This is a genomic window from Klebsiella sp. ZJOU C1, assembly GCF_035620215.1.
GTDB lineage: Bacteria > Pseudomonadota > Gammaproteobacteria > Enterobacterales > Enterobacteriaceae > Klebsiella > Klebsiella variicola.
In genome coordinates, this window is sequence record NZ_CP141644.1 from 1,830,777 (window position 1) to 2,057,875 (window position 227,099).

Consider the following 227,099-nt stretch of genomic DNA (forward strand, 5'->3'; position numbering starts at 1 on the left):
CTGAAATATATTGCTTTATTTAAATTCTGCGACTAAGTGTGGAAGGGGGAATAACTCCGTACGTTAAAGGCAAAGGGAAATGACATTACACAAAAACAATCACATCACGCGAACGTTCCTGGCAATGAGTCTGATGGTCATTACCGGTGGGGCGCTGGCGGCACAGGTGCCGCCTGGCACCCAGCTGGCGGAAAAGCAGGAGCTGGTCAGAAATAACGGCAGTGAACCTGCCTCACTCGATCCGCATAAAGTCGAGAGCGACATCGAATTCAACATCATTAGCGATCTCTTTGAAGGGCTGGTCAGCGTGACGCCTGCGGGGGCGATCCAGCCCCGGCTGGCGGAGCGCTGGGAAAACAAGGACAACCTGTTATGGACCTTCCATTTACGCCCCGGTCTGACCTGGTCCGACGGCACGGCCATCACGGCGCAGGATATCGTCTGGAGCTGGCAACGGCTGGTCTCGCCGGCCACCGCCTCGCCCTATGCGAGCTATCCCGGCAATATGCATATCGCCAACGCTCGCGAAATTGCCCTGGGGCAAAAGGGACCCGAGACGCTGGGGGTGAAAGCGCTGAATGACTCCACGCTGCAGGTCACTCTGAGCCAGCCGAATGCCGCTTTCCTGGCGATGCTGGCGCACCCTTCGCTGGTACCGATCGACAAAGTGCTGGTGGAGCGTTTTGCCGATAAATGGACCCGACCAGAGCATATCGTCACCAGCGGCCCGTATAAGCTGACCCAATGGGTGGTGAATGAGCGGCTGGTGGCTGAACGTAATGCGAAGTACTGGGATAATGCGCACACCGTTATTAATAAAGTGACTTACCTGCCCATCTCTTCGGAGGCTGCCGATGTCAACCGCTACAAAGCGGGGGAGATCGATATTGTTTATACGGTGCCGATCAATCAGTTTGCGCAGTTGCAGAAAACCATGGGCGATCAGCTGGACGTTTCGCCGCAGCTGGCGACCTATTACTACGAATTCAATACTACCCGCCCGCCGTTTAACGACGCCCGCGTGCGGCGCGCGCTGAATATGGCGCTTGATAAAGATATCATTGCCGGAAAAGTGCTTGGCCAGGGGCAGCGACCGGCCTGGGTGATCAGCCAGCCGGATATCGGCGGCGTGACGCTGCACAACCCGGACTACGCCAGCTGGCCGCGCGAGAAGCGGATTGCTGAGGCGAAAAAACTGCTGGCGCAGGCGGGGTATGATGACAGTCACCCATTGGTCTTTACCCTGCTGTATAACACCTATGAGTCGCACCAGCGTATCGCCATCGCCGCCAGCTCTATGTGGAAGAAAAACCTCGGCGTCGAGGTGAAGCTGCAGAACCAGGAGTGGAAGACGATGCTGGATACCATGCATACGCATAACTTTGACGCCGTCCGCTATGCCTGGATCGCCGATTACGACGATGCCGCCACTTTCCTCAATACGTTCCGTACCGGTGATAGCGAGAACACCAGTCAGTACAGCAACCCTGCTTACGATGAGGCCCTGCGCAATGCGGCGAAAGCCTCCGACGTAGCGACACGGGGCAAATACTATCAGCAGGCGGAAGATCTGCTGGCGCAGGATGTTCCCGCCATTCCGGTCTATCACTATGTGCGTACCCATTTAGTGAAACCCAGGGTGGGCGGTTTCACGCCGGATAAGCTGGGGTATTACTACACCAAAGACATGTACATTAAAAAATAGCCCTCTGGATAGCGGTGAGGGCGCTGATTTTCTGTGCGAACTGCCTGAAATTCAGACGAATAACACAAGATTGTTTGTTTTTAAGGCAGTTGAACAAAATGGTGCTTTACAGCATCCGCCGAGGTGTTTATAGTGCGCCTCACACCGGAAGTGTGGCCGAGCGGTTGAAGGCACCGGTCTTGAAAACCGGCGACCCGAAAGGGTTCCAGAGTTCGAATCTCTGCGCTTCCGCCATATAAAAGAAGGGGTTACCGAAAGGTAACCCCTTTTTGCTTTTACCTGTAGCCGTCCTGACTGCACTTCACCTTCACCTCCCGACTCCGCAAACCCGCCATGTCTGTAGCGTTATCGCTGGCGAAAAGGTGACGATCAATCCATTGCAAATGGTTGTTATTTTAATTATTCAGCCTCTTGTTATAAACGGCAATGGTGCTGAGGAATAAAAACCATACGGCAAAATATCTTCGTCTATACTTGGAAAAATGATGATTTACCTGCCATGGTTTTTACGCAGATACAGAGACCAGAGAGGTCAGCATGCCTGACATTAACCCGCAAAATATCAAAGAATTACGGGCGTTGGTTGAACAGCAATTACAGTACACATTGTGTGTTAGCTTAAATAAAGCTACGCATGGCGATATTTTTAACGCGGTGGCGCTGGCCATTCGTCATTTTCAACAGGACCATTTTTTGTTGAGCCAGACGCGGCAACGTGAAGAACGTAAAAAGCGCGTTTACTATCTGTCGATGGAGTTTTTACTGGGACAGTCGCTGCGTAATAACCTTTTGAATATGAATTTACTGGCGGAGATGCACCAGGTGGTGAATGACCTGGGGTTTGATCTTGACCACCTTCTTGACGAAGAGCCCGACGCCGCGCTGGGTAACGGAGGGTTAGGGCGCTTAGCCGCCTGTTTTATCGATTCGATGGCCACCCTTGATATTGCCGCATCCGGGCATGGCATCAAATACGAATATGGTCTTTTTCGCCAATCCTTTCAAAATGACCAGCAGATCGAGCATCCGGATGACTGGCATTCCATGCACTCCCCGTGGTTGGTCGAACATCATGCTCAGCAAATCCTGATCCCGCTGGGAGGTTATATTGAACACAGCGAAGATGTTGATGGCAATTACAATCCAATGTGGCTGGGCTGGAAAACGATTATCGGTATACCCCATGACTATTTCGTTTCCGGTTACCGGGATACGACGACCAACAAGCTGCGGCTTTATAGCGCGGTGGCCTCTGACTCCTTTAATATCCATATTTTCAATCGCGGTGATTATATCAAGGCGGTGAGTGATAAAATCGCGTCGGAGAATATTTCAAAAATACTCTATCCATCCGATGAGGTGCTGACCGGAAAAGAGCTGCGGCTGACGCAAGAGTATTTTCTGGTGGCCTGTACGCTGCGGGATATATTTCGCGACTATGCCGAGGTTAATGACGATATTACTTTCCTGCCGCAGCATGTGGCGATTCAGCTGAATGACACCCATCCGGCATTAGCGGTGGTGGAGCTGATGCGTATCCTCGTCGATGAACACCGGCTGCCCTGGGAGCAGGCGTGGGAGATAACGCAAAACACCTGTGCCTACACGAATCATACGTTGATGCCGGAAGCGCTGGAGACCTGGCCGGTGACGCTGTTTGAAAAACTGCTGCCGCGTCATTTGCAAATTATATTTGAGATCAACCATCGCTTCCTTGAAGAGGTAGCCCGGCGCTGGCCGGATAAAAATCATCTGTTATCCTCGCTGTCTTTAATCGACGAACATCACGATAAGCAAATCCGTATGGCCAATCTGGCGATTGTCGGTAGCCATCGCGTGAACGGGGTAGCATGGCTGCATTCGGAACTGGTCAAGAAACAACTGGTGCCCGACTTCTATTTTATGACCCCGGAGAAATTCATTAATCAGACCAATGGCGTCACGCCGCGACGCTGGGTGCAGCAGGCTAACCCCGGCCTGGCCGCTTTTTTGCACCAACAGCTGGGGGAAGGGTGGCCAACCGATTTACCCTTGCTGTCCAGTCTGGAAAGCCAGGCCGATGATACTGCTGTTATTGATAATATCCGGGCCATTAAATTTGCCAACAAAACCGCGCTCAGCCAGCTGGTCGCTCAACGCTATGGCATCGTCCTCGATCCGCTGGCGATGTTTGATTGTCAGGTCAAACGTATTCATGAATATAAGCGTCAGTTGCTCAATATTCTTCACGTGATCGCGCTTTATCTGGATATCAAAGAGACAGGGAAAACTATCGCGCCTAAGGTGCATTTGTTTGCGGGTAAAGCGGCGCCGGGCTATCGGATGGCGAAGCTGATTATTCAGTTGATTAATACCGTCGCCCGAAAAATTAACCGCGACCCGCAGGTTGCCGGGCAGCTTAAAGTAGTTTTCCTCGAAGATTATAAAGTTTCGCTGGCGGAAAAAATCATTCCGGCCACAGATCTCTCCGAGCAAATTTCCACCGCCGGGACCGAGGCGTCCGGCACCAGCAATATGAAGTTTGCCATGAACGGCGCGTTAACCATCGGCACCTATGATGGGGCGAATATCGAAATCCGCGAGGCCGTGGGGATCGATAATTTTTATCTGTTTGGCGCCGTGGCGGAAGAGATTGAAGAGAGCCGGCGCCTTGGGCATCACCATGATTTCTATCATCAGAACCCGGCTATGGCGCGTGTTGTCGATACCCTCGTGTCTGGGTTGTTCACCAGCGATCGTGAGCTGTTTGCACCACTTCACCACATGTTGACTGAGGGCGATCATTACTGTCATTTACTGGATTTCGACAGTTATTGTCAGGTCCAGCGGCAGGCGATGGCCGATTTTGAACTGCCGGAACAATGGCACCGTCGGGCCTTACTCAATATTTGTCGGATGGGAGAATTTTCCAGCGACAGAACTATACGTGGCTACGCCCGGGATATTTGGGGTATCACCTGCTAAAGAGAGAACACGCCGAGCGGAAAAGGGACTCGTCGACGGATATCAGTCACTATTGAGGATGAGCATGAACGTTGAATTACATATCGAGCAGGGCGTAAAAATTATTGTACCTCTTGTGCGCCGACTGGATGCTTCCGTCGTGCAGGCGTTTAAGCAGCAGGTTCTGGAGGCTATCGACCCGGATACCAAAAACGTGCTGCTGGATCTGAGCCACGTCGATTTCATCGACAGTAGCTGTCTTGGCGCGCTGGTATCCATCCTGAAAAGCGTCAACGGTCAGGGCGAGCTGGTGCTGTGTTCGCTCAATGACACGATTAAAAACCTGTTTAAGCTCACCCGTATGGATCGCATCTTTTCTATTAAGGAGACTCGACAGGATGCGCTGAACACGTTCACTCAGTGATGACGTTGGTGCAGACCCGCGGGTGATGGGTCGCTCGCTTATTCTTCGACAATCCGCGCCTTCGGTTTGCTCAGCAGGAGCATCACCAGCGCGACGTAGGGCATCGGCTTCCAGAAATAGTAGCCCTGCAGCAGATGAATATTCTGGCGATTGAGATACTCCAGCTGGACCTGGGTTTCGACACCCTCGGCAATGATGCGCAGTGACAGCGTCCGGGCCATCTCTATCACGCAGTCCAGCAGCTTGCTTGACGGCGCCTCCCCGGTTACCCGGCCGACAAAACTCTGATCGATTTTGATATAGTCGAAAATCAGCTCGTGGAGACAGGAAAGCCCGGAATAGCCGGTGCCAAAGTCGTCCAGCGCGATGGAAAACCCGCGGGAGTGTAACGTATTGAGCTTGTCCACGACCGCGTCGTTGAGCAACAGCGGCTCCTGCTCCGTGATCTCCAGCATCAGCTTCACCGCTTTCCCCTCAAAGCCGCGCTGATAGTGCAGGCAGTCATCGATAAACGACGGGGCGTTAATGTGTGACACGCTGATATTCAGGCCAATATGAAACCCATCCGGCAGCTTACTGAAGATGGGATTCATCTGGGCGGCGACCTGCGCCATCAGGCTGCGGGTCAGCGGGATAATTAAGCCGGTACGTTCGGCCAGTGGAATAAATTCCGCGGGCGAACGCCGCTGCGTGGTAGCATTTTTCCAGCGGGCGAGAATTTCCACACCGTATATCTCCCCCGTTTTCCCATTCACGACGGGCTGGTAGAAGGGAACGATATACCCCTGGGCGATGGCGTAGCGCAGGTTTTCTTCTTCAGAGGTATAGACATTCAGGTATTTGCGCAGCAGGAAATAAAATAATAGCGAGACAGAGAAAATGAAAATCAGCAGACCGAAGCCATTTTGAAATAAGCGACTGGGGCTAAAAAAAGGCGACTCGGGATAGATAATGCGAAACGGGTAGTCCGGTGAGCTAAATATATCCTGATGCGGGCTGGCTTTCAGCGGCCCCACATCGCCATATCTGGCGATCATCTGATGGTTGACCGAGAGCGCCAGTCCGGCGTTATCCTCATCGCTATACAAGGCATCGCGCAAATGGATGTCGCTGATACTGACAATGACTCTCACCTGCGCTGAACGCGTATGATAGATCAGCACCGGCCGCTTGTTAACCATCATCCTGGCGGGCAGCAGCTGCAGCTTCTCATCAGGCAAGGATTCCGGATGGAGCGTCAGGACTCGGTTGCCGGGGAGTGATGAGCACCACACCTGGCCATCTTTTATCAGCAGAATAGTGCGCAGATGAGGCTGCAGGGCGGCCTCCGTTCCGAGCTGAAATTGACCCTGACCAGAGCAACCGCTGCGGCTAACGTTCAGCGCCGTGGCCGTCGCCGCATGGGCCTCATCCAGAATGGCTGCGATCTTTTTCGCCGCCTGACGGGCGGCCGCGACATGAGTCGCCTGGTCCGAATGCCACAGTTGCCAGTTAATGACGAACACGCCAGCAAGAAACACCACCAGCGCCAGGGAAAAGGCAATCCATGCGTTTCGCCGCTTTATCTCTTTCATTTATCGTGCGTGCCAGGGTGAGTGTGCATAAAGTTAATCATCCCTCTGACGGTAAAGGCTTTTTAATGATCGTAGAAGGGGGATATCTTTCGTGATGACGGCGCATATTAAAAACATGATCAGTATCACAATACCCGCCAGCAAAGACCTCAGATAACGTGCAGAGGCGGCTGTTCTGTCACGAAGGTAATAAAAAAATCGCAGCTTAATGTTTTCTTAATCTAAATTTCGGGAGTGGATGGTTTTAAGCATTTTCTAATCCCTAATAACCGACCGGCGCTATTTTTTGCTTTTTTAAGTTTATGATAATTGTTTTCATTATCATTCTTTTTTTGCTGTGATTTAATCCTCTCCGCTCAGGCTATTTACCGTTTTTTGCCCTATTTCATTAAGGATGCGTTCATGAAATTTCGCTTATCGCCCCTCCGTACGGCAGCGCTGGTTGCCGCTTCTCTGTTTCTGGCGCCGCAGGGGATGGCGGCTGACGCTCAGAACGGGATTGTGGTTTACAACGCCCAGCACGAAAATCTGGTGAAGTCGTGGGTGGATGGATTCACCAAAGAGACCGGTATTAAGGTCACGCTGCGCAATGGCGATGACAGTGAGCTGGGTAATCAGCTGGTTCAGGAAGGCTCCGCGTCGCCGGCCGATGTGTTTCTGACCGAGAACTCGCCGTCGATGGTGCTGGTCGATAATGCCAAACTTTTCGCCCCGCTGGATGCCGCCACCCTGCAGCAGGTTCCGGCGCAGTACCGTCCGCAGCATGGGCGCTGGATCGGCATCGCCGCGCGCAGCACCGTTTTCGTCTACAACCCGGCGAAAATCAGCGAGGCGCAGCTGCCGCATTCCCTGATGGATCTGGCAAAACCGGAGTGGAAAGGGCGCTGGGCGGCTTCGCCATCGGGGGCTGATTTCCAGGCTATCGTCAGCGCGATGCTGGCGCTGAAGGGTGAGCAGGCGACTCTCGACTGGCTGAAGGCGATGAAAACCAACTTTGTCGCCTATAAAGGCAACAGCACGGTGATGAAAGCGGTCAACGCCGGACAGATCGACGGCGGGGTGATCTACCACTACTATCGCTTCGTCGATCAGTCCAAAACCGGCGAGAACAGCAAAAACACCCAACTGTATTACTTCAAACACCAGGATCCGGGCGCCTTCGTCAGCATTTCCGGAGGCGGTGTGCTGGCTTCCAGCAAACATAAGGCGCAGGCGCAGGCCTTTATTAAATGGATCACCGGCAAGCAGGGGCAGGATGCACTGCGCACCAATAACGCCTTCGAGTATGCCGTGGGGGTAGATGCGGCCTCTAACCCGAAACTGACCCCGCTGAAAGATCTGGATGCACCGAAGGTAGAACCTTCCTCGCTGAACAGTAAAAAGGTCATTGAGCTGATGACGCAGGCTGGCCTGCTCTGATCCTGAGGAAGTGATGTTGCTATGTCTGTTCTGAGTTTGTCGCTCGGAAAGAAAACAGGACGCCTGCCCGAGCGCAGGCGTCCTGCATTTCCGATGGTGGCGTTAGCGCTGCTGTTTTCATTGCTGGCGCTGTTGCCGTTAGGGTTTGTGGTGGCGGTTGGGTTCGACACCGGCTGGCCGACCATTAAAGCGCTGGTCTTTCGTCCGCGGGTAGGGGAGCTGCTCAGCAATACCCTGTGGCTGACGGTGCTGGCGGTCCCCATCAGCATTGTGCTCGGCGTGACGCTGGCCTGGCTGACGGAACGTACTGCCCTTGCCGGTCGGCAGCTGTGGTCGGCGCTGGCGGTAGCCCCGCTGGCGATCCCGGCCTTTGTCCAGAGCTACGCCTGGGTCAGTGCCGTGCCTTCGCTGCATGGCCTCTCCGCCGGGGTGTTTCTCTCGGTGCTCGCCTACTATCCGTTTATTTATATGCCGGTGGCGGCCGTGCTGCGCCGCCTCGATCCCACCCTTGAAGATGTCGCCGCGTCGCTGGGCACGCCGCCGTGGAAAGTGTTCTTCCGGGTGGTGCTCCCGCAGCTGCGTCTGGCAATCTGCGGCGGTGCGCTGCTGGTGGCCCTGCATCTGCTGGCGGAATATGGCCTGTATGTGATGATCCGCTTCGATACCTTCACGACCGCTATTTACGATCAGTTCCAGTCGACCTTCAGCGGTCCGGCCGCCAATATGCTGGCAGGCGTGCTGGCCTTGTGCTGCCTGGCGATCCTGCTGCTTGAGAGCGCCTCACGCGGTAAAGCGCGTTACGCGCGTATCGGCGCCGGGGCGGCCCGCGAGCAGAAGCGGCTTGTGCTGGGTAAAGGGGCCGCTTTTGGCGCGCAGCTACTGCTTCTGCTGCTGGTGATGCTGGCGATGGGGGTTCCCTTACTGGTCCTGTGCCGCTGGCTATGGCTGGGCGGCATCGACAACTGGCTGCATGCCGATCTCTGGCATTCTCTGCGCCAGACCCTGCTCCTGGGGGCGGGCGGGGCGCTGCTGACAACGGTTTGCGCGATCCCCATTGCGTGGCTCGGCGTGCGCTATCCGCGCCCGCTGTTCCGCCTGCTGGAGGGGTGTAATTACATCACCAGCTCGCTGCCCGGCATCGTCACCGCGCTGGCGCTGGTGACGGTCACCATCCACTACGCCCGTCCGGTGTACCAGACCGAAGTGACGCTGTTTCTGGCCTATCTGTTGATGTTTATGCCGCGTGCGCTGATTAACCTGCGCGCCGGTATCGCGCAGGCGCCGGTGGAGCTGGAAAACGTTGCCCGTAGTCTCGGACGCAGTCCGGCCCGCGCCCTGTGGAGTATCACTATGCGGCTTGCCGCGCCGGGCGCGGCCGCAGGTGCCGCGCTGGTGTTCCTTGGCGTCAGCAATGAGCTCACCGCCACGCTACTGCTTTCGCCGTTAGGCACCCGCACCTTGTCGACCGGTTTCTGGGCGTTAACCAGTGAGATCGACTACGTAGCGGCGGCACCGTACGCGCTGTTGATGATCGTCATTTCGCTGCCGCTGACCGCGGTTCTTTATATGCAGTCGAAAAAAATGGCAGGGTTGTAACATGCTGGAATTGTCTTCTATTTCGAAATCCTTCGCTGATGCGCTGGTCCTCGATAATCTCAATCTGACCGTAGCGCCGGGGAGCCGGACGGCCATTGTTGGTCCGTCCGGCTCGGGGAAGACCACGTTGCTGCGCATTCTCGCCGGTTTTGAAACGCCCGATCGCGGGCGGATCGTCATGCACGGTAAGTCTCTGTTTGCCGACGGTGTGTTTGTCCCCGCCCACCAGCGACGGATCGGCTATGTTCCGCAGGAAGGGGCGCTGTTTCCTCATCTTAATGTTGCGGACAATATCGCCTGGGGGCTCGACGCCAGCCGTGAGGAGAAGCGTCGCCGCGTGGGGGCGCTAATGGAGATGGTCGCCCTCGACCCTGGTCTGGCGAGTCACTGGCCACACGAAATTTCCGGTGGCCAGCAGCAGCGTGTTGCCCTGGCCCGCGCGCTGGCTCAGCAGCCGGCGCTGATGCTGCTGGATGAGCCGTTTTCTGCACTGGATACCGGGCTGCGCGCCAGCACACGCAAAGCGACGGCGGACCTGCTGGCCGAGACGGGGATCGCCTCGATTCTGGTGACTCATGACCAGAACGAGGCGCTGTCGTTCGCTACGCAGGTGGCGGTAATGCGTCAGGGGCGCTTCGCCCAGGTTGGAACCCCGCTGACGGTTTACTCGCAGCCGGTGGATGAAGAGACGGCGTTATTTCTTGGCGATGCCCTGATCCTCCCCGCACGCCTTAGCCCCGGCCGGGCAAGCTGCGCGCTGGGGGACCTGGCGACGGACGCACTGCATCCTGCTGGCGAAGGTAGGGTGATGCTGCGTCCGGAACAGCTGAGCGTCAGTGTGAGCGGGCCGCAGGAAAGTACCGCCATTATCCGCGATGTCGATTTCTCAGGCCAGCTTTCCACGTTGACGCTGTCGATGGCTGGGCACGAGCGGCCGATTGTCCTGCGAACCGTGAGCCAGCCGGCGTGGCAGCCCGGCGCGATGGTGAGACTGACGGTCAGCGGCAAGGCGCGAGTGTTTAGCGGCTAATCCCTGAGCAGGCGGCGCCGGCTATCGACGGCGCCGCACGGAAAGCTAATTAGATGGCGGATGAAGCCGCTAGTATCCGCGCCACTGACCTCGTCGCCATGGAGTGGTAGTACGTTGGAACAATTCCGCGGGGTCAGTCCAGTTCCCGCCATTTTACCGAACCGTCGCTTTTTCATTCGTCCCGCTACGCTTAACTGTTATCCTGTCTCGCGATCGGCCCTGTTGTTACCATGAGACACCGCTATGCCTGAACTCCATACTCCTGCGAATCGCCCCGGCCCGGCCGCTGTGGCCCGGGTGACGCTCCTGCCTGCGCTGCTGGTTATCGTCGCTGTTGCTGTCGGCTGCGCCCTGGTGTCGCCTCCGGTCGGTACACGACACGAGATCCTGACTAACCCCGGCCTCTATATCGATCTGCTGGCGTTGTTGTTTCTGGTGTTTATGCTGTGGAGCTCGGCGAAGGTGCGGATGAGCCACATTGCCGTCAACTGGGTACGCTATGGGCTGCTGTTGTGGATTGCCGGCGGCACCTTTGATGTGATGGATGAGATCGTGGTTCAGCCGCGCTGGATGGGCTACTACTGCGAAGATCTGCTGCGCCTCTCCGGGATGCTGCTGACCGTGGTGGGGGTCTACAAAATTATTGAGCGAATCAATTTGCTGTACGTCGATGCGCGCTCGCAATCCCTGAAGGATGAACTGACCCAGTTACCCAACCGGCGTTTTTTCATTGATACCATTCGCGAGAAGTCCGGGCATGCGCTGGGACTCATGATTCTGGATATCGATTTTTTTAAGAAAATCAACGATAGCTGGGGCCACCTGGTGGGGGATGAAGTGTTATTTTCGCTGGGGAAACAGCTGGCGAAACTAACCAGCGAGCAGGTCCAGCCGGCGCGGATCGGTGGGGAAGAGTTCGCCATTATCGTCGATGGCCTGTCGGAGCCCGAGCTGCACGCTCTGGCGCAGTCGATCCTTGCTAACGCTCGCACCATCCTGATCAATCATCAGACGCCGCTGTCGATCAGCATTGGCGTCGGAACCTGGCGGCCAGGCGAAGCGCAGGAGACGTTTATCCGTAAAGTCGACGAGGCGCTGTACAAGGCCAAGCATAACGGCCGCGGCCGCGTGGAGTGGGCGCCATCTGCCGGTGCGGCAGGTTAGGCCTGCTGCGCGCTACGGCAGTGTCGCCGATACTCCGATGGCGAGCGTTCTGTGTAGCGTTTAAAAACCCGGCAAAAATAGTTGCTGTCGACAAAGCCGCAATTGTGCGCAATCTCTTTCACCTTCAGGTCATAGCCGCGCAATAGCTGCTTCGCCTTTTCCAGACGGACACGGGTCAGATATTCATTAAATCCCACCGAGCCTGATTTCTGAAAAATATGCGAAAGATAGTTGGGCGTGATGTGAAAACGTTTGGCTACCGATTCCCGCGTCAGCGGTAGACTGAGATTTTCCTCGAGGTAGTCCTGGACGGCGAGAAACAGATCCCGGCTGCGGCTGACGCGCATCTCCAGCCCGACCAGCTGTTCACGACAATGACTCAGCAGCGCGGCGATCACCAGTCGCGCGGTCAGCGGATCGGGCTGCAGGCTGACTTCATTCAGGCTCAGCAACAGGTAGGAACCCACGCGCGGCCCAAGCCGGGAAACGCTCTGTTTTTCCGTGTACAGGCTTTTTCCGTCCCAGCGCTGAATACTGAATCCCAGTTTCTGCCGACCAAACAGAATGCTCAGGGTAGTGGCCGGACCGGTCCACTGCGGCAGCGTCCACTTCCCCGCCTGCACGTACAGTACCTGCAGCGTGGTTAACGTCGAGGCGGCCAGCGGCAGTCCCTGTTCATTCAGTTGGCCCTCCAGCACAATTTCCAGACGCGGAAACGGCACGTTGAAGGCGAGGGCAGGCACGGAGATATCCGGCTCAGGAAATCTCACCTGTAGGTGATCTTTTTGACCGATTAACCGATGCAGTATATCCGGCAGCTCTTCAATCATTCTTTGCCCTCAGCATGCGCATTATCCTGTTGATGGTAATCTATTTTTTCCTTCCCGGCAGCGTTAGTTTAGCCATTTTGCGCAGCGGATTGCCGGCCAGCTGTAGCGCATGCATCGCCGGAAAAGAGATTATTGATGTCCATCACACTTTGTGGGCTCGCGTACGTATGTCCAGTTTTTTGTAGCGCTCGCCTCGTGTCATGCCGCGGAGGGACCAGTAGAGTTTGTTTGTGTTATCGGAACGTTAAAAAGGAACGTAAAATGAACTCATCATCGGCTAACTTTCTCGATGCGTTAGGCGCCAGCCAGACGCTCAGCGCGCAAATGAAACACGAGCTCGACACCCTCGGCTACACCGTCGTGCATAACGTCGTTGACGCCCAGTGGCTGAGCGAAATGCGCCTGCTCATTGACACCCAGGTTGAACGCGAAGGCGATAATCTGGCGATGGAGCACCATCAGGAGGCGACGGCGACGCGGATCGCTAACCTGATTAATAAGGGGGTTATCTGGGAGAAAGTCTGGTCACACCCGCTGATCCTCTCCGCTTGTCGCTATATCTTCAACGGGGATTTTAAAGTCTCCAGCCTGAACGCCCGCGAGGCGCTGTATAACGGCGGCCACCAGCCGCTGCACGCCGACTGGAAAAAGCCGCGCCCGGATTTTCCCAAAGTCCACCTGGTGAATACCATCTGGGCGATAGACGATTTGAGCGCCGCCAACGGCGCGCCGCGGATCATTCCTGGTACCCACCTCCGCCCCGAGTTACCGGAGGAGGTGCTGGCCGACCCGGAAGAGGCCCATCCCGATGAGATTGTGTTTGCCGCGCCGGCTGGCAGCGTGATGATCTACAACGCCCACGCCTGGCACGGCGGCACCCGTAATCGTGAAGGCAGCAGAAGACGCGTACTGCATGGGTTATATATCGATCGTGCGGATACGCCGCAGCAGGACCAGCGGCGTTGGCTCACGCCGGAGACGGCAAGCCGCCTGACGCCGGCGCAAAAGTGGCTGCTGGATGTAGAATAAGGTCTGTCGCCGGTCAGGGAAGTTCTACATAGACGACCGGCTTTTTCATGATGCTTTTCACGGCCTCGACGATCTGCTGCGGCTGCAGCAGGAAGCTCTTGATGCTGGTTTTAATCGTCCGCAGGCCGCGAAAGCGATGAGGGTCGTCGATTTCGATATCCGTCACCAGCAGCACCACTTCGGCGCGGGCGATATCTTCCGCGGTGATCCGATTTTCTACGCCGAGCGCCCCCTGGGTTTCCACCTTCAGGTGCCATTTTTCATGATGACCGACCTTTTCCAGTCGTTCGGCGGCCATGTAGGTATGCGCCACGCCGCTGACGCAGGCGGTGACGGCGACAATATTGAAGTCCATAACATCCTCCTGGCGTTAACCGCCGATAGTGACGTGGAAACCGGCCGCTTCGGCCATCACCCGATATGGTTGAATTTCCGCTTCGTCAGGCGCTTTCACGCTGGCCAGCGTCCAGGGTTTGCCCAGCAGACGGTATTTGGGCTCGCCATATTGATGAAACGGCAACAGGTGCATTTCTTTTAGCGCGAAAGGGGCGAGGAACGCCAGAATCTGGCGAAAATTATCGGTATTCAGTGTGTAGCCCGGGATCAGCGGCACCCGCGGGATCAGGTTGATTTTTCTCGCCGCCAGCTGGCGAAAATTGTCCAGCACCCGTGGCTGATTCATTCGCAGCAGCGACCGCGCCCGCTCAGGTTCCATGATTTTAAAATCAAACAGCACTTCATTGCAGGCTTCGGCCACCGGCAGGAAGCGGTCAAAAGCGCCGTCGCCCGCGGTTTCGATGGCGGTGCGGATCCCCCACTGGCGCAGGCGCTGGAGAAAGCGGGCGGCAAACCCGGCCTGCATGAGCACTTCGCCCCCGGAGAGGGTGACGCCGCCGCCGGAGGCGCGAAAGAAGACCTCATCCTTTAGCACCTCCTGCAACAGGTTATCCAGCGTCACATCGCGGCCAATCTGTTCCCACGCTCCGGACGGACATTCGGCGACGTCCTGCTGGCAGCGGGTGCAGCGCAGGCATTTACTCTCCCGGCGCAGGGTCTGAATCCTGGGTGAAATTGATTCGGGATTGGCGCACCACGGGCAGGTATGAGGGCAGCCTTTAAAAAAGACCACCGTGCGGATCCCCTGGCCATCGTTGAGCGAGTAGCGCTGGAGGTTAAAAATACGCGCCCGATCGGCGCGCGTGTCGATGACCTCACAGCTGATGCGCGGTGCGGCGGATAATGTCATCCTGAATCTCCTTCGACAGCTCAACAAAGAAGGCGCTGTAGCCCGCGACCCGTACCACCAGACCGGCAAAGTCCTGCGGCCGCTGCTGCGCTTCACGCAGGGTGTCGGCATTGACCACGTTGAACTGAATATGCTGCAGCTTGAGCTTGCAGAAGGCCTGTAAAAAATCGGCCAGTTTGTTCAGGCCGCCGTCGCCGGCCAGCGTTGCCGGAGTGAATTTGACGTTCAGCAGCGTACCGTTCGACAGCAGATAGTTATCCAGCTTGCTGACCGATTTCAGCACTGCCGTCGGCCCCTGGGAATCCTGACCGACCATCGGCGACAGGCCGCCGTCCGCCAGCTGTTCGCCGGCCAGTCGCCCGTCCGGGGTGGCGCCCACCACCGAACCCAGCGGCACGTGCGCGGAGACGGTGTAGGAGCCGGGGGTAAAATGGCCGCCGCGCGGGTTCAGATACTGCTCGACTTCTTTGCAGTAAAAACGCAGCAGATCGGCGCTAATATTGTCGACATCGTCGATATCGTTGCCGTATTTGTCAAAACGGTTAATCAGCCGGGCGCGGATTTTTTCCCCTTCCGGCGTCTGGAAATTGGCTTTCAGCACGGCCATCAGTTGGTCAAAGCTGAGACGCTGCTGGTCGAAGACCATACCCTTCAGGGCGTACAGCGAATCGCTCAGGTTAGCGATCCCGATACCCTGGACGCCGGAGAAGTTATAGCGCGCGCCGCCGGCGGTGATATCTTTGCCGTGCTGCACGCAATCTTCAATGAACGAGGAGAGCAGCGGGACCGGCGCCCAGTCGCGGTGGCCGATATCGCAAATGTTGCTGCCCTCGACCATCAGCTTGATGTAATGGCGAATTTTGTCGCGGATCTGGCAGATAAGGCCGTCCCAGCTGACGTCAGGCTGATGTTCATTTTCCTGCAGCACAATTTCCATCACCTTCAGCAGATTAAACATGGCGATATCATGCAGGCCGTAGGTGCGCCCTGGAATAGAGAGCTCCACGCAGCCGACCACCGCGTAATCGCGGGCATCTTCCAGCGACACGCCGCGGTTAAGGAAGGCCGGCACGACCACCTCATCGTTGAAAATCTGCGGGATCCCGGTACCCAGGCGAATGGTCTCAGCGGTTTTACGCAGGAACGGGCGATCAATCAGCTCGTTGACCCGCACGCCCAGATTCGGCTGCGGCAGCTGAACGTTTTGATAGGCGTCGAGGCATAAAAATGACAGCACGTTGACCGCGCTGCGCCCGGTGTCCGTCAGCCCGCCGAGCAGGGCGGTATAGCCGGTGGGAAAACCCGCGAAATAGCGCGCGCTGCTGGAGGAGCGTAGCAGGACGATATCGTTGCATTTCACCCACAGCGACTCCAGCAACTCCTTGAGATACGCGGGATCCTGACCCTGATTCAGCGATGCCTGATAAAACGGCAGCATATACTGGTCAAAACGCCCCAGCGAAATCGAGCTGGCATTGGATTCGTACTGCAGAATGATATTCATATACCAGAACAGCTGGCAGGCCTGGGGGAAATCCGTTGGCCGGTGCTGCGCGTTGTGGCGCGAAATAGCGGCGATGGTTAACAGCTCCTGCTGACGCTGCGGGTCCTGACAGTGCCCAGCCATCTCCTCTGCCAGCGCGGCGTAGCGCAGAATATGGCGCTGGGAAGCTTCCAGCAGGATCAGTACCGCCTGATAAAAGGGGTTCTCCGGTTGCCGGGCGCAGTGCGTTTTGAGTTCGGCGACCAGGGCGCCAAGGCCATGATTCAGCAGCCGTGGATAGTCGATGATGATATGGCCCTGGCCTTTATCGGTCTGGTTCACGCTGAATATCTGGGTGTTGACGGCGGCCTTGACCTCTTCAGTCATCTGGCCGTTGATGAAATCTTTCATTGAACGCTTTTCCCAGTAGGGGTACAGCGCTTCGCGGTAGATTTGCTTATCTTCTTCGCTTATCGCGAAGCGGTCCTGTGGTCGGGTCGGAAAGGCGTCGAGCTCGTTGAGCAGCCAGTAGGGGTCCATCTCGGGCGACATAATCCCTGCCCGCGGTTTGACGGTGCGGTTGCCGGCGATCAGTTCATCCTCACGAATCGAAATCATCACCTTATCGAGGATCCACGCGGTGGCTTTCGCCCGGCGGATAATCACCGGCTCGCCCTCCGTCTGCCGATGGCTGGCAGTGTAGAGTAATGCGCGCTCAAGGGAGATTTCGCGCGGCTGGGCGAACAGGCTGGCTTTCAGGCGTTGGGTACGATTCGTCATGATAAACTCCATGTTGTGGCGAAGGGCGCGAAGGCGCCCTTTTAAGGCTTCAGGCGCTCTGGGAAAGGTGGCTGTCTATCTTGTTCATGATGGCGTCGGCGCGCTTGACCGCATCGCTGATATTGACGCGCACGATAGTTTTCCCGGCAAAACGCTCTTCGAATTTGATGCCGATATCTTTGGTTAGAATGACCATATCGGCGGCGGCAATCTCCTCCGCCGTCAGTTCGTTTTCAATGCCAATGGAACCCTGCGTTTCAACCTTGACCTGCCAGCCTTTGGCTTTGGCGGCGCTTTCCAGCGATTCAGCGGCCATGTAGGTGTGAGCCACGCCCGACGGGCAGGCGGTGACAGCGATAATGTGGGTCATAATCTGTTCCTTCCAGTCTGTTAGTTAATTTCGAAATCAAGGTCTAGTTCATCGTCAGCGGCGACGTCAGTGGGTTTCTTTTTGGCGAAGGCTTTCAGCAGGATGACGCAGGCAGCGCTGACGCAGGCGCCGACCAGCAGCGCGGCAACAAACCCGAGCTTGCCCTGGACCACCGGCAGCACGATGAGCCCGCCCCAGCCGGCGTAACACTGGGCGCCCATCAGCGCGGCGGTGACGCAGCCGCTGGCGGCGCCAATCATATTGGCCGGAATGACGCGCAGCGGATCCGCGGCGGCAAAGGGAATCGCCCCTTCGGTCACGCCGACACAGCCCATCACCAGCGCGGCTTTGCCGGTTTCCCGCTCTTCGGCGGTGAAATATTTGCGGCCAATCAGCGTCGCCAGCCCCATGCCCAGCGGCGGTACGGCGATACCGACGGCAGCGATAGCCACCACGCTGTAGACGCCCTGCGAAACGCAAATCAGCATGAAGGCGTAGGCTACTTTGTTCACCGGGCCGCCCATATCAAAGGCCAGCATCAGACCCATAATGATGGCCAGCACCACGATGCTGCCCTCGCGCATCCCCTGCAGCCAGCCGGTCAGGTTAGCGGTCAGCGCGCCAACCGGCTCGCCAAGCCCCCACATCATGATCCCGGCGGTGATGAAGGTGCCGACGATGGGAATGATGAAAATCGGCATCACCGAGCGCAGAACTTTATGTACGGGGATTTTTTTCAGGTAATAGACCACCAGGCCGCCAATCATGCCGGCGATCAGCGCGCCGAAGAAACCGGCGCCAAAGCTGTTGCCCACCCAGGCGCCGATGGCGCAGGGGGCCAGCGCGGCGCGGTCAGAAATGGAGTAGCCGATGTAGGCGGCGAGAAAGGGCACCATCAGCGTCAGCCCGGCGACGCCGATATCAAAAAGTTTCTTCAGATTAGGGTCGGTGGCGGCATCGGGTACCGCGCCTTTGCCATACAACATGACGGAGACCGCCAGCAGGATCCCGCCGGAGACCACGAAGGGGATCATATGTGACACGCCGGTCATCAGATGCTGGCGGGTATTTTTTAGTATTTGCACCAGTTCGTTCATTGCTTGCTCCTGAGCGCTGTAGGGCCCGTGACAGTATTGATGCCTCAACATTAGAAAAAGGGCGGGGTATTAAACAGTAGAGAAAAAGTGCATTTACTGGATATTTGTAAGGTGAGAAAAGAATTGCGATCCACCTCAAATCTTAGTGATGACAGGAGAGATGAGCGCTAACAGGGTGGAATTGTGATGGCGGGCATAAAAAAATATTGTGTGTACAATAGTCCAGTAATTGCCAGTTTTATCACCTAGTCCCTGGGGCCGTCTTTTATTACTTTTTGAGGAAATAATGGATTGCTCTGGAGGAAGGCGATGGCTCTGGTCATTGAATTTACATGTGATTTGCCCAACGGCGTGCATGCGCGTCCGGCCAGTCTGGTCGAAACGCTGTGTAACCGTTTTTCATCGGCGATTGAGTGGCGGAACTTGCGCCGCGAGACCGGCGGAAATGCCAAGAGCGCGCTGGCGATTATCGGCAGCAATACCCTGAAGGGCGACGCCTGCCAGCTGCTTATCAGCGGCGAAGATGAAGCTAAGGCATTCGCCGCGTTAACGGCTTTTATGCGCGATGAATTTCCCCACTGTGACGCGCCGCTGCCCGCTGCGCCAACGCTGGATGTCCAGCCGGTGCCAGAGTCGCTTTCGCGGCTGAACCCGACGCTGTTTCATGCCCACCCGGTGTGCGCCGGCAGCGCGGGAGGGACGCTGGTTCATCTCAAATCACGCGATCTGCACGAGCTGGGCGAACTGCCCGTCGCCGCCAGTCCCGAACAGGAGCAGGCGGCGCTGGATAATGGCCTGCGCCTGCTGGTGAAAGATATCGAGCTGCGGCTGCTGGACAATGACGGCACCGCCAGCGCGATCCTGGAAGCTCACCGTTCGCTGGCGACGGATGCCTCGCTGCGCCAGCACCTGCTTGGCGGTATTCTCACCGGGTTGAGCTGCGCCCAGGCGATTGTCGCCACCGGCGACCACTTCTGCGCCCAGTTCCGCGACTCCGGCAACAGCTATCTGCAGGAGCGGGTACTGGATGTACGCGACGTTTGCTTCCAGCTGTTACAGCATATCTACGGCGAAGCCCGTTTCCCGGCGCCGGGCCAGTTGCGGGAAGCGGCCATTTGTCTTGCCGACGAGCTGACCCCCAGCCAGTTTCTGGAACTGGATAAAACGCATCTCAAAGGGCTGCTGCTGCGCAGCGGCGGCACCACCTCGCATACCGTGATTCTGGCACGCTCATTCAATATCCCTACTCTGGTAGGCGTGGATTTAGCCGCGCTGCTGCCGTGGGTGGATACGCAGGTGCAGATTGACGGCAACGCCGGGCTGCTGGTGGTGGATCCGAGTCCGGCGGTAGCGCGCTACTATCAGCAGGAGGCCTGGCTACAGGCGCAAATCCGGCAACAGCAGCAGGTATGGCTGGATAAAGCCGGGCAGACGCAAGACGGTATCCGCGTGGAGATCGCCGCCAATATCGCCCATTCGGTGGAAGCGGTGGCGGCATTCAACCAGGGCGCGCAGTCGGTAGGGTTGTTCCGCACTGAAATGCTGTATATGGATCGCCCGAGCGCGCCGTCGGAAGATGAGCTCTACAACATCTTCTGCCAGGCGCTGGAACCCGCTGCCGGGCGCAGCATTATCGTGCGGACTATGGATATCGGCGGTGATAAGCCGGTGGCCTATCTCAACATCCCTGCGGAAAACAATCCGTTCCTCGGCTACCGCGCGGTGCGCATCTATGAAGAGTATCAGGCGCTGTTTCACACTCAGCTACGGGCGATTTTACGCGCCTCGGCGCACGGCTCGCTGAAGATTATGATCCCCATGATTTCATCAATGGAAGAGATCCTGTGGGTGAAAGAGCGACTGGCGGAGGCCAAACAGTCGCTGCGCGCCGAGCAGATCCCGTTTGATGAAAAGATCCCGCTCGGCATCATGCTGGAAGTGCCGTCGGTGATGTTTATCATCGATCAGTGTTGTGAAGAGGTGGATTTCTTTAGCATCGGCAGCAACGACTTAACGCAGTATCTGCTGGCGGTCGATCGTGATAATGCGAAAGTGACACGCCATTATAACAGCCTGAATCCCGCCTTCCTGCGCGCGCTGGACTATGCGGTACAGGCGGTGCATCGGCAGGGGAAATGGATCGGTCTGTGCGGCGAACTGGGGGCCAAAGGATCGGTGCTTCCGCTGCTGGTAGGCCTCGGTTTAGATGAATTGAGCATGAGCGCGCCGGCGATCCCGGCGACCAAATCGCGCCTGGCCCAGCTGGACAGCCGCGCCTGCCGCCAGCTGCTGAATCAGGCCATGCAGTGCCGTACCTCACTGGAAGTGGAGCATCTGCTGGCCCAGTTCCGCATGCGTCAGCAGGATGTGCCGCTGGTGAGCGCCGAGTGCATTACGCTGAATAGCGACTGGCGCAGCAAGGAGGAGGTGCTGAAAGGGATGACGGATAACCTGCTGCTGGCCGGACGCTGCCGCTATCCGCGAAAGCTGGAGGCTGACCTGTGGGCCCGCGAGGCGGTGTTCTCCACTGGTCTGGGCTTTAGCTTCGCCATTCCGCACAGCAAATCCGAGCATATTGAGCAGTCGACCATCAGCGTCGCCCGCCTGGCGCAGCCGGTGGTGTGGGGCGATGAAGAGGCGCAGTTTGTGATTATGCTGACGCTGAATAAGCACTCGGCGGGCGATCAGCATATGCGTATCTTCTCGCGGCTGGCGCGGCGCATTATGCACGCGGAGTTCCGTCAATCTCTGGTATCCGCGGAGAGCAGCGAGGATATTGCCGACCTGCTGCGCCGCGAGCTGGAACTGTGATCTGCACACCGGCCAGCGGCGCTGGCCGGAGAGCGAGCTATAAATCCAGCACTAACCGGCCGCCTTTGGCGCGCGAGCAGCAGATCAGCATACTCTGCTGGCTGGCTTTCTCTTCCTCGCTGTAATACTGATCGCGGTGGTCCGCTTCCCCTTCCAGAATCATCGTTTCGCAGGTGCCGCACACCCCTTCGCGGCACAGGCATTCCACCTTCGCCGCTTTGTTATTCTCAATAACCTGCAAAATGGTCATGTCCTGCGGTACGGTAAATTCGCGTCCGGAACGCGCCAGCACCAGGGTAAACGCCTCTCCGCCTTTATCCTCAACGATAAACTGCTCAAAGTGCAGCTGACTGGCGGGCACCTGATGGCGTTCGGCGGCGGCTTTCACCGCCTCGTTAAGCGCCGCCGGGCCGCAGGTATACACGTGGGTTCCGGGCTCGAGGTCGGCGAACAGGCGCGGCAGGTCGAGACGGCTGCCGAGCGCTGATACATGAACATTGACCCGATCTCGCCACGGCGCGGCGCTGAGCGCATCGACGAAAGCATTATTGTCGGCGTCGTGGAAACAGTAGTGCAGCTGCCAGTCGGCCTGCCGTTGTTCCAGTTCCGGAATATGGGACAAGAATGGCGTGATGCCGATACCGCCGGCGATCAGCAGATGTTTTCGCGCCTGTGGTTCGATGGCGAACAGGTTGTTGGGCGTGGACACCGTCAGGGTATCGCCCGGGCGCACCTGCTGGTGCATAAAACGCGAGCCGCCTTTGGAAGGCGACTCAAGACGCACCGCAATCTGCCAGCTGGTGGTATCCAGCGGCGAGCTCATCAGCGAATAGGCGTTACTGTAGCGCTGCTCGCCATCCTGCATCTGGACGATAATATGGCTGCCGCCGCTGAATCCCGGCAGCGGGGCGCCGGTCGGCGACACCAGCGTAAAACGCTTCACCTGGGCGGTGATCTGTTCAACATCGCGAACGATCGCCTCAAACATTTGATAATCAGACATCGCTGAACTCCATCAAAAATCCCGGCGTGGCCAGCGCCGCCGCCGGGAGAGGACATTTACAACCCCTGGCAGAGATACTTCATCTCCAGGTAATCTTCGATTCCGTGTTCCGACCCTTCGCGGCCAAGGCCGGACTGCTTCACTCCGCCAAATGGCGCGACTTCGTTGGAAATCAGCCCGGTATTGATGCCGACCATCCCGTATTCCAGCTGCTCGGAGACGCGCCAGATACGGGCGGCATCGTTGCTGTAAAAATAGGAGGCGAGGCCGTAGATGGTGTTATTCGCCTGCTCGATGACCTGCTGCTCATCGTCAAATTTCACCAGCGCGGCCACCGGGCCGAAGATCTCTTCCTGCAGCAGCAGTGACCCCGGCTGTACGTCGCCGATCACCGTAGGGGTGAAGAAATTACCGCCCAGCGGATGCGTTTTTCCGCCGGTTAACAGCGTGGCGCCGCGGCTTATGGCGTCGTCGAGCAGGGACTGCACTTTGCGCCCAGCGTCGGCGTTGATAAGCGGGCCAATCTGCACACCGGACTCGCTGCCATCGCCCACTTTCAGGGCGGCGACGCGGGCGACGAATTTATCGCAGAATTGGTCGTAGACGGCGCGATGAATATAGAAGCGATTGACGCAGACGCAGGTTTGCCCGGCGTTGCGGAACTTGGCGATCAGCGCTCCCTCGACCGCTTTATCGATATCGGCGTCGTCAAAGACGATGAACGGCGCGTTACCGCCGAGCTCTAAAGAGAGCTTTTTGATGGATTCCGCGCACTGGCGCATCAGCACGCGGCCAACTTCGGTCGAGCCGGTAAAGGAGAGTTTACGCACCCGCTCATCGCCGGTGAACACCGCGCCAATTTCGCGCGACTGGCCGGTAACGACGTTAATAACGCCCTGCGGGATCCCGGCCTGAATCGCCAGTTCCGCCATCGCCAGCGCGGTAAACGGCGTTTCGTTAGCCGGCTTAATCACCATCGTGCAGCCAGCGGCCAGCGCCGGGCCAGCCTTGCGGGTGATCATCGCCGCCGGGAAGTTCCACGGGGTGATCGCCGCGCAGACGCCCACGCCCTGGCGGATCACCATCAGGCGTTTATCCGCGCCAGGGGAGGGGATTATTTCGCCGTTGGTGCGTTTGCCCTGTTCGGCAAACCACTCGATAAACGAGGCGGCATAGGCGATTTCGCCTTCGGCCTCCGCCAGCGGCTTGCCCTGCTCGGCGGTCATGATCTGCGCCAGCGCGGTTTTGTTTTCGAGGATCAGGCGGTGCCAGTTTTTCAATTGCGTGGCGCGCTGAGCGGCGGTTAATGCGCGCCAGGCCGGCAGCGCGGCCGCAGCGGCATCCACGGCCTGCTGCGCTTCCGACCGACCCATATTAGGGATCTGGCCGAGCGTCGCGCCGGTGGAAGGGTTGCTGACGGCAAGCGTCGTGCCGTCGGCGGCGTCGCGCCAGCTTCCGGCAATCAGCGCCTGCTGGCGAAACAGATCTGAGTGAAACACGGACATGGCTAACTCCTTCAATGATTACGGCTGGAACACCTGGGCCACCAGATTGTGGAAATGGGCGATCCCGTGCTCGGAGATCCCGCTGCCGCTGTTATCCGCCATAATGCGCCCCTGGCCGCGATAGCCGCGGGACTTCAGCCCCTTCTGCACGCTTTCCACCAGGCGTAAATCTTCCGGGCGGAACACGTCGCGATACCACTCAATCAGCGCTTTCTGATCGTCAGTCAGCTCTTCGTTGGTGAAATAGATGTCGTAATTCTGCAGAGTGGTCTCTTCATCCACCGGGAATTCATAGATCACGGTCATCATGCCCTTGATCGGCGTCACGTTGAACATGGTGCACGGCCACAGCCAGAAACCGTGGAACGCGGCGTCGGTACCTTCTTCGAATTTAAACGACTGCTCGGACGGCTTGGCGAAGCCATACTGCAGCGTCCATTTGCCGTGCATGGTGTGCCAGTAACGGTCAACCTGTACGGAATCCGAGAAGCCCGGGTGCGCCGGGCCGCAGTGGTAACATTCCAGATAGTTATCGACGATATTTTTCCAGTTCGCCGGGGTGAGAGTGGTAAAGCGCGCCGCCAGTTTCAGATCATGTACGTCCGGGCAGGCTTCCAGCACTTTGTCCTGCAGGCCCGGCAGCTGCGTTTCCACGCTCTCCGCTTGCGGGTTCATATTGATAAACACAAAGCCGGCATACTCTTCCAGGCGAACCGGCACCAGCGTTGCCTTTTCGCTATCGAAATTCGCCACGTTTTCGCAGTTGCGGGCGTGGGCGAGATTGCCGTCAAGCTTGAAGGCCCAGGCGTGATAGGGGCAGGTAATCACGTTTTTGGCTTTACCTTCACCGCTCAGCAGCTGGTGGCCGCGGTGCGGGCAGACGTTATAGAAAGCGCGCAGAATGTTGTCGCGGCCGCGGACGATAACGATATTTTCGCCAATGATCTCCCGGGTGATGTAGTCGTTCGGCCGGGCGACCTCGCTGCCGTGGGCGACGCAAATCCAGCTATTGGCGAAGATGCGCTCTTTCTCGTGCTCAAACGCCTGGCTGTCGGTATAAAAACGGGCCGGAATGGTCCAGGCATCCTGCGGATTGGCGCAAAAGTTAATCGGCAGAGTAAAGTCAGGGCTCAAATTGCTCATGTAAGGTCACCTTGTGATTATTGTCAGTAAGAGGTTTTACAGCGACTGGCCGTCGCCTTTGAGTACCGTGCCAACCGGTAGCGTCTCGGCTTTAATCATTGGCTCGGGCGTATGGGTTTCTATCTGATTGACCGGCACGTGGGCGTAGTCCTGTTTTAGCCAGCGCACGAAGCCGCCGGTTTTAATCAGTAAAATGGCCAGGAACGGTAGGGCGGTCAGCACCACGGTGGTTTTCATGGTCTCAAGCGAAGCGCCGGTAAACAGAATCGATAGCGGGATGAGGGTGATCACCACGCACCAGAACAGGCGCATGCCGCGATCCGGATCGTCGCCTTCGCGCAGGTTGCGGGTGCTGGTCGCCGCCATGGTGTAGGCCACCGCATCCATGTGCGAGGCGAGGAAAACAATCATCACGAACAGATAGGCGGCGAGGAACAGCTTACCTGCCGGCAGCGACATCAGGACCTGCTGGACGGCGGTTTCGCCGCCGAGAGTCTGCATCACCTGCGGTACGTTAATCACGCCGTTAACGAACTGGTGCATGGCGTAGCTTTCCATCACCCCAAAGAAGAACCAGCAGCCGGCGGTGCTACCAAGGAGCAGTCCCCATATCACCTCTTTGATTTTGCGCCCGCGGGAGACGCGGGTGACGAACATCGCCACGCCCGGAGTATAGGAGATCCACCACAGCCAGTAGAAGACGGTCCAGTTGCGGGTAAAGGCGCCGTCGCCGAGGGGATCGGTAAACAGACTCATCTGCAGGAAGTTCTGAGTCGTCAGGCCGACGGCGTTAATGATGTTATTGGTGATGAATTCGGTCGGACCAACCAGTAATACCACCAACGGCAGCAGAAACGCCCCCCAGCCGACCATTTTGCTCAGGCGCTGCAGGCCGTTGTTGATGCCAATCCACGAACTCATGCAGAAAATACCGCCGGAGAGCAGGATCACAAACGCCTGCACGGTGAAGTTATCCGGCAGCCCGGTCAGCGCTGACAGGCCGCGGGTGAAGGTGGCGGCAGTGACCACCAGCGAAATGGTTAACGCGCCGACGGTAGCGATCAGGAACATCAGATCGACCAGACGGCCCCAGAAGCCCTGCGGACTCACTCCGGTGATCGCTGAAATGATCCCGGAGAGGCTGAGGCCTTTATTTTTCCGCACGTGGAAGTGATAGGCCATGATCAGCGAAGCGAGAGTGTAGGTCGCCCAGGCGCTAACCCCCCAGTGGAAGAAAGAATAAGGGATGCTGTATTCCAGCGCTTTCGGCGATTGCGGAGCAATGTTCAGGCCCGGGGTCTGGTAGTAATAAGCCCATTCGGCAACGCCCCAGTACAGCGTGGAGGAGCCGAGCCCGGCGCAGATAAACATAAACAGCCATGAGAGGGTACTGTATTCGACTTTACCTTCGCCGAGACGGATATTGCCGTATTTGCTGGTCGCCAGATAGAGCACCAGTCCCAGCGCCAGCAGCACCAGTACCTGTACCGTGGAACCCAGCAGGCGGGTCACGCCGTTAAAAATCGAATCAGCCGCCTGCGCGGTTTGCTGCGGGAAGAGACTTAATGTAGCGGCGATGAAAACAATGGCCGCCAGGCTGATGGCAATCAGCGGCACATCTTTTTTCTTTACGTTGCTCAACATGGGTGATCTCCTGGGCATGATTGCCCGTCGGTGGCTTTAGCCTGTCGTTGTTATCACGCTGTAGGGTCAAGGTTCGTAGCAAAAAGCTATTAACAATTGGATTATTTCTTCGTTACATGAATTAAACAATTGGCCGATTCGTGAAGCAATAAAACACGGAACGGAAATAATAAAAGGTGAATTGGCGCAGGTTCTGTCCTTTCAGGAATAATAAAGTTCACCGCTGTGATGCGGTCCACTTGTCAATCGTGGGGGATTCTGCATAGCGAAAAGAGAGGGGAGTTGGAGGACCAGGCGCGCGGGTTTTCCCGGGTAGCGGCTGCGCCTTACCCGTGCTTGCTACTCGCGGTGTCGTTTTTTTGTCGGGTGGCGGCTAACGCCTTACCCGACCTACGGTCCGTGCCATTGCGAGCTTAAGATCTCTACCTTGTCCCCATGGCTACTGCAACTGCCGGTGTTGGCGGCCTCAACATCGCTGAGACGTTCCCTGCAGGCCGGGGCAGCCCGCAGGGATGCGGGCTGAGGGCCGTGTTTTGCACGGACGCTGCCTCGGCCCGACCCGAAGCCTGTAGGGATAAGTCGAAGGCACCACGAAGTGGCGATGTTGCTGGCCGGAGCCCGGGGGTACAGGGGGCGGCGGCGATTGGCCGCCCCCTGTGCGCTCCCTGCGCCAGAAGAGACATAACACGGAAGACATATCGGGAGCGCAATGTGCCCGGAAATAACACAGAACAAACGTTTTTCCCGGGGCGAAACTGTTGCAAACCGATAACAGTATCTACATTATCGTGCCTTTTGTAGCCCCGGTAAGCGCCGCGCCACCGGGGAGCGGCCGGGGTAATTACGCCAAAATGGCCTTGCAGATGGCGTCGCTGACCTGTTGCGTTGACGCGCTGCCTTTCATATCCGGGGTTTTCGGCCCGCTGGCAATCACCTGCTCAATCGCCGCCAGGATGCCGTTGTGCGCGGCGTGATAGCGCGCATCGCCGTTGCCGAGGAAATCGAGCATCATCGCCCCGGCCCACACGGTGGCGATCGGGTTGGCGATATTTTTACCGTAGATATCCGGCGCGGAGCCGTGAACCGGCTCGAACAGCGACGGGAAGGTGCGCTCCGGATTGAGATTGGCCGACGGCGCAATACCGATTGTGCCGGTACAGGCCGGGCCGAGATCGGAGAGAATATCGCCGAACAGGTTGGAGCCGACCACCACATCAAAACGCTCCGGCTGCAGCACGAAGCGGGCGCACAGGATATCGATATGCTGCTTGTCCCAGCGAATATCCGGATAGTTTTTGGCCATCTCTTCCACCCGCTCATCCCAGTAGGGCATGCTGATCGCCAGACCGTTGGATTTGGTCGCCGAAGTCAGCGTTTTGCGTGGGCGGCTTTGCGCCAGTTCGAAGGCGTAGCGCAGGATCCGGTCCACGCCGCGGCGGGTAAAGACCGACTCCTGAATCACCACTTCATGCTCGGTGCCTTCATTGGCGCGCCCGCCGAGGGCGGAATATTCGCCTTCGGTATTTTCGCGCACCACGTAAAAATCGATATCGCCGGCCTTTTTACCCGCCAGCGGGCAGGGGACGCCGGGGAACAGACGCACCGGACGCAGGTTGACGTATTGGTCAAACTCACGGCGGAACTTCAGCAGCGACCCCCACAGCGAAATGTGGTCGGGAACGGTATCCGGCCAGCCGACGGCGCCGAAGTAGATGGCATCGAAGCCCTGCAGCTGCTCGCGCCAGTCGTCCGGCATCATCTTGCCGTGATGGGCATAATATTCGCAGCTTGCCCACTCCATCTGCTCGAAGCTCAATGACAGATCCCAACGCTGTGCGGCGGCTTGCAGCACGCGAATCCCTTCAGGCAGAACTTCTTTGCCAATTCCGTCACCCGGGATGGCGGCAATACGATAGGTTTTTTTCATTCCGGTTCTCACTTTTTAGCGATGATGTTTGACCACCTGCCTATCCTATAATTGACTGGTTCATAATTAATCACGCTAACTGGTGAAACATAAAACACAGATCATGAATAATCTGCCGCTGCTAAATGATTTACGCGTCTTTATGCTGGTCGCTCGCCGGGCCGGGTTCGCCGCCGCCGCCGAAGAGCTTGGCGTATCACCGGCGTTCGTCAGCAAGCGGGTTTCGCTGCTGGAGCAAACCCTGAATGTGGTGTTGTTGCACCGGACCACCCGCCGCGTCACCATTACCGAGGAGGGGGAGCGGATCTACGAATGGGCGCAGCGCATTTTGCAGGATGTCGATGAGATGATGGACGAGCTTTCCGACGTACGTCAGGTGCCGCAGGGAACGCTGCGTATTATCAGTAGCTTCGGCTTTGGTCGCCGGGTGGTGGCCCCGGCGCTGTCGGCGCTGGCCCTTCAGTACCCGCAGCTGGAACTGCGTTTCGATGTCCAGGACCGGCTGGTGGATTTAGTCAATGAAGGGGTGGATCTCGATATTCGCGTGGGCGATGATATCGCGCCGAATCTGATTGCCCGCCAGCTGGCGGCCAACCACCGCGTGCTCTGCGCCTCGCCGCAATTCCTTGCCCGCCATCCACCGCCGAAACAGCTGAGCGATCTGGCCGCCTTACCCTGCCTGGTGATTAAAGAACGCGATCATCCGTTTGGCATCTGGCAGTTGCACAGCAAAGAGGGGCAGCATGCGATCAAGGTGACCGGGCCGCTGTCGTCCAACCATGGTGAAATTGTGCATCAGTGGTGTCTTGACGGGCAGGGGATTGCGTTACGTTCATGGTGGGACGTCCGGGAGAATATCGCCAGCGGCCATCTGGTGCATGTGCTGCCGGAATTCTTTCAGCCTGCAAACGTCTGGGCAGTCTATGTCTCCCGGTTGGCGACGTCGGCTAAAATTCGCACCACCGTGGAGTTTCTGCGCCACTACTTTCAGCAGCACTATCCGCAGCATGAGCCGACGGCCAGCGCCGTCGGCAGAGGCGATTAAACCCCAAGGCGGTCGCGCAGGCTGTAGTAGGCGGCGCCCATGGCGGTAAAAGGAATGCGCAGGCTGCGGCCGCCCGGGAACGGGTAGTGCGGCAGTTTGGCGAAGGCGTCGAACCGCTCGGCGTCGCCGCGCAGCAGCTCTGAAATCAAGCGTCCGGCAAGGTGGGTACAGGTCACGCCGTGGCCGCTGTAGCCCTGCATGTAGTAAATATTGTTATCGAGACGGCCGAACTGCGGCATCCGCGACAGGGTCAGCAGGAAGTTGCCGGTCCAGCGGTAGTCAATTTTCACCCCCTGCAGCTGCGGGAAGGTTTTCAGCAGCTTCGGCATAATCAGCCGCTCCACGTCGTCCGGATCGCGCGCGCCGTAGACCACGCCGCCGCCGTACAGCAGACGGTTGTCGCCGGTCAGACGGTAGTAGTCCAGCAGGTAGTTACAATCTTCCACACAGTAGTTTTTCGGGATCAGCGAGCGGGCGACCTCTTCCGACAGCGGAGCGGTAGTGACCACCTGGGTGCCACACGGCATGCTGCGTTTCGCCAGCTCCGGCTCCAGTTTATCGCCAAGATAGGCGTTGCCGGCGACGATCACGTAGCGCGCGGTGACCTGGCCGCGCGCGGTGCTGACCACCGCCGGGCTGCTGTGCTGGATGCGGGTGACCGGCGACTGCTCATACACCCGGCCGCCGTTCAGACGAATGGCGTCCGCTTCGCCGATGGCGAGGTTCAGCGGGTGAATATGGCCGCCGCTGTGGTCAAGCAGGGCGCCGACGTAGCGGTCGCTGTCCACTTCACGACGAATGGCCTCTCTGTCCAGCAGCTCCAGTTGGGTGTTACCGTAGCGTTCCCAGTTGGCTTTCTGCTCTTCCAGGGTTTCCAGCTGCTTATGGTTCATCGCCACGAACAGGCCGCCCGGGCGGTAATCGCACTGGATCTGGTAGCGCTGGATGCGCTCGCGAATAATATCGCCGCCTTCGAACATCATGCTGCCGAGCATTTTGGCCGCATCCGGGCCGTAGTTCTTCTCAATGACGTCGATATCGCGGCTATAGGAGTTGACCAGCTGACCGCCGTTGCGGCCGCTGGCGCCGAAGCCGATGCGCGCCCCTTCCAGCACCACCACGTCGTAGCCCATTTCGGCCAGATGCAGAGCTGAGGAGAGGCCGGTGTAGCCGCCGCCGACGACGCAGACGTCACAGTTGATGGATCCCTCCAGCGTCGGGAACGGTTCATACTTATTGGCGCTGGCGGCGTAGTAGCTAGTGGTATGTTCAGTCATGATCAAGACTCCAGGGCAATCCAGATGGTTTTCAGTTCGGTGAATTTTTCCAGCGCGTGCAGCGATTTATCGCGCCCATTGCCGCTCTGCTTGTAGCCGCCGAACGGAACGGTCATATCACCATCGTTATAGTTGTTGACGAAGACCGAGCCAGCCTTCAGGCGACGGCTCATGCGGTGGGCGCGTGACAGATCGCGGGTCCACACGGCGGCGCCGAGACCGTAGTCGCTGTCATTGGCAAGCAGCAGCGCCTCTTCTTCGCTTTTGAAGCGCGTGACCACCAGTACCGGGCCGAAGATCTCTTCCCGGCTGAGGGTCGATGCCGGGTCGACGTCAACGAAAATGGTCGGGCCGACGGCGGCAGGCCACGGATTTTTCCGTCCGTCGAGGAACAGCGTGCTTTTGGCTTCGCCACCGCGGATAAAACTGTGCACGTTGTCGGCATGGGCGTTATCAATCAACATGCCCATGGTGGTGTCCGGATCGAGCGGGTTACCCGGCTGCCAGTGTTGTGCTTCGGTTTTCAGCCGCGCCAGAAACTCGTCAGCGATGCTCTCCTCGAGCAGCAGACGGGTCCCGGCGATGCACACCTGGCCCTGGTTATAGAAGATGCCGCCGGCGGTGGCGCTGACCGCTTGTTGCAGATCCGGGCAGTCGGCGAAAACGATGTTGGCGCTCTTGCCGCCCGCTTCCAGCCACACGCGCTTCATATTGCTGTCGCCGGCGTCTTTCAGCAGCTGCTTGCCGGTGCGGGTGGAACCGGTAAAGGTAATGACTTCAACATCAGGATGCAGGGCCAGCGCCTGCCCGGCCTCGTGACCAAAGCCGCTGACCACGTTCAACACGCCGTCCGGCAGGCCGGCCTCTTTCGCCAGCCCGGCCAGACGCAGGGCGGTGAGCGGCGATTTTTCTGAGGGTTTGAGGATTACGCTGTTGCCCGCCGCCAGCGCCGGACCGAGTTTCCAGCAGGCCAGCAGCAGCGGGAAGTTCCACGGCACCACCGCGGCGATCACGCCAATTGGTTCGCGAACGATCATCGCCAGCTCGTTGCTGCCGGTGGGCGCGACTTCGCCATAGACTTTATCCAGCGCCTCGGCGTACCAGCGAATGGCGCGGGCGGCGCCGGGAATATCATCGCGCAGGCTGTGGCGGATCGGTTTGCCGGTATCCAGCGTTTCGAGCAGCGCCAGCTCTTCACAATGGGTTTCCATCAGGTCAGCAAAGCGAGTGAGAACCGCTTTACGCCGGGCCGGAGAGGCCTGCGACCAGTCGCCGTTATCAAAAGCCTGGCGCGCGGCCTTCACCGCCCGTTCGACATCGGCTTTTTTACCGCGGGCGACCTGCGCTAATGTCTGCTGCGCGGCAGGGTCGATCGTTTCAAAGGTGGTATTATCGGCCGCGGCGCAATATTCGCCGTTAATAAATAAGCGCGTTTCAATGACCAGGTTTTTCGCTTTTTCCTGCCAGTAAGCCAGGTGCTGAAAATTCATCATGACTCCTTAAAAACATTATCGGCACATTAATCAGTTCGGCGTTTTCAGGCTGCACGGGGGCACTGCGCCGGGCGCAGGGCATAACGTATCCCCGGAGTTGAATACCGTTTTATTCCCCTGAATGGCGACAGGTTGTTTGCAACCCGAATTATTCAGGAGCGAGTCGCCATTCACTGGCGTTAATTATTTCGGGGCCAACAGGAAATAATATTCCGTACGGCGCAGGCGTAATTACTACGATTTCTTCGCCGCGACGAAAATAGATTTTCCGCCGCGACAGGCCTGAAGAAAGCCTGAACCTCGTTCAGGCTAAATAATCAGAATGTGGTGGGGGTGTGGGCACTGATGATGCGGCAGATGCCTGCCGAGGTGTTGCTGAAGCTGTGCGGGATGCCGGTATTAATGGCATAGCTCTGTCCAGCCACCAGGTGATACGACTGACCGTTAATGGTCAGCACGATCTCACCTTCCAGTATGGTGCCTATCTCCTCACCCTGATGCTTAATTCTCTCCCCGGTCGTGGTTCCAGGCTGGTAAGTTTCAAAAATCATCGCCAGCGTACGGTTCGGATTTCCGTTATGAACCAGCTTCATGGAAACGCCCTGACTTCCCATCTCAATCAGGTCATCCTGATTAATGACCACCTGGGGTTCGTCCGGCTTTTCGGGTTCAGAAAAGAATTCCGAGAGCGACAGCCCATAGACTTTCAGCAGCTTTTGCAGCGTACTGATGGCAGGACTGACTTTGTCCTGCTCTATGGTGCTGATGGCACTATGTGTCAACCCAGACAGTTCGGCGGCACGACGCTGTGAGAGACCCAGCTGTTGGCGGATCTCTGACAGACGTTTCCCTGGCGCCAGTCCGTCATCGCTCATATTTGCATTTCCTTAACGGTAGTGGTCAGCGCCGCCGCTTTTCAGCATGATGGCCCTGACAGGCGGTGATAAAACCATCAAACAACATACGCGACAGGGCGTATTCGCTACTGTTCCATTCAGGATGCCACTGTACGCCCAACGCGAAAGGATGATCGTTCACGCTGACCGCTTCCACCAGTCCATCCGGCGCTCGCGCCTCCACGCGCAGCTGCGGACTCAGGGTTTTTGCCCCTTGCCCATGTAGCGAGTTTACCCAAAACGTGTTGCAGCCCGGTATCAATTGCGACAGCAATCCTCCTTCCTGAACCTCAACCTGATGGGACGGCGCATACTGCTGCTCGACGGGCAGTTCAGGATCTTCACGATGTTCAAGGAGCTCAGGCTGCTCGAACAGACGACGATACAGAGTCCCGCCGGTGGCGACAACCAGTTCCTGCAGTCCACGACAGATGGCGAAAATGGGGATGCGCCTTTCGAGCGCGGCGTTAATCAGCGCCATGCTCAGAAGATCACGCCCGGGGTCGGCGTCAGGCTCATCGCCGTTTTCACCATAAAGGTGCGGCTGCACATTACTGGGGCTGCCTGGCAGGTAAATCCCGTCCAGTTTATCGACTAACGCGTTCAGCAGCTCCGGCTCCGCCAGCGCATGCGGCAGGGCGATCGGCAGTCCGCCGTGGTTAACAATGGCATTCAGGTACTTTTCTTGCAGAGTCTGGGTCTGGTGACCCTTAAGCCTGTTTCTACACATCACGACGCCAACAACTGGCTTGTACATTATATTTTCCATGATCGCCCTCACAAAGTGGACTAAATTATGACCGCCATAGCGGGTTTAACGGCCATATCGTTCAATATTTTCTCAATCTAGCAGTGGAAATAGCCCTTTGCAAACTTAATTTAACATTTGACAAACAATTTATTTGCATACACAGTCGATGGGGTGGACATTATATTTAACGGTCTGAGCACAGGACCGAAACCCAACCAACGGCGGTGAATCATGGAAACCAATATCGTAGAAGTTGAGAACTTTGTTCAGCAGACGGAAGAGAGACGGGTCAGCGCGTTCGCGAAAGAAGTGAAGCGCTACCTCGAAACCTACCCCGATACCCAGTATGTCGATGTCCTCCTTACCGACCTGAACGGCTGCTTCCGCGGCAAGCGCATTCCGGTTGCCGGCCTGAGCAAACTGGAGAAAGGCTGTTATTTCCCGGCCTCGGTGTTTGCAATGGATATTCTTGGCAATGTGGTGGAAGAGGCCGGCCTGGGTCAGGATATGGGCGAACCGGATCGCAGCTGCATTCCGGTACCCGGCACCTTAACGCCTTCGGCGGCTGACCCACAATCGATAGCCCAGGTACAGCTGACCATGGTTGATGAAGATGGCGCTCCCTTTGACGTTGAGCCGCGGAACGTACTCAACCGCCTCTGGCAGCAGTTGCGCCAGCGCGGGCTGTTCCCCGTGGTAGCGGTAGAGCTGGAGTTCTATTTACTGGACCGCAAACGCGACGCCGAAGGCTACCTCCAGCCGCCGTGCGCGCCGGGCACCGACGATCGCAACACCCAAAGCCAGGTCTACTCCGTCGATAACCTGAACCACTTTGCCGACGTGCTTTATGACATCGACGAGCTGGCCAAACTACAGCTGATCCCCGCCGACGGCGCGGTGGCGGAAGCCTCGCCGGGCCAGTTTGAAATCAACCTTCACCATACCGATAACGTGCTGGATGCCTGCGATGATGCGCTGGCGTTAAAACGTCTCGTGCGTTTAATGGCGGAGAAGCATAAGATGCACGCCACTTTTATGGCGAAGCCTTATGAAGAGCATGCGGGCAGCGGGATGCACATCCACATCAGCATGCTGAACAATAAAGGGGAAAACGTGCTGGTGGACGGCGACGGGGAAGACTCTGTGCTGCTCAAACGCGCGCTGGCCGGGATGATCGATCTGATGCCGGCCTCGATGGCGCTGCTGGCGCCGAACGTGAACTCGTATCGCCGCTTCCAGCCGGGGATGTACGTCCCGACGCAGGCTTCGTGGGGGCATAACAACCGCACCGTGGCCTTGCGTATTCCGTGCGGCGAGCGGCAGAACCACCGCGTCGAGTATCGCGTGGCGGGGGCGGACGCCAACCCGTATCTGGTGATGGCGGCGATTTTTGCCGGCATTCTGCACGGGCTGGATAACCCCCAGCTGCCTTTGCAGGAAGAGGTGGAAGGTAACGGTCTGGAACAAGAGGGCCTGCCGTTCCCGATCCGCCAGAGCGATGCGCTGTGGGAGTTTATGCAGAACGATCATCTGCGCGAGCGCCTCGGTGAGCGTTTCTGCCACGTTTTCCATGCCTGTAAGCATGATGAATTACTGCAGTTTGAGCGTCTTATCACAGAAACCGAAATTGAGTGGATGTTGAAAAACGCCTGATGGTCGCCCCGCGAGGGGCCCATGAGTTTGGTAATCAGTAGCATCATACGGCCTGAGCGGAGCCTGGTCGTCCTTTTTGCTGGGAGCCCAGCCATTTCCCGGATGTCGCGTTAAGGAGCGCAGGCGGCAACGGGGCTTCAGTTAACGACACAGTGTGTGACGAGGAAATGAGATGATGCAGATGTTCAAATATCCGCAGGGAGAGGGAGGCCGCTCAGGCCGCATGGAATGCCAGCCAGCTACCGCTCACCGGTCCGTCTTACCCTTTTATCTATGCCTTACCCCTTTGCTAAGCAGGTTTGTCACGCGGACGTTGGGTCCGCAAACTGTTAACAGCAAGGGGGGAATGGGCGATGGCTATTAATCTTCCTGCGCATAACGCCGCTCAGGCGGGCAGACCACGCCTGCGTAAATCCCTCAAACTCTGGCAAGTGGTGATGATGGGGCTGGCCTATCTGACGCCGATGACGGTGTTTGATACCTTCGGCATCGTCTCCGGCATCAGCAATGGCCACGTACCGGCGTCTTATCTGTTGGCGCTGGCCGGGGTGCTGTTCACCGCCATCAGCTACGGCAAACTGGTGCGTCAGTTCCCGGAAGCCGGTTCCGCCTATACCTACGCGCAAAAATCCATCAGTCCGCACGTCGGTTTTATGGTCGGCTGGTCGTCGCTGCTCGATTATCTGTTTCTGCCGATGATCAACGTCCTGCTGGCGAAGATCTATCTCTCGGCGCTGTTCCCGGAGGTGCCGCCATGGGTGTGGGTGGTCACCTTTGTCGCCATTCTGACCGCCGCGAACCTGAAAAGCGTTAACCTGGTGGCCAACTTCAACACCCTGTTCGTGCTCGTGCAGATTTCGATCATGGTGGTGTTTGTCATTCTGGTGGTGCAGGGGCTGCACAAAGGCGAGGGGGTGGGGACCGTCTGGTCGCTGCAGCCGTTTATCAGCCAGAATGCGCATCTGATCCCGATTATTACCGGCGCGACGATTGTCTGCTTCTCGTTTCTCGGCTTCGACGCGGTGACCACGCTGTCGGAAGAGACCCCTGACGCCGCACGGGTGATCCCGAAAGCGATTTTTCTTACTGCGATGTACGGCGGCATTATTTTCATCGTCGCGTCGTTCTTTATGCAGCTGTTCTTCCCGGATATTCATCGCTTTAAAGACCCCGATGCCGCGCTGCCGGAGATTGCGCTGTACGTGGGCGGCAAGCTGTTCCAGTCGATTTTCCTGTGCACCACCTTTGTTAACACCCTGGCATCGGGCCTGGCCTCGCATGCCAGCGTCTCCCGTCTGCTGTACGTGATGGGCCGCGACAACGTCTTCCCGGAGCGCATTTTTGGCTATGTGCATCCGAAATGGCGTACCCCGGCGCTGAACGTGATTATGGTGGGCATCGTTGCGTTGTCGGCGCTGTTCTTCGACCTGGTGACCGCCACGGCGTTGATCAACTTCGGCGCGCTGGTGGCGTTCACTTTCGTAAATCTGTCGGTGTTCAACCACTTCTGGCGGCGCAAGGGGTATAACAAAACCTGGAAGGATCGGCTGCACTATCTGCTGTTGCCGATGGTCGGCGCGTTGACGGTGGGCGTGCTGTGGATCAACCTCGAGGCCACCTCGCTAACGCTTGGTCTGGTGTGGGCGGCGCTTGGCCTGCTGTACCTGGCTTACCTGACCCGACGCTTCCGTAAACCGCCGCCGCAGTTCGATGCCACCAAAGCGGAGCAGGCCTGGGAGTCATAAACGTTTGATACTGCGCTTGAGCGAAGGCAGGCCCACAGGCCTGCCTTCGTTTTTGGTTCGGTAAGGGACAGTACAGGACGGTAAAGAAATCAGCAGAAAACGGCGGGGAACGGAAGGTATTATTTCTTCTTTTTATGGACAGGTAACTGACTGGCGCGCCGCTCTTTGAGGTACGACACCAGGCTGTAGATGGCGACGCCCAGCAGCGCCACCGCGACGATAAAGAGAATAAGACCCGACATAGACCAACCTAATATTCTGTTTAGAAAGGGAAAAAGATACAGGGCTCTGTTTGAAGATAACATCGGGATATGTCTGAAAGATGACGCCTCATCGCGAGAATATCCGGCGGCGGGGTTGTGATAAAATATTTCCCGCAGGAATGTGACCGCCCGGGTTTCACCTGAAAGGATGTAACACTCCGTTAAGTGATTTTACAGAAGTGCGGCGTACAGCGGGTTACGCTGACCGCGAATAAGAACGATCTGAGAGTCAGTCATGTATAAGAAATCCCTCAGCCTGCTGGGCGTGGTGCTGGCGCTGTCTGCCTTTGCCAGCCAGGCTGAAAGTGAACGTCAGGCGAGCCGCGAGCAGATCGTGGAGCAGGTCCTCAAGCCGTGTGAAGGCAAAAAAGCGGGCGATAAGGTGGTGATCACCGATCGCCGCGGCGGCGAGCACGAGGCCATTTGTACCCTGACGGCGGTTCCGCTACCGGAGTAATGCCCGCCGCAAGGTGCCGCTTAGCGATACCGCGGCGCAGGCTGTCCGGTTCGTGCGCTGGTAAACAGCGCCAGTCTGGACTGCTCAAAAGCCTCCCATAGTCCCAGGTCATGAACCGGTGGTAAGGTGACCTGTTCCCCCATCTCCAGCCCCCTGAGAGCGGCGTCCACCAGATCCTCTGTGGTCATCACCGTGCCGGTGGGCAGGGCGTTCAACGCCACGCCGGAGGTCGGCCAGAGATCGGTGGCGGTCGCCGCCGGCAATACCGCCTGAATACGCACGCCGCTGTCGGCAAACTCATCCTGCAGACCGCGGGTGAAGCTCAACACCCAGGCTTTACTGGCGCTGTAGACCGCGCTACCTGGCAGCGTATGTAGCGCGAGGATGGAGGCAATATTAATGAGCGTTCCCCGGCGTCGTGGGATGAAAGCGGCCAGCGCGGCATAGCTCAGGCGCAGCAGCGCCGTGGTATTGAGCGTATGAATCGCCTGGTGCTCCCGCGGCGTACTGGCGAGAAAACCCGCCATTTTCGCGGTGCCGGCGTTGTTAATGAACAGGTCGATGGCGGGATCCTGCTGCAGACGCTGCTCTACGGCGGCAATCCCGTGCTCTTCGCTAAGATCGGCTTTGAGGATGCTGGCCTGGATGGCGTAGCGTGCCTGCAGCTGGTCGGCGAGCGCCAGCAGCCGGTCTTCACGACGGGCGGCGAGGATCAGGTTGTAGCCGCGGGCGGCGAGTCGTTCGGCATAGATCGCGCCGATACCTGAGGACGCGCCAGTGATAAAAGCAGTGTGCGATGGTTGGGTCATGAGAATTGCCTCGTAAAAGGTTGCATTATTAAACCAAATTCAGCATGAGATATTAGGTTTAATAATGCAACCATTTTGTCCGGACTTTTTCATTTTTGCCTGCCGCGGGCAGCGTTTAGTCGTTCAGCGGAATAGCGATGGTGATGTCTGCCGGGGCCAGCTCACGGCCATCCGCCGCCTGCAGGACCAGCTTACGCAGGGGCTGGCGCTGCTGACGGTCAATGAGCCGGGTCGCCGGTTCGTCGGGCTCGAACAGATAGTCGTCTGCCCACTGGGAGAGGGCGACCAGCACCGTCTGCAGGGCACGGCCCTTGTCGGTCAGGACATACTCCTGCCAGGCGCTGCCATCGGAGGCCGGCTGCAGGCGCAGGATGCCTTCATCCACCAGCATTTTCAGCCGCCCGGCGAGCATGTTTTTGGCAATACCGAGGTTTTTCTGGAATTCGCTAAACCGGCGCACCCCGCGCAGAGCATCGCGGACGATCAGCAGCGACCACCAGTCGCCGATAACATCGAGGGAGCGGGCGATAGGGCAACAGCTGTTTTCCAGACGGGTACGTTTCACGAAAGCCTCCAGGTTAATTGTTTCATTATAAAACTCTTTGCCCGGCAGGGGAAATTTTCGGCTACGGTCTAAGTTTGCGAGCGATTACCAGGAAAAATGTCATAAATCCGTCACAATTAACGCGATGATAATAAACGACTAAGGATGAAGGGATGAAAAAACGTCTACTTGCCGCCGCCGTTGCCGGCGCGGTGATGTTATCCGCTGGCGCTCAGGCGCAGGACTCGGCCGCCCCGGAGGGGTATCAGCTGCAGCAGGTGCTGATCATGAGCCGTCACAACCTGCGTGCGCCGCTGGCCAATAACGGCAGCGTGCTGGAGCAGTCCACCGCCAAGGCCTGGCCGCAGTGGGATGTGCCGGGCGGCCAGCTGACCACCAAAGGCGGCGTGCTGGAGGTGTATATGGGCCACTATATGCGCGAATGGCTGGCGCAGCAGAAGCTGGTGACCAGCGGCGAGTGCCCACCGGAAAACGCGGTTTACGCCTATGCCAACAGCCTGCAGCGTACCGTCGCCACCGCGCAGTTCTTTATCACCGGCGCGTTCCCTGGCTGCGGCATTGCAGTGCATCACCAGCCGCAGATGGGCACCATGGACCCGACCTTCAACCCGGTTATTACCGACGACTCCCCGGTGTTTCGCGAGAAAGCGCTGCAGGCGATGGAAAAAGAGCGTCAAGGGATGCAACTGACCGAGAGCTATAAGCTGCTGGAGACGATGATCGATTACCGCAACTCGCCCTCCTGCAAAGAGAAGCAGGTCTGCTCGCTGAGCGAGGGTAAGGATACCTTTAGCGCCGGTTATCAACAGGAGCCGGGGGTTTCCGGCCCGCTGAAGGTGGGCAACTCGCTGGTGGACGCCTTCACCCTGCAATATTATGAAGGCTTCCCGAAAGACCAGGTGGCGTGGGGGGAAATCACCAGCGATAAGCAATGGCAGGTGCTGTCGAAGCTGAAAAACGGCTACCAGGATAGTCTGTTTACCTCGGTAGCGGTGGCACAAAACGTCGCCAAACCGTTGGTTAAATATATCGATAACGCGCTGGTGGGCGAGGAGGCCAACAAGGCGAAAGTCACGCTGCTGGTGGGGCACGACTCGAACATCGCCTCGCTGCTGACGGCCCTGGACTTTAAGCCTTATCAACTACCTGGCCAGTACGAGCGCACGCCCATTGGCGGCAAACTGCTGTTTCAGCGCTGGCATGACAGCGCCGGTAATCGCGATCTGATGAAGATTGAGTATGTCTATCAAAGTACTGAACAGCTGCGTAACGCCGACGCGTTAACCCTGCAGGCCCCGCTGCAGCGGGTCACCCTGGCGCTTAACGGCTGCCCGGTTGACGATCAGGGATTCTGTCCGCTGGAGACCTTTAAAAAGGTGATCAACGAGGCGGCGAAATAATGTAAAAAACCCGGAGCAATCCGGGTTTTTTAGCAGGTTAGGGCGAGACCTGGCGGAAATAAACGTCCTAGACGTTTTTACGCTCAATCGTCTGTTCACCCCAGAACAGCGCATCTTTATCGGTTTTGGCAAAGGCCAGCGCCAGCACTTCGTCGCTGCCTTCCTCCCAGATTTGCTCCGCCAGTTTTTCATCGTAGTGGGCGACTTCGAAAATCGCCTCGGCGATCTCCGGCGAGGTGTTACGTAAACTTGCCCATTCGCCGACGCGATGTGCTTTTGCTTCTTGAGTTGGCATGTTACTCCTCCTGCAGAAGATTAGCCGTGGACTTTAACGGCCAGTTTGGCGACATGTTCGCCCTGATAGCGGGCGATGGCTAACTCTTCCTCGCTCGGCTGACGCGAGCCGTCTCCGCCGGCGATGGTGGTCGCGCCATAAGGGGTACCGCCGCGGACCTGGGAAATATCAAACAGCTCCTGGGCGCCGTAGCCGATCGGGACGATGATCATGCCGTGGTGGGCCAGCGTCGTCCAGGTCGAGGTAATGGTTTGTTCCTGTCCGCCGCCGGTGCCGGTTGAGCTGAATACGCTGGCGATCTTGCCGTACAGGGCGCCGGACGCCCACAGACCGCCGGTTTGATCGAGGAAGGTGCGCATCTGACCGGACATGTTGCCGAAACGAGTTGGGGTACCAAAGATGATGGCGTCATACTCTGCCAGCTCCTGCGGCGTGGCGACGGGCGCGTTTTGCGTTTTCCCGCCTGCTTTGGCAAATGCTTCAGCCTGCATGGTTTCCGGCACGCGCTTCACAACCACCTCAACGCCATCCACTCGGTTTGCGCCATCGGCGACGGCGTGAGCCATGGTTTCAATGTGTCCATACATGGAATAATAAAGCACCAGAATTTTAGCCATTTCCATCACTCCTCGGTTGCGTTATAAGCCAGCCAAATGGCTGGTTACCTTTAAAGATAAAGCCTCCGCCGGAGAGTGCAAATCCAACGGGCATTTATTTGATTTATAACAAAATGACAAAGCGTTATTTACTTTTCCTTGCACCGCGCGGCCTGAAAGGGAGAGAAGGAGGAAGCGTTGCGCCTGCCATTTTGGCTGGTGTGGCAAGGGTGTAGCATCAGGATACATTTTTGCCGACTATTTTTTCTCCGCCAGCAGAGCAGGTTAGAACCCGTACGCGCCGCGAGGGGGCTTTTTTCGCCCGGGTTTGTTTCTGGATATTTCATTTGCCGCCGTCAGCGGCAGTCATTCACTAACCTTATAGATACGCGGTAAGACAGCGGCGTCGCCGCTCCCGCGTAATGCACTATGATGTCTAACCTAATGGAGGTCAGTAATGGCAAACCATCGTGGCGGTTCTGGCAACTTTGCTGAAGACCGTGAAAGAGCATCAGAAGCAGGACGTAAAGGTGGCCAGCATAGCGGGGGGAATTTTAAAAATGACCCTCAGCGCGCCTCAGAGGCTGGCAAAAAAGGGGGTAAAAACAGTCATGGTAGTCGTGAAAGTTAACGCGCGACTCGCACTGTTCTCTTTGATGCGGTGTTAATCTCCCCGACCCAACCGCATCGCCCTCGCCGCCGGCATCTGCCGGCGGTTTTTTTATCTGTCGGTGGTTGCGCTCCTGCCGGGCGGATTGCACACTGGTCGCCCGTTAATCGTCATGGCTGTCTTATGTCTTCGTTAAAATTCTCCATTACCCGCCAGGAAGCGCTCCTCATCATGATCACCATGTTCTGGGGAGGGACGTTCCTTGCCGTGCAGTATGCGGTGAGCCTCAGCGGGCCGCTGTTTTTTGTCGGTCTGCGTTTCGCGACCGCCGCGCTGGCGGTGGGCCTGCTCTCGCTGCGCACCCTGCGAGGGCTGACGTGGCTGGAGGTGAAGGCGGGGGTGGCGATTGGCGTGGCGATTGCGCTGGGGTATGGCCTGCAGACCTGGGGACTGCAGTCGATCTCCAGTAGTAAATCTGCCTTTATCACGGCGATGTATGTGCCGCTGGTACCGCTGCTGCAGTGGCTGTGCCTGGGCCGTATGCCGGGGGTGATGTCCTGCGTGGGGATTGTGCTGGCGTTTATCGGTTTGATCCTGCTGGCCGGGCCGGAAAATAATCTGCTGGCGCTTGGCGTGGGGGAGATGATTACTCTGGCGAGCGCGCTGGCGATCGCGGCGGAGATTATCCTTATCAGCGCCTGGGCCGGGAAAGTCGATGTCCGCCGGGTGACGGTCGTGCAGCTGGCGACCGCGTCGCTGGTGGCTTTCGCCGCCATGAAGCCGGCGGGTGAGGCGGTTCCGCCGTTGACGCCGGCCCTGCTCGGCGTCGCGCTGGGGCTGGGGATTTTCAGCGCGATCATTCAGGTTACCATGAACTGGGCGCAGCGCAGCGTCTCGCCGACGCGGGCCACCCTTATCTATACTGGTGAACCGGTATGGGCCGGTATTTTTGGCCGGCTGGCCGGTGAGCGTCTGCCGCTGCTGGCTCTGCTCGGCTGCGTCTTGATCCTCGCAGGGGTGCTGGTGAGCGAGCTGAAGTGGAAGCGCAAGTCGCCGCCGCAGGTTTCCACAAACGACGATGCGCAGCCGCTCACGGACCTGGCCGATCGCCGCGAGCCATAATTTTACGCTTCTGATCCTACAGCGGCGCTTATCCTGGCTGGCCTACTCGTCCGGCTCTGATTGTCTCCAGGCCCGCGCCAGCGCAGCGCCGCCGGGCGATGGCATCAGGCACGGCGTCGCTTTTATGCCGGGTGGCGGCTGCGCCTTACCCGGCCTACAACCCCAACTCACCGCTGGCGTAGGGGCTGCTGAAACTGCCGTTGTTGGCGGCCTCAAAATCGCTGAGACGTTCCCGGAAGGCCGGGGCAGCCCGCATGGATGCGGGCTGAGGGCCGTGTTTTGCAGGGACGCTGCCTCGGCCCGACCCGAAGCCTGCAGGGATAAGTCGAAGGCACCACGCAGTGGCGATGTTGCTGGCCGGAGCCCGGGGGTACAGGGGGCGGTGGCGACTGGCCGCCCCCTGTGCGCTCCCTGCGCCATAAGAGACATAACGCAGAAGACCTATCGGGAGCGCCATCTGCCCGGAAATAACACAGAACAACCGTTTTTCCGGGGCGAAACCGTTGCAAACCGATAACCGTATCAAATTATCCAGCCCTGACGGTCAGTCGGCCCACGCCAGCGCAGCGCCGCCGGGCGGTCAGGCTCCGTACCTGCGGCGGTGCCGGATGGCGGCATAAATGCCTTATCCGGCCTACAGGCTCACACCACCCAGGCCCACGCGCCAACGCCGCGCTAATGTGGCTTACACCGGCGTTACCCTGGCCTCCTTCGCCTCGCGCGTCCCGCGATGAAGCAGCGCGTGCAGCAGGATCGCCCCGAAGGTGGCCGTACCAATTCCGCCCAGCGTAAAGCCGCCCAGCGACAGCGCGAAATCGCCAGCGCCCAGCACCAGGGTCACCGACACCATGATCAAATTGCTGTTCTGGCTGAGGTCGACGCGGTTTTGCACCCAGATCCGCGCCCCGGCGACTGCGATCAGGCCAAAGACCACGATCGAGGCGCCGCCGATCACCGGCCCGGGAATGGTGTGGATTAATGCGCCAAACTTCGGCGAGAAGCCGAGCAGCATCGCGATCAGCGCGGCGGCGACAAAGACCAGCGTCGAATAGACCTTGGTTACCGCCATGACGCCAATGTTCTCCGCATAGGTCGTGACCCCGCTGCCGCCCACCGAGCCGGAGAGCATGGTCGCCAGCCCGTCGCCGACGAAGGCGCGCCCCATGTACGGGTCCATATTGCGCCCGGTCATCCCGGCGACGGCCTTCAGGTGCCCGAGGTTCTCGGCTACCAGGATCACCGCGACCGGCGCAATCAACATCATCGCCTGACCGTTAAAGGATGGGGTGGTAAAGTGCGGCAGCCCGAACCACGCCGCCTGGGCGAGGGGGGAGAAGTCCAGCGGCTTGCCAAGGCCAAAGCCGTTAGCCAGCAGGGCGTACAGTGCGCAGGCGACGATCAGGCCGACCAGGATCAGCAGACGCTGCAGCATCCCGCGGGTAAATACCGCGACTATGCCGATGCAGAGCACGGTCAACACCGCCATCCAGCTGTCGAAGGCGCTGGCGGACACGCTGCGCACGGCAATCGGCGCCAGGTTCAGGCCGATTGCCATCACCACCGCGCCGGTCACCACCGGCGGCATCAGGCGCTCGATCCAGCGGGTGCCGATCTTCATCACCACCAGACCAATCAGGGTGTAAACCAGCCCGCAGGCGATGATCCCGCCAAGGGCGACGCTCAGATGAGGGTTCAGCCCCTGGCCGTTAAAGCCGGTAATGGCGATCACCACCCCGACAAAAGCGGCGCTGGAGCCGAGATAGCTCGGCACCCGTCCGCCGGTGACGACAAAGAACAGCAGAGTGCCGACGCCCGACATCAGAATCGACAGGTTGGGGTCGAGCCCCATCAACAACGGCATCAGCACCGTCGCACCGAACATCGCAACGGCGTGCTGCACGCCCATCACCAGCGTTTGTCCGGCCGACAAGCGTTCATCGGGGGCGACAACGCCGGACTCAGCGGCGGGGGAGGTCAACTTCCAGCGAGGAAAATCGAAGAGTGCCATGATGATATCCCGGGTTAAAGGTTAACAAGCGGGTCGCATAAGCGTGTGATAACCGCGGTCAAACCACATCAGTCCCCGGGGCTCCGGGTGACGGGTAATGGCCACGACGTGACAAAACAGGATGTCGTGCGTCCCGACGCTGACGCGCTGGTCGATGCGGCAGTCGAAGCTGACCAGCGCCGCCTCCAGCCGCGGACAGCCGGTGGCGCCGGTCTGCCAGTCGGCGGCGGCAAAGCGCTCGTCCATTGCCGTTTTACCGCCAAACAGCGTCGACAGGGCCTCCTGTCCGGCCGCCAGGGTATTGACGCACAGCGTGTGGTGTTCGCTGAACACTGGCCACACCGAGGCCGAGCGGTTCAGGCAGACCAGCAGGGTCGGCGGCGTGTCGGTAACGCTGCAGACCGCGCTGGCGGTGAACCCCGCCCGGCCCGCCGGGCCATCGGTGGTAATAATGTTAACCGCGGCGCCGACGTGGGCCATGGCGTCACGAAAACTCGCTTTGTCCGCTAACTCCATCGCCAACTCCTTATGCCAGCAGGCAGGCTTCATCAAAGGACAGACGCGGCAGGCGACCATACAGCTTGCCGGGGTCGCCATAGCCGATGTTCACCAGCAGGTTGCTTTTCCAGCCGTTGTCGGCAAAAAACGCCGCGTCGACTTTTTCCCGGTCAAAACCGGACATCGGCCCGGTGTCGAGGCCCAGCGCGCGGCAGGCGAAAATCAGGTACGCCGCCTGCAGCGAGCTGTTGCGAAACGCGGTCTCTTCCGCCAGCTGCGGGCTGGAGGTAAACCAGCTGCGGGCGTCACCGTGGGGAAACAGGGTCGGCAGCCGGTCGTAGAAGGCGCTATCCCATGCCACGATGGCGGTCACCGGCGCCTGCATGGTTTTCTGCAGATTGCCGCTGGAGAGCGTTGGGCGGAGCTTCTCTTTGCCTTCCGCGCTGCGGACGAACACGATGCGCGCTGGCGAACAGTTGGCGGAGGTGGGCCCCATTTTCATCAGGTCCCAGATGGCCTGCAGTTGCGCGTCGCTCACCGGTTTATCGAGCCAGCCGTTGTGGGTACGGGCCTGGGTAAACAGCGTCTCGCAGGCCGTGTGGTTTATCGCGTCGTTCATCGGATCTCCCTGGCGACCGGCAGCATAGCGGCCAGCCCGTCGCATAAAATGGTATTAAAGGTATCGGCGTCGGTGACGTTACAGGCATGGCCGCCCCACGGCATCTCCACACGCTGGCTGCCGGGGATCGCCGCCTGCAGCACGCGGGAGCAGGAGGCCGGGACCAGCAGGTCGTCAGCGGCGCTGACAATCAGCGTCGGGCAGGCGATGGCCGCAGCACGGCGTGAAAAATCAGCCTGCTTCAGGGCCTGCAGCCGCTTCAGCAGATTCTCTTTGCCCTGAAAATGGCTGATGGCAAGCGCATCTTCCGCTTCGAGGCGCGGCAGGCGCGCGGCCATCCATTCCGCCGGGTAGAGAAACAGCGGTTGCGCTTCAACCCACGCCTGCGCGCCGCCGGCATGCAGCAGACGCTCGCGCACCAGGAAGCAGCGGCGGGTGTGTGGCGACAGCGTCAGCCAGCCGTTGACCAGCACCAGGGCGCTCACCGCCTCGGGGCGATCGAGCGCCAGCTGCAGGCCAATCAGCGCCCCCAGGGCGTGGCCCACCAGCGCAAAGCGGGTGATCCCCGCCGCCTGCAGGGCGCTGAGCAGCTCCTGGGCCATCGTCGCCATGCTGTAGTCGGCGGGCAGCGGGCCGGCGTTTTCCCCGGTCCCGTTATGGTCATAACTCACCAGCTGATACTGTGCCTCCAGCGCCGCGCGCTGCGCCAGCCAGTAGCCGCCGCCGCCGCCCAGACCGGCGCTGAGGACCACCACCGGCGCGCCGGGCCATGGGGCTGGAGCAATATTGAGCCTCATCATGTCGGGGTGCCGATATGGGCGACGCTGGCGATTTCCACCAGCGCATCAGGCTTCACCAGTCCGCACTGAATGCAGAAGCGGGCCGGTTTATCGCCGGGGAAGAACTCGGCGTAGACCTCGTTAATCGCGGCGTAATTTGTCCAGTCGGTGATAAAGATGCTGTTGAAAGTCACATCCGCCATACTCCCGCCCGCCGTTTCGATAACGCTCTTGATGGTCTCCAGCACGTGGCGGGTTTGCGCCTTTGGGTCGCCGATGTGCACCACATTGTTTTGCTTATCAAACGGCAGGGTGCCCGAGACGTAGACCACCCCGTCGGCGAGCGTTCCCGGAACAAAGGGGGCAATCGGCGTGGTGGTGCCTGGCGGAATAATCACCTGTTTAGGCATAACGTTTCTCCTTGGCTAAAGACAGCGGGGTGGCGGGGGACAGCGCGTGGCAGAAGCTCTCGACGTCGCTGACCCAGCCGAAAAAGGTTTCAATATTGAACAGCGCCGCCTGCTGGGCGAAGGCCGGGCCGGCCTGATGGGTGGCATCCTCCAGCACGATGCCGAAGTATTCGAGAAAGAAGCCATCGCGCAGCGTCGATTCGACGCAGACGTTGGTAGCGATCCCGGTGAACACCAGGTGGCGTATGCCGCGGCTGCGTAAAATGCTGTCGAGCGGGGTGTTAAAGAAGCCGCTGTAACGCGGTTTCGGCAACACGATATCGCCTTCCTGCGGCGTCAGCTCATCCACCAACTGATAATCCCAGCCGCCTTTCGCCAGCAGCTTGCCCTGCAGCTCCGGACGCTGACGCATCGTTTTCAGCGCGTTGGATTTGTGATAGTTCGGCGAGCCCGGGCCGCCAGCTTCAACATACTGGTCATCCCAGCCATTCTGGAACCAGATAATCAGCATGCCCGCGGCGCGGGCGGCGGCGACGGCGGTATTAATATTGTCGATAACCGGCCGGGTGGCGGAGACGTCAAAGCCGGCGAGATCCAGATAACCGCCCTGACTGGCGTAGGCATTCTGCATATCGACCACAATCAGCGCGCTCTGCTGCGGCGCGAAGGTCAGGGATTCCGGGCGAGCGGGAAGGGTAATCATCAGGCCACCTCACGGGTAACAGGAGCAATGTGGTCCCGGCAGCGCATCAGCGGCTGAATGCGTTCGCCAAAGGCGTCGATGCCGGCAAGAAAATCATCAAAGGTCAGCAGCACGCCGTCGGTGCCGGGCACGCTCGCCACTTCATCGAGCATCCGCGCGACGCTGGCATACGATCCGACAAGGGTGCCCATGTTAATGTTGACCGCCGAGGTGGGGTCGGCCATCTGGCGCACGTTGGTATCGCTGCCGGAGCGGGTGTCTTTCTGACTCTGCTCGGTGAGCCACGCCAGCGCTTCTTCATCGGCGCCCGCTTTGTAATGTTCCCATTTGGCGCGCGCCGCCTCGTCGGTTTCGTCGGCGATCACCATAAACAGCACATAGGACCCCACGTCGCGGCCGGTTTTTTCCGCCGCCTGCATCATGCGTGCGGCGGTTGGGGCAAAGGCCGTTGGCGTGTTGACTCCTTTGCCAAAGCAGAAGTTGTAGTCCGCGTGCTGGGCGGAGAAGGCCATACCGGCATCGCTCTGCCCGGCGCAGATCACCTTCATCGGCTGCGAAGGGCGCGGGCTGACCCGGCAGTCGTTCATGGTGAAGTAATCACCTTTGAAATCGCTGCGCCCGGTGCCCCACAGGTCACGGAGCACCTGAACGTATTCGGTGAGATAGTCATAGCGGCTGGCGAAATAGTCATCTCCCGGCCACATGCCCATCTGGTCATATTCCGGTTTTTGCCAGCCGGTCACCAGATTGACGCCAAACCGGCCGCCGGAGATGGAGTCGATAGTGGAGGCCATTCGGGCGACAATCGCCGGCGGCAGCGTCAGGGTGGCGGCGGTGGCGTAGATCTGGATCTTCGAGGTCACCGCGGCCAGGCCGGCCATCAGGGTGAAGGACTCCAGGTTGTGATCCCAGAATTCAGTTTTCCCGCCGAAGCCGCGCAGCTTGATCATGGAGAGCGCGAAGTCGAAATGGTAGTGCTCGGCCTTCTGCACGATAGCCTTATTCAGTTCGAAGGTCGGCATATACTGCGGGGCATGGGTGGAAATCAGCCAGCCGTTGTTGCCAATGGGAACGAAAACACCAATTTTCATACCTACCTCTCTGCAGTCATGGAAGATGGAGTTGCGGTGGTGCGGCATCCTGCCTCTCCCTGGACCACCTCGCAGAAGAGCTAAAGCAAACGCGATGCCAGTTTTATAAATGCTAATGTTATTAATGTGTTACTTTTGAGTTGCTAAAAAGGACGATAAAAAAGTGGACTGGATGGTCAAAATCAGTGCACGAAAAAACGGCAGTCATGCGCAATCAGGGTGCACGGGGTCGTGTCGGCGCGGGGCTTTTGCTATGCTGGTGGCGTCAACTGAAGGAGAGGATGTATGGCACAGGGCGCGGTGAAGAAAAGCGGCAAACGTTCACAAGCGGTCAGCGCCAAAAAGGAGGCCATCCTGGCCGCCGCGCTGGAGGCATTTTCGCAATTTGGTATTCACGGTACGCGACTGGAGCAGGTGGCTGAGCGCGCCGGGGTATCGAAAACCAATCTGCTCTATTACTACCCTTCGAAAGAGGCGCTGTATGTGGCTGTCCTGCAGCAGATCCTCGCCATCTGGCTGGCGCCGCTGAAGGCGTTTCGTGAGGATATCAGCCCGCTGGTGGCGATCCGCGAATATATTCGCCTGAAGCTGGAGGTGTCCCGCGATCATCCCCAGGCCTCGAAGCTTTTCTGCCTCGAGATGCTGCAGGGGGCGCCGCTGCTGATGGGCGAACTGACCGGGGACCTGAAAGCGCTGGTCGATGAGAAATCGGCGATTGTCTCCGGCTGGATCGACCGCGGCAAGCTGGCGCCAGTCGATCCGCAGCATTTAATCTTTATGATCTGGGCCACCACCCAGCATTACGCCGACTTTGCCACCCAGGTGGAGGCGGTCACCGGCGCCACGCTGCAGGACGCGGCCTTTTTTGAACAAACGGTCGATAATGTCCAGCGGATGATTATCGAAGGCATTCGCGTCCGTTAATTGGCCGGCGGCAGCGGGCAGCTTTGATCGCCATCCTCGCACTGCAGCAGCGAGGCGAGGAAAGACTCCCGCTCCACGCTCTTATCGGTCATGCACTGGCTTACCAGCATCGGCTGCATGCTGCCGCCTTCGGCGCCGGACGCGAGAAAGGCGCAATCGGCGTCGCGCAGGGCGATCCATGCCTGCTGCGCCTGCTTCAGTAATGTTTGTTGCTTACCCACCGCCCGCTGCAGGGCATGCTGCCAGGTATCATTCAGCTTTTTGTCGGCCGCCTGATACTGCGCGGCCGCGCACTGATTCATTTCGGTTTGGGTATTGGCGTTGCTGCACTCGTCCGCCAGCGCCGCGCCGCTGGCCAGCAGGGCCATCACGGCAAATAACGTGCGTTTCATTGTTCTGCTCCCATAAAAAAGGCTCCCGTCCGGGAGCCTTAATTAAACACAGCTGACGTCGGCTGTCATTAGCTGATCACAGCGCCGATTTCGCGGAGGACGGCGCATAGCGCCTTATCCGGGCTACCTCGTTGTATTGTTATGTTGTCGGGTGGCGCTACGCTTACCCGACCTACAATACAGGCCGTCCTCCGTGCCATGAGACAGGTAGCCCCGGTAAGCGCAGCGCCACCGGGGATGATCACAGCACCGATTTCCCGGATGACGGCGCACAGCGCCTTATCCGGGCTACCTCGTTGTATTGTTATGTTGTCGGGTGGCGCTACGCTTACCCGACCTACAATACAGGCCGCCCCGTGCCATGAGACAGGTAGCCCCGGTAAGCGCAGCGCCACCGGGGATGATCACAGCGCCGATTTTCCGGATGGAGGCGCACAGCGCCTTATCCGGGCTACCTCGTTGTATTGTTATGTTGTCGGGTGGCGCTACGCTTACCCGACCTACAATACAGGCCGTCCTCCGTGCCATGAGACAGGTAGCCCCGGTAAGCGCAGCGCCACCGGGGATGATCACAGCACCGATTTCCCGGATGGCGGCGCACAGCGCCTTATCCGGGCTACTCTTTGGCGGTGTTATGTAGCCCCGGTAAGCGCAGCGCCACCGGGGGCGCCTGTTTTAGCCGATGGTCATCAGGCTGGCGTTACCGCCTGCCGCCGCGGTGTTAACGCTCAGCGAGCGCTCAATATACAGCCGCTCCAGCAGCAGGTTGGTTTCGCCGCGGGCGAAGCCCTGCACGGAGACTATCGCCCCGTCGCGCGCCGCCACCTGCTCGCACAGCTCGCGCAGCTGGTCGGAATCGCCGTGGTAGATAACCGCGTCGAAGGCCTGGCCAGGTAACTGCTCCGCTTTGGCAAAGCGAATGCGCTCGCTGACCTCCCGAGGCAGCTTCTTCGCCAGATCGCGCTGCAGGGCGCTGTCCGGCCACAATACTTCACAACCCACCGCCAGCACAGCCGCCAGCTGGATCAGCGCATCCTGTTCGTTATCCGCCACGCACAGCACGCGCTCGCGCGGCATCAGCGTCAGGGTATTGCGCTCGCCGGTTGGCCCCGGCAGCAGGCGTTGGGTGCCGCTTTGCGCCTGCTCGCTGTACTGCTGGCACAGCGCCTGCAGCTCAGGACGACCCGCCGCCCACTGCTGCAGCGCCTGCAGCGGTTTTTCCAGCAGCGTTTTCAGCTGGGCGTCCAGCGGGCGCTCCGCATCCTGGCGGGCGAAGGTCACGCCAACCGCGTCCTGCGGGCGACTGGAGAGCAGACGATACAGGTACAGCGGGCCGCCGGCTTTCGGACCGGTACCGGACAACCCTTCGCCGCCGAACGGCTGCACGCCGACCACCGCGCCAACCATATTGCGGTTGACGTACAGGTTGCCCACCTTCGCGCTGCCGGTGACCTGGGCGATGGTCTCGTCGATGCGGGTATGCACGCCGAGCGTCAGGCCGTAGCCAGAGGCGTTAATCTGCTCCACCAGTTTGTCCAGCTCGTTACGGTTATAGCGCACTACGTGCAGCACCGGGCCGAAGACCTCTTTTTTCAGCTCGTCGAAGCTATCGAGTTCGATAAGCGTCGGCGGCACAAAGGTCCCGTGGCGCCATTCGCTTGCGTCTTCGCTATTCTCGCGCACCGCCTGGTAGACGGTGCGTCCTTTGGCGCGCATCGCCTGAATATGGCGTTCAATATTCTCTTTCGCTTCCGCATCGATAACCGGGCCGATATCGGTGGTCAGCCGGCCCGGATTGCCCATCCGGCACTCGCTCATGGCGCCGCGCAGCATGGTCAACGTATGGTCGGCGACCTCTTCCTGCAGGCAGAGGACGCGCAGGGCGGAGCAGCGCTGGCCGGCGCTGTCGAACGCGGAAGCCAGGACGTCGATCACCACCTGCTCGGTCAGCGCCGACGAGTCGACGATCATCGCGTTCATCCCGCCGGTTTCGGCGATCAGCGGCGTCGGGCGACCCTGGGGATCGAGGCGGCTGGCAATATTGCGCTGCAGCAGCGTCGCCACTTCGGTGGAGCCGGTGAACATCACGCCGCGTACGCGCTCATCGGAGGTTAGCGCGGCGCCCACGGTCTCCCCGCGGCCCGGCAACAGTTGAATAACGCCCGGCGGCACGCCGGCCTCCAGCAGAATCGCCACGCCCTGGGCGGCGATAAGCGGCGTCTGCTCGGCTGGTTTCGCCAGCACGCTGTTGCCGGCCGCCAGCGCGGCGGCAATCTGGCCGGTGAAGATCGCCAGCGGGAAGTTCCACGGGCTGATACAGACCACCGGGCCCAGCGGGCGGTGGGTTTCATTATCGAAATCGTCGCGCACCTGGCCGGCATAATAGTGCAGGAAGTCGACGGCTTCGCGTACTTCGGCGATGGCGTTGCTGAAGGTTTTACCCGCCTCGCGCACCAGGATCCCCATCAGGGTCGGCATCTGGCTTTCCATCAGCACCGCGGCGCGCTCAAGAATGGCGGCGCGCTCCTGCGGCGGGGTGGCGAACCAGATCGGCGCATTGTTGATAGCGCTGGTCAGCGCCTGCTGCACTTCGGCGTCGCTGGCTTCGCGGACGTAGCCGACGATATCTTTCGGCTCTGCCGGGTTAACCACCGGCTGCATTTCGCCTTCGGCCACCGGCTGCTCCAGCATCGGCAATGCCTGCCATTTATGCAGGGCGCTGTTGAGCAGGGAAGAGGAGAGGGAGGCCAGACGGTGCTCGTTCGCCAGATCGAGACCGGCGGAGTTGCTGCGGCCGCTGCCGTAGAGATCGCGCGGCAGCGGGATTTTCGGATGCGGCAGGCCGGCCTGGCCTTCCTGCTGCGCCAGTTTTTCTACCGCGCTGACCGGGTCGGCCACCAGCTCGTCCAGCGGCAGGGTATTGTCCGCGATACGGTTGACGAAAGAGGTATTGGCGCCGTTTTCCAGCAGACGGCGCACCAGATACGCCAGCAGCGTTTCGTGGGTGCCCACCGGGGCGTAGATCCGGCACGGCCGGTTCAGTTTGCCGTCGGCGACTTTGCCCACCACCTGCTCGTACAGCGGTTCGCCCATGCCGTGCAGGCACTGGAACTCATACTGGCCCGGGTAGTAGTTCTGGCCCGCCAGCTGGTAGATAGCCGCCAGGGTATGGGCGTTGTGGGTGGCGAACTGCGGGTAAATCAGGTTCGGCACCGCCAGCAGCTTTTTCGCGCAGGCAAGGTAGGAGACGTCGGTATAGACCTTGCGAGTGTAGACCGGATAGCCTTCGAGGCCTTCCATCTGCGCGCGTTTGATTTCGCTATCCCAGTAGGCGCCTTTCACCAGACGGATCATCAGGCGACGGCGGCTGCGGGTGGCGAGGTCAATCAGGTAATCAATAACAAACGGACAGCGCTTCTGGTAGGCCTGAATAACAAAACCGATGCCGTTCCAGCCCGCCAGCTCTGGCTCGAAACAGAGTTTTTCCAGCAGATCGAGGGAGATCTCCAGGCGATCGGCCTCTTCGGCGTCGATGTTGATGCCGATATCGTACTGGCGCGCCAGCAGGGTCAGCGATTTCAGACGCGGGTAAAGCTCTTCCATCACCCGGTCATACTGCGCGCGGCTGTAGCGCGGGTGCAGCGCGGAGAGCTTAATGGAGATGCCCGGCCCTTCATAAATGCCGCGGCCGTTGGAGGCTTTGCCGATGGCGTGGATCGCCTGCTGATAAGAGACCATATAGGCCTGAGCGTCGGCGGCGGTCAGCGCCGCTTCGCCGAGCATATCGTAGGAGTAGCGGAACCCTTTTTCTTCCAGCTTGCGGGCGTTAGCCAGCGCTTCGGCGATGGTTTCGCCGGTGACGAACTGCTCGCCCATCAGGCGCATCGCCATATCCACGCCCTTGCGGATCAGCGGTTCGCCGCTCTTACCGATGATGCGGTTCAGGGAGCGGGAGAGGCTGGTCTCGTTATGGGTCGACACCAGTTTCCCGGTAAACAGCAGCCCCCAGGTGGCGGCGTTGACGAACAACGACGGGCTGCGGCCGATGTGCGACTGCCAGTTGCCGTTGCTGATTTTGTCGCGGATCAGCGCATCGCGGGTGGCTTTATCCGGAATACGCAGCAGGGCTTCCGCCAGGCACATCAGCGCCACCCCTTCCTGTGAGGAGAGGGAGAACTCCTGCAGAAGACTCTGCACCATGCCGGCGCGGCCGCTGGCGGTCTTCTGGTTGCGCAGTTTTTCCGCCAGCTGATACGCCAGCTTGTGCGCCTGTTCGCCCAGCGACTGCGGCAGTCGGGCCTGTTCCAGCAGCATCGGTACCGCGTCGGTTTCCGGACGTCGCCAGGCGGCGGTAATCGCTGCGCGGCTCACCGACTGCGGCAGGATTTGCTCGGCAAATTCGAGGAACGGTTGATACGGCTCTTCCGCCGGTGAACCCGCTTCATCGCTTTCATTGGCGGCGCCGTTCAGAAGCGCCGGCAGCTCAGGCAGCGTCTCATCGTTTTCCAGCTTTTCCAGATAATTGAAGATGGCCTGTTTAATCAGCCAGTGCGGCGTGCGGTCAATACGGCTCGCGGCGGACTTAATGCGCTCGCGAGTTGCGTCGTCAAGCTTAACACCCATGGTGGTGGTGCCCATGCTCAAAACTCCTGTCATTTATCGTTAGGCTTATGCGGTTGCATGGAAATATCCACTATGTTGCAACTTTGTGCAACCTTGTTAATTGTGGCTTGTGACGCAAGCCGTGAAATGGCGGATTTGTTAAAAATAATGCCTAAAATAGCAGAATTTTAACCCCGTGCTCATAGGGTATTTGTATGCGTGAGTTAACACTTTTGTTTGGTGCAACCTTTAAAAACGTGAGAGAGTGCAACCTCTAAAAAAATGACGTTTTGCGCTGTCGGGTTTTCGTGTAAATGCTGTGTTAAATCATTTGTGAAAAACCGAAGCTTCCGTCAGGATACGGTCGCCCAATTAAACAACGCACCATTACCCCGTTCCGGTAGTGGAAAAAAACGACGAAGCGGGATGCTGTCGATAAAAATTCTGGAGACTTTGCATGGCTATTAGCACACCGATGCTGGTGACATTTATTGTTTATATTTTTGGTATGGTTTTAATAGGGTTTATAGCCTGGCGTTCGACCAAAAACTTTGATGATTATATTCTCGGGGGGCGGAGTCTGGGGCCATTTGTGACCGCGCTTTCCGCCGGCGCCTCGGATATGAGCGGCTGGCTGCTGATGGGCCTGCCGGGCGCCATTTTTCTCTCCGGGATTTCCGAAAGCTGGATTGCCATTGGCTTAACGCTGGGGGCGTGGATTAACTGGAAGCTGGTAGCCGGGCGCCTGCGCGTGCATACCGAGGTGAATAATAACGCCCTGACGCTGCCCGATTATTTTACCGGCCGTTTTGAAGATAAAAGCCGGGTGCTGAGAATTATTTCAGCGCTGGTTATTCTGCTGTTCTTTACCATCTATTGCGCCTCGGGAATTGTGGCGGGGGCGCGTCTGTTTGAAAGCACCTTCGGCATGAGTTATGAAACCGCACTGTGGGCCGGGGCGGCGGCGACGATTATCTATACCTTCGTCGGCGGTTTCCTCGCCGTCAGCTGGACCGACACCGTGCAGGCCAGCCTGATGATTTTTGCCCTGATCCTCACCCCGGTGATCGTGATTATTTCCGTCGGCGGCTTTGGGGATTCGCTGGAAGTCATTAAGCAAAAGAGCATCGAAAATATCGACATGCTCAAGGGGCTGAACTTCGTGGCGATTATTTCGCTGATGGGCTGGGGGCTGGGCTATTTCGGTCAGCCGCATATTCTGGCGCGCTTTATGGCGGCGGATTCGCACCACAGCATCGTCCACGCGCGTCGCATCAGTATGACCTGGATGATCTTGTGCCTGGCGGGCGCGGTGGCGGTCGGCTTCTTTGGTATCGCCTACTTCAATAACAACCCGAGCCTGGCGGGCGCGGTTAATCAGAATGCCGAGCGCGTGTTTATCGAACTGGCGCAAATCCTGTTTAACCCGTGGATTGCCGGGATCCTGTTGTCGGCGATTCTGGCGGCGGTGATGTCCACCCTGAGCTGTCAGTTGCTGGTCTGCTCCAGCGCAATCACCGAAGATTTGTATAAAGCCTTCCTGCGTAAAAACGCCGGCCAGAAAGAGCTGGTGTGGGTGGGCCGTATGATGGTGCTGGTGGTTGCCCTGGTGGCGATTGCCCTGGCGGCCAATCCGGAAAACCGCGTGCTGGGACTGGTGAGCTACGCCTGGGCTGGCTTCGGCGCCGCCTTTGGTCCGGTGGTGCTGTTCTCGGTGATGTGGTCGCGCATGACCCGTAACGGCGCGCTGGCCGGGATGGTGATTGGCGCCCTGACCGTGATCGTCTGGAAGCAGTTTGGCTGGCTGGGCCTGTATGAAATTATTCCGGGCTTTATCTTCGGTAGCCTGGGGATTGTGGTCTTTAGCCTGCTGGATAAAGCGCCGTCGGCCAGCATGCAGCAGCGCTTCGCCGAAGCGGATGCCCATTATCATACGCCGCCGCCGGTACGCGCCACGGCTGAGTAAGGTCATCTGACGCTCACGAGCCCGCCGTTGGCGGGCTTTTTTTTGCCTGTTGCCGGGCCGGAATATTATAACCCTTGCTAATTATTTGAAAATCCGCTGATATTTCCTGACTAATAACAATGAGGATAGCAAAGATGACGTTCAGACAGAGTGCAATGGCGCTGGTGCTGGCAGGGTTACTCAGCGGCTGCGTGGCGGGTGGAAGTTCGTCGACCCGCGCGCCGAAGCCCGGCGCCTGCCCGGCGGATCGGTCCATGGTGCAAACCACGCTTTATTTCGGCCTGAGCCGCCCGGCGGGCAAAGACATCACTGCTGAAGAGTGGCAACAGTTTGTCGACCGCGACGTCACGCCGCGCTTTCGCGATGGGCTGACGGTGTTTGATGCCCGCGGCCAGTGGCTTGGCCAGAATGGTCAGGTGGTGCGGGAGCAGAGTAAGGCGCTGATGGTGATCCATGGCAACGATGCGCAGAGCGAGGCCGGTATTGAAGCCCTGCGCCAGGGCTATAAATCACGCTTCGCGCAGGAGTCGGTGATGCGTGTCGACCAGCCGGTCTGCGTGCAGTTCTGAGTAAACGGCGGGGGCAGCCCCGCCGTTTGTCTTACAGCACCAGCCCGGCGAAGCTGGCGGAAAGCAGGCTCACCAGCGTGGCGCTATACACCAGCCGCAGGCCGAAGCGGGAGACGATATTGCCCTGCGGTTCATTCAGGCCTTTGATCGCCCCGGCGATAATGCCGATCGAGGCAAAGTTGGCAAACGACACCAGGAAGACCGAGAGAATGCCGAGCCCGCGCGGCGTCATGCTGGCGGCAATCTTTTGCAGCTCAATCATCGCCACAAATTCGTTAGCGACCAGTTTGGTGGCCATGATGCTGCCGGCGTTCAGCGCATCGCTCAGCGGGATACCGATAAGCCAGGCCAGCGGATAGAAGACGTAGCCGAGGATCTGCTGGAAGCTGAGACCAAACAGGGTAGCGAACAGCGCGTTAATGGCGCTGATCAGGGCGATAAAGCCGATCAGCATCGCCAGAATAATCATCGCCACTTTAAAGCCGGCCAGAATATATTCCCCGAGCATTTCAAAGAAACTCTGCGATTCGTGCAGCTTCTCGAGTTTTATTTCCTGCTCGCTGTCCGGCCGCGTCGGGTTAATCACCGACAGCACGATAAAGGTGCTGAACATATTCAGGATCAGCGCCGCGACGACATATTTGGCATCCAGCATGGTCATATAGGCGCCGACAATCGACAGCGATACGGTCGACATGGCCGTCGCCGCCATGGTGAACAGACGCCGTGAGGAGAGGTCGCCCAGCACGCCTTTGTAGGCGATGAAGTTTTCCGACTGGCCGAGGATCAGCGAACTGACGGCGTTGAAAGATTCCAGCTTACCCATGCCGTTTACCTTCGACAGCAGGGTACCGATGACACGAATGAAAATCGGCAGGATCCGCCAGTGCTGAAGAATACCAATCAGCGCGGAAATAAACACAATCGGACACAGGACGCCCAGGAAAATAAAGGCTAACCCTTTTTCGCTCATGCCGCCAAAGACGAAATTGGTCCCTTCGGCGGCAAAGCCTAACAGTGAAGCAAAAAAGCCGGAGATATTTTTCACCAGCCACAGGCCGCTTTCTGCGTGCAGGAAAAAGAAGGCGAGCGCTATTTCGATAATAATCAACTGGAGAATGTAACGAATACGAATATTTTGTCTGTCGTAGCTGACAAGCCAGGCCAGGGCGAGGATCACCACCAGCGCCAGCAGGAAATGAAAAAATGCAGTCATGTTGTTCTTTTCGCAGGTCAATAAGGCCGCCATTTAGCCATAGCCGCCGCCACGGGTAAATATCTGGCGTAAAAAATCCTTTGCTTATTCTTTTCCCTCATAACAGGCGAATATTTTCGTAAGTCATTATTTGCCAGCGATTTATTTACAGATAGTCATCATTCTCTAAACATTTCGCTTGTGTTTCTGAGTATTGTAATGATAATCACTATCATAAATATTACCTGTTTTTGCATTCGTTGACGGTGCTTTACATTTAAGGGTATTGGCATGTTTGTCCCATTTCTCATTATGTTACGCGAAGGCCTTGAGGCGGCGCTGATTGTCAGCCTGATCGCCAGCTATCTGAAACGCACCCAGCGCGGCAACTGGATTGGCGTGATGTGGATTGGCGTGATCCTCGCGGCGGCGCTGTGTCTTGGCTTAGGCATTTTTATCAACGAAACCACCGGGGAATTTCCTCAGCGCGAACAGGAGTTGTTCGAGGGGATCGTCGCGGTCATCGCGGTAGTGATCCTGACGTGGATGGTCTTCTGGATGCGCAATGTCTCGCGCAACGTTAAACAGCAACTGGAGCAGGCCGTGGACAAGGCGCTGCAGCGCGGTAATCACCATGGCTGGGCGCTGGTGATGATGGTCTTTTTCGCCGTTGCTCGTGAGGGGCTGGAGTCGGTCTTCTTTCTGCTGGCGGCATTCCAGCAGGATGTCGGCATCTGGCCGCCGCTGGGGGCGCTGCTGGGCCTGGCCACGGCAATCGTGCTGGGCTTCCTGCTCTACTGGGGCGGTATCCGCCTTAACCTCGGCGTGTTCTTCAAATGGACCAGCCTGTTTATTCTGCTGGTGGCCGCTGGCCTGGCCGCGGGGGCGATCCGCGCCTTCCACGAGGCTGGCCTGTGGAACCTGTTCCAGGATACGGCCTTCGATCTGAGCAACGTGCTGTCGACGCATACGCTGTTCGGCACACTGCTTGAAGGGATCTTCGGCTACCAGGAGACCCCGAGCGTTAGCGAAGTGGCGGTCTATCTGCTTTATCTGATCCCGGCGCTGGTGCTGTTTGCCCTGCCGCCGCGGAATAATACCACTGCCTCGCGGGCTGCCTGACCGGGCGCTGCGAGCTTATAAGCGACACTCTACTTACCGAAAGGGATGATCATGATGATTCATTTTCGCCGTAATGCGCTGCGGGCGACCGTGGCCGCGCTGCTCAGCTCTGCATTGGGTGCTCAGGCTGCGGATATCCCGCAGGTCAAAGTCACCGTCAACGACAAGCAGTGCGAGCCGATGCAGGTGACCGTTAAAGCGGGTAAAACCCAGTTTATTATTCAGAACCATAGCCAGAAAGCGCTGGAGTGGGAAATTCTGAAAGGGGTCATGGTGGTGGAAGAGCGTGAGAACATCGCGCCGGGCTTTACCCAAAAGCTCACCGCTAACCTGCAGCCAGGCGAATATGATATGACCTGCGGCCTGCTCACCAACCCGAAAGGGAAACTGATTGTCACCGGCGAAGCAACCAAAGACGCGGCGAAAGCGGATGCGGTGTTGAGCCTCGGCGACGCGATCACCGCTTATAAGGCCTATGTGACGGCGGAAACCGCGCAGCTGGTCAGCGGCACCAAAGCCTTTACCGACGCGGTGAAAGCGGGCGATATCGAAAAAGCGAAAGCGCTGTACGCCCCGACGCGCCAGCATTACGAGCGCATTGAGCCGATTGCCGAGCTGTTCTCTGACCTTGACGGCAGCATCGACGCCCGCGAAGACGACTTCGAGAAAAAAGCGGAAGATCCGAAATTCACCGGTTTCCACCGTCTGGAAAAGGCGCTGTTTGGCGATAACAGCGTCAAGGGCATGGGAAAATATGCCGATCAGCTGAACAGCGATGTGCTGGAGCTGCAAAAACGCATCAGCGAGCTGGCGTTCCCGCCGTCAAAAGTGGTGGGCGGGGCGGCAGGATTAATTGAGGAAGTCGCAGCCAGCAAGATCAGCGGCGAAGAAGATCGTTACAGCCACACCGACCTGTGGGACTTCCAGGCCAACATTGACGGCGCGCAGAAAATCGTCGACCTGCTGCGTCCGCAGCTGCAAAAAGAGAACAGCGCGCTGCTGGCGAAAGTGGACGCCAACTTTAAGAAAGTGGACAGCATCCTCAGCAAATATCGCACCAAAGACGGTTTCGAGACCTACGATAAGCTGACCACCGCTGACCGTAATGCGCTGAAAGGGCCGATCACCACCCTGGCGGAAGATCTGGCTCAGCTGCGCGGGATCCTGGGTCTGGACTAAGTCGATGGCACAACAGAAACCACACGACGTGAACGAGCCGTCACGTCGTCGCTTACTGAAAGGGATCGGCGCGCTTGGCGGCGCGCTGGCCATCACCGGCGGCTGCCCGGTGGCGCATGCGGCAAAAGCAGAAAGTTCCCCCGGGACGCTCACACCCGACGCCCGTCAGGAAAAACAGCCCTTCTACGGCCCGCATCAGGCGGGCATCCTGACGCCGCAGCAGGCTTCGATGATGCTGGTGGCGTTCGATGTGCTGGCGTCAGATAAAGCTGACCTCGAGCGTCTGTTTCGGCTGCTGACCCAGCGTATCGCCTTTTTAACCCAGGGCGGCCCGGCGCCGGATACGCCGAATCCCCGGCTGCCGCCGATGGATTCCGGCATCTTAGGGGCGTGGATTGCACCGGATAACCTGACCATGACCGTCTCGGTTGGCCATTCACTGTTTGATGAGCGTTTTGGCCTGGCGGATAAAGCGCCGAAAAAACTGCAGCCGATGACCCGCTTCCCCAACGATTCACTGGATGCCGCCCTGTGCCATGGCGACCTGCTGCTGCAGATCTGCGCCAATACTCAGGATACGGTGATCCACGCCCTGCGCGATGTCATCAAACATACGCCGGATCTGCTGAGCGTGCGCTGGAAGCGGGAAGGGTTTATCTCCGACAGCGCGGCGCGCAGTAAAGGCAAAGAAACCCCGATCAACCTGCTGGGATTCAAGGACGGCACCGCTAACCCGCCGAGCCACGACAGCGCGCTGATGGATAAAGTCGTGTGGGTGACAGCCGATCAGGACGAGCCGGCCTGGACCGTGGGCGGCAGCTATCAGGCGGCGCGAATTATCCAGTTTCACGTGGAGTTCTGGGATCGGACGCCGCTCAAGGAGCAGCAGACGATCTTTGGCCGCGACAAGCACAGCGGTGCGCCGCTGGGGATGAAAAACGAACACGATACCCCGGATTACAGTAAAGATCCTGGCGGCGAAGTCATTGCGCTGGATAGCCATATTCGTCTGGCCAATCCTCGCACGCCGGAAACCCAGTCCAGCCTGATGATGCGCCGCGGCTACAGCTATTCGCTGGGCGTCACTAACGCCGGACAACTGGATATGGGGCTGTTATTCGTTTGCTATCAGCACGATCTGGAAAAGGGTTTTCTGACGGTGCAGAAACGGCTTAACGGCGAGGCGCTGGAGGAGTACGTCAAACCCATCGGCGGGGGCTACTTCTTTGTTTTACCCGGCGTAGTTGATGAAAAACACTATCTGGGAGAGTCGCTGCTGCAGGCCTGATACCGACCCTGTCCGTGAGGGCAGGGCGTTTTCTGCTGTTTTTCTCTTTTTTATTATATTTCCTGCCATGTGTTATATTTCTGTAATACAAATGACCGATAGTCTCCTACACTTGCTTAAGAACTATTTGTTGCGTCATTGTGAAAAATAAGTTGCATTAAGAATCTTTTTTGATGTACTTATTACATACGCGGTAGTTCCCGGCAGTGTGACGTTTCACTATGGAGATCGCGAATGGTAAGGTCCCGTACCGGACAACGTAAAACCACAGACCGTACTCTTCAGCACGGAAGCCCCGCTTCCGGCAGCGATTTTCTTACCCTTTCTCCTTCCGCTTCGAATTATTACCACCTTGGCAGGGTACGCGGTGCGCGTAGCCGCGACTCGTTGTCAGTTCTACCGGCAAGCAATGGCTTACAAGGAAGCCAAACCTCAATCGTTCGTGCGCATAGTCGCGTCGATGTTGACGCGTGTGATGTAAACCTACAACGCAAGGTGCTATCCATGGGAAGACAAAAAGCAGTGATCAAAGCTCGTCGTGAAGCAAAACGTGTGCTGAGACGGGATTCACGTAGCCATAAACAGCGTGAAGAAGAATCGGTCACATCGCTTGTGCAAATGAGTGGCGTAGAAGCAATTGGCATGGCGCGGGACAGCCGTGATACTTCCCCAATTGAGGCGCGCAATGAAGCTCAGGCGCATTATCTGAATGCCATCGACAATAAACAGCTGATTTTCGCCACCGGCGAAGCCGGATGCGGCAAGACCTGGATCAGTGCGGCGAAGGCAGCTGAAGCGCTGATCCATAAGGATGTGGACAGAATTATTGTTACCCGTCCCGTTCTGCAGGCCGATGAAGATCTTGGCTTCTTACCGGGAGATATCGCCGAGAAGTTCGCGCCCTATTTCCGACCGGTTTACGACGTGCTGGTGAAAAGGTTGGGGGCTTCCTTTATGCAGTACTGCCTGCGTCCGGAAATCGGCAAGGTGGAAATCGCGCCGTTCGCCTATATGCGCGGACGTACCTTTGAAAATGCGGTGGTGATTCTGGACGAGGCCCAGAACGTGACCGCTGCGCAAATGAAGATGTTTTTAACCCGCCTCGGGGAGAACGTGACGGTCATCGTCAATGGCGATATCACCCAGTGCGATTTGCCCTCTGGTGTGAGGTCTGGCCTGAGTGATGCGCTGGCGCGTTTTGAGGAAGACGAGATGATCGGCATCGTGCGTTTCACCACCGATGACTGCGTGCGCTCGGCTCTCTGCCAGCGGACGCTGAAAGCCTATTATTAATCGTCATACTGTGAGCAAGGCCCGGGCTAGCCCGGGCTTTGTTGTTTTTGGGCATCCTCCCGGCGGCGCTGCGCTTAGCCGGGCTACCTGGCGGGTACGGTCTGGTAGCCGGGGGAGGCATTGCTGCCGACCCCGGGGATGTCTGCGGTGCCACAAGCGAAAAAAAAGCCCGTACATGCGTACGAGCTCTTCTTAAAATATGGCGGTGAGGGGGGATTGACTCGCTTCGCTCGCCGTTACTCGGCCCATCCATGGGCCTCGCCCCTGCGGGGCCAACGCAGGCGTTGTTCAAAAACGCTCCCGGCGTTTTTGTCGGGGCAGCCCGCTCGCAGGCTCGCGGTCTGTCCAACTGGCGTTGCCAGTTGTCGAACCCCGGTCGGGGGTTCTCATCCCCCCCAGTGGAGAATATAAAAGAAAAGAGCCCGTACTTGCGTACAGGCTCTCATCTCGAATATGGCGGTGAGGGGGGGATTGACTCGCTTCGCTCGCCCCTGCGGGGCAGCCCGCTCGCAGGCTCGCGGTCTGTCCAACTGGCGTTGCCAGTTGTCGAACCCCGGTCGGGGGTTCTCATCCCCCCCGGCAGGTGCTACATGCGAAAAAAAAGCCCGTACTTGCGTACGAGCTCTTCTTAAAATATGGCGGTGAGGGGGGGATTCGAACCCCCGATACGTTGCCGTATACACACTTTCCAGGCGTGCTCCTTCAGCCACTCGGACACCTCACCATATTGTCTTGCTGCTCACCTTGGGTGGGCAACGGGGCGCTACTATAGGGAGTTGCGTTAAAACGGTCAAGCATATTTTCTTCTTTCTCTACCGTTCGCTCACGCAATGAACAATGCCCCGCTGCGGTACAGCGGGGCGGGGTTTTAGCGCTGAGAATCCAGCTGTTCGTTATTCTTCACCACGTCCTGCGCTTTGCTGTAACTTTCGATCAGCAATTGGTAGGCCGGGAAGACTTTGGTGTACACCTCCGCCCATTCTGCGGCGTCCGGGCGATTCCAGGTGCGCTGCAGCTCAGAGGCGACGGCGGCGGTATCCATCGGCACTACGCCAGCCTGTACCACGCGAGCCAGGGTGATTTCCTGCGCCATTTTGCTGTAGGTGCCGGAAGCGTCAATCACGGCAAACACTTTATACCCATCGGCGACGGCGGCAATCGCCGGGAAAGCCATGCAGACGCTGGTGATGGTCCCGGCGATAATCAGCGTCTTACGACCGGTCGCTTTCACCGCGGCGACGAATTCCGGGTTATCCCAGGCGTTAATCTCACCTTTACGGGCGATGTATTTCGCATGCGGCGCGTTTTCATGAATCTCCGGGATCAGCGGACCGTTCGGCCCCTGCGGCACGGAGGCGGTGGTGATCACCGGGATCCCGGCAAGCGACGCCATCTTGGCCAGCGCGGCGGCGCGAGCGCGCAGCTCTGGCATCGGCATATCGCCGACGGTCTGGAACAGGCCGCTCTGGTGGTCAATCAACAGCATGGCGGTATCGTTAACATCAATCACCGGACGAGCACCGTTAAAGTTAGCGGGAGTAGACATAGTATTCACCTCAATCAGTTAGATTTGGCCAAAACGGCCGCTGTTAAAATCGCGAACGGCTTCTGCGATCTGCGTTTTGTTATTCATGACAAAGGGGCCATAGCCCACAATCGGCTCCTGCAGCGGTTCGCCGGCCATCAGTAGAACTTTTGCCTGGGTGGTCGCCTCCAGATGCAGGGCGTCTCCTGTCTGGCTCAGGACGGCGAGCTGACCTTCGCGGGCGGACTCGGAACCGTTGATGATCACTTCCCCTTCCAGCACCACCAGCGCGGTACTCCAGCCTTCCGGCTGGCGCAGCGTGAGGTCGTGCCCCTGATTCAGCTGCAGATCCCACACATTAAGCGGTGAGAAGGTATGGGCCGGGCCGCTGACGTCGTCATACTGGCCGGCAATAACCCGAACCTGTCCGGCGCCATTCGCCAGCGCGACGGTGGGGATCGTCCCGGCGGTAATGCTCTGATAGCCGGGGGCCGTCATTTTGTCTTTGGCGGGCAGGTTGACCCACAGCTGGATCATCTTCAGCTCGCCGCCGCTGCGGGTGAAGGCCTCCGAGTGGAACTCTTCGTGCAGGATCCCGGCGCCCGCCGTCATCCACTGCACGTCGCCCGGGCCAATCACCCCGCCGCGTCCGGTGGAGTCACGATGCTCTACTTCACCGGCGTAGACGATGGTGACGGTTTCGAATCCGCGATGCGGATGCTCACCGACGCCGCGTTTATCGCTGCCCGCCGGGAAGGTGTACGGCCCGGCATAGTCGAGCAGTAGGAAGGGGCTCAGCTGCTGGCCGTGCGTCTGATAAGAAAATATCGAACGAACCGGGAAGCCGTCGCCTACCCAATGCTGCGCAGGCGCGGTGTAGACTCCTGTAATCTGTTTCATGGCTTTCTCCTGTGTATCGGTATCTGATGTAAATAAGCTTATATCCGGGACGACGTATGCGGTAGTGAGCAAAAATGACCTATACTGTTCCAAAAATGGAACAATGGAGGAAGGATGCAGGATCTCAATGACTTCGCCTGGTTTGTCCAGGTGGTAGACCATGGCGGTTTCGCCGCGGCGGGGCGAGCGCTTGACCAGCCGAAATCCAAGCTCAGCCGCCGCATTGCGCAACTCGAGGAGCGGCTGGGCGTGCGTTTGATCCAGCGAACCACCCGTCAGTTCGCGGTCACCGAGGTCGGGCAGACCTTTTATCAGCATTGCAAAGCGATGCTGATAGAGGCCGAGGCGGCGCAGCAGGCGGTCGAGACGCTGCGCGCCGAGCCGCGCGGTAGCGTCAGGATCACCTGTCCGGTCACCTTGCTGCATGTCCATATTGGACCGATGCTGGCGCGATTTATGGCGCGCTATCCCGGGGTAACGCTGCATCTTGAGGCGACCAACCGCCGGGTGGATGTGGTCGGGGAGGGGATTGATGTGGCGATCCGCGTCCGTCCCCGGCCCATCGAGGATAGCGATCTGGTGATGCGCGTGCTGGCGGACCGCGGGCACCGGCTGGTGGCCAGTCCTGATCTCATTTCCCGGCTCGGACGCCCGCAGGCGCCTTCCGAGCTGAGCACCTGGCCGGGACTCAGCCTGGGGGCGAACAAGCATCAGCATAAATGGCAGCTTACCGGGCCCGGGGGGGCAAGGGCGGAGGTGTATTTCACGCCGCGAATGGTGACCACCGATATGCTGGCGCTGCGCGAGGCGGCGATGGCCGGCGTCGGCGTGGTACAGCTTCCTTTATTAATGGTGCGCGATCAGCTGGCGTCAGGGGAATTAGAGGTGGTACTGGATGAGTGGCAGCCGCGGCGGGAAGTGATCCATGCAGTGTTTGCTTCACGGCGCGGGCTGCTGCCCTCCGTCAGGGCGCTGGTGGACTACCTCAGCGAAGAGTATCAGCGGATGGAGGAAGATTGATGGGTAGGCAGAGGTTTTTTGCCGGAACTCATATGTGAAAAGCGTCCGTACGTTTCACGCACTCTTCGCAATCGCGTAGGGGCGTGAAAGATTGCTCACTGTGTGAGTCGTTTGCCGCTTGAGAGCGTTGGCTGTTATAAGCAACCTCTGGTTTTTTCGATACATCGTTTTACTATGACCGTCTGGTATTATTTAAGCAATTTTGCCATAACGTCAAAAAACATTGGCAGATCATCCCTGAATGAAAAGGTCGTGTTTATTGCCTGACGAGCGATTAAACCGTCAATAAGGGCAAAAATAATGATCGTGATTTCTTCAAGGTTAATATCACGGCGAAACTCTCCGGCAGCGATACCCTCCTGGATGAGCCGCGCGAAGCTTTTCCGCATGATGTCATCACTGGAGATATACGTTTTTCGCAGTTCTGGATTACGCGCAGACTCAGCCATGATTTCAACCCAAAGTTGATGCGTGATAGGGTAACCGATCTCGCTAATACAGGACGCGACTTGTGCACAAAGGCGATCAAAATAAGAGCCTGCATAGGTCGCATTATGGGCAGTCAGCGCGGAGTTTTGTTCTTCCAGTACAATAGCCTTAACAAGCTCATCCTTACTTTTGAAATACGTATACATTGCTCCTTGACTGATTCCTGCCCGGGTAGAGATTTCACGTACGCTTGTCGCACTAAAGCCTTTTTCCGCAAAGCAGGCAGCAGCAGCCGTAATCAACTTATGGTAGGTTTCGGTTTTTTTTAACATATCGGCATCTTGGTAAATTCGGTGCCCAGACTTTAACGCGCTTTTATGCAAGGAGCCAGAGCTAAACTCTATCGTCTGGCTCCTGGATTTCGTCTTACTTTAGAAGGGGTAATTCACTGAGCATGTTCTTGAGATTCAGCATGTCCCAGGGCAAATGTTCAGCGATTGTCAGGCCAACGGGGACTGCTTTTGTCGTCGCTGCCGCTATCAGATTGAGTACATCCTCAATCGTCAGTTTGCCTTCAGCAACGTCGCCAAAATCGTGTTTTCCGCGCCCCGGTTTTGCAAAAAGAATGGAGCGGAACAGAGATGGGTCGAGTACGTCCAGATCGATATGGATCGCCAGATACGCAATCTTTTCTTTCGCTATCCACTCCAGGACTTCATCTGCACCGCTTTTAACCTGTTCAGGTGCTAGCGTCGTAATGTTATGGCGAGTGAGGTATTCAGCTTCATAAGGAAGTGGCGCGTGGATACCGGCAATCATTATTTTTGACGGATTAAGTTTGGTTTTTACATGGGCAACTAAATCGTTATCACCCGTACCCATTAGCGCACCAAGCACATGGGCATGCGCGTTTGGATATTGTTCAGCCGTCTGCACGTCAGGATGCGAGTCAATCCAGAGCACACCGAGTTTGTCTCCGTACTTATCGAGCAGGTGGGCGAAAGGCGCCAGCGAAACCAGGCAGTCTCCGCCTAAAATGACAATGCTATTGGGATCATGTTTTTCAATCAGTGCGGCAGCATTATTGAGTTGCCTGATGAGGGATGGCTTAGCCGTGATGCCATTAATCCCTGGCAATGGCTCTGTTGTTGGTAACTCAACAGGAACGATCTCAACGGGCCCTTTTGCTTCAGGAGAGAGAAACGAGAGGAGCTGCGAGCCAAGATAGTAGGGAGGATTGTTACCGCCTTGCCATTGAGGAAATATAAGTCGCAGTGTTTTGCTAGTCATTGGTACCTTCTGTGTTGTCATGCGCTAAAGTGAATGAACGTTCATTCACTTTTACATTGTATTACGGTCGATACGCAAGTAACAAAGCACTTTTCGTTAATGCATAACGTACACCATCCGGAGCGATATGATTTTCGTTATGCCGGGTGGCTCAAAGCGGAAGAGGGGATAGTGTTGGCGAACATCTTCGCTGCGCTGTTAATCGTGTGAAAAAGAGTCTGGCTTTGACAATACTGCGTAATGTCTGTTGCCAGTTGTCGAACCTTGGTCGGGGGTTCTCATCCCCCCGGCGGGTGCCACAGACGAAAAAAAGCCCGTACTTGCGTACGAGCTCTTCTTAAAATATGGCGGTGAGGGGGGGATTGACTCGCTTCGCTCGCCCCTGCGGGGCAGCCCGCTTACTGCGTGCGCGGTCTGTCCAACTGGCGTTGCCAGTTGTCGAACCCCGGTCGGGGGTTCTCATCCCCCCCAGCGGAGAATATAAAAGAAAAAAGCCCGTACTTGCGTACAGGCTCTCATCTCGAATATGGCGGTGAGGGGGGGATTGACTCGCTTCGCTCGCCCCTGCGGGGCAGCCCGCTTACTGCGTGCGCGGTCTGTCCAACTGGCGTTGCCAGTTGTCGAACCCCGGTCGGGGGTTCTCATCCCCCCCAGCGGAGAATATAAAAGAAAAAAGCCCGTACTTGCGTACAGGCTCTCATCTCGAATATGGCGGTGAGGGGGGGATTGACTCGCTTCGCTCGCCCCTGCGGGGCAGCCCGCTCGCGGGCTCGCGGTCTGTCCAACTGGCTGCGCCAGTTGTCGAACCCCGGTCGGGGGTTCTCATCCCCCCGGCGGAGAATATAAAAGAAAAGAGCCCGTACTTGCGTACAGGCTCTCATCTCGAATATGGCGGTGAGGGGGGGATTGACTCGCTTCGCTCGCCCCTGCGGGGCAGCCCGCTTACTGCGTGTGCGGTCTGTCCAACTGGCTGCGCCAGTTGTCGAACCCCGGTCGGGGGTTCTCATCCCCCCCGGCGGAGAATATAAAAGAAAAGAGCCCGTACTTGCGTACAGGCTCTCATCTCGAATATGGCGGTGAGGGGGGGATTCGAACCCCCGATACGTTGCCGTATACACACTTTCCAGGCGTGCTCCTTCAGCCACTCGGACACCTCACCATATTGTCTTTCCCGTTGTTGTCGGGAACGGGCGCTAATGTAGGGAAATACGTATCGCCCGTCAATCAACTTTTTGCAAAAAAAGCGCGTTTAGACAAACTTCGAGCAACTTGCTCCTTAAACGTGCGAAATCCGTTTTTTTTGTCGCCAGTGCCTTTTCCCTTTTCGCTCGGGGGAAATTTGTTATGCTGGCAAACCAATAGAAAACAATGAGTAAAATAAGACGCCAGCGTCAATCGGCCAAAGGCGTCTGCTATCAGGAGCCCCTATGGAGATTATTTTTTACCATCAGACCTTTGATACCCCATTCTGGATCCGTGAGCTGGAAAAACAGTTACCCGGGGCGCGGGTGCGCGAGTGGAAAGCGGGTGACAACCAGCCGGCGGACTATGCCCTGGTCTGGCATCCGCCGGTAGAGATGCTGCAGGGCCGGGCGCTGAAGGCCGTGTTTGCCCTCGGGGCGGGGGTAGATTCTATTCTCAGCAAGCTGCGTGACCATCCGGATATGCTGCCGCTGTCGATCCCGCTGTTTCGCCTCGAAGATACCGGTATGGGACGGCAGATGCAGGAGTATGCCGTGAGCCAGGTGCTGCACTGGTTCCGCCGCTTTGATGACTATCAGGCGCTGAAGCTGGCTTCCCGCTGGCAGCCGCTGCCCGAGTATCGCGCCGACGAATTCACTGTCGGGATTATGGGAGCCGGCGTGTTGGGGGCGAAGGTTGCGGAAAGTCTGCAACCCTGGGGGTTCCCGCTTCGCGTCTGGAGCCGTAGCCGCAAATCCTGGCCACAGGTACAGAGCTTCGCCGGTCAGGCCGAACTGGGCGAATTCCTGCAGGGCACTCGCGTGCTGATCAACCTGCTGCCGAATACCGCCGAAACCGCCGGTATTATTAACCAAACGCTGCTGGCGCAGTTGCCGGATGAGAGCTATGTCCTCAACCTTGCTCGCGGCGTGCATGTCGTTGAAGAGGATCTGCTGGCGGCGCTGAACAGCGGTAAGCTCAAAGGGGCGATGCTCGATGTCTTCAGTCGCGAACCTCTGCCGCAGGAGAGCCCGCTATGGGCACATCCGCGGGTGGCCATGACCCCCCATGTGGCGGCAGTGACCCGTCCAATGGAAGCTATCACCTACATTGCGGAGACCATTAGCCGGCTTGAGCGAGGGGAACCGGTAAGCGGTCAGGTTGACCGCCAGCGCGGTTATTAAGACGAGAGAACCCCGCCACGGCGGGGTTTTTGCTAATCAATAGCCCGGTTTCCTGCTATTCTTGCGGCAAACAGAAGAGGAGAATGTGATGTATCCCGTTGACCTGCACATGCATACCGTCGCCAGCACCCACGCCTACAGCACCCTGCACGATTATATTGCGGAAGCAAAGCGTAAAGGGATCAAACTCTTCGCCATCACCGACCATGGCCCGGATATGGCGGATGCCCCGCACTACTGGCACTTCGTTAATATGCGCATCTGGCCCCGTCTGGTAGACGGGGTGGGGATCCTGCGCGGTATTGAGTCGAATATTAAAAATATCGAAGGTGAGATCGACTGCTCCGGGCCGATGTTAACCTCGCTTGATCTGATCATTGCCGGATTCCATGAGCCGGTGTTCCCGCCGCAGGATCGAGACACCCATACGCAGGCGATGATTGCCGCGATGGCCAGCGGTAAGGTGCATATGATTAGCCATCCGGGTAATCCGAAATTCCCGGTGGATATCCCGGCTATTGCCGAAGCGGCGGCCCGCTATCAGGTGGCGCTGGAGATTAATAACTCCTCTTTTATTTCATCGCGCGTGGGCAGTGAAGATAACTGTCGAGCTATCGCTGCGGCGGTGCGTGATGCCGGGGGATGGGTGGCGCTGGGCTCGGACTCTCACACTGCCTTTACCCTCGGGGAATTTACCGAATGCCGCAAGATCCTTGATGCGGTCGATTTCCCGGAGGAGAGGATCCTCAACGTTTCTCCGCGTCGCCTGCTCAACTTCCTCGAGTCGCGGGGCATGCCGGCGATCCCGGAATTTGCTGACCTTTAATTTGTATAACTGGAATAACTGAATGAACGAGTTTTCAATCCTCTGCCGCGTGCTGGGTTCGCTGTATTACCGTCAACCGCAGGACCCGCTGCTGGTGCCGCTGTTTACCCTGATCCGTGAGGGCAAACTGGCTGCCAGCTGGCCGCTTGAGCAGGATGAACTGCTGGCGCGTCTGCAGAAAAGCTGTGAGATGCAGTCCCTGGCGACGGACTATAATGCGCTGTTCGTCGGTGAAGCCTGCAGCGTGCCGCCGTACCGTAGCGCGTGGGTGGAGGGTTCCTCGGAAGCAGAAGTACGGGCTTTTATGAGCGAACACGGTATCCCGACAGGGGAAGGTCCGGCGGATCATCTCGGATCGCTGCTGTTGGCCGCCTCCTGGCTGGAGGATCATGCTACAGAAGACCAGAGCGAGACGCTGGAGCTCCTGTTTGCTGACTATATCCTGCCATGGTGCGGGACGATGCTGGGCAAAGTCGAAGCCCATGCGCACACGCCATTCTGGCGCACCATGGCGCCATTGACCCGCGACGCCATCGCCGCGATGTGGGACGAGCTTCAGGAAGAAGATGAGCAATAATATGTGATGTTAATCACTATTTGAATGCAACTGAAATTAGGTTCATTCATATACTGTGTTTTAGATCTCATTCTTCCGGCGCGTATCTGCTAGGATACGCGCCATGAACATACTCTTCGCAATCGCATTAACGACGGGCATTCTCTCCGGAATTTGGGGATGGGTGGCGGTCGCTCTCGGCCTGCTGAGCTGGGCCGGTTTCCTCGGCTGTACGGCCTATTTCGCCTGCCCGCAGGGCGGTCTGAAAGGTCTGGCCATCTCCTCGTGCACGGTAATGAGCGGCGTGGTCTGGGCATTAGTGATTATCCACGGTAGCGCACTGGCCCCGCAGCTGCAGATCCTCAGCTATATGATGACCGGTATCGTCGCCTTCCTGATGTGCATTCAGGCGCGACAGACATTGCTGTCGTTTGTACCGGGCACCTTTATCGGCGCCTGCGCGACTTTTGCGGCAGACGGCGACTGGCGCCTGGTGGTGCCCTCCCTGGCGTTGGGTCTGGTTTTTGGCTATGCCATGAAGAATAGTGGCCTGTGGCTGGCGGCCCGCGCGGGCAAACATAAATCGTTCGCTAATGACAACGCCTGACTGGCGAAACAGCAGACTCAACAGGACCCTTAGGGTCCTGTTTTTTTTAGCTTCCCGTCGCCAGGGCTGAGGGATAATCTTGCTCCCGGGGGCGGGAATGCCCTAGTATCGGCAGAAAGCCGTATCCACGCGCTATGCCGACAGGAGGAGAAATGGCTGTTCAACCTGAGGTAATTCTCGGCGATATTACGACGCTTGAAGTCGATGTGATTGTTAATGCGGCAAACCCCTCGCTGCTGGGCGGCGGCGGGGTAGATGGCGCGATCCACCGGGCGGCCGGCCCGGCGCTGCTGGCGGCTTGCAAACAGGTATTGCAGCAGCAGGGCGAATGTCCTCCCGGTCACGCGGTGATCACTATTGCGGGCGATCTTCCCGCCAGCGCGGTGATCCACACCGTGGGCCCGGTCTGGCACGGCGGCGACCGCATGGAAGCGCAAACCCTGGCGGATGCTTACAAAAACAGTCTGCAGCTGGCCGCGGCAAACAACTATCGCTCCATTGCGTTTCCGGCGATCAGCACCGGCGTGTATGGCTATCCAAAAGAGGAAGCGGCGGAGATCGCCGTGCGCACCGTCACCGCGTTTCTCACTCGCTATAACCCCCTTGAGCGCGTCCTGTTCGTCTGTTTTGATGAGGAAACGGCGGCTATCTATCGCCGCCTGCTGGCGTCATACCCCTGATCCAGCAGAATAGGCTATGATAACCGCCGGTATTGACGGGAAAGATGGATAGCAGGAGGGAGCAGGGTGTCAGAAGGAAAAGTACAGCAGAAGCAGCAGGCGCGCCGCGCAGAGATCGTTGCCGCTGCGCAAAGGTGTTTTGCTGAAAAGGGGCTGCATGGCGCTTCCGTTGCCGATATTGCCCGCGAGGCGGGCCTGAGCGTTGGTCAGCTGTATCGTATTTTTGCCAGCAAAGAGGCGATCATCGAAGCGATTGTCAGCGAAATCGTCCACGCCAGGGTCGGGGAGATGATCGATGAGAACCACAATCTGGCGCGCAAAGCGGCGGTGCTGGCCGGCAGGATCCCGACGTCGGCAGCCACCAAAAGCGACAATTATCTGCTGATGGAGATCAACGCCGAAGCCTCGCGTAACCCACGCTTGCGCGAGATCCTGGTGCAGGCCGATCGGCGTTTGAAAGAGGAAGGAGGGCGTCTGTCGCAGCGCTACCATCCCGGGCTCAGCGATGCGCGACGCAATGCCGCATCAGAGCTCATCGCCGTTCTGACCGAGGGGGCCGCCTATCGCTGTGAGCTCTGCGCCTCGACCCCGGTCGATAAGGCAGATTTAGAAGCTCTGTATAATATGATTTTCGACCGGCTTTTTGACGAGCAGGCGTAATGCGACACGCCTGGCGTGCCGCACCCGCGGCAAATTAGCTGGCCGAAGCCGGGGTTTTGGCCGGTTTGTTCATCGGTTTACCGGAGAACAGGAAACGCAGCAGCGGAATGCGCAGATGAATTTCATACAGGATCAGCGCGATACCCACCACAAAAACCAGCCCGACAATAAAGCCTAAGGTATTGGACTTGATGGCCGGGGTGATCCACGCCCCGTACAGTAGCGTCAGCGGGTGGTGCACCAGGTAAATAAACAGCGAGGCATTGACGAAATAGGTCACGCGCGCTGACTGGAAGTTCAGCAGTCGATGGCCGAGCGAAAAGACCACATTGACCATCCACAGCCCCAACACCATAGTAATCACCGATTCGGTTTCATACATCCAGCCGTCGCCGGACCCATACTGCTGATTCAGTCGATAGGCGATAAACCCGAGCAGCGCTGCGGCGCAGCACCACGGCGATGGAGTGGTGAACATGGTCTTTAAGCGTGGGTTAATAAAGGTCTGCGCGCCCAGCACAAAGAAGGGCAGATAGAACAGCGTCTGCATCACCACAAAGTTAAACAGACCATTGCTCAGCAGGGGCGGATAGAGCAGGAACAAGGACCGGCGGATCAGCGCATAAAAGACCCCCAGCGCGAGGAAAATCATCGTCAGCTGGCCCATGGTGACAGTGTCACTGAAGGCGAGGCCGTGGCCAGCCGGACGGCGCGTCAGCCATTTAAACAGCACCACCCCCAGCGAGGTCAGCACCACCAGAACCAGTAAAAACCACAGGTGGGAAATGAGCTCCCAGGCCAGGGTATTAAATTTGTCGTACATCGAAAGGGTATGCCAGTTTTCCGCCTTGCCGTTGACGTATTGCAGCATAATAAATTGCGGCAGCGTCAGCAGCGGGATGGCGGTCAGCATCGGAATACCGACCCGTTCAACGCGCACTTTCCACCATTTTTTCAGCGGGTAGCGCAGGAACAGCATGTAGGAGAAATAGCCGGAGATGACGAAAAAAACCTGCATGCGAAAGGCATGGATGAAGTCATTAAACAGCGTCAACCACCACGAGGGTTCGGCGCTGTTGACATGCCAGCTGTGGCTGGAATAAATCAGCGAAATGTGGAAAGGGATCCCCAGCAGCATCAACCAGGCGCGGATGCTGTCGAAGAAATATTCACGCTGTACCGGAGTATTATTCATACGATTCACGACAATCTCAGATAATTCGTCTTATCACTCAAGGTGATAACGCTTACATTATCAGCAACCCTACATGAACTCGGGGTATCTGTCTCCAGGATAAGCACTCAAAGTGCAAACGGGACAGCGAACTGTTTATTCCCTGTGCCGCCAGGCTGAACAAAGCAGGGATTATGTTGTCGGATTGCCTGAGTTTCCATTAAAATAGATCGGATCGATTTAAGCACACAAAGGGGGAAGTGCTTACTTATATGAAACATAAACCACAGATGATGAAAATGCGTTGGTTAAGCGCAGCCGTAATGTTGTCCCTGTGTACTTCATCTGCATGGGCGTTTAGCATTGATGACGTTGCAAAAGAGGCCAAAACGTTAGCCGGGAAAGGCTATGAAGCGCCGAAGAGTAACCTGCCCTCCGCTTTCCGCGACATGAAATACGCGGACTACCAGCAAATTCAGTTTAATCACGATAAAGCTTACTGGAATAACCAGAAAACCCCATTCAAGCTTGAATTTTACCATCAGGGGATGTACTTCGACACGCCGGTCACCATCAATGAAGTGACGGCGACCAGCGTGCGCAAAATTAAATATAGTCCGGACTATTTCAACTTTGGTAACGTCCAGCACGATAAAGACACGGTGAAAGACCTCGGTTTCGCCGGCTTCAAAGTACTGTATCCGATCAACAGCAAAGATAAGAACGATGAAATCGTCAGCATGCTCGGTGCCAGCTACTTCCGCGTGCTGGGTCAGGGTCAGGTTTACGGTCTGTCCGCGCGTGGTCTGGCTATCGATACCGCGCTGCCGTCCGGCGAAGAGTTCCCGCGTTTTCGTGAGTTCTGGATCGAACGTCCAAAAGCCACTGACAAGCGTCTGACTATCTATGCGCTGCTGGATTCCCCACGGGCAACCGGCGCCTATCGCTTTGTCATCATGCCGGGACGCGACACCGTCGTGGACGTCCAGTCCAAAGTTTACCTGCGTGACAAAGTCGGCAAACTGGGTGTGGCGCCGCTGACCAGCATGTTCCTGTTCGGTTCCAACCAGCCTTCTCCGACGCTCAACTATCGTCCGGCGCTGCACGACTCCAATGGTCTGTCTATCCTGGCCGGTAACGGCGAGTGGATCTGGCGTCCGCTGAACAATCCGAAACACCTGGCTGTCAGCAGCTATGCGATGGAAAACCCGCAAGGGTTCGGCCTGCTGCAGCGCGGCCGTCAGTTCTCGCGCTTCGAGGATCTCGACGATCGTTATGACCTGCGTCCAAGCGCCTGGATCACCCCGAAAGGGGACTGGGGCAAAGGGAAAATCGAGCTGGTTGAAATTCCGACCAACGATGAAACGAACGATAACATCGTGACTTACTGGACGCCGGATCAGCTGCCGGAGCCGGGCAAGGAGATGAACTTCAAATACACCATCACCTTCAGCCGCGATGAAGACAAGCTGCATGCGCCAGATAACGCTTACGTTATGCAGACCCGCCGCTCTACCGGCGACGTGAAGCAGTCGAACCTGATCCGTCAGCCGGACGGTACGGTTGCCTTCATTGTCGACTTCACCGGCGCCGATATGAAGAAACTGCCAGCGGATACCCCGGTCGCTGCTCAGGCGAGCACCGGCGATAACGCGGAAATCGTTGAAAATACCGTGCGTTACAATCCAGTGACCAAAGGCTGGCGGATGATCCTGCGTTTGAAGGTCAAAGATCCGAAGAAAACGACGGAAATGCGTGCCGCACTGGTTAACGGTGATGACACGTTGAGCGAAACCTGGAGCTATCAGCTGCCTGCCAATGAATAAGATAACGAAGTACATTGACGCATTGCCGCTGTCGGACGCCGAAAAATCGGCGCTGCCGGACACCAGCCTGCAGGCCGTTCATCAGGCCCTGGATGACGAACATCAGACCTTCGCTCGCGAAGACGACTCTCCGCTGGGGTCGGTGAAGGCGCGTCTGGCGCACAGCTGGCCGGATTCGCTTTCTGGCGATCAACTGGTGAAGGATGACGAAGGTCGTACCCAGCTGCATGCTATGCCGAAAGCCAGGCGTTCCTCGATGATCCCGGACCCGTGGCGGACTAACCCGGTCGGCCGCTTCTGGGATCGTCTGCGCGGCCGCGATGTCACGCCGCGCTATCTCTCCCGCCTGACGCAAGAAGAGCGCGAGAGTGAGCAAAAATGGCGTACCGTCGGCACCATTCGTCGCTACATCCTGCTGCTGCTGACGCTGTCGCAGACCGTGGTGGCCACCTGGTATATGAAAACCATTCTGCCTTATCAGGGCTGGGCGCTGATCAACCCGGCCGACATGGTGGGGCAGAACCTGTGGATCTCGTTCATGCAGCTGCTGCCGTACGTGTTGCAGAGCGGCATTCTGATCCTCTTCGCGGTACTGTTCTGCTGGGTTTCCGCCGGCTTCTGGACCGCGTTAATGGGCTTTCTGCAGCTGTTGATCGGCCGCGACAAGTACAGTATTTCCGCCTCGACGGTTGGTGACGAACCGTTGAACCCGGCGCACCGTACGGCGCTTATTATGCCGATCTGTAACGAAGACGTTGACCGCGTTTTCGCCGGGCTGCGGGCGACCTGGGAGTCGGTGAAAGCGACCGGTAACGCCGCTCATTTCGATGTCTATATCCTCAGCGACAGCTATAACCCCGATATCTGTGTGGCTGAGCAAAAGGCGTGGATGGAGCTGATTGCCGAAGTGCAGGGCGAAGGGCAGATCTTCTACCGTCGCCGTCGTCGTCGCGTGAAGCGTAAGAGCGGCAACATCGATGATTTCTGCCGCCGCTGGGGCAGCCAGTACAGCTATATGGTGGTGCTGGACGCAGACTCGGTGATGACCGGCGAGTGTCTGAGCAGCCTGGTGCGCCTGATGGAAGCGAACCCGAACGCCGGGATCATCCAGTCATCCCCGCGCGCTTCGGGCATGGACACGCTGTATGCGCGTTGCCAGCAGTTTGCCACCCGGGTGTACGGTCCGCTGTTTACGGCGGGTCTGCACTTCTGGCAGCTGGGGGAGTCCCACTACTGGGGACACAACGCCATTATCCGCGTGAAGCCGTTCATCGAGCACTGCGCGCTGGCGCCGCTGCCGGGCGAGGGTAACTTTGCCGGGTCGATTCTGTCGCACGACTTCGTCGAAGCCGCGCTAATGCGCCGTGCCGGCTGGGGGGTGTGGATTGCCTACGATCTGCCGGGCTCCTATGAGGAGCTGCCGCCGAACCTGCTGGACGAGCTGAAACGCGACCGTCGCTGGTGTCAGGGCAACCTGATGAACTTCCGCCTGTTCCTCGTCAGAGGGATGCACCCGGTTCACCGGGCGGTGTTCCTCACCGGCGTGATGTCGTACCTGTCGGCGCCGCTGTGGTTTATGTTCCTTGCCCTGTCGACGGCGTTGCAGGTGGTGCATGCCCTGACCGAGCCGCAGTACTTCCTGCAGCCGCGTCAGCTGTTCCCGGTGTGGCCGCAGTGGCGTCCGGAGCTGGCCATCGCGCTGTTCGCTTCGACCATGGTGCTGCTGTTCCTGCCGAAGCTGCTGAGTATTATTCTGGTGTGGTGTAAAGGGCCGAAAGAGTATGGCGGATTTATCCGCGTCACGCTTTCTCTGCTGCTGGAGGTCCTGTTCTCGGTCCTGCTGGCGCCGGTTCGCATGCTGTTCCACACCGTCTTCGTGGTCAGCGCCTTCCTCGGCTGGGAAGTGGTGTGGAATTCGCCGCAGCGTGATGATGACTCCACGCCGTGGGGAGAAGCCTTTATGCGTCACGGCTCGCAGCTGCTGCTGGGGCTGGTATGGGCAGTCGGAATGGCATGGCTGGATCTGCGCTTCCTGTTCTGGCTGGCGCCGATCGTCGTCTCGCTGATCCTGTCGCCGTTCGTGTCGGCGATCTCCAGCCGGGCGACCGTGGGCCTGCGCACCAAGCGCTGGAAGCTGTTCCTGATCCCGGAAGAGTATTCGCCGCCGCAGGTGCTCAAGGATACCGACGCGTACCTGACGCTGAACCGTCAGCGTTCACTGGACGATGGCTTTATGCACGCGGTATTCAATCCGTCGTTTAACGCCCTCGCCACGGCGATGGCCACCGCGCGCCACCGTCATGGTCATATCCTTGAGATCGCTCGCGAGCGCCACGTTGAGCAGGCGCTGAACGAAACGCCGGATAAGCTGAACCGCGATCGTCGACTGGTGCTGTTGAGCGACCCGGTGACCATGTCGCGTCTGCACTATCGCGTCTGGGCCGCGCCGGAGAAATATTCATCGTGGGTCAACGCCTATCAGCAGTTAGCGCTTAACCCGCTGGCGCTGAAAACGAAATAAGCCGTACGTAAAGGAAAATACCGGCAGCGATGCCGGTATTTTTTTATCTGAAACACGAGGTTGTGGATGCGAATATTATCGATCATTGCCATGGCGCTGCTGCTGAGCGGCTGCGGCAGCATTATCAGCCGGACGGTGCCCGGGCAGGGGCATGGCAACCAATATTACCCGGGCGTGCAGTGGGACGTTCGCGACTCGGCATGGCGCTATCTCACCGTTCTGGACCTGCCGTTCTCGCTGGTGTTCGATACGCTGCTGCTGCCGCTGGATGCCAGCCACGGGCCCTATAACTAATTAGCGCTCGTCCCACTCGTCGGCCGCCGTCTGTCCCTCTTCGGTGTCCAGCGAGGGCTCGAGCTGGAATTCGCCTTCATCCCACTCATGGAGGGTATTTTCCTCCAGCCACTCCTGGCGCAGCTCTATCTCATCATAATCCCCGTCGAAAACGCTCTGCGCAGCTTCGCCGCTGAGCATCGGTAAACATTCGCCTTGTTCGTCTTCGTCAGCAAAAAATTCGGCCTGCCAGGCGATATCGCCATCCTGCAGCACATACTTTTGAATATTAAGCTGCTCAACGTTAGCGCTCTCTTCATCGCTGTCAGGATTATTGGCGAGAAATTCTTCGCGTGCTGCATCAATAGCTTCTTCGAGCGTGGCATAGAACATCGAATCCTTTGGCATAGCGAATCTCCTGAGAAGAATATGAATTGAACACGATTCAATCTATAGAAGGCGGTAGCCAAAGCGTCAAGGGGCTGGGCCCCTCTGGACATTAATTTACTGAATGGCGGTCAGGCTGCGAGGCTTCCGCGGCAGGTCGGCGCAGGCTGAGGGTAGAATAAATGGCGTTAAAGAGCACCACGCCCGCGGTGACCAGGAATACCGCGCGGAAACCGTAGTTGGCGGACACCGAGGCGCCTATCAGGGGGCCGGTGACGTTGCCAATATCGCGGAACGACTGGTTATAGCTAAAGATACGCCCGGAGATCTGGCTGGTGGAATTATACACCAGCAGGGTTTGCACTGCCGGCAGCAGTGCCCCGTCTGCCGCGCCGAGCAGGAAACGCAGGATACCCAGCTGCAGTGGGGTCTGAACGAACGACATCGGGATCAGCAATAGCACAGAGATAATTAGCGCGACGATGAGGATCTTTTCCGGCCCGATACGATCCCCGAGCCTGCCCAGCCGCGGGGCGCTCATCAGCGCGGCTATTCCCGGCACCGAGGCGATCATCCCGCTAATAAAGGCGATGTTACTGACGTTGCCCGCGAGATCGCGCACGTAAAGCGTCAGAATCGGCGCAATGGAGCCGGTGGCCACCTGGATGATCAGCGAGGTCACAAACAGGCTGAGCACCAGCTTGGGATTCTGTAGCGAGGAGAAAACCTCTCTGGCGCTGAGCATCTCTTTTTTGGCGATCGGCACAAAATTTTCACGGATTAAAAACAGGGTAAACAGGAAGCAGATAAACAGCACCGCCGCGGTCATAAAGAAGACGGTGCGCAGGCCCCAGTGGTCGGCCAGGAAGCCACCCGCCAGCGGGCCGAGCAGGGCGCCGCTCACCGCGCCGGTTGACAGCGTGCCCAGCGCCCAGCCGCTTTTGTGGCGCGGGATCTGGGTGGCAATCAGGGCGTTGGCGTTGGGAATAAAGCCGCCCAGCAGGCCGAGCAGTGCGCGTAGCAGCAGAAACTGCCAGATATTCTGTGCCATCCCCATCAGCATCATCACTACGGACATTCCGAGGGCGGAACGCAGCAGCATAATTTTTCGTCCTTTGCGGTCAGCAAGACCGCCCCAGAACGGTGAGGCAATGGCGGAGAAGAGGAAGGTGATACTAAAGACCAGCCCGGACCACATGTTCAGCGCGCTATGCCCGGTGACCCCGAGCTGTTCGACATAGAGTGGCAGAAAGGGCATAACCAGACTGAAGGCGGCGCCCGTTAAAAAGCAGCCGAGCCAGGTCACGGTCAGATTTTGTTTCCAGTTAATAGGGGTATCAGCAGAGGACATAGGGTTCCACTGGCCTGCGCGGCAGGTCAAATCAAGAGAAAATATGAGCCTGCTAATTATGCGCCTGGGAAATAAATGCCGCAATGGAGGAGAGCTTTTAAAGCTAAAGCAGAGCCTAAAGCATGAGCGAGAAGCGCATTCCCGGCCACATGCGCGGCCGGGAAAAGGGATCAGTAGCGGGAGGGCATGCCCTCGGGGCGGGTTTTGAAGCGGCGGTGGAGCCACATATATTGTTCCGGGGCCATCATGATGCACTGCTCAACAATCTTGTTCATCCAGGCGGCCGTGGTTTCCGCGTCGTCCAGCGGCGGGGAACACTCTGGCGGCAGGATAATCAGTTCATAACCTTTACCATCCGGTTTGCGACGCGGGACGAAGGGGACGATACAGGCTTTGGACATTTTCGCCAGCATCCAGGTGCCGGAGGTGGTCGCCGCCTGGTCGACAGCGAACAGTGGGGCGAAGACGCTGGCGGTCGGACCGTAATCGTGATCCGGCGCATACCAGACCACTTCACCTTTTTTCAGCGCCCGGATCATCCCTTTCAGATCCTTACGGTCAATCATGTCCTTATTGGATCGTAGCCGACCCCATGTCTGCAGCCAGTCGATCACCGGGTTGTCGTTGGGACGGTAGACGCCAATTCCCGGCTCGTTCATACCGAACATTCGCGCGCCCATCTCGAGGGTCAGGAAGTGAATACCGATCAGCAGAATGCCGCGCTGCTGCGCCTGCACATCGCGGATATGCTCAAAGCCGATGGTGTCGGTCCAGCGGGCGATACGACGAACCGGCCAGAACCAGGCCATCCCCGTCTCCATCAGTCCCATACCCACCGATTCAAAGTTCATCACCACCATTCGGTGACGTTCCTGCTCGCTTTTGTCGGGGAAGCAGAGCTCAAGGTTGCGATAGGCGATCTTCGCCCGACGCTTCATAAAGCGCATGGCCAGCCGGCCGATGGCATTTCCCAGGCGGTAAATCAGCGGATAGGGCAGTTGGACAACCAGCCACAGCAGGCCGATACCCAGCCACAGCAGCCAATAGCGCGGATGCAACAGCGCCGGAGAAAATTTAGGCAAATGAGTCATTTCATACCCGTATCAGTGAGCAACGTCTTATATTATCGCATTTTTTTACCGGCCAGCCAAAGGCGGCGACAGTCAGCTCGTTTTGTTAAGCGGGGCGCGACCGGGTGAGAGAAATGTAGCGTAAAATGTAGGGATGTAAATTAATTAGCTTTGCTATATCATGCCCGCCGTTTATTTCCTCATTTCTATGTCGAGCAGGTACACCATGCCAGTGTTACACAACCGCATTTCAAATGAGACGTTAAAGGCGCAAATGCTGGCTGAGACCGAGCCGCGCACGACGATCTCATTCTATAAATATTTCACCATTGTCGACCCACAAGCCACTCGCGATGCGTTATGGGTTGCCTTAACCCAGCTGAAGGTCTTTGGCCGTATTTATCTGGCCCGGGAAGGGATCAACGCGCAAATCAGCGTGCCGGAAAGCAACGTTGAAGCCCTGCGTGAGTTTCTCTATGGCTTCGATCCGGCGCTGGCGGGGCTGCGTTTCAATATCGCCCTCGAGGACGATGGGAAATCTTTCTGGGTGCTGCGCCTGAAAGTGCGTGACCGTATTGTCGCCGATGGCATCGACGATCCCTCTTTCGATGCCTCCAATGTTGGGGATTATCTCAAGGCGGCGGACGTCAATGCCATGCTTGACGATCCGGATGCGGTATTTATCGATATGCGTAACCACTATGAATATGAGGTGGGTCATTTCGAAAACGCGCTGGAGATCCCGGCGGATACCTTCCGCGACCAGCTGCCGAAAGCCGTGGAAATGATGCAGGACCACAAAGACAAGAAAATTGTTATGTATTGCACCGGCGGTATTCGCTGTGAAAAAGCCAGCGCCTGGATGAAGCATAACGGTTTCAATAAGGTCTGGCATATCGAGGGCGGGATTATTGAGTACGCCCGCCGCGCACGTGAGCAGGGGCTGCCGGTCCGTTTTATTGGCAAAAACTTTGTCTTTGATGAGCGGATGGGCGAGCGTATCTCCGATGACGTCATCGCGCACTGTCATCAGTGTGGCGCGCCGTGCGATACCCATACCAATTGCCTGAATGATGGCTGTCATCTGCTGTTTATACAGTGCCCGAGCTGCGCTGAGAAGTTTGCCGGTTGCTGTAGCGAAGCGTGCATGGAAGAGCATAAGCTGCCGGAAGAGGAGCAGCGCAAACTGCGCGCCGGACGCGAAAACGGCAATAAAATCTTTAACAAATCGCGTGGCCGACTGAACACCAAACTCGGGATCCCCGAGCCGGAGTCGTCAGAAAAACCATAACCAGACGAGATCGATGATCGCCAGCAGCAACCACAGCGCAAGGTAGATCATAAAGTGCTCGCGCACGTTGTTAACCAGCATATTAAACAGGCGACGCATAACCGTTCTCAATGACTAACGGCCTCGACACAGAGGCCGTTTTTTTTCCGGCGGCAAGCGTGCCGCATTCCGTTATGAGCTAAAGCGCGCCAGCGAGAAAGGCGTCAGGTTAAAGGTCGACGTCTGTCCCTGGGCAAACTGACTGGCAATTTCTCCCAGCACCGGCGCAAACTTAAAGCCATGGCCGCTCAGACCGGTGATCAGCAGTGTGTCTGGTCTGCCAGGGAGCGTATCGATAATAAAATCTTCATCGACCGTGTTGTCATAGGTGCAGGAGGCGCCGTGCAGACAGCCGCCGATCCCGGGCAGGACGTTACGTAAAAACGGAAAGGATTCGGAACCATCGCTGGCGACAGCGCCAAACGCCGATCGCTCCTGCGGCGTGGAGACAGGCTGACCGCCGTTATGCTTGCCGATCTTCAGCTCGTTATCTTCCGCCGGGAAACCGTAGTATTGATCGCCGTTGGGTAGCTCGCCGGTGAACGCCGGGAAATGATTCTTGCTGCTGTAACGGCCATCGGCCTGGAACCAGGCGAAAACCTTACGTACCGGCTGGATGGGGAGGTCCGGAAGCAGGCGGGTGACCCAGGTACCGGCGCTAATCAGCAATTTCTTGCCGTGATATTCACCGTCAAGGGTATCAATGGTGACCCCGTCTGCATGGTGATGAATGGCTGAGACCGGGCAGTTGAATAGCTGCGCGCAGCCAGCTTCCCGTGCCAGACGTATCCAGGTCTCGACAGCCAGCTCACTGCGCAGTACGCCGGACGCCGGTTCGAAAATCGCCCGATAGTCGTCGGGAAGGCGTATCTCCGGCCAGCGCTGCATGACGGCCTGAGCATCTAACTCTTCAACCTCAAGATCGAACGCCCTGGCGCTGGCGGCGACGTTGGCCAGGAAAGGAGAGCTGGCGGGGCCGAGGTTAATGACGCCGGTGCGTTCAAAAACGGCTTCGCCGCTGATTTCAGCCAGTTCATCCCACAGCTGCTGGGCGCGCAGCACCAGCGGAACATACTTTTCACCTTCGCCATAAGCGTGACGGATAAGACGGCTACTGCCATGATGGCTGCCCTCCTGATGGGGAGGTTGGTGGGCATCGGTCATCAGAACATTGAGTCCGGCACGACGCGCATAATAGCCAGCGGCGGCGCCGACCGATCCGCTGCCGATAATGATAAGATCGTATTGCATGGTGAGTTCCGGGTAATTGCCTTATTAGCAGGGTAATTAACTCCCTGCGCTTATACAAGCCCGAAAATAATTCAGGCACCCGCAGGTGCCTGTTAAGACTATTGTTTAGTCATTCCCCGTATCGCGTTAATGTCGGCGGTACTCGTTTTCCTGGTATTCGCCAGATTCAATCTTCGCAATGCCTGCTTCCAGGATTGAAATAAATTGACGTGCGACGTCCGTCGTTAGCCATAGCGTCTGGCCAATTTCAGCATCATGACTGTTTTCTTGAGTGGGGTTCTGGTAGTGCAGGCGCAACATCAGCGCATCGTAGCTATCAACGGTGCTGATGTCCCATCCAACGAGGGGATGGGTCTGAATGACTTCATTATTTTTTTCCATCATAACCCCTTATTCATATGTTAAAAGACAACAATTCTCGAGGTTTAATGCATGTTTTTTGAAGCAAGTTAATTATATCAGGGATCAAGAATAAACTCGAGAAATTAAATGAAAGGCAGCATGATTTTCTTGTTTTCGCCGCTTTTTTACGCAAGATAAGCGCGGGAAATGGCCATTTTAGCCGATATTAAGCAGAATAATCAGGAATATTCTGAACAAGAGGCGGGGAGAAAAAAGCCGGGGCGACCCGGCAAAGAAAAGCACAATGAGGGAGCAAACCAGAGTAACTGGATCCCGCCATGCTTCAGGAGAGATCGTGGACAAACCAGTCGTCCGCGCTTTCCCAGGTTTCCTGCAGGATTTCGCTTATCCGGTCTTTGTCTTCTTTCAGGGCGCCGAACACCGAGAGCTGGTTGCCGGTGGCGTAGCGCACGCTCACCTGACTGTCGATGGCCGGGAATTGCTCGGCGATACGCCGGGAGAGTTCGTTATTCAGCGCTTCCAGCGCGCCGTTGGGTAAGGCGGTCGTTTTGGCGATAGACACTTCGATGCGCATAATTGCCCCCTGTGTTTGATACTGGTTATTTATACAGTATCTGGTGGGCGTTGACAACAGGGGGCTACGTTTTTTATCGCTTCATCGTCCAGCGAACGGTTTCACCCGCCAGGAACGGGACCAGGCTATCATTGGGCAGCGCAATGCTGTCAACGACCGTGGTTTCTTCACGCACCAGCTCAACATAGCTTTCATTGACCGGCAGACCGTAGAAGCGCGGGCCGTTCAGCGAGCAGAAGGCTTCAAAGTGCTGCAGAGCGTTCATTTCTTCAAACACGGTGGCGTAGCTCCCGAGGGCGGTCGGGGCGTTGAAGCAGCCGGCGCAGCCGCAGCTGGCTTCCTTACGATGGCGGGTGTGCGGCGCGGAGTCGGTGCCAAGGAAGGCGCGGCTAAAGCCGCTGGCGACCAGTTCGCGCAGCGCCTGCTGATGAATATTGCGTTTGAGTACCGGCAGGCAGTACAGGTGAGGACGAATACCGCCGACCAGCATATGGTTGCGGTTGAACATCAGGTGCTGCGGGGTAATAGTGGCCGCCAGCAGTTCATTACCGTCACGCACATATTCGGCGGCATCTTTGGTAGTAATATGCTCAAAGACCACCTTCAGACCGGGCAGGCGCTGGCGCAGGGGCTCCATCACCGTGTCAATAAAGCGCGCTTCACGATCGAAAATATCAATCTCGGCGTGGGTGACTTCCCCATGTACCAGCAGCGGCATGCCCAGTTTTTCCATCCGCTCCAGCACCGGCATAATGGCGTCGGTGCTGGTGACACCGTGGCTGGAGTTGGTCGTGGCGTTGGCCGGGTAGAGCTTGGCGGCGGTGAACACACCTTCGTTAAAGCCGCGCTCCAGCTCCGCCGGGTCGAGGGAGTCTGTCAGATAGCAGGTCATCAACGGGGTAAAATCGTGCCCGGCCGGGACGGCGTCCATAATGCGCTGGCGATAGGCGATAGCCGCCGCGACGGTGGTGACAGGCGGCACCAGATTCGGCATCACGATCGCCCGGCCATAAAACTCACTGGTGTAAGGCACGACGGTTTTCAGCATATCGTCATCACGCAGATGGATATGCCAGTCGTCTGGGCGGCGGATTTTCAATACCTGGGGTTGTGCTGTCATGGAAGGCTCCGGCTAATAGGTTCAGTCATCAGGGCTGTTTTTTGCCGGGCACTAAGGATAAGCGTAAACGTTTTCCTTTGCACTCATTTCCGTAAAAAATTCAGGGCGCCGTAGCGCCCTGGAGATTAATTGGTAAAGGGGATGACAATTTCGCCCGGTTTCACCTCTATGCCCTTGGCATATTTCTTCGCCAGCGCTTCGCCGGTGCTGGCGTCTTCACGCAGGACATAGGCCGGTTGCTGGCTGAAGTAGCTGCGCAGCGACTGATTCAGATAGGGGAGCAGGGCCTGAATCACCGACTGCAGCTTCTCGGGCGCCACTTTGGCATCGACCACCTCCATTTCCTGCAGGAAGATAGCGCCTTTCTCTCTGTCAAAGGTTGGCAGCGCTTTGAGCTTCAGATCGATCGTCGCTTTCTGGGTGCCGAACAGGGAGTTCAGATCGACGTTGGCGACCCCGGTCAGCGTGACTTTACCCGGCTCTTCACGGCCAATAGCGCTGGTCAGGTTCTGCAGCTCAATATGGGCATCGGCAACGCCTTTCAGACCGATATCTTTGGCGAAATGGTTACGCTTCTGCAGCGCCTGGTTTATCTCCTGCTCGCTTACCGTGTATTGGGTCAACTGGTTACAGCCGCTCAGCAGACCGCTGACAATCAGCGCCGCGGCGATCAATATTTTTTTCATGGGGTTCCTCAAGCTCGTACCATCATTCATCCTGACACAAAGCATCATGACCTGTCAGCATTCTTCATGCCAGCAGAATAGGCTGAAAGGCAGGAGAAACCGCGGACCTACGCTCTTAGGTGCGCGGCTCCAGCATACCGGAGGCGGAGCGTTTTGGACTGAATTGCCACCACAGGGCAAGGAAAGTGATAAACCCAATGGCGCCGAGCATCAGCCACGGCAGTTCGGGCTGGCCCACGGCTTTGCCGGCATCAAACAGCCAGCCGCCGCCCGCGTAACCCAGCGCGCCGCCGAAGGCGAGACCCAGGCGGCTGAACCCCATATAGCTGCCGCGCGCCCGGGAATCCGCCAGCGAGGCGCCCAGCGTCTCCCTGGCGGGTTCCGCGATGATCGAACCGATGTAAAACAGGCAGATCAGGGTAAATAACTGCTGCAAACTGCTGGTCATGCCAATCGGCAGCATCGCCAGCGTCATTACCAGCAGACCGGCCATCAGCCGGTGCTCAAGGCGGTAGCGTTTCTCGCTCCAGCGGGCAATGGGATAGAGCAGGGTCAGTGAAATGGTGGCTTCGATGGCGTACATCCACTTCACGGCGGCCGGCGAACCGGCGATGTCGTTCACCATGATCGGCAGCATCAGCATCACCTGCACCGCCAGCATGTAATAGCCTGTTAACGTCAGGACATAGGTGACGAAGCGCTTATCCCGCAGCACCCGTCCCAGCCCCTCGCGGACTGGCGTTTTCACCGTGGACAGTTTCCATGCTGGCAGATACCAGGCGTTAAACGCGGCGCAAGCGATAAACAGCGCGGCGCCGGCGCTGCACACCAGACGGAAGTCATACTGTAGCAGCCAACTGCCCAGCAGGGCGCCAATCACCGCGCCGGCGCTGTCCTGCATCATCAGGAGGGAGAAAAAGCGGCCGCGCTGATGCGGGCGCACCAGTTTGACCACCAGCGCGGCTCGTGGCGGATCGAACAACGTGCCGCCCAACCCGGACAAAATACAGGAGAGCCAGAGCACCCAGGGCTCATGGGCGACGGCCATCGCCGCGAAGCCGCCGGCGCGCATCAGCATGCCGGTGACAATCATGGGTTTCGCGCCGAAGCGGTCGGCAATGGCGCCGCCAAAAATGCCTAATCCCTGCTGCACCAGCTGGCGCAGGCCGAGCGCAATGCCGACCATCAGCGCTGCCCAACCCATTTGATCGACAAAGCGGATGGAAATCAGCGGAAAAACGACAAAAAAGCCCAGCACGACCAGCATGTTATCGACTAACAGGAAATATTTACCCAGGCTCCTTGCCTGCGAGACGCGGGACATTTCCCCTCCAGGGAAAAATAGAGATAAGCGAGGATATTCTGCGGGCAATCTGCTGCTTTTCCCAGCACCCTTGCGACAATATTTTTTTATCAAAAAGCAAGTTCGATTGAGCCTATTCATCGAAAAGAGGAGATGGCGCAGAAAATGGTATGTTGCTGTTTTCACACTATCGTGCAGGACAGGTATAGTGATGAGAGCAAGATTGAAGTCAGGGGGACTAAAAAGGAAATGTTTGGCTATCGCAGTAACGTGCCGAAGGTGCGTTTGACGACGGACCGGCTGGTGGTGCGCCTGGTCCACGATCGTGACGCCTGGCGTCTGGCCGATTATTACGCCGAGAATAAAGTGTTCTTAAAACCCTGGGAGCCGGTACGTGACGACAGCCACTGCTATCCCTCCGGGTGGCAGGCGCGTCTGTCAATGATCGGCGAGTTTCATAAGCAGGGGTCTGCATTTTATTTCGCGCTGCTCGATGCGGAGGAAAAAGAGATCGTTGGCGTGGCGAATTTTTCCAACGTAGTTCGCGGATCATTCCATGCCTGTTATCTCGGCTACTCCATTGGCGAGAAGTGGCAAGGGCAGGGGCTGATGTTTGAAGCGTTGACCGCCGCGATTCGCTATATGCAGCGCACGCAGCATATCCATCGCATTATGGCCAACTATATGCCGCATAATCAGCGCAGCGGCGCGCTGCTGGCGCGGTTGGGGTTCGAAAAAGAGGGTTACGCCAAAGATTATCTGCTGATTGACGGGCAGTGGCGTGACCATGTACTGACGGCGCTAACGACGCCGGACTGGTCAGCAGGGCGCTAAGGAGAGAGGATGAAATATCAGTTAACCGCGCACGAAGCGCGCGTCATTGGCTGTCTGCTGGAAAAGCAGGTTACCACGCCCGAGCAGTACCCGTTGTCGGTGAACGCCGTGGTGACCGCCTGCAATCAGAAAACCAACCGCGAACCGGTGATGTCGCTGAGCGAAGGCGAGGTCCAGACGCTGCTGGATACCCTGGTGAAGCGCCACTATTTACGCACGGTCAGCGGATTCGGCAATCGAGTGACCAAGTATGAGCAGCGCTTTTGCAACTCTGAATTTGGCGATCTGAAACTCAGCGCCGGCGAAGTAGCGGTGGTGACGACGCTACTGCTGCGCGGCGCCCAGACGCCGGGTGAACTCCGTAGCCGCGCGCAGCGGATGCATGAGTTCAGCGATATGGCGGAAGTGGAAAGCGTGCTGGAAGGGTTAGCGACGCGCGAGGATGGTCCTTTTGTTGCCCGCCTGCCACGGGAACCGGGGAAACGGGAAAGCCGCTATATGCATCTGTTTTGCGATGACATGGACACGCTGATCACCACGGTGGAAGCACTCTCGCCGCTGGAAGACGATGACGATCTGCGTGCCCGGGTTGAAGCACTGGAAGGCGAGGTGGCGGAATTGAAAGCGCGCCTTGACTCGCTGTTACACCATCTGGGGGACTAAACGTGGGGACAAGACTGCGCATTGGGGTGGTTGGCTTAGGGGGCATCGCGCAGAAAGCGTGGCTGCCGGTGTTAGGCGCTGCGGAAAGCTGGACGCTGCAGGCAGCCTGGTCGCCGGGAAAAGAGAAGGCGTTGCGCATCTGCGAAACCTGGCGGATCCCGTATGCTGATTCGCTGGATGCCCTGGCGGCGCAGTGCGATGCGGTCTTTGTCCATACGTCGACGGCTTCACATTATGAAGTCGTGAATCACTTGTTGAATGCCGGGGTTCATGTTTGTGTGGATAAACCGCTGGCGGACAAACTGAGCGAGGCGGAAGCGCTGGTCGAGCTGGCTGCCCGGCGTCATCTGACGCTGATGGTCGGTTTCAATCGCCGCTTTGCGCCACTCTATCGTGAACTGAAGGGGCGGCTGGGCGAGGCGGCCTCGCTGCGGATGGATAAGCATCGTAGCGACAGCGTAGGCAACGATCTGCGCTTTACCCTTCTCGATGACTATCTGCACGTGGTGGATACTGCGTTGTGGCTGGCTGATGGTCAGGCGCGCCTGCGCGGCGGCACGTTGCAGATCACTCCTCAGGGTGAAATGCTCTATGCCGAACACCAGTTCAGTTCGCCCCGGCTGCAGGTTACCACCAGCATGCACCGCCGCGCTGGAAGCCAGCGTGAGTGGGTGCAGGCGGTCACCGATGGCGGGTTATATGCGGTGAGTGAGATGCGCGAATGGCAGGAGGAGTGTGGTCTTGGCGTGGTCCAGCGCCCGGTGGCGGGCTGGCAAACCACCCTCGAGCAGCGCGGTTTTGTCGGCTGCGCGCGACATTTCATCGAATGCGTGCAAAATCAGACGGTTCCGGAAACCGCTGGCGAACAGGCGCTGCTGGCTCAGCGGGTGGTTGACAAACTCTGGCGTGACGCCATCAGCGAATAATCCGTTGTAACAACTGACAGTAGTAATTCATATTGAACCCGGTAGACTATCGCCACTTTCCAGCGCCCGCATTTGCGGGCGTTTTACTCCAGGGTTTGGAATAACAGCGTAATGAATCTTTTAAAATCACTGGCGGCCGTCAGTTCGATGACCATGTTTTCGCGCGTGCTGGGCTTTGCCCGCGATGCGATTGTGGCGCGCATTTTTGGTGCCGGGATGGCGACCGATGCCTTTTTTGTCGCCTTCAAACTGCCTAATCTGCTGCGGCGTATTTTTGCCGAAGGCGCCTTCTCGCAGGCGTTTGTGCCGATCCTTGCCGAATATAAAAGCAAGCAGGGCGAAGATGCCACCCGGGTGTTTGTCTCGTATGTCTCCGGATTACTGACCCTGGCCCTGGCGATCGTCACCGTTATCGGGATGCTGGCGGCGCCGTGGGTGATCACCATCACCGCCCCCGGGTTTGCTGATACCGCCGATAAATTTGCGCTGACCACCCAATTGCTGCGCATTACCTTCCCCTATATTTTGCTGATCTCCCTGGCCTCGCTGGTGGGGGCGATCCTCAATACCTGGAACCGTTTCTCGGTGCCGGCCTTTGCCCCGACGTTCCTCAACGTCAGCATGATTGGCTTTGCGCTGTTTGCCGCGCCGTACTTCCATCCGCCGGTGCTGGCGCTGGCCTGGGCGGTGACGGTCGGCGGCGTGCTGCAGCTGGCCTACCAGTTGCCGCACCTGAAGAAGATTGGCATGCTGGTTCTGCCCAGAATTAATCTGAAAGATGCTGGCGCGATGCGGGTAGTGAAGCAGATGGGGCCGGCGATCCTTGGCGTGTCGGTAAGCCAGATCTCCCTCATCATCAATACCATCTTCGCCTCGTTTCTCGTGTCGGGATCGGTGTCATGGATGTACTATGCCGACCGTCTGATGGAGTTTCCGTCAGGTGTCCTGGGCGTGGCGCTTGGCACCATCCTGCTGCCGTCGTTGTCGAAAAGCTTCGCCAGTGGTAACCATGACGAGTATTGCCGCCTGATGGACTGGGGCCTTCGACTCTGCTTCCTGCTGGCGCTGCCGAGCGCGGTGGCGCTGGGGATCCTCGCTAAACCGCTGACCGTGGCCCTGTTCCAGTACGGTAAATTCAGCGCCTTTGACGCGGCGATGACCCAGCGCGCGCTGGTGGCCTATTCCGTGGGACTGATGGGGCTTATCGTGGTGAAAGTGCTGGCGCCGGGCTTCTATTCCCGTCAGGACATCAAAACGCCGGTGAAAATTGCCATTGTCACCCTGATTATGACCCAGGTGATGAACCTGGCGTTTATCGGCCCGCTCAAGCACGCGGGCCTGTCACTGTCCATCGGGCTGGCGGCCTGCCTGAACGCCGCGCTGCTCTACTGGCAACTGCGTAAACAGAAAATTTTCACCCCACAGCCCGGCTGGCTGACTTTCCTGCTGCGTCTGGTCGCGGCGGTGGTGGTGATGGCCGCGGCGCTGCTGGGCGTCATGCATCTCATGCCGGAGTGGTCTCAGGGGACGATGCCGTTCCGCCTGATGCGCCTGCTGGTGGTGGTGGTCGCCGGAGTAGTGGCTTATTTCGCTACGCTACTGGTGTTGGGCTTCCGCGTAAAAGAGTTTGCCCGTCGCACAGCGTAAGCCATTGCGAGGGAAAGAGGAAACCCGCTTCGCTCAGGCGAAGCGGGTTTTTTTTATGATGTGCGGCGTTCGGCTGCGATGAGGCGCGCATTCTCCAGCAGGCGGATCGCCAGGGCAATTGCCCCGCTGACGACGGCGAGGGTGACCACTCCGTTCCAGCCCGCCAGCACGTACAACTTGCTGCCCAGCACCGACCCCAGCGACATCCCGATAAAGACCACGGTGAACAGCAGAGCGTTCAGGCGGCCACGGGCCTGCGGCTCCAGGCTGTAAACCAGGTTCTGATGTGCCACCAGGCTTGACTGCAGGCCGAGATCGAAGCCAATAGCCGAGAGAGCAATCAGCGCCAGCTGGCCATGCAGAGGGAGCAGCGGCAGCATAAACATCAGGGCGAAGGAGAGGGTGACCAGCGCCGCGCCCATCTGAGTCACTTTACCGGCGCCAAACTTATCGGCCAGTCCGCCGGCCAGCGGTGCCGCCAGCGCCCCGGCGGCACCGGCGATACCAAAGCCACCCGCTACTGCGCTCCCCATGTGATAGTGTTCTGAGAGCATCACCGCCAGCGTCGACCAGAAAGCGCTAAAGGCGACAGAGAGCGCCCCCTGAGCCAGCGCAGCGCGGCGTAACGCCGGATAACGCAGCCACAGATGCGCCATTGAGGCCATCAGCTGCGGATAGCTCAGCGTCGAGTGAATGGCGAAGCGCGGCAGGACCCGCCACATCACCAGGCCAATCAGCGCCACGCTGACTGCAGCCGCCTGATACATCACCCGCCAGCCGAATACGGCGCCCACTACGCCGCTGACCGTCCTGGAAAGCAGGATCCCCAGCAGCAGCCCGGTCATCACCGTGCCCACCATTTTTCCCTGCTTGCCTGCCGGGGCGAGGATCGCCGCCGCCGGGACGATATCCTGCGCCATGGTGGCCGCCATACCGATCAGCAGACTGACCACCAGCAGTGAGGTGAGCTGGCCGGTAAGGCTGCACAGGAACAGCAGGATCGCCAGCATTGCGCTCTTCAGGAGGATCAGCCGGCGGCGATCGTGACGGTCGCCGAGCGGGAGCAGGAACAGAATGCCGAGCGCGTAGCCAGCCTGCGTCAGGGTAGGAACCAGCCCCATCCCTTCTACCGACAGATGGAGGTTGGCGCCCATCAGCGGCAGTAGCGGCTGCGCATAATAGATAGAGGCGACGCTAAAGCCGGCGCCGAGCGCGAGAATGAAGATAATCCAGCCTGCGTCGCGGGTGGAAAGGGAAGTCGGTGTCATGATCAGTACCTCATAGATGCGATGGCGCTATTTTTCCCTGAATGCAGCTGGCGCGGTAGCCGGGCTGGTGATAAAACGGTTATACGTAGCACGTATAGGCAAAAGAAAAATGAAAAGACAGGAGCGTATAGACCGCATTGAGCTGATGCGCACCTATATTCGTATTATAGAGGCCGGCTCACTCTCCGCCGCCGCGGGGCAGATGGATACCACCCAGGCAACCGTCAGCCGCCGCCTGCAGTCCCTGGAAGGACTGCTGGGGGTGAAGTTGATCCTGCGCACCACTCATGCGATGAAGCTCACTGACGATGGCGAACGCTGTTATCGCCATGCCCGTCAGGTCGTGGACGCCTGGCTGGCGCTGGAGGATGATCTGCGTATTGCCGACGATCAGCCCGTGGGGGTGCTGCGGGTACGGGCGCCCCATGCTTTTGGCCAGCAACAGCTGCTGGCGCCGCTGGTCGCATTTCTGCAGCGTCATCCGCAACTGTCGGTCGAGTGGATGCTGAATGATAATACCGTCGACTTTCTCAGCGATAATATCGACTGCGCCATCCGCGTTGGCGCGGAGGTGGATCCGGCCACGGTATCCGTGCTGCTGGCGGAAGTGCCGCGCTGCGTGGTGGCTTCCCCTGAACTCCTGGCGAAGTACCCGCCGTTAACCTCGCTGGAGGCGCTATCCGGCCTGCCGTGGATCGCCATTAATACCTTTTATCAGCATGAGGTACGGCTCCGGCATCTGGAAAGTGGGCAAATCGTCTCGACGGCCATCACCCCCTGCCTGAGCACTGACAGCCTGTACGTCGCGCGAAATACCGCGCTGGCGGGGCTGGGGGTGGCGATGGTGTCCAGCTGGACAGTCGTGGAGGATATTGCCGCCGGACGGCTGATTGAGCTGTTCCCGCAGTGGCGTCCCGCCTCGCTACCGGTTCATCTGGTTTATCCCTGGGCGCGCTATTATCCGACACGCCTGCGTAAGTTCCTTGACCTGATGCGGGAGATCATGCCGGATCTGGCCGGGATGCAGCGTCCGCAAAGCGCATAAAAAAACCGGCCAGAGGCCGGTTTTTTTATTAAGCACGCTTATTCGACGGGCTGTGGGCGGGTCGGTTCTGCGGTGGCTTTACGCGTCGCACTATGACCACCGGCGGCGCCTTTACCTTCAAAAGCGAACGGCGGGCGCACCCAGGTGCTGTGGCGCGGCGCTTCCGGGACATAGTCCGGAGCAGGCGCCCGGGTCATCGGCGCGGTAGCATGGCGATCGCCAGCCACAACCACGGGTTTGCTTACCGGCGTTTCAGCTTTGACCGGTTCGGCAGGGGCTGTTGGGGCGGCTTCGGTCACCGGTGCTTCCACCACGGTTTCCGTGGCCGGAACGATGGTTTCCACTGGCGCTTCAACGACAGGCGCCGTTTCCACCACTTCAGGTTCAACCGTGACCGGCTCGGCGTCGATCGTCACTGGCGCAATAGCCTGAGGCGCTTCGACAGCTGGCGCTTCGACCGGCGCTGGCTCGACAGCGGCTGGCTCGACAATTTCCGGAGTATCAACGATAACCGGCTCGGCGACTACGACAGGTTCGACGACCACCGGCTCAGCGGTAACGGGCTCCATGGTCGCCGGCTCGACGGTAACTGGCGCGGCAGTGACGGTTTCAACCACGGCAACCGGTGTCGCAACAGCCTCGATGGCTTCAATGGCGCTGGTGTCCTGAACCGGAACCTCTTCCGGCTGCTGGTCCTGCGGACGAACGACCGGGTAGCGGATCCAGACTTTACCGGAAGCCATCTCCGGCGAGGCGCAGGCGACGGTCAGCGGCATAGGCGACTGGGTCGGATAGCGTTCGTCACGATAGCGACGACGACGCTGACCGCTCACGCGCAGATGACGCGGGGAACGACGAGAGCGGCGCGGCATACCGTTGGCTTCACGGGATTCGCCGTTTTCATCGTGTTCCACTACGTTTTCCACTACCGCCGGCAGTTCGGCTTTCACCGGCTCGCTGCGCGGGGTGGCGACTTCAGCCACAATGGTCTCAGGCGCGATCTCGGCAGTCTGCTCGGCAACGGCTGACTCAATGCGTACTTTCTGGGAGAGCTGACGCGGTTTACGACGCGGCAGAGTCTGCACACGCTCTTCCTGCTCAGTCTCCTGTACTTCCGGCTCTTCACGCGTCTGCACCTTGGCTTCCTGCTGCGCCTGACGTTTATCGTCATTGCGGCGGCGGGAGCGTTCGCGGCGCGGCTGCTGCTCGTCGCGGGATTTGGCTTTGTCCGCGTCATCGCCGACGGTCTGGCGAGCATCACGCGCTTCTACGTTTTGCGGCTGCTTTTCGCGACGATTGCGACGGTTTTCTTCACGCGATTCGCGCGGCTCACGACCCTCGGCATTGTCCGCACGGGTGTCGCGATTGTCACGGTTATCGCGGTTGTCACGATTGTCGCGGTTATCACGGCGATCGTTGCGGTCGTTGCGATCGCGGCGGTTGTTGCTCCGCGGTTTACGGCGCTCCTGCTGACGCTCCGGTTTTTCTTCTGCTTTCTTCTCGACCGGAACTTCAACCGGCTTGGCTTCTTCAGTGCCAGAGAAGATATTTTTCAGCGCGCTGAAGAAGCGTGAGAGTAGTCCCGGCTGGGCCGGCGCGGCGGCCGCGACCGGGGCAGCGGCGACCGCAGGGGCAGCCACAGGCTCTTCCAGCATCGGTGCCGGTGGGGCGTCAGGCATCACAAAGGCGGCCAGCGCAGGCTGCTCCGGACGTTTACGTTCTGCTGGCTCCTCGTCACCAGGCAGCGCCATCTCTTCTTCATGCAGCTTCGGCAGCAGATAGCTCAGCGTTGAGGTCTCTTCACCTTTACGCACGCGCAGGACGGAGTAGTGCGGCGTCTGCATCTCGTCGTTTGGCACGATAATGACGCGGACATCGCCCTGACGGGATTCGATTGCGCTCACTGCGGCACGTTTTTCGTTCAGCAGATAAGAGGCGATCGGTACCGGAACGATGGCGTGGACTTCTTTGGTGTTCTCTTTCAGCGCCTCTTCTTCAATCAGACGCAGAATAGAGAGCGACAGCGATTCGTTATCACGCACGGTACCGGTGCCGGAGCAGCGCGGGCAGACGTGATGGCTGGATTCGCCCAGCGACGGGCTCAGGCGCTGGCGAGACATCTCCAGCAGGCCGAAGCGCGAAATATGACTAATCTGAATGCGCGCGCGGTCCTGACGAACGGCTTCACGCAGACGGTTTTCCACCGCACGCTGGTGGCGAACCGGGGTCATATCGATGAAGTCGATAACGATCAAGCCGCCGAGGTCGCGCAGACGCAGCTGGCGGGCAATCTCGTCAGCCGCTTCAAGGTTGGTATTGAAGGCTGTCTCTTCGATATCGCCGCCGCGGGTGGCGCGGGCGGAGTTGATATCGATCGCGGTCAGCGCTTCGGTGCTGTCGATAACGATAGACCCGCCGGAAGGCAGGCGCACTTCACGCTGGAAGGCGGACTCAATTTGCGATTCAATCTGATAATGGCTGAACAGCGGGATTTCACCGGTGTACAGTTTGATTTTGCTGCTGAAATCCGGACGACCCAGTGCGGCGATATGCTGGCGCGCCAGCTCGAGCACTTTCGGGTTATCGATCAGGATTTCGCCGATGTCCTGGCGCAGATAATCGCGGAATGCGCGGACAATCACGTTGCTTTCCTGGTGGATCAGGAACGGCGCCGGACGGCTTTCCGCGGCTTTCTGAATCGCTTCCCAGTGCTTCAGGCGGAAGCTCAGGTCCCACTGCAGGGCTTCGGCAGATTTGCCGACGCCAGCGGTGCGAACGATAAGACCCATGCCGTCCGGAAGCTCCAGGCTCGCCAGCGCTTCTTTCAGTTCAGTGCGGTCGTCGCCCTCGATACGGCGGGAAATTCCCCCCGCGCGCGGGTTGTTCGGCATCAGGACCAGATAGCTGCCTGCCAGGCTGATAAAGGTGGTGAGCGCAGCGCCTTTGTTGCCGCGTTCTTCTTTATCAATCTGCACGATAACTTCCTGACCTTCACGCAGCACGTCTTTGATATTAGGACGACCGTGCGCATTGTAGTTAGCGGGGAAGTATTCGCGGGCGATTTCTTTGAGGGGGAGGAAACCATGACGCTCGGCGCCGTAATCGACAAACGCGGCTTCAAGGCTAGGTTCAATGCGGGTGATTTTGCCTTTGTAGATGTTCGCTTTTTTCTGTTCGTGCCCGGGGCTTTCGATATCCAGGTCGTACAGGCGCTGCCCATCAACAAGGGCGACGCGCAACTCTTCCTGCTGAGTTGCGTTGATTAACATTCTTTTCATCGTAACTTACTCATTATTCTTACATTGACGACTAAGCTGCGGGCAGAGTAATGCCTTTCCGGGGGAAAACCGATGGCCTCGTGTCTGGTTCACGTCGCCAACCTCACGGTTGTCGCGCGCTTAAGAGGCGCAGAGTGTCGGTCGCCTGTGTTTCAAACGGAAACACAGCGCAATTATTCAGGGGAACAGCCTGGGATGTATCACCAGAGAATATTCCATTTATACTCGTCGTCTTTCGCGTTGCAGGCATGGTGGCTTAACCTGCTCACCTCGATCAAGGGATCCAGATGAGCTCCCGGGAGTCCCGGAGTTGACGCCTTCCTGCGACTTGAAATCCATAGAGCCTGTACCGGTAAGGACTGCAACCCGCAGCCCGCTAACTGTCTGAAAGATCACAACGTCTTACGCCATTGCTGCGTGGGCGATCGGTCAGACAAAATTGGTCATTCCGCTAATGTCTTGTTCTAACAAGATGCAATACGGAAAACGGTCTCATTATTCCATTGCTAACCTTGTTATAGCAAGTTGACTTTCACCTTTTATCACCCGGTTACTCACAGTTTTATCACCTGCCCATACAGATTGTTCTAATAACAAACAAAATGGCGGTCAGGTAAACCGTGAAAACAGGATAATGATAAATATAAGCATATAAAAATGAGTGGCGCTAATGCGTCCGGCTATTTAGAATCGCGCACCATGAAAACTGAGACCCCAACCGTAAAAATGGTTGCCATTGCTGCTGATGAAGCGGGGCAACGTATCGACAACTTTTTGCGTACCCAATTGAAAGGTGTACCGAAGAGCATGATTTATCGCATCCTGCGTAAAGGCGAGGTGCGGGTAAACAAAAAGCGCGTGAAGCCGGAGTATAAGCTGGAAGCGGGTGATGAAGTCCGTATCCCGCCGGTGCGCGTGGCGGAGCGTGAAGAAGAGGCGGTATCGCCGCATCTGCAGAAAGTGGCCGCGCTCTCTGAGGTGATCCTCTATGAAGACGATCATATTCTGGTACTCAACAAACCTTCCGGTACTGCGGTACACGGCGGCAGCGGACTGAGCTTTGGCGTGATTGAAGGGCTGCGCGCCCTGCGCCCGGAGGCACGTTTCCTTGAGCTGGTGCATCGTCTCGACCGCGATACCTCCGGCGTGCTGCTGGTGGCGAAAAAGCGCTCGGCGCTGCGTTCGCTGCACGAGCAGCTGCGCGATAAAGGCATGCAGAAAGACTACCTGGCGCTGGTGCGCGGCCAGTGGCAGTCGCATACCAAAGTGGTCCAGGCCCCGCTGTTGAAGAATATTCTGCAGAGTGGGGAGCGTATCGTTCGCGTGAGTCAGGAAGGCAAGCCGTCGGAGACGCGCTTTAAAGTGGAAGAGCGTTACGAATTCGCCACGCTGGTGCGCTGCAGCCCGGTCACCGGCCGCACGCATCAGATCCGCGTTCATACCCAGTATGCCGGGCATCCTATCGCTTTTGACGATCGCTATGGCGACCGCGAGTTCGACAAGCAGCTGTCCGGTACCGGCTTAAACCGCCTGTTCCTGCACGCGGCGGCGCTGAAGTTTACCCACCCGGGGAGCGGGGAGGTGATGCGCGTTGAGGCGCCGCTGGATAACCAGCTGAAGCACTGTTTACAGGTGCTACGTAAGAGCAAATAAGCGCAACGGCGGAATCAGTTCCGCCGTTTTTTTTGCTTTAGCCTAACAGCGGATTGTTATTCTCGCGGCGCAGCATCTGACAGAGCGCGATTAAGGGTAAACCGACCAGAGTGTTCGGGTCGCGGCCTTCCAGTCGTTCAAATAGCGTAATCCCTAACCCCTCGCTCTTGAAACTCCCGGCGCATTGCAGCGGGTTCTCTTTGCGGACGTAGCCTTCAATCTCTTTATCGCTGAGATGGCGAAAGTGAACGTCAAAGGGCTCGCATTCGGTTTGCAGATGGCCGGTGGCGGAGTTGTATAGCGCCAGACCGGTATAAAAGGTGACGATGGTCCCGCTGGCCTTTCGCAACTGCCGGCGGGCATTTTCTTCGGTGTGCGGTTTGCCGGTGATTTCACCGTCTAATACGCAAACCTGATCGGAGCCTATAATAAGGTGGTGCGGATAGCGGGAGGCCAGGCTTTGCGCTTTGGCTTGCGCCAGTCGGGCGACAAGTTGACGCGCGGATTCTTCCGGCAACGGCGTTTCGTCAACGTCAGGCGCGGCACATTCAAACGGTAACCCCAGTTTTTCCAGCAGCATGCGCCGCCAGGGAGAGGTTGACGCGAGGATAAGTTCAGACATATTTTTTCATCCACATATAGCGCTTCGCAGAGCATCATCTTAAACTATGCGCCGCAATGTGTGCGAATAAATGGCAAAAGGCAACCTGAGGCTGCCTTTTTCTTTGACTCTATGACATTACAAAGTTAATATGCGCGCCCTATGCAAAAGGTAAAATTACCCCTGACTCTTGATCCGGTCCGCACGGCTCAAAAACGCCTTGATTACGAAGGCATCTATGCCCGCGATCAGGTTGAACGTGTAGCCGATTCTGTAGTCAGCGTGGACAGCGATGTGGAATGCAGCATGTCGTTCGCTATCGATAACCAGCGTCTCGCCGTCATCACTGGCGATGCAAAGGTGACGGTAACCCTCGAATGCCAGCGTTGCGGGAAACCGTTCCCTCATCACGTCCACACCACGTATTGTTTTAGCCCCGTCAGAAATGACGAACAGGCCGAAGCACTACCGGAAGCGTATGAGCCGATTGAGGTTAACGAATTCGGTGAAATCGACCTGCAGGCAATGGTCGAGGATGAAATTATCCTCTCCCTGCCCGTAGTTCCGGTGCATGATTCTGAACACTGTGAAGTGTCCGACGCGGACATGGTCTTTGGCGAACTGCCTGAAGAGGCACAAAAACCAAACCCATTTGCCGTATTAGCCAGCTTAAAGCGTAAGTAATTGAGGAGTAAGGTCCATGGCCGTACAACAGAATAAACCAACCCGTTCCAAACGTGGCATGCGTCGTTCCCATGACGCGCTGACCGCAGTCACCAGCCTGTCTGTAGACAAAACTTCTGGTGAGAAACACCTGCGTCACCACATCACTGCCGACGGTTTCTACCGCGGTCGCAAGGTTATCGCTAAGTAATCACGCGATACTCGCAGGATTTCCCGTTGCAGGCCATGGCGGGCGTGTGCGTCCCTGGACATTCGGTTAACCCGATCACCAGGGGCATCAATGCCCGAATTGTTGCGTCTGCAGCGTGAACATTCGCGAGTGCCAGCGTGATGAAGCTTAGTGAGGACTCCCCGGGCAACTGGGGAATCACCGAACCGGGCAGCGACGATACCTTGACACGTCTAACCCTGGCGTTAGATGTCATGGGGGGCGATTTTGGCCCATCCGTGACGGTGCCTGCAGCACTGCAGGCACTGAACTCTAATTCGCAACTCACACTTCTTTTAGTCGGCGACCCCGACGCCATCACGCCATTACTTGCCAAAGCTGACTTCGAACAACGTTCGCGTCTGCAGATTATTCCTGCGCAGTCAGTTATTGCCAGTGATGCGCGACCCGCACAGGCTATCCGCAGCAGTCGCGGAAGCTCAATGCGCGTGGCGCTGGAGCTTGTGAAAGAAGGGCGGGCGGAAGCCTGCGTCAGCGCCGGCAACACCGGCGCGCTGATGGGACTGGCGAAACTGTTGCTCAAACCGATCGAAGGTATTGAGCGGCCGGCGCTGGTGACGGTTCTGCCGCACCAGCAGAAGGGCAAAACCGTGGTGCTGGATCTCGGCGCCAACGTCGATTGCGACAGCACGATGCTGGTGCAGTTCGCCGTCATGGGCTCGGTGCTGGCGGAGGAAGTGGTTGGCATGACCAACCCGCGCGTCGCCTTGCTGAATATCGGCGAAGAAGAGATGAAAGGCCTCAGCAGCATTCGCGATGCTGCCGCAGTGCTGAAAACGCTGCCTTCCCTCAACTACATCGGCTATCTTGAAGCCAATGAACTGTTGACCGGAAAAACCGATGTGCTGGTTTGTGATGGATTCACGGGCAACGTCACATTAAAAACCATGGAAGGTGTTGTCAGAATGTTCCTTTCACTGCTGAAATCTCAGGGAGAGGGCAAAAAACGGTCGTGGTGGCTGCTGTTATTAAAACGTTGGTTACAAAAAAGCCTGGCGAGGCGATTCAGTCACCTCAACCCCGACCAGTATAATGGCGCCTGTCTGTTAGGATTGCGCGGTTCCGTGATCAAGAGTCATGGTGCTGCCAATCAACGCGCCTTTAGCGTCGCGATAGAGCAGGCAGTGCAGGCGGTGCAGCGGCAAATTCCTCAACGGATCGCCGCGCGCCTGGAATCTTTATACCCAGCTGGTTTCGCGCTGCCGGAAAGCGACAGTGACGTGAACTCCCGACAGCAAAGCGGGACGAATGGCCACGATTGACGCCGCGGCAGGTTGAAAGAGGCGGGTATATTACCCAAGAGTGACTGAGCGTACATGTATACGAAGATTATTGGTACCGGCAGCTATCTGCCCGAGCAAGTGCGTACAAACGCCGACCTGGAAAAAATGGTAGAGACCTCTGACGAGTGGATTGTCACCCGCACAGGTATCCGTGAGCGTCGTATTGCCGCAGCGCATGAAACAGTTGCTACGATGGGCTTTGAAGCCGCAAAGCAGGCGCTGGCGATGGCGGGCGTGTCCGCGGAGCAGATTGGTCTGATTATCGTTGCGACCACCTCCGGCACGCACGCGTTTCCGAGTTCGGCATGCCAGATCCAGTCTATGCTGGGCGTTAAGGGTTGCCCGGCGTTTGATGTCGCGGCCGCCTGCGCCGGTTTCACCTATGCGCTGAGCGTCGCCGATCAGTACGTGAAGAACGGCGCGGTGGATTATGCGCTGGTGATTGGCGCCGATGTGCTGGCGCGTACTTGCGATCCCACCGATCGCGGCACGATCATTATTTTCGGTGACGGCGCGGGCGCGGTAGTGCTTGGCGCGTCTGAAGAGCCAGGCATTATCTCGACGCATCTGCATGCTGACGGCAGCTATGGCGAACTGCTGACCCTGCCGAACGCCGATCGCGTCGATCCGGAAAACCCGATCTATCTGACGATGGCCGGCAATGAAGTCTTCAAAGTGGCGGTCACCGAGCTGGCGCACATCGTTGATGAAACGCTGGCAGCGAATAATCTTGAACGTTCAGCGCTGGACTGGCTGGTGCCGCACCAGGCAAACCTGCGTATTATCAGCGCGACGGCGAAGAAACTGGGCATGTCGATGGATAACGTCGTTGTGACCCTCGACCGCCATGGCAACACCTCCGCGGCGTCAGTCCCTTGCGCGCTGGATGAAGCCGTTCGCGATGGCCGTATCCAACGCGGTCAGTTGATTCTGCTGGAAGCCTTTGGTGGCGGTTTCACCTGGGGTTCCGCGCTGGTTCGTTTTTAGTATAAGGATTTAAACATGACGCAATTTGCTTTTGTGTTCCCGGGACAAGGTTCCCAGGCCGTAGGCATGCTGGCCGATATGGCTGCCACCTGGCCGGTGATTGAAGAGACCTTCGGTGAAGCGTCCGCAGCGTTGGGTTACGATCTGTGGGCGCTGGCTCAACAGGGCCCGGCAGAAGAACTGAATAAAACCTGGCAGACTCAGCCGGCGCTGCTGACCGCCTCCGTGGCGCTATACCGCGTCTGGCAGCAGCAGGGCGGCAAAGCGCCGACCCTGCTGGCGGGCCACAGCCTCGGCGAATACTCCGCGCTGGTTTGCGCAGGGGTTATCGGTTTCGCTGATGCCGTTCGTCTGGTTGAACTGCGCGGGAAATTCATGCAGGAAGCCGTACCGGAAGGTACCGGCGCCATGTCCGCGATTATCGGCCTGGATGACGCATCTATCGCCAAAGCCTGTGAAGAATCGGCCGAAGGGCAGGTTGTCTCTCCGGTGAACTACAATTCCCCGGGCCAGGTGGTTATCGCCGGGCATAAAGAGGCCGTTGAACGCGCTGGCGCCGCTTGTAAAGCCGCCGGCGCCAAACGCGCGCTGCCGCTGCCGGTGAGCGTGCCGTCCCACTGCGCGCTGATGAAGCCAGCTGCAGAAAAACTGGCGCTGGAGTTGCAGAAAATTACCTTCAACGCGCCGACGATTCCGGTAGTGAATAACGTCGACGTGAAATGCGAAACCACGCCGGACGCCATTCGCGACGCGCTGGTACGCCAGCTGTACAGCCCGGTCCAGTGGACCAAAACCGTTGAGTTTATGGCGGCGCAGGGCGTAACGCATCTGTATGAAGTTGGCCCGGGTAAAGTCCTCACCGGCCTGACCAAACGTATTGTTGACACCCTGACCGCTTCCGCGCTTAACGAGCCGGCGGCGATGTCTGCGGCGCTTGAGCAATAAAAGAGGAAAACCATGAGTTTTGAAGGAAAAATCGCGCTGGTTACCGGTGCAAGCCGCGGTATTGGCCGTGCAATCGCTGAAACGCTCGTCGCTCGTGGCGCGAAAGTTATCGGTACTGCGACCAGCGAAAGCGGCGCGCAGGCCATCAGCGACTATTTAGGCGCCAACGGTAAAGGTCTGATGTTGAATGTGACCGACCCGGCATCTATTGAATCTGTTCTGGAAAATGTGCGCGCAGAGTTTGGCGAAGTGGATATCCTGGTGAATAATGCCGGGATCACTCGCGACAATCTGTTGATGCGCATGAAAGATGACGAGTGGAACGATATTATCGAAACCAACCTGTCATCGGTTTTCCGTCTGTCAAAAGCGGTAATGCGCGCTATGATGAAAAAGCGTCATGGACGTATTATCACTATCGGTTCTGTGGTTGGTACCATGGGAAATGCGGGTCAGGCCAACTACGCTGCGGCGAAAGCGGGTCTGATCGGCTTCAGTAAATCACTGGCGCGTGAAGTTGCGTCCCGCGGTATTACTGTAAACGTTGTTGCTCCGGGCTTTATTGAAACGGACATGACGCGTGCGCTGACCGATGAGCAGCGTGCGGGTACGCTGGCGGCAGTTCCTGCGGGGCGCCTTGGCACCCCAAATGAAATCGCCAGCGCGGTTGCATTTTTAGCCTCTGACGAAGCAAGTTACATCACTGGTGAAACGCTGCACGTCAACGGCGGAATGTACATGGTCTGACCGAGATTTGTGCAAAACGTTCAGGAACCGCGCACTTCGCACGGTTCCCTGTGCGGTTTTGTGCGAAAAGATTTGCGTTCTTAGGGCAAACGGCCTCAAAATAGCGCAAAATCGTGGTAAGACCTGCCGGGATTTAGTTGCAAATTTTTCAACATTTTATACACTACGAAAACCATCGCGAAAGCGAGTTTTGATAGGAAATTTAAGAGTATGAGCACTATCGAAGAACGCGTTAAGAAAATTATCGGCGAGCAGCTGGGCGTTAAGCAGGAAGAAGTTACCAACAATGCTTCCTTCGTTGAAGACCTGGGCGCTGATTCTCTTGACACCGTTGAGCTGGTAATGGCTCTGGAAGAAGAGTTTGATACTGAGATTCCGGACGAAGAAGCTGAGAAAATCACCACCGTTCAGGCTGCCATTGATTACATCAACGGCCACCAGGCGTAAGTGAACATCTCCAGGCGGTCATTCGACCGCCTGAGTTTTATCTTTTTATTGTCCCACAAGAATCTATTTTCCCTCCCTGGAGGACAAACGTGTCTAAGCGTCGTGTAGTTGTGACCGGACTGGGCATGTTGTCTCCTGTCGGCAATACCGTAGAGTCTACCTGGAAAGCTCTCCTTGCCGGTCAGAGTGGCATCAGCCTGATCGACCATTTCGATACTAGCGCCTATGCAACGAAATTTGCTGGCTTAGTAAAGGATTTTAACTGTGATGACATTATCTCGCGCAAAGAACAGCGCAAGATGGATGCCTTCATTCAATATGGAATTGTCGCTGGCGTTCAGGCCATGCAGGATTCTGGCCTTGAAGTGACGGAAGAGAATGCAACCCGTATTGGCGCCGCTATCGGCTCCGGTATTGGCGGTCTCGGCTTGATCGAAGAAAACCACAGTTCGCTGGTTAACGGCGGACCGCGTAAGATCAGCCCATTCTTCGTTCCTTCCACAATTGTTAACATGGTGGCCGGGCATCTGACCATCATGTTTGGTCTGCGTGGGCCAAGTATCTCTATCGCGACCGCGTGTACTTCAGGCGTGCACAACATCGGCCAGGCCGCGCGCATCATCGCCTATGGCGATGCCGATGCGATGGTGGCAGGCGGTGCGGAAAAAGCCAGTACCCCGCTTGGCGTGGGCGGCTTCGGCGCGGCGCGTGCGCTCTCCACGCGCAATGACAACCCGCAGGCGGCAAGCCGTCCGTGGGATAAAGATCGCGACGGCTTCGTGCTGGGCGACGGCGCGGGTATGGTGGTGCTGGAAGAGTACGAGCATGCTAAAAAACGCGGTGCCAAAATCTACGCCGAGATCGTTGGCTTCGGCATGAGCAGCGATGCTTACCACATGACGTCACCGCCGGAAGATGGTGCGGGCGCCGCGCTGGCGATGGTGAATGCCATTCGCGATGCGGGCATCGAACCGGGCCAGATTGGCTACGTCAACGCCCACGGCACCTCGACGCCGGCTGGCGATAAAGCAGAAGCGCAGGCCGTTAAGTCAGTCTTCGGTGATGCGGCGAACCGCGTCATGGTGAGCTCCACCAAATCCATGACCGGGCACCTGCTGGGCGCGGCAGGGGCCGTAGAGTCGATCTACTCTATCCTGGCGCTGCGCGACCAGGCGGTTCCGCCGACGATCAACCTCGACAACCCGGATGAGGGCTGCGACCTCGATTTCGTGCCACACGAAGCGCGTCAGGTTTCCGGTATGGAGTACACCCTGTGCAACTCCTTCGGTTTTGGCGGCACTAACGGTTCGCTGATCTTCAAGAAAGTGTGACAGGGCTTGCCCCGGTACTGCTTTAACAAAAGGCCCGTTCGTCGGGCCTTTTTTATTCGGCTTTCTCCGCTTGTCCTCTGCTCCGTGTCCTGAGACACTCACCGACCAGTGAAAAGGAGTCCTTTATGTTCTTGATAAATGGCGTTGAACAGGACACGCTGGCGGCGAACGATCGCGCCGCCCAGTTTGGCGACGGCTGTTTTACCACCGCCCGCATCCAGCAGGGGCAGGTTGCGCTACTGGACGCCCATCTGCAGCGTTTGCAGACAACCTGTGAAAAATTACAAATACCATTTCACGACTGGCTGACGCTGAGCGAAGAGATGCAGCGTCTGGCGCGGCCGCACGCGCAGGGCGTGTTGAAGGTGATCCTCACCCGCGGCGTTGGGGGAAGGGGATACAGTACGGCGGGCTGCGTGTCGCCCACCCGCATTCTCAGTGTCTCTCCATTCCCGGCGCATTATGCGCGCTGGCGGGAGGAGGGCATTACCCTGACCCAGAGCCCGGTGCCCCTGGGGCGCAACCCGTGGCTTGCCGGACTGAAGCATCTTAATCGCCTTGAGCAGGTACTGATCCGCTCTCATCTTGAGCAGACGGACGCCGATGAGGCGCTGGTCCTTGACAGTGACGGGTGGCTTACGGAATGCTGTGCCGCGAATTTATTCTGGCGTCAGGGACGGGATGTATTTACTCCGCGGCTCGATTACGCCGGGGTCAACGGCATTATGCGGCAGCGCTGTATCGCACAGCTGGCACCATCGGCGTTTCGCGTTGTCGAAGTGACAGCGCGTCCTGAGGTATTGCGTGAAGCCGATGAAGTGCTGATCTGCAATGCGCTGATGCCGCTGGTGCCGGTTCGTCGCTGGGAGGAGACCGTCTGGTCCTCGCGCGAGCTTTACCATTTTTTAGCCCCTTTGTGTGAGCTGTCTGGTTAGTATGAAGAAAATGTTACGTTTTATTCTGCTGTTAGTGGTGGTGCTGGGCATCGCCGCGGCGGCAGGCATGTGGAAAGTACGCCAGCTGGCGGACAGCAAGCTGCTGATTAAAGAAGAGACCATCTTCACCCTGGAGCCCGGTACCGGCCGTCTGGCGCTGGGCCAGGATCTTTATCGCGAGAAGGTGATCAACCGCCCGCGCGTTTTCCAGTGGCTGCTGCGGGTGGAACCTGAGCTGTCTCACTTCAAAGCCGGGACCTATCGCTTCACGCCGCAGATGACGGTGCGCGAGATGCTGCAGCTGCTGGCCAGCGGTAAAGAGGCGCAGTTTCCGCTGCGCTTTGTCGAAGGTATGCGCGTCAGCGACTACCTGCGCCAGCTGCGCGATGCCCCGTACGTGAAGCACACTCTCGAGGATGATAGCTACGCGACGGTGGCTAAGGCGTTAGGTCTTGAGCATGCCGACTGGGTGGAGGGCTGGTTCTGGCCGGATACCTGGATGTACACCGCCAATACCAGCGATATCGCCATCCTCAAGCGCGCGCATCAGAAAATGGTCGCCGAAGTGGCGAAGATCTGGGAAGGACGGATGGACAATCTGCCCTATGCCGATCAGAACCAGCTGTTGACCATGGCCTCGATTATTGAGAAAGAGACCGCGGTGGCGGAAGAGCGCGACCGCGTCGCGTCGGTATTTATCAATCGCCTGCGCATCGGTATGCGCTTACAGACCGATCCGACCGTGATTTACGGGATGGGCGAGGGGTATACTGGTAAGTTAACGCGTAAGGATCTCGAGACGCCGACCGCATACAATACCTATACCATCAGCGGCCTGCCGCCTGGTCCTATCGCAGTGCCGGGCGAGGCGTCGCTGAAGGCGGCCGCCCATCCGGCGAAAACGTCATACCTCTATTTTGTCGCCGACGGGAAAGGGGGCCATACGTTTACCACAAACCTGGTCAGTCATAACCGTGCGGTGCAGGACTATCTGAAAGTACTTAAGGAAAAAAATGCGCAGTAACTATATCGTCATCGAGGGGCTGGAGGGCGCCGGGAAGACCACCGCACGTCAGCTGGTGGTGGAGACGCTGCAGTCGGCAGGTATTCACGATATGGTGTTTACCCGCGAGCCGGGGGGCACTGTCCTTGCCGAAAAACTGCGTAGCCTGGTGCTGGATATCCAGTCCACGGGTGATGAGGTCATTAATGATAAAGCGGAAGTGCTGATGTTTTACGCGGCGCGCGTCCAGCTGGTGGAGACCGTGATTAAGCCCGCGCTGGCCCGCGGCCAGTGGGTGATCGGCGATCGTCACGATCTGTCGACTCAGGCTTATCAGGGCGGCGGCCGGGGAATCGACCGTACGATGCTGGCGACGCTGCGCGACGCGGTACTCGGCAATTTCCGCCCCAATCTGACGCTGTACCTCGACGTCACGCCGGAAGTGGGGCTGCAGCGCGCCCGGGCCCGCGGAGAGCTTGATCGCATTGAGCAGGAGTCCATGAACTTCTTCAATCGCACCCGCGCGCGCTACCTTGAGCTGGCCGCTGCAGACCCGTCGATCCGCACGGTTGACGCGACCCAGCCGCTCGACGCCGTCGCTCGCGACATTCGCGCCACGATCGCCCAGTGGATGGCGGAGCAACCGGCATGAAATGGTATCCGTGGCTGCGCCCGTCGTTCGAGCAACTGGTCGGAAGCTATCAGGCCGGACGAGGCCACCACGCCTTGCTGTTACAGTCTCTGAGCGGGATGGGCGGTGAGGCGTTGATTTACGCGCTGTGCCGCTTCCTGATGTGCCGCCAGCCCGAAGGACATAAAAGCTGCGGCCGCTGCCATAGTTGCCAGCTGATGCAGGCCGGCACACATCCCGATTACTATCCGCTGATCCCCGAAAAGGGCAAGAGTGCGCTGGGCATTGATGCGGTGCGCGATGTCAATGAAAAGCTCTATGAGCGCGCGCGCCTCGGTGGGGCGAAAGTGGTGTGGATTAGCGATGCCGCTTTGCTGACCGATGCCGCCGCCAACGCGTTGCTGAAAACGCTGGAGGAGCCGCCGGAGAATACCTGGTTCTTCCTCGCCTGCCAGGAGCCGGCGCGTCTGCTGACGACTCTGCGCAGCCGTTGTCGCCTGCACCACCTGGCGCCGCCGTCGGAGTCTTATGCCCTGGCCTGGCTGGAGCGAGAGGTGAACCTGCCGCAGGAGTCACTGTTGACCGCGTTGCGTCTGTGCGCCAGCGCGCCGGCCGCGGCGCTCGAACTATTACAGGAACCGCAGTGGACGGCGCGGCAGCAGCTGTGTCAGGCCCTGGCGGCCACTCTGGCGAGCGGTGACTGGCTGGCGTTGCTGCCGATACTCAATCATGAACAGGCGGCGGTTCGCCTGCACTGGCTGGCATCGCTGCTGGTCGATGCGCAAAAACGACAGCAGGGGATTGCCCTGGTGAGTAACCCGGACGTCTGGCCGCTGCTGGAGCAGCTGGCGCACAGCCTGCCCGCCGCCCGGCTGCAGGCGATCGCCCATGACGTCTGTACCTGCCGTGAGCAATTGCTGAACGTCGTCGGCGTCAACCGCGAACTGCTGCTCACCGAGCGCCTGCTGCGCTGGGAACATTACCTGCAACCCGGGACGGTTTTACCCGTATCCCACCTCTGAGTGAGACATTATGTTTTTAGTCGACTCCCACTGCCATCTTGATGGTCTGGATTATCAAACTCTGCACAAAAACGTCGACGACGTGCTGGCAAAAGCGGCCGCGCGCGATGTGAAATTCTGCCTGGCGGTCGCCACGACCTTGCCCGGCTACCGCAGTATGCGTGAGCTGGTGGGGACGCGTGACAACGTCGTCTTCTCCTGCGGCGTGCATCCGTTAAACCAGGACGAAGCCTACGAGGTGGAGACCCTGCGCACGCTGGCGGCGGAAGAGGGCGTTGTGGCGATGGGGGAGACCGGTCTGGATTATTTTTATACCCCGGAAACCAAAGCCCAGCAGCAAACCTCGTTTCGCGACCACATACGCATTGGCCGCGAGCTGAATAAGCCGGTGATCGTCCACACCCGCGACGCGCGCGCCGATACCCTGGCCATTTTACGCGAAGAAAAGGTGACGGATTGCGGTGGCGTACTACACTGTTTCACTGAGGACAGGGAGACAGCGGGTAAATTGCTCGACATGGGGTTCTATATCTCGTTTTCCGGTATCGTCACTTTTCGTAACGCCGAGCAGCTGCGCGATGCGGCGCGCTATGTTCCGCTGGATCGCCTGCTGGTGGAGACCGATTCGCCGTACCTGGCGCCAGTCCCCCATCGCGGCAAAGAGAACCAGCCGGCGCTGGTCCGTGACGTTGCGGAATACATGGCGGTACTGAAAGGCGTGTCGCTGGAGCAACTGGCCCAGCAGACCACCGATAATTTTGCCACTCTGTTCCATATTGACCCCGCCCGCTTACAACCTGCTTGATCTGCTTATTATTTTAAGGCTCGTAATTAATAACCAAAGCGAGTAAAGTTCACCGCCACAAAAGTGGCGGTGAAGGTTTTTTGGCAACATCTGGATACAACTTATGTAAGCTGATGTAAATTTTTACCGTAAGGCTGATTGAAACGTGATAGCCGTCAAACAATCATCCCGTTAATTATTTTACTCTGTGTAATAAATAAAGGGCGCTTAGATGTCCTGTCCACGGCACGGTTCTCCCCCCGGGCCAATGCGTGAAAACGTAAAAAAGTACCAAATACTCAGGAGCACTCTCAATTATGTTTAAGAATGCATTTGCTAACCTGCAGAAGGTCGGTAAATCGCTGATGCTGCCGGTATCCGTACTGCCTATCGCAGGTATCCTGCTGGGCGTCGGTTCCGCAAACTTCAGCTGGCTGCCAGCCGTGGTCTCCCACGTTATGGCAGAAGCAGGCGGTTCAGTTTTCGCCAACATGCCGCTGATCTTCGCTATCGGTGTGGCCCTCGGCTTCACCAATAACGACGGTGTATCCGCACTGGCTGCAGTCGTGGCTTACGGCATCATGGTGAAAACCATGGCGGTGGTTGCGCCGCTGGTGCTGCATTTACCTGCTGAAGAGATTGCGGCAAAACACCTGGCTGATACCGGCGTGCTTGGCGGTATTATCTCCGGTGCTATCGCCGCGTACATGTTCAACCGCTTCTATCGTATCAAGCTGCCAGAATACCTGGGCTTCTTTGCGGGCAAGCGCTTTGTACCGATTATCTCTGGTCTGGCCGCTATCTTCACCGGCGTGATCCTCTCCTTCATTTGGCCGCCGATCGGTTCCGCGATCCAGACCTTCTCCCAGTGGGCTGCTTATCAGAACCCGGTGGTAGCGTTTGGTATCTACGGTTTCATCGAGCGTTGCCTGGTGCCGTTTGGTCTGCACCACATCTGGAACGTTCCTTTCCAGATGCAGATCGGCGAATACACCAACGCGGCTGGTCAGGTGTTCCACGGCGATATCCCGCGCTACATGGCAGGCGACCCGACCGCGGGCAAACTGTCTGGCGGCTTCCTGTTCAAAATGTACGGTCTGCCGGCAGCGGCAATCGCGATTTGGCACTCTGCTAAACCGGAAAACCGCGCCAAAGTGGGCGGTATCATGATCTCCGCCGCGCTGACCTCGTTCCTGACCGGTATCACCGAGCCGATCGAGTTCTCCTTCATGTTCGTGGCGCCGATCCTGTACGTTATCCATGCCATTCTGGCGGGTCTGGCGTTCCCGATCTGTATCCTGCTGGGTATGCGTGACGGTACCTCGTTCTCTCACGGCCTGATCGACTTTATCGTCCTGTCCGGTAACAGCAGCAAGCTGTGGCTGTTCCCGATTGTCGGTATCTGCTATGCGATCGTGTACTACGTCATTTTCCGCGTGCTGATTAAAGCCCTGGATCTGAAAACACCGGGTCGTGAAGATACCACCGAAGAGAGCAAAGCTGGCGCAACCAGCGAGATGGCTCCGGCTCTGATCGCCGCTTTCGGCGGTAAAGAGAACATCACCAACCTCGACGCATGTATTACTCGTCTGCGTGTTAGCGTGGCGGATGTAGCGAAAGTTGACCAGGCTGGCCTGAAAAAACTGGGCGCCGCTGGCGTGGTAGTGGCAGGTTCTGGCGTACAGGCCATCTTCGGTACCAAGTCCGATAACCTGAAAACTGAAATGGATGAGTACATCCGTAACAGTTAAGACGTAGTATCGGGGAGACTAAGGCAGCCTATTGGCTGCCTTTTTTACGTTACGAGGTGAGGTTTTCTGAGGCGATAACCCTGAAGAGTATCCGGCAAATGCTTAATCCCTCAGCAGCTAAGTCTATAGTTGAATAAGAAAAACTGCTTTCAGGTTGAAAGAGAGGGAGGATGTCGCTCATACTCTTATCTGAACCTGTGCGTCCGCGTTTATCTGCAGAAGCAGGCCAGCGTATGGGATAAAACTAATAAGGAATCAGTCATGGCAGAAGAAACGATTTTCAGCAAAATCATTCGCCGGGAGATCCCGTCGGATATTGTCTATCAGGATGAGCTTGTGACCGCTTTTCGCGACATCTCCCCGCAGGCACCCACCCACATTCTGATTGTCCCGAATGTTCTGATTCCTACCGTGAATGACGTCACCACCGAACATGAGCTGGCGCTGGGCCGGATGATGACCGTCGCGGCGAAGATCGCCCGCGATGAAGGTCTTGCCGACGATGGCTACCGTTTGATCGTTAATTGCAACCGCCACGGCGGCCAGGAAGTTTACCATATCCACATGCATCTGCTGGGCGGTCGTCCGCTGGGCCCGATGCTGGCGCATAAAGGCTAACGCCATGCTCAGGACCCTTTTGGGCGCTTGCCTGGCGGCGGGACTGCTGGCCGGGTGTAGTTCACATCCGGAGATCCCGGTTTCTGACCAGCAGGCGCTGGTGATGGAGTCGAGCGTGCTGGCGGCCGGGATCAGCGCCAGCGAGCCTGCCGTGGTGGCGACGGAGATTCAGGCTACCGCCTCCTCAACGCTGTATAACGAGCGCCAGCAGCCGGTCACCGTGCACTATCGTTTTTTCTGGTATGACGCCCGAGGGCTGGAGATGCATCCGCTGGACGCGCCGCGCACCATCGTGGTTCCGGCACGCTCTTCGGTGACATTGTATGGTAGCGCCAATATCCTGGGGGCGCATAAGGCCCGCCTTTATCTTTATCTGTAAGGGGTAATTATAATGATGAAAATGTGTCGCTATGCGTTAATCACAGCACTGGCGATATTCCTCGCAGGCTGTGCGGGGTTACGTGAGCAGCCTGCGCCGGTCGAAGAGGCCAAACCGCAGCCGCAGCAGCCTGCGCAGCCGCAGCCCACGGTGCCGACGGTACCGGCGGTTCCTGCCGTACCGTCGCAGCCGGGGCCCATTGAGCATCAGGATCAGCAGTCTGGTCAGCCGGCGCCGCGCGTGCGTCATTATGACTGGAACGGCGCGGTCCAGCCGCTGGTGGGGCAGATGCTGCAGGCCAGCGGCGTCAATGCGGGCAGTATTCTGCTGGTTGACAGCGTGAACAACCGCACCAATGGTACGCTGAATGCGGGAGAAGCCACTACCGCGCTGCGTAATGCGCTGGCCGGCAACGGCAAGTTTACGCTGGTCTCGGCGCAGCAGCTGGGGGTCGCCAAACAGCAGCTGGGCCTGTCGCCGCAGGACAGCCTCGGCAGCCGCAGCAAAGCCATGGGTATCGCCCGCAACGTGGGCGCGCAGTATGTGCTTTACTCCAATGCCACCGGCAACGTCAACGCGCCTGAACTGAAGATGCAGTTGATGCTGGTGCAAACCGGCGAGATTATCTGGTCAGGTAAAGGTGCTGTTCAGCAACAATAAGCTGACGCGCGATGAGCTCTTGTCGCGCTTCTTCCCCCGCTATCATCCTGTCGCCTCGCTGAGCCAGAATGGCCTCAGCGGCGGCAGTGTGATTATCAGCGACGGCGACCAGCGGCACGTGCTACGTCAGCCGCACGACCCATCAGCCGCTTCCTGTTATTTCCGCCGTCAGTATCGCGCGCTCCGCCAACTGCCTGCCAGGCTGGCGCCAGCCCCGCTGTTTTACTCACCCTGCTGGATGGTGGTGGAATATTGCGCAGGGGAGGTGAAAAGCGAGTTACCGGCCTGCCCTATGCTGTCAGACTTATTGTATGACGTGCATCAGCAACCGCGATTCGGCTGGCGTGTTACCCTCGCACCGCTGCTGGCCCAGTACTGGCAGACGTGCGATCCGGCACGGCGCACGCCGCGCTGGCTGCGCTGGCATCAGCGGCTGCGCCGCCGGGGCGAGCCCCGTCCTCTGCGGCTGGCGCCGCTGCATATGGACGTCCATGCCGGCAATATTATCCACAGCGAGTCCGGCCTGAGGCTGATCGACTGGGAATATGCCGGCGATGGCGATATCGCGCTGGAGCTGGCCGCGGTGTGGATTTCCCCTCACCAGCGCCGCCAGCTGGCGGCGGCGTATGCCCGGCGGGCGGCCATCGACGCGCAGCAGCTTTGGCGGCAGGTTGTACTTTGGCGCCCGTGGGTATTGCTGCTGATGGCGGGATGGTATGAAATGCGCTGGCAGCAGAGCGGCGATCGGCAATTTATCACGCTGGCAGATGAAATATGGTGTCAGTTAGACAACGAACGTAAAGGATAAGAGAGGTCAGTGTGGGCCCAGTCATGTTGGATGTCGAAGGGTATGAACTGGATGCGGAAGAGCGAGAGATTCTGGCGCATCCGCTGGTGGGAGGGTTGATCCTCTTTACCCGTAATTATCACGATCCGGCGCAGCTGCGGGAGCTGGTGCGCCAGATCCGCGATGCCTCCCGGAACCATCTGGTGGTGGCGGTCGATCAGGAAGGGGGACGCGTTCAGCGTTTCCGCGAAGGCTTTACCCGTTTACCGGCGGCCCAGTCTTTCGCCGCGCTGCTGGGGATGGAAGAGGGGGGCAAACTGGCCGCCGAGGCCGGCTGGCTGATGGCCAGCGAAATGATCGCCATGGATATTGATATCAGCTTTGCGCCTGTGCTGGACGTGGGCCATATCAGCGCCGCGATCGGCGAACGTTCTTATCATGAAGATCCGCAGAAAGCGCTGACGATGGCGCGTCACTTTATTGACGGGATGCACGCCGCGGGTATGAAAACCACCGGTAAACACTTCCCGGGGCACGGAGCGGTGACTGCCGATTCGCACAAAGAGACCCCGTTCGATCCGCGTCCGGCATCGGTGATTCGCGACCACGATATGGCGGTATTCAAAAGCCTCATCGCCGAACAGCGTCTGGATGCCATCATGCCCGCGCATGTGATTTACCCGGAGCTCGACCCGCGCCCGGCCAGCGGCTCAGCGTACTGGTTAAAAACGGTGCTGCGCGGTGAGCTGGGCTTCGACGGGGTGATTTTCTCCGACGATCTGTCGATGGAAGGGGCGGCGATCATGGGCAGCTATGCCGAACGCGGTCAGGCGTCGCTGGACGCCGGTTGCGATATGATACTGGTCTGCAATAATCGTAAGGGCGCGGTCAGTGTGCTGGATAACCTGTCGCCGATCAAAGCAGAGCGTGTTACGAAATTGTATCATAAAGGTTCCTTTTCCCGTCAGGAGTTAAGGGATTCAGCCCGTTGGAAAACGGTGAGTGCCCAGCTGGAGCAGCTTCATGCGCGCTGGCAAGAGGCGAAGTCCGCGTAACGCTCTGCGGGGCGTTGTTGTCTGGTGAGGATGCGATGATTATCTATTTACACGGTTTTGACTCGAACAGCCCCGGTAACCATGAGAAGGTGATGCAGCTGCAGTTTATCGACCCGGACGTGCGGTTGATTAGCTACAGCACGCGCCACCCCAAGCACGACATGCAGCATCTGCTGAAAGAGGTCGATAAAATGCTGCAGCTTACCGCCGATGACCGGCCGCTGATCTGCGGCGTCGGTCTTGGCGGCTACTGGGCGGAGCGGATTGGTTTTCTGTGCGATATCCGCCAGGCGGTGTTCAATCCAAACCTGTTTCCGCATGAAAACATGGAAGGCAAAATCGACCGCCCGGAAGAGTATGCTGACATCGCCACCAAGTGTGTGACCAACTTCCGTGAGAAGAATCGCGATCGCTGTCTGGTGGTGCTTTCCCGGCAGGACGAAGCGCTGGACAGCCAGCGTTCCGCCGATCTTCTGCACCACTATTATGAAATTATCTGGGATGAAGAGCAGACCCATAAATTTAAAAACATCTCGCCGCACCTGCAGCGGCTGAAAGCGTTTAAAACCCTCGGTTAAGCCTTTTCCTCTGTCGCCAAACCCGCGCCGTGTTCACCGCGCGGGTTTTTTTATGCCTACACTTATTGGTTTCGCTGAAAAAATACGCGACAAAACTTGATGCATATCAATTTTGGTATGACCAATGCACCGTTCATGGTATTCTCGACGGTGCTGAATGGTTTCATTGACGTAACTTGTTGTTAAATAAAGGTTATTATCATAACTTTTATTTAACAATTGGTTAATAATTTTAGGGGTACACATGACTACGCCATTGAAAAAAATCGTAATTGTGGGTGGCGGCGCTGGCGGACTGGAACTGGCAACTCAGCTGGGGAAAAAGTTAGGGCGCCATAAAAAAGCGAAAATCACCCTGGTGGACCGTAACCACAGCCATCTGTGGAAGCCGCTGCTGCATGAAGTGGCGACCGGTTCTCTGGATGAAGGTGTCGATGCGCTGAGCTATCTGGCCCATGCCCGCAACCACGGTTTCCAGTTCCAGCTGGGCTCGGTGGTGGATATCAACCGCGAAGGGAAGACCATCACCCTCGGCGAGCTGCGTAATGAAAAAGGCGAGCTGCTGGTGGCTGAGCGTAAACTGCCGTACGACACGCTGGTGATGGCGTTGGGCAGTACCTCGAATGACTTCAACACCCCTGGCGTGAAAGAGAACTGCATTTTCCTCGACAACCCGCATCAGGCGCGTCGTTTCCATCAGGAAATGCTCAACCTGTTCCTCAAATACTCCGCCAACCTGGGTGCCAACGGTAAAGTGAACATCGCCATTGTCGGCGGCGGCGCCACCGGCGTGGAACTCTCCGCTGAACTGCATAATGCGGTGAAACAACTGCACAGCTACGGCTACAAAGGGCTGACTAACGAAGCGCTGAACGTCACGCTGGTCGAGGCGGGCGAGCGTATTCTGCCCGCACTGCCGCCGCGCATTTCCGGGGCGGCGCATAATGAGCTGACCAAGCTGGGCGTACGGGTGCTGACGCAGACCATGGTCACCAGCGCGGATGCAGGCGGTCTGCACACCAAAGATGGCGAATATATTGAAGCGGATCTGATGGTCTGGGCGGCCGGGATCAAAGCGCCAGATTTCATGAAAGAGATCGGCGGCCTCGAAACCAACCGTATCAATCAGCTGGTGGTCGAGCCGACGCTGCAGACCACCCGCGATGCGGATATTTTCGCCATCGGCGACTGCGCCTCCTGTGCGCGTCCGGAAGGCGGCTTTGTCCCTCCGCGGGCCCAGGCGGCGCACCAGATGGCTACCTGCGCGCTGAACAACATCCTGGCGCAGATGAAAGGCAAACCGCTGAAGGCGTATACCTATAAAGACCATGGCTCGCTGGTGTCGCTGTCCAATTACTCCACCGTCGGCAGCCTGATGGGTAACCTGATGCGCGGCTCGATGATGGTGGAAGGGCGTATTGCGCGCTTCGTGTACATCTCCCTGTATCGTATGCATCAGATCGCCCTGCACGGCTACTTCAAGACCGGCCTGATGATGCTGGTCGGGCGTATCAACCGCATCATTCGCCCGCGTCTTAAGCTGCACTAATACGCTGTCTTTACCCGGAGCCGCCCTGACGGCGCTCCGGGCTCTTCTGCTGAAACCGCGGCGATCCCGCTCGGAATCCTCTGAATCCCCTTGATTTGCTGCAAATTCTCGCACTTTTCATCCGCTATCTGATTTGCGCCCTCCCGGCTCCGGTTGCAAAATTGTATCAACAGCAACAAAGGAGGATCTCCCGTGAATAAATCTATGTTGGCGGGTATAGGGATAGGCGTGGCTGCCGCGCTGGGCGTTGCAGCTGTCGCTGGTCTCAACGTGTTAGATCGCGGCCCGCAGTATGCGCAAGTGGTCTCCAGTACACCGATTAAAGAAACCGTGAAAACGCCGCGTCAGGAATGCCGCAATGTCACGGTGACCCATCGTCGTCCGGTCCAGGATGAAAACCGTATCGCCGGTTCGGTACTCGGCGCGGTGGCCGGTGGGGTGATTGGCCACCAGTTTGGCGGCGGTCGCGGACGTAGTGTAGCGACGGTGGTGGGTGCGCTGGGCGGCGGCTATGCCGGCAACCAGCTGCAGGGGGCGATGCAGGACAACGATACCTACACTACCACCCAGCAGCGTTGTAAAACGGTATATGACAAATCCGATAAAATGCTGGGCTACGATGTGACCTATAAAATAGGCGATCAGCAGGGGAAAATCCGTATGGATCACAATCCTGGCAGCCAGATCCCGCTGGACAACAACGGCCAGCTGGTCCTGAACAACAAAATCTAAAAACAGATTTGTGTAGTGATTAGCCCCTCAATCGCTCAGGCTGAGGGGCTTTTTTTATCAGAAGGTTAACGCGTAATTCAGACCGAAGGTACGGCCACGGCCTTTGTATTCGTACAGCGATGAACTGCCGTAGGTCGGGCTGTAGAGCAGCGGCGCCCGCTGGCCCCAGATGGTGACATAGTCTTCGTTAAGCAGGTTTTCGATACTGAAGGTCAGTTTCCCCACCGGCAGCGCGTAACTGCCAATAAAATCAACGGTGTTATAGCCTTCCAGCTTGTTACCGGCGGCGTCGCTGAGGTCAAACACCTGCTGGCTCTGCACGCGCAGGCTCCACGGATCCGGCGCCCAACCCACCCAGGCGGTGGCTTTGGACGGTGAGGCGAGGGTGACATCCCATTTTTGCCAGCGGCCGTCGGTCTGCACCTGTGATTTCAGCACGTTGAAGTTACCGCCGACGCTCCAGTCGCTGTCCGGAATAAAGTAATCGACCGCTCCCTCAACGCCGTAAATACGCCGTTTGTCGGACTGAACGTCGATGGTCATGTCGGTGCGGTTGACGACGATGGTCTTATCCGAAGTCGAGTAATACGCCGCCAGCTGGGTGCGCAGGTTATCGCCGGTGTAGCGCCAGCCCAGCTCATACGAGTTAACTTTGATCCCCTGCAGCGGCGAGTCATCGACATTGACGCTGGAGATCAGCGGCAGATGGCCATTGACCGCCGCGCCGTATTTACCGATGCCGTAGTATTTACCGGGGTCCGGCAGCTCGACGCCCTGCGAGAAGTTAAACCAGGTCTGCTGACGCTCGGTCAGATGCGCCACGATCCCGGCGTTAAACAGGAAGTTATCGTAATCGGTTTTGCCGCCTTTGATGGCGTCGGCGGAGCGCGCTTTGCCGTTGGCGATATCCTGTTGCTGGGCGTAGCCGACAAAGTCGTCAACCCGGTTTTCGGTCCACTGGTAGCGTACCCCACCGCTGACGGTAAAGATCTCGTTCAGATCGTAGCTGGACTGCAGGAACGGCGCGACGTTGGAGATGCTGTATCCCGGATAGCGGCCGGTGGTGTAGATCGATTCGTTATGCAGCCCGCCGGACGCCAGCGATTGCTGCAGATCGAAGAACATCTGGTTGGCATTGAAGGTCTCATGATCGGCGTCGAGACCCCAGGTAAGATCCCATCCCGCCAGCGGCTGGCTGTTGAGGGTCAGCTTTGCGCCATACTGATCGGTATCCTGCTGCGACGAGGAGAAGCTACTGACCTGGCCTTTCGTAAGCGTCGGGAACGGATAGAAGGTGAGGGACTCATCGCGATAGTACACCTGGCTCACCAGATTCTGGCCGAAGAAGTCAGCATCGGAGTACTGGAGGCTGATCAGGTGGCGCTCAGTGCCGGGGATACGGTCGGAATTGAGCCCGTCGGTGGTGTACGCTTTGCCGCCGCTGGTGACCGCGGACATGTTCTTCCCGAGCCACAGGCCGTAGTCATCATCGCCCTGGCTTTTATAATACTGGGTGACAAGCTGCAACTGGCGATTGTCATCGATCTCAATCGTCCCCGTCCCCATCACGTCGAGGCGGTCAGAGTGCTGGAGCCCCGTTTGGGTGTTATCGAGGATCAGCGCATCGTTATTGCCATCGTACCAGCCGCCGAAACGCTGATAGGCTACCGATAAGCGCCCGGATGCATGGTCTGTCCCGCCGCTGACGGCCGCCGCGATGCGCTCATCGTGATCGTTACTGTTCGCAAACCCGCTCTTGCTGCCCACCTCGAGATCGACCTGGCGATCCTGCTGCCCTTTCTTGGTGACGATGTTGATAAGCCCGCCGGTACTGCCTCCGCCGTACAGCGAGGTCGCCCCGGAGATCACTTCGATATGTTCGATGTTAAAGGGGTCGATGGCGTCGAGCTGGCGACTGTCGGTGCGTGAGGAATTGAGCCGGACGCCGTCGATCAGCACGACGATGGCGCGCCCGCGCATGTTCATCCCGTAATTGGTGCGCCCCTGGCTGCTGACATCGATGCCCGGGATCAGCTGCGCCAGCACGTCTTTGAACTCTTTCCCGCCCTGGACCTGCTGCTCAATCTCCTGGCCCTCAATGACCCAGGTGGTTTGGGCCATTTCGGCCACGGTGCGATGGGTGCGGTTTGCACTAACGATGATGCTGTCTTCATCAGACTGAGCCGCCAGCGCAGGCAGCGAGCTGACCAGCAGCAGGGGGTGGAGCACCCAGAGGCGCTTTTTCATATCCATTCCTTTTATGAGCAAGTTGCTTTGTCGTTGTTATAGGCCGACGCCGGGTCGGCATTAGTTACAATGCGAAACATCTGGAAAAACTCAAAAAAGGATTTTGCACATAATGAATATCGCAATCAATATCATTTGCGTTTATCTTGCACGAGAAAAGGTAATAAAAATCAATCTATTTTGTGGGGATAAAGCCAACAGGAGAGTGGATCCGGCGGCAGAATACCGCCGGAGGCAGGGCACATCAGGACTCGAGGATCTGCGGCCAGAGACGGAGAGTGGTGTCGGTGATTTGCATCAGCTTGTCGAAATCCGCGCCTTCCCGCGCGCTAATCGACATCCCCTGCAGGACACAGTTGAGAAACTGCGCCAGCGGCGCGACGTCGCGGCCCGCGGGGAGTTCGCCCTGCGCTTGCCGCTGCTGCAGAAACTGAGTGAGCGCCTGCTCCTGCATCGCATGGCGGGATTTGATGGTATTGGCGATATCCGTCGAGGAGGCGGCCAGCGCGGCGGAGGTATTGATAATAAAGCAGCCGGCCGGCGTCTCTTTGCTGGTAAAGCAGGTGGCGACCGCCGTGAAGTAGTCGCGCAACGCCTGATCGACGGATTTCCCTTCGGCCAACAGCACGGCTTCGTGCTTCGCGGCAAAGCGCGAAATGTAACGATCCAACACTGCGCGGAACAGGCCTTCTTTATTCACAAATTCCGCATACAGGGTGGGGGCTTTTGCTCCTGTCGCCTCGACCAGATCGGCGAGCGAGGTCGCCTCATAGCCGTGCTGCCAGAAGAGTGTCATGGCTTTGTCCAGCGCCGCATCCCTGTCGAACACCTTCGGTCGGCCACGGCTTTTTTTGGCGCAACTTTGAACGTCAGTTGTCATGGTGCCGTTGTACCTATGTTGGTTTGGTGAAAAGCCATTATAAAAATAAACGATCGCCGGGGCCAGCGCTGTTGGTTTAAAAATAAATAAATCATATGCGTATGAAATTTAAGCATTTTATAAATAGTTAAACGATCGTTATAAAAATGCGTTGACGTGTGATGTAGATCACATTACTATTTACCTATCGATCGTTAAGTTAATACTTACGACCCTACTAAAAAATTCATCTGCACAGGTATAATAATCATGAAAACCGTTAATACTCTGGCTATTGCCGCCGTTCTTAGCTCACTCTCTTTCGCCAGCTTTGCCGCTGTTGAGGTGCAGTCCACCCCAGCGGGTCAGCATAAAGTAGGCACCATCTCTGCTTCTGCCGGGACTAACCTGGGCTCGCTGGAAGATCAGCTGGCGCAGAAAGCGGATGAGATGGGCGCCACCTCATTCCGTATTACTTCGGTAACCGGTCCGAATACCCTTCACGGCACCGCTGTTATCTACAAGTAAGCCCGATGCGTCGTTGCCCGGCCCCCTTCACCGGACAGCGATGAGTAAGACCCTGTTGTACCCCTGTTTGACCCTTGCCAACAAAAAACCCGCCATCAGGCGGGTTTTTTGTTTTGTGCAGCGTAAGACTACAACGACTGCGGTCCAGGGGCAGCATGACGCGTGACGTCAATGGGCATGCCCGAGCGGTAATTCATCGCGCGCTCCATCACCGTCCCGTCGGTTTGCGGCGCCTGTTTGAACTCCGTCATGGTCGCGTTAAGCGTAATGGGCAAGGTCTGCGGGTCGTCATCGATATGCTCAGACAGCGGCTGATGGACTTCAACCAGACGGCGGCCATCCGGCTCTACCGATACCTTGATCGGCGTGTTAATGATATTCACCTTAGTGCCTGGCGAAATGGCGTTGTACAGCGCCTTGATATCGTTGTCGCGCAGACGAATACAGCCCGAGCTGACGCGCATGCCGATGCCGAAATCGGCATTGGTGCCGTGCAGGAGATAGACTCCGCCATAGGCGGCAAGGCGGATGGCGTGATGGCCCATCGGGTTGTCAGGACCGGCTGGCACCACCGCCGGCAGCTCAATCCCCATTGCCTTGTAGCGGGCGCGAATGTTAGCGGTGGGCGTCCAGGTCGGATTGGCCCGCTTGTCAGACACGGTCGTGACCATCGTCGGCGTGATGGTGGTTCCGCCCAGCTGGCCGATGCCGATCGGGTAGACGGTCACTTCATTTTTACCCGGCGGGTAATAGTAGAGGCGCAGCTCGGCAAGGTTAATCACCAGCCCTTCGCGCGGCGCATCGGGCAGCAGCGTCTGCAGGGGGATGGTCAGCACGCTGCCGGCGCGGGGAACATAGGGGTCAACCCCGGGATTGGCCTGCAGCAGGGCCAGAAAACCGACATTGTACTTTTTGGCAATCGCCTCCAGCGAACCGCCGTTATCCTGCACCACGTGGAACGTATTCTGACCTACCAGCCGGCTGCCCGGCGGGGGAAGGGGCCAGGTGTTGGCGCGCGCGGGCAGAGCCAGCGCGGCGACCAGCGCGACCAGCGCCAGCCAGAGCGTAACGGGGAAACGGTTTCTCATTACCATAACTCCAAAATATACAAGTGGTTATTTTTATATGAAAAGCAGATGAGATTATGGCGTGAGTCTGTGTGGGGAAATCCAGGCGGATTGCAAAATGTTTGTAAAGATTGCCAGGTATGTAGGACGGGAGATACGGCCAGGGGGCCGTATCTCCTGCCAGTCAGGCGACGGCGTTCTCTTCCAGCTGACGCATAAACTGGCGAACCCAGTCCATCCGCGTTTTACGCTCTTCCAGATCCTGCATGAATTTCAGGCGCGTCGGCCCGTCCAGCCGGAAGTGCTGGGGCTGCTTCTGCAGCAGGCCGATCAACCACACCGGATTGACGTTGTTTTTCTCGTTAAATTCAATCACGCCGCCTTTTTCGTTGCTTTCCAGTTTGCGGATCCCCAGTTTCTGCGCCTGCTGACGCAGACGGGCAATATCCAGCAGGTTGCGGGCGGCATCGGGCAGGCGGCCAAAACGATCGATCAGCTCGACTTTGATCTCCTCCAGATCGAGTTCGTTTTTGGCGCTGGCAATGCGCTTATAGAATGACAGTCGCGTATTGACGTCAGGGATGAAATCGTCAGGCAGCAGGGAAGGCATGCGCAGTTCGACCTCCGTCTGCTGGCTGGTGAGATCTTCCAGCGAGGGTTCGCGTCCGGCTTTCAGCGCATCGACTGCGTTCTCCAGCAGCTCCATATACAGAGAGAAACCGATGGTTTCCATCTGACCGCTCTGATCTTCGCCGAGCAGTTCCCCGGCCCCGCGAATCTCCAGATCGTGGGTCGCCAGCGCAAAGCCGGCGCCGAGATCTTCCAGCGACGCAATGGCTTCAAGGCGCTTTTGCGCATCGGTGGTCATCGCTTTCGGATGCGGCGTCAGCAGCCAGGCATAGGCCTGATGATGCGAACGGCCAACGCGGCCGCGCAGCTGGTGCAGCTGGGCGAGGCCAAAATGGTCGGCGCGTTCGATGATGATGGTGTTGGCGGTGGGAATGTCGATCCCGGTTTCGATGATGGTGGTGCACACCAGCACATTGAAGCGCTGGTGATGGAAGTCATTCATCACCCGCTCCAGCTCGCGCTCCCGCATCTGGCCGTGGCCGATGGCGATCCGCGCCTCCGGCACCAGCTCCGCCAGCTTGTCGGCGGCTTTCTGGATGTTTTCGACGTCATTAAATAGATAGTAGACCTGGCCTCCGCGCAGCGTTTCGCGTAGGATCGCCTCGCGCACCACCAGGGCGTCGTATTCGCGAACGAAGGTCTTCACCGCCAGACGGCGCGCCGGCGGCGTGGCGATGATCGACAGGTCCCGCATCCCGCTCATCGCCATGTTCAGCGTCCGCGGGATCGGCGTGGCGGTGAGGGTCAGGATATCGACATCGGCGCGCATTGCTTTGATGCGTTCTTTGTGACGAACGCCAAAGCGGTGCTCTTCGTCGACGATCAGCAGCCCCAGATCGCGCAGCTTCACCTCGCTCTGCAACAGCTTATGGGTGCCGATTAAGATATCGATTTTGCCTTCCGCGGCCTGCTCGAGGATCTGCGCCTGCTCTTTAGCGCTGCGGAAGCGGGAGAGCATTTCGATGCGTACCGGCCAGTTGGCGAAACGATCGCGGAAGTTGTCATAGTGTTGCTGAGCCAGCAGGGTGGTCGGCACCAGCACCGCCACCTGCTTGTGGTTCTCCACGGCGAGGAAGGCGGCGCGCATAGCCACTTCGGTCTTACCGAAGCCCACATCGCCGCACACCAGGCGGTCCATGGCCAGCGGCTGGCACATATCGCTGAGGACGGCGTTAATCGCCTGCGCCTGATCCGGCGTGGTTTCAAACGGGAAGCCGTCGCAGAACAGCTGATACTGTTCGCGGTCGTGTTTAAAGGCAAAGCCCGCCTTCGCCGCGCGCTGGGCGTAGATATCCAGCAGCTCTGCCGCCACGTCGCGTACTTTCTCAGCCGCTTTTTGTCGCGCCCGGGTCCAGGCATCGCCGCCCAGCTTGTGCAGGGGCGCGTTCTCTTCCGCCCCGCCGGCGTAACGGCTGATAAGATGCAGGGAGGATACCGGAACGTATAGCCTGGCATCGTTGGCGTAAGTCAGCATCAGGTATTCGCCGGTGATGCCGCCGGCTTCCAGGGTGGTCATTCCCGCATAGCGGCCCACGCCGTGCTCCAGATGGACAACCGGCTGGCCGATATGCAGTTCGGCAAGGTTGCGAATGAGGATGTCAGGGTTGATTGTGCGACGTGAATCCTGCCGACGGCGCGCCACGCGCTCGCCGAGCAGGTCGCTTTCGCAAATCAGCGCCAGGCCGCGCTGACTGTCAATAAACCCGTGTTCGGCGGCGCCAATCATCAGATAGCGGCCATTGCCGGTGGCTTCTTCCAGACGCAGCACGTGTTTTGGCGCAATTTTAATCCGCGCCAGCATTTCGCTCAGCGCTTCACGGCGACCCTCGCTTTCCACGGAGAAGATCACCGGGCCGGTAAAGGACTCGAGGAAGCGGCGCAGATTATCCAGCGGCGCTTTGTTTTGCGCCTGCACCGCGAGATCAGGCAGCGTCTGGTAGCCCAGATTGGTATTCGCCGCTTTGTCCGCCAGGCGCTCGGTTTTCAGCTGTACGCGCGGCCATTTTTTCAGTTCGCCGAACAGCTCATCGCTGCGCAGCCACAGCAGTTCCGGCGGCAGGAGCGGGCGCATCGGATCGACGCCGCGGTTTTCGAAGCGGGCGCGGGCTTCATTCTGGAAACGTTCCGCGCTGGCCTCGAGATCGCCGGTGTTGACGATCAGGGTGCTGGCCGGGAAATAGCTAAATAACGGCGGCAGCGGCTCGCTGAAGAACAGCGGCTGCCAGTATTCGATACCGGCAGGCAGTGTCCCTTTACTGACCTGCTGATAGATATGCTCGGCATCGCGCTTCACCTCAAAACGGTCGCGCCACTGACTGCGGAACAGCTCGATGGCGGTCTGGTCGGTGGGAAACTCGTGCGCCGGCAGCAGGTTAATGGCCGCCACTTCCTCCAGCGTGCGTTGGCTGTCGACGTCGAACAGGCGCAGGCTGTCGATTTCATCGTCAAAGAAATCGAGGCGGTAGGGCTGATCGCTGCCCATCGGGAACAGGTCGAGCAGCGCGCCGCGGGTGGCATATTCGCCGTGCTCCATCACCTGATCGACATGGCGGTAGCCGGCACCCTCCAGCTGATCGCGCAGCGCATCGCGCGACAGGCGCTGGCCCTTTTTCATCACCAGCGCGTGCCCGTGAAGGAAGCTGTGCGGACAGACGCGCTGCATCAGGGTGCTGACCGGGACGATCAGTACGCCGCGCTGCATGGTGGGTAACTGGTAAAGGGTGGCAAGACGGGAGGAGATGATATCCTGGTGCGGCGAGAAGCTGTCGTAGGGGAGCGTTTCCCAGTCAGCCAGCCCCATCACCATGCTGTCGGTGAACTGCCTGATCTCGTCGTTCAGACGCAGCGCGTTTTGCATGTCAGGTGCCACCAGCACCACCGGGCCTTTGTGGCGTTCGGCCATCTCTGCCACCAGGGTAGCGCAGGCCGCGCCGGTCAACTCGCCAAGCTGGCGCAGATCACCGGCTTTGGCCGGCAATGAGTATCGATATTGTTCAGGCATAGACGGTTTCATGGTCTCTTGGGGATTCGCTCTGCCGATATGGAGGGCAACTCGCTGATATTCAATAGTGAGATTATCCGCGATTGGTCTGGATTCGCCAACCCGAATTGCCATCAGGTGTTGGTTCAACAAACATCCGGGTTGCGGATAAGCGTAAAGATATATCAGCAAGGTCTTATCTATCCGATTGTATTTGCTTGGTTTTTAGGATTATTGCTAATAAAGTCGTCAGGTATCAGTCATTTACGCTGCTCGTATTCGCTTATATACTCGGGCATCGGCTATCAGCAACCAGATGGATGACATGTACCAACCTGCCGCACTCTTTATCGGCCTGCGCTATATGCGCGGGCGCGCAGCCGACCGCTTCGGTCGATTCGTCTCCTGGCTCTCAACCATCGGCATTACGCTTGGCGTAATGGCGCTGGTGACGGTCCTGTCGGTGATGAACGGCTTTGAACGCGAGCTGCAAAACAATATCCTGGGGCTGATGCCGCAGGCCATTCTTAGCGCCAAACAGGGCTCGGTGAACCCTCAGCAACTGCCGGAGCGCGAGGCGAAACTCCAGGGGGTGACCCGCGTGGCGCCGATCACCACCGGTGACGTCGTCCTGCAGAGCGCGCGCAGCGTGGCGGTCGGGGTCATGCTGGGCATTGATCCGGCGCAGAACGATCCCCTGACTCCGTACCTGGTGAACGTCAAACAGAGCGATCTGCAGGCGGGCAAATATAACGTTATTCTCGGCGAACAGCTGGCGGGCCAACTGGGGGTTAATCGTGGCGATCAAATTCGTGTGATGGTTCCTTCCGCCAGTCAGTTTACGCCAATGGGCCGCGTGCCGAGCCAGCGTCTGTTCACGGTTATCGGCACCTTCGCCGCCAACAGCGAAGTCGATGGTTATCAGATGCTGACCAACATCGACGACGCCTCTCGTTTAATGCGTTATCCGCTGGGGAATATCACCGGCTGGCGCCTGTGGCTGGATAAACCGCTGCAAGTGGATACCCTGAGTCAGCAGACGCTGCCGCCGGGTACCCAGTGGCAGGACTGGCGCGAGCGCAAGGGCGAACTGTTCCAGGCGGTGCGCATGGAGAAAAACATGATGGGCCTGCTGCTGAGCCTGATCGTCGCCGTCGCGGCCTTCAACATTATTACCTCGCTGGGGATGATGGTGATGGAGAAGCAGGGCGAAGTGGCTATCCTGCAAACTCAAGGGCTGACGCCGCGGCAGATCATGGCCGTCTTTATGGTGCAGGGCGCCAGCGCCGGGATCGTCGGCGCGCTGTTGGGAGCCGTGCTTGGCGCGCTGCTCGCCAGCCAGTTGAATAATTTAATGCCGATCATCGGCGCCTTCCTTGACGGCGCGGCGCTGCCGGTGGCGATTGAGCCGCTGCAGGTTATTGTTATCGCCCTGGTGGCGATGGTGCTGGCCTTGTTGTCTACGTTGTACCCTTCCTGGCGCGCTGCCGCCACCCAACCCGCTGAGGCTTTACGTTATGAATAAGATCCTGCTGCAATGCGACAACCTGTGCAAACGCTATCAGGAAGGCAATGTGCAAACCGATGTCCTGCACAATGTCAGCTTCAGCATTGGTGAAGGCGAGATGATGGCCATTGTCGGCACCTCCGGCTCTGGCAAAAGTACGTTGCTGCATCTGCTCGGCGGCCTGGATACGCCCACCTCTGGCGACGTGATTTTCTCCGGCCAGCCGATGAGTAAACTCTCCACCGCCGCGCGCGCCGACCTGCGTAACCGCGAGCTGGGCTTTATCTATCAGTTCCACCATTTGCTGCCGGACTTTAGCGCGCTGGAAAACGTGGCGATGCCGCTGCTGATTGGCAAAAAGAAGCCAGCGGATATTGAACGCCAGGCGAAAGCGATGCTGCAGGCAGTCGGGCTTGAACACCGCAGCCATCACCGTCCGTCGGAGCTCTCCGGCGGTGAACGCCAGCGGGTGGCGATTGCCCGCGCGCTGGTGAATAAACCGCGGCTGGTGCTGGCGGATGAACCGACCGGTAACCTTGATGCTCGCAACGCCGACAGCATCTTCCAGCTGCTGGGCGAACTGAACGTCGCGCAGCGCACCGCGTTTCTGGTGGTGACCCACGACCTTCAGCTGGCGAAACGCATGAGCCGCCAGCTGGAGATGCGTGATGGCCGTCTGACCGCCGACCTGACCCTGATGGGGGCCGAGTAATGGCGTCTCCGTTATCGTTACTGATTGCATTACGTTTCAGCCGTGGACGGCGGCGCGGCGGCATGGTGTCGCTGATCTCGGTGATCTCCACCATCGGCATTGCGCTGGGGGTGGCGGTGCTGATCGTCGGCCTCAGCGCGATGAACGGTTTTGAACGCGAGCTGAACAACCGCGTGCTGGCGGTGGTGCCGCACGGCGAAATCGAACCCGTGAACCAGCCGTGGAATAACTGGCAGGAGGCGCTGGCGAAGGTGCAGAAGGTGAAGGGGATTGTCGCGGCAGCGCCCTATATTAACTTCACCGGCCTGGTGGAGAGCGGCAGCAATATGCGCGCCATCCAGGTGAAAGGGGTCGACCCGCAGCAGGAAACCCGGCTCAGCGCGCTGCCCACCTTTGTGCAGAATAACGCGTGGGCCGGATTCAAGGCCGGCGAACAGCAGGTGATTCTGGGAAAAGGGGTCGCCGATGCGCTGCACGTGAAGCAGGGGGACTGGGTGTCGATCATGATCCCTAACGCCGACGCCGACCATCAACTGCTGCAGCCAAAACGCGTCAGGCTGCATGTGACCGGAATTTTACAGCTGAGCGGCCAGCTCGATCATAGTTTTGCCATGATCCCGATGCAGGATGCGCAGCAGTACCTGGAGATGGGCGGCAGCGTGACCGGCATCGCCATCAAGGTCACCGACGTTTTCCACGCGAACAAACTGGTGCGCGACGCCGGCGAGGTGACCAACAGCTACGTCTACATCAAGAGCTGGATCGGCACCTATGGCTATATGTATCGCGATATCCAGATGATCCGCGCCATTATGTATCTGGCGATGGTGCTGGTGATCGGCGTGGCCTGCTTTAACATCGTCTCGACGCTGGTGATGGCGGTCAAAGACAAAAGCGGCGATATTGCGGTGCTGCGCACGCTTGGCGCAAAAGACGGCTTAATTCGCGCGATTTTCGTGTGGTATGGTTTATTAGCCGGATCGGTAGGCAGCCTGTTTGGGGTAGTGATCGGCGTGATCTGCGCGTTGAACCTGACGTCAATCATCAACGGTATCGAATACCTGATTGGGCATAAATTCCTCTCCGGCGACATCTATTTTATTGACTTCCTGCCGTCAGAACTGCACTGGCTGGACGTCTTTTATGTGCTGGTGACAGCACTGTTGCTGAGTTTGCTGGCCAGCTGGTATCCCGCCCGCCGCGCCAGCCGCATCGACCCGGCGAGGGTGCTGAGTGGCCAGTAATTTATCGTCATCGTCGGCTTTGCTGACGACACAAGAGGAATTGCTGAAATGTATTATGGATTTGACATTGGCGGCAGCAAGATAGCGCTGGGCGTATTTAATCAGGAGCGGCGACTGCAGTGGGAAAAACGCGTCGCCACGCCGAAAAGCAGTTATGAGGATTTTCTCCAGGCGGTGGAGGCGCTGGTCCGCGAGGCCGATGAGCGCTTCGACCAGCAGGGGTCGGTCGGGATCGGTATTCCGGGGATGCCGGAAACGGCAGACGGCACGCTGTATGCCGCTAACGTGCCAGCCGCCAGCGGCCGGCCGCTGCGCACCGACCTCAGCGCGCGGCTGGGGCGCGATGTGCGCCTCGATAATGACGCCAACTGTTTCGCGCTGTCTGAAGCGTGGGACGATGAGTTTACGCAATACCCGCTGGTGATGGGGCTGATCCTCGGCACCGGCGTGGGCGGCGGCCTGGTGTTGAACGGTAAATCGATTACCGGACATAGCTATATCACCGGCGAGTTCGGCCATATTCGCCTGCCGGTGGATGCCCTGGAGGTGGTCGGGCGCGATTTTCCGCTGCTGCGCTGCGGCTGCGGCCAGCTGGGCTGCATTGAAAATTATCTCTCCGGCCGTGGTTTCGCCTGGCTGTACGAACATTTTTACCAGCAACCGCTCTCCTCGCCGGAGATAGTGGCGCAGTGGCAGCAGCACGATCCGCGCGCCCAGGCGCACGTTGAGCGCTATCTCGATCTGCTGGCGGTGTGTCTGGGGAATATACTGACCATTGTCGACCCGGATTTACTGGTGCTCGGCGGTGGATTATCTAACTTTACGGCCATTAGCGAAGGGCTGGCGCAACGATTGCCGCGCCATCTTCTGCCGGTCGCCAGGGTTCCGCGCATTGAGCGCGCACGCCACGGCGATGCCGGGGGAATGCGCGGTGCGGCCTTCCTTCACCTGACCCATTAATCACAGAGGTAGCTATGCAGTCGCGCCGTTTACATCGATTGAGCCGTTTTCGTCGCAATAAACGTCGGTTGCGTGACCGTCTGCGTCAGCGGATTTTCTTTAGGGAGGACAGGATGAAACCTGAAGCGATGGCAAAACCGAGAGTGGTGGTGTTAACCGGCGCGGGCATCTCGGCAGAGTCGGGGATCAAAACCTTCCGCGCGGCGGATGGCCTGTGGGAAGAGCATCGGGTGGAAGATGTGGCGACGCCGGAAGGCTTCGCCCGCGATCCGGCGCTGGTGCAGGCGTTCTACAACGCCCGTCGTCGCCAGCTGCAGAGCCCGGAGATCGCGCCGAACGCGGCGCATCTGGCGCTGGCGCGTCTGGAAGATCTACTGGGCGACCATTTCCTGCTGGTCACCCAGAATATTGATAATCTGCACGAGCGCGCCGGCAACCGCCGGGTGATCCATATGCACGGCGAGCTGCTAAAGGTGCGCTGTTCGTGGAGCGGCCAGGTGCTGGAGTGGACCGGCGACGTCACCGCCGAGGACAAATGCCACTGCTGTCAGTTTCCGGCGGCGCTGCGTCCGCACGTGGTCTGGTTTGGCGAGATGCCGCTGGGGATGGACGAGATCTACAGCGCGCTGGCCGACGCGGATATTTTTATCGCCATCGGTACCTCCGGCCATGTCTATCCGGCGGCTGGCTTTGTGCACGAGGCGCGGCTGCACGGCGCCCATACCGTTGAACTGAACCTGGAACCCAGCCAGGTGGGCAGCGAGTTTGCCGAGAAGCACTACGGGCTGGCAAGCGAAGTGGTGCCTGCCTTTATCGATAAGCTGCTGCAGGAAAACCCGCTATAAGCTGAAGCCGCCTGCCGGTAGCCAGGGCCCTGGCCACTGCTTCCGGCAGCGCTGCTGACAAGGATGAAACGTCATGACAGGAGTCAGACCATGCATAATCCGCTGGTTATCGAAGCGATCATGTTGATCGCGGCCATTATCGTTGGCGTCTGGAGCCAGCGCGCTTTACCGCTACACGCCGATAGCCGGCCGATCCTCTTCCTGCTGTGTCTGTTCGTCGGCACTGGCAGCGCATTGTCCCTGCTGCTGGATGGCTTAGCCCTGCTGTTCACCGGTCAGGTCGCGACGGGCGGTGTGCGAATATACGGCCCGTTGCTGCTGCTGGTAGTGCTGTGGAAACCTCTCAACGGGATCTCCGGCATCATTGAAGATTTTGTGCAGCGGCGAGCCGAAAAAGGGAAGGGCAAAGGCCAGCGCGACGGTGGACGACGCTGATCGTTTTCCGCTGCGCCACACACGCTATCGCCCGGCCCGCTGCCGGGCGATAGCCGCCCTGAGCAATGACCTGCCTGTTATGATTTCGTCTTTTTCCTCCTGAATCATTTCTTACTCTATTTTGTGCGTGACCGCTGATTTCTGTACGTTTTTTTGTGCAGACCGGCAAATGTAGACCAGATTCAATAGGCGCCCGCACGATCGCGCCGCGACCCTGTTCCCTGCCGGAAGTCTGTAAAGGAGACCCCGTAATGCCGTCACCGATGATTTATCAGGATCTCACCACTGCCGCGCTGCTCGGCCATGCGGCGCAATATCACAGCGAGACCGAGATTGTCTCGGTGAGTACTGGCGGTGAGCAGGAGCGCAGCAGCTGGGGGGAGGTGGCCAGCCGCGCTCAGCGGCTGGCGTCGGCGCTGGCGTCGCTGGGGCTGCCGCCAGGCGCCCGCTGCGCTACCCTGGCATGGAACAATCGCCGCCACCTGGAGATCTATTTTGCCGTCGCCTCCGGCGGCTGGGTGACACACACTGTCAACCCGCGGCTGTCGGTTGACCATCTGCGGTATATCCTCAACGACGCTGCCGACGAAGTGCTGTTTTTTGACCAGACCTTTCTGCCACTGGTGGCGCAGCTGCTGCCGCAGCTGCCGACGGTGAAACACATCGTGCTGATGGAACCCCGCAGCGAAGCGGCGCTCAGCCAGTTGCCCTCATTGCTGTTTTTTGACGATCTGTTGCAGCAGGGGACAGTAGACTATCGCTGGCCGCAGCTCAATGAACTGAACCCAGCTTCGCTCTGCTACACCTCGGGAACTACCGGCCGGCCGAAAGGGGTGTTGAATACCCATCGTTCGCTGGTCCTGCACGCCCTGAGCGGCAACCAGCCGGACGCCGCCGGCATATCGGCGAAGGACAGCCTGTTGCCGGTGGTGCCGATGTTCCATGTCAACGCGTGGGGGACGCCGTTTATCGCCGCTATGGTCGGCGCGCGGCTGGTGCTGCCGGGGCCGCACCTCGATGGCGACAGCCTGCTGCAGCTGCTGGCCACCGAGAAGGTAACGGTGGGGTTTGGCGTGCCGGTGATCTGGGCCGGCTTGCTGGCGGCGATGCGCCGGACAGAGGTCCGGCTGCCTGAATTTAAACGTGCACTGGTTGGCGGCTCCGCGCTGCCGCCGTCGATGGCCGAGGCCTTTCAGCGTGATTACGGCATTGAACTGACCCACGCCTGGGGAATGACCGAAACATCGCCTATCGGCACCATCAACACGCCGTTGAGCAAACATGACGCGCTCCCGGCACAGGAGCAGCAAAAGCAGCGCGCCGGTCAGGGGCGGCCCATATTCGGCATCGAACTGCAGGTAGTGGACGTGGATGGCGAACCGTTGCCCCGGGATGGTCAAAGTCAGGGGTATCTGCAGGTCAGAGGGCACTGGGTGGTGGAGCAGTACTATGGTCAGGACGCGAGCGCCCTGACCGCGGGAGGCTGGTTTGATACCGGCGATATCGGTACGCTCGACGCCAATGGTTATCTGGTGATCTGCGATCGGGCAAAGGATATTATCAAGTCCGGTGGCGAGTGGATCTCCACCGTTGAGCTGGAGAATATCGCCATCGCGCATCCGGCGGTGCGCAGCGCGGCGGCCATCGCCGCCCGTCATCCGCGCTGGGACGAGCGGCCGGTGCTGCTGTGCGTTCGCGCGGAAGGGGGCGAAGTGGAAGAGACCGATCTGCTGACCTGGTTTGAGACGCGGGTGCCAAAGTGGCAGATCCCGGACCGGGTGATATTTGTCGACGCGCTACCGGTCAGCGCCACGGGTAAGGTGCTCAAAAATCAACTGCGCCAGGCCTACGGAGAGATTTTAATGAGTGAGGGAAAATGAGCCATGCGCGACCCGGTCTGACGACCTGCTCTCAGTATGATGCTGCCCTGTACGCCTTGTCGGCGGCGCGCCAGCGTTGGGCGGAAACCTCAGTGAACCGTCGTCTGGCGCTGCTACGCCAGATCAAGGATGCCCTGGCTGGTATTGCCCCGGCGTGGGTGGCCGCGGCGGCGGCGGCCAAAGGGCTGCCGGCGGGCGATCCGCTGGCGGGGGAGGAGTGGCTGGCGGGCCCCTGCGCGCTAATGGTCGGCTGCAACGGGCTCATCGCCACCCTGGAGCAGCTGGAAGAGAAGACCTTTCTGCGGCGGATCCCGCTGCGGACGCTGGCGGACGGCCGCCTGGCGCTGCGGGTGGTGCCCGGCACGCTCTGGGATCGACTGTTGCTGTCTGGAGTTCGCGCTGAGATATGGATGCAGCCAGGCGTCACCCGGGCCCATCTCGACCGCTATGCGGCGCGGGCATACGACATCCCGCCGACCGCGCGGCAGGGCAAGCTGGCGCTGGTGCTTGGCGCCGGCAATGTGGCCTCGATTGCGCCACTGGATGTGCTACACAAGCTGTTTATTGAAAATCAGGTCTGCCTGCTGAAGCTCAACCCGGTGAATGATTATCTGCACGATCTGCTGGCCCAGGCCCTGGCACCGCTGATTGCCATGGATGCGCTCCGCATCGTCACCGGCGACGCCCAGGCGGGAGCATGGCTGACCAGCCATCCCGCTGTCGATGAGATCCATATCACCGGCTCTCGCGAGACCCATGACGTCATCGTCTGGGGCGACGGTGAAGCGGCTCGCCAGCGTCGGGCCGCCGGGACGCCGCTGAACCCGCGTCGGGTGACTTCGGAGCTGGGCGGCGTCAGCCCTACCATTATCGTACCCGGGCCGTGGAGCGAGGCGGATATTGCGTTTCAGGCGCAGCAGCTGGCGACGCAGAAGATGAACAACGGCGGGTTTAACTGCGTGGCCAGCCAGGTGCTGATCCTGCAGCAGGGCTGGGAGCCAGCGACGGGCTTGCTGAATCAGCTGTACCGACTGATCGCCGCGAATACCCGCCCGGACTACTACCCCGGCGCTGAAAAACGGCTGACCGACTTTCGCCTGCGCGCCCGCCAGCCGCTGGAGATAGCGCGCGGCGACGCGCTGCCGTTGATTGTGGCGAACACCGACGATGACCCGGCGCTCTGTCAGCAGGAGGTCTTTGGCCCGGGGCTGTCGGTCACTCGTCTTGAGGCCGACAGTGCGGAAAGTTTTCTGCGCCAGGCGATCGGCTATGCGAATCAGCGGCTGCAGGGCACGCTGGGGGCCAATATTGTGATCCATCCGCGCACCCGCAAAGCGATTGGACGTAAGCGTTTTAACGCGTTAATCGCTGAGCTGCGCTACGGCACGGTGGCGATCAACTGCTGGAGCGGGGTGGCCTTCCTGTTGGCCCCTTGCCCGTGGGGCGCGTTTCCCGGCCACACGCTCGACGATATTCAGAGCGGGCGGGGCAAGGTGCATAACAGCTTTATGCTGGAGAAAACCGAGCGCACGGTGATTGAGGCGCCGTTTCGGCCGTTTCCGCGCAGTCTGTGGCATGGCGAACTGACGCTGATGCCCCTGCCGCCCTGGTTTATTACCCACCGGGGGCAGGAAGCGGTGGCGCAGAAGCTGGTGGATTTTTATCATCGGCCGCGCTGGCGCAAGCTGCCGGCGATCCTCTGGCGCGCGCTGAGGGGCTAAGGTGAGAGCAAAAAAAAGGCGGAACCGCGGTTCCGCCCTGCGGGATTAGCGGCCCGCTTTCAGCTTCTGGTAATACTCTTCATAAATGGCGCTGGCGCTGCCGACGTCATTCTGCCATTCGCCTTTCTCAATGGTCGCAGCGTCCGGATAGAGCGATTTATCGTTGGCCACTGCCGGGCTGAGCATTTTGCGCGCCGCCAGGTTTGGCGTGGGGTAGCCGATGGTTTCCGCGACCTGTTTGGCGACATCCGGGCGCAGCAGGAAGTTAATCAGCTTCAGCGCGCCGTCGACGTTTTTGGCATTCGCCGGGATCGACAGGCTGTCCATCCAGAAGATGCCGCCTTCTTTCGGCCAGATCACCTCCAGCGGGGTACCGGCCTGGCGTGCGACGTAAGCCGAGCCGTTCCATACCATCCCGAGGTTCACTTCGCCTTCCATATACGGGTTCGCCGGGTTATCGGAGTTAAACGCCGCGACGTTAGGCATTAACTTTTTCAGCTCGTTATAGGCGGCTTCAATCTCTTTCGGGTCGGTGGTGTTGCCGGAATAGCCCAGCTTACGCAGCGCCATCTGGAACACTTCGCGCGCGTCGTCGGTCAGCAGCAGGCTGCTTTTGTATTCCGGCTTCCACAGGTCGGCCCAGCTGGTGATGGTTTTCGGATCAATCGCATCGCTGTTGACGCCGATAGCCGTCGCCCCCCAGATATAGGGAATGGAGTAGTCGTTATTCGGATCGAACGGTTTGTTCAGCATCTGCGGATCGAGGTTGCTGAAGTTAGTCAGCTTACTCTTATCGATCTTCTGCAGCATCCCTTCTTTACGCATCTTGTCGACGAAGTAGGTCGACGGGACGACCAGGTCGTACGCGCCGTCTTTATAGGTCTTGAGCTTGGCATACATGGTTTCGTTCGACTCGTAGGTCGAATAGATGACCTTGATGCCGGTCTCTTTGGTGAACTGCTCCAGCAGGCCCGGCGGTACGTATTCGGTCCAGTTATAAAAATAGAGCGTTTTGCTATCGTCCGCGTGCGCGGCGCTCATGCCGATTGCCAGAGCGCCGGCTGCGAGCAGGTGGCGTGACCATTTTTTCATTTTAACGTCCCCTGAGTTTTATCACGTGCAATTAACTGACTGGCGATGACCATCACCAGCGACAGAACCAACAGAATCGTGGCCAGGGCGTTCACCTCAGGCGAAACGCCAACCTTGACCATCGAATAGATCTTCAGCGGCAGAATTTCATATCCCGGACCGGTCACGAACGAAGAGACCACCACGTCATCCATCGACAACGTGAAGCTCAGCAGCCATCCGGCGGCGACCGCCGGCAGGGCCAGCGGCAGGATGATTTTGCGCAGGATGGTCATCTCGCTGGCGCCCAGATCTTTCGCCGCCTCCAGCATCCGCACATCAAAGCCCTTCAGCCGGGAGAACACGGTGACCACCACAAACGGCAGGCAGAAGGTGATATGCGAAAACAGCAGCGACCAGAAACCAAGCTGAATACCGATCAGCATAAACAGCACCAGCAGAGAGATGGCCATCACAATATCTGGCGACATCATCACCACAAACAGCATGCCGCTGACAAACGGTTTGCCGCGAAAGCGGTAACGGTACAGCGCCACGGCGGTCAGCGAGCCGATAAGGGTGGCGAAGGTTGCCGACAGCACCGCCATGGTCAGGGAATGCTGGGCGGCCTGCAGCAGGCTATCGTTGTTCATCAGCAGGCTATACCAGTCGGTGGTGAACCCCTGCCAGTTGATACCAAAGCGCGACCGGTTAAACGAGTTAACGATCAGAATAATAATAGGGATGTAGAGATACGCGTAGATGGCGGTCATAAAGCCGCCGCGCAGCAGTCGACCGATCATTCCAGCTCCACCTTTTTATTCAGCAGGCGCGCCGCGCGCCAGTAAATCAACAGCATCAGGCCCATCACCAGGGTTAAGGTAATGCTGGTTGCCGCGCCGAACGGCCAGTCGCGAATATTCAGGAACTGACTCTTGATCACGTTGCCGATCAGCAGGTTCTTGGCGCCGCCCATCAGGTCGGAAACGTAGAACAGCCCCATCGCCGGCAACATCACCAGCAGACAGCCGGCGATGATCCCCGGCATGGTCAGCGGGATGATAATGCGGATAAAGGTCTGCAGCTTGCTGGCACCGAGATCTTTCGCCGCTTCCAGCAGCGGGCGATCCAGTTTCTCAATGCTGGAGTAGAGCGGCATCACCATAAACGGCAGCAGGATATACACCAGGCCGATAATCACCGCCGAGGGGGTGAACATAATGCGTATCGGCGTGTCGATCACCCCTAACCACAGCAGGAACTCGTTCAGATAGCCTTTGGTACTGAGGAAAATCTTCAGCCCGTAAATACGGATCAACGAGTTGGTCCAGAAGGGGACGATCAGCAGAAACAGCAGCAGGGGGCGCACCTTCTGCGGCAGCCGGGCGAGGAACCACGCAAACGGGTAGCCCAGCGCCAGGCAGGCGAGGGTCGCCAGCAGCGCCATGTTCAGCGAATGCAGCAGCACGTCGTAGTAGAGCGGATCCAGCAGCCGCGAGTAGTTGTCCAGCGTGAAGACCAGCTTGACGAAGTTGGCGTCGTCGCGGGTCAGAAAGCTGGTGGCGATGATCATCAGGTTGGGCAGGAAGACAAACAGCACCAGCCAACCGACGATGGTGGCGATCACCACATTCTGGAATTTACTGGAGTTCTTCATCGGCCAGCACCACCTCCCAGCTCTCCACCCAATTGATAGACATTTTCTGGTCAAGAGAGTGGTCGAAATCCGGGTCGTCTTCGTTAAAGAACTCGCTGACCATCACCATTTTGCCGTTTTCCAGCTCGACCACCGACTCAAGGGTCATCCCCTTATAGTTACGCTCTCGCACATAGCCGATCAGGCCGTCGGCGTCGCTGTTGTGGTGGATCTCATCGACGCGCAGATCTTCCGGGCGCAGCAGGACGTGCAGACGCTGGCCGGCCTCCACGGCAAAATTGACGGTGATGTTGCACTCCCGTCCTTCGACACTGGCACGCACGCGCTGCTCGTCGAGGCGCTCGATCACGGTGGCGTCGAAGATATTGATCTCGCCGATAAAGCTGGCGACGAACAGGTTTTTCGGCTCTTCGTAGATCTCTCGCGGGGTGCCGTCCTGTTCGATTTTGCCATCGCGCATGACCACGATGCGATCGGACATGGTCAGGGCCTCTTCCTGATCGTGGGTCACGAAGACGAAGGTGATCCCGAGCTTACGCTGCAGCGCTTTCAGTTCGTTCTGCATCTGCTTGCGCAACTTGTAATCCAGCGCCGAAAGGGATTCATCGAGCAGCAGCAGGCGCGGTTTGTTAACCACCGCGCGGGCGATGGCCACGCGCTGCTGCTGGCCGCCGGAGAGCTGGTGCGGTTTGCGCTGGGCAAAGTCTTCCAGCTGTACCATCTTTAAGGCATCCAGAACCCGCGGGGTGATTTCCGCCGCCGGGGTTTTCTGCATCCGCAGGCCAAAGGCGACGTTCTCGAATACCGTCATATGCGGAAACAGGGCGTAGCTTTGAAAGACGGTATTGACGTGGCGGTTTTCCGCCGGGACATGGGTGATATCGTGATCTTCGAGATGGATCCGTCCGCTGTCGACGTTTTCCAGGCCGGCGATAAGGCGCAGAACGGTGGTTTTACCGCAGCCAGAGGGGCCAAGCAGGGTGAGAAACTCACCATTGTTGATGGTCAGGTTAAGGTTATCGATGACCGTTTTACCATCAAAGCTCTTGCGAATTCCCGCCAGTTGCACCAGCGGCGAACGCGAACGCGGTTGTATATTCAATTTTTGACTCTGTCCCATGTAGACGCAACGGAAACTTCCGACCGCTGCGGGGTTTGTGATTAACCACCTTTGGGGTTGCACGTTTTTAATAAGGGCCAGCATTCTACGGCAAACGAGGGTAATCGCCAATCCTTGATACGCCTGCATAGTCTACCTTTACACCATAACGTCGGTTCCGTTATTAAATTTCGCTTTACGGGCTAAGAATGACCTGACGCAATATTTGTCTTTTCTGGCTTATGAATAATGTTGTCACAAAAGAAGAGGGTGGCTACATGGATAAATTGCTTGAGCGTTTTTTGCAGTACGTTTCTTTGGACACGCAGTCGAAGCCTGGCGTTCGTCAGGTCCCCAGCACGGAAGGGCAGTGGAAGCTGTTACGCCTGTTGCAGGCGCAGCTGGAAGAAATGGGACTGATCAAGGTAACGCTGAGTGAAAAAGGGACGGTAATGGGAACCCTGCCCGCCAACGTGGAGGGCGATATCCCGGCCATCGGCTTTATCTCTCACGTCGATACTTCCCCGGATTTCAGCGGTAAAAACGTTAATCCGCAGATTGTCGAAAACTATCGCGGCGGCGATATCGCGCTGGGCATCGGCGATGAGGTGCTCTCCCCGGTGATGTTCCCGGTTCTGCATCAGCTTTTGGGGCAGACGCTGATCACCACCGACGGGAAAACGCTGCTGGGGGCGGACGACAAGGCCGGCATCGCCGAGATCATGACCGCGCTGGCGACCCTGCAGGCGAAAAACATCCCTCATGGCGATATCCGCGTGGCCTTCACCCCCGATGAAGAGGTCGGAAAAGGGGCGAAGCATTTCGATGTCGAGGCCTTTGATGCCCGCTGGGCCTATACCGTCGACGGCGGTGGCGTGGGGGAACTGGAGTTTGAAAACTTCAACGCCGCCTCGGTGACCATTAAGATTGTCGGCAATAACGTGCATCCCGGCACCGCAAAAGGGGTGATGGTCAACGCGCTGTCGCTGGCCGCGCGCATTCATGCCGAAGTGCCGGCCGACGAGGCGCCGGAGACCACCGAAGGTTATGAAGGCTTTTATCACCTCACCAGCATCAAAGGCAGCGTGGATCGGGCCGAGATGCACTACATCATCCGCGATTTTGACCGCAAGCACTTTGAGGCGCGTAAACGCAAGATGATGGAGATCGCCAAAAAGGTCGGCAAGGGGCTGCACCCGGACTGCTATATCGAGCTGGTGATCGAGGATAGTTATTACAACATGCATGAGCAGGTGATCGCCCATCCGCACGTGGTCGATATTGCCCGCCAGGCGATGGTGGACTGCGATATTGAACCGCAGATGAAGCCGATCCGCGGCGGCACCGACGGCGCGCAGCTCTCGTTTATGGGACTGCCGTGCCCGAACCTGTTTACCGGCGGCTACAACTATCACGGCAAACATGAGTTTGTCACCCTGGAAGGGATGGAGAAGGCGGTGCAGGTGATCGTGCGTATCGCCGAGCTGACGGCAACACGAAAAGGGAAATAGCCTTCGCAACCAGGCCGCTCATTCTGCTTGTCGCACAAGATGCCGGATGGCGGCTAACGCCTTATCCGGCCTACGACTCGTGCGATCTGATGCTAATTTACCCACTTGCGCGACTGAAACTGCCGGTGCTGACGGCCTCAAAATCGCTGAGACGTTCCCGGAAGGCCGGGGCAGCCCGCATGGATGCGGGCTGAGGGCCGTGTTTTGCACGGACGCTGCCTCGGCCCGACCCGAAGCCTGCAGGGATAAGTCGAAGGCACCACGAAGTGGCGATTTTGCTGGCCGGAGCCCGGGGGTACAGGGGGCGGCGGCGACTGGCCGCCCCCTGTGCGCTCCCTGCGCCAGAAGAGACATAACACGGAAGACATATTGGGAGCGCAATCTGCTCGGAAATAACACAGAACAAACGTTTTTCCCGGGTCGAAACCGTTGCAAACCGATACAGGAGCTACGGAAATCGTGCTGTTTGTAGGCCCGGCAAGCGCAGCGCCGCCGGGCAGGATGATGGCTCAGTCGCCAAAGAACCAGTAGCCGCTGTTGACCAGCGCTGCCAGCATGGCGAGGAATGACGGATCTTCCAGCGCATCGCCAAAATGGTCGGCGCGCAGCGTCAGATGGGTGGCTAAGGCGTCCAGCGCCGGGCGGTGCGGGGAGTTGATCTTCTCGCCATTGACGAACACCTCGCCGTCAATGCGCAGCACCCGCAGGCCGCCCAGGCGTTCCAGCGTGTCGCCCTGCTGCAGAGCATCGTAAATTTCATCTGGCTGATACGGCGGCTCCGGCGGTGCGACGTCGAGCTCATGACGCGACTGGGTGATAAACTCGCCAAACCACTGTTTAAAGTGCTCTGGTTGATTAATCAGCCCCAGCATCATCTCGCGCAGGCGGTCGAGTTCGACGGGTAAAATATCCGCCGGATGGTCGCGGGACGGCACGTCCGGATCGGCGTAGCGCTGGCTGCCCAGTTCGCGCTGGAGAACGTAGTCGGCAAAGCCGCTGAACAGCTCGCGGGCATTCGGCGCGCGATAGCCGACCGAATAGTTGAGCGAATTTTCCAGCGAGTACCCCTCATGCGGGAATCCTGGTGGAATATAGAGAATATCCCCCGGCTCCATCTCTTCATCGATGATCGCCTCGAAGGGGTCAACCTGCAGCAGGTCCGGATGCGGGCAGTGCTGTTTCATCGGCACCTTTTCCCCGACGCGCCAGCGCCGACGGCCGGTGCCCTGAATGATAAACACATCATACTGATCCAGATGCGGACCGACGCCGCCCCCGGGTACCGAGAAGGAGATCATCAGATCGTCGATACGCCAGTCCGGCAGAGCGCGGAACGGATGCATCAGCGCCGCTGAGGGTTCATGCCAGTGGTTAACCGCCTGCACCAGCAGGGACCAGTTGTTTTCACTCAGGTGATCGTAGCTTTCGAAGGGACCGTGACTGACCTGCCATTTTCCATCCTGATGGCTGACAAGGCGGCTATCGACCTCGCTCTCCATGGCCAGTCCAGCCAGTTCGTCCGGGCTTAGGGGGTCGATAAAATTGGCGAAGCCGCGCTTCAGTACCACCGGCCGTTTTTGCCAGTAGCGTTCGATAAAGTCGGGCCAGTTAAGCGTTAATTGATAATCCATATTGATATTCCACTGCAGGTGTCTGACAGGGATTATAACGGATGCGGCGCCCCGGCGATGCAGGCGCCGTTAAAAAACTCAATGATTAACCCTGTTTATCTTCCATCAGCTGGCGGCCAAACACCACCTCCATGCAGGCGCCGCCGAGCAGGCTTTCGCTGGCGATAATCTCCCCGTCATATTGCTCGACGATTTCGCGGGCGACGGAGAGCCCCACACCCTGGCCGGGGCGCAGCGTATCTGCCCGCTGGCCGCGGTCGAAGACGGCGCGGCGCTGGCTCTGCGGGATCCCCGGGCCATCGTCTTCCACCAGAATATGCAGATGGCTGTCGGTGGTTTGGCGCACGGAAACCTCCACGAACTCCAGACAGTACTTACAGGCGTTATCGAGAACGTTACCCATCACTTCCATAAAATCGTTCTGCTCGCCGACAAAAGTGATCTCCGGCGAGATGTCGAGCGAGATATTGACCCCTTTGCGCTGATAGACCTTGTTGAGAGCGGAGGTCAGGCTATCAAGCAGCGGGGCGATCGGATGCAGCTCCCGGCTCAACAGGGTGCCGCCGCTGCGCATGCTGGCGCGATGCAGATAGTAACCAATCTGCTGCGAGATGCGGCTTATCTGCTCCAGCATCACCGGCTCCGCCTCGTCGACGCTGATCTTCTCGCCGCGCAGCGAGCGCAGGGTGCTCTGCATCACCGCCAGCGGCGTTTTCAGGCTGTGGGTGAGATCGGTGAGGGTGGTGCGGTATTTGTCATAGCGTTCACGCTCGCTGCGAACCAGCCGGTTAAGGTTGCTGACCAGCCGGGTCAGCTCGCGGGTGGTGTTGGGATTGAGCTTTTCGCGGTGGTGCTCCTCCAGCTCACGTACCTCTTTCGCCAGCGACTCGATAGGCCGCAGGCTCCACCATGCGGCGACCCACAGCAGGGGGATCACCAGCAGCAGGTTGGCGGCCAGCACGTAGATAAACCAGCTCCACACCATATAGCTGCGCTTGAGCTCCACCGGAATGGTATCGACCACCACAATGCTGAGCTGGGGCATTTTGCTGGTGGCCGGATAGAGGTTGATCGCCACCGAGTGGGTCATCTCCGAATCGTCGCCCTGCTCGCGGATGGCGTCCAGCTGTTCCTGAATCTCGTGGTTGTTGCGCAGCAGCATGCTGCTGCTGTCGACATCGGCTTCGATCTCATGGAAACCATTGCGCTTCAGCCATTCCGGTTGAATGCGTTTCGCCAGCCAGGGGACATCGCGCTGCGCCCACAGCAGTTTACCCCTCTCATCGTAGATAAGGGTCACCGTCGGGCTTTCCATATTCAGGTTTTCCGGGATATCGACGTCAATAGCGCTGTTCTCCCATTTCGCCAGCATATAAAAGAGATTGCTCTCGCCGCGCAGCAGGCGGAAGGTGGTTTTATCGAAGCTGACACTGTAGCCCACCAGCGCCACCATGCCATAGGCCAGGGAGAGCACCAGTACGACCCCGGCGGTCGCCAGCAGGAAGCGAACCCGTAATGACAGGGGGAAGATATGCCGCAACAGTCCCTTCATCAGCGCAGTTCGAACAGATAGCCCTGGCCGCGCACCGTGGTGATGACGTCCTGCGGGTATTCAGCCTGAATTTTCTTGCGCAGCCGGCCCATCAGTACGTCAATGGTATGGCTTTCGCGCAGTTCGGCATCCGGGTAAAGCTGGAGCATCAGGGAATCTTTGCTGACCACTTTGCCGCGGTTACGGATCAAGGTTTCCATTATGGTGTATTCAAAGGCCGTCAGCTTGATCGGCTGGTCATTCACCGACAGCTCGCGCCGGGAGAGGTCGACCTGGAACGGCGGCAGGGAGATCACCTGCGAGGCCAGGCCGCTGTTGCGGCGCAGCAGCGCCTGCATGCGGGCGGCAACCTCTTCAATATGGAATGGCTTGGTGACGTAATCATCCGCCCCGGCGCTCAGCACTTCCACTTTATCCTGCCATCCTTCGCGGGCGGTCAGCACCAGCACCGGCAGCGACACATCGTGGCTGCGCCAGCGGCGGATCAGCGATAGTCCGTCTTCATCCGGCAGGCCGAGGTCGACGATGGCGATATCCGGGAGATGTTCGCCCAGATAGTAGTCCGCTTCCCTGGCATCTTCCGCCGCATCGACCTGATGGCCCAGCTCCTGCAGCTGAACTTTGAGGTGGTGACGCAGCAAGGCGTTATCCTCAACCACGAGTACGCGCATGACTGTTCTCCCTTCCTGTGTTGATAGTAATCTGACGCTCATTATATACGCAAAATATAAACAGCTGTTAAATAAAGCTTTTTATACCAACGGCGCATAACACCGCCAGGCAGGCCAGCCTTCGGCGATGCCCTTTGCGCATAATGCATGGAACACCTTCATTCTATGCGTAATTTCAGCAAACGCCCAGCGGCAGAGCGCGGGCAGTGCGCGGGTTGGTGATGTTAATTTTTTGTGTAATAGTGCTGGGATCACCCCTCAATGACGCCGCAGGTTATCCATTATGTCTCAGCAGAAAAGTGCGGACTGGGTCAGGCTGGCGCAGTCGCCCAGTCAGACGGAACGCATCGAAGCCTTCTTCGGCGGCCACGGCTATGAGCCCCACCGGCATGATACCTATGCTATCGGCCAGACGATCGCCGGCGTGCAGAGCTTTCACTATCGCGGCGGACTCCAGCACAGCCTGCCCGGCGGGACGATGGTGCTTCACCCGGACGAAATACACGACGGCGAGGCGGGGACCGAGGCGGGGTTTCACTACCGCATGGTCTATATCGAACCGGCGCTGATCCAGAAGATACTCGGCGGCAGGCCATTGCCGTTTATCCCCGGCGGCCTGTCGGCGGATCCGCGCCTGCGTTGCGCCGCACAGCCGTTGTTAAAAGCGGTCACGGACACCTTCGAGCCGCTGGAGGAAGAGGATGCTCTGTACGACCTGGCGCAGACCCTGGCTGTGGTCGGCGGGCAGCGTTCCCGTCGCCAGGCATTTGACTATCAGGCGGCGGAGAGGGCCCGGGAGTATATCCATGCCTGTTTTATGCAGGATATGACCCTCGACACCTTATCGCAGGTCAGCGGCCGGGACCGCTGGAGCCTGAGCCGGGATTTCAGAACGCTGTACGGCACCAGCCCGTGGCGTTACGTCATGATGCGCCGGCTTGATTTTTGCCGCCAGCGGATGCGCGCCGGGGAACGTCTGGTGGATATTGCCGCCGACGCGGGGTTTGCCGATCAGAGCCACATGACGCGCCAGTTTATCAGCCGCTTTGGTCTCTCTCCGGGCCGCTGGCTGCGGGCGATCCGCGGCTAGCGCGGTGCAGGTTGCACAATCGTTCAAGCGTGACCGCGGCGAGGCGAACTATGCTGACTGCCTTTATCACAAGGAGACAGCCCATGTATCAACTCGTTAATCTTGCTCAGAAATTTTCCCTGTTCAGCGAACAATGGCAGCCCAAAGTGGTGGCTGAGATGAACGACTATCAGTTCAAGATCGTGCGCATCGCCGGCGATTTTATCTGGCACAGCCACCCGGAAACCGATGAGACACTGATGGTGGTGGAGGGGGTATTACGCGTGGACTTCCGCGACGGACATGTGCTGGTGAAGGCCGGGGAGATGATCGTCGTGCCGCGCGGGGTGGAACATAAGACCTCGGCGGAGACGGAAGCGAAGCTCATGCTGATTGAGCCGCGTGGCGTGCTGAATACCGGCCATGAGGGCGGCGAGCGGACGGCGGTGAACGACGTCTGGATCTGATGGCTTTCCGACGACAAAACGCCCCTCTTTCCGCCGGAAAGAGGGGCAGGGCGATTACTTCAGCTCGTCAACCATGGTGGTTGCCCGACCAATATAGTTGGCCGGGGTCATCGCTTTGAGGCGCACTTTTTCCTCTTCCGGCAGGGCGAGGCTGTCAATAAACTGCTTCATCCCTTCCGCGTCAACGCGTTTGCCGCGGGTCAGCTCTTTCAGCTTCTCGTACGGTTTTTCGATACCGTAACGGCGCATCACGGTCTGGATCGGCTCAGCCAGTACTTCCCAGTTGTGATCCAGTTCGTCCAGCAGGCGATCCTGGTTCAGCTCCAGCTTGCTGATCCCTTTGAGGGTGGACTGATAGGCGATCAGCGCATAACCGATGCCCACGCCGAGGTTACGCAGGACGGTGGAGTCGGTCAGGTCGCGCTGCCAGCGGGAAACCGGCAGTTTGCTGGCCAGGTGCTGCATGACCGCATTGGCCAGGCCGAGGTTGCCTTCGGAGTTTTCGAAGTCAATCGGGTTCACCTTGTGCGGCATGGTGGAGGAGCCGATTTCCCCGGCGATGGTCTTCTGTTTGAAGTGGTTGAGCGCGATGTAGCCCCACACATCGCGATCGAAATCGATCAGAATGGTGTTGAAGCGCGCGATGCAGTCAAACAGCTCAGCGATGTAGTCATGCGGCTCGATCTGGGTGGTGTACGGGTTCCACTGAATGCCCAGCGAGGTGACGAACTCTTCGCTGAACTGATGCCAGTCGACTTCCGGGTAGGCCGCGATGTGGGCGTTGTAGTTACCCACCGCGCCGTTGATTTTACCGAGAATTTCCACCTGGTTCAGCTGACGGTACTGGCGCTCCATACGGTAGGCGACGTTCGCCATCTCTTTACCCATGGTGGACGGCGTTGCCGGCTGACCGTGGGTACGGGAGAGCAGCGGCACATCGCGGTACTGGGTTGCCAGATCTTTTACCGCGTCAATCAGCTTGCGCCAGTAAGGCAGAACCACTTCGTCGCGGGCGGTTTTCAGCATCAGCGCGTGGGAGAGGTTATTGATGTCTTCAGACGTACAGGCGAAGTGAATAAACTCTGATACCGCGTGCAGCTCGGCGACGTCAGCGACTTTCTCTTTCAGAAAATACTCTACCGCTTTCACGTCGTGGTTAGTGGTGCGCTCGATGGTTTTGATGCGCTCCGCGTCTTCGACGCTGAAATCGGCGACGATTTTGTCAAGGAAACCGTTTGCGTCGGCAGCAAAAGCAGGAACTTCCTTGATCGCTGCGTGGGCGGCCAGTTTTTGCAGCCAACGTACTTCCACCTGAACGCGGAATTTCAGCAAACCGAATTCGCTGAAGATACCGCGCAGCGCGCTGACTTTATCGCCGTAGCGGCCGTCTACAGGGGAAACGGCGGTCAGTGAGGATAATTCCATAGATCACAACTCCGGGGTTAAATGAGCAAGAATTTGCTTTGCCTGGTTAACCAGACGATTACGGGAAAACATAAGCTGCAGACGTCCGCCGCCCACCTGATGCCAGAGCACCGCGGCGCGAATACCCGCCAGCAGCGCTGAACGAACTTTCGCCTGCACCTGCGGGCTTTGCAGCACGGCAGGCGAACCGGTCACCTGAATACGCGGCCCCAGCGGGCTTATCACGTCAACATAGATGCCTGCCATGGCGCTGAGCAGCGTTTCGGACTGCAGGTCAAAGTGTTCCAGTTGACGGTGCAGGCCGGCGATGCGGTTGCCGAGCGTATCCATCGCCCCTTTACTGGCAGCGAGCTTGCGCTCCAGCACCATCAGGCTCAGGGTATAGCGCGTCAGTTCAGCATTGAGGCCCTGACGGCTGCTGGTATTGAGCACCCCGAGCAGCGTTTCAAGGCCGAGGCGAAGATTGGCTTCACTGCCACCGAACACCGCCAGCGTCGACTCGGGATCGAGGTCGATGATGCTGTTCAGCGACACATGCAGGGCATCGCTGTCGCAATGTCCCTGATGCGCCAGTTGCTGAACCAGTCGTGCCGCCTGGCAAACGCCAGCCAGCGCCAGCGTGATGTCATAGTAATTCTTCGCCACACATACTCCTTGTCAGCCGTCGGGGCGGTTCGTCCCGACGGAAATAACGCGCGTTCAGGACTGCAGAGGCAGTCGTTGTTCAATAATTCCGCCGCCGAGGCACACTTCACCCAAATAGAACACTGCGGACTGGCCCGGGGTGACTGCCGCGACCGGCTCATCAAAGCGAACTTCGATACGGTCTTCATCCAGCGCGGTGACGGTGCAGGGGATATCGGTCTGGCGATAGCGGGTTTTCGCCGTGCAGCGCAGGGTGCCCTGCAGCGGTTCACGGTCAACCCAGTGCAGCTGTTGGGCAATCAGGCCGACGGACATCAGGCGCGGGTGGTCATGGCCCTGGGCGACGATAAGAATATTATTCTCAACGTCTTTATCGACCACGTACCACGGATCTTCGCTACCCTCTTTGGTGCCGCCGATGCCCAGCCCTTTACGCTGGCCCAGCGTATGGTACATCAGCCCCTGATGGGTACCGATCTCCTCGCCGTCGACGGTGAGAATTTTGCCCGGCTGCGCCGGCAGATAGCGGCCAAGGAAATCGCGGAATTTACGTTCGCCGATAAAGCAGATGCCGGTGGAATCTTTTTTCTTCGCGGTGATCAGATCCAGCTCTTCGGCGATCTTACGCACCTGCGGTTTTTCCAGCTCACCCACCGGGAACAGGCTCTGGGCAATCTGCTCGTGGCTAAGGGTATAGAGGAAGTAGCTCTGATCTTTGTTACCGTCGAGGCCGCGCAGCAGCTGGCTTTTGCCGTCGACATCGGCGCGGCGCACATAGTGCCCGGTGGCGATGTAGTCGGCGCCGAGGTCTTCGGCGGCAAACTCGAGGAAGGCTTTAAACTTGATCTCTTTATTGCACAGAATATCCGGGTTCGGCGTGCGGCCGGCTTTGTACTCTTCCAGGAAGAGCTCAAAGACGTTGTCCCAATATTCGGCGGCAAAGTTAACGGTGTGCAGTTCAATGCCCAGCTTATCGCAGACCGCTTGCGCATCGGCAAGGTCGGCGGCGGCGGTGCAGTATTCCTCGCCGTCGTCTTCCTCCCAGTTCTTCATGAACAGGCCTTCCACCTTATACCCTTGCTGCAGCAGCAGGTACGCGGAGACCGAGGAGTCGACGCCGCCGGACATGCCGACGATCACTTTTTTCTGGCTTTCTGACATGGAAATACTCGCTACATTGAACTTCGAGGCGGCGTATTCTAGCACGCGCTCACCGTTCATTCACCCCCTGTGAACGGCCAGTTAAATGCGCCAATCAGCGACAGCGGCTGGCGCGGGTCCTGCAGGTAGCAGCGAATGCTTTCGGCAACCAGCGGCGAGCGCAGGTTCGGCGCGTTAAGAATTTCCTCAGCACTGAGCCACAGGCAGCGATCGATATCGCTGTCATGCGGTTCGGTGGCGCACAGATCGCTAAGTTCGATGGCGAACAGGAAGCGCAGAAACGGCGTGTTATCGGGAGCGACCCACTGGTGCATGCGGATGAAGTGCTGCGGCGTGGCGCGAATGCCGGTCTCTTCCCACAGTTCGCGTTCGGCGGCCTGCAGCAGCGTTTCGTTGGCCTCCAGGTGGCCCGCCGGCTGGTTCCACAGCGCTTTGCCGTTAATGGTCTCTTCGACGATGAGGAATTTATCCTCGGCGTGAACCACACAGGCAACGGTGACATGAGGTTTAAACATCGCTTTTCCTTTTTAGTTATTCGGCTTTACGCCATTCGCCGTTGGCCAGCCCGTCAAGCGTATAGCCGCCCATGGCGTAGCGGATCAGACGCAGGGTGGGGAAGCCGACGTGGGCGGTCATCCGGCGCACCTGGCGGTTACGTCCCTCGTAGAGGGTGATTTTCAGCCAGCAGGTGGGGATCGATTTGCGCTCGCGAATAGGCGGGTTGCGCGGCCACAGCCACGCGGGCTCCTCCACCACTTCCACGCCAGCAGGCAGGGTGGGGCCATCGTTGAGCGTGACGCCGTTGCGTAGCGCGGCCAGCGCCTCGGCGGTGGGTTCGCCTTCCACCTGGACGTAGTAAATCTTGCCGGTGCGTTTACCCGGCTGGGTTAGCTTCGCCTGCAGCGCGCCATCGTTGGTCAGCACCAGCAGGCCTTCGCTGTCGCGGTCAAGACGACCGGCGGCGTAGACGCCCGCCACGGGGATAAAATCTTTCAGCGTGCTGCGCCCGGCTTCGTCGGTAAATTGCGGCAACACATCATAGGGTTTATTGAACAAGATCACAGTTTTTGGCTGGTGTTCTTTACGTTGTCTGGTGACTTGTTGTGTGCTGAATCGCTCAACGCGATGTTTTCTAAATGAAGTTTTCTGCATGGTATTTTCAGGCTCTATCAATTGCCGCATTATAGCCTAATTACGAATGCCTTTCATGGACGCAAACATTCAGGTAGTATTGACATGCTCATTACAAATTATTAACAAAAAATTGCTCAAACCGATTCGCACTACAGGCAGGAAGGCGACACGGACGCGATAGCTCCGCTTAGCGGGAAAACCCGGTACGCTGGAGCTGGCCGACTCAGCCAACACCAGGCTCGCGTGAAGAGGGAAGAGCAGAACCAGAAGCGCTCGAAGGAGAGGTTAATGGAAAGCAAAGTAGTAGTTCCGGCGGAAGGTCAAAAAATCACCCTGCAAAACGGCAAACTGAACGTCCCTCACAATCCGATTATCCCGTTCATTGAAGGCGACGGTATCGGCGTTGACGTTACCCCAGCGATGCTGAAAGTGGTTGATGCCGCCGTTGAGAAAGCCTATAAGGGCGAGCGTAAAATTTCCTGGATGGAAGTTTACACCGGTGAAAAATCGACCCAAGTCTATGGCCAGGATGTCTGGCTGCCAGCTGAAACCCTCGATCTGATTCGTGACTACCGCGTTGCTATCAAAGGTCCTCTGACCACCCCAGTCGGCGGCGGCATCCGTTCTCTGAACGTGGCGCTGCGCCAGGAGCTGGACCTCTACGTCTGCCTGCGTCCGGTACGTTACTACCAGGGCACCCCGAGCCCGGTTAAGCACCCTGAACTGACCGATATGGTTATCTTCCGTGAAAACTCAGAAGATATCTATGCCGGTATCGAGTGGAAAGCCGACTCTGCTGAAGCAGACAAAGTCATCAAATTCCTGCGCGATGAGATGGGCGTGAAGAAAATTCGCTTCCCGGAACATTGCGGCATCGGCATCAAGCCGTGCTCTGAAGAAGGCACCAAACGCCTGGTTCGCGCCGCGATTGAATACGCGATCACTAACGATCGTGATTCCCTCACCCTGGTGCACAAAGGCAACATCATGAAGTTCACCGAAGGCGCGTTCAAAGACTGGGGCTACCAGCTGGCTCGCGAAGAGTTCGGCGGCGAGCTGATCGACGGCGGCCCGTGGGTGAAAATCAAGAACCCGAACACCGGCAAAGAGATCGTGGTGAAAGACGTGATCGCCGATGCGTTCCTGCAGCAGATCCTGCTGCGTCCGGCGGAATACGACGTTATCGCCTGTATGAACCTGAACGGCGACTACATCTCTGACGCGCTGGCGGCACAGGTTGGTGGTATCGGTATCGCCCCGGGCGCCAACATCGGTGACGAGTGCGCGCTGTTCGAAGCGACTCACGGTACTGCGCCGAAGTATGCTGGCCAGGACAAAGTGAACCCGGGCTCCATCATCCTGTCCGCAGAAATGATGCTGCGCCACATGCAGTGGTTCGAAGCCGCAGACCTGATCGTCAAAGGCATGGAAGGCGCTATCGCCGCCAAGACCGTGACCTATGACTTTGAACGTCTGATGGAAGGCGCTAAACTGCTGAAATGTTCAGAGTTTGGCGACGCGATTATCGCGAACATGTAATCTGGCCCCCAGATTATGTCAGAACGGGAACCTGGTGGTTCCCGTTTTTATTATTAGTTTTCGAACGGTTATCAAAATTTTATCAAAACAAGTTATCAAAACCCCTCCCGAAAAACCTCATAAGGCCACCGTTGTCCACCCCTTCCCACGATCATCATGGTACCTATCCGTTTGTTGTTGAGTTTTATGTCCAAGTAAATCTTTCGTGTTTATACCTTGGGCTTTATATAACCGCTCGGAAAGCGATCTTTGTTCATGGAAAGTTGCCGGTGTACCTTGTCCCCAGTCAATATCTGCACTGTCTCTTGCCTTGCTGAAATTCATGGTCAGTGTTCTGGGTTTCACCTGTGCTCCTCGCTCAGCCTGTGAGGTGGTTCTAAAGAAATGAACCAAATAAGGGCTTACTGCATAATCCCGGCAACGACTGATTACATCTCGGAGGCTCCAGTTGATTGCGTTGCAACGCAGAGCTAATGGTATAGCGATTTTGCTTCCGGTTTTCTCTTGCTCAACGTGTAGATGATCGTCCCAGATGTCCGAGAATTTCATACGGGATATATCACCTAGTCGCTGTCCTGTTACTATGGCTAAAAGCATGGCGTTCCCCATGTATTTGTGATTTTCATCGGCTATATCAAAAATCTTTTGCCATTCCTCAAGAGTGAGGCGCTGGCGAGTGATCTTTCTACGAGGTTGTTTAGTTGCTAGTGCAGGGTTATAACCAGGAGGTGCTTCTCCCGCATGCTGAGCTTCTTTAAAAACATCTATTAGGACAGAGCGAATGACCTGAGCCATTCTGGGTTGTCCCTCCGCTAAATATTCATCAAGAATTTGCGCAACATCTCGAACATTGACAGCGGATATTAATTTCATTCCTACCCGTTCCTTAAGCAGAGATACTGGTTTTGCTTTTTGTTTGAAAGTGTTTTCTTTAATATCTCCGGACTTCAATCTTTCCTGCTGAATCTTCCAGTAACGTTCAAGCCAGGTGTTAGTTGATATTGATTTTCCTGAGCTGGTGGAAATTCTGTCAGTGATTGCCATTATCTGGCGGGTTTGTTGTTCCGCCAGTCTTTTATTTGCTTCAATAGCTATTGCCGTGGCCTCTGCTTCGTCTGTTCCTAGACTATGAAACTTACCAGTTATCGGGTGCTTATAACGCCAGTATACTTTATTAACCTTTCTGCTGAAGAGCGGGTATAAATTTGGAATAGATATATTATTTTTACGTGGTCTGGCAGCCATCGTTCAAAATCCTCTGCAAAAGAACAGGGTCGCTTTTCTTTACTACAGGAGTGGTCAATGTACCGACCAACTCAGCATCCTCCCTGACGCGCCAGAATCGACCTTCTTTTTTGGCTGGGGGAGAAAACATATTCTGTTTAGCATAATTCCTGAGAGTGGAAACACTTGGAGGATTGCTTCTGTATTTCTCGTTTGCCCACTCTTCAAGGGTTAACATCTGGAGCATATGTTTTACCTCATCATGGCCCATTGCTGGGCCAGTATCTGAAAATACAAAATCAGTTTTGCATCAATTTTTGCAGCACCTGATTGCCGGCAATTATTCGCTGCCAGATCGCTGATACATAGCGGGCCTGATGAATAGCATCAGCGAGGGCATTGTGACGAGACCCTTCAAACGGGATCGTTGTTTTGGGGTCGAAGCTAATGGCTTGGCCGAGCTCTACCATTGTTCGTACGTCCCGATCGTTCCAGTATTCCCACGGATAATCTTCAGCAATGCAATCGTAAGAAGAACGCAGAATAGAGTTGTCGAATGACGCACCGTTACCCCATACCTGCGCCTTTTTGCTCCCGCCAGCGACATTATCAGAAACAAATTCTCTGAACTGGAGTAATGCATCCTGCAACGGGATAGCATCATCATTTACGATCGCAGAGCGTGCTTCGGAGGACTGCTTAAGCCACCAGATAACAGTAGATGGATCGATTACGGCGCCCCAGTTCACGGAGGATTCAAGGCATACGACTTTATAGAAACTTTCTCCAATAGAGCCGGTTGCCGGGTCAAAAACAACCGCACCAATAGCGACGATAGGGGCGTTATGTTTTTTACCCATGGTTTCCAGATCAACCATAACGTGAACATAATCAATTGGCTGATCTTCCTCCTTATTATGATGACCGGATTCAATATCTACAGAATCCGTTTGATGAACAACTTCATCTGTTTTTTCTTTTTGGTTAACCTTGCCCGTAACGCCAACAAGACCTTCAATGGAAAATACTCCGTCCCCAATTTTTGAAACTTCAGGCTGCCTGGTCTTGGTAAGGTCTTCGGTTACCCACTTCGGATCCGTAGGGTCGCTAACCCCTTCAACATATTCGCCGCGCTCGGCGGCCAGAACCTGATTAGCGTCCGGACGTTGCTTTTGAGCATCTTTTACCAGTTCGGCACCAACTGCTTTAATGTCGGAGGAGAGTGTTTCCTGTTTTGCGCTGCTATCCTCTCCGGCGATTACTTGGTTTGTTGCATCCAGAGTGACTGCAGCAGATGGAATATGTCCCGCCTTGGTAAGCATCTCAGCGCTCGGGGTATCATGCTTATGTTCAGTCAGATTCGCGTTGATGTAGCCACGCAACCGATCTGGAAAAGGAGTTATTCCACTGGATGCTTCCCTGATCAGTGCAAAAATCGCTGCACGGGAATAATCAAGGATGCCTGGTGTGCTCCGTAATGCTGCAGACCATTCTTTAAATGGACTTTCTTTCTTCTGTACTATTTCCTTCGCGCGGCGGTGGACTGATGCCGGAAAATTATAGATGTCAAAATCCATAGGCATCGTTGCAAGAGCGATCTCTATATCCAGAGTATCCAGCGAATGCTGATAATCCGGATTGCGGTCAGTTTTGTTACCGCCGCCAGCATTGGCGCCGGCATCGGTTTTGTTTATTGAGGTGATATAGTTTCCAGCAGCCCATTCCTTTGTAAGGATCCCGCGGTCAATGTGCGACGTTTCAAGCCACAATTTGGCGAACTGAATTTGCTTGCCGAGCTCATGGCGTTTCCCCACAGGAAATACGCTCTTAAATGCACTGGTAAATTTCCACAGGCCAGGCATATCATATTTTTTAAGCTCCGGAATATTTTCTGCCGTCAGCAGTAGATTCTGCACACCGTGATTATCCGTATCCATTTCCATCGCTGAAAGGCGGTTACGATGAGGAATGCTAATGTGATACACGTGACGCTCGTCGGCCATATACTGGGCAAGCAGCTGCGTGCGGAATGACATTTCCGCCAGGTTGAAGAGTGCTTCTTCATTGTTCGAATAGTCCTCTTCATCGCTATTTGCAGGAGAGATATCGTTTTCTGGTTTACTGGAGGGCTGTGGTTCAGCAGCCGCTGGCGCAACGATTTTTTGCCATGTCAGCCCGTCTTCACCACCAAGCTCGTAGCGATCGCACCAGGTGTCATCCAGTACACCTTCTTCCGGTAAGTCATCAACGATGAGCCAGTTGGTGCGGATCGGCAGCTGATGGCTGGCGCCGCGGCCAACGTTAATTTCAGCGTCTTCCAGGATGTCCAGGATTTTGCGCTCGGCGCGAGAATCGGATTTAGCAGAGAACCAGCAGAAGAGACTTTTCTCTTCGTTTGCTTTTGCCTTCGCTTTAATGAGATACGGGTAGTTGTTCATTGCGTTTGGGCTCCTTTGGATTGTAAGATACCCGGCAGCTGATGGCAGCCGCCCTGGTGGTGGTCATTGGTCAAAACTCGATTCCGGAAAGCTTTGGTCGGCTGACCGGGTACTTAACCCGCCTTGCGCGGGTTTTGTGCTTTATGGGGCTGGCGAATCGCCCCGCAGCAGCTGTGATACGCGAACGTCGTCAAGCGCTCGCAGGATAGGCTCAAAAGTTTTATGGGCTGGCAGTTTAGATACCGCAGTGATCACTTCTGTAACGGTGATGTCATCGCCGCGGGGGCTATAACCACCACCTGGGCCACGCTGTGAAATTACCAGGTTACCCGCCCGCAGCTTTTTGAAGATCTGCTCAAGGTATGAAGTAGACAGCTTTGACTCTTTACTGATGGCCGTCAGTGAAACGGGCGAGCCGTCATAGAGCTTATTCAAAGTGGCGGCGGCCTGGACAGATGCCAGAACGCGTTTCATTCCAAATTCCATAATCACTTCTCCGGCCGTAACGGCCATTGGTCAAAACTCGATTCAAAAACTCACTGCAGGCTGTTGGTCGTCAGCCATGTTTTGTGCATTTCGGTAGGGGAGGCACTGGCCCTGTACTTTTTGTTCATCGGCGTTGCTGTTGCAACTGGCCTCTGATGGATAAACACCGATCAGAACATCAGAGCATTCACCAGTGAGAGCACAAACGCTGATGACAAGGGCAAACAGCGTATTCATGCCTCAGCCTCAGGGTTTCCTTTCTGCGCCAGCAAGTAACACAGCTGGCGTAGTCTCACCTCGAACCAGTTCAGGCGGGTCGCCTGGTTCCCGGTAGGTACTCGGGCAAAATCCTTCATAGTTATCTCCAGTTAACTCAGTATTAGGATGTGGTTTTGCAATGCGGCGCCGGGTGCCTCCCGGTGACGGCAGCCAGTTAACAACTACCGCCGACAACTTTTTCCCCACAATGTGTGAATAACCGCCATGTTTACTTTTTTAACTGTGTCGCGTGCGCATAGCCGCATTCACCGCATTGCAAACCCTGATTTTTTATTTTCACTACTTCAACGCGCTTCGTCGGTGGTGTCGTGACGCTGATCTTCACGATTGAGCTTTTTCACCCTGCAATTCACCACCACGAAGCGCGCAGGATTTCCATTACATTTCAGAAGAGGCGCAGTTTGCTGGCTTACCTGAAAGCGCCGCGGTAAACTCGCTGAAACTCAGCGCCTCCTCACCTTCAGAGAGGCTTTCAAAATAGTCTTCATATGCTTTACCCATACTCATTTCCTTCCCTTAAGGCCGGGCAGCCGAACGTTGAACCTGCTGCGATTGATATTGCTGTCATCTCATCCGGTGTTTCGTATGCCGCCGGCAGCTACTTCGTGGGCTTCCTGCCTCGATGACCCATACTGCTTTGTGTGTTGTGAAGTTTCACATGTCGTGAAATTGTTGTCAATACAAAGTGTGAAATCAAAATTACTCGTTTTGTGTAATTTATTGGTGAGGGTACAAAAAAACCGGCTCAAGGCCGGTTATGCAATGCTTATTTTTTGATGGAGTTAGGTGGGGTTGTATCTTCCGCGTAGGTATTTTTCTACATACTCATCAATTTCTTTAAGTCTAAGCTCAAAGGTATTAATCATGCGTTCCTGTTCAGCTTCAGGCAATTGATTGAATAGGGAAAGAACCCTTTTTTGTTTGTCTGTTAACCAGTTCGATGGATCACTTTGTTCGCCAAATAAAATCATAACGGGCGTGGTGCCTAATGCTTTCGCTAAGGACAATGCATCATCTACACCAACATTTCGAGTGCCATATTCATAATTGGCGACACGCGACGCCCCAGACCAGCCACATAATTTCGCAAGCTGCCCTTGGCTCATTCCTTTCTCAGTTCTTAGCGCCTTGATGCGCTCACCGATTTCTTCAGCAAGTGTCTTCATACCCTCACTTTATCACGAAGAGTGAATATTGGTGATTCACGTTTTGTATTGACAGTAATTTCACGTTATGTGAACATTGTTTTACACAACAGGAGAACTGTATGAACTACATTTCGCATCTACGGAAAAAAGCCAACATTTCGCAGCAAGCCTTGGCTAAGGCGGCTGGTTGGAACCAACCTCGGTTAGCCAACTATGAAAAATCCTTACGCGTTCCAAGCCTGGCTGATTCTCGCCATATCGTGGCCGCACTTAATACGTTAGGGGTTAGTTGTTCGCTTGATGATGTATTCCCTCCAGAACCCTCAAATCCTAGGGAGAAATAAAAATGCAAACCATCTCTTTTGAAAATTATACCCAAGACATGGCGGTGCAACTGAAAACCAAAAATCACTATTCGCTGACGCGCCGAGATCGCCAGAAGTGTAGGGCTATTTTTGCCGCTGTTCAGGAATGGGAATCTTCATTACCTGGTCGCGCGCAGGAGCACGTCGCGCAGCTGGTGGCCGAACAGTGGGAGAAGCAAAATGGTCGCGGCATCAGCGTTAATAAACAAAATCTGTACCGCTACCTGAAAAACGAATCTGGATCAGAGAAGTACACCAGTTACGTCATGCAGCTTTCAGGAGCGATCGCTGATGCGATGCCTATTGAGATTGCGCGCAAACACAAATTGAAACGTGGATTGACTGAAAGCGAGCTGGTGGCTCATGCAATCAAAGAGTGTAGCGAAGCGCACCAGGCAAAATTGCTTGGCGCTCCGTTACAAAAGTTAGAGCGTGAAATTCGGGAGGCAGCAATTGCACTTTTTAACATGCTTCCTGCAGATGCGGCGGGACCACTACTGGCGAGCATAAGCGCCGTAGCGCCACAGTTTTTTTAATCGAGTTTTGACAATGAGTACCGTACAGAAAATAGGGGGGCTTCATGAGCATTGATGCAATGCGATGGGCCAAAAAAGTCAAGACAGGGAAGTCCTCTGCAAAAGCTGTTCTGACCTGGATGGCCGACATGTGCGGAGCTGATCTCTGTGCTTTTCCATCCATTCCTGCGTTGGCTGAAGCAACTGAGCTGGATAAGAAAACGGTCCAGTCGAGCCTGCAGTATCTGGTTTCGATCGGGCTTATTGAAGATACAGGTGAACGGCGTGGAAAGACTAAACAAATCCCGGTTTACAGGCTTCTTGGTGTGGAAGAAAGCGTTGCCGAAATTGAACACACCCAAAAAAGGGAACATTACCAAAAACGGGATCGTTTAAACACACCCGAAAACGGGACTGTTCCCTGTACACAAAAAAACCAAACGATCCCGTTTTTTCCGTCAAACGATCCCAAAAACGGGATCCGGAATCTACCAGAGGAACCAAAAGATATAACCCCCACACATAGGGTCCTGGTCGAACCAGTTGTGCCTGACTATCCGAATCAACCGGGAATAGTTCCTGGTGAAACACAAGCATTCGGAAAATTTGCGATGTATTTCGGATGGAAACCTTCCGAGGATTTTCCCCGACTGGCAACGATTTGGGGAATGCCATTAAGACCGGGGATAAATCTTGCGGCCGAGTTGAGCAGTTTCATCGCGTACTGGCAGGCTGAAGGCAGGGCGTTTCACCAGGTCCAGTGGGAGCAAAAACTAGCAAGACATCTTAACCGTGCGGAAGTCCGCCAGAAAAAACCAGTGAATGGGGGTAACGATCATGTGGGAGTACGAGCAGAGCCAGCAGCATCCAGAGCTGTTCAACAGATTCGAGCCGCCCGAGAGCAACGGTTGCGAGTTGCAGGAACAGACGGCCGTAGAAACGGCGTGGCGCCTATGGGAAGTGATGGGAGAAATCTTTTCGAACCGATGGATCCTGAAGAACGGAGAGGAACCATCAGAACTCTGGATCGCTCAGATTGGGTCGATGAGTGAAGCCCAGATTACGCTGGTTTGCCGGCAGTGCATGGAGCGTTGCGCCGCAGGCAGCACATGGCCGCCGGATCTTGCTGAGTTCGTTGCGCTGGTGTCAGCCAGCGGTGCTAATCCATTCAATCTGACATCCGATGCAGTGATGGCGGAGTACAAACGTTGGAGAAACGAGTCTTACCGATATTCGGGAAGCGACAAATACCCATGGAAACAGGATGTTCTGTATCACATTTGCATTGAGATGCGCAGAACCGGAGTTGAGAGGAATCTGACGGAGGGAGAGCTGAAAAAACTGGCAGAAAATTTACTCACGAAATGGACCAAACACCTGACTAACGGGTTTTCGATTCCCCCGATTCGTCGGCAGTTGGCAGCACCGAGGCATCCAGCAGGGCCGACGCCAGCGCAGGTTCTGATGGAAGAGTATAAACGCCGCAAGGCGGCAGGTTTAACCAAGTAAGCGAGTTTTGACCATGACCAAACAATCAAAAACCAAAGTAACCAAAGCACAGATGGTGCTTGCCATCGTTAGCCGGACGCCAGAATGCGTCCTACAGGATGTCTGCGAAGCGCTGGACTTGCAAGCCAGTACAGCAGGTAACACGCTGCGGCAGCTACATGCCGCGGGAAAACTCCAGCGTACTCATAACGGTTGCCAGTATGTCTATCGAGTGGTTGCAGGCGTTGAGGTTCCCGATGTTGCCCTGCCGCAGGCTGCAACACAATTATCTGAAGAAGATGTGAAAAAAGTCCAGGACGCACTGTCCCTGGCGAAGACGCTGGAAGACAGAAAGCTGTGGCGCCGGGCTGCGACTGTTTACACATCGACGCTTGGGATGGCTACAACAGCAAACGAACTCTGGTTGCTTGCTAAAATGCGTAACCGCTGCCTGCGCAATGCGGCGAGGTGCTGATTATACCTTAAATAGAATCAACAGCAGCTGGTACGGGATGTCAAAGCTAAGTTTAATTATTCCGGGGTGAGGCAAAGCTGAGATGTCCGCTGAGTGCCAGAAGCGGACGTTACTAGTACATGGCAGTTTCGATTATTGCGACTCGGGCAGTGACTTTATAACGTTGAATAGCTGGAAAACAAATCATGAGCAAAATGGAATGCCTAACATATTGTTTTATAACAAATAAAATGACAAATCAAGCCATGCAGCAAAGACAAAAATGCATAGAACTCAACGATATTTATAGACACGATATGCGAAAATCAGGATCATAAGCATGAAGTGTACTGCTCATAATTAATTTAGCTTAAGGAGAAGGAATTGATTTTCGAAATTCTAAATACATCGTTTCAGTTGATATTAATTTACACTGTAATAATTTCAGCGATGGCATATGTCAAAAATTTGAAAGATAAGAAAAAACTACTCACTCTATCCTATATAAAAAGATGGAATGATCGGGCTTTCGACACTCACAATAAAACTGACAACATTGCTTCCTTCACACAGGACTCATATAGAGATCATCAATCCAAATTGGAACTAACGGTACATCTTAACCTAAGTTTTTTTGAAGAGTTGGCCTTAGCTATTTTTAATTCACAAGCAGACGAAAAACTTGCAAAAGATTTCTTTTATTACAACTTAATGTCGACTTACAGATTTGCAGAAAAAGAAATGCAAAATGAGCGACTCATTTTTAGCAACAGTCTTTATAGAAATGCGGAGCGTTTGTACGGGCGTTGGTTAAAAGATCAAGAAAAAGGGAAGTAATATGACGTTACCTATGCTTCCACACCAAATCCCAGATGGACCGATAGATGTTACTGAACGTGTTATCAAACAGATGGAGTGCCCTAATCCCAATTGCAATTCAAAATTAGATGTTACAAACGTCAACGTAGGTACAAAAATCCAATGTAAAGATTGTAGCAATGTCACATGGCTTCCAGATTATAAAAAACAGAAATGGTGGCAAAAACCAGCTTCCTTTATTGCTGGGATTCTTTTGAGTTATGTGATAGGCGTTGGATCATCTATAACAGCATCGTGGCTTCCAGGAAATAAAACCCCAACAGATGCACCTACTACTACTGGAGATAATAAAAATATACCCGTCACTCAGCATCCTATTTTAACTGAAAAAAATGAAAAATTGTCACACCCTAAATTTTAAACTTTGCTTAAAACAGCAAGGTATAAGAGAATGATTGAAAGGTATGGTTTTAAAAAGAAAATAGTAACGTAACCATGACAAAAATAAAATTCTTACTTTGTCTTTTGTATTAATAATGCTGCTGCACACTGATTGGGTACAGATAGCTAGCCTAAATGTGAAGGGTATGGAAGACGTGATGATTACGATAATCATAACTTATGAATCCGAACGTCTTATAGTACCGGTTGCGGTCGACTGGAGTGGATTTTGGGGTAGAAATGTAGCCAATTGAAGATCTTTTCTGCTGATTTTTGTTGAGATAACCTTTTTCAGCAAAAATGCCATTCACTTTACACGTCATTTATCGATTAAGTGAAGTTTGCCGGTATTAAAGTGCTCGTAATAGAAACTCGCAAGGTCCGCCCTTCGCTCACAGCGGACCTTCAGCTCAGCTACTTAGTCCGCTTAGTGCCAGAAGCAGACGTTGACAGCAACTCATAATGCTAATTTTCAGGGAGTGGATCGTCATGTACTGAATTGTGTCTAAGTTACAGATGATACTGGCTGTAAAAGCAGGAGAGGAATTATTTACTCTATTGTGATAAGAGCGATTTTATATTAATATCTTACATACAAATAGATGGCAGAATAAACATTCAATAAGGTTCCATATGTCTGAAATAACTTCAGCTCCTGCTGTTATGGCGGCACTAGTATCTGCATTAGTTACGGTTTTATTATTTTTTATAAAAGGTGTATGCACACCTTTATGGAATAAATATTTCCTTGTTTACAAAATCAAAGTTGAACATAGCTACGAACAAAAGAAGAAAATCAAAGAGGCGATATCAAAATATAAAATGCCTTTACTCGATTCAGCTGAGTCATTGAATCATAGGTTATGGAATTTTTCAGAAAATTGCACTAAAGGATGGCATAATTTTAAAAATAATGAATCAGTTGGTGATAAATATTATCTACAAACTTTTTGTTATCGATTTTTAGCATTTTATGCCTGGTGTATAAAGTTCGAAAGAGAGTTGATATATTTAGATGTAACCCTTTCAGAAAAGAACGATCTTTATTTTGTAAAGTATATTAAAACCATGCAAAATATATTTTGCGATGCTTCGATGTTGAGTGGGACTGGTTATGATAATGAGCATGCTGTAGACCATTTTTTCAAGGATGACCTTATTAGTATTGTTGAAAAAATGATTACACCTACAGGAGTTATTACTTATTCAGAATTCAAATCTAAATCAGAGTCTGAATTAGACTATACACAGGTTTGCAAGTACATATCCACCATAATGAGTGACAAATCTTGCAATAAATGGCATTTAATTAACTGTTTCCATTTTATCCTGATGGCCTTTTTGTCAAAGTATGGATATGACTATCAAAGAACTGGGTTGTTTAAATTATATAAGCTGCGCTGCTCAGAACCTCAAAATAAGCTGATAAATAATTTTGAAATGTTAGTATTCAATGCAAAATTAAATAAATGCAAAGAAATAAAGAAAGCAATAGCCATTCTCGAATGCAAATCTAAAATTGCCAATCTCTGTAATTTCCTGAAATTAATAAAAGAGAATTAGCTTGTGATGCATCAAACTAGTTGTTCTGTACGATAGAAAATGAGAGAACCCAAGTCCGCATTGTGAATAGTGTTTGAGCTGAGAATATCGCTAAGATCCTGAAAATTTTTTGGAGAAGCAGATTTTAATGTCTGCTTCTCGTTCATAAGGGACAACCATACTAAAATCTCCCACATTGCAGGAGATTTTAGTATGAACACGTCACCGTGGAATAAAGACCGTATCATAGGCCAAAAAAGACCACTTCAGATATCTCATATCTGGGGGATCCGAATCCGGCTTGAACTGGAAGGTAAAACGCGTGATTTAGCTCTGTTCAATATGGCCTTAGACAGTAAGCTACGAGGCTGCGATCTGGTGAACCTCAAAGTATCTGATGTTGCATATGGTAGCTCGGTTTCAAGTAGAGCAACGGTGCTGCAACAGAAAACCGGTAGCCCTGTGCAATTTGAGATAACCAAAGGGACAAGAGAAGCTGTTGCTGCATTGATAAAGCTTGGCAATTTGCACAGTAAAGACTTCTTGTTTCGGTCTCGGATCGGAACTAACCGGCACATATCAACCCGACAATACAGCCGAATTTTTCATGGGTGGGTAGAAAAGCTTGGTCTCGAAGCTTCGCTTTACAGCACACATTCCATGAGAAGAACAAAACCTTACCTGATATACAAGAAAACCAAGAATCTCCGGGTGATCCAACTTCTGTTGGGCCATAAGAAACTGGAAAGCACAGTCCGTTATCTGGGCATCGAAGTCGATGATGCGTTAGAGATCTCTGAATCGATTGAAGTCTAAGGTTGTCAGGGCTGCAACAGCAGCCCTGTGCCAGGAACTGCCATTGCCGACTAGTTGTACTTTATGCAGCTTACGAAACCCTTTCTTTCACTAACTTGAATGATTTTGCGCCTTGATTTTTTCAAGCAACTTTAATATTGGGTTGTCATAAGGGTAATATTCTTTTCTTATATTATCTTTAAAGTGCTCAGATAATATTGGCTTATCCTCCCTATAAAATATTTCATTTTTTGAATATATCTGAACGGTGTCATTACAGATTGTCACTTCTTCCTCATTTACTGCTACTGATATTAATGAATCATCTTTTTTTCTTTCTTTTGCATCAATAATGACACATATATGAGGTGTAAGTGGACATACTATTGTTGGTGCTCTACTAGGTAGAGTAACTGTTGGAATGTCATGATAAAATCCATCACCAAAGATAAACTCTTTCTCTTTACTTAGAAGAAGATAAATTGATGCTTCGTTTTTTATATGGTTTGTAATATTTTTAAGAGCATCTCTCATATTGATAGCGATCAATCTATCCTTCTCTAGCGCCCGTATTTCCCCCCTAAGTTTTTCAGCAATGGCTATACACCCATCCCTATACATTGGGCTTCTTACTGCCAGGGAAACAATTATTTCTATGAGTAATTCATGTTCTTCTGACGAACAGATATTAGATTTGGTAGAGCTTTCACTCTCACATTGAAAGTGCTTAATTCGAATTTCTGATAATAACTTTATTATTGCGTTTGAATTACTGTCTGCTTTATCAAAAAAACATTCGAAATTTTGATCAAAACTCGACCTTTTTTCTGGATTATCGCTGAATTTAATTATATGACCATTTTTTATTACAGCTAAGGATTTTGGTTTTACTTCGGTACTTTCTCCCTTTGCATTCACTCTGTTAATGAAGCCTCTTGAGTTTCCCCAATATTTAGAAATTGTTTGTGGCCACCAATGGTGCCTTTCAGTTTTAAGGCTTTTTTCATGTTTCATTATTACCCCATTTTCTATTTAAAACAAATGGCTTACTCGGGGATTCTAAATGCTAACGACAAACATAACAAAGAAATTAGTGTGATGAAGATCACTGAGCAACTTCATTATTTATATCTATAACTATTCTCTCTGCCCCAAGCTGAATTGTTCGAGGGATTACCTTACCCAGCACTCACTCTGGTGACAATCTTTTCTCTATCGTCCGCAGATCGCTCAAAGCGGACCTGACAACAAGCTGGTCGGTCCGCTCCGTGCCAAGAGCGGAATCTGGAGCGCCAGAGGTAGCAACGTTTGTTATTAACGGTGTTGATCACCACAAAAATGACTGTATCCCTGTAATAGCGGATTTCGTCCTTAGTGGAGAAAAGATCAATCTAAACATGAGCATGGGTTAGCGAAAAGTGGCATTAAACGCTTGAACATTTCATCTAACAAGTATACTGTTTATTTATACAGTACTTGCGTGAGGAGCTAGTTATGAAAGTGGAAATCACAATTGATCGCCAAAAAAAATTGCCGGATGGCGCTGTGCCTGCTCTGGAGAAGGAGCTACTGCGGCGATTGGATCAAAACTTTAATAACTGCAGTCTTGTGATTCGTCGGGCCAGCTCTGATGGGTTGACCGTGCTTGGTGGAATGGACGGAGATAAAAAACGTGTAGAGGAAATCCTGCAGGACACCTGGGAAAGCGCTGATGACTGGTTCTGTTAAGTTGAGGTCCAGTGGCTTGCCTGGTTTATTTTGAGGATTTTGCTGTGAGTAAAAAACAAGAAATGCCGAACACCGGCTATGCAATTATCAGATGCGATGATGGGGTGATCGTTGCTCGTCTGACATCCTTTCCTGTGTGTGAGCGCGCTCTGATGTACCGGCGCGGCGACACTGTTTCGTTTATGCCTTTGCAGCCGGATGAGATCGTGGGGACTCTCTCTCTCTTTTCACAGATGATTGAAAAGGCTAGGTCTGGAGTTGGTTATCAGGTTCCCCCTGGTTCTGTTACAATCCCGTCATAGGCCTGAACAACCTATACCTGCTGCGTCGCGGAGAGAAACCATGACGCAAACCCCCGAAGTATCAAAATCCCATCAGACTGGTGCTACTTCATCGAGCGCCGGTTTGCTTTCGTCTTCAAAACTAACTTTTCGACAGCAGGAAGTTTTCGATCTGCTGGTGGCCTACATCAATCAGCATGGCTACCCACCTACGCTATCTGAGCTGGCCGATATGCTCGGCGTTAGCTCGTCTAATGCTGTCCTGTTGCATCTGCGTGCGTTAGAGAGAAAAAATTTTATAAAACTCTCTCGCCGTGTCTCCAGAGGAATTTCCATCGTCGGGCGAAAGGAGCCTGTGCTCGCCGTGCAGCTGCTGCAGGAAATGATCGCTGAAGAACCCGGCGCGCGTGAAAGAGCGATTGAGTTTTTGCGACTGTTCGGTGATCAGCCATGAAGAAAAGTTGGTTTTTACACGAGCAACTTTCAGAGGCTGAGGCTACAGAACTGGTGGAGCGATACCGTAAAAATAACTGTGTGGTTGAGAAGAGCTTATCCAGAGACTTTGCATCGTGGGAGATCCGCGTGCTGTTGCCGGAATCGAAGAAGCCGCCACGGATTGACAGGACCTACATACAGAAGATGTGGAGGGACTGATGCGAGCTTTGCTTAACGTGGATATTGCACGCCATCTTGGAATTGTTCTGCTTAAGCCGGGTAGTGAATTAATGCCGTTATTCGGTGCCGGCCGGGTTCTTGTGGAAATACCGCCGGCGAGCATGAAAAAGATACCCAGTGGACGTCTTCCTGACGCGCGGCAGCCGTTGCGGGATGATATGGGGCTCAGACCTTTTTTCATGAAGAAGGCAGTTATCACTGCGGCTGGTGGGGTTAGTGCCCTCGAGTCATGGTTGCGCCGGCAGGTTAAAAACTGTCAGTGGACACATTCCGATTACCATCACCATGAGCTCGTCCCGTTTCGCCATTCGACGGGTGTAATAATCGCATGCTGGCACTGTGATAATGAGCTGAAAAACCAAACGGAACAAACCCTCGATCAACTGGTAGGTGTTAATAACGCTGACTGGGTAATCGACACTGCCCGCATCGCGCTTGGTCTGGACGCTCAGCGCTCATTGTCACTGGCGGAGCTATGCTGGTGGGCGGTAGGCGCCGGGATTGGCGATGAAATTACAGAAGAAATGGCGCGCCGATCCCTGCGTATTAAAGACGATGGAATTAAATCGGTTTACAGGGAGAGTGAGATTGTTCAGTCGGTACCGGCCACCAGCATTCTTTCTCCCCGTCTCGAAAAAGCAATCAGGCCAACGGCAATAACAACGCCGGGCAAACCTCTGGTACCTGTGAACGTCGATCCTGTTGCACCGGCGACACTATTCGCCAGACCTAAGCGGATTCGATGGTTATCAGCTGACTTTATCTCATGGGTTAAAAAACAGCCGTGTATGTGCTGTGGACAGCCTGCAGATGATGCACATCATCTTATTGGTTGGGGGCAGGGCGGCGTAGGCACCAAAGCCCACGATATTTTTACGATCCCATTATGCCGCAAGCACCACCGCGCTTTGCACCATGACCCTGTCGCTTTTGAGAGCGAATACGGCACCCAGCCGGTATTGATTATTAAATTGCTGGATCGGGCTTACTCGCTCGGCGTTCTATCCTGAGGAGTTTTAAAAATGAGAGATATGTACGAAATAATGGACCGTTGGGGAGCTTGGGCGGGATCTGACAATAGTGGTGTTGACTGGCAACCCATTGCTGCTGGGTTTAAAGGTTTGCTCCCTCATGGAAAGAAAACACGTCAGCAATGCGATGATGATGAAGGTATCATGATCGACGGATGTGTAGCGCGATTGCGGAAATATAAGTCGGAAGAGTATGAGTTGATAATTGCTCATTTTGTAATAGGCATCTCATTAAGAACTATCGCGAAGAAATGGAAATGTTCTGATGGTACCATAAGAAAAGAGTTACATGACGCACTAGGTTTTATTTCGGGTGTGTTAGCAGTTTTAAATGAAGCCCGTTAGGGCTTCATTGAAAGTGAGTAAATGATGGCTTTTCCAAGTGCTTCAGCCATTTTGGGAGGCACGGCGTTTCCGATCTGTTTGGCTTTAGAAACCATTGATCCTGTAAAAATATAATCGAATGGGAATGTTTGTAATAACGCAGCTTCGCGAAGAGATATTGCTCGGTCTTGTTCAGGATGGCCGAAACGCCCGTTAGAATAGCTTATGCAACGGGTGGTTAAACCACTAGCTGGTTTATCCCAAGACAAACGCCCGTAAACATCAGTATGACCAGAATATTTTTTATGGCAATCTAAAATCAAATCCTCTGGCCAAGATTCACGTCCTTTGCCTTCAGGAGTTGCTTGTATCCGTTTTATATTAAGAGAAGATAGCTTGGCTGCAGTATGATCAACAACCTGTTTATGACTCTCACCGGCGGCAATGGGTGGTAGAGATCCTATCCAATCTCGTACAGTTGCGTATGGCGTTTTTATGCCATCATGGGTTTTAGCGGGTAGGGATATAGCAGTAAGTTTCGATGCCAGTAAAACAAAACGTTCACGTGTCTGTGGTACACCAAACCATAGCGCCGGAATTACACCATAATCGAAACTATAATCCAGGGACTTGAGACATTCTAAAAACTTCTGAAAGTTGCCATTATTTATGTCAACATTCTGAATGCCAGGAACATTTTCGATAAGCACAAAATCAGGCGCAAAGTATGAAACAAATCGAATGAATTCACTCAGAAGGTCTTTACGTGGGTCATCTTCATTTCGCGACTTATTTTGCTTAGAGAATGGTTGGCATGGCGCACATCCACAAAAAAGCGTATGGGCATTGCTCATTCGCGACTTAGAAACCAAATGTTCAATAGACTCGACATCGGTTTGCTTAATGTCCCCATGAATAAAATGCGCTAGTGGGTTGTTTTTTTTGAAGGTATTGGCCGAGTCGAGATCAATATCAAGCCCAAAGACGATTTCCATGCCAACTGTTTTCAGGCCAGCACTAGTACCACCGCAACCGGAGAAAAAATCATAAACGTGTATCTTTTTAGTCATATAAAACCTCACTCATGGCCTTATAGTATCACTATCTAAGAAGATTTGCAGCATCTCTCTAGTTTTTGTAAAAGCATCATGATTGTTAGGTATTTTATTTAACATTCTTATTTGAGTTTCGAAAATATTATCACCAGTAATGTTTTCCTCGCCCGTGTCGAGTTTGCAAATTTCCATGGTGATCTGCTTTGAGTCTATGATTTCATTCGGAATAGAGTCTTTGTAAGCTTTATAATCGCCATAAGTATTTTCAATAAGAAATATTTCGGGGGTTAATACGGGTAAAAAGGCAATTTTATCATGAATGAAATCTATGAACTCTCTTTGCATCTTGATTTTTTGTTTATTATTAGCAATCCCTTTGGAACCATCACAGTGAAATTTTATATCTTGATTGATAATGTTTTTGATAGTTTCCTGTAAATTTACATCTTCTTTCTCAGGAATTGAATTTGAAGTTGGAAATTCATCAGTTAGACATTGGTCACCGTCAAGAAGAAACATCACGTTTTTTACCTTAGCAATGCATAAAGGTAAAGCAATGTTTTGATATATGCTTCCGGCACCGCCGGGGCAATATTGTACATCAAATGAATTGAATAAACCATCACCACCTATTTTTAAGGCTTTTTCAACGAACTTTTTAGCTAAACGATCTTCAACAATAATTGTTTTCTTTTCAATGCGTTCGCCAAGAATGAAAAAAGACTCTTCTGGACTAACATTCTGAAGAACATCAACCTTGCCAAGTTTATCATTTAAACAAAATAATTTTATAGCTTCTTTGGGCAAGTCTTTAACAATTGATGAAGAATGTGTTGATATGACAATTTGATGTTTCTTCTTTAATGCTTGCTCACTTAAAAAACTCATTAAATTACGTTGCGCAGCGGGGTGAAGTGATACTTCAGGTTCGTCCAATAAAATCAATGAGGCTTTATTACAGTCGATTAGTTTATGTACCAAAATAGATACAGCGAATTCTCCACTTCCAGCAAATGCCTCAGAATATTTCAAATTCTCAGATTGGAGGATAATTGTTGGTGCTCTGTCATTGGTAAATAAAGAATGTTCTAATAGTCTGATGCTTTTATATTTCCTCCCAAGTATGTTGCCAATGATATCAACTTTAACCTTGTCTAGTAAAGTATTTACAAATAATTTGTCTTTTTTACCTTTGTGAGGTCTGTATGTTTTAAGGTCATTGTCAATAATATCCTTCAGCATCTGGCTACGTTTTCTTAGATAGTCCTTCTTTGGATATGTTTGAAAGTCAGCATGATAAAAAAATTTATCAAAGGCACTGATGGTAGCCCGGAAGTCTAAATATATAACATTCTTATCAATTGCTTTCCATCGTGTTTTCAACTGATTATGCGAGAGTATCTTCTCGGGCATAGGGGCCATGTCATCCGATCTTATAGGTCTGGATGGCTCCCAATAATCCGGGTCTTCTTCTTTAGAAATACGAGTTTTGATAACTTCTACGATTGATTTTGTTGGTGCATCAAAATATCCATAAATAAAACGCGAGCGTCCTTCGTCTTTAATTTCATCTACATCTGTTGAAAACCATAAGCTACCGAGTGAATAGTTGTTAGGCGAACCAAAAAGCGCTCTGAGAACGGAGCTTTTGTTTGTGCCATTTTGTCCCACGAAAGCTGTGATAGGGTAGTTAAAATCAACCTTGCATCCCTCGGCAAGATTTTTAAAAAAAGGAAAACGAATATGTCTGATGAAGGGTTCAATATCTGCTGACTTCATTACATTTCTAAGTCTTTGTATATATTCCATTTTGTTATCTTTCGAACATGATTTAGAAAACTATATATTACAAAAATGCTAACGCGTACGCAAAAACTATCGTAATCTGTTAAGAGTGGTCACTTCGACACACAACTTAGTCATCAAAACCTCGCCAAACGGTGGGGTTTTTGCATTTAGGGACCCGACTAAAACCTCTGGGGCTGACTTGTCATCTGAGCCGGAGGGCAGTCCTTTTCCTGGCACCCCGTTAACCCGAAAGTGAGGTCAATGAAAATGTCCTGCAACCTCAATAGCTGTCTTGAGCTGTCTTGAGCTGTCTTGAGCTGTTGGAGTTGCAGTTCAAGTAATATGGCGATTGACCACTGGGTAGATTTGCTACTTTCTGTGGTTAAGTCAGGTGGGGGTTACCAGCGGCAGATATATTTTTGGCATTGACGCTTCAAATGTTTGGAACATACATTATTGATGTGGTGAATCCCCCTGTGCGGAGGGGCGACCAGTCAGTTACAGAAACCTGTAAATGCAGCGCGGGCCATGCCGACTGGGGCATGCTCACCGGGAGGCACCCGGCACCACACTTCCACTAAACATATTTAAGATTTATGGCAGGTTTACTTTTGCGGTTGCCCTTCTATGTTTATAGAACGTAACGGCAAAAGTGAATGCTTCCTGGTAAATCGGTAGCTCGGACTATTAGGAGTGCCTTCGTTTCGTTACTACCTAGAATGCCTACTTTCTGCCCGCCTTCAGGCGGGCTTTTTTACGCCATCAATAGGGCACTTCAGAAAGAAAAGGTAAACATCATTTGAAGGCTGCGCTTTGCGTGGCCTTTCTTATTTCAGGCTCACGGGAACCATCATCGATACGGCTCGTTGTTAAATCAGCCCGATGAGCCTGACCCCTTCACGCACAAAGCGCCATCCGTAATCAACGGAGGTGAGGTTATGACCAGAATGAGCACCATATATAGCAGACTTTCATACGGCACCGGGACCGCACTGACGGGCTGCGGTGTTTCCACTAAGGCATATGCCGGGGCAGTCAAAACAGAGGTATGGATTATGGCCGACAAAATAGCGGGGCTGACCCTGAGTGACTGGGCGATCATTGTCGGTATTGCATGCACTGTCATTACCTGCGGGGTCAACTGGTATTACCGACGAAAGGAAAGGGAGGACAGATTGAATGGCTATGGCGTCAAAGTTGAGGAATAAGCTCAGCGTCACCATGCTGGCCCTCATTGCTGCTGGTGCAGCAGCTCCTACATTGATGGATCAGTTCCTTGATGAGAAAGAAGGAAACAGCCTTACAGCGTATCGCGATGGCAGTCAGGGGGTCTGGACAATTTGCCGCGGGGCCACCCGTATAGATGGTAAACCCGTCACTCAGGGTATGAAACTGACCCAGGCCAAATGCGATCAGGTAAACGCGATAGAGCGCGACAAAGCGTTGGCATGGGTGGATCGGAATATCCATGTCCCTTTGACCCCACCACAAAAAGTAGGCATTGCCTCGTTCTGTCCATACAACATCGGGCCCGGTAAATGCTTCCCGTCTACGTTCTATCAGCGGATTAACGCCGGTGATCGTAAAGGCGCATGTGAAGCGATTCGCTGGTGGATTAAAGACGGAGGGAAGGATTGCCGGGTGCGCTCTAATAACTGCTACGGGCAGGTAACACGCCGTGATCAGGAAAGTGCGCTGACTTGCTGGGGGATTGATCAGTGAGTGCAGCCTACTTAAAGCCAGCTATCGCCGTAATGATTATTGCTGGTGCCTTTGTTGCTGGTTTAGCCTGGAGCGATCGGGCATGGGAAAAGCGGTGGGCAGAACGTGATAGCGCCGAATCGTCCCAGGAAGTTAACGCGCAAACCGCCGCCCGGATGATTGAACAGGGGCGTTTAATCGCCCGCGATGAGGCCGTAAAAAATGCTCAAGCGCAAACAGCTGCAGCGCGTACTGCTGCCGCTAATCTCTCTGATACTGTTAGCCAGCTGCGGCAGCAGGCAAAAAAACTTGCCACCCGCCTGGACGCCGCAAGCCACACCGCAAGTCTCGCCGCTACCGTCAGAAGCAAAACAACCGGCGCCACCGCCGGAGTGCTCGCCGACATGCTTGGAAACCTTGCAGAAGAAGCTCGACGGTATGCTGCAATCGCTGACGAACGCTACACAGCAGGAATGACCTGTGAGCGGATTTACGAATCAGTAAGAACGTCTATCCCCAGCAAGGGATAAGATGGTGTTTATCCCTTTGTGGGGATATCGACTGTATAGCCTCGCATCTGCGGGGCTTTTTTATTCGCAAAAGGTAACGCGATGAAGAACTTAAAAATTGCATACGTAGACGAGAAGCTGGTGGCGATTGAGTGTGACGGATTGTCATGCTCATCGCTGCCCGTTTCAGAGTTTCCCATCGACAGTACCGCTTTAACTCTTCTCCCTCAACTCATGCTCGAGGATGTTTATGCCGCCACGAGCTAAACGACCTTGCCGGCACAGAGGATGCACGGCTGTGACCAATGATGTCGGAGGATACTGTGAGATCCACCGGCAGCAACACGCTGGTGATGGCTGGCGTAACTATCAGCCCGGAAAAACTCGGCAGGAACGTGGTTATGGTCGACCGTGGGAAATTAAACGGGCCCGTATCATGAAGAGGGATAAATACCTTTGTCAGAACTGCAGGCGAGACGGTATTGCCACGAAAGCCTCAAGTGTCGACCACATCATTCCTAAAGCTCATGGCGGTACCGATGATGACTTTAATCTGGAGTCATTGTGCTGGACCTGCCACAGCAAGAAAACAGCAACAGAGAGAACCCGATGAAGAGTTTCAAAATTGAATACGTTGATGGCGTTTTGACCGTTCTGGAGACGGATGGTCAGTCACGAATGAATGAAGCCGTACATGGCATCCATTTTGAGCATGTCCAGGGCGGCCGCCCACTGCTGAAACTGACGATTGCACATGATATTGCTCCGGCCCCTGTTTCATCACCTGCACTGGATCAGGAGCCTTTAGAGGGGGAGCTGGTGCAGGAACAACAGACAATGGTTCCCGGTGGTCGCCGTTCACGTCATCGTCGTGGAGGTAAGCAATGATGTATCAACGCACGGATCTGACGCTTTCCATGTTCTATGCATCCAGCGCTGATGCAGACGGGAACAAAGTGGCTACGTTGACGATGCAGGTCATCGCTGCAGAGGCTGGGGCCGTCCAGACCAGCCAACTGCGATGTATCACCGATAGCGCGAAGAAAAAAACGTATAGCGTAGGTGAACAATCTGTCAGTAATGGTTCCGATCCGTTGCTGGTCGCGATTGAGAATTACTGGCGTCAGAGTACGGATGTCGTCGTTAAAGGATTGATCGCCGAGGTGACCGACTTCATCGCAGGGAACATCAACTCAGTCAGCACCTGGATCGGTCAGTTTGGGATGAAGGTGTTCGAGAACCAGCCATTAGATGAACGGCTACCAGAAAGCGTACTGCAGGCCGATGGAGGCTCCGCTACCGCGACAGGATCCTGATCGCCGGTATAACAACTGGTGTTCATTGAACGTCTGAGATACGCCGGCCCACGCAGTGCGAACCGTATTCGCCGCCGGCGCAGCCAGAATGACGACCTCCACCTCGACAGAGGCAGCTGCAGCCAGGGGTAGGGGGGAGCAAATCCCTGACCCCTTTCGCGCTTCGGGACTGCCCGTTGAAGTCTATTTTTACACGCCAGAAATAAGAAACTTTTTTCCGGAAGGTTTCATCTATCAAAGGAACGTTTATGGCCGGAGGAATTCGATCGTCCGGTGGTGGCCGAAAACCCACTTTACCCACCGGGCAAAAAAGCAAATTAACACGTATTGCGCCTCCCGCTGAGTTAATGGGGGAGGCGGCAATAAGAATGTGGAAGACGCAAAGCAAAATACTCATCGACCGAGGGGTGTTTGAGCTGGAGGACGCACCTTTGTTGCTGGCTTACTGCAATGCTTTTCATCTGATGCTCGAAGCCGAAAAAATGCTGGCCAGCGGACTGACCTCAGAAAGTGAAATGGGGGGGCTGAAAAAACACCCTGCAGTTAATGTCCGGAATGACTCGGTTTCCCAGCTTGCCCGCCTGGGCTCTCTGTTGGGGTTAGATCCGCTCAGTCGTCTTCGCATGACCAGCGGACAAAAGGATCCGGACGATGACGGGAATGAATTCGATGAGTTTGACTGATGGCAACCTATCCGAACGTCAATGCAGCGAACCAGTATGCGCGGGATATCGTTGGCGGGAAGATTCTGGCGTGTCAGTTAACGATACTTGCCTGTCAGCGACATCTGGACGACCTCGAACGAGCAAAGGATCCCCACTGGCCCTACCGCTTCGATAAAAACAAAGCAGAACGATTTCTTCGTTTTGCCCAGAAAATGCCTCATACCTCAGGGGAATGGGCCCGGCGTAAACTCCGGATTGAATTTGAAGCCTGGCAGAAGTTCGCTCTTGGCGTACCGTTTGGATGGGTACACAAGAAGACAGGCCTGCGTCGTTTCTCTGAAATCTATATCGAGGTGCCCAGAAAGAACGGGAAATCCGCTATTGCCGCTACTGTAGGAAATTATATGTTTTGTGCAGATGGCGAGCATGGTGCAGAAGTCTATTGCGGCGCCACGACTGAAAAACAGGCATGGAAGGTATTTTCTCCGGCGCTGCAAATGGTGAAAAAGCTGCCGGCATTGCGGCAAAAATTCTCGATAAAACCCTGGGCAAAAAAAATGACGCGCCCTGACGGTTCGGTTTTTGCGCCTGTGATCGGTGACCCGGGGGATGGTGATTCGCCATCATGCGCCATCATTGATGAATATCACGAACATACTACTGATGCGCTTTACACCACCATGACCACCGGTATGGGGGCTCGTGAACAACCGATGACACTGATCATCACCACCGCCGGCTATGACATTACATCCCCTTGCTATGAAAAGCGTACTCAGGTTGTCGAGATCCTGCGGAGAACCCGTAATGGCGAGGAAAATGAAACCATATTTGGGCTGATTTATGGCCTTGATGATGATGATGACTGGACGACTCCTGAGGCATTAATCAAGGCAAACCCCAACTATGGCATTTCGGTAAAAGCAGATTTTCTCCGGGCGAAACAATTATTGGGTATGTCGACGCCCGGGCAGACAAACAAGATTCTGACCAAACATTTCAATCGCTGGGTAAGTGCAAAATCAGCTTATTACGACCTGAGAAAATGGATGGATGCGGCCGATAAAACCCTTAAGTTGTCAGATTTTGAAGGGGAGGAATGCTGGCTGGGTATCGATCTGGCCTCGAAAGTTGACCTCAATGCCGTGGTTCCGGTTTTTCGTCGTGAAATAGACGGAATAACACATTTTTACTGTGTTTCTCCTCTGTTCTGGGCACCGGAAGAAACCATTTACTCGCAGGAGACCGCGCTGAAGAGTACCGCAGAACGTTATCAGTCCTTTGTCCGGCAGGGGAAGTTGATCCCGACCGATGGCGGTGAAGTTGATTACAGACTGATATTTGAAACGATCCTGAAATTGCGGAATACCGTAAAAATTGCCCAATGCCCCATTGACCCTTATGGCGCGACTTCATTACGTCACATGCTCGAGGAAGAGGGGCTTGAGCCTGTCGAGATAAGACAAAATTTTACCCATATGAGTGATCCTATGAGAGAGATTGAGGCTGCGCTCATCTCGGGGAGATTCCATCATGACGGACACCCTGTCATGAACTGGTGTATTTCCAATATTGTCGGCCAGTATCTTCCCGGAAGTGACGATATTGTGCGTCCCGGGAAGGAAGGGCGGCAGAACAAGATAGATGGTGCGGTTGGTTTAATGATGGGGCTGGGGCGCGCCATGCTTAACAGTTCAGTGATGACATCCGTATATGATGAGGAAGATATAGCATGCTAATTTCAGTTCTGAGTTTTATTGTCGGCCTCACTGGTGCTGGATTGTTATCAGCAGGCGCCTGGCTTATTTCTCCATCAGTGGGATTGATAACAGGAGGGATTATTTGTCTGGGCTGGTCATATATGACAACCCGGGCCTTTTCCTCCGGCGTCAGCAATGGCGGAGGTGAATAATGTTCCTACCCCAGATGTTCAGGGGCCGACAATACTCGGGGAATAGCTTCTGGGAAGCCATGCTGGGCGGGGTTCGTTCAAGCCAGAGCAAAACTGGCATCATAATCACGCCAGAAACTGCTCTGGGACTTTCTGCGATCCGGGCCTGTGTCACCCTCCTGGCGGAGTCCGTCGCGCAGCTGCCGTGCGAACTTTACCGGCGGGATAATAATGGCGGGCGCCAGCGTGCGACGGATCACCCGGTTTATGACCTGATTCACTCCCAGCCTAACAGGAAAGACACCGCATTCGAGTATTTCGAGCAGCAGCAGGGGTTGCTGGGGCTGGAGGGAAATTGCTACTCGATCATCGAACGGGACGGAAAAGGCTACCCGAAAGAGCTGATCCCCATTAACCCGAAAAAGGTCATAGTGCTGAAAGGGCCGGACGGTATGCCGTATTACCAACTCCCGGAAGTCGGCGAAATTCTGCCGATGCGCATGATGCACCATGTGAAGGTCTTTTCTCTGGATGGCTATATCGGCAGTTCCCCCATTCAGACGAACGCCGATGTTCTGGGGCTAAATCTGGCGGTTGAGGAGCATGCGGCCGCGACATTCCGGCGCGGGACAACGATGAGCGGGGTGATAGAGCGTCCGAAAGAGGCCGCGACCATTAAAAGCCAGGATGCTATTGATCGCCTGCTGGCGAAATGGACCGAGCGCCATTCCGGTATTCACAATATGTTCTCTGTGGCATTGCTGCAGGAGGGCATGAGCTACAAACAACTGTCGCAGGATAACGAAAAGGCGCAGCTGCTACAGTCGCGGCAGTGGGGCGTGGAAGAGGTCTGCCGGCTCTATAAAATCCCGCCACATATGGTGCAGATGTTGGCGAAAGCGACCAACAACAACATTGAGCACCAGGGCCTGCAGTTCGTGATGTACACGCTGCTGGCATGGCTGAAACGCCATGAGGGTGCGCTGCAGCGCGATCTGCTTCTGCCCAGCGAACGCCGCGATTTGTACATCGAGTTCAACGTTTCCGGGCTGCTGCGAGGCGACCAGAAGTCACGCTATGAATCGTATGCGCTGGGCCGCCAGTGGGGATGGCTATCCACTAACGATATCCGGCGTATGGAGAATCTGCCGCCAATTGCCGGCGGGGACAAATACCTGACGCCGCTCAATATGGTCGACAGCGCGAAGATCCTTCCTGGCGATAAGTCGCCGACAGCAAAACAGCTGGCCGAAATCGAAACCCTTCTGGCCAGAGCCTGATTATTTCCCGCCGCGCGGGATGACCTGGAAGACAACATGACAACGAAATTAATTAACCTGCCGCACCTGGCAGATATGGTCTTTGGCGTGCCGCATTACGTGACGCGGCAAACAATGGACTCCGTGAAAGCGGTGCTCATCCCCCGTATTCAGGGGATCACCGAAGATGCCGCCATTCAGATGGCATTGAATCCGGGTAAATCACCTGCTGCTGAGCAGGTCCAGCCCACCGGCGGGGTGGCGGTGATCCCCGTTCACGGCATTCTCGTTCCACGCCGGGGGCAGATTACGGCGATGTGCTCCGAGCTGACCAGCTACGAGCGGATCCGCGGGCAGTTGCAGGCGGCGTTAAACGACCCCTCAATCAGCGAAATCGTTCTGGATATTAACTCCGGCGGCGGCGCAGCGGTGGGGTGCAAGGAGCTGGCCGATTACATTTATCAGTCTCGCGACACGAAACCCATCACGGCGATTGTGAACTACAGCGCGTATTCCGCCGCGTATTTCATCGCATCGGCCTGCAGCAAAATCATCGTCAGCCAGACCAGTGGCGTGGGGTCGATTGGTGTGATCATGGAGCACCTCGATACGTCGAAGATGGAAGAAAAAATGGGGCTGACGTTCACCACCATTTACCGGGGAGATAACAAAAATAACGGCACCCAACATGAACCACTGAGTGAAGAGTCGCTGGGTATGTTCCAGGGCATGATCGACGAAATGTACGAGACGTTTACGGGGTCGGTGGCCGAATATCGCGGCCTGAAGCAGCAGGCCATCATTGATACGCAGGCGGGGCTGTATTTTGGCCCTGGCGCTGTGTCAGCCGGCCTGGCGGATGAAGTCTCTGACCCCCAGACGGCGATCAATGCTATCGCGGCAAAGTATCAGCAACCCCGTCAAAAAACCTCCATTCAGATGCAGGCAGCCGCGATGGACCTACAAACCAAAATGTAACCCGGCGCAAACACAAACCGCGTCACCTTAAGCAGCCAGCAGGCTGCTTTTTTTATGTCTAAAAAGAGAGAAATAAAATGCCACATATTGAAGAATTGCGTCGTCAGCGTGCGGGTATCAACGAACAGGTTCAGGCCCTGGCAACCATTGACGCCAGCGGCGGCACGCTGACTGCGGAGCAGCTGACGGAGTTTGCGAACCTGCAGCAGCAGTTCACTGATATCAGCGCCAAAATTGAACGTCTGGAAGCCGCCGAACGTGCTGCGGCGCTGGTCGCAAAGCCAGTCAAGGCTACCCAGCAGGGGCCGGCTGTCATCGTCAAAGCTGAGCCGAAGCAATACACAGGCGCAGGTATGACACGCATGGTGATGTCGATTGCCGCAGCGAAGGGTGATCTGCGTGATGCAGCGGTCTTTGCCGCTGAAGAACTGAATGATCAGTCTGTGTCGATGGCCATTTCCACCGCTGCGGGTTCCGGTGGGGCGCTCATCCCGGAGAACATGCAAAACGAAGTCATCGAGCTGCTGAGCGACCGTACCATCGTCCGTAAGCTGGGCGCCCGCTCCATTCCGCTGCCTAACGGTAATCTGTCGTTACCGCGCTCGGCTGGCGGTGCAACAGCCAGCTACACCGGCGAAGGAAAGGATGCCAAATCGTCTGAATCAAAATTCGACGATGTAAAACTGAATGCCAAAACCATGATCGCACTGGTCCCGATGTCGAACCAGCTGATTGGCCGCGCCGGTTTTAACGTTGAGCAGCTGGTCCTGCAGGATATTCTGACCGCCATCTCTGTTCGTGAGGATAAAGCGTTTATGCGCGATGACGGTACCGGCGATACACCGATTGGTATGAAGGCGCGTGCGACACAGTGGAACCGCCTGCTGCCGTGGGAAGCGGGTTCCACGATCAACCTGAACACGGTCGATGAGTACCTGGACAAGATTATTTTGATGGCGATGGATGGCAACAGCCTGATGATCCGTTGTGGCTGGGGTATGTCGAACCGTACCTATATGAAGCTGTTTGGCCTGCGTGACGGCAACGGCAACAAAGTCTACCCGGAAATGGCGCAGGGGATGCTCAAGGGCTATCCGATTCAGCATACCAGCGCTATTCCGGTTAACCTGGGCGAAAGTGGCAAGGAATCGGAAATTTATTTCGCTGACTTTAATGATGTTGTTATCGGTGAAGATGGCGCCATGAAGGTCGATTTCTCCAGAGAAGCCACTTATCTGGATGCCGAAGGCAACACGGTTTCCGCGTTTGCGCGAAACCAGTCGCTGATCCGCGTCGTCCTCGAACACGATATCGGCTTCCGTCATCCGGAAGGGCTGGTGTTGGGTACCGGCGTCCTGTTCTAACCCACCCCTCTGTTAATAAAGCCCGCATATGCGGGCTTTTCCCTTTAAGGAGAATGTATGGCTGCGAAAAATAAAGCAGTGGAGCCGGAAGAAACGGCCGGACAGGACAACCATGCGACTGAGACCGCACAGGAAAACCATGCGAACGTCGTCGCACAGGCAGAACGTAAATCCGTTGTGTTCCTCGGTCCGCATAGCCGTTATTCCCGTGGTGATATCGCGTGGTTTGAAGGATCGCACGCCGAAGAGCTGGTTAAGCGCCGTATCGCGGTATGGCCGAAGGATGCCGAACGCGCGCTGAAACCGAAGCCGGGAGACAGCGATTTTGATACTGACATTGGATGATGTGAAAAACCAGCTACGCCTGGAACTGGATTTCACGGAGCATGACGCCATGCTCACGCAAATGGTGAACGCCGCGCAGCGGAGCATCGAGCGTGATTATTACTGCAAGCTGGTCACCAGTGATGAAGAGCTGCAGGCACTCCCGGAAACCGTCCGCGGATTTATCGCGGATGAAGATATCCGTCTGGCCATTCAGTTTCTGGTCAGCGATGCGTATCTGAATGGCCATACCGGACAGTGGCTGGAAACCGCTGCGGTGAGGCATCTTCTTTTCCCCCTGCAGGAGCATACGCTATGAGCCTGAAACCGGGTGATATGAACTGTCGCATTGCGATTAGCTACGTTCAGTCCGGTCGGGGGCCGCTGGGCGAACCGCTACCGGAAAAGCAGGTTGAATCGGGAAAAGCGTGGGCAAAACGGGAGCTGGTATCGGGGCGGAAAGTCCGCACGCTGGATCAGCAGCAGGTGGTGGAAACCTGCCTGTTTACGGTCTATCCGGGTGTGCTGGTTGATATCGACTGGAAAATCACGACGAAAAATCTGGTTTATACCGTCCGTAATATCGACCGCAAAACGGACCGGATCATTATCACGGGGGAGGCTGACGGTCGGCATGATAGAGCTGGCGATTAAGGGTGCGCTGGAGCGCATCACCGGCATGAATGCGCATCCGCTTTTACTGCCGGACACGGTCCAGGAAGGGGTGACATATCAGCGTATTTCGGATGCGCCGGTAGGGGCTGGCCTGGCCAGAACTGGGCTTTCCTCTGTCCGCATACAGGTGGCGATTTATCTGATCGATAACTACAGCCGCCTGCTGATGCTGGATAAGCAGATTTGGTCAGAATGGAAAGCCATTGTGCAAAGCCGTCTTGAGGATTGTCCGGTCAGTTACGTGACGCGCGGCAGTATCCAGCAGGACAAGATCACGCTGACCAGTGGTCGCATCCAGTACCGTCTGGTGCGCGACTTTATATTCACCACTCCGGAGTAACCCCATGCGCATTGAGATGAAATTCCCATCGGGGAAGGATTTTGAACGCCTGATTTTCGATATGGACAAGAAAGTCAGCACCAAGTTGTTGCGTGATGCCGGGCGCCGGGCGCTGGCCATCGTGCAGGAAGATATGCAGCAAAACGCCGGCTACGACGAGTTAAGCGGCGGGCCGCACATGCGCGACACGATCAAAATCCGTAGCTCAACCAGCGCAGCAAAGAGCGAGCGCTACGGGACTCTCATCACGTTTCGAGTCGGTCCCAGCAAAGCGCATCACATGAAAGCGCTGGCGCAGGAGTTCGGCACGGTGAAACAGGTGGCTAAGCCGTTTATTCGTCCGGCGCTGGATTACAACGTCGAAAAAGTGCTGTCGATACTGGCAGCTGAAATTCGCTATGGGCTGGAAGGCCGGTAGTCAAAAAGAGAGAGAAAAAAATGGGTGAAGACGTCATTAAAAGCCCCTCGGAATATGCAAGCATTCCGGCGGGAACCCGCACGTACTGGGGTATGAAAGGCACGCTGAAGACGGCCGCAAAGCTACTGCAAAGTACGATGGCCATCGGTGCCGTAGGCAAAAAGGGTACCTTCATGAAGGTGACACGCCTGATTGACCGTGATCCGAAATACATGGCCGATATGGGCGAGGGTGAGGATAAAACCCTGGTGTTTATTGCCGATCCGACGGATGCGAATCAGCAGGCGTTGCTGGAAGCGGCGGAGGCCAATAAGACCGTGGTGTTTTTCTTCGACTTCCCAAATGGGCGCTCGGCGGAAATGGAGCTGGTGCTATCCGGATGGGCGCAGCAGGCCGTTGACCAGCCTGATGGTAAAGTCCTGCAGGACGAGGTATACGGCAAGCAGAACGGCGGCGTGAAATGGACTACCACGAACGCCGCCAATAGTGGTAGTGAATAAAAGGAATAACGACTGTGAATTATCAAAACCTTCTCAACCCTATTATCAAAGCCCACCCGATTACGCTGCTTGGTCAGCAGATCTTTATTCGCCGTCTGACGCAGGAGGAACTATGGGATTATGAAGCCGATCTGCAGGCGCTGGAAAAGAGCGATGACAACGCTCGCCAGACCTCTATCCGTGGCATCACACTGTTTCTCTCTGCGCTGGTAAATGAGGACGGAAGCCGCCCGGCAGCGGATGAACTCCCGGCCGCAGAGGCTTTTCTGTCAGCCCATTCGGGAGCAGATCTGCTGGAGGCGGTCATTGCCGTACAGCGTCATGCTATCGGCACACTGGAAGATGCCAAAAAAAACTAACCGAATCACCCCAGCTGCGCACCCTGTTTACGCTGGCAGATCGCTGGGGTGAGCCGGACCCCACGAAACTGGCCGCCATGCCGGCGAACATCCTGACCTACTGGGAGGCGTACTTTGCGCTCCTTAAAGAAGAGGGAGAACCACCACTGGCGGCTCCACAGTCATCTACAGCACCCTCTGCCGTAGCCCGGGATGATGATTTTGAAAACTGCCTGAGGGTTCTTGGAAATGGCTGATGTAGCATCACTCGCTGTCGCGTTGCACCTCAACCGTGCGACGTTTAATTCGCAGTTCGCTGACGCAATGCGTCAGGCGGATGGCAACGCACAGCAGTTCAACAAAAAAGCACAGGCTGATGCGGCAAAAACTGAGGCTGCCTTTAAGGGGATCGGCGTAGGTGTAAAAGCCGCTGATGCTGAATTTTCCAGGCTGGATAAACGTATCGAAAAGCTGGGGTCACTACGGCTTACCGGGCTGGATGAGATGCGTAACGTACTGGCGAATCTGTCTGCCGGTAGTGGCGTTACCGGCAGCAGTTTCACCACTGCGGCGATCTCGGCGCTGACCGAAGGTATGAGTACTGCGCTGACCAGTAGCACCCAAAGTCTGGAGCTACAGCGACAGGCTCAGATTGCCGCATCGCAGGCGGCGGTAGATGGCGCGCAGGCGTCTATCAACAATGCCCGCACGCTGCGAGAAGAGGCACTGGCGCGGCAGAAAGCAGCCGTACAAACCATTCAGGCGGCGCAGGCGGAGCGCGAGAAGGCGTTTGCGCTGGATGAGTATTATGCCAAACAAGCAGAGGTGAATAAGCAGTATGGCATCACGGCCAGCTATGAAGCAGAGCACGCGAAAAATGCCCGCACCATCAGCGAGGCCAATATAGCTGAGGCACGCGGGAAAAAGAGCCTGGCAGAAGCCACAAAAGAGGTTCTGGCCGCAGATATCGCTGAGTCTGACGCCAAGCGTACCCTGACCACCTCAACGCGAACGCTGGCCACGGCCAGCCAGGAGCTGACGTTCCGGCAGCGCGCAGCGGCGGCGGCGGCGGGAACACTGCGTGGCGCCCTGGCGCTGGTCGGTGGCCCGGTCGGGATCGGTATCATGGCGATCGCCGGCGCGGTGACGATGCTCTATTCGTCGTTTTCAAAGTCTCAGGAAACTATCAGCGGCTACAGCAATGCGTTATTCAAATCAGGGCAGCAGTCGATTATGTCGGTTCAGTATCTCCAGAGCCTGCAGTCGCAGCTGGGAGATACTGACGGTGCCGTAAAAGCGATCACCGCGTCTGTTAATGCCGGATTCGGTGGTGAAATGCTGGACCGCGTTGCCGGACTTGGCGCCCGGATGGAAGAGCTGGGGCAGAGTTCGGGGGATCTGGTCTCGATGCTCACGAATCTGCAGGGCGATCCTGTCCAGGCGATGGAGAAGCTGAACGATCAGGGAATTCAGCTAAACGCGACGTTTATCGATCAGATAGTCACGCTGCAGCGTCAGGGCAGGGAAAGTGAGGCTACGGCGCTCCTGCAAAAGCAGGCGATGGCCGAGCTGGAAAAGCAGATAAAGGATCAGGAAGATAAGGTTGACGGGCTGAAAGGGGCCTGGAAATCGCTGAAGGATTATGTCAGCAGCGCGTTTAAAACAATGGGTGACGCCCAGATGGCCACAGCCCAGGCGCAGGCGTCAGCATTGGGAATAAACCTGACACCCAGCCCGGACCCGGCGATAAAACAGCGCGAAGAGGTGGAAAGGCTGCGGAAGGAGCAAGAGAAGCTGCGGAAAGATACAGCTGATCGCCTGAAGGCCGAAAATACCGTTCAAGGACTGATGGCTGCTGGCGTGACAAAAGAGAAGCAGCGCGCCGATGCACTGGCGGCTCTCAATCGCACTCTCAAGAAAGGAACGGAAGAGTACGCGCAGGCGTTACGCGGTATAGATAAATTGTACGGGGAGAAGCAGAAGAAACCGGCGGCGTACAAAGATGACCAGGCCACCCAGCGTCTGCAGAGTCTGCGCGAGCAGGAATCGGTTCTTCGTCAGCAAAACCAGCAGACCGTTAACCTGACCGGTTCAGAGCGAAAGCTGCTGCAGTTCAACCAGGAGATCGCCGATCTCAAGGCAAAAAAAATCCTGACCGCTGGGCAGCGCAGCATTCTCAATGCTGAGCAGGAGCTGCGCGCTCAGCTGAACATCAACGTACAGCTGGAGAAGGCGAACGTGCAGCGCCAGCTGTCGCTGAAAATGCAACAGGAGAATAATGAGCTGCACCGCTCAACCATTCAGCTACAGGCCGAGATGGATGCCAACGTGGCCAGGATGACGATGAGCAGCGCCGCCTATGACCAGATGGCGAAGGAACAGCAGATCAGGAGTAATTTTGCTAAGAAAAGAGCCGACCTTGAAAAATCATCGGCCAGTATGGGATCAGCGTTTTACAAATCACAATCGGACGTTTTAGATAAAGAAGAACAAAAGCAACTGAGCATCGTTCGCAATGGTGCCCGGGATAAAGCGCAGGTTGAGGGTTCCTGGACCGAGGGGTTACGCGCCGGGCTGCGTGAATGGGGCGCCGATGCAACCAACATTTATGCCCAGGTTCGTGACACCTCCGTCAATGCAATGGATGGCATGGCCAATTCTATCTGGCAAATGGCGTCGCGGGGGAAATCGTCATTCAAGGAGATGGCGCTGTCTATCATTGACGATATTGGGCAGATGATAACAAAAATGCTCTTTTTTCAGTCTATCCGATCTGCAGGCTCAGCTATGTCGGGGTCCGGGATTGGCATCCTCGCGGATTTTGGCGGGTTTCTGTCTGGGTTCTCCGGCGGCGGGTATACCGGTGATGGCGGGAAGTATGAGGTTGCCGGGCCAGTCCACCGTGGTGAGTGGGTTGTGCCGCAGGAGGTGGTTAAAAGGCCAGGCATGCTCAGCTTTCTGAACCAGTTAACTTACGGCAGTGGCTACGCCAACGGAGGGCTGGCTGGCGCGCCGAGCGGGCCGCTTCCAATGAGTGGTGAGAGCCAGCGCGCAGCAGGTGGGATAACGGTTAATATCCCGTTACAGGTGGTCAATAGTAACGGTAATCCGGATCAGTCCGGGAAGCGGTCAGAGAGTGGTATCGCTCAGATGAAGCAACAGATCGTTCAGATAGTTTTGAGCACCCTGGATAAGGAAATGGGTAACGGTGGGATGATCGATGTAAAACTGAGGAGCATGCGCTAATGGCCGCACTGGAAACGTTCGACTGGTCGCCGCTGAATGGTCCCACTGCGGATATTAAATATGCGACGCGGTCCGTGAAATATGGTGATGGTTATGAGCAGGTCACTGGTGATGGTATTAATCCTGAATCGCAATCATGGCCACTGACATTCACCGACTACAGGGAGGAGGTCATGCCGATCCTGCAGTTTTTGCGCCGTCATGGCGAAACACGTGCATTCATATGGGTTAATCCGCTGGGCGAGCGGGGGCTATACCGTGCGACACAGATAAAGCCTCAACTGCTTGATTTTGCGCGCATGACCGTTACTGTTACGTTTGTGACGGCATACAGAGCCGCACCGATATAATGGAGAATGATAATGCAAAAAATGGTACTGGCGCTGGCAAGCATCGCCGTTCTTTTTTCCGGTACAGCGGCAGCACGTGAGCTAACGGCGTCGGAAAAAAAAGTCATCGAAGAGTCTGCGAAGCAGAAGCTGAAAGATCCGGATAGCGCCAAAATTTATTGGCAGCCAGATATGGGTGGGGATATTTACTGTGCTCAGATAAATGCCAAAAACTCTTATAGTGGCTATGCAGGAAAAGCGCTCTTACTGGTTGGCCCGAGGAGAAACAACTCTGGGATAATAATTAGCGCGGACACCATTATCCATAGTGATGATATGGAAAGAATGATGATGCCAATTTGCACTGATGCCGGCTACCACTTTCCCCGTTAACCTCCCGTGCCGTCCGGCACCCACACCATCAATTTAACCCCGCTTAGCGGGGTTTTTTATTATTGGGGCTTCGGTCCCGCAGCGAGGACATTATGGGCATTGCAGCCGACGATCAAAAACTGGAACCCGGTAACGTCATCACTCTGTTCGAAGTGGATGGCACCACTTTTGGTGCAGACGTACTGTATTTTCACAACCACGCTATCCCGTATACCGAAGAAGAAATTATCGCCGCTGGCAGCGATGCGGAAAAGCTGACGGGCAAACCGATTTACTGGCAGGGCGTGAAATATACGCTCTGGCCATGTGAGATCGAGGACGTTGAGTCCAACGGTGAAGGTTCGCCAGCTTCCCCCAAGCTGTCCATTGCGAACCTGGATGGCTCAATCAGTGCGTTATGCCACATGTTCCAGGATATGAAGCAGGCGAAGGTAACGGTTCACCGCACGTATGCGCACTATCTCGATGCCAGGAACTTCCCTGACGGCAACCCACAGGCTGACCCGACAGCAGAGCAGATTGATGTATTTTACATTGACAGTAAATCCAGCGATGACGATGAACAGGTCCAGTTCAAGCTTAGCTCGCCGGTGGATGTTACCGGACAGAAGTTGCCTGCACGCCAGATGACCAACCGTTGTGCCTGGTGCATGCAGGGCCAGTACCGTGGTGCTGACTGTGGCTATACCGGCACGCGTTATTACGACAAATTCGGCAATCCCGTAGACAACCCGGCACTGGACGTCTGCCCGGGAACGGTCGCGGGCTGTAAGTTACGTTTTGGTGATGATGCCATGCTGCCGTTTGGCGGATTCCCGGCTATTGGTCTGCTGAGGATGTAGTCATGCTGAGCCAGAGACTGAAAACCGCTATTGAGGCGCACGCCGCTGATGTTTACCCGAACGAATGCTGTGGCCTGATTACCCGGGTCGGGCGGCAGCGCCGATATATTCGCTGCGAAAACAGTCATGAAATGCCGACGGAGCATTTTCGGATCGCCGCCGGTGACTGGATTGCCGCAGAGGATGCCGGCGACGTGCTGGCCGTGGTGCATTCGCATCCGGATGCCGGTCCGCACGCATCCGCCGAGGACCTGCAGGGCTGCCAGAAAACAGGCCTGCCGTGGATCATTATTAGCTGGCCAGGTGGCGACTACACCGTCACGACGCCGGATGATTCCCCGCCTCTTCTGAACCGTCCGTTTATCCACGGTAGCTGGGATTGCTACGGACTGGTCCGCGACTGGTATATGCAGGAGCGAGGTATCGAACTGCCTGATTTTCCCAGAGAGGACAACTGGTGGACCCGGGGGGAAAACCTGTATGTGCGGCACTATGCGGAGGCCGGGTTTTATTCTCACGCCAGCGAGCTGCAGGCAGGCGATGTGATTCTGATGCAGTACAGAGCGGACGAAATCAACCACGCCGGCATTTACCTGGGCAACGGAAAAATGTTGCACCACATGTATGGCCAGCTGAGTGGTGAGGTTCCATACGGTGGGATCTGGCGGGAGCGAACCATGCTGACGCTGAGGCATAAAAATGACGACTAATACGATAGAGAAAATGGTTCTGGTTCGCCTGTACGGCAAGCTGGGCAAGCTGTTCGGCCGGGAGCATCGCCTGTCGGTATCTTCTGTACGGGAGGCTATCCGCGCGCTGTGCATCATGGTTCCAGGACTGGAACGATGGCTGGAGACCAGCGAGGGACGTGGAGTCACGTACATGGTCTTTAACGGTGAAAAAAACCTGAGCCAGGATGACCTGTTTCTGAATGGTGTGCATGACGTAATCAAAATTGCGCCTGTGATTATTGGCAGTAAAAAAGCAGGGGTGTTCCAGACCATTTTTGGTGCCGTACTCGTTGCCGTTGGTATGGTGCTGAGTTTTACCCCTGCCGCCGCTGCCTCGCCGTTCCTCTACAAAATGGGGGCGGCGATGATGCTGGGCGGCGTTGTACAAATGCTGGCGCCCAGCGGTACCCAGGGTATGACAACGGATCGGGATACGAAAAAATCGTACTCATTTGGTGCGCCTGCTAATCAGGTCGCTGCCGGCAACGGTGTACCGATCTTGTATGGCCTGCGTGAAATAGGCGGCGTGATTATCAGTGGCGGTATTTATACCGAAGAACAGCAATAAAAAAAAACATTTTACCCTTCCCGCCACGGCGGGATTTTTTTTGCCCGGAGTTTGAGAATGGCTGAAATAAAAGGAATCGCTGGCGCTAAAAATAACGGTGGTAACAAGGATAACGGGCAGAATCGCGGGACGGAAATTGCCTCGGTCGCCTATATGAAAATCTTGCTGGCACTGTCAGAAGGTCAAATTGCCGGTCAGTTTACCGGTCAGGATATTTGCCTCGACGGTACGCCGTTGCTCGATGCCGATGGCCATGAAAATTTTCCGGGCGTGACGTGGGAGTGGCGCAGTGGTCTGGTTGACCAGGATTACATTCAGGGTTTCCCGGCGGTCGAAAACGAAATCAGCGTCAGCACGGAAATCAAGTCTGGCACCCCGTGGGTAAAGGCGATCAACAACACGCAGCTGTCGGCTGTTCGCCTGCGTATTAAATTTCCGAACGGGGTCTACAGCCTGCGTGACAGCGGTGGCAAAGATGGTTACCGCATTGAGTTCGCCATCGATGTTTCAACAGACGGCAGCACGTATACCGAATATGGCCGCGATACCGTCGATGGCATAGCTAACACTGGCTATGAGCGCAGCTACCGCATCGATTTGCCGCGGGCAAACTCCGGCTGGCAGATCCGCGTTCGCCGTCTGACTGAGAATAAGAATAATAACAAAACGGCGGACGTGAGTCGTATCGAGTCGATAACGGAAATCGTTGACGCCAAACTGCGCTATCCGAACACCGCGCTGTTGTTCGTTCAGTTCGATTCAACGCTTTTTGATGGCCGGACACCGACCGTGACGGTCAAGGCAAAGGGGCTGGTCATTCGCGTACCGTCGAACTATGACCCTGTCGAACGTACCTACAGCGGAAGCTGGGACGGGACCTTCAAGTGGGCCTGGTCGAATAACCCCGCCTGGATTTTTTACGATCTGGTGCTGAACAAACGCTATGGACTTGGAAAGCGTATTTCGTCCGACCAGGTGGATAAATGGACCCTGTATCAGATCGGCCAGTATTGCGATGCGCCGGTCTCAGATGGTGCCGGCGGAAAAGAGGCCCGTTATCTCTGCGATCTCTATATATCCCAGCGGACTGACGCCTGGACCGTATTAATGGATCTCGCGAACATTTTTCGGGGCATGATTAGCTGGTCGAATAATCTGCTGTCGGTTGATGCCGATATGCCGCGTGAGATGGACCCCGATTTTGTTTTCAACAAATCGAATATTGTCGGCTCCTTCACGTTCTCCAGCACGTCCGAGCGGACCAACTATAGCGCGGCCATCGTCACTTACAGCAACCCACAGAATAACTATCAGGACGATCAAGCCAGCGTCTATTCGCAGGAGGTTGCAGACCGCTTCGGATTTAACACTATCGAGCTGTCCCGGATTGGCTGTACACGTGAATCCGAGGCGCAGCGCCACGGCGCCTACGCCATCGAGACAAACCGCGACGACAATGGCGTTGAGTTTAAAACGGGGATGGAGGGTCGCATTCCCCGTGTTGGCAAGGTTATCGGTATCAACAATGCCCCTATGGCTGGCCGGCAGAACGGCGGTCGTGTGGCGGCAGTCTCAGGAAAAAGGATTACTCTCGACCGCGCGGTCGCGGCAAAAGCCGGGGATACGCTCATCATTAACCTGCCGGACGGAAAGTCGCAGGGGCGTAAAGTTCAGGGTGTGCAGGACCGTATTGTTACGGTAGAGCAGGAGTATAACCCGGCACCGCAGGCGGAGGCGGGTTGGATTCTGGATCAGTCAGACCTGGCCATTCAGCAATTCAGGGTTAAGCGCGTTGTGAACAATAACGATGGCACGGTCACTATTAACGGCCTGCCGTATAACCCGAACAAGTTTCCCCGGGTGGATGATGGCGCGGTGATCGAAGACCGTCCTGTGACCGTTGTTCCCCCACGGGGACAGGAGGCACCGGACGACATTACCATTTCCAGCCTCTACCGGGTGTCGCAGGGGATTGGCATCACCACCCTGGTTGCCACCTGGTCGCCGGTGAAAAATGCGATTGCGTATGAAATGCAGTGGCGTCAGAACAATGGTGACTGGATTAACCTGCCGCGCACCGGCAATACGCGGTTTGAGGTCGATGGTATCTATACCGGTCGATACGTTGTGCGTGTGCGGGCGATTAACGCGCAGGATATCGCGTCCGTATGGGGGATCTCGAAAGAAACCGAGCTGACCGGTAAGTCTGGTGCCCCACTTCCGCCGCTGGCGCTGGCAACCCGTTCGCTGGTTCATGGGGTCCAGGTTAGCTGGGAATTCCCGACCGGCTCGGGGGATACGCTGCGCACGGAACTGCAGTACAGCAAAAATCAGGACGGCAGTGCGCCGATGCTGTTATCAGACGTGGCCTATCCGGGGAAAAGCTATCAGCAGATGGGCCTCAGTATGGGCGCAGAATTCTGGTATCGGGCGCGCCTTGTGGATCGTCTGGGCAATGAAAGCCCGTGGACCGGCTGGGTCCAGGGGATGGCCAGCGATAACTTTGATGACTACTACGAAAACCTGACTGACGCGATCAAGGATACAGCTGCCTGGGAGGAAACGCAGCGCACCATTAGCGAAACGCAGGAAGGTATCCGCAATACGCAGCAGGAACAGGAGCAGACCGCTGAAGCTCTGCGTAAGGAAGCCGAAGACCAGGCGAAGCAGGTCAGCCAGGAAATTAATGCATCGGCGAAAAGCATCACTGCTGATGTTGACGGGAAGATCTCCGCCGTGAATAAAACCATCACGGATGAGATCACCTCGGTCAATGAGGCTCTCGATTCTGGTCTGGCTCAGGCAAACAAAGGCGTTCAGGAGGCAAAATCCGCCGTCGCAGATGCGAACAAGCAGATCGCAACTGTGAACAAGTCGCTGGCCGACAGCATCACCCAGGTAAGACAGTCAGTCACCGATACGGCTGCGGAAATCAACGCCACCATCGACCTGGAGATTGCCAGGGTCAGCAAAACGCTGGCCGACGGCGATGCCGCATTGAATGCGCAGATAAAGACTGCCGAAAATGGCCTGAAGCAGTCGCTGTCTCAGGTCAACACCACGCTGACCAGTGCGGTGAAGCAGGAGACCGCGGATCGTATCGCCGATGTTAACGCGAAGGCGTCACAGGCCGCTGATGAACTGCTGGCGGCAACGCAGGGGATTGAGGCGAGTATCGAGAGCCTGACTCAGGTGATGAAGACCGCCGATGAAAATCTGGCGCGGGAAATGTCCAGCCTCGCTGCCGGCGCTAATATCCAGTTCGACTCGCAGGTTATCTGGCATTTCAACAATCAGACGACCGAGGGCTGGACCGGCAGCGCCGGCGTACCGGGTGTGTCACAGGATGGCTGGTTACGCCCGGCGGACAGCGCCACCGATCCGTACATTACCTCTCCTGGCGGGCTGGCTGTCGATGGTGCGGCGTACCGTTTCATCATGCTGCGCTTTCGTAAAACCGGCAAACCCGTCTGGGCGGGTGAGATCCGCTGGGTGTCTGCCGGCGAAAACTTCAATAACACGAAGCGATACATTGTTGCTGAGCCGGAATATGCCGATGGGGTGGCAACCCTGACGGTGCGTGATATTCAGTGGACAGGGAACATTGATCGTATTCGCCTGGACCTGACGAACCAGCAGGATGCCAGCAACTTTATCGAATTCGACTGGATCGCCGTTGGCCGGCCAGCACCCGGCGCCAGTACGGCGGCTTTGCAGGATGTGCGCAGTACGCTGAGTAACGCGCTGACCGCCGAAGCGCAGGCACGCAGCACGCTGGCGGCGCAGATGCGTGGCTCCTATGATGGGAGCGATCTGGAGAAAGTCACTTCCGGGCTGCTGTACCAGGAAAAAACCGCGCGCGTTACCGCCATCTCGGCGGAAGTTAAGGCCAGAGAGTCCCTGCAGACGCAGTTTAACGACAACAAAGCTGCTGTTTCTGGTGAACTGAGTTCTCTGACGACAGAGCAGAGCGCGCAGGCGAGCCGTATCGGTGGCCTGGAAACCAGCCTCGGGAAAAAAGCCGATGCGGCCGCGCTGACGTCCCTGACGCAGAAAGTGGAGCAACAGGGCGCCACGCTGACATCGCAGGGCGCCGCGTTAACATCGCTCACTAACCGGGTTGGCCAGACGGAAACGGGCCTGGCTGGTACGAATGAGGCGCTGAGCGGGCTGCAGTCTGTTGTTACCCAGCAGGGTGACAGGATAACCAGCCAGGGTCAGTCCATCACGAAACTGACGAGCGATTTGGGCACGACAAATGCCGCGCTGGCGAAGAAAGCCGAAGCGGCTGCGGTCACTGCCTTAACGCAGCAGGTAGAGCAAAACGGGCAGGATATTCGCAGCAATACTGACAGCATCACCAGCCTGTCAAATCAACTGGTTAATGGCCAGCCGAATCGCTGGTCCCGTCGACTCTATCCTGTGCAGCTGGCTAACGCCGGGACAGTCCCGTCATTCAGCGATATTCGCGCCGTGGCGCCAACGGTCGTGGATGAGGTGGCCGACGCGGCCAAACTGGACTTTACGTCCGCCGGCAGCTATCTGATCGCGCAGTATTCCTGCCAGGTGAAAGTGGCCGCAGATACCACCATCACACTGGCGCCCGGCGCCAGGGTTTTTGATGATACCGGCGCCATATTTGTGAATGGGGTTCAGGTCGCCTGGGGAAACGCCAGCTGGAATACCGTCAGTTTTGAACTGAAAACCGGCTGGAACACCGTTGATTTTCTGGTGAATCAGTGGACCGGTCAGGCGTATATCAACCTGGGCCTGAAGGTGTCAGACAAGGTTGCTGAGATGTACTCCGGTCTCGGGGTTTCCGCGCTGGCAAACGCAGCCGGCGTGCTCAGCTCGAATGTCAGCCAGATTGGCAACGATGTGGTCAGCAATTCGCAGAGTATCACCCAGCTCCGGAATGCGCTGACGCAGACAGACGCGAACGTAGCCAGCAAAGCGGATCAGACGGCGATGAACTCGCTAACCGGACGAGTGGAGAAGACGGAATCCGGGCTGACGGCTGCTAACGCCAACATTACCTCGCTGAAATCCGCTGTACGGGCCGGAAACGCATCAGGCGGGGATTTAATTCCCAACCCGACGTTTGACCCGGCGTATGACCAGATGGGGTTCAGCGTGGTAGCCACGACGGCTGAGGAGGTCCCGCCGGGCTGCCCGTATGGTTATGCGGCCCGAATTGCCAGCCGGGATCACCATCCTAACTTTGCCGCGTTCCCGGCCACGCTTAACGATGTGATTGAGATCAGCGCACTGGTTGCCTGCGGCGCCGGCACGGCGAATTTTAATCTGTATGTTGGCACCGCCGTTCGGCCAGATACGAGTACCGGTGCGCCACTCATGGCGGGGGGCGGAAAATCCCCCTCCGCGACCTGGCAGAGAACCACCTGGCGCTTCAAGGTCACGCAGGCGATGGTAGACAGGGGTTATATCCGCCCGTTCCTGCAGATCTCGCAGAACAGCCCGTATGGCACCGTATGGTTCGTTACGGACTGGCATATGCGAAATGTGACAGCGGCGCAAAAGGTTCAGGATACTGCGGATGCCACGGCGGCGGCGGTTGACTCCCTGACCACCACCGTGACGCAACAGGGTAATCTGCTGACCTCGACCGGCAACCGGACAACCCAGCTGGAAAACGGGCTGGCAACCACCAATGCCGCCGTGGCCAAAAAGGCTGATGCGACAGCGGTGCAGGATTTGACCAATACCGTCACACAGCTGGGCAACGACCTGACGGCTGCGAACAGCGCCATCACGAAACTGACCGGAAATCTGGCGAATACCGATAAAGCGCTGGCGCAGAAAGCCGATGCGACTGCGCTGGCCACGCTCGACACGAAAGTGACGCAGCAGGGTAAAACGCTGGAGAGCCAGAGCAATTCGCTGACGAATCTGTCGAACAGCCTCTCGCAGGTTGCGGCAGATATCGATGCCAGCGGTCAGATACCGGGTAACCTGGTCGTGAATCCCTCATTTGAACGCGGGCTGGATGGTTATACCGGGCGGTCAACCGCGACCAGTGTGGTGGAGGTTTCCGCTCCTCACAGCGGGACGCGGGCGCTGAAGGTTGAACCGGGGAGCGTGTCTCCGGGGCAATACATCCCGTTTGTTCAGGGGCGAACCTATGAAATCGGGGTGTGGGTCAAGGAACCGGGAGCGACGACGGATAATGGCGCGGGGAACAACAAGCTGCGGATCGGTAACTCTGCCGGCCAGCCGGTTTTTGAGCGTCCGTACAACAGCGGCACGGTGGGGACTAACTGGACCCTGATTTCCGGTCGCTGGAAAGCGACGGAGACAGCCAGCCTGCCGGTGACGCTGAGTAACTATCTGATTAGCGGCAGCCGCTACTTCGATGATTTTTACGTCACTGACGTTACCGACCGGGTGGACATCGATGCCACCGCCGGCGCCGTTACCGGACTGACGAGCCGGGTCAGCACAGCGGAAGGGGCCATCACCTCACAAAGCCAGCAGCTGACGAACCTGCAGAACAGCCTGAACACGACCAACAGCAATGTGTCGAAGAAGGCCGATGCAACGGCACTGACTTCGGTCGATAACCGGGTGACAGAGGCAGAAGGGAAACTGACCACACAGAGCCAGCAACTGACAAATCTGGCGAATGTGCTGACGGCCACCCGCAACGCCGGCGACAACCTGATCCCGAACTTTGATTTTCTGCAGGGCAGCACTGCCTGGGATATTCAGTATCCAGCCGGTGTGACCTTTGGCGATTTCGGGGACGGGAAAGCGGGGGTCCGGCTGAACCGGACGACTAACACCAGTCCGGGGATCTTCTCCAACAACAACAAGCCGGTGCCGCTGAATGGCCAGCGCAAGTACCGGGTGGTGGTGAAGGCCAAAGGTGTTTCCGGCGCGATGAGTCTGCTGATCCGTCGCCAGAACAAAATCGGCCAGACGGACAGTACGTATGAGGATAAAACGGTCACGCTGACCACTGACTGGCAAACCATCACCTGGGAAACCGGATTGACGGCTGCCGGCGCGGACGGGCAGAACTTCAAACTTTATTCTCATCCGACAAACGGTGAAATCTGGCTCGATTCCGTCCGCGTGTTTGATATCACCGATGAAACCAACATCAAGGCGACCAGCGATGCTGTTTCGTCTCTGACCGGGACGGTGACGAACCAGGGGAACACCCTGACATCACAGGGGCAATCCATCACGGCGCTGAATAACGCGCTGGAAGGGGTCAAAGGCGATGTGGCGAAGAAGGCTGATGCGTCGGCGGTCAGTTCACTGACCAACCGGGTTACCCAGACTGAAAAGGATATCCGTAGCCAGGCTGACAGCCTGACCAGCCTGAATACATCGCTGAAGCAGCAGGCGACACGGGGAGCCAACGTACTGCCGGACGGCAGTTTTGAATCCTATGCCGTCGGCGATGTTCTCAGTAATGCCCGCGCCGTTATCACCAGTGAAGCTGCGCACAGCGGGACCAAAAGCCTGCGTGTGACGCGCAGTACGGAGTACAACCCGAACGCGACGGATAATAACGATACCCATATCTTTTCAGGCATGCAGGTTCGCGATAACGCGGTCTATTACGTGGAGGCGTGGGTTAAGTTGCCGGCTGGCTCGACCGCCGATCCGACCGTTTATATGGTGCTCGGATTTTCCTTCCAGGATTCTGCCAATGGCTGGTCGTGGCCTGGCCTGAACGTAAAAGTCTCCGAGTTGTCGGTGGACAACTGGACAAAAGTCAGTGGCTATCTGACCAACAACCGAACCGCGCTGAAACAGGCAATGGTGAGGATCTCCATCCCGAACACACCAAAAGTTCGCCTGGGTGACGCCTTCCTGATTGATGATCTGATCATCACTGACGTGACCGATGCGAAAGCGGCGCTCGATGCCGCCGATGCGAATGCGCAGGCGCTTTCCAGTCTGTCCGCGTCAGTCACGCAGAACGGGAGGAATATTACGTCTCAGGGCAGCGCGATCACGAAACTGCAGTCAGATGTGACGCAACTAGGAAAGGATATCAGCGGCAAGGCCGATGCCAGCGCGCTGACGAATCTGACGACCCGCGTGACGGCTACCGAAGGCAGCCTGAAATCGCAGGTAGACAGCCTGACCAGCCTGCAGAACAGCCTGAACACGACCAACAGCAATGTGGCGAAGAAGGCTGATGCAAGGGCGCTGCAGAGCCTGCAGAATACCGTTGAACAGCATGGCAGGGATCTGACCACGCAAAGCAGCGCGCTGACGAACCTGGAAAACAACTTTTCCTCCCTGGCAGTGGGCGGGACCAACCTTATCCGCAATGCGGACACACTGGAGGGATGGAGCAGCCGCCTCGCCACAGAAACCTATCTGGGCGACCGCGTGGCCTACACCCGGCTGGCGAAAGGTGCATCCGGTTATACCCAGCTGGATGAACAGACGCTGGACGTTACCGGGCGTACGGAATTTGTATTCAGCTTCTATGCGAAAGGGGCTTATGACGGGCAGGAGATGGCGAGTTATTTCTATAACCCATCGAACACCACCACCACGGAAACCAGCCAGGGCGTTAAAGGAGGGGCCGGTGACGGCAAGGCGGTCACGAAACTGACCACCGCATGGGCGCGTTACTGGGTGAAATGGGTTATTCCTGCCACCAGTGGCACCAAACGGCTGATTGCCGCGCGTCTGGAAAGCGCGACGTCTGCCGACAAAGAAGTCTGGCTCTGCCGCCCTCAGCTGGAAACCGGGACCGTGATGACCGACTGGTCACCGAGTCCGGATGATGCGGCCAGCGGTATTACCGCGAACACATCGGCCATTAACAGCCTCACCAGTCGGGTGACGAACGCCGAGGGGCAACTGACCGCGCAGTCTCAGAGCATCACGAATCTGCAGAACAGCCTGAACACCACCAACAACAACGTGGCACAAAAGGCCAGCGCGCAGTCGGTGAGTGATCTCACCAGCCGGGTCACCAGTGCGGAAGGCAAAATCACCTCCCAGGGGCAGGCTATCACGAAGCTGCAGGGCGATTTGAGCAGCACCACCGATAAGGTCAACACCAAAGCGGATCAGACGGCGCTTAACGCGCTGACTGGCCGGGTGGAGAAAACCGAGGCAGGCCTCACGGCAGCCAACAGCAACATTGTCAGCCTGACGGCAGCGGTGAACGCCGGGAATGCTGCCGGGGATGATTACATTCCAAACCCGTCATTTGATCCGGCGTATGACCGCATGGGTTATGACGTGGTGGAGACCACCGCCGATGGTGTGCCGGCTGACTGCCCGTTCAGGTATGCCGTCCGGCTGGCCGGGCGAGACCATGTGCCAAAAATCAACAATATCGCCGTGACGCCGGGCGACGTTTTCGAAATGTCTGCTCTGGTAGCGTGTGGTACCGGCAGCGCTGACTTTAACTTCTATATCGGTCGGGCCACCACCGCCACCGGTGGTATCGGAGCGAAAGCGTCCGGGGGCAACACCAGGACCACCACCGCGTGGAAACGAGCCACCTGGCGCTTTACGGTGCCATCCGATACCAGCTTGCTGCGGCCGTTCCTGCAGGTTAATCAGAGCAGCCCGTTCGGCACCGTCTGGTACGCTGCCGACTGGCATATGCGTAACGTGACGGCAGCGAACAGTGCGCAGAAAACCGCAGATGCGACCGCAAAAGCGGTGGATTCACTGACCACCACGGTTAGCCAGCAGGGCGATACGCTCAGCAGCATCGGCACGCGGACCACCTCGCTGGAGAGCAGCCTCCGGTCGACAAACGATACGGTGAGTAAAAAGGCTGACACGACAGCGGTGACGCAGCTGCAGGGCTCGGTGACGCAGCAGGGAAATGACATCGCGGCGGCCAACAGCGCGCTGACTAAACTCAGCAGCGATCTGGCTACGACGAATGCGAACGTGAACAAAAAAGCGGACGCAAGCGCGATGAACACCCTGCAGAACCAGGTCACGGAGCAGGGCAAAACACTCAGTGCGCAGGGGGATTCTCTGACGCAACTGAGTAACAGCCTGAGCCAGACGGCAGCGGATATTGACGCCAGCGGGAAAATGCCGGGCAACCTCATTGTCAATGGCAGTTTTGAGCGCGGCGCGGCGGGCTTTACCGGCTGGAGCAGTACCGCGACGGTGGCCGATTTACAGGTTCCGCACTCGGGTAACAAGGCGCTGAAAATGTCCGCCGGCCAGTCGAACCTGGTCGGACAGGAAATCAGTATCACCCAGGGTCGCACCTACCGCATGGGGGTATGGGCGAAGCAGGACCCGGAGACCACGATTAAAGATGCGGGTAACACGAAGTTTCGTGTGGCTGACAGCACTGGCCTGCTGGTTGGCTCAAACTACGGACCGTTTAGTTCTGGCTGGCAACTGGTAACGTTTGACTGGAAAGCCACGAAGACCACGACGGCCAGTTTCCAGCTGACGACCTTCCTCAGCGCGGGGGCCATGTATTTCGATGATTTCCATGTTCTCGATGTTACGGATGAAAAGGATATCGCGGCTAATGCCGGGGCCATCTCACAGATGAATACCCGCGTCACCGCTGCGGAAGGGGCTATCACCACCCAGGCGCAGCAGCTGACGAAACTCAGCGGCGATCTGGCCGTCACGAATGCGGCGGTCAGTCAGAAAGCTGAGCAAAGCGCTGTCACCGGGTTGACCACTCGGATGACGTCTGCCGAGGGTAAACTGGATTCGCAGTCGCAGCAGCTCACCAGTCTGCAGAACAGCCTGACCACGATGAATACTGAGCTGGGTAAAAAGGCTGACACGTCCGCGGTGAGTTCACTGACCGGTCGCGTAAGCCAGGTGGAAAACACCATCACCAGCCAGTCGCAGAGCATCACGTCGCTGACCAGCACCATCAATACCATCCGCACTCAGGGAGCTAATCCGTGGGTTGACGGTACGTTTGAAAGCTACAGCGATGGCCAGGTGCTGGGCGGGAACGGCACCGCCGTTGTGGTGGTGTCTCAGAAATTCACCGGCGATAAGAGCCTGAAGTTGAGACGGGATGAGAACAACGGCGGCAACAGCGATAAACAGCTTGGCACCTGGCAGTCAGTCCGTGAGGATGCGAAGTTCCGGTTTGAGTTCTGGGCCATGATGCCGGCGGATCAGGCGCCCTCCTCCGGGTGGACAACGCTGGTCGGTATCCAGTCACAGAATGCTGCCGGGCAAAATGCCTGGCAGGCGGCGGTCACTGTCAGCGAAGCCTCTCTGGGCGCGCGCGATAAGTGGGTGAAATTCACGGGGATCGCCAGTAACAACGGGGCAGGCAGAACACGCGCGGTGGTCTGGATCTCCACCCGTGGCGCCACCGGCAACGGTACCCCTGGCTATTCACTGTATATCGACGATCTGGTCATCACGGATGTCACCGATGCGAAAGCGGCACAGGATGCCTCTGACGCGACGGCGAGCGCCGTGAGCGGCCTGACGGCGCGCGTAACGGATGCCGAAGGGAAAATCACTGCCCAGGCGCAGCAGCAGACGGCACTGGCCACGAAAGTGGATAACGCCAACTCCCGCGTCGATAACATGGCGAAGACGCTGAGCGACAACCAGAGCACACAGGCCAGCCTGAATACCTCGCTTCAGTCGCAGATTGACGCCCAGGCGGCCGCCAACATCAAAAACCAGACGACGCTGGACAACACGATTAAATCGGTGGCCAGTATCACCAGTACCCAGCAGACGCATGCAACGGCACTGGAGGCGCTGGCAACGCAGCAGACGACCCTGACATCCAGTGTCGGGGATCTCAGCGCTTCCGTTCAGAACACCGCTAAAACCGTGGCGGATGTGAATGGTACGGTAAGTTCGCTGTGGTCGATGAAGGTTGAGACGGTTAACGGGAAGAATGTTGGCGCGGGGATTACGCTGGGCAGCAATGGTGAAACGAGCAACATGATCCTCTACGCCGACCGGTTCTCACTGTTTAACCGTAACAATGCGACGGCAGTTCCGGTGATGATTGCCGAAGGCAATGAGCTGTATATCGATACGGCACGTATCAAAAACAGTTCCCTGACCTCAACCAAAATCGCGGACGGTTCCATCACGAATGCGAAGATCGGCAACGAGATCCGCTCGAATGACTTTGTTGACGGGTCACGCGGCTGGCGTATCGCTAAGGATGGCTCTTCGCAGTTCAACAACGTGATCGTTCGCGGTGCGGTTTATGCGACTGACGGCTGGTTCCAGGGTACGGTATATGCGAACCGCATCGAGGGCGACATCGGGTCATTTGCGATCAACATCGCTCAGCACCGCACGCGCAAGGTGCCGAAGGCTACATGGCAGTGGTTTGAGCTGGCCCGGTTCCGGCGGCAGAATTTCGACCAGGTGATCAATATTCGCGGTGGACTCCTCCAGACGGATAGCATCACTATCGACGGCGGCGCGAAACTCAGAGCGGGGATGTCCTACGCGCCAGGGTCTGACGGTGGACTGGATCCTGGCTATCTGTCGTATGCAATGCTTCTTCGTGGCACAGGCGCTACGTCTGGTGGCGGCAGTATGGAGCTAGGCATTGAGCTTATGTATGAAACAGGTGGAGCAACACGCCTGTTAACCGCGCAAGAGTCAATGAACGTAGACAACATGTCATTTGTCGTCCCTGCCGGTACTGGCGACGCTGTTCTGCGATATGGCTGTTACCTGGACCGTAACGGACAGATGGTATTAACCATCCTCTCGAGATTCGACGCCTTCGCCGCGCGCAATAACAACGTAATTAGAGCTGCATCATCTGCTTAAATCATGGCCCCGCAAGGGGCCTTTTCTTTTTCCAGGGAAAACCATCCAGGAGGAACTTTATTATGGCGATGTATGAAGTCGGCACCGTCACGGGCGCAGCATCTCAGGCGCGGGTGACAGGAGCGACAACAAAGTGGGCACAGGTGGCGCTGGGGATACAGCCGGGGTCGATTCTGGTGGTCTACCGCAGCGGTAGTGCTGACCTGTATGCGATCAAATCCGTGGACAGTGACACGCAGCTGACGCTGACCCGGAATATCACCACCGCATTTTCCGGCGCCAGTTACGGCATTATTACCGCTGAAACCGCCAGTACCTCGTCGTTTGCTAACCAGCTGGCCAGCGCATTTGCATTCTGGCGTAGTGTGGTGGAGGGCTGGTCGATGGCCCTGACCAGCAGCGCCAATATCACCCTGACTGACCCGATCACAGGAAAGCAGGTAACCGTGCCGGCTGTAGGCGGGATGGCGAAGGCATCGGATCTTAACGCGCTGGCAAAACTCACCGGAGGAAACAAACTCGACGGCTCGCAGGTTATAACCAGCGATAATGCCGGTTTTATTCTCGGTAAGAACTCAGATCTGGCTCTGCTCAAAAAACAGGGGCAAGGCGGGACAATTGCCGTTGGCTCGGGAACACCGTTCAGAGTTCAGCGTTCAAGAGCGACCACTGTGTCACCGTCAGATACCTTTGATGACATCCTCGTTATTGGGACCGATAACCAGACGACTTTGCCCGGTGGGTTATCAGCTGGCGGCAACATCGATAACACGTCAAAGGGGAAGGTTCTGACGCAGGCGATCGAGCTGTCAATGAGCACGCCTTACATTGACTTCCACTACAACGGCAGCAGTGCGGATTATACCGCTCGCCTTATCCACGACAGGCAGAACCGCCTGAACGCGCAGGTACAAAGTTTTTGGGTAACGGACGGGAGGATCACAGCATCATCGACCATGCCAGCCAACCCAGCCATCGGAACGCAACTGACCTCCAATCCGGTACGCTCATTGATGGCAGGGCGAGGAGCGTATGGTGACGTGGATGGCGCTTACGTCCAAATGTACATGGAGGAGCAGGTAGGCACCGAACACCGACTTGTTCTGTACGCTGACGGATTCGGGCGAACCGATGCATGGATTTTCCGGGCTGGCGGCACGATCTCCACCGGTAAGGGTGACGTCCTGACCACCGGCTCAGATGTCCGGCTGAAAGATGCGTTCATGGAGCCTCAAGAAGGGGCCTCCAGGCGCATTAACTCGCTGGGAGTATGCGAGTTCAATATGAAAGGCGAAACGCGCCGGAGGCGTGGCTTTATCGCCCAGCAGGCTGAAAAAGTTGACGACTTGTATACCTTCCTCGGCATCGAGCAGGAGATCGATGGTGAAAAATTCAGGGTGATGAATGTGGATTACACGGCAATCATTGCCGATTTGGTGACCGTGGTACAGGATTTGATTAGGCGAGTTGACGCACTAGAAAGTTGAGGAACATAAAAAATCCCCCGGAGGCACTTGCCGGGGGCAACTGAAACGACATTAATTGCTGTGTACATCACAGAACAATTTGCAGTAAACGATAAGTAAGTTCAAGTAAAGTTTTACTGGTCAGATGTTGTATTATTTTTTAATAGCCTACCAAAATTAATAATGCATTAGCTCTAAACTCCACTGGAGATTCATTTTTAAGAATATAACCCTAAAGTATTACTAAGTATCAGATATAAATCGTGTGGATGGATTCAAAGAAATGGATACCAAATGTTATTATTGATACGTTTATCATTAATTGAAGTGCAATCTTGTAATTTTCACATCCGTGTTATAACTTTGTAATGCAGGGCGGTTTTATCTTGTTATTTAGTGGGTTAAAGTGATGGCGGCTCTTAGTGATTTATAATAGGCTTTCTATGTTAACAAATTTCCCGGATGAAAAATACATATCTGATAGAAATTCATCGTTCATTAAGCGAGTATATTTTTTACGTCAGATTGGTGTCGTTCTTTGCTTTCTTCCTATATATTCAGTCCTCCAGGAACAGTCACATCAAAAAATAACAACAGCCTTGTTAATTCTGAATGCACTCATCTGGCCATCGGTTGCTTATCTTGCAAGCATGATGTCGAAGGATATGCTGAGTACTGAAAAGAAGAATATGATACTTGATTCATTCTGGGCTGGAATCTGGATAGCCGTAATGCAAGTTAGTCCAATTCCATCATTATTCATAATCTCAGTTCAAATAGCTGATCGCTATGCTGCTGGTGGATGGAAAATTTTAAAACCAGCATTAATGTGGATGATGATTAGTTTCCTGACAGTTTGGTTAGTAAATGATTTCAGATATACGATAGAATTCAGTACCCGAACGGTATTGCTTTCTTTACCCTTGGCGACCTGTTATCCCATAGTACTGAGTATTGTTTCAAGGCACTTATCTATAAAGTTGAGGAAAAGAAGGGAGTTACTGGAAAAACAGGCTCTGATGGATCCTGGCTTAGATCTACCAAATCGCCGTTTTTTTGAGCAAAAAATGGAAAGTGCTTTTCGTGCAACGCGTAAAAAGAGAATTCATTCTTATCTTATGCTCATTGATGTTGATAATTTTAAAAAAATTAATGATACCTATGGCCATGAAGTAGGTGATGCGGTGTTATCTCGTATATCAACAATATTACGAGAGTGTGCTGGCGAGAAGGACGTACCAGCAAGATTTGGTGGCGATGAGTTGGCTATTATTGTTAATAATAGTAATAGCAAGCTTGTTATAGCTATGGTTCATATAATTCAGAAAAAAATTAAAGATCTTTCATTACCTTCTCACAACGATATTTACTGTACTGTCAGTATCGGTATTTCTTGTGCAGAAAATAAAGAATCAATCATCGAGTGGATCAAAGAGGCTGATGAAATGCTATATGAAGTTAAACGTAACGGGAAGAATGGATATTGCATGCCGAATAATTGAAGATGAAATGATTTCTTTTCTCATGATTTTATACATATAAATTTTTAAGATAGTTTATTATCGGCATTGCCAATACGGATAAATTTCCTCGGAACCACAGACCCCTCTCAACTAACGTTTGATACATGCCACTAATGTATTGTCATTCCATAACAATATGATTTTATTCAAATTTATATTGAAACCATGTTTCTTTTTTTTCCCTTTTAAGTCATTTGATTTGAATAATCGATCAATTTAAGAAATGTGATAGGTTTCGCCTATTGTTCGATCGTTATCGATCATTTTAAACTATTTTCCTTTGATTTCTAAATATGACACGATTAGGATTATTCCTAGTTCCGGTGTTTTTTTTAATGATAAAGAACAATATGGAAATAGATTCCTGTAGATTTGTTTTAGAACCATCTTTTAAAAAAGATGGTTCTATTCATTCTTGGGAAATTCTCACGAAAAATGTTAAAAAAAAGGACTGCAATGATTACCTTGCTAATGAAAGTGGTTTTTGTTTCACTTCATTAAGCGATAAAGAAAAAATCGATGTGTTTAAGAAACAGATATTGACAATTGAAAAGCTTGATGCATCAGAATTGAAGTTCAAGCCAGTTTCGTTGAATGTTGACAGTCTTATTAGCGATTGTATTTTGAACGATAAATATATTGGTGATTACTTAAAAAACCAAAAAAACATTGCTTTTGAGATTAACGAGCATTTTCATGAATTCAATACTAAATGCTGTATGGTTGACTTAAAGTGTCTTTCAAAATTGTGTCCAGTATGGCTGGATGATTTTGGGAGTGGCTTAACAAGCTTAACAGTTATAGATATGTTTAATTTTGAATGTATAAAAATTGATAAAGATTACTTCTGGGGAATACAGAGTGAGAGCGAATTCTTTAAAATAATAAATAAAATAAAATCATACTGCAATTTCGTGATTGTTGAGGGAGTTGAGACAATAGAACAAAAAAATAAAGTACATTCTGTTGTTGATTGCGCTTGCCAGGGAAGGTTGTGGATGAGTGATTACTATTATGTTGAGATTTAAAATAAATGACAACAAAAGATGATGAATGTCCATTTTGTGGTGCAATTTTAATTAATGAGGACCACTGCCACAGTTGCCATGCATTTAAGATTAAAGGTTATGTATCAAGAGATGCACGCAAGACAATTAATTTGATATCTATCTGCACATCTTTACTGGTAGCGCTCTTTGGGATCTTGGTTGTGTTTCTGGTGTCTTTCGGCATCGGGACATATATTGCTATCATAGCGTTTTCTCTTCTTTTATATTTTATTATGAAAAGGATTCTGCATATAAAAGAAGAAAAAAAAGGGAAGATGGTTTGGAAAAGAGCAATCATTACTTGGTAGGTAGTAATTAAATAATATAATGGCGCTGCTGGTTCTAATGCAAGCCTCGGACTCCGAGGCTTTTTTATTTTCTTTTCAAATCATGAGTTATAACACCGGAAATATTTAACCCGACTCACAGGGAGTGAGTATTATTGGCTAATAATTCACTATCCAGATGAGCAGAAAGACTCAAAGCCGGTTATCAAAACTGAAAATATACTAATGAATTTCAATAGGTTAGGGCTTAGACTAAAAACATTAACCACGTATCAAAAATACCTATTTTTCTTTTTAAATCAATAAGTAATGATGTTATTAGTTAACTACTGCTGCGCCACATGCAGTGGTTCGAAGCCGCAGACCTGATCGTCAAAGGCATGGAAGGCGCTATCGCCGCCAAGACCGTGACCTATGACTTCGAACGTCTGATGGAAGGCGCTAAGCTGCTGAAATGTTCAGAGTTTGGCGACGCTATCATCGCGAACATGTAATCCCCTTGGTGGATTAAGCAAAAGCGGGAGCCGATGGGCTCCCGTTTTTTTTGATTTTCAGTCAATGATTCCCCCAGGTGCTCATCGGATCGTGTAGTGACAGATATCATGCTGCACGACGTCAACCAGTTCAATGCTGCCTTTCTAACTGAAGTATTTGCCATGACCGGGTTATGAACTCAGAAAAATATCAGGTTAGGAAATATCTTGGCAGTTTGCCATTGCCAGAAGTGTATATATAGAATCTCTTTTTCTTTAAAAAAACATTCATAGCGAAAAAGAATGCGTTGCATGGGTGAAATTCCCTAAAAATCTTGTTCTTCTAATTTTCTTCAATACAATGAAGAAGTCTTACTTTATCTATACAGACTCTAATTCATACATCAAGGAGAGATACTATGGCAGTCCACACTTATAAGGAATTAGCAGAAATATATGCTGCTCGCATATCTAAATGCAAAGATGGAGATATGCGAGTGATAGAATTGAATAAAATCTGGATGGAAATTCAGACTTTAACAGTAGGTGGAAACCCTCTTACTGAGCATCAACGGGTTCGTATGCTCGAAGAGCTAAAAAAGGCCCTGACGGACCTGGGGTATGACGATGATGTTATCGCCCTTGAACACTACAGTGGTAGGGAGGATTATGAGGCGTTAGCTAAATCAGGCTCATCCATTAGCAATGATGAAATACTAGCAATGATGAGAATGGTAGCAAAAGGACCGAAACCATGAATCAAGAACAATTAAATATTGTAACGCTTACGCTTTCATGTATAGCTTTGGTGGCTTCTATCTATTCAGCACTTCAATATCGCAATGCAAACGTTATTTCCAAAAGAGCGCTGAAGTTACAGGAAGCTGCTCTCGAAAGTCAGATTACAAATAGTATTGCTACTGCAACAGTACAGCTGCGCGAGGCATTGATGAAATACGCAGAAGCTGATAGCTCTGCTGTCAACTATCCAATCATCAGCAAAAATTATAATTCAGCACAAGAAACTTGGCTCAATGCATATGATCAAGCCTGTATGAGTTATCGTGAAGGAAAACTAAACAAGGAAACGTTTAAGAAAACTTATCACGTTCCAATCAGAGAGTTGTACGAAGATAAGGAGTTGCAGTTTTTCTTCAGTCCTGCTGACACATCTAAATATCAGTCAATTATATCGGTTTACCGGGAATGGGAAACATATCATCGCTGACAGTTTCGACAAGAGTCGGGATTTGGCAAGTTATTGTTTTTAGATTGAAATATAAAAAATTAATCTTACTGAACAGGTTTAACTTATTGATTTTAAATTTATTATAGAAGAGGTAGTGAAACATATTATTTGTTTCTGGTTAGGAATGAGCACAGATTAGCTTATCCTCACATGGCGCCCTTAATCCCCCGTCACACGTTCCCCGACATAGAGGTGCGGAATTTATGCGGACATGCAAACAGATGCACCAAAGTTAGAGGGTGAGTTCGGGGAGAAAATGCAGGTTAAAACCGCGCCGAACGTTAAGGCGCCAAATGGGTGACTGAAAAGCAATACGCTATCCGCTCACTTTCAGATTAAACAGCCGGGACAACGCCGCTTTGCCGCTATCCGTCACTTGCACTTCCCGATATCCCGGCGTGCGGGTTATCCATCCTTTCTGCTCAAACAGTGCCATCAGCGCCGAACCGGCATCACCGCCCAGATGAAAACGTCTTTCACTCCAGTCAAGACAGGGGCAGCAAGGCTTACGTCGCGGGCGGGTGTTCAGTACTGCGCCAAGGCGTTCAAGCTGGGCTTTACCGGCTGATGTCAGGGCCAGGCCATCGGCCGCTAGCCATTTTTCCCGCAGCATACGCTCATAAATGTTCACCGCCAGCTCGCCCGCCAGATGGTCGTAGCAGGTGCGTGCGTAACGAAGATTAACCGGCGTGCTGGGGAGAAGCGTCTTATGCGCTTGCATAGAGACGCCCATCAGGTTTTCCAGTAGCGCGGCGATATGCGCGCCCGCCAGGCGGTAATAGCGGTGACGCCCCTGCGCAAGACACACCACCAGCCCGTTGCTGAGCAGTCGGGCAAGATGCCCGCTGGTGGTGGAGGCAGACACCTCGGCAACCGTACTGAGTTCGGTTGCCGTCCATGCGCGCCCGTCCATTAGCGCGCACAGAATACTGACCCTTGACGGGTCAGAGAGGGCGGAGGCCACCATCGCCATAGCGGTTTCCAGCGCCTCCTCTGGCTCACTGTCTTGCTGCGTTTTCAGGAGATTCATTCAGAAAGTATGGCCCATTTTTTGGTCACTTCCGCTGCCCGGGTGTCATCATCGGTAATGAGAATGAGCCGGTTACGGTGGTCGCTGTACTGTACCAGAATATTAATGCCATTGCGGGCCAGGGTGTCTGCGATGTCTCCCAGTTCCCCAGGTCGTTCCTGAGGTAACTTTCTGATCAGAGGTCGGCATACACTGCTGACGGCAAAACCGGCCTCGGTCAGTACCCTGCGGGCTTTCTCACCGTCTTCCACCAGAAAATGCGCATGTCCGGCATCAGGCGTGGTGAATACGCCACCGCCTTCGAGCCCCACGCCGTTGTTACCCAGCGCTAAACCCATTGCGCCAAGCGAGCCCGGCGTGTTGCAGAGAATCACGTGAATGTCATACATCTGACTGTGCTCCCCGATCTGATGCGTAATCCCGGAACACGCGGGCGACGCGTATTCTGTAGTATGAAAAAATCGATGCTTTGCCTTCGCGCTGGGCAGCCAGATGCCGCTCATTTTGCTGCCAGTTGGCCACCGATGCTTCATCTTCCCACCAGGATAGCGAGAGGATTTTGCCGGGCGTACTCAGGCTCTGAAAGCGCTCAATGGCAATAAACCCCGGCGTGTCTGAAAGCAAAGGCGTCAGCCCGGCCGCAAGCTGTAAATATCTTTCCTGTGCTTCTGGTAAGGCGTCGGCCTCAAAAAGTACTGCAATCATCAGTCTTCTCCGTGGTGAATGTCCCCGCAGTCTACTGACGGCCAGAGCAGAATGCTTCGGTCTGCAGCGAAGTATGGCTGAGGGGGGATACCCTCAGCCGCCGTCCCTGCGCACCGGATTACCCTTCAGAAACGCGTTACTCTGCGTTAAAGATAATAAATTCAGGCTGGTAACTGACCGGGAAATTGACCGATCGGGCGATAAAACAGACGTGATGGATCTGCTGATGAATGGCCGTGGCGGCGTCGAGATCGGTTCCTGGTAATACGGTGATTTTCGGCCTGAGGGTGGCAGAAATAAAGCGACCCGCGCCCCCTTTTAACACTTCACCCGTTGCCACCGGTGAGTCCTGATATTCCATGACCGTAATGCCGGCATCGGAGGCCAGATGTAAGTACCACAGCATGTGACAGGCTGAAAGAGAAGAGAGCAGGAGATCTTCCGGGTTCATTTTGCCGGGATCGCCGCCCAGTAATGGATCATTTGAACAATGAATGGGTTCTTTTCCCTTTACCGCGATATCCCAGGTCCGGGCATAAGCCTTGTAACCCGAAGTACCCGTGCCCTGATTGCCGGTCCATGTGATATGGCTGGTATAAGCATGTTGCATAGGTTTGCCTTTTCTCTGTGGAGGGGGGGGATTTATGTGCATTTCATCGCAGAGGCATCTTCCCGTTTTGTTGCGTTGCCTCAACGAAGCTGCCCTTGGAATCGCAAGGTTGTCATGACGCTAATGTCAATGGCATAATGGTATACCATTTATGCGTGATGTAAAGAGAGCCAAATGAACACCGCTTCCCGTTCGACCGCCGATATTCTTGCCGGTGAGCTAAAAACCTTAATCAACAAGGGGACGTTGCGAGATGGCGACCGTCTCGTTGAGAGGGACCTGGCCAGTCAGTTTGCGGTCAGCCGTATCCCAATGAGAGAAGCGATACAGCAGCTTGAGCGCGAAGGTCTGGTTGAGATTTACAGAAATCGTGGCGCGGTGGTGAAAACGCTGACGGCCGCTGATGTCGATGAAATTTATCAGCTGCGGGCACTCCTGGAAGGCGAAGCCATTTTTCATAGCCTGGAGAATATGGACCCGGAAACGCTTGCCCGGGCAGCACTGGTGCATCAGCTACTGAGCAGCGCTTCTGAACCCGAGCAGCAGGGGAGATATAACCGGGAGTTTCATGAACTGCTTTATCGGAAGTGTAATAATCAGCGCCTGCTGAAGATGATCGGTGAATTGCGCGAGCAGATTGAAAGATATGAGCTTTTTCAGAACAGACTGCTGTCGGATACGCTGAAATTCCAGGATGAGCATCAGCAGATCCTGATGGCCTGCCAGCAAAATCATCCACAGGAGGCGCGGGCGTATACCGTGAAACATATTCTCTCAGCAGGTGAAATCCTTCGCGCTTATATCTTAAGCCGTTAATGGTTGTGCAAAGCGGCTGCGTTGATCGCGCATAAATTGCCATCCGTATCTGCTCAATGCTATAAGAAAAGAGCCGTTTTAATGGTGCTTATCTTTTATCTGTAAGGAATCAGTGAAGGTCAGATAATGATTACGTCAGTGCAGCCAACCACCACCGTCAACACCACGACCGTAACCAGCGGTGGTGTGGGCGTATCTGTGACCGGCTCCTGACAAACAGATCCTCACTCCCCGCCAATGTGGACGGGGAGAGACCTCTCCGTTCGTGACACACTGAATGGAGACCCATCATGATTTCATCTGAGCATGCCCTTTTAATTATCGATATGCAGCAGGGGCTTTTCCATGGCCCGGTTTCTCCGTATCAGGCCGATGCGCTTCTGGCGAACGTTTGCCTGCTGATTGAAAAAGCGAGACAGGCTGAGGTGCCCGTCTTCTTTGCCCGCCATACCGGGCCGGACGATTCTCCGTTCTCAGCACAAAGTCCATTAACCCAACTGCTGCCTGAGATGGGTGTTAACGGCGAGCGGGATATCGTCTTTATTAAAAGGTACCCCTCCTGTTTCCAGCACACTGACCTTGCGCATCGGCTCGCCCAGGCCGGCGTAAAACAGCTGGTTATTGCCGGGATGAAAACCGAATTCTGCGTGGACACGACCTGCCGTGCGGCATCGGCGCTGGGATGGCGGACGGTGCTGATCTCGGATGCGCACTCAACCATGGATAACGAACGGTTGTCAGCGCCTGACATTATCGGCCATCACAATATCACGCTTGCCGGGCCATTTGTGACGCTATCGACCGCCGCAGAGTGGCACTTTTCTGCAGAGAAATAAGGATGAAGAAAGGGAGCTCGATGGCTCCCGTTTGCCACGCCAGTTCATCCGGTTTTACTGTGCATGGCGGCGCAGGGTGGAGGCGGGGTGCCGCCGCAGCGCCTCTTCGGGACGCACAGGGCGCCGCACCAGTTCGCCGCCACAGTTTGGGCAACGACCGTGCAGCCGCGCCGTCATGCAGTCCCGGCAAAAAGTACACTCGAACGAGCAGATAAACGCCTCGGGTGAGTCTGGCGGCAGATCTTTATCACAGCATTCGCAATTCGGGCGTAACTCGAGCATTAACTTCTCCTGTGGTTAACGGCTGTATCAGCGACGGCGGGTCAACGCATGCTGTTTTTATATCACGGCCCGGACTGGCTGCCGAGAAGGGCGGATTAACTTCCGCCTCAAAGCGTTGCCTTCCCGGGCTGCATCCCCGGCACAAGGATGACTTTGCGGCATGCCTCTTCGCGTTTCTCAAAGATCTGATAGCCGCGCGCGGCCTCCTCCAGCGGCATATGGTGAGTGACGATCTCCTCCGGGGTGAGCAGCCCTTGCTCAATTAGCGCCAGCAGGTCCGGCAGCCAGGCATGGACGTGGGTTTGCCCCATCCTGAAGGTCAGCCCCTTATCAAAGGCATCACCAAACATAAACCCATGAATGAAACCGGCGTAAACCCCGGGCACGCTGACGATACCGCCGCGGCGCACGGCGGCGATGCACTGGCGCAGGGCTTTTCCGCTGCTGCCCTCGATTTTCAGGTTGCTGAGGACGGTTTCCGTGAGGCTGCCTTTCGCCTCGAAGCCCACGGCGTCAATCACCGCGTCGACGCCGCGATGTCCCGGCGTGTTATCGATAATCCACTGCGCCGGGTCGTCATGGGTGTCGAAGTTTATCGGGATCGCGCCATAGCGTTGCTGCGCGAAATCGAGTCGGTAATCGTTATGATCGATGATTAATATCTGCTCTGCGCCATTGAGCCTGGCGCAGGAGGCGCACAGCAGCCCTACCGGGCCGGCGCCAAAAATAGCCACGCTGCTGCCGGGTTTGACCTCGGCGTTTTTTACTGCCTGCCAGGCGGTGGGCAGAATATCTGACAGAAACAGCACCTTTTCATCGGGTAAGGTGTCAGGCACTTTAAATGGACCGGTATTGGCTTTGGGGACCCGTACATATTCTGCCTGGCCGCCCGGGATGCCGCCGTACAAATCGCTATAGCCAAACAGGGCCGCCGGTGGCGAAATGCCTTTTCGGTTGAGTGTCGCCCCCTGGCCGCTATTGGTGCTTTCGCAGGCGGCATACTGCTGCAGGCGACAAAAGAAGCAGTCTCCGCAGGCGATCACAAACGGGATAACCACCCGGTCGCCTTTGCGGACCGCGGTGACCTCGGAACCCGCTTCCACCACTTCCCCCATAAATTCATGGCCGAAAATATCGCCGTGGTGCGTGCCGGGGATCTTTCCGCGGTAAAGATGGAGATCGGAACCGCAAATCGCCGTCGCGGTGACGCGCAGTATAATATCGTCCGGCGCTTCAAGGGCCGGGTCGGGCATGGTGTCGACGCTGACATGATGGGGACCATGATAAGTGAGTGCTTTCATTGCATATTCTCCTGGAGAGAACGGCTGACCGCATCAGGCGCAAAGGCATATTGACCTGACGCGATGGCCACCGATAAACCACCGTAAAAATAAAGCGTAGAGTACAAGTAATGGAACTGCGTGATATTTCAGTTGTTGGGTGTGTTTTACGTTTCGCTTATTTCACGTTTGATTTGTTGGGTTATTTGCATATTCGGATGAAGAAGGCTAGCCTTAATTAGGCATGATATTCGCTCTATTTTTTATTTGATAGCCGCTCCCCCAGCGGCTTTTTTTATTGGTTATCTTTAGAAAAGTTCTGAATTTCATGCCGACGAAGCCTCGCCGCGCCGCTTCGTTATATACCTCAACAGGAGTACTCCGGTTGTATCGATAATACGAGGGCTGCAGGTATTATTTCCCTGCACACAGTAAGTTAGCGGTGATGTGCCGTCTGGTTATTTTTAATGTGTGTTGTAGAATTATTCCGAATTACTGCTGAAAGACGTCGGGAAAACGGAATAATAATTTGACTAACCAGCATTACCCGCTAGAGTTAAATATCGAACGACGAGTGATACGGAATATTTTCGTATCGTACTGACATAACCGATATACATGAGGTGAAATATGGCAGAGCATCGTGGTGGTTCCGGTAATTTTGCTGAAGACCGTGAAAAAGCTTCTGAAGCAGGTCGTAAAGGTGGTCAGCACAGCGGCGGGAACTTTAAAAATGATCCGCAGCGTGCGTCCGAAGCGGGTAAAAAAGGCGGACAAAACAGCCACGGCGGTGGCCGCAAGTCCGATAATTCCTGATTATCCTTTTCCTTGCACCCTGAAGTGAAAGTATCTCCTGCGAGTCTGTATAGACTCGCAGTTATTTTCTGACTCCAGAAGGTATTTCTATGAATATGAAAAGCATTGAAGATGTATTTATCCACCTGCTCTCAGATACCTACAGCGCAGAGAAACAATTAACCCGCGGGCTGGCTAAACTGGCCAGAGCGGCGTCCAGTGAAAAACTCAGCGCGGCGTTCAATGCTCATCTCGAAGAAACCCAGGGCCAGATTGAACGTATTGACCAGATTATTGAGCAGGAATCCGGCCTGAAAATCAAACGCATGAAATGCGTGGCCATGGAAGGATTAATCGAAGAGGCCAATGAAGTCGTTGAGAGCACGGAAAAAAATGAGGTACGAGATGCTGCGCTAATTGCCGCTGCGCAAAAGGTCGAGCATTACGAAATTGCCAGTTACGGCACCCTGGTCACCCTGGCAGAACAGCTGGGCTATAAAAAAGCGGTCAAATTGCTGGCCGAAACGCTGGAAGAAGAAAAGCAAACCGACGTTAAATTAACCGATTTGGCGGTAGGTAACATTAATAAAAAAGCGGAAAAATAAACGCTCCCTGACACGAGGAAATCACGATGAATCACGTTGAACATTATCATGACTGGCTACGCGATGCGCATGCCATGGAAAAGCAGGCAGAATCCATGCTGGAATCGATGGCTGGCCGTATCGATAATTATCCGGATCTCCGTGCCAGAATTGAACAGCATATTAATGAGACCAAACGGCAAATTACCGTGCTGGAAGAGATCCTCGACCGCAACGACATTTCGCGCTCGGTGATTAAAGATTCGATGAGTAAAATGGCGGCTCTCGGCCAGTCCATCGGCGGAATGTTTCCTTCCGATGAAATCGTCAAAGGCTCGATCAGCGGGTACGTCTTCGAGCAATTTGAGATCGCCTGCTACACCTCTCTGCTGGCGGCGGCTGAAAAAGCGGGCGACACCGCCTCCATCCCGGCTATTGAGGCTATCCTGGCGGAAGAGCGGGAAATGGCCGACTGGCTGATCAAACATATTCCTCAGACCACGGAGCAGTTTCTCCTGCGTTCAGATGCTGACGGCGTAGAAGCGAAAAAATAACCCAGGAGGCAGGCCTATGTTTCGTCATGTGAAACAACTGCAGTATACCGTGCGCGTTGCTGAACCCAATCCGGGGCTCGCGAATTTACTGCTCGAACAGTTTGGCGGTCCTCAGGGCGAGCTGGCCGCCGCGTGTCGTTATTTCACCCAGGGATTAAGCGATGACGATCCCGGCCGCAAAGATATGCTAATGGATATCGCGACAGAGGAGCTGAGCCATCTGGAGATCATTGGCACCCTGGTCGGCATGCTGAATAAAGGGGCCAAAGGAGCTCTGGCGGAGGGCACCGAGAGCGAGGCGGAACTCTATCGTTCGCTCACCGCCAACGGTAATGACAGCCATATTACCTCGCTGCTGTACGGCGGCGGTCCCCCGCTGACCAACTCGGCGGGCGTGCCGTGGACGGCGGCCTATATTGATACTATCGGCGAACCCACCGCCGACCTGCGGTCGAATGTCGCCGCGGAGGCGAGGGCGAAGATCGTCTATGAACGCCTGATCAACGTGACCGACGATCCCGGAGTGAAAGACGCGCTGGCGTTCCTGATGACCCGCGAAGCGGCGCATCAGCTCTCTTTTGAGAAGGCGCTGCAGTCGATTCGCAACAACTATCCACCGGGCAAACTGCCGCCCATTAGCGAGTACGCTAACACCTACTACAATATGTCTGAAGGTGGAGAAGTACGCGGCAGCTGGAACAGTGACAAACACTTCGATTATGTCAAGGATCCGCAGCCGGCCGTGGATGGCGGAGATGGCAGCGCTACTGTCGGCCTGACGCCAGAGCAGGAAGCGCTGTGCAAAGCGATGCTGAAGCGAACGCAGTCTGACCCGCAGGGCGATCCTTTGACCGGCGCCGAACTCGGCGCCGGTAAGCAAAACACTTCCTCATCGGCTAAGTGATGTTCGCATGAGCCCCGGCTGCGGCCGGGGCGATTCACAATGATGGGTGTGGAATATGTTTGAATTCGACGCGTTTCATCTGGCCCGATTGCAATTCGCCTTTACCGTTTCCTTCCATATCCTCTTTCCGGCCATCACCATCGGCCTTGCCAGCTACCTTGTGGTGCTTGAGGGGATGTGGCTGCGAACCCGGGATAACGTCTGGCGCTCACTCTACAATTTCTGGCTGAAAATTTTCGCCGTCAATTTTGGGATGGGCGTGGTCTCCGGATTAGTGATGTCCTATCAGTTCGGCACCAACTGGAGCGGATTTTCCCAGTTTGCTGGCAGCATTACCGGTCCGCTGCTGCTGTACGAAGTGCTGACCGCCTTTTTCCTCGAAGCGGGATTCCTCGGGGTAATGCTATTTGGCTGGAATAAGGTGCCGCCGGCGCTGCATTTTTTTACTACCTGCATGGTGGCGCTTGGCACCCTGGTCTCCACTTTCTGGATCCTCGCCTCCAACAGCTGGATGCAGACGCCGCAGGGTTTTACCATCGAAAATGGCCATCTCATTCCGCATGACTGGCTGGCGATTATCTTTAACCCCTCGTTCCCGTATCGTTTGTTTCATATGGCGATAGCCGCGTTTCTCAGCAGCGCCATGTTCGTCGGGGCCTCTGCCGCGTGGCATCTTCTGCGCGGCAACGACTCGCCGGCCATCCGCAAAATGCTGTCGATGGCGATGTGGATGGCGCTGCTGGTAGCGCCAATCCAGGCGGTGGTGGGGGATATGCATGGTCTTAACACCCTTGAGCATCAGCCAGCGAAGATCGCCGCCATCGAGGGGCACTGGGAAAACCGACCCGGCGAGGCCACGCCGCTGCTGCTGTTTGGCCTGCCGGATATGGAACAGGAGCGCACCCGCTATGGCCTCGAGATCCCCGCTCTCGGCAGCCTGATCCTCACCCACAGTCTGCATAAGCAGGTGCCGGCGCTGAAAGACTTCCCGAAAGAGGACCGACCCTATTCGCCCGCCGTTTTCTGGTCGTTTCGCATCATGGTTGGGATGGGCGTGTTGATGATCGCCTTAGGGATCTGCAGCGCCTGGCTGCGCTATCGGCGGCGACTGTATCACTCGCGTCCCTTTCAGTGGTTTGCGCTCTGCATGGGGCCTGCCGGCCTTATTGCCCTGGTCGCCGGGTGGGTGACTACCGAGATGGGCCGCCAGCCGTGGGTGATCTACGGCTTGCTGCGCACCCGGGATGCGGTGTCGTTGCACAGCACGCTGCAGATGGCCATCAGCCTGCTGGTGTTTATCGTGGTCTACTGCGCGGTATTTGGCGTGGGGTATTACTATATTTTCCGGCTGATTAAAAAAGGGCCGCAACCGGTGACGGAGCTGACCTCGCAAACCGCAGGCACCCCGGCGCGTCCGCTCTCGGCGGCAGAGCCGGTGCGTGATGAGGAGAACGCATCATGAGCATCGATATCTCGGTGATTTGGTTTGTCATCATCGTCTTCGCCACGCTGATGTATATCGTGATGGATGGTTTCGATTTAGGTATTGGGATGCTGTTCAGCGTGGTGCATGATGGCGAAGAGCGCGATGTGATGGTCAACAGCGTGGCGCCCGTCTGGGATGGAAATGAAACCTGGCTGGTACTCGGCGGGGCTGGGCTGTTCGGCGCCTTTCCGCTGGCCTATGCGGTGATCACCGATGCGCTGGTCATCCCGCTGACGGCGATGCTCATCGGCCTGATTTTTCGCGGCGTGGCGTTTGAGTTTCGTTTTAAAGCGGTTCCCTCGCATCGTACCTTCTGGGACTATGCCTTCGCCGGCGGCTCGCTGCTGGCGACCTTCAGCCAGGGGATTGTCGTCGGCGCGTTTATCAACGGCTTTGCGGTGGCTGACCGCCGCTTCGCCGGTTCGACGCTGGACTGGCTTACCCCCTTTAACCTGTTCTGCGGTCTGGGGCTGGTGGTGGCCTATCTGCTGCTCGGCACCACGTGGCTGATCATGAAAAGCGAAGGCGCGCTGCAGCAGCGGATGCGCGAGCTGACCCGCAAGGTGCTGCTGGCGCTGATGGTGGTGATCGCGGTGGTCAGCGTCTGGACGCCGTTGGGCTGGCGCTATGTGGCGGAGCGCTGGTTTACGCTGCCCAATTTCTTCTGGTTCCTGCCGGTACCGATCCTGGTGTTGGCGCTGAGCCTGTGGATCTGGCGCCTGAGCGCGCGCCCCGCCAGCCACGCCCGCCCATTTATCCTGACGCTGGGCCTGATTTTCCTCGGCTTCAGCGGGTTGGGGATCAGCGTCTGGCCGAACATTATCCCACCGAATATCTCCCTGTGGGATGCCGCCGCGCCGCCCTCCAGCCAGGTGTTTATGCTGCCGGGGGCGCTGCTCATTATCCCGGTGATCCTGATGTATACCGCCTGGAGCTATTACGTCTTTCGCGGCAAAGTCTCCGGCAGCGAGGGCTATCACTGAGCCTGATTCGCGCCGGCAGGTGAGGATTTGCCGGCGCGTCGCGCCAACCGCGCGGGAATGACCGAGACAGTCGCGGACAAGCCGGCGACCCGTTCCACCCCCTCGGGCAGGGTATCGATATGGATGCGCACTGGTACACGCTGCGCCAGCCGCACCCAGCTGAAGGTCGGCTCGACCTCCGGCAGGCCCAGGGCGCCGGTCTCATCATTGGTATCGCCGATCCCGTGTCCGATACTCTCGACATGGCCGGTAATGACCGGATCATACCCCATCAGCGTGATATGTGCGGTATCGCCAACGTGGATGTGGCGCAGACGGGTCTCTTCAAAATACCCTACCACCCAGAAACGCTGGCCATCGATAATGGCCACTTTCGTCACCCCGGCGGTGGCATAGTCGCCCGGGCGTAGCCGCAGATGGGTGACGTACCCGGCCACCGGCGTCCGCACGGTGGCATGCGCTAAATTCAGTTGCGCCAGCGCCAGTGCCGCCAGCGCGCCCTGGTAGTTAGCTGCCGCGACGCTGGCCGCGCTGGTGGTCTGTTTCAGATCTTCGCTGGAGATGACGCCCTGGATCTGCGCCCGTCGTCTGGCGGCATCCTGGCGCATCGCCATCTCCTGGCGTCGGGCTTCCACCTCCGCCTGGGCGCTACTGACCGCCAGCTTCAGCCAGCGCGGATCGATGGAATAGAGCACATCTCCCCGATTGACCCACTGGTTGTCTTTTACCGCCACGCTGGCCACCGGTCCCGAGACATCGGGAGCGATCTGCACCACGTCGGCCCGTACCCGACCATCGCGGGTCCAGGGCGTTTGCGCCTCCTGTTTCCAGAGAATGAAAGCCAGTAGCGCGGCGGCGGCAACGGCGCCTAAGGTCAGGGCGTAGCGGCCCAGAAGAGTGAGATAGACTGTCATACGGCAAACCCCAGCGTGTTAACCTCCTGCAGGAGCAGGAAAAAGAGGACGATATAGAGGGAAAGCCCCCACAGCGGGCGGCAGGGCAAGCGGCCCAGTCCCCGGATGGAGAAAATAAGCGGTTGCAGCAGCAGCGTCGCGAGCAGGGCGACAAGGCCGACAACCAGCAGGCCGGGGAAAAATACCCCGCCCATCGCGAGATCACGCATGGTTTTGGCTCTCCTCAGGCCGATGTAAGGCGCAATACAGGGAAATGAGCGCTTCCGCGCGCTCATGTGAGGCGGCATCAGCCGGTAAACCGTGGGCCAACAGCGCGTCAACAGGCTGCGCGAGGGCCTCTATGTCCGGCTCCTGTTTAAGGGCGTCAAGCAGCGTCTGCACAGCGGTAGCCGCTTCTCGATCCATCGGCTGATAGCTACGGCGCAGGTGGATCACCGCCAGGCCGGTACGAATATCGTGCAGCATCTTGTCCAGCAGTTGACCTGCGGTTGGCCCGCTCTGCGGTAGCCGCGGCAGCAGTAAAGCGGTCCGGTCGATCATCAGGTTGGTCCAGCGGTGGGCATTGTGCGCCAGTCGGCCCCGCGCGGCGCGGCGGATATCGCGACGGCACAGCGTCAGCAGACGATGGACAGCGGCATCGGCCTGCACGGTTTGCAGCAGGCGCATACCAAACGCGGCATAGCCGATGGCGACAAACAGCGCGATAGAGGTATTCATCGCCGTCGCGAAATCCCCCTGATAACTGGGGCCCAGTTCGCACAATATCGGCAGCGTCAGGGTGATGCCCATCGCCATAAAGGTGGTCGGCGGCCGCGCCTGCAGCGAACCGGCCAGCAGATAGACCGGGGCGAGCATCGCCGCCAGCAGGACAAATTCGCTCACCTGCGGCAGCAGGGCGAAGCTATACAGCAGGCTGAACAGCACGCCCCACACGCAGCCGATCAGGTATTTTACCAGCTGCGCCGCCGGCGCATCGAAGCTGGCGAACAGGCTACAGCAGACGCCGAGGATCGAGACCGCAGTGCCGCCATCGGGCCAGGCGGAGCCTATCCAGATCAGGCAGCCGCTGAGGATGATGACGAAGGCGCCGAAGGCGGTCCGCAGGGCGCTGAGCGGATCGCGATGGAAAACATAGCCCTTTGCCGCGCGGGCGTCAGGGGGCAGGGTTGGCGATCGGCGGTGATAAATCGCCTTCGCCAGCCGTTCGCTCTGCTGCAGGAGACGGATGGCTTCCGCCAGGTGGCGCACCAGGCTAACGCGCAGCGCCTCGTTCAGCGTCTGCGCAGGGGCGCACCGGTTGATGAGCGGCTCGCAGCGGGAGAGTAGCCCGTCGGCGGAGAGCGCCGTTCTGTGGGCTTCCGGACCTCTCAGCCAGACCTCTGCCTCCGTTAGCAGCGTCTGCAGGTCGTCAGGTGGCTGCCCGCACCTCTGTAAACGGTCATACAATTCGCCATTAACAATCAACAGTCGCGCCAGCCGGTCGTGGATCGCTTTTCTGGCCTGGCGGTGGGGAACCGAGAGACCGTCATCCCAGGGAAGATGGTGGTTGATGCCCTGCAGAAACTGCAGGCTCAGCGCCAGCCGCAGGGTTTCCGCCGCCACCGGCTTACCGGCCAGCGTATCGGCGATCCGCTGCCGGGCGGTTGCCAGCGTCTGTGCCAGCGTGCTGTTAAACCGCCCGGCGATGCGCACCGGCAGCACGAAGCGGTGAATCAATCCGGCGCACAAGATACCGATGGCGATCTCTTCCACCCGAATGACCGCGAGGTCAAAGATGGTCCCGGGCGCGGAGACGGCGGGGAAACCAATCAGGCTTGCGGTGTAGCCCGCCAGTAAATATGCGTATCCGCGCGGCGTGCGCTCAAGCAGCGACAGACACAGGCAACCCGCGATCCACAGGCCCAGCATGGCGCTACACAGGATCGGCTGGTTAACGAAGGTGGGCACGATGAAGACGGTGGCCGTCGCGCCGGCGAGGGTCCCGAGCAGGCGATAGACGCTGCGGCTTAGCGATGCGCCCACCGAGGTCTGCGACACGATATAGACAGTGATGATGGCCCACGAAGGCCTTTGCAGACCGATGGATAGCGCAAGATAGTACGCCAGCATCGCCGCGGCGAAACTCTTTGCGGAAAAGAGTATTGCCTGGGCATCACTGCGCAGGACGGCTGAAGTCGATTGCGGCATGAAACGGCGCGCGAGGGCGCCTGCGGCACGCAGCCAGGAGGCCTGGCGAAAGTGGTTGATGTTCATGCCGCGGATTATGGCTGGCTTGCGCTTGCGGCGAAATACTCTATTCTGTCAAAAAATACCTGAATCTGGCCAATCGTATGCCATCACCTTTTGCCAATACGCTGTACGATCCGGACGCCGCGTCCTGTCCGGCCGTCGCCTGTCATCTTGATTTTATCGAGTATGAAGCGGAAGTGCCGGTGCATACCCATCGCAAAGGGCAGTTGATTATTGTGCTGTATGGTGCGGTGAGTTGTCGGGCGGAAAATAACCTGTGGATTGTGCCGCCTCGCTGCGCGGTATGGATCCCGGGCGGTATTCCGCACAGTGTGTCCGCCACCTGGAACGCGCGCCTCAATTATCTGTTTATTGAACCCGGCGCTGCCGCGCTGCCTGGCAGCTGCTGCACCCTGGCGCTCTCTCCCCTGATCCACGAGCTGGTGGAGCGACTCACTCGTGAGGGGGCGGATTATGTGGCGGATAGCCATGCCGGGAGACTCACCCGAGTGACCCTTGACGAACTGGCGACCATGCCGGCGCAGCGCCTGAATCTGCCCGTCTCAGCACATCCCAAAATTCGGGCGATGGCCGACCGGCTGGTCAGCCATCCTGACGATCGCAGCACCCTGTCGGTGTGGGCGAAGCGTCTGGCGCTGAGTGAGCGCTCGCTGGCCCGGGTGATGCTGCGGGAGACCGGCCTGACCTTCGGGCGCTGGCGCCAGCAGCTGCATTTGATTATTGCCCTGCAGGAGCTGGCCAGCGGCGTTTCGGTACAAAACGTGGCGGCTAAGCTGGGCTATGAATCGGTAAATGCCTTTATTACCATGTTCAAAAAAACGATGGGGACGACACCGGCGCACTATTTTGCCGAGCGTCAGACCGCGGCTCGTTAAGAAAACCTTGTCGGGCCGCGACGGCTGGCGTGGCACCCAACAAGGCGGCAGGGGGCGCTTACGCTTTCGGCGGCTTGATCTTAATAATAAATCGTTCGTTAACCCGGGTGATCCTCGCGCCAATGTCGCCAAACTCGGTGGCGATTTTAAAAAAATCGTCCGCGGCGACATCAAAATCGAGTTCAATTTTCGGGTGTTGTCCTGTCGCCAGTAATTCATAGAAATGGTCAAGGCTGCGGGCTTTTTCGCTGGGCATCTTATTTCTCCATGGTAAACCAATCAGCAGGGCGTTTATTGTTTAAAGCGTTTTCCGGATTATTCAGCAGGATGACAGTGGCGCCTGATATAAGATGATGCAATGTCATTAAGGATACGGTGGGGCGATATTATTC

At 56.1% G+C, this 227,099-nt stretch carries 218 protein-coding genes, 3 tRNA genes, 3 other RNA genes and 3 pseudogenes; 134 read left to right on the forward strand and 93 right to left on the reverse strand.

What is annotated here, in order from left to right; all coding sequences use genetic code 11:
- The first annotated feature begins 79 nt into the window (after positions 1-79).
- The 4 genes from SPE70_RS08570 (at position 80) to SPE70_RS08585 (ending at position 5,072) form a co-directional block, all read left to right on the forward strand.
- Entirely contained in the window at positions 80-1,705 is a 1,626-nt protein-coding gene (locus tag SPE70_RS08570; RefSeq protein ID WP_055322986.1) for an ABC transporter substrate-binding protein, read from the forward strand.
- A 146-nt stretch (positions 1,706-1,851) separates the two neighbouring features.
- Positions 1,852-1,939, forward strand: a tRNA-Ser gene (locus tag SPE70_RS08575).
- A 303-nt stretch (positions 1,940-2,242) separates the two neighbouring features.
- Positions 2,243-4,669 (forward strand): glycogen/starch/alpha-glucan phosphorylase, encoded by a 2,427-nt coding sequence (locus tag SPE70_RS08580; RefSeq protein ID WP_055322987.1) that lies wholly within the window; start codon positions 2,243-2,245, stop codon positions 4,667-4,669.
- A 64-nt stretch (positions 4,670-4,733) separates the two neighbouring features.
- A complete protein-coding gene (locus SPE70_RS08585; RefSeq protein ID WP_048964866.1) occupies positions 4,734-5,072 on the forward strand; it encodes an STAS domain-containing protein in 339 nt (112 codons plus the stop codon).
- Between the two features lie 38 nt (positions 5,073-5,110).
- Here SPE70_RS08585 and SPE70_RS08590 read toward each other — a convergent pair whose 3' ends face one another.
- Together SPE70_RS08590 and SPE70_RS08595 are read right to left on the reverse strand one after the other, a co-directional pair.
- On the reverse strand, positions 5,111-5,827 hold the full coding sequence (locus SPE70_RS08590; protein WP_229531910.1) for an EAL domain-containing protein: 717 nt from the start codon (positions 5,825-5,827) through the stop codon (positions 5,111-5,113).
- A gap of 213 nt (positions 5,828-6,040) precedes the next feature.
- Positions 6,041-6,646 (reverse strand): annotated as a pseudogene (locus SPE70_RS08595) (CSS-motif domain-containing protein); the annotation flags it as partial.
- Between the two features lie 402 nt (positions 6,647-7,048).
- On the opposite strand from SPE70_RS08595, the gene SPE70_RS08600 reads away from it, so the two are divergent.
- The 4 genes from SPE70_RS08600 (at position 7,049) to SPE70_RS08615 (ending at position 11,855) form a co-directional block, all read left to right on the forward strand.
- Positions 7,049-8,065, forward strand: coding sequence for an iron ABC transporter substrate-binding protein (locus tag SPE70_RS08600; RefSeq protein WP_004179245.1), 1,017 nt, complete (start codon positions 7,049-7,051; stop codon positions 8,063-8,065).
- A gap of 21 nt (positions 8,066-8,086) precedes the next feature.
- Positions 8,087-9,661 carry an ABC transporter permease gene (locus SPE70_RS08605; RefSeq protein ID WP_008805909.1) on the forward strand — a complete coding sequence of 525 codons (1,575 nt, stop codon included), beginning with the start codon at positions 8,087-8,089 and terminating at the stop codon, positions 9,659-9,661.
- Position 9,662: 1 nt separating this feature from the next.
- The gene (locus tag SPE70_RS08610) at positions 9,663-10,691 is read left to right on the forward strand and encodes an ABC transporter ATP-binding protein (RefSeq protein ID WP_023297343.1); all 1,029 of its coding nucleotides are present in this window, start codon (positions 9,663-9,665) and stop codon (positions 10,689-10,691) included.
- 243 nt (positions 10,692-10,934) lie between these two features.
- Positions 10,935-11,855, forward strand: a complete 921-nt coding sequence (locus SPE70_RS08615; protein ID WP_008805910.1) for a GGDEF domain-containing protein — start codon at positions 10,935-10,937, stop codon at positions 11,853-11,855.
- Here the strand turns inward: SPE70_RS08615 and SPE70_RS08620 are convergent.
- Positions 11,852-12,685 carry a helix-turn-helix transcriptional regulator gene (locus SPE70_RS08620; protein ID WP_055322989.1) on the reverse strand — a complete coding sequence of 278 codons (834 nt, stop codon included), beginning with the start codon at positions 12,683-12,685 and terminating at the stop codon, positions 11,852-11,854. The genes SPE70_RS08615 and SPE70_RS08620 overlap by 4 nt on opposite strands.
- Positions 12,686-12,946: 261 nt before the next feature.
- Here SPE70_RS08620 and SPE70_RS08625 point away from each other — a divergent pair, with 261 nt between their 5' ends.
- The gene (locus SPE70_RS08625) at positions 12,947-13,714 is read left to right on the forward strand and encodes a phytanoyl-CoA dioxygenase family protein (RefSeq protein ID WP_064170508.1); all 768 of its coding nucleotides are present in this window, start codon (positions 12,947-12,949) and stop codon (positions 13,712-13,714) included.
- 13 nt (positions 13,715-13,727) lie between these two features.
- Here the strand turns inward: SPE70_RS08625 and SPE70_RS08630 are convergent, their stop codons facing one another.
- Genes SPE70_RS08630 through SPE70_RS08650 form a run of 5 tightly spaced genes read right to left on the reverse strand, consistent with a single transcriptional unit; the run spans position 13,728 to position 18,690 of the window.
- Positions 13,728-14,069 carry a PTS fructose-like transporter subunit IIB gene (locus tag SPE70_RS08630; RefSeq protein ID WP_004179260.1) on the reverse strand — a complete coding sequence of 114 codons (342 nt, stop codon included), beginning with the start codon at positions 14,067-14,069 and terminating at the stop codon, positions 13,728-13,730.
- 15 nt (positions 14,070-14,084) lie between these two features.
- Positions 14,085-14,960, reverse strand: a complete 876-nt coding sequence (locus tag SPE70_RS08635; RefSeq protein WP_008805914.1) for a [formate-C-acetyltransferase]-activating enzyme — start codon at positions 14,958-14,960, stop codon at positions 14,085-14,087.
- The gene (locus SPE70_RS08640) at positions 14,926-17,223 is read right to left on the reverse strand and encodes a formate C-acetyltransferase (protein ID WP_012968600.1); all 2,298 of its coding nucleotides are present in this window, start codon (positions 17,221-17,223) and stop codon (positions 14,926-14,928) included. The genes SPE70_RS08635 and SPE70_RS08640 overlap by 35 nt, the downstream gene beginning before the upstream one ends.
- A 49-nt stretch (positions 17,224-17,272) precedes the next feature.
- Entirely contained in the window at positions 17,273-17,593 is a 321-nt protein-coding gene (locus SPE70_RS08645) for a PTS fructose-like transporter subunit IIB (protein WP_004179264.1), read from the reverse strand.
- Positions 17,594-17,613: 20 nt separating this feature from the next.
- On the reverse strand, positions 17,614-18,690 hold the full coding sequence (locus SPE70_RS08650; RefSeq protein ID WP_008805917.1) for a PTS fructose transporter subunit EIIC: 1,077 nt from the start codon (positions 18,688-18,690) through the stop codon (positions 17,614-17,616).
- A 309-nt stretch (positions 18,691-18,999) separates the two neighbouring features.
- On the opposite strand from SPE70_RS08650, the gene ptsP reads away from it, so the two are divergent.
- The gene (ptsP, locus tag SPE70_RS08655) at positions 19,000-21,501 is read left to right on the forward strand and encodes a phosphoenolpyruvate--protein phosphotransferase (protein ID WP_048965216.1); all 2,502 of its coding nucleotides are present in this window, start codon (positions 19,000-19,002) and stop codon (positions 21,499-21,501) included.
- 37 nt (positions 21,502-21,538) lie between these two features.
- Here ptsP and SPE70_RS08660 read toward each other — a convergent pair whose 3' ends face one another.
- The 5 genes from SPE70_RS08660 to SPE70_RS08680 all read right to left on the reverse strand — a co-directional run bounded on the left by SPE70_RS08660 (position 21,539) and on the right by SPE70_RS08680 (position 28,723).
- Positions 21,539-22,504, reverse strand: a complete 966-nt coding sequence (locus SPE70_RS08660; protein WP_008805919.1) for a PDR/VanB family oxidoreductase — start codon at positions 22,502-22,504, stop codon at positions 21,539-21,541.
- 56 nt (positions 22,505-22,560) lie between these two features.
- Positions 22,561-24,009 carry an NAD-dependent succinate-semialdehyde dehydrogenase gene (locus SPE70_RS08665; RefSeq protein WP_048965218.1) on the reverse strand — a complete coding sequence of 483 codons (1,449 nt, stop codon included), beginning with the start codon at positions 24,007-24,009 and terminating at the stop codon, positions 22,561-22,563.
- A gap of 18 nt (positions 24,010-24,027) precedes the next feature.
- Positions 24,028-25,152 (reverse strand): carnitine monooxygenase, oxygenase subunit YeaW, encoded by a 1,125-nt coding sequence (yeaW, locus tag SPE70_RS08670; RefSeq protein WP_008805921.1) that lies wholly within the window; start codon positions 25,150-25,152, stop codon positions 24,028-24,030.
- A 36-nt stretch (positions 25,153-25,188) separates the two neighbouring features.
- Positions 25,189-26,796, reverse strand: a complete 1,608-nt coding sequence (locus SPE70_RS08675) for a BCCT family transporter (RefSeq protein ID WP_004201469.1) — start codon at positions 26,794-26,796, stop codon at positions 25,189-25,191.
- An 841-nt stretch (positions 26,797-27,637) separates the two neighbouring features.
- Positions 27,638-28,723: a tartrate dehydrogenase gene (locus SPE70_RS08680; protein ID WP_038422320.1), complete on the reverse strand. Its 1,086-nt coding sequence runs from the start codon at positions 28,721-28,723 to the stop codon at positions 27,638-27,640.
- Between the two features lie 82 nt (positions 28,724-28,805).
- Between SPE70_RS08680 and SPE70_RS08685 the strand changes: the two genes are divergently transcribed.
- Positions 28,806-29,768, forward strand: coding sequence for a LysR substrate-binding domain-containing protein (locus SPE70_RS08685; RefSeq protein ID WP_008805923.1), 963 nt, complete (start codon positions 28,806-28,808; stop codon positions 29,766-29,768).
- Here the strand turns inward: SPE70_RS08685 and SPE70_RS08690 are convergent.
- The 4 genes from SPE70_RS08690 to puuD all read right to left on the reverse strand — a co-directional run bounded on the left by SPE70_RS08690 (position 29,765) and on the right by puuD (position 34,191).
- Positions 29,765-31,045, reverse strand: a complete 1,281-nt coding sequence (locus tag SPE70_RS08690; protein ID WP_008805924.1) for an NAD(P)/FAD-dependent oxidoreductase — start codon at positions 31,043-31,045, stop codon at positions 29,765-29,767. The two genes, SPE70_RS08685 and SPE70_RS08690, sit on opposite strands and share 4 nt — an antisense overlap.
- A 2-nt stretch (positions 31,046-31,047) precedes the next feature.
- Complete coding sequence (puuC, locus tag SPE70_RS08695; protein ID WP_049009098.1) at positions 31,048-32,535, reverse strand: aldehyde dehydrogenase PuuC; 1,488 nt, start codon at positions 32,533-32,535, stop codon at positions 31,048-31,050.
- Between the two features lie 320 nt (positions 32,536-32,855).
- On the reverse strand, positions 32,856-33,413 hold the full coding sequence (puuR, locus tag SPE70_RS08700) for an HTH-type transcriptional regulator PuuR (RefSeq protein ID WP_002898590.1): 558 nt from the start codon (positions 33,411-33,413) through the stop codon (positions 32,856-32,858).
- 25 nt (positions 33,414-33,438) lie between these two features.
- Positions 33,439-34,191, reverse strand: a complete 753-nt coding sequence (gene puuD / locus SPE70_RS08705) for a gamma-glutamyl-gamma-aminobutyrate hydrolase (RefSeq protein ID WP_162493279.1) — start codon at positions 34,189-34,191, stop codon at positions 33,439-33,441.
- A 225-nt stretch (positions 34,192-34,416) separates the two neighbouring features.
- Here puuD and SPE70_RS08710 point away from each other — a divergent pair, with 225 nt between their 5' ends.
- Together SPE70_RS08710 and SPE70_RS08715 are read left to right on the forward strand one after the other, a co-directional pair.
- Positions 34,417-35,838, forward strand: coding sequence for a glutamine synthetase family protein (locus SPE70_RS08710; protein ID WP_008805927.1), 1,422 nt, complete (start codon positions 34,417-34,419; stop codon positions 35,836-35,838).
- Between the two features lie 353 nt (positions 35,839-36,191).
- Positions 36,192-37,583 (forward strand): APC family permease, encoded by a 1,392-nt coding sequence (locus SPE70_RS08715; RefSeq protein WP_008805929.1) that lies wholly within the window; start codon positions 36,192-36,194, stop codon positions 37,581-37,583.
- A gap of 119 nt (positions 37,584-37,702) precedes the next feature.
- On the opposite strand, the gene SPE70_RS08720 is transcribed toward SPE70_RS08715, so the two are convergent.
- Positions 37,703-37,825 carry a small membrane protein gene (locus SPE70_RS08720; protein WP_002898600.1) on the reverse strand — a complete coding sequence of 41 codons (123 nt, stop codon included), beginning with the start codon at positions 37,823-37,825 and terminating at the stop codon, positions 37,703-37,705.
- 256 nt (positions 37,826-38,081) lie between these two features.
- Here SPE70_RS08720 and SPE70_RS08725 point away from each other — a divergent pair, with 256 nt between their 5' ends.
- Complete coding sequence (locus SPE70_RS08725; RefSeq protein WP_008805930.1) at positions 38,082-38,303, forward strand: hypothetical protein; 222 nt, start codon at positions 38,082-38,084, stop codon at positions 38,301-38,303.
- Between the two features lie 20 nt (positions 38,304-38,323).
- Here SPE70_RS08725 and SPE70_RS08730 read toward each other — a convergent pair whose 3' ends face one another.
- Together SPE70_RS08730 and SPE70_RS08735 are read right to left on the reverse strand one after the other, a co-directional pair.
- The gene (locus SPE70_RS08730; protein WP_008805931.1) at positions 38,324-39,112 is read right to left on the reverse strand and encodes an SDR family NAD(P)-dependent oxidoreductase; all 789 of its coding nucleotides are present in this window, start codon (positions 39,110-39,112) and stop codon (positions 38,324-38,326) included.
- Between the two features lie 115 nt (positions 39,113-39,227).
- Positions 39,228-39,677 (reverse strand): winged helix-turn-helix transcriptional regulator, encoded by a 450-nt coding sequence (locus SPE70_RS08735; protein WP_012542276.1) that lies wholly within the window; start codon positions 39,675-39,677, stop codon positions 39,228-39,230.
- Between the two features lie 152 nt (positions 39,678-39,829).
- On the opposite strand from SPE70_RS08735, the gene agp reads away from it, so the two are divergent.
- Positions 39,830-41,077, forward strand: a complete 1,248-nt coding sequence (agp, locus tag SPE70_RS08740; RefSeq protein WP_064170507.1) for a bifunctional glucose-1-phosphatase/inositol phosphatase — start codon at positions 39,830-39,832, stop codon at positions 41,075-41,077.
- 67 nt (positions 41,078-41,144) lie between these two features.
- Here agp and SPE70_RS08745 read toward each other — a convergent pair whose 3' ends face one another.
- From SPE70_RS08745 to SPE70_RS08755, 3 genes are all read right to left on the reverse strand, one after another.
- On the reverse strand, positions 41,145-41,372 hold the full coding sequence (locus tag SPE70_RS08745; protein ID WP_008805934.1) for a YccJ family protein: 228 nt from the start codon (positions 41,370-41,372) through the stop codon (positions 41,145-41,147).
- Positions 41,373-41,392: 20 nt separating this feature from the next.
- A complete protein-coding gene (wrbA, locus tag SPE70_RS08750; RefSeq protein WP_008805935.1) occupies positions 41,393-41,989 on the reverse strand; it encodes an NAD(P)H:quinone oxidoreductase in 597 nt (198 codons plus the stop codon).
- Between the two features lie 217 nt (positions 41,990-42,206).
- On the reverse strand, positions 42,207-42,308 hold the full coding sequence (locus SPE70_RS08755; protein WP_224224868.1) for a hypothetical protein: 102 nt from the start codon (positions 42,306-42,308) through the stop codon (positions 42,207-42,209).
- Positions 42,309-42,425: 117 nt separating this feature from the next.
- Between SPE70_RS08755 and SPE70_RS08760 the strand changes: the two genes are divergently transcribed.
- Together SPE70_RS08760 and SPE70_RS08765 are read left to right on the forward strand one after the other, a co-directional pair.
- Positions 42,426-42,599, forward strand: a complete 174-nt coding sequence (locus tag SPE70_RS08760) for a con-10 family general stress protein (RefSeq protein WP_002898708.1) — start codon at positions 42,426-42,428, stop codon at positions 42,597-42,599.
- A 162-nt stretch (positions 42,600-42,761) separates the two neighbouring features.
- Positions 42,762-43,700, forward strand: coding sequence for a DMT family transporter (locus SPE70_RS08765; RefSeq protein ID WP_008805936.1), 939 nt, complete (start codon positions 42,762-42,764; stop codon positions 43,698-43,700).
- Positions 43,701-44,385: 685 nt separating this feature from the next.
- Here SPE70_RS08765 and rutG read toward each other — a convergent pair.
- The 7 genes from rutG to rutA are packed head-to-tail and all read right to left on the reverse strand — an operon-like array spanning position 44,386 to position 49,808.
- Positions 44,386-45,708 carry a pyrimidine utilization transport protein G gene (gene rutG, locus SPE70_RS08770; RefSeq protein ID WP_008805937.1) on the reverse strand — a complete coding sequence of 441 codons (1,323 nt, stop codon included), beginning with the start codon at positions 45,706-45,708 and terminating at the stop codon, positions 44,386-44,388.
- 21 nt (positions 45,709-45,729) lie between these two features.
- The gene (rutF, locus tag SPE70_RS08775; RefSeq protein ID WP_012968592.1) at positions 45,730-46,224 is read right to left on the reverse strand and encodes an NADH-dependent FMN reductase RutF; all 495 of its coding nucleotides are present in this window, start codon (positions 46,222-46,224) and stop codon (positions 45,730-45,732) included.
- A 10-nt stretch (positions 46,225-46,234) separates the two neighbouring features.
- Positions 46,235-46,825, reverse strand: coding sequence for a malonic semialdehyde reductase (locus tag SPE70_RS08780; protein WP_008805939.1), 591 nt, complete (start codon positions 46,823-46,825; stop codon positions 46,235-46,237).
- Entirely contained in the window at positions 46,822-47,625 is an 804-nt protein-coding gene (gene rutD, locus SPE70_RS08785; RefSeq protein ID WP_023339873.1) for a pyrimidine utilization protein D, read from the reverse strand. The genes SPE70_RS08780 and rutD overlap by 4 nt, the downstream gene beginning before the upstream one ends.
- Positions 47,622-48,014 (reverse strand): pyrimidine utilization protein C, encoded by a 393-nt coding sequence (gene rutC / locus SPE70_RS08790; protein WP_004204505.1) that lies wholly within the window; start codon positions 48,012-48,014, stop codon positions 47,622-47,624. The genes rutD and rutC overlap by 4 nt, the downstream gene beginning before the upstream one ends.
- Complete coding sequence (rutB, locus tag SPE70_RS08795; protein ID WP_008805941.1) at positions 48,007-48,717, reverse strand: pyrimidine utilization protein B; 711 nt, start codon at positions 48,715-48,717, stop codon at positions 48,007-48,009. The genes rutC and rutB overlap by 8 nt, the downstream gene beginning before the upstream one ends.
- The gene (rutA, locus tag SPE70_RS08800; protein ID WP_004204507.1) at positions 48,717-49,808 is read right to left on the reverse strand and encodes a pyrimidine utilization protein A; all 1,092 of its coding nucleotides are present in this window, start codon (positions 49,806-49,808) and stop codon (positions 48,717-48,719) included. Before rutA ends, rutB begins: the two co-directional genes overlap by 1 nt.
- A gap of 285 nt (positions 49,809-50,093) precedes the next feature.
- Between rutA and rutR the strand changes: the two genes are divergently transcribed.
- The gene (gene rutR, locus SPE70_RS08805) at positions 50,094-50,732 is read left to right on the forward strand and encodes an HTH-type transcriptional regulator RutR (protein WP_002898883.1); all 639 of its coding nucleotides are present in this window, start codon (positions 50,094-50,096) and stop codon (positions 50,730-50,732) included.
- Here the strand turns inward: rutR and SPE70_RS08810 are convergent.
- Together SPE70_RS08810 and putA are read right to left on the reverse strand one after the other, a co-directional pair.
- Positions 50,729-51,124: a lysozyme inhibitor LprI family protein gene (locus SPE70_RS08810; RefSeq protein WP_023339876.1), complete on the reverse strand. Its 396-nt coding sequence runs from the start codon at positions 51,122-51,124 to the stop codon at positions 50,729-50,731. The two genes, rutR and SPE70_RS08810, sit on opposite strands and share 4 nt — an antisense overlap.
- A gap of 675 nt (positions 51,125-51,799) precedes the next feature.
- Positions 51,800-55,762, reverse strand: a complete 3,963-nt coding sequence (gene putA / locus SPE70_RS08815) for a trifunctional transcriptional regulator/proline dehydrogenase/L-glutamate gamma-semialdehyde dehydrogenase (protein ID WP_012968587.1) — start codon at positions 55,760-55,762, stop codon at positions 51,800-51,802.
- A 421-nt stretch (positions 55,763-56,183) separates the two neighbouring features.
- Here putA and putP point away from each other — a divergent pair, with 421 nt between their 5' ends.
- Positions 56,184-57,692 carry a sodium/proline symporter PutP gene (putP, locus tag SPE70_RS08820; RefSeq protein WP_008805945.1) on the forward strand — a complete coding sequence of 503 codons (1,509 nt, stop codon included), beginning with the start codon at positions 56,184-56,186 and terminating at the stop codon, positions 57,690-57,692.
- 134 nt (positions 57,693-57,826) lie between these two features.
- Positions 57,827-58,261 (forward strand): DUF3574 domain-containing protein, encoded by a 435-nt coding sequence (locus SPE70_RS08825; RefSeq protein WP_064170506.1) that lies wholly within the window; start codon positions 57,827-57,829, stop codon positions 58,259-58,261.
- A 31-nt stretch (positions 58,262-58,292) separates the two neighbouring features.
- Here the strand turns inward: SPE70_RS08825 and SPE70_RS08830 are convergent, their stop codons facing one another.
- Positions 58,293-59,477, reverse strand: coding sequence for a NupC/NupG family nucleoside CNT transporter (locus SPE70_RS08830; protein ID WP_012968585.1), 1,185 nt, complete (start codon positions 59,475-59,477; stop codon positions 58,293-58,295).
- A gap of 270 nt (positions 59,478-59,747) precedes the next feature.
- Between SPE70_RS08830 and efeU the strand changes: the two genes are divergently transcribed.
- The 4 genes from efeU to phoH all read left to right on the forward strand — a co-directional run bounded on the left by efeU (position 59,748) and on the right by phoH (position 64,338).
- Positions 59,748-60,578 (forward strand): iron uptake transporter permease EfeU, encoded by an 831-nt coding sequence (gene efeU, locus SPE70_RS08835; protein ID WP_008805948.1) that lies wholly within the window; start codon positions 59,748-59,750, stop codon positions 60,576-60,578.
- 51 nt (positions 60,579-60,629) lie between these two features.
- A complete protein-coding gene (efeO, locus tag SPE70_RS08840) occupies positions 60,630-61,757 on the forward strand; it encodes an iron uptake system protein EfeO (protein WP_012542259.1) in 1,128 nt (375 codons plus the stop codon).
- Positions 61,758-61,761: 4 nt separating this feature from the next.
- On the forward strand, positions 61,762-63,045 hold the full coding sequence (gene efeB / locus SPE70_RS08845) for an iron uptake transporter deferrochelatase/peroxidase subunit (RefSeq protein ID WP_008805950.1): 1,284 nt from the start codon (positions 61,762-61,764) through the stop codon (positions 63,043-63,045).
- Positions 63,046-63,549: 504 nt separating this feature from the next.
- On the forward strand, positions 63,550-64,338 hold the full coding sequence (gene phoH / locus SPE70_RS08850; RefSeq protein ID WP_002898923.1) for a phosphate starvation-inducible protein PhoH: 789 nt from the start codon (positions 63,550-63,552) through the stop codon (positions 64,336-64,338).
- A gap of 636 nt (positions 64,339-64,974) precedes the next feature.
- On the opposite strand, the gene SPE70_RS08855 is transcribed toward phoH, so the two are convergent.
- The 3 genes from SPE70_RS08855 to SPE70_RS08865 all read right to left on the reverse strand — a co-directional run bounded on the left by SPE70_RS08855 (position 64,975) and on the right by SPE70_RS08865 (position 66,763).
- A tRNA-Ser gene (locus SPE70_RS08855) sits at positions 64,975-65,062 on the reverse strand.
- Positions 65,063-65,206: 144 nt separating this feature from the next.
- Entirely contained in the window at positions 65,207-65,884 is a 678-nt protein-coding gene (locus SPE70_RS08860; protein WP_002898927.1) for an isochorismatase family protein, read from the reverse strand.
- 18 nt (positions 65,885-65,902) lie between these two features.
- Positions 65,903-66,763 carry a pirin family protein gene (locus tag SPE70_RS08865; protein ID WP_063106443.1) on the reverse strand — a complete coding sequence of 287 codons (861 nt, stop codon included), beginning with the start codon at positions 66,761-66,763 and terminating at the stop codon, positions 65,903-65,905.
- 114 nt (positions 66,764-66,877) lie between these two features.
- On the opposite strand from SPE70_RS08865, the gene SPE70_RS08870 reads away from it, so the two are divergent.
- Positions 66,878-67,783 carry a LysR family transcriptional regulator gene (locus tag SPE70_RS08870; protein WP_032729938.1) on the forward strand — a complete coding sequence of 302 codons (906 nt, stop codon included), beginning with the start codon at positions 66,878-66,880 and terminating at the stop codon, positions 67,781-67,783.
- A 188-nt stretch (positions 67,784-67,971) separates the two neighbouring features.
- Here the strand turns inward: SPE70_RS08870 and SPE70_RS08875 are convergent, their stop codons facing one another.
- The 6 genes from SPE70_RS08875 to SPE70_RS08900 all read right to left on the reverse strand — a co-directional run bounded on the left by SPE70_RS08875 (position 67,972) and on the right by SPE70_RS08900 (position 70,661).
- On the reverse strand, positions 67,972-68,544 hold the full coding sequence (locus SPE70_RS08875; protein WP_032733450.1) for a TetR/AcrR family transcriptional regulator: 573 nt from the start codon (positions 68,542-68,544) through the stop codon (positions 67,972-67,974).
- Positions 68,545-68,638: 94 nt separating this feature from the next.
- Positions 68,639-69,502, reverse strand: a complete 864-nt coding sequence (locus SPE70_RS08880) for an arginase family protein (protein ID WP_032732766.1) — start codon at positions 69,500-69,502, stop codon at positions 68,639-68,641.
- Positions 69,503-69,847: 345 nt separating this feature from the next.
- Positions 69,848-69,986, reverse strand: a non-coding RNA gene (locus SPE70_RS08885) — RtT sRNA.
- A gap of 43 nt (positions 69,987-70,029) precedes the next feature.
- Positions 70,030-70,168: non-coding RNA, RtT sRNA (locus SPE70_RS08890), on the reverse strand.
- Between the two features lie 223 nt (positions 70,169-70,391).
- Positions 70,392-70,530, reverse strand: a non-coding RNA gene (locus SPE70_RS08895) — RtT sRNA.
- Positions 70,531-70,573: 43 nt separating this feature from the next.
- Positions 70,574-70,661 (reverse strand) — tRNA-Ser (locus tag SPE70_RS08900).
- Between the two features lie 268 nt (positions 70,662-70,929).
- On the opposite strand from SPE70_RS08900, the gene ghrA reads away from it, so the two are divergent.
- From ghrA to SPE70_RS08930, 6 genes are all read left to right on the forward strand, one after another.
- Positions 70,930-71,868, forward strand: a complete 939-nt coding sequence (gene ghrA / locus SPE70_RS08905) for a glyoxylate/hydroxypyruvate reductase GhrA (protein WP_008805955.1) — start codon at positions 70,930-70,932, stop codon at positions 71,866-71,868.
- A gap of 88 nt (positions 71,869-71,956) precedes the next feature.
- Positions 71,957-72,694 carry a phosphatase gene (locus SPE70_RS08910; RefSeq protein ID WP_008805956.1) on the forward strand — a complete coding sequence of 246 codons (738 nt, stop codon included), beginning with the start codon at positions 71,957-71,959 and terminating at the stop codon, positions 72,692-72,694.
- Between the two features lie 22 nt (positions 72,695-72,716).
- Positions 72,717-73,271: a TorD/DmsD family molecular chaperone gene (locus tag SPE70_RS08915; protein WP_008805957.1), complete on the forward strand. Its 555-nt coding sequence runs from the start codon at positions 72,717-72,719 to the stop codon at positions 73,269-73,271.
- A 103-nt stretch (positions 73,272-73,374) separates the two neighbouring features.
- On the forward strand, positions 73,375-73,857 hold the full coding sequence (locus SPE70_RS08920) for a DUF1097 domain-containing protein (protein ID WP_008805958.1): 483 nt from the start codon (positions 73,375-73,377) through the stop codon (positions 73,855-73,857).
- Positions 73,858-74,009: 152 nt separating this feature from the next.
- Positions 74,010-74,537 carry an O-acetyl-ADP-ribose deacetylase gene (gene ymdB, locus SPE70_RS08925; RefSeq protein WP_008805959.1) on the forward strand — a complete coding sequence of 176 codons (528 nt, stop codon included), beginning with the start codon at positions 74,010-74,012 and terminating at the stop codon, positions 74,535-74,537.
- Between the two features lie 66 nt (positions 74,538-74,603).
- On the forward strand, positions 74,604-75,197 hold the full coding sequence (locus SPE70_RS08930) for a TetR/AcrR family transcriptional regulator (RefSeq protein ID WP_008805960.1): 594 nt from the start codon (positions 74,604-74,606) through the stop codon (positions 75,195-75,197).
- Positions 75,198-75,231: 34 nt separating this feature from the next.
- On the opposite strand, the gene mdoC is transcribed toward SPE70_RS08930, so the two are convergent.
- Entirely contained in the window at positions 75,232-76,392 is a 1,161-nt protein-coding gene (gene mdoC / locus SPE70_RS08935) for a glucans biosynthesis protein MdoC (RefSeq protein ID WP_012968581.1), read from the reverse strand.
- 251 nt (positions 76,393-76,643) lie between these two features.
- Here mdoC and mdoG point away from each other — a divergent pair, with 251 nt between their 5' ends.
- The 3 genes from mdoG to SPE70_RS08950 all read left to right on the forward strand — a co-directional run bounded on the left by mdoG (position 76,644) and on the right by SPE70_RS08950 (position 81,012).
- Positions 76,644-78,197, forward strand: coding sequence for a glucans biosynthesis protein MdoG (mdoG, locus tag SPE70_RS08940; protein ID WP_012968580.1), 1,554 nt, complete (start codon positions 76,644-76,646; stop codon positions 78,195-78,197).
- Entirely contained in the window at positions 78,190-80,718 is a 2,529-nt protein-coding gene (gene mdoH / locus SPE70_RS08945) for a glucans biosynthesis glucosyltransferase MdoH (RefSeq protein ID WP_008805963.1), read from the forward strand. The genes mdoG and mdoH overlap by 8 nt, the downstream gene beginning before the upstream one ends.
- A 66-nt stretch (positions 80,719-80,784) precedes the next feature.
- Positions 80,785-81,012, forward strand: a complete 228-nt coding sequence (locus tag SPE70_RS08950; protein WP_008805964.1) for a YceK/YidQ family lipoprotein — start codon at positions 80,785-80,787, stop codon at positions 81,010-81,012.
- Here the strand turns inward: SPE70_RS08950 and SPE70_RS08955 are convergent, their stop codons facing one another.
- From SPE70_RS08955 to SPE70_RS08965, 3 genes are all read right to left on the reverse strand, one after another.
- Positions 81,013-81,399, reverse strand: coding sequence for a MysB family protein (locus SPE70_RS08955; protein WP_012542251.1), 387 nt, complete (start codon positions 81,397-81,399; stop codon positions 81,013-81,015). It lies immediately after the preceding gene.
- 91 nt (positions 81,400-81,490) lie between these two features.
- A complete protein-coding gene (mdtG, locus tag SPE70_RS08960; protein WP_008805966.1) occupies positions 81,491-82,729 on the reverse strand; it encodes a multidrug efflux MFS transporter MdtG in 1,239 nt (412 codons plus the stop codon).
- A 170-nt stretch (positions 82,730-82,899) separates the two neighbouring features.
- Complete coding sequence (locus tag SPE70_RS08965; RefSeq protein WP_004893024.1) at positions 82,900-83,820, reverse strand: Kdo(2)-lipid IV(A) acyltransferase; 921 nt, start codon at positions 83,818-83,820, stop codon at positions 82,900-82,902.
- Positions 83,821-84,025: 205 nt separating this feature from the next.
- Between SPE70_RS08965 and SPE70_RS08970 the strand changes: the two genes are divergently transcribed.
- A complete protein-coding gene (locus SPE70_RS08970) occupies positions 84,026-85,090 on the forward strand; it encodes an oxygen-dependent tRNA uridine(34) hydroxylase TrhO (protein ID WP_008805967.1) in 1,065 nt (354 codons plus the stop codon).
- Here the strand turns inward: SPE70_RS08970 and SPE70_RS08975 are convergent.
- The 7 genes from SPE70_RS08975 to mdtH form a co-directional block, all read right to left on the reverse strand.
- Positions 85,076-85,189 (reverse strand): DUF2770 family protein, encoded by a 114-nt coding sequence (locus SPE70_RS08975; protein ID WP_002898988.1) that lies wholly within the window; start codon positions 85,187-85,189, stop codon positions 85,076-85,078. The two genes, SPE70_RS08970 and SPE70_RS08975, sit on opposite strands and share 15 nt — an antisense overlap.
- 72 nt (positions 85,190-85,261) lie before the next feature.
- A complete protein-coding gene (gene solA, locus SPE70_RS08980) occupies positions 85,262-86,380 on the reverse strand; it encodes an N-methyl-L-tryptophan oxidase (protein ID WP_008805968.1) in 1,119 nt (372 codons plus the stop codon).
- Positions 86,381-86,506: 126 nt separating this feature from the next.
- Positions 86,507-86,761, reverse strand: a complete 255-nt coding sequence (bssS, locus tag SPE70_RS08985; RefSeq protein ID WP_008805969.1) for a biofilm formation regulator BssS — start codon at positions 86,759-86,761, stop codon at positions 86,507-86,509.
- Positions 86,762-87,065: 304 nt separating this feature from the next.
- Positions 87,066-87,317: a DNA damage-inducible protein I gene (gene dinI / locus SPE70_RS08990; RefSeq protein WP_002898994.1), complete on the reverse strand. Its 252-nt coding sequence runs from the start codon at positions 87,315-87,317 to the stop codon at positions 87,066-87,068.
- Positions 87,318-87,390: 73 nt separating this feature from the next.
- Positions 87,391-88,437, reverse strand: coding sequence for a dihydroorotase (pyrC, locus tag SPE70_RS08995; protein WP_048964264.1), 1,047 nt, complete (start codon positions 88,435-88,437; stop codon positions 87,391-87,393).
- Positions 88,438-88,562: 125 nt separating this feature from the next.
- Positions 88,563-89,123, reverse strand: coding sequence for a lipoprotein (locus SPE70_RS09000; RefSeq protein ID WP_012542249.1), 561 nt, complete (start codon positions 89,121-89,123; stop codon positions 88,563-88,565).
- A gap of 115 nt (positions 89,124-89,238) precedes the next feature.
- Entirely contained in the window at positions 89,239-90,447 is a 1,209-nt protein-coding gene (gene mdtH / locus SPE70_RS09005; RefSeq protein ID WP_008805972.1) for a multidrug efflux MFS transporter MdtH, read from the reverse strand.
- A 228-nt stretch (positions 90,448-90,675) separates the two neighbouring features.
- Here mdtH and rimJ point away from each other — a divergent pair, with 228 nt between their 5' ends.
- The 4 genes from rimJ to murJ all read left to right on the forward strand — a co-directional run bounded on the left by rimJ (position 90,676) and on the right by murJ (position 94,496).
- Complete coding sequence (rimJ, locus tag SPE70_RS09010) at positions 90,676-91,260, forward strand: ribosomal protein S5-alanine N-acetyltransferase (protein ID WP_008805973.1); 585 nt, start codon at positions 90,676-90,678, stop codon at positions 91,258-91,260.
- A gap of 9 nt (positions 91,261-91,269) precedes the next feature.
- The gene (locus SPE70_RS09015; RefSeq protein ID WP_012542247.1) at positions 91,270-91,923 is read left to right on the forward strand and encodes a YceH family protein; all 654 of its coding nucleotides are present in this window, start codon (positions 91,270-91,272) and stop codon (positions 91,921-91,923) included.
- Positions 91,924-91,937: 14 nt separating this feature from the next.
- Positions 91,938-92,849, forward strand: coding sequence for a Gfo/Idh/MocA family protein (locus SPE70_RS09020; protein WP_155870612.1), 912 nt, complete (start codon positions 91,938-91,940; stop codon positions 92,847-92,849).
- Positions 92,850-92,960: 111 nt separating this feature from the next.
- Positions 92,961-94,496, forward strand: a complete 1,536-nt coding sequence (gene murJ, locus SPE70_RS09025; protein WP_008805976.1) for a murein biosynthesis integral membrane protein MurJ — start codon at positions 92,961-92,963, stop codon at positions 94,494-94,496.
- A 53-nt stretch (positions 94,497-94,549) separates the two neighbouring features.
- Here murJ and SPE70_RS09030 read toward each other — a convergent pair whose 3' ends face one another.
- Positions 94,550-95,764 (reverse strand): MFS transporter, encoded by a 1,215-nt coding sequence (locus SPE70_RS09030; protein WP_008805977.1) that lies wholly within the window; start codon positions 95,762-95,764, stop codon positions 94,550-94,552.
- 16 nt (positions 95,765-95,780) lie between these two features.
- On the opposite strand from SPE70_RS09030, the gene SPE70_RS09035 reads away from it, so the two are divergent.
- Complete coding sequence (locus tag SPE70_RS09035; RefSeq protein ID WP_168443358.1) at positions 95,781-96,809, forward strand: LysR family transcriptional regulator; 1,029 nt, start codon at positions 95,781-95,783, stop codon at positions 96,807-96,809.
- Positions 96,810-96,847: 38 nt separating this feature from the next.
- Here SPE70_RS09035 and rne read toward each other — a convergent pair whose 3' ends face one another.
- On the reverse strand, positions 96,848-100,087 hold the full coding sequence (rne, locus tag SPE70_RS09040; protein ID WP_064170206.1) for a ribonuclease E: 3,240 nt from the start codon (positions 100,085-100,087) through the stop codon (positions 96,848-96,850).
- 699 nt (positions 100,088-100,786) lie between these two features.
- Between rne and rluC the strand changes: the two genes are divergently transcribed.
- Positions 100,787-101,740 carry a 23S rRNA pseudouridine(955/2504/2580) synthase RluC gene (rluC, locus tag SPE70_RS09045; RefSeq protein WP_012542245.1) on the forward strand — a complete coding sequence of 318 codons (954 nt, stop codon included), beginning with the start codon at positions 100,787-100,789 and terminating at the stop codon, positions 101,738-101,740.
- A gap of 37 nt (positions 101,741-101,777) precedes the next feature.
- On the opposite strand, the gene SPE70_RS09050 is transcribed toward rluC, so the two are convergent.
- Positions 101,778-102,362 (reverse strand): Maf family protein, encoded by a 585-nt coding sequence (locus tag SPE70_RS09050; protein WP_008805982.1) that lies wholly within the window; start codon positions 102,360-102,362, stop codon positions 101,778-101,780.
- A 141-nt stretch (positions 102,363-102,503) separates the two neighbouring features.
- Here SPE70_RS09050 and yceD point away from each other — a divergent pair, with 141 nt between their 5' ends.
- The 22 genes from yceD to SPE70_RS09160 all read left to right on the forward strand — a co-directional run bounded on the left by yceD (position 102,504) and on the right by SPE70_RS09160 (position 121,478).
- Complete coding sequence (gene yceD / locus SPE70_RS09055) at positions 102,504-103,025, forward strand: 23S rRNA accumulation protein YceD (protein ID WP_008805983.1); 522 nt, start codon at positions 102,504-102,506, stop codon at positions 103,023-103,025.
- A 16-nt stretch (positions 103,026-103,041) separates the two neighbouring features.
- Complete coding sequence (gene rpmF, locus SPE70_RS09060; RefSeq protein WP_000290724.1) at positions 103,042-103,215, forward strand: 50S ribosomal protein L32; 174 nt, start codon at positions 103,042-103,044, stop codon at positions 103,213-103,215.
- Between the two features lie 203 nt (positions 103,216-103,418).
- Positions 103,419-104,516: a phosphate acyltransferase PlsX gene (gene plsX, locus SPE70_RS09065; RefSeq protein ID WP_206778566.1), complete on the forward strand. Its 1,098-nt coding sequence runs from the start codon at positions 103,419-103,421 to the stop codon at positions 104,514-104,516.
- Between the two features lie 54 nt (positions 104,517-104,570).
- Positions 104,571-105,524, forward strand: a complete 954-nt coding sequence (locus SPE70_RS09070) for a beta-ketoacyl-ACP synthase III (protein WP_008805985.1) — start codon at positions 104,571-104,573, stop codon at positions 105,522-105,524.
- A 15-nt stretch (positions 105,525-105,539) separates the two neighbouring features.
- Complete coding sequence (gene fabD / locus SPE70_RS09075) at positions 105,540-106,469, forward strand: ACP S-malonyltransferase (protein ID WP_012542242.1); 930 nt, start codon at positions 105,540-105,542, stop codon at positions 106,467-106,469.
- A 12-nt stretch (positions 106,470-106,481) separates the two neighbouring features.
- Entirely contained in the window at positions 106,482-107,216 is a 735-nt protein-coding gene (gene fabG / locus SPE70_RS09080; protein ID WP_002899294.1) for a 3-oxoacyl-ACP reductase FabG, read from the forward strand.
- 210 nt (positions 107,217-107,426) lie between these two features.
- Positions 107,427-107,663, forward strand: coding sequence for an acyl carrier protein (gene acpP, locus SPE70_RS09085; RefSeq protein WP_000103754.1), 237 nt, complete (start codon positions 107,427-107,429; stop codon positions 107,661-107,663).
- Positions 107,664-107,752: 89 nt separating this feature from the next.
- Positions 107,753-108,994, forward strand: coding sequence for a beta-ketoacyl-ACP synthase II (gene fabF / locus SPE70_RS09090; RefSeq protein ID WP_022065359.1), 1,242 nt, complete (start codon positions 107,753-107,755; stop codon positions 108,992-108,994).
- 125 nt (positions 108,995-109,119) lie between these two features.
- Positions 109,120-109,929, forward strand: a complete 810-nt coding sequence (gene pabC / locus SPE70_RS09095) for an aminodeoxychorismate lyase (RefSeq protein ID WP_012542240.1) — start codon at positions 109,120-109,122, stop codon at positions 109,927-109,929.
- Between the two features lies 1 nt (position 109,930).
- A complete protein-coding gene (yceG, locus tag SPE70_RS09100; protein WP_016160617.1) occupies positions 109,931-110,953 on the forward strand; it encodes a cell division protein YceG in 1,023 nt (340 codons plus the stop codon).
- On the forward strand, positions 110,943-111,584 hold the full coding sequence (gene tmk / locus SPE70_RS09105; protein WP_023339888.1) for a dTMP kinase: 642 nt from the start codon (positions 110,943-110,945) through the stop codon (positions 111,582-111,584). Before yceG ends, tmk begins: the two co-directional genes overlap by 11 nt.
- Entirely contained in the window at positions 111,581-112,585 is a 1,005-nt protein-coding gene (holB, locus tag SPE70_RS09110) for a DNA polymerase III subunit delta' (protein ID WP_012968571.1), read from the forward strand. Before tmk ends, holB begins: the two co-directional genes overlap by 4 nt.
- Positions 112,586-112,595: 10 nt before the next feature.
- The gene (locus SPE70_RS09115) at positions 112,596-113,390 is read left to right on the forward strand and encodes a metal-dependent hydrolase (RefSeq protein ID WP_008805992.1); all 795 of its coding nucleotides are present in this window, start codon (positions 112,596-112,598) and stop codon (positions 113,388-113,390) included.
- A gap of 296 nt (positions 113,391-113,686) precedes the next feature.
- Entirely contained in the window at positions 113,687-115,120 is a 1,434-nt protein-coding gene (gene ptsG / locus SPE70_RS09120) for a PTS glucose transporter subunit IIBC (protein WP_008805993.1), read from the forward strand.
- 261 nt (positions 115,121-115,381) lie between these two features.
- Positions 115,382-115,738, forward strand: a complete 357-nt coding sequence (hinT, locus tag SPE70_RS09125) for a purine nucleoside phosphoramidase (protein WP_004204571.1) — start codon at positions 115,382-115,384, stop codon at positions 115,736-115,738.
- 4 nt (positions 115,739-115,742) lie between these two features.
- Positions 115,743-116,117: a YcfL family putative periplasmic lipoprotein gene (locus SPE70_RS09130; RefSeq protein WP_002900683.1), complete on the forward strand. Its 375-nt coding sequence runs from the start codon at positions 115,743-115,745 to the stop codon at positions 116,115-116,117.
- A gap of 21 nt (positions 116,118-116,138) precedes the next feature.
- Positions 116,139-116,777 (forward strand): penicillin-binding protein activator LpoB, encoded by a 639-nt coding sequence (lpoB, locus tag SPE70_RS09135; protein ID WP_162493324.1) that lies wholly within the window; start codon positions 116,139-116,141, stop codon positions 116,775-116,777.
- Complete coding sequence (gene thiK, locus SPE70_RS09140) at positions 116,758-117,585, forward strand: thiamine kinase (RefSeq protein ID WP_048271547.1); 828 nt, start codon at positions 116,758-116,760, stop codon at positions 117,583-117,585. The genes lpoB and thiK overlap by 20 nt, the downstream gene beginning before the upstream one ends.
- Positions 117,586-117,608: 23 nt before the next feature.
- Positions 117,609-118,619 carry a beta-N-acetylhexosaminidase gene (gene nagZ, locus SPE70_RS09145; protein ID WP_162494430.1) on the forward strand — a complete coding sequence of 337 codons (1,011 nt, stop codon included), beginning with the start codon at positions 117,609-117,611 and terminating at the stop codon, positions 118,617-118,619.
- A gap of 35 nt (positions 118,620-118,654) precedes the next feature.
- Entirely contained in the window at positions 118,655-119,197 is a 543-nt protein-coding gene (gene ycfP, locus SPE70_RS09150; RefSeq protein ID WP_002900775.1) for an alpha/beta hydrolase YcfP, read from the forward strand.
- A gap of 244 nt (positions 119,198-119,441) precedes the next feature.
- Positions 119,442-120,746, forward strand: a complete 1,305-nt coding sequence (locus tag SPE70_RS09155) for an NAD(P)/FAD-dependent oxidoreductase (protein ID WP_008805997.1) — start codon at positions 119,442-119,444, stop codon at positions 120,744-120,746.
- A gap of 192 nt (positions 120,747-120,938) precedes the next feature.
- Complete coding sequence (locus SPE70_RS09160) at positions 120,939-121,478, forward strand: glycine zipper 2TM domain-containing protein (protein ID WP_008805999.1); 540 nt, start codon at positions 120,939-120,941, stop codon at positions 121,476-121,478.
- Between the two features lie 57 nt (positions 121,479-121,535).
- On the opposite strand, the gene SPE70_RS09165 is transcribed toward SPE70_RS09160, so the two are convergent.
- Positions 121,536-123,725 (reverse strand): TonB-dependent siderophore receptor, encoded by a 2,190-nt coding sequence (locus tag SPE70_RS09165; RefSeq protein ID WP_022065355.1) that lies wholly within the window; start codon positions 123,723-123,725, stop codon positions 121,536-121,538.
- Positions 123,726-123,794: 69 nt separating this feature from the next.
- Between SPE70_RS09165 and SPE70_RS09170 the strand changes: the two genes are divergently transcribed.
- Positions 123,795-123,917 carry a hypothetical protein gene (locus SPE70_RS09170; protein ID WP_012542233.1) on the forward strand — a complete coding sequence of 41 codons (123 nt, stop codon included), beginning with the start codon at positions 123,795-123,797 and terminating at the stop codon, positions 123,915-123,917.
- A 52-nt stretch (positions 123,918-123,969) separates the two neighbouring features.
- Here SPE70_RS09170 and SPE70_RS09175 read toward each other — a convergent pair whose 3' ends face one another.
- Together SPE70_RS09175 and SPE70_RS09180 are read right to left on the reverse strand one after the other, a co-directional pair.
- Positions 123,970-124,605, reverse strand: a complete 636-nt coding sequence (locus SPE70_RS09175; RefSeq protein ID WP_008806001.1) for a TetR/AcrR family transcriptional regulator — start codon at positions 124,603-124,605, stop codon at positions 123,970-123,972.
- Entirely contained in the window at positions 124,602-124,721 is a 120-nt protein-coding gene (locus tag SPE70_RS09180) for a hypothetical protein (RefSeq protein WP_046622381.1), read from the reverse strand. Before SPE70_RS09180 ends, SPE70_RS09175 begins: the two co-directional genes overlap by 4 nt.
- A 133-nt stretch (positions 124,722-124,854) precedes the next feature.
- Between SPE70_RS09180 and bhsA the strand changes: the two genes are divergently transcribed.
- Entirely contained in the window at positions 124,855-125,112 is a 258-nt protein-coding gene (gene bhsA / locus SPE70_RS09185; RefSeq protein ID WP_012542232.1) for a multiple stress resistance protein BhsA, read from the forward strand.
- Positions 125,113-125,240: 128 nt separating this feature from the next.
- On the opposite strand, the gene ldtC is transcribed toward bhsA, so the two are convergent.
- Positions 125,241-126,200, reverse strand: a complete 960-nt coding sequence (gene ldtC, locus SPE70_RS09190; protein WP_012542231.1) for a L,D-transpeptidase LdtC — start codon at positions 126,198-126,200, stop codon at positions 125,241-125,243.
- A 163-nt stretch (positions 126,201-126,363) separates the two neighbouring features.
- Complete coding sequence (mfd, locus tag SPE70_RS09195; protein WP_023339892.1) at positions 126,364-129,810, reverse strand: transcription-repair coupling factor; 3,447 nt, start codon at positions 129,808-129,810, stop codon at positions 126,364-126,366.
- A 39-nt stretch (positions 129,811-129,849) separates the two neighbouring features.
- Here mfd and SPE70_RS09200 point away from each other — a divergent pair.
- The 9 genes and pseudogenes from SPE70_RS09200 to SPE70_RS09240 all read left to right on the forward strand — a co-directional run.
- Positions 129,850-129,972: pseudogene (locus SPE70_RS09200) on the forward strand (hypothetical protein); the annotation flags it as partial.
- Positions 129,973-130,114: 142 nt separating this feature from the next.
- Positions 130,115-131,314: a lipoprotein-releasing ABC transporter permease subunit LolC gene (gene lolC, locus SPE70_RS09205; protein ID WP_012542228.1), complete on the forward strand. Its 1,200-nt coding sequence runs from the start codon at positions 130,115-130,117 to the stop codon at positions 131,312-131,314.
- Positions 131,307-132,008 carry a lipoprotein-releasing ABC transporter ATP-binding protein LolD gene (gene lolD / locus SPE70_RS09210; RefSeq protein ID WP_002900798.1) on the forward strand — a complete coding sequence of 234 codons (702 nt, stop codon included), beginning with the start codon at positions 131,307-131,309 and terminating at the stop codon, positions 132,006-132,008. Before lolC ends, lolD begins: the two co-directional genes overlap by 8 nt.
- Positions 132,008-133,252, forward strand: coding sequence for a lipoprotein-releasing ABC transporter permease subunit LolE (lolE, locus tag SPE70_RS09215; RefSeq protein WP_008806005.1), 1,245 nt, complete (start codon positions 132,008-132,010; stop codon positions 133,250-133,252). The genes lolD and lolE overlap by 1 nt, the downstream gene beginning before the upstream one ends.
- Positions 133,253-133,300: 48 nt before the next feature.
- A complete protein-coding gene (gene nagK, locus SPE70_RS09220; protein WP_008806006.1) occupies positions 133,301-134,212 on the forward strand; it encodes an N-acetylglucosamine kinase in 912 nt (303 codons plus the stop codon).
- Between the two features lie 14 nt (positions 134,213-134,226).
- A complete protein-coding gene (gene cobB / locus SPE70_RS09225) occupies positions 134,227-135,057 on the forward strand; it encodes a Sir2 family NAD+-dependent deacetylase (RefSeq protein WP_008806007.1) in 831 nt (276 codons plus the stop codon).
- Positions 135,058-135,147: 90 nt separating this feature from the next.
- Positions 135,148-135,492 carry a hypothetical protein gene (locus SPE70_RS09230; protein WP_064170205.1) on the forward strand — a complete coding sequence of 115 codons (345 nt, stop codon included), beginning with the start codon at positions 135,148-135,150 and terminating at the stop codon, positions 135,490-135,492.
- Positions 135,493-135,743: 251 nt separating this feature from the next.
- Positions 135,744-137,372, forward strand: coding sequence for a long-chain fatty acid--CoA ligase (locus tag SPE70_RS09235; protein WP_064170204.1), 1,629 nt, complete (start codon positions 135,744-135,746; stop codon positions 137,370-137,372).
- Complete coding sequence (locus SPE70_RS09240; protein WP_064170203.1) at positions 137,369-139,093, forward strand: aldehyde dehydrogenase family protein; 1,725 nt, start codon at positions 137,369-137,371, stop codon at positions 139,091-139,093. Before SPE70_RS09235 ends, SPE70_RS09240 begins: the two co-directional genes overlap by 4 nt.
- A 45-nt stretch (positions 139,094-139,138) precedes the next feature.
- Here SPE70_RS09240 and potD read toward each other — a convergent pair whose 3' ends face one another.
- From potD to potA, 4 genes are read right to left on the reverse strand one after another with little or no spacing between them, the layout of a single operon-like run.
- Positions 139,139-140,185, reverse strand: a complete 1,047-nt coding sequence (potD, locus tag SPE70_RS09245; protein WP_008806018.1) for a spermidine/putrescine ABC transporter substrate-binding protein PotD — start codon at positions 140,183-140,185, stop codon at positions 139,139-139,141.
- Positions 140,182-140,967 (reverse strand): spermidine/putrescine ABC transporter permease PotC, encoded by a 786-nt coding sequence (potC, locus tag SPE70_RS09250; protein ID WP_012968557.1) that lies wholly within the window; start codon positions 140,965-140,967, stop codon positions 140,182-140,184. Before potC ends, potD begins: the two co-directional genes overlap by 4 nt.
- A complete protein-coding gene (gene potB / locus SPE70_RS09255; RefSeq protein ID WP_008806020.1) occupies positions 140,964-141,821 on the reverse strand; it encodes a spermidine/putrescine ABC transporter permease PotB in 858 nt (285 codons plus the stop codon). Before potB ends, potC begins: the two co-directional genes overlap by 4 nt.
- Positions 141,805-142,941 (reverse strand): spermidine/putrescine ABC transporter ATP-binding protein PotA, encoded by a 1,137-nt coding sequence (potA, locus tag SPE70_RS09260; RefSeq protein ID WP_008806021.1) that lies wholly within the window; start codon positions 142,939-142,941, stop codon positions 141,805-141,807. The genes potB and potA overlap by 17 nt, the downstream gene beginning before the upstream one ends.
- 257 nt (positions 142,942-143,198) lie before the next feature.
- On the opposite strand from potA, the gene pepT reads away from it, so the two are divergent.
- Positions 143,199-144,431 carry a peptidase T gene (gene pepT / locus SPE70_RS09265; RefSeq protein WP_016160629.1) on the forward strand — a complete coding sequence of 411 codons (1,233 nt, stop codon included), beginning with the start codon at positions 143,199-143,201 and terminating at the stop codon, positions 144,429-144,431.
- A 509-nt stretch (positions 144,432-144,940) separates the two neighbouring features.
- On the opposite strand, the gene SPE70_RS09270 is transcribed toward pepT, so the two are convergent.
- The 3 genes from SPE70_RS09270 to phoP all read right to left on the reverse strand — a co-directional run bounded on the left by SPE70_RS09270 (position 144,941) and on the right by phoP (position 148,285).
- Positions 144,941-146,062: a ribosomal protein uL16 3-hydroxylase gene (locus SPE70_RS09270; RefSeq protein ID WP_012542214.1), complete on the reverse strand. Its 1,122-nt coding sequence runs from the start codon at positions 146,060-146,062 to the stop codon at positions 144,941-144,943.
- Between the two features lie 85 nt (positions 146,063-146,147).
- A complete protein-coding gene (gene phoQ, locus SPE70_RS09275) occupies positions 146,148-147,614 on the reverse strand; it encodes a two-component system sensor histidine kinase PhoQ (RefSeq protein ID WP_064170201.1) in 1,467 nt (488 codons plus the stop codon).
- Positions 147,614-148,285: a two-component system response regulator PhoP gene (phoP, locus tag SPE70_RS09280; RefSeq protein WP_004150807.1), complete on the reverse strand. Its 672-nt coding sequence runs from the start codon at positions 148,283-148,285 to the stop codon at positions 147,614-147,616. Before phoP ends, phoQ begins: the two co-directional genes overlap by 1 nt.
- A gap of 283 nt (positions 148,286-148,568) precedes the next feature.
- On the opposite strand from phoP, the gene SPE70_RS09285 reads away from it, so the two are divergent.
- Both SPE70_RS09285 and SPE70_RS09290 read left to right on the forward strand, forming a co-directional pair.
- Positions 148,569-149,375 carry an AraC family transcriptional regulator gene (locus tag SPE70_RS09285; protein ID WP_008806026.1) on the forward strand — a complete coding sequence of 269 codons (807 nt, stop codon included), beginning with the start codon at positions 148,569-148,571 and terminating at the stop codon, positions 149,373-149,375.
- Positions 149,376-149,458: 83 nt separating this feature from the next.
- Entirely contained in the window at positions 149,459-149,821 is a 363-nt protein-coding gene (locus SPE70_RS09290; RefSeq protein ID WP_012542212.1) for a cupin domain-containing protein, read from the forward strand.
- 54 nt (positions 149,822-149,875) lie between these two features.
- On the opposite strand, the gene purB is transcribed toward SPE70_RS09290, so the two are convergent.
- The 5 genes from purB to rluE are packed head-to-tail and all read right to left on the reverse strand — an operon-like array spanning position 149,876 to position 154,234.
- A complete protein-coding gene (gene purB / locus SPE70_RS09295) occupies positions 149,876-151,246 on the reverse strand; it encodes an adenylosuccinate lyase (RefSeq protein WP_004176557.1) in 1,371 nt (456 codons plus the stop codon).
- Positions 151,247-151,249: 3 nt separating this feature from the next.
- Positions 151,250-151,891, reverse strand: a complete 642-nt coding sequence (hflD, locus tag SPE70_RS09300) for a high frequency lysogenization protein HflD (protein ID WP_004140557.1) — start codon at positions 151,889-151,891, stop codon at positions 151,250-151,252.
- A 54-nt stretch (positions 151,892-151,945) separates the two neighbouring features.
- Positions 151,946-153,052 (reverse strand): tRNA 2-thiouridine(34) synthase MnmA, encoded by a 1,107-nt coding sequence (gene mnmA, locus SPE70_RS09305; RefSeq protein ID WP_136047436.1) that lies wholly within the window; start codon positions 153,050-153,052, stop codon positions 151,946-151,948.
- A gap of 56 nt (positions 153,053-153,108) precedes the next feature.
- Complete coding sequence (locus SPE70_RS09310) at positions 153,109-153,567, reverse strand: NUDIX hydrolase (protein WP_008806030.1); 459 nt, start codon at positions 153,565-153,567, stop codon at positions 153,109-153,111.
- 16 nt (positions 153,568-153,583) lie between these two features.
- Positions 153,584-154,234, reverse strand: coding sequence for a 23S rRNA pseudouridine(2457) synthase RluE (gene rluE / locus SPE70_RS09315; RefSeq protein ID WP_136047435.1), 651 nt, complete (start codon positions 154,232-154,234; stop codon positions 153,584-153,586).
- Between the two features lie 240 nt (positions 154,235-154,474).
- Between rluE and icd the strand changes: the two genes are divergently transcribed.
- Positions 154,475-155,725: an NADP-dependent isocitrate dehydrogenase gene (gene icd / locus SPE70_RS09320; protein WP_008806032.1), complete on the forward strand. Its 1,251-nt coding sequence runs from the start codon at positions 154,475-154,477 to the stop codon at positions 155,723-155,725.
- Positions 155,726-155,842: 117 nt separating this feature from the next.
- Here the strand turns inward: icd and SPE70_RS09325 are convergent, their stop codons facing one another.
- The 7 genes from SPE70_RS09325 to SPE70_RS09355 all read right to left on the reverse strand — a co-directional run bounded on the left by SPE70_RS09325 (position 155,843) and on the right by SPE70_RS09355 (position 161,318).
- Entirely contained in the window at positions 155,843-156,970 is a 1,128-nt protein-coding gene (locus tag SPE70_RS09325) for a site-specific integrase (RefSeq protein WP_225371442.1), read from the reverse strand.
- Positions 156,951-157,196 (reverse strand): excisionase, encoded by a 246-nt coding sequence (locus SPE70_RS09330; RefSeq protein ID WP_012542206.1) that lies wholly within the window; start codon positions 157,194-157,196, stop codon positions 156,951-156,953. Before SPE70_RS09330 ends, SPE70_RS09325 begins: the two co-directional genes overlap by 20 nt.
- A 52-nt stretch (positions 157,197-157,248) precedes the next feature.
- On the reverse strand, positions 157,249-159,387 hold the full coding sequence (locus tag SPE70_RS09335; RefSeq protein WP_264972276.1) for a 3'-5' exonuclease: 2,139 nt from the start codon (positions 159,385-159,387) through the stop codon (positions 157,249-157,251).
- 141 nt (positions 159,388-159,528) lie between these two features.
- Positions 159,529-159,873, reverse strand: coding sequence for an Rrf2 family transcriptional regulator (locus SPE70_RS09340; RefSeq protein ID WP_014228879.1), 345 nt, complete (start codon positions 159,871-159,873; stop codon positions 159,529-159,531).
- Positions 159,874-159,915: 42 nt separating this feature from the next.
- Positions 159,916-160,110, reverse strand: coding sequence for a DUF1482 family protein (locus SPE70_RS09345; RefSeq protein ID WP_016160636.1), 195 nt, complete (start codon positions 160,108-160,110; stop codon positions 159,916-159,918).
- 420 nt (positions 160,111-160,530) lie between these two features.
- Entirely contained in the window at positions 160,531-160,653 is a 123-nt protein-coding gene (locus tag SPE70_RS09350; RefSeq protein WP_264972277.1) for a hypothetical protein, read from the reverse strand.
- Between the two features lie 281 nt (positions 160,654-160,934).
- The gene (locus tag SPE70_RS09355) at positions 160,935-161,318 is read right to left on the reverse strand and encodes a helix-turn-helix domain-containing protein (RefSeq protein ID WP_110212765.1); all 384 of its coding nucleotides are present in this window, start codon (positions 161,316-161,318) and stop codon (positions 160,935-160,937) included.
- A 101-nt stretch (positions 161,319-161,419) separates the two neighbouring features.
- Between SPE70_RS09355 and SPE70_RS09360 the strand changes: the two genes are divergently transcribed.
- The 9 genes from SPE70_RS09360 to SPE70_RS09400 all read left to right on the forward strand — a co-directional run bounded on the left by SPE70_RS09360 (position 161,420) and on the right by SPE70_RS09400 (position 167,740).
- Positions 161,420-161,644: a helix-turn-helix transcriptional regulator gene (locus SPE70_RS09360; RefSeq protein ID WP_023328112.1), complete on the forward strand. Its 225-nt coding sequence runs from the start codon at positions 161,420-161,422 to the stop codon at positions 161,642-161,644.
- A gap of 2 nt (positions 161,645-161,646) precedes the next feature.
- Entirely contained in the window at positions 161,647-162,201 is a 555-nt protein-coding gene (locus SPE70_RS09365; RefSeq protein WP_110212766.1) for a toxin YdaT family protein, read from the forward strand.
- Positions 162,202-162,245: 44 nt separating this feature from the next.
- Positions 162,246-163,232 carry a DnaT-like ssDNA-binding domain-containing protein gene (locus SPE70_RS09370; RefSeq protein WP_181402745.1) on the forward strand — a complete coding sequence of 329 codons (987 nt, stop codon included), beginning with the start codon at positions 162,246-162,248 and terminating at the stop codon, positions 163,230-163,232.
- Positions 163,144-163,689 carry a replication protein P gene (locus SPE70_RS09375; RefSeq protein ID WP_225371444.1) on the forward strand — a complete coding sequence of 182 codons (546 nt, stop codon included), beginning with the start codon at positions 163,144-163,146 and terminating at the stop codon, positions 163,687-163,689. The genes SPE70_RS09370 and SPE70_RS09375 overlap by 89 nt, the downstream gene beginning before the upstream one ends.
- Positions 163,690-163,702: 13 nt before the next feature.
- Positions 163,703-164,143, forward strand: coding sequence for a hypothetical protein (locus SPE70_RS09380; RefSeq protein ID WP_110212767.1), 441 nt, complete (start codon positions 163,703-163,705; stop codon positions 164,141-164,143).
- 363 nt (positions 164,144-164,506) lie between these two features.
- Positions 164,507-164,959 (forward strand): DUF4760 domain-containing protein, encoded by a 453-nt coding sequence (locus SPE70_RS09385; RefSeq protein WP_110212768.1) that lies wholly within the window; start codon positions 164,507-164,509, stop codon positions 164,957-164,959.
- 1 nt (position 164,960) lies between these two features.
- Positions 164,961-165,362 (forward strand): BRcat domain-containing protein, encoded by a 402-nt coding sequence (locus tag SPE70_RS09390; protein WP_130946905.1) that lies wholly within the window; start codon positions 164,961-164,963, stop codon positions 165,360-165,362.
- Between the two features lie 653 nt (positions 165,363-166,015).
- The gene (locus SPE70_RS09395) at positions 166,016-166,945 is read left to right on the forward strand and encodes a hypothetical protein (protein ID WP_110212769.1); all 930 of its coding nucleotides are present in this window, start codon (positions 166,016-166,018) and stop codon (positions 166,943-166,945) included.
- 192 nt (positions 166,946-167,137) lie between these two features.
- Positions 167,138-167,740, forward strand: a complete 603-nt coding sequence (locus tag SPE70_RS09400; protein ID WP_023320086.1) for a site-specific integrase — start codon at positions 167,138-167,140, stop codon at positions 167,738-167,740.
- 90 nt (positions 167,741-167,830) lie between these two features.
- Here SPE70_RS09400 and SPE70_RS09405 read toward each other — a convergent pair whose 3' ends face one another.
- Positions 167,831-168,733, reverse strand: a complete 903-nt coding sequence (locus SPE70_RS09405; RefSeq protein WP_110212770.1) for a DUF4238 domain-containing protein — start codon at positions 168,731-168,733, stop codon at positions 167,831-167,833.
- A 480-nt stretch (positions 168,734-169,213) separates the two neighbouring features.
- Between SPE70_RS09405 and SPE70_RS09410 the strand changes: the two genes are divergently transcribed.
- From SPE70_RS09410 to SPE70_RS09435, 5 genes are all read left to right on the forward strand, one after another.
- Positions 169,214-169,447, forward strand: a complete 234-nt coding sequence (locus tag SPE70_RS09410) for a DinI family protein (protein WP_012542186.1) — start codon at positions 169,214-169,216, stop codon at positions 169,445-169,447.
- Between the two features lie 62 nt (positions 169,448-169,509).
- Positions 169,510-169,749 (forward strand): hypothetical protein, encoded by a 240-nt coding sequence (locus SPE70_RS09415; RefSeq protein ID WP_071599446.1) that lies wholly within the window; start codon positions 169,510-169,512, stop codon positions 169,747-169,749.
- A 40-nt stretch (positions 169,750-169,789) separates the two neighbouring features.
- Positions 169,790-170,182 (forward strand): LexA family protein, encoded by a 393-nt coding sequence (locus SPE70_RS09420; protein WP_110212771.1) that lies wholly within the window; start codon positions 169,790-169,792, stop codon positions 170,180-170,182.
- A 199-nt stretch (positions 170,183-170,381) separates the two neighbouring features.
- On the forward strand, positions 170,382-171,413 hold the full coding sequence (locus SPE70_RS09430; RefSeq protein ID WP_110212772.1) for a DUF968 domain-containing protein: 1,032 nt from the start codon (positions 170,382-170,384) through the stop codon (positions 171,411-171,413).
- A gap of 12 nt (positions 171,414-171,425) precedes the next feature.
- Positions 171,426-171,779 (forward strand): antiterminator Q family protein, encoded by a 354-nt coding sequence (locus tag SPE70_RS09435; RefSeq protein WP_032444805.1) that lies wholly within the window; start codon positions 171,426-171,428, stop codon positions 171,777-171,779.
- On the opposite strand, the gene SPE70_RS09440 is transcribed toward SPE70_RS09435, so the two are convergent.
- Together SPE70_RS09440 and SPE70_RS09445 are read right to left on the reverse strand one after the other, a co-directional pair.
- Positions 171,776-172,828 carry a DNA cytosine methyltransferase gene (locus SPE70_RS09440; RefSeq protein WP_072031996.1) on the reverse strand — a complete coding sequence of 351 codons (1,053 nt, stop codon included), beginning with the start codon at positions 172,826-172,828 and terminating at the stop codon, positions 171,776-171,778. The genes SPE70_RS09435 and SPE70_RS09440 overlap by 4 nt on opposite strands.
- Before the next feature lie 12 nt (positions 172,829-172,840).
- Positions 172,841-174,622, reverse strand: a complete 1,782-nt coding sequence (locus SPE70_RS09445) for an ATP-dependent nuclease (RefSeq protein ID WP_032418041.1) — start codon at positions 174,620-174,622, stop codon at positions 172,841-172,843.
- Positions 174,623-175,539: 917 nt separating this feature from the next.
- On the opposite strand from SPE70_RS09445, the gene SPE70_RS09450 reads away from it, so the two are divergent.
- The 33 genes and pseudogenes from SPE70_RS09450 to SPE70_RS09610 all read left to right on the forward strand — a co-directional run bounded on the left by SPE70_RS09450 (position 175,540) and on the right by SPE70_RS09610 (position 211,782).
- On the forward strand, positions 175,540-175,809 hold the full coding sequence (locus tag SPE70_RS09450) for a phage holin (protein WP_110212819.1): 270 nt from the start codon (positions 175,540-175,542) through the stop codon (positions 175,807-175,809).
- Positions 175,787-176,323, forward strand: a complete 537-nt coding sequence (locus SPE70_RS09455; RefSeq protein ID WP_110212818.1) for a lysozyme — start codon at positions 175,787-175,789, stop codon at positions 176,321-176,323. The genes SPE70_RS09450 and SPE70_RS09455 overlap by 23 nt, the downstream gene beginning before the upstream one ends.
- 32 nt (positions 176,324-176,355) lie before the next feature.
- Positions 176,356-176,832 (forward strand): DUF2514 domain-containing protein, encoded by a 477-nt coding sequence (locus SPE70_RS09460; RefSeq protein ID WP_048330562.1) that lies wholly within the window; start codon positions 176,356-176,358, stop codon positions 176,830-176,832.
- Between the two features lie 81 nt (positions 176,833-176,913).
- Positions 176,914-177,078: a hypothetical protein gene (locus SPE70_RS09465; RefSeq protein WP_023297385.1), complete on the forward strand. Its 165-nt coding sequence runs from the start codon at positions 176,914-176,916 to the stop codon at positions 177,076-177,078.
- Entirely contained in the window at positions 177,062-177,424 is a 363-nt protein-coding gene (locus SPE70_RS09470; protein ID WP_032737090.1) for an HNH endonuclease, read from the forward strand. Before SPE70_RS09465 ends, SPE70_RS09470 begins: the two co-directional genes overlap by 17 nt.
- A complete protein-coding gene (locus tag SPE70_RS09475) occupies positions 177,376-177,699 on the forward strand; it encodes a hypothetical protein (protein ID WP_023297386.1) in 324 nt (107 codons plus the stop codon). The genes SPE70_RS09470 and SPE70_RS09475 overlap by 49 nt, the downstream gene beginning before the upstream one ends.
- On the forward strand, positions 177,696-178,127 hold the full coding sequence (locus SPE70_RS09480) for a hypothetical protein (RefSeq protein ID WP_023289184.1): 432 nt from the start codon (positions 177,696-177,698) through the stop codon (positions 178,125-178,127). The genes SPE70_RS09475 and SPE70_RS09480 overlap by 4 nt, the downstream gene beginning before the upstream one ends.
- 248 nt (positions 178,128-178,375) lie before the next feature.
- Positions 178,376-178,810 (forward strand): phage terminase small subunit P27 family, encoded by a 435-nt coding sequence (locus tag SPE70_RS09485; RefSeq protein ID WP_012542168.1) that lies wholly within the window; start codon positions 178,376-178,378, stop codon positions 178,808-178,810.
- Positions 178,810-180,531, forward strand: a complete 1,722-nt coding sequence (locus tag SPE70_RS09490; protein WP_225371446.1) for a terminase large subunit — start codon at positions 178,810-178,812, stop codon at positions 180,529-180,531. The genes SPE70_RS09485 and SPE70_RS09490 overlap by 1 nt, the downstream gene beginning before the upstream one ends.
- Entirely contained in the window at positions 180,525-180,704 is a 180-nt protein-coding gene (locus SPE70_RS09495; protein WP_020318187.1) for a hypothetical protein, read from the forward strand. Before SPE70_RS09490 ends, SPE70_RS09495 begins: the two co-directional genes overlap by 7 nt.
- Positions 180,704-181,963, forward strand: coding sequence for a phage portal protein (locus SPE70_RS09500; RefSeq protein WP_047666384.1), 1,260 nt, complete (start codon positions 180,704-180,706; stop codon positions 181,961-181,963). Before SPE70_RS09495 ends, SPE70_RS09500 begins: the two co-directional genes overlap by 1 nt.
- Before the next feature lie 36 nt (positions 181,964-181,999).
- Positions 182,000-182,920: a S49 family peptidase gene (locus SPE70_RS09505; protein ID WP_108450533.1), complete on the forward strand. Its 921-nt coding sequence runs from the start codon at positions 182,000-182,002 to the stop codon at positions 182,918-182,920.
- 77 nt (positions 182,921-182,997) lie between these two features.
- Positions 182,998-184,284 (forward strand): phage major capsid protein, encoded by a 1,287-nt coding sequence (locus tag SPE70_RS09510; RefSeq protein WP_023339900.1) that lies wholly within the window; start codon positions 182,998-183,000, stop codon positions 184,282-184,284.
- Between the two features lie 57 nt (positions 184,285-184,341).
- Positions 184,342-184,629 carry a hypothetical protein gene (locus SPE70_RS09515; protein WP_048964994.1) on the forward strand — a complete coding sequence of 96 codons (288 nt, stop codon included), beginning with the start codon at positions 184,342-184,344 and terminating at the stop codon, positions 184,627-184,629.
- Entirely contained in the window at positions 184,610-184,927 is a 318-nt protein-coding gene (locus tag SPE70_RS09520) for a head-tail connector protein (protein ID WP_023339902.1), read from the forward strand. The genes SPE70_RS09515 and SPE70_RS09520 overlap by 20 nt, the downstream gene beginning before the upstream one ends.
- Positions 184,924-185,262 carry a phage head completion protein gene (locus SPE70_RS09525; protein ID WP_014228910.1) on the forward strand — a complete coding sequence of 113 codons (339 nt, stop codon included), beginning with the start codon at positions 184,924-184,926 and terminating at the stop codon, positions 185,260-185,262. The genes SPE70_RS09520 and SPE70_RS09525 overlap by 4 nt, the downstream gene beginning before the upstream one ends.
- The gene (locus SPE70_RS09530; protein ID WP_048964996.1) at positions 185,243-185,623 is read left to right on the forward strand and encodes a hypothetical protein; all 381 of its coding nucleotides are present in this window, start codon (positions 185,243-185,245) and stop codon (positions 185,621-185,623) included. The genes SPE70_RS09525 and SPE70_RS09530 overlap by 20 nt, the downstream gene beginning before the upstream one ends.
- 4 nt (positions 185,624-185,627) lie before the next feature.
- A complete protein-coding gene (locus tag SPE70_RS09535; RefSeq protein ID WP_176713423.1) occupies positions 185,628-186,041 on the forward strand; it encodes an HK97-gp10 family putative phage morphogenesis protein in 414 nt (137 codons plus the stop codon).
- Between the two features lie 20 nt (positions 186,042-186,061).
- On the forward strand, positions 186,062-186,541 hold the full coding sequence (locus SPE70_RS09540) for a hypothetical protein (RefSeq protein WP_048964997.1): 480 nt from the start codon (positions 186,062-186,064) through the stop codon (positions 186,539-186,541).
- Positions 186,542-186,555: 14 nt separating this feature from the next.
- Positions 186,556-186,900, forward strand: a complete 345-nt coding sequence (locus tag SPE70_RS09545; RefSeq protein ID WP_016160678.1) for a hypothetical protein — start codon at positions 186,556-186,558, stop codon at positions 186,898-186,900.
- A gap of 228 nt (positions 186,901-187,128) precedes the next feature.
- Positions 187,129-190,125 (forward strand): phage tail tape measure protein, encoded by a 2,997-nt coding sequence (locus tag SPE70_RS09550; protein ID WP_110212774.1) that lies wholly within the window; start codon positions 187,129-187,131, stop codon positions 190,123-190,125.
- Positions 190,125-190,475: a phage tail protein gene (locus tag SPE70_RS09555; protein ID WP_044650396.1), complete on the forward strand. Its 351-nt coding sequence runs from the start codon at positions 190,125-190,127 to the stop codon at positions 190,473-190,475. Before SPE70_RS09550 ends, SPE70_RS09555 begins: the two co-directional genes overlap by 1 nt.
- Before the next feature lie 12 nt (positions 190,476-190,487).
- A complete protein-coding gene (locus tag SPE70_RS09560; protein ID WP_064184437.1) occupies positions 190,488-190,847 on the forward strand; it encodes a hypothetical protein in 360 nt (119 codons plus the stop codon).
- 92 nt (positions 190,848-190,939) lie between these two features.
- Complete coding sequence (locus SPE70_RS09565; RefSeq protein ID WP_012542162.1) at positions 190,940-191,689, forward strand: phage minor tail protein L; 750 nt, start codon at positions 190,940-190,942, stop codon at positions 191,687-191,689.
- Positions 191,690-191,691: 2 nt separating this feature from the next.
- Entirely contained in the window at positions 191,692-192,399 is a 708-nt protein-coding gene (locus SPE70_RS09570) for a C40 family peptidase (RefSeq protein WP_012542161.1), read from the forward strand.
- Entirely contained in the window at positions 192,389-192,988 is a 600-nt protein-coding gene (locus tag SPE70_RS09575) for a tail assembly protein (RefSeq protein ID WP_016160684.1), read from the forward strand. Before SPE70_RS09570 ends, SPE70_RS09575 begins: the two co-directional genes overlap by 11 nt.
- Before the next feature lie 57 nt (positions 192,989-193,045).
- The gene (gene gpJ / locus SPE70_RS09580) at positions 193,046-205,756 is read left to right on the forward strand and encodes a TipJ family phage tail tip protein (RefSeq protein WP_420715775.1); all 12,711 of its coding nucleotides are present in this window, start codon (positions 193,046-193,048) and stop codon (positions 205,754-205,756) included.
- Positions 205,757-205,818: 62 nt separating this feature from the next.
- On the forward strand, positions 205,819-207,243 hold the full coding sequence (locus SPE70_RS09585; protein WP_110212775.1) for a tail fiber domain-containing protein: 1,425 nt from the start codon (positions 205,819-205,821) through the stop codon (positions 207,241-207,243).
- A gap of 422 nt (positions 207,244-207,665) precedes the next feature.
- The gene (locus SPE70_RS09590) at positions 207,666-208,724 is read left to right on the forward strand and encodes a sensor domain-containing diguanylate cyclase (RefSeq protein WP_032430712.1); all 1,059 of its coding nucleotides are present in this window, start codon (positions 207,666-207,668) and stop codon (positions 208,722-208,724) included.
- 356 nt (positions 208,725-209,080) lie between these two features.
- Positions 209,081-209,773: an EAL domain-containing protein gene (locus SPE70_RS09595; RefSeq protein WP_023159863.1), complete on the forward strand. Its 693-nt coding sequence runs from the start codon at positions 209,081-209,083 to the stop codon at positions 209,771-209,773.
- Positions 209,774-210,407: 634 nt separating this feature from the next.
- Positions 210,408-210,575: pseudogene (locus SPE70_RS09600) on the forward strand (isocitrate/isopropylmalate family dehydrogenase); the annotation flags it as partial.
- A gap of 398 nt (positions 210,576-210,973) precedes the next feature.
- Positions 210,974-211,312, forward strand: coding sequence for a hypothetical protein (locus tag SPE70_RS09605; protein WP_064166890.1), 339 nt, complete (start codon positions 210,974-210,976; stop codon positions 211,310-211,312).
- A complete protein-coding gene (locus SPE70_RS09610) occupies positions 211,309-211,782 on the forward strand; it encodes a hypothetical protein (RefSeq protein ID WP_032730035.1) in 474 nt (157 codons plus the stop codon). The genes SPE70_RS09605 and SPE70_RS09610 overlap by 4 nt, the downstream gene beginning before the upstream one ends.
- A gap of 337 nt (positions 211,783-212,119) precedes the next feature.
- On the opposite strand, the gene SPE70_RS09615 is transcribed toward SPE70_RS09610, so the two are convergent.
- The 4 genes from SPE70_RS09615 to SPE70_RS09630 all read right to left on the reverse strand — a co-directional run bounded on the left by SPE70_RS09615 (position 212,120) and on the right by SPE70_RS09630 (position 214,148).
- A complete protein-coding gene (locus SPE70_RS09615; protein ID WP_136047429.1) occupies positions 212,120-212,833 on the reverse strand; it encodes an ArsR/SmtB family transcription factor in 714 nt (237 codons plus the stop codon).
- The gene (locus SPE70_RS09620; protein ID WP_022066231.1) at positions 212,830-213,222 is read right to left on the reverse strand and encodes an ACT domain-containing protein; all 393 of its coding nucleotides are present in this window, start codon (positions 213,220-213,222) and stop codon (positions 212,830-212,832) included. Before SPE70_RS09620 ends, SPE70_RS09615 begins: the two co-directional genes overlap by 4 nt.
- On the reverse strand, positions 213,215-213,538 hold the full coding sequence (locus SPE70_RS09625; RefSeq protein WP_008807712.1) for an antibiotic biosynthesis monooxygenase family protein: 324 nt from the start codon (positions 213,536-213,538) through the stop codon (positions 213,215-213,217). Before SPE70_RS09625 ends, SPE70_RS09620 begins: the two co-directional genes overlap by 8 nt.
- A gap of 136 nt (positions 213,539-213,674) precedes the next feature.
- On the reverse strand, positions 213,675-214,148 hold the full coding sequence (locus tag SPE70_RS09630) for an OsmC family protein (protein ID WP_008807711.1): 474 nt from the start codon (positions 214,146-214,148) through the stop codon (positions 213,675-213,677).
- Positions 214,149-214,322: 174 nt separating this feature from the next.
- On the opposite strand from SPE70_RS09630, the gene SPE70_RS09635 reads away from it, so the two are divergent.
- Both SPE70_RS09635 and SPE70_RS09640 read left to right on the forward strand, forming a co-directional pair.
- Positions 214,323-214,964, forward strand: coding sequence for a GntR family transcriptional regulator (locus SPE70_RS09635; protein ID WP_080930055.1), 642 nt, complete (start codon positions 214,323-214,325; stop codon positions 214,962-214,964).
- 290 nt (positions 214,965-215,254) lie between these two features.
- A complete protein-coding gene (locus SPE70_RS09640; RefSeq protein WP_012968540.1) occupies positions 215,255-215,800 on the forward strand; it encodes a cysteine hydrolase family protein in 546 nt (181 codons plus the stop codon).
- 54 nt (positions 215,801-215,854) lie between these two features.
- Here SPE70_RS09640 and SPE70_RS09645 read toward each other — a convergent pair whose 3' ends face one another.
- Together SPE70_RS09645 and SPE70_RS09650 are read right to left on the reverse strand one after the other, a co-directional pair.
- Positions 215,855-216,082 (reverse strand): DUF1272 domain-containing protein, encoded by a 228-nt coding sequence (locus SPE70_RS09645; RefSeq protein WP_012542149.1) that lies wholly within the window; start codon positions 216,080-216,082, stop codon positions 215,855-215,857.
- 107 nt (positions 216,083-216,189) lie between these two features.
- Positions 216,190-217,383 (reverse strand): zinc-dependent alcohol dehydrogenase, encoded by a 1,194-nt coding sequence (locus tag SPE70_RS09650; protein ID WP_136047428.1) that lies wholly within the window; start codon positions 217,381-217,383, stop codon positions 216,190-216,192.
- A 609-nt stretch (positions 217,384-217,992) separates the two neighbouring features.
- Between SPE70_RS09650 and SPE70_RS09655 the strand changes: the two genes are divergently transcribed.
- The 6 genes from SPE70_RS09655 (at position 217,993) to cydB (ending at position 222,668) form a co-directional block, all read left to right on the forward strand.
- The gene (locus SPE70_RS09655; protein WP_004150795.1) at positions 217,993-218,178 is read left to right on the forward strand and encodes a con-10 family general stress protein; all 186 of its coding nucleotides are present in this window, start codon (positions 217,993-217,995) and stop codon (positions 218,176-218,178) included.
- Between the two features lie 89 nt (positions 218,179-218,267).
- A complete protein-coding gene (locus SPE70_RS09660; RefSeq protein ID WP_008807707.1) occupies positions 218,268-218,762 on the forward strand; it encodes a YciE/YciF ferroxidase family protein in 495 nt (164 codons plus the stop codon).
- A gap of 26 nt (positions 218,763-218,788) precedes the next feature.
- Positions 218,789-219,295 (forward strand): ferritin-like domain-containing protein, encoded by a 507-nt coding sequence (locus SPE70_RS09665; RefSeq protein ID WP_008807706.1) that lies wholly within the window; start codon positions 218,789-218,791, stop codon positions 219,293-219,295.
- A 16-nt stretch (positions 219,296-219,311) separates the two neighbouring features.
- Complete coding sequence (locus SPE70_RS09670) at positions 219,312-220,199, forward strand: manganese catalase family protein (protein WP_012542146.1); 888 nt, start codon at positions 219,312-219,314, stop codon at positions 220,197-220,199.
- A gap of 55 nt (positions 220,200-220,254) precedes the next feature.
- A complete protein-coding gene (locus tag SPE70_RS09675) occupies positions 220,255-221,661 on the forward strand; it encodes a cytochrome ubiquinol oxidase subunit I (protein WP_023297396.1) in 1,407 nt (468 codons plus the stop codon).
- On the forward strand, positions 221,658-222,668 hold the full coding sequence (gene cydB / locus SPE70_RS09680; protein ID WP_008807703.1) for a cytochrome d ubiquinol oxidase subunit II: 1,011 nt from the start codon (positions 221,658-221,660) through the stop codon (positions 222,666-222,668). Before SPE70_RS09675 ends, cydB begins: the two co-directional genes overlap by 4 nt.
- Here the strand turns inward: cydB and SPE70_RS09685 are convergent.
- The 3 genes from SPE70_RS09685 to SPE70_RS09695 are packed head-to-tail and all read right to left on the reverse strand — an operon-like array spanning position 222,662 to position 225,835.
- Positions 222,662-223,582, reverse strand: coding sequence for an efflux RND transporter periplasmic adaptor subunit (locus tag SPE70_RS09685; RefSeq protein ID WP_023297397.1), 921 nt, complete (start codon positions 223,580-223,582; stop codon positions 222,662-222,664). The two genes, cydB and SPE70_RS09685, sit on opposite strands and share 7 nt — an antisense overlap.
- Positions 223,579-223,791, reverse strand: a complete 213-nt coding sequence (locus tag SPE70_RS09690; RefSeq protein WP_023297398.1) for a DUF1656 domain-containing protein — start codon at positions 223,789-223,791, stop codon at positions 223,579-223,581. The genes SPE70_RS09685 and SPE70_RS09690 overlap by 4 nt, the downstream gene beginning before the upstream one ends.
- A complete protein-coding gene (locus tag SPE70_RS09695; protein WP_064170193.1) occupies positions 223,784-225,835 on the reverse strand; it encodes an FUSC family protein in 2,052 nt (683 codons plus the stop codon). The genes SPE70_RS09690 and SPE70_RS09695 overlap by 8 nt, the downstream gene beginning before the upstream one ends.
- 77 nt (positions 225,836-225,912) lie before the next feature.
- On the opposite strand from SPE70_RS09695, the gene SPE70_RS09700 reads away from it, so the two are divergent.
- A complete protein-coding gene (locus tag SPE70_RS09700) occupies positions 225,913-226,707 on the forward strand; it encodes an AraC family transcriptional regulator (RefSeq protein WP_032735280.1) in 795 nt (264 codons plus the stop codon).
- Between the two features lie 58 nt (positions 226,708-226,765).
- Here SPE70_RS09700 and SPE70_RS09705 read toward each other — a convergent pair whose 3' ends face one another.
- A complete protein-coding gene (locus tag SPE70_RS09705) occupies positions 226,766-226,963 on the reverse strand; it encodes a hypothetical protein (RefSeq protein WP_004140506.1) in 198 nt (65 codons plus the stop codon).
- Between the last annotated feature and the right edge of the window lie 136 nt (positions 226,964-227,099).

What these genes read in the sequence shown, in the direction of transcription:
- SPE70_RS09505 (WP_108450533.1), top strand. Translation starts at nt 182,000, where the DNA reads ATGACAACGAAATTAATTAACCTGCCGCACCTGGCAGATATGGTCTTT.
- SPE70_RS08910 (WP_008805956.1), top strand. Translation starts at nt 71,957, where the DNA reads ATGTATCCCGTTGACCTGCACATGCATACCGTCGCCAGCACCCACGCC.
- SPE70_RS08605 (WP_008805909.1), top strand. Translation starts at nt 8,087, where the DNA reads ATGTCTGTTCTGAGTTTGTCGCTCGGAAAGAAAACAGGACGCCTGCCC.
- potD (WP_008806018.1), bottom strand. Translation starts at nt 140,185, where the DNA reads ATGAAAAAATGGTCACGCCACCTGCTCGCAGCCGGCGCTCTGGCAATC.
- SPE70_RS09705 (WP_004140506.1), bottom strand. Translation starts at nt 226,963, where the DNA reads ATGCCCAGCGAAAAAGCCCGCAGCCTTGACCATTTCTATGAATTACTG.
- SPE70_RS08950 (WP_008805964.1), top strand. Translation starts at nt 80,785, where the DNA reads ATGCGAATATTATCGATCATTGCCATGGCGCTGCTGCTGAGCGGCTGC.
- murJ (WP_008805976.1), top strand. Translation starts at nt 92,961, where the DNA reads ATGAATCTTTTAAAATCACTGGCGGCCGTCAGTTCGATGACCATGTTT.
- SPE70_RS08665 (WP_048965218.1), bottom strand. Translation starts at nt 24,009, where the DNA reads ATGTCCGTGTTTCACTCAGATCTGTTTCGCCAGCAGGCGCTGATTGCC.
- fabG (WP_002899294.1), top strand. Translation starts at nt 106,482, where the DNA reads ATGAGTTTTGAAGGAAAAATCGCGCTGGTTACCGGTGCAAGCCGCGGT.
- SPE70_RS08865 (WP_063106443.1), bottom strand. Translation starts at nt 66,763, where the DNA reads ATGAAACAGATTACAGGAGTCTACACCGCGCCTGCGCAGCATTGGGTA.
- SPE70_RS09690 (WP_023297398.1), bottom strand. Translation starts at nt 223,791, where the DNA reads ATGCGTGATCTCGCGATGGGCGGGGTATTTTTCCCCGGCCTGCTGGTT.
- SPE70_RS08955 (WP_012542251.1), bottom strand. Translation starts at nt 81,399, where the DNA reads ATGCCAAAGGATTCGATGTTCTATGCCACGCTCGAAGAAGCTATTGAT.
- SPE70_RS09235 (WP_064170204.1), top strand. Translation starts at nt 135,744, where the DNA reads ATGCCGTCACCGATGATTTATCAGGATCTCACCACTGCCGCGCTGCTC.
- SPE70_RS09555 (WP_044650396.1), top strand. Translation starts at nt 190,125, where the DNA reads ATGGCCGCACTGGAAACGTTCGACTGGTCGCCGCTGAATGGTCCCACT.
- SPE70_RS08745 (WP_008805934.1), bottom strand. Translation starts at nt 41,372, where the DNA reads ATGCCAACTCAAGAAGCAAAAGCACATCGCGTCGGCGAATGGGCAAGT.
- SPE70_RS09575 (WP_016160684.1), top strand. Translation starts at nt 192,389, where the DNA reads ATGACGACTAATACGATAGAGAAAATGGTTCTGGTTCGCCTGTACGGC.
- puuD (WP_162493279.1), bottom strand. Translation starts at nt 34,191, where the DNA reads ATGTACAAGCCAGTTGTTGGCGTCGTGATGTGTAGAAACAGGCTTAAG.
- SPE70_RS08970 (WP_008805967.1), top strand. Translation starts at nt 84,026, where the DNA reads ATGCCAGTGTTACACAACCGCATTTCAAATGAGACGTTAAAGGCGCAA.
- rutF (WP_012968592.1), bottom strand. Translation starts at nt 46,224, where the DNA reads ATGGAGTTAGCGGACAAAGCGAGTTTTCGTGACGCCATGGCCCACGTC.
- SPE70_RS08650 (WP_008805917.1), bottom strand. Translation starts at nt 18,690, where the DNA reads ATGAACGAACTGGTGCAAATACTAAAAAATACCCGCCAGCATCTGATG.
- SPE70_RS09330 (WP_012542206.1), bottom strand. Translation starts at nt 157,196, where the DNA reads ATGCTCCAGATGTTAACCCTTGAAGAGTGGGCAAACGAGAAATACAGA.
- SPE70_RS09465 (WP_023297385.1), top strand. Translation starts at nt 176,914, where the DNA reads ATGAAGAACTTAAAAATTGCATACGTAGACGAGAAGCTGGTGGCGATT.
- SPE70_RS09490 (WP_225371446.1), top strand. Translation starts at nt 178,810, where the DNA reads ATGGCAACCTATCCGAACGTCAATGCAGCGAACCAGTATGCGCGGGAT.
- SPE70_RS08720 (WP_002898600.1), bottom strand. Translation starts at nt 37,825, where the DNA reads ATGTCGGGTCTTATTCTCTTTATCGTCGCGGTGGCGCTGCTGGGCGTC.
- SPE70_RS09355 (WP_110212765.1), bottom strand. Translation starts at nt 161,318, where the DNA reads ATGAAGACACTTGCTGAAGAAATCGGTGAGCGCATCAAGGCGCTAAGA.
- rluC (WP_012542245.1), top strand. Translation starts at nt 100,787, where the DNA reads ATGAAAACTGAGACCCCAACCGTAAAAATGGTTGCCATTGCTGCTGAT.
- SPE70_RS08630 (WP_004179260.1), bottom strand. Translation starts at nt 14,069, where the DNA reads ATGGACTTCAATATTGTCGCCGTCACCGCCTGCGTCAGCGGCGTGGCG.
- mfd (WP_023339892.1), bottom strand. Translation starts at nt 129,810, where the DNA reads ATGCCTGAACAATATCGATACTCATTGCCGGCCAAAGCCGGTGATCTG.
- SPE70_RS08690 (WP_008805924.1), bottom strand. Translation starts at nt 31,045, where the DNA reads ATGACTGAACATACCACTAGCTACTACGCCGCCAGCGCCAATAAGTAT.
- SPE70_RS08975 (WP_002898988.1), bottom strand. Translation starts at nt 85,189, where the DNA reads ATGCGTCGCCTGTTTAATATGCTGGTTAACAACGTGCGCGAGCACTTT.
- SPE70_RS09000 (WP_012542249.1), bottom strand. Translation starts at nt 89,123, where the DNA reads ATGAAAAAAATATTGATCGCCGCGGCGCTGATTGTCAGCGGTCTGCTG.
- SPE70_RS09585 (WP_110212775.1), top strand. Translation starts at nt 205,819, where the DNA reads ATGGCGATGTATGAAGTCGGCACCGTCACGGGCGCAGCATCTCAGGCG.
- SPE70_RS09525 (WP_014228910.1), top strand. Translation starts at nt 184,924, where the DNA reads ATGAGCCTGAAACCGGGTGATATGAACTGTCGCATTGCGATTAGCTAC.
- SPE70_RS09050 (WP_008805982.1), bottom strand. Translation starts at nt 102,362, where the DNA reads ATGTCTGAACTTATCCTCGCGTCAACCTCTCCCTGGCGGCGCATGCTG.
- mdoH (WP_008805963.1), top strand. Translation starts at nt 78,190, where the DNA reads ATGAATAAGATAACGAAGTACATTGACGCATTGCCGCTGTCGGACGCC.
- ptsP (WP_048965216.1), top strand. Translation starts at nt 19,000, where the DNA reads ATGGCTCTGGTCATTGAATTTACATGTGATTTGCCCAACGGCGTGCAT.
- SPE70_RS09175 (WP_008806001.1), bottom strand. Translation starts at nt 124,605, where the DNA reads ATGACAACTGACGTTCAAAGTTGCGCCAAAAAAAGCCGTGGCCGACCG.
- mdoG (WP_012968580.1), top strand. Translation starts at nt 76,644, where the DNA reads ATGAAACATAAACCACAGATGATGAAAATGCGTTGGTTAAGCGCAGCC.
- SPE70_RS09480 (WP_023289184.1), top strand. Translation starts at nt 177,696, where the DNA reads ATGATGTATCAACGCACGGATCTGACGCTTTCCATGTTCTATGCATCC.
- holB (WP_012968571.1), top strand. Translation starts at nt 111,581, where the DNA reads ATGAAATGGTATCCGTGGCTGCGCCCGTCGTTCGAGCAACTGGTCGGA.
- acpP (WP_000103754.1), top strand. Translation starts at nt 107,427, where the DNA reads ATGAGCACTATCGAAGAACGCGTTAAGAAAATTATCGGCGAGCAGCTG.
- SPE70_RS09415 (WP_071599446.1), top strand. Translation starts at nt 169,510, where the DNA reads ATGCCGAACACCGGCTATGCAATTATCAGATGCGATGATGGGGTGATC.
- phoH (WP_002898923.1), top strand. Translation starts at nt 63,550, where the DNA reads ATGGGAAGACAAAAAGCAGTGATCAAAGCTCGTCGTGAAGCAAAACGT.
- potB (WP_008806020.1), bottom strand. Translation starts at nt 141,821, where the DNA reads ATGAAGAACTCCAGTAAATTCCAGAATGTGGTGATCGCCACCATCGTC.
- SPE70_RS09645 (WP_012542149.1), bottom strand. Translation starts at nt 216,082, where the DNA reads ATGCTCGAGTTACGCCCGAATTGCGAATGCTGTGATAAAGATCTGCCG.
- SPE70_RS09530 (WP_048964996.1), top strand. Translation starts at nt 185,243, where the DNA reads ATGATAGAGCTGGCGATTAAGGGTGCGCTGGAGCGCATCACCGGCATG.
- efeO (WP_012542259.1), top strand. Translation starts at nt 60,630, where the DNA reads ATGATGATTCATTTTCGCCGTAATGCGCTGCGGGCGACCGTGGCCGCG.
- SPE70_RS09405 (WP_110212770.1), bottom strand. Translation starts at nt 168,733, where the DNA reads ATGAAACATGAAAAAAGCCTTAAAACTGAAAGGCACCATTGGTGGCCA.
- SPE70_RS09180 (WP_046622381.1), bottom strand. Translation starts at nt 124,721, where the DNA reads ATGCTTAAATTTCATACGCATATGATTTATTTATTTTTAAACCAACAG.
- SPE70_RS09285 (WP_008806026.1), top strand. Translation starts at nt 148,569, where the DNA reads ATGTCTCAGCAGAAAAGTGCGGACTGGGTCAGGCTGGCGCAGTCGCCC.
- SPE70_RS09615 (WP_136047429.1), bottom strand. Translation starts at nt 212,833, where the DNA reads ATGAATCTCCTGAAAACGCAGCAAGACAGTGAGCCAGAGGAGGCGCTG.
- putA (WP_012968587.1), bottom strand. Translation starts at nt 55,762, where the DNA reads ATGGGCACCACCACCATGGGTGTTAAGCTTGACGACGCAACTCGCGAG.
- efeB (WP_008805950.1), top strand. Translation starts at nt 61,762, where the DNA reads ATGGCACAACAGAAACCACACGACGTGAACGAGCCGTCACGTCGTCGC.
- ymdB (WP_008805959.1), top strand. Translation starts at nt 74,010, where the DNA reads ATGGCTGTTCAACCTGAGGTAATTCTCGGCGATATTACGACGCTTGAA.
- SPE70_RS09325 (WP_225371442.1), bottom strand. Translation starts at nt 156,970, where the DNA reads ATGGCTGCCAGACCACGTAAAAATAATATATCTATTCCAAATTTATAC.
- SPE70_RS09590 (WP_032430712.1), top strand. Translation starts at nt 207,666, where the DNA reads ATGTTAACAAATTTCCCGGATGAAAAATACATATCTGATAGAAATTCA.
- lolD (WP_002900798.1), top strand. Translation starts at nt 131,307, where the DNA reads ATGAATAAGATCCTGCTGCAATGCGACAACCTGTGCAAACGCTATCAG.
- wrbA (WP_008805935.1), bottom strand. Translation starts at nt 41,989, where the DNA reads ATGGCTAAAATTCTGGTGCTTTATTATTCCATGTATGGACACATTGAA.
- ghrA (WP_008805955.1), top strand. Translation starts at nt 70,930, where the DNA reads ATGGAGATTATTTTTTACCATCAGACCTTTGATACCCCATTCTGGATC.
- ycfP (WP_002900775.1), top strand. Translation starts at nt 118,655, where the DNA reads ATGATTATCTATTTACACGGTTTTGACTCGAACAGCCCCGGTAACCAT.
- SPE70_RS08780 (WP_008805939.1), bottom strand. Translation starts at nt 46,825, where the DNA reads ATGAACGACGCGATAAACCACACGGCCTGCGAGACGCTGTTTACCCAG.
- potA (WP_008806021.1), bottom strand. Translation starts at nt 142,941, where the DNA reads ATGGGACAGAGTCAAAAATTGAATATACAACCGCGTTCGCGTTCGCCG.
- SPE70_RS09685 (WP_023297397.1), bottom strand. Translation starts at nt 223,582, where the DNA reads ATGACAGTCTATCTCACTCTTCTGGGCCGCTACGCCCTGACCTTAGGC.
- SPE70_RS08765 (WP_008805936.1), top strand. Translation starts at nt 42,762, where the DNA reads ATGTCTTCGTTAAAATTCTCCATTACCCGCCAGGAAGCGCTCCTCATC.
- SPE70_RS09650 (WP_136047428.1), bottom strand. Translation starts at nt 217,383, where the DNA reads ATGAAAGCACTCACTTATCATGGTCCCCATCATGTCAGCGTCGACACC.
- mnmA (WP_136047436.1), bottom strand. Translation starts at nt 153,052, where the DNA reads ATGTCAGAAAGCCAGAAAAAAGTGATCGTCGGCATGTCCGGCGGCGTC.
- lolC (WP_012542228.1), top strand. Translation starts at nt 130,115, where the DNA reads ATGTACCAACCTGCCGCACTCTTTATCGGCCTGCGCTATATGCGCGGG.
- SPE70_RS09670 (WP_012542146.1), top strand. Translation starts at nt 219,312, where the DNA reads ATGTTTCGTCATGTGAAACAACTGCAGTATACCGTGCGCGTTGCTGAA.
- bssS (WP_008805969.1), bottom strand. Translation starts at nt 86,761, where the DNA reads ATGGAAAAAAATAATGAAGTCATTCAGACCCATCCCCTCGTTGGATGG.
- SPE70_RS08810 (WP_023339876.1), bottom strand. Translation starts at nt 51,124, where the DNA reads ATGAAACGCACGTTATTTGCCGTGATGGCCCTGCTGGCCAGCGGCGCG.
- SPE70_RS09510 (WP_023339900.1), top strand. Translation starts at nt 182,998, where the DNA reads ATGCCACATATTGAAGAATTGCGTCGTCAGCGTGCGGGTATCAACGAA.
- purB (WP_004176557.1), bottom strand. Translation starts at nt 151,246, where the DNA reads ATGGAATTATCCTCACTGACCGCCGTTTCCCCTGTAGACGGCCGCTAC.
- SPE70_RS09240 (WP_064170203.1), top strand. Translation starts at nt 137,369, where the DNA reads ATGAGCCATGCGCGACCCGGTCTGACGACCTGCTCTCAGTATGATGCT.
- SPE70_RS08645 (WP_004179264.1), bottom strand. Translation starts at nt 17,593, where the DNA reads ATGACCCACATTATCGCTGTCACCGCCTGCCCGTCGGGCGTGGCTCAC.
- rutA (WP_004204507.1), bottom strand. Translation starts at nt 49,808, where the DNA reads ATGAAAATTGGTGTTTTCGTTCCCATTGGCAACAACGGCTGGCTGATT.
- SPE70_RS09290 (WP_012542212.1), top strand. Translation starts at nt 149,459, where the DNA reads ATGTATCAACTCGTTAATCTTGCTCAGAAATTTTCCCTGTTCAGCGAA.
- SPE70_RS09570 (WP_012542161.1), top strand. Translation starts at nt 191,692, where the DNA reads ATGCTGAGCCAGAGACTGAAAACCGCTATTGAGGCGCACGCCGCTGAT.
- bhsA (WP_012542232.1), top strand. Translation starts at nt 124,855, where the DNA reads ATGAAAACCGTTAATACTCTGGCTATTGCCGCCGTTCTTAGCTCACTC.
- SPE70_RS08675 (WP_004201469.1), bottom strand. Translation starts at nt 26,796, where the DNA reads ATGTTGAGCAACGTAAAGAAAAAAGATGTGCCGCTGATTGCCATCAGC.
- SPE70_RS09310 (WP_008806030.1), bottom strand. Translation starts at nt 153,567, where the DNA reads ATGTTTAAACCTCATGTCACCGTTGCCTGTGTGGTTCACGCCGAGGAT.
- lpoB (WP_162493324.1), top strand. Translation starts at nt 116,139, where the DNA reads ATGTGTCGCTATGCGTTAATCACAGCACTGGCGATATTCCTCGCAGGC.
- rimJ (WP_008805973.1), top strand. Translation starts at nt 90,676, where the DNA reads ATGTTTGGCTATCGCAGTAACGTGCCGAAGGTGCGTTTGACGACGGAC.
- SPE70_RS09335 (WP_264972276.1), bottom strand. Translation starts at nt 159,387, where the DNA reads ATGAACAACTACCCGTATCTCATTAAAGCGAAGGCAAAAGCAAACGAA.
- SPE70_RS08610 (WP_023297343.1), top strand. Translation starts at nt 9,663, where the DNA reads ATGCTGGAATTGTCTTCTATTTCGAAATCCTTCGCTGATGCGCTGGTC.
- SPE70_RS08585 (WP_048964866.1), top strand. Translation starts at nt 4,734, where the DNA reads ATGAACGTTGAATTACATATCGAGCAGGGCGTAAAAATTATTGTACCT.
- SPE70_RS09495 (WP_020318187.1), top strand. Translation starts at nt 180,525, where the DNA reads ATGCTAATTTCAGTTCTGAGTTTTATTGTCGGCCTCACTGGTGCTGGA.
- SPE70_RS09035 (WP_168443358.1), top strand. Translation starts at nt 95,781, where the DNA reads ATGCGATGGCGCTATTTTTCCCTGAATGCAGCTGGCGCGGTAGCCGGG.
- SPE70_RS09230 (WP_064170205.1), top strand. Translation starts at nt 135,148, where the DNA reads ATGCATAATCCGCTGGTTATCGAAGCGATCATGTTGATCGCGGCCATT.
- mdtG (WP_008805966.1), bottom strand. Translation starts at nt 82,729, where the DNA reads ATGTCCTCTGCTGATACCCCTATTAACTGGAAACAAAATCTGACCGTG.
- SPE70_RS09380 (WP_110212767.1), top strand. Translation starts at nt 163,703, where the DNA reads ATGACCAAACAATCAAAAACCAAAGTAACCAAAGCACAGATGGTGCTT.
- SPE70_RS09540 (WP_048964997.1), top strand. Translation starts at nt 186,062, where the DNA reads ATGGGTGAAGACGTCATTAAAAGCCCCTCGGAATATGCAAGCATTCCG.
- SPE70_RS09485 (WP_012542168.1), top strand. Translation starts at nt 178,376, where the DNA reads ATGGCCGGAGGAATTCGATCGTCCGGTGGTGGCCGAAAACCCACTTTA.
- SPE70_RS09535 (WP_176713423.1), top strand. Translation starts at nt 185,628, where the DNA reads ATGCGCATTGAGATGAAATTCCCATCGGGGAAGGATTTTGAACGCCTG.
- SPE70_RS09625 (WP_008807712.1), bottom strand. Translation starts at nt 213,538, where the DNA reads ATGATTGCAGTACTTTTTGAGGCCGACGCCTTACCAGAAGCACAGGAA.
- SPE70_RS08725 (WP_008805930.1), top strand. Translation starts at nt 38,082, where the DNA reads ATGTATAAGAAATCCCTCAGCCTGCTGGGCGTGGTGCTGGCGCTGTCT.
- SPE70_RS09400 (WP_023320086.1), top strand. Translation starts at nt 167,138, where the DNA reads ATGAACACGTCACCGTGGAATAAAGACCGTATCATAGGCCAAAAAAGA.
- yeaW (WP_008805921.1), bottom strand. Translation starts at nt 25,152, where the DNA reads ATGAGCAATTTGAGCCCTGACTTTACTCTGCCGATTAACTTTTGCGCC.
- SPE70_RS08635 (WP_008805914.1), bottom strand. Translation starts at nt 14,960, where the DNA reads ATGACATTATCCGCCGCACCGCGCATCAGCTGTGAGGTCATCGACACG.
- SPE70_RS09365 (WP_110212766.1), top strand. Translation starts at nt 161,647, where the DNA reads ATGCAAACCATCTCTTTTGAAAATTATACCCAAGACATGGCGGTGCAA.
- yceG (WP_016160617.1), top strand. Translation starts at nt 109,931, where the DNA reads ATGAAGAAAATGTTACGTTTTATTCTGCTGTTAGTGGTGGTGCTGGGC.
- SPE70_RS09660 (WP_008807707.1), top strand. Translation starts at nt 218,268, where the DNA reads ATGAATATGAAAAGCATTGAAGATGTATTTATCCACCTGCTCTCAGAT.
- efeU (WP_008805948.1), top strand. Translation starts at nt 59,748, where the DNA reads ATGTTTGTCCCATTTCTCATTATGTTACGCGAAGGCCTTGAGGCGGCG.
- SPE70_RS08680 (WP_038422320.1), bottom strand. Translation starts at nt 28,723, where the DNA reads ATGAAAAAAACCTATCGTATTGCCGCCATCCCGGGTGACGGAATTGGC.
- SPE70_RS09655 (WP_004150795.1), top strand. Translation starts at nt 217,993, where the DNA reads ATGGCAGAGCATCGTGGTGGTTCCGGTAATTTTGCTGAAGACCGTGAA.
- SPE70_RS08915 (WP_008805957.1), top strand. Translation starts at nt 72,717, where the DNA reads ATGAACGAGTTTTCAATCCTCTGCCGCGTGCTGGGTTCGCTGTATTAC.
- ldtC (WP_012542231.1), bottom strand. Translation starts at nt 126,200, where the DNA reads ATGAGAAACCGTTTCCCCGTTACGCTCTGGCTGGCGCTGGTCGCGCTG.
- SPE70_RS09565 (WP_012542162.1), top strand. Translation starts at nt 190,940, where the DNA reads ATGGGCATTGCAGCCGACGATCAAAAACTGGAACCCGGTAACGTCATC.
- fabD (WP_012542242.1), top strand. Translation starts at nt 105,540, where the DNA reads ATGACGCAATTTGCTTTTGTGTTCCCGGGACAAGGTTCCCAGGCCGTA.
- SPE70_RS08880 (WP_032732766.1), bottom strand. Translation starts at nt 69,502, where the DNA reads ATGACTAGCAAAACACTGCGACTTATATTTCCTCAATGGCAAGGCGGT.
- SPE70_RS08760 (WP_002898708.1), top strand. Translation starts at nt 42,426, where the DNA reads ATGGCAAACCATCGTGGCGGTTCTGGCAACTTTGCTGAAGACCGTGAA.
- SPE70_RS08710 (WP_008805927.1), top strand. Translation starts at nt 34,417, where the DNA reads ATGGAAACCAATATCGTAGAAGTTGAGAACTTTGTTCAGCAGACGGAA.
- SPE70_RS08920 (WP_008805958.1), top strand. Translation starts at nt 73,375, where the DNA reads ATGAACATACTCTTCGCAATCGCATTAACGACGGGCATTCTCTCCGGA.
- SPE70_RS09340 (WP_014228879.1), bottom strand. Translation starts at nt 159,873, where the DNA reads ATGGAATTTGGAATGAAACGCGTTCTGGCATCTGTCCAGGCCGCCGCC.
- SPE70_RS08965 (WP_004893024.1), bottom strand. Translation starts at nt 83,820, where the DNA reads ATGACTCATTTGCCTAAATTTTCTCCGGCGCTGTTGCATCCGCGCTAT.
- SPE70_RS08580 (WP_055322987.1), top strand. Translation starts at nt 2,243, where the DNA reads ATGCCTGACATTAACCCGCAAAATATCAAAGAATTACGGGCGTTGGTT.
- SPE70_RS09155 (WP_008805997.1), top strand. Translation starts at nt 119,442, where the DNA reads ATGACTACGCCATTGAAAAAAATCGTAATTGTGGGTGGCGGCGCTGGC.
- SPE70_RS09410 (WP_012542186.1), top strand. Translation starts at nt 169,214, where the DNA reads ATGAAAGTGGAAATCACAATTGATCGCCAAAAAAAATTGCCGGATGGC.
- SPE70_RS09595 (WP_023159863.1), top strand. Translation starts at nt 209,081, where the DNA reads ATGATAAAGAACAATATGGAAATAGATTCCTGTAGATTTGTTTTAGAA.
- tmk (WP_023339888.1), top strand. Translation starts at nt 110,943, where the DNA reads ATGCGCAGTAACTATATCGTCATCGAGGGGCTGGAGGGCGCCGGGAAG.
- SPE70_RS09610 (WP_032730035.1), top strand. Translation starts at nt 211,309, where the DNA reads ATGAATCAAGAACAATTAAATATTGTAACGCTTACGCTTTCATGTATA.
- gpJ (WP_420715775.1), top strand. Translation starts at nt 193,046, where the DNA reads ATGGCTGAAATAAAAGGAATCGCTGGCGCTAAAAATAACGGTGGTAAC.
- rutG (WP_008805937.1), bottom strand. Translation starts at nt 45,708, where the DNA reads ATGGCACTCTTCGATTTTCCTCGCTGGAAGTTGACCTCCCCCGCCGCT.
- SPE70_RS09695 (WP_064170193.1), bottom strand. Translation starts at nt 225,835, where the DNA reads ATGAACATCAACCACTTTCGCCAGGCCTCCTGGCTGCGTGCCGCAGGC.
- phoQ (WP_064170201.1), bottom strand. Translation starts at nt 147,614, where the DNA reads ATGAAGGGACTGTTGCGGCATATCTTCCCCCTGTCATTACGGGTTCGC.
- SPE70_RS09015 (WP_012542247.1), top strand. Translation starts at nt 91,270, where the DNA reads ATGAAATATCAGTTAACCGCGCACGAAGCGCGCGTCATTGGCTGTCTG.
- SPE70_RS09420 (WP_110212771.1), top strand. Translation starts at nt 169,790, where the DNA reads ATGACGCAAACCCCCGAAGTATCAAAATCCCATCAGACTGGTGCTACT.
- SPE70_RS08860 (WP_002898927.1), bottom strand. Translation starts at nt 65,884, where the DNA reads ATGTCTACTCCCGCTAACTTTAACGGTGCTCGTCCGGTGATTGATGTT.
- SPE70_RS09070 (WP_008805985.1), top strand. Translation starts at nt 104,571, where the DNA reads ATGTATACGAAGATTATTGGTACCGGCAGCTATCTGCCCGAGCAAGTG.
- hinT (WP_004204571.1), top strand. Translation starts at nt 115,382, where the DNA reads ATGGCAGAAGAAACGATTTTCAGCAAAATCATTCGCCGGGAGATCCCG.
- SPE70_RS08600 (WP_004179245.1), top strand. Translation starts at nt 7,049, where the DNA reads ATGAAATTTCGCTTATCGCCCCTCCGTACGGCAGCGCTGGTTGCCGCT.
- SPE70_RS09665 (WP_008807706.1), top strand. Translation starts at nt 218,789, where the DNA reads ATGAATCACGTTGAACATTATCATGACTGGCTACGCGATGCGCATGCC.
- SPE70_RS09700 (WP_032735280.1), top strand. Translation starts at nt 225,913, where the DNA reads ATGCCATCACCTTTTGCCAATACGCTGTACGATCCGGACGCCGCGTCC.
- SPE70_RS09630 (WP_008807711.1), bottom strand. Translation starts at nt 214,148, where the DNA reads ATGCAACATGCTTATACCAGCCATATCACATGGACCGGCAATCAGGGC.
- SPE70_RS09450 (WP_110212819.1), top strand. Translation starts at nt 175,540, where the DNA reads ATGACCAGAATGAGCACCATATATAGCAGACTTTCATACGGCACCGGG.
- SPE70_RS09170 (WP_012542233.1), top strand. Translation starts at nt 123,795, where the DNA reads ATGCGAAACATCTGGAAAAACTCAAAAAAGGATTTTGCACATAATGAA.
- SPE70_RS08830 (WP_012968585.1), bottom strand. Translation starts at nt 59,477, where the DNA reads ATGACTGCATTTTTTCATTTCCTGCTGGCGCTGGTGGTGATCCTCGCC.
- SPE70_RS09435 (WP_032444805.1), top strand. Translation starts at nt 171,426, where the DNA reads ATGAGAGATATGTACGAAATAATGGACCGTTGGGGAGCTTGGGCGGGA.
- rutC (WP_004204505.1), bottom strand. Translation starts at nt 48,014, where the DNA reads ATGCCTAAACAGGTGATTATTCCGCCAGGCACCACCACGCCGATTGCC.
- SPE70_RS09115 (WP_008805992.1), top strand. Translation starts at nt 112,596, where the DNA reads ATGTTTTTAGTCGACTCCCACTGCCATCTTGATGGTCTGGATTATCAA.
- rutB (WP_008805941.1), bottom strand. Translation starts at nt 48,717, where the DNA reads ATGATTACCCTTCCCGCTCGCCCGGAATCCCTGACCTTCGCGCCGCAG.
- nagK (WP_008806006.1), top strand. Translation starts at nt 133,301, where the DNA reads ATGTATTATGGATTTGACATTGGCGGCAGCAAGATAGCGCTGGGCGTA.
- rluE (WP_136047435.1), bottom strand. Translation starts at nt 154,234, where the DNA reads ATGCGGCAATTGATAGAGCCTGAAAATACCATGCAGAAAACTTCATTT.
- nagZ (WP_162494430.1), top strand. Translation starts at nt 117,609, where the DNA reads ATGTTGGATGTCGAAGGGTATGAACTGGATGCGGAAGAGCGAGAGATT.
- SPE70_RS09165 (WP_022065355.1), bottom strand. Translation starts at nt 123,725, where the DNA reads ATGAAAAAGCGCCTCTGGGTGCTCCACCCCCTGCTGCTGGTCAGCTCG.
- pabC (WP_012542240.1), top strand. Translation starts at nt 109,120, where the DNA reads ATGTTCTTGATAAATGGCGTTGAACAGGACACGCTGGCGGCGAACGAT.
- rutD (WP_023339873.1), bottom strand. Translation starts at nt 47,625, where the DNA reads ATGATGAGGCTCAATATTGCTCCAGCCCCATGGCCCGGCGCGCCGGTG.
- yceD (WP_008805983.1), top strand. Translation starts at nt 102,504, where the DNA reads ATGCAAAAGGTAAAATTACCCCTGACTCTTGATCCGGTCCGCACGGCT.
- SPE70_RS08875 (WP_032733450.1), bottom strand. Translation starts at nt 68,544, where the DNA reads ATGTTAAAAAAAACCGAAACCTACCATAAGTTGATTACGGCTGCTGCT.
- SPE70_RS08640 (WP_012968600.1), bottom strand. Translation starts at nt 17,223, where the DNA reads ATGACGAATCGTACCCAACGCCTGAAAGCCAGCCTGTTCGCCCAGCCG.
- SPE70_RS09460 (WP_048330562.1), top strand. Translation starts at nt 176,356, where the DNA reads ATGATTATTGCTGGTGCCTTTGTTGCTGGTTTAGCCTGGAGCGATCGG.
- SPE70_RS09360 (WP_023328112.1), top strand. Translation starts at nt 161,420, where the DNA reads ATGAACTACATTTCGCATCTACGGAAAAAAGCCAACATTTCGCAGCAA.
- dinI (WP_002898994.1), bottom strand. Translation starts at nt 87,317, where the DNA reads ATGCGCATCGAAGTGTCTATCGCCAAAACGACCGCCTTACCCAACGGC.
- SPE70_RS09030 (WP_008805977.1), bottom strand. Translation starts at nt 95,764, where the DNA reads ATGACACCGACTTCCCTTTCCACCCGCGACGCAGGCTGGATTATCTTC.
- lolE (WP_008806005.1), top strand. Translation starts at nt 132,008, where the DNA reads ATGGCGTCTCCGTTATCGTTACTGATTGCATTACGTTTCAGCCGTGGA.
- SPE70_RS09375 (WP_225371444.1), top strand. Translation starts at nt 163,144, where the DNA reads ATGGGAGAAATCTTTTCGAACCGATGGATCCTGAAGAACGGAGAGGAA.
- cydB (WP_008807703.1), top strand. Translation starts at nt 221,658, where the DNA reads ATGAGCATCGATATCTCGGTGATTTGGTTTGTCATCATCGTCTTCGCC.
- SPE70_RS08660 (WP_008805919.1), bottom strand. Translation starts at nt 22,504, where the DNA reads ATGTCTGATTATCAAATGTTTGAGGCGATCGTTCGCGATGTTGAACAG.
- SPE70_RS09345 (WP_016160636.1), bottom strand. Translation starts at nt 160,110, where the DNA reads ATGAATACGCTGTTTGCCCTTGTCATCAGCGTTTGTGCTCTCACTGGT.
- rutR (WP_002898883.1), top strand. Translation starts at nt 50,094, where the DNA reads ATGGCACAGGGCGCGGTGAAGAAAAGCGGCAAACGTTCACAAGCGGTC.
- cobB (WP_008806007.1), top strand. Translation starts at nt 134,227, where the DNA reads ATGCAGTCGCGCCGTTTACATCGATTGAGCCGTTTTCGTCGCAATAAA.
- icd (WP_008806032.1), top strand. Translation starts at nt 154,475, where the DNA reads ATGGAAAGCAAAGTAGTAGTTCCGGCGGAAGGTCAAAAAATCACCCTG.
- SPE70_RS09390 (WP_130946905.1), top strand. Translation starts at nt 164,961, where the DNA reads ATGACGTTACCTATGCTTCCACACCAAATCCCAGATGGACCGATAGAT.
- SPE70_RS08570 (WP_055322986.1), top strand. Translation starts at nt 80, where the DNA reads ATGACATTACACAAAAACAATCACATCACGCGAACGTTCCTGGCAATG.
- SPE70_RS09560 (WP_064184437.1), top strand. Translation starts at nt 190,488, where the DNA reads ATGCAAAAAATGGTACTGGCGCTGGCAAGCATCGCCGTTCTTTTTTCC.
- SPE70_RS08825 (WP_064170506.1), top strand. Translation starts at nt 57,827, where the DNA reads ATGACGTTCAGACAGAGTGCAATGGCGCTGGTGCTGGCAGGGTTACTC.
- SPE70_RS08730 (WP_008805931.1), bottom strand. Translation starts at nt 39,112, where the DNA reads ATGACCCAACCATCGCACACTGCTTTTATCACTGGCGCGTCCTCAGGT.
- SPE70_RS09395 (WP_110212769.1), top strand. Translation starts at nt 166,016, where the DNA reads ATGTCTGAAATAACTTCAGCTCCTGCTGTTATGGCGGCACTAGTATCT.
- SPE70_RS09500 (WP_047666384.1), top strand. Translation starts at nt 180,704, where the DNA reads ATGTTCCTACCCCAGATGTTCAGGGGCCGACAATACTCGGGGAATAGC.
- SPE70_RS09470 (WP_032737090.1), top strand. Translation starts at nt 177,062, where the DNA reads ATGCCGCCACGAGCTAAACGACCTTGCCGGCACAGAGGATGCACGGCT.
- pyrC (WP_048964264.1), bottom strand. Translation starts at nt 88,437, where the DNA reads ATGACAGCACAACCCCAGGTATTGAAAATCCGCCGCCCAGACGACTGG.
- SPE70_RS09640 (WP_012968540.1), top strand. Translation starts at nt 215,255, where the DNA reads ATGATTTCATCTGAGCATGCCCTTTTAATTATCGATATGCAGCAGGGG.
- SPE70_RS09440 (WP_072031996.1), bottom strand. Translation starts at nt 172,828, where the DNA reads ATGACTAAAAAGATACACGTTTATGATTTTTTCTCCGGTTGCGGTGGT.
- SPE70_RS09270 (WP_012542214.1), bottom strand. Translation starts at nt 146,062, where the DNA reads ATGGATTATCAATTAACGCTTAACTGGCCCGACTTTATCGAACGCTAC.
- agp (WP_064170507.1), top strand. Translation starts at nt 39,830, where the DNA reads ATGAAAAAACGTCTACTTGCCGCCGCCGTTGCCGGCGCGGTGATGTTA.
- SPE70_RS09515 (WP_048964994.1), top strand. Translation starts at nt 184,342, where the DNA reads ATGGCTGCGAAAAATAAAGCAGTGGAGCCGGAAGAAACGGCCGGACAG.
- SPE70_RS08615 (WP_008805910.1), top strand. Translation starts at nt 10,935, where the DNA reads ATGCCTGAACTCCATACTCCTGCGAATCGCCCCGGCCCGGCCGCTGTG.
- SPE70_RS09130 (WP_002900683.1), top strand. Translation starts at nt 115,743, where the DNA reads ATGCTCAGGACCCTTTTGGGCGCTTGCCTGGCGGCGGGACTGCTGGCC.
- SPE70_RS08620 (WP_055322989.1), bottom strand. Translation starts at nt 12,685, where the DNA reads ATGATTGAAGAGCTGCCGGATATACTGCATCGGTTAATCGGTCAAAAA.
- potC (WP_012968557.1), bottom strand. Translation starts at nt 140,967, where the DNA reads ATGATCGGTCGACTGCTGCGCGGCGGCTTTATGACCGCCATCTACGCG.
- SPE70_RS09675 (WP_023297396.1), top strand. Translation starts at nt 220,255, where the DNA reads ATGTTTGAATTCGACGCGTTTCATCTGGCCCGATTGCAATTCGCCTTT.
- phoP (WP_004150807.1), bottom strand. Translation starts at nt 148,285, where the DNA reads ATGCGCGTACTCGTGGTTGAGGATAACGCCTTGCTGCGTCACCACCTC.
- SPE70_RS09605 (WP_064166890.1), top strand. Translation starts at nt 210,974, where the DNA reads ATGGCAGTCCACACTTATAAGGAATTAGCAGAAATATATGCTGCTCGC.
- rpmF (WP_000290724.1), top strand. Translation starts at nt 103,042, where the DNA reads ATGGCCGTACAACAGAATAAACCAACCCGTTCCAAACGTGGCATGCGT.
- puuR (WP_002898590.1), bottom strand. Translation starts at nt 33,413, where the DNA reads ATGAGCGATGACGGACTGGCGCCAGGGAAACGTCTGTCAGAGATCCGC.
- SPE70_RS08625 (WP_064170508.1), top strand. Translation starts at nt 12,947, where the DNA reads ATGAACTCATCATCGGCTAACTTTCTCGATGCGTTAGGCGCCAGCCAG.
- puuC (WP_049009098.1), bottom strand. Translation starts at nt 32,535, where the DNA reads ATGAATTTTCAGCACCTGGCTTACTGGCAGGAAAAAGCGAAAAACCTG.
- ptsG (WP_008805993.1), top strand. Translation starts at nt 113,687, where the DNA reads ATGTTTAAGAATGCATTTGCTAACCTGCAGAAGGTCGGTAAATCGCTG.
- SPE70_RS09455 (WP_110212818.1), top strand. Translation starts at nt 175,787, where the DNA reads ATGGCGTCAAAGTTGAGGAATAAGCTCAGCGTCACCATGCTGGCCCTC.
- SPE70_RS09445 (WP_032418041.1), bottom strand. Translation starts at nt 174,622, where the DNA reads ATGGAATATATACAAAGACTTAGAAATGTAATGAAGTCAGCAGATATT.
- mdtH (WP_008805972.1), bottom strand. Translation starts at nt 90,447, where the DNA reads ATGTCCCGCGTCTCGCAGGCAAGGAGCCTGGGTAAATATTTCCTGTTA.
- SPE70_RS09350 (WP_264972277.1), bottom strand. Translation starts at nt 160,653, where the DNA reads ATGGGTAAAGCATATGAAGACTATTTTGAAAGCCTCTCTGAAGGTGAG.
- SPE70_RS08870 (WP_032729938.1), top strand. Translation starts at nt 66,878, where the DNA reads ATGCAGGATCTCAATGACTTCGCCTGGTTTGTCCAGGTGGTAGACCAT.
- SPE70_RS09635 (WP_080930055.1), top strand. Translation starts at nt 214,323, where the DNA reads ATGAACACCGCTTCCCGTTCGACCGCCGATATTCTTGCCGGTGAGCTA.
- pepT (WP_016160629.1), top strand. Translation starts at nt 143,199, where the DNA reads ATGGATAAATTGCTTGAGCGTTTTTTGCAGTACGTTTCTTTGGACACG.
- SPE70_RS09550 (WP_110212774.1), top strand. Translation starts at nt 187,129, where the DNA reads ATGGCTGATGTAGCATCACTCGCTGTCGCGTTGCACCTCAACCGTGCG.
- SPE70_RS09370 (WP_181402745.1), top strand. Translation starts at nt 162,246, where the DNA reads ATGAGCATTGATGCAATGCGATGGGCCAAAAAAGTCAAGACAGGGAAG.
- rne (WP_064170206.1), bottom strand. Translation starts at nt 100,087, where the DNA reads ATGAAAAGAATGTTAATCAACGCAACTCAGCAGGAAGAGTTGCGCGTC.
- SPE70_RS08715 (WP_008805929.1), top strand. Translation starts at nt 36,192, where the DNA reads ATGGCTATTAATCTTCCTGCGCATAACGCCGCTCAGGCGGGCAGACCA.
- SPE70_RS09430 (WP_110212772.1), top strand. Translation starts at nt 170,382, where the DNA reads ATGCGAGCTTTGCTTAACGTGGATATTGCACGCCATCTTGGAATTGTT.
- SPE70_RS09620 (WP_022066231.1), bottom strand. Translation starts at nt 213,222, where the DNA reads ATGTATGACATTCACGTGATTCTCTGCAACACGCCGGGCTCGCTTGGC.
- putP (WP_008805945.1), top strand. Translation starts at nt 56,184, where the DNA reads ATGGCTATTAGCACACCGATGCTGGTGACATTTATTGTTTATATTTTT.
- solA (WP_008805968.1), bottom strand. Translation starts at nt 86,380, where the DNA reads ATGCAATACGATCTTATCATTATCGGCAGCGGATCGGTCGGCGCCGCC.
- mdoC (WP_012968581.1), bottom strand. Translation starts at nt 76,392, where the DNA reads ATGAATAATACTCCGGTACAGCGTGAATATTTCTTCGACAGCATCCGC.